Origin of the sequence: Aeromonas sp. 601027, assembly GCF_049174455.1 — a bacterium.
Taxonomy (GTDB): domain Bacteria; phylum Pseudomonadota; class Gammaproteobacteria; order Enterobacterales; family Aeromonadaceae; genus Aeromonas; species Aeromonas veronii_A.
Map to the genome: position 1 here is coordinate 57,672 of NZ_JAAKTN010000004.1, position 230,686 is coordinate 288,357.

Consider the following 230,686-nt stretch of genomic DNA (forward strand, 5'->3'; position numbering starts at 1 on the left):
TTAATATTGAAAGTGATCATCGCAACTTACTGAACATGCAGACCAGAGGTAAAGTGATCCTCCGTCATCAGTGCGTAAACCTTAGACTTGCTGGTGGCTGGGTACTGACAGGGCTCGCTTGGCGTTTACAATCATCGCTGCAGCCATTGCAGGCAGCAACACAGACATCAGGTACACGGAGGCCTGTGCGTTGTGCGCTGGTGACTGAGTCGATATATTTGGGAGAGTCAAGAGAGGCGCTTGACCTTTCTGTTGCTTGGCATGGTGGATCGAGCTGCACTAGTTTGTGAGCATGAGTCCTGCAATCCCTCTTAATTCCACGAATTATCAGACCTTATCCCTTCAACGGCCTAAATCCTGGGCATGGTGGCAAGACGCGACCTGGACCGAATGTGTGCTTCGACGGCCTATGCTGGCACCACCTCGGAGGCCTCACCCCAACTGATGGGCCACCAACACGATTCAGAGGTTCAACATGACATTTCAACCCTCAGAACTGAATAAAAAACGCTCCCGCCGCTTGCGCAAAAAACTGCATCTCGATGAATTTCAGGAGTTGGGTTTACACCTGACCTTTACCATAGATCGAGCGTAAGTCGACTTCGAAGAGGCACTGGATCGATGGCTGGACTATATCGAACTACAAGGTTGGAGCTTTGGCGGGGTTGGTGCTTTGGCGGGGGGGAGCCGACGCTGAGCTCAGCGGTCACCTGTGCCAAGCAGCTAACGACTCATTGACCTCTCAAGATCGGGAAGCAATTGCCAACTGGTTGACCGTACAGCCATGGGTGACTGGCCATCGGCTAGCACCACTGAGCGATGCCAGGTATGGCCCCTGGGAGGGGTGAGCGGGCTGCCCATGGGCAGCCCGCTCAGGATCATGACTTACTGATAGCTCATGACAAAGTCTGCCGCGGCATCGAACTCACCCGGGACGGGTGGGTTGCTACCATCTGCAGCCACCGTGCTCACGACCTTGGCGCCAAATTTGAGGTGGTTATCACCATTGACCAGACTGGACACCTTGGTTGGCGTACCCAACACAATCTCTTCCCCTGACTGCTTGTTGACCAGAGCAATCGCACCACCAGACCCCCCACCGTTCAATGCCAGCGCATGCTTGGTATCGTCGGATGGAATCCCGGAGAAGGTCACTGTCGCACTGGCTGCGGTGGCAAAATCACAGGCTTCCAGGTGGATTTCGAACGGCCGCAGCGGAGTTGAACCCTGCTTTTTCAGTAGCGAGTTGGCGATCTCCCCCATCTGTACTGTCTGATCCACACTCTCGGGCGCAATGGAGCAGGGGGCATCGATAATGGCACCCACAAACTTGATGGTGCCATGACCCTGATCCTGAGGAGAAGACGCAGCTGGACTGGATGGACCCAAATCACTCCAACCGCCATCATCGTCTGCACAGGCAAGTGCAGCATACCCTCCCGATACCATTGCCACAGTCAAGGCAGTGACCAAACGCAAGCCTGATATTTTTTTCATACAATCAACCTCTATTTGTCCAATGATCGAGCGTTGATCATATAAAGAATGAAAGACACTCTCCAATTATGAAAAATTACCTTTAAACTCAGCCATTAACCATGATTTATCGAACCGGAACGGCCATCACCCTGTCGTTATTTAGAAATAACAAATATTAATTTTAAATAATTTGACTCCTCCACCTCACAGGCTACTGTTTCACCCCGCGATTATCAAATCTGCACCGTCCTGATTCAATGTGAATTATGAGCGCTGCCTTGATCGTCGGCATTTGCTTGCAACAAAGCAATAAAACGAGAAATTAAAATATGAGGATGTCATCTATGTTATTTGGACAAAAGAAGCTTGCCCTTGTCGTGAGCTGTCTGATGCTGGGTCTTGGTACCGGTTCTGCCAACGCCACCGAAAACGGTGACTCGGCTGATCTCTATTTTGGTGCCGGTGCCGGCTTCACCCACTTTCAGGGTCTGAACAAGATTGGCGGTGTCGAAAACGGCACCGAAGATGCCGCCGCTACCAACGCCTTTGCGGGTTACAACCTTAACGACTATCTGGGGGCCGAACTGGGCTACATCTACGCCGGGCGTGGCAACACCGATGGCAACCGCTTTGAAAATCAGGGGGGAACCCTCTCCCTGATCGGCCGTGTTCCCCTGGCTGGCGACCTTAGTCTGTTCGGTGAGGCAGGTGGTTACTGGGCCCACACCGACGGACTGGGCACCAAGGATACCAAGGTCTCCTCCCTGTTTGGCGCCGGCCTGACCTATCAACTGACCGATGCGCTGGATCTGCAGGCCCGCTGGCGTTACATCGCTGATGTGGCAGACCTGCACAGCAGTGACTACCACACCAGCACCAAACCCAACCAGAACATGACCACGCTGGAGCTGGTCTACCACCCCTTCCGCTCCAGCTATGTCGAGCCGGTCGCGGTAGAGCGCCCCATTCCGGCGCCGGAACCCGTCATGGTCGACAAGACCTTCGAACTGAGCTCTGACGTGCTGTTTGCCTTTGGCAAGGCAGACCTGAAGGAAGAGGGCTTGCAGACCCTGGACAAGCTATACCAGGACCTGGCCAACGCCCGCCCCAAAGAAGGTGAAGCCATCGTGATCGGCTATACCGACCGCATCGGCTCGGCCAAGGTGAACCAGCGCCTCTCCGAGGCCCGCGCCCGGGCAGTGGCTGATTTCCTGGTCTCCCAAGGGCTGCCGGCCAGCAAAATCCGGGTTGAGGGACGTGGTGCGGATGACTCGCTCACCGGCACTCAGTGCGATGGCATCAAATCCAAAGCAAAACGCATTCAATGCCTGGCACCGGACCGTCGGGTAGAAGTACGACTGACCGGGATCAAGTCAGTACAAGCGTGATGATATCAAGGAAGCTATATCGGGCAGGGATGCCCACCTATTTCCAATATCAGCCCTGCTATATCTCCCCATGATATTTCAGTGTCGCTTATCGTTAATCACTCATGGTCTATCAGCGCGATCTGCTCACTCCCAATAATCCCTCCGCCCTTTTTCCGGCGATATCAACCCGGGCTCCCCACCCATTATCTGCGTCACGCTTTGCCTGACTGTTCTAAAAACCACCAGCAATGGCCTGCCAGACCCGATTTCAGGCGACCCAAGACCTGATGAAAGTAAAGCTCAACACATTGATTATTAACGGATAAAACCGGAATTATCTGTAACTGGTCAAAGAGGGTTCCAGCTCGATACCATGTGCTGGCCAATCGGGGGAATCATTGTGCCGGGCGATATTTGCGGCCAGGAAACCAGGTGGTGCCAGTTTCTCATTTCATCCCTCTGAATATAAAAAATCGCGCCTGACCCGGCGTCAGCGCAGTTTTTTTTAGACAGGTTGTCGATCATCACAACCATGTGGCAGGCAGTTCAGCCCAGGCCCCTTACAGACAGTGACGATATTGATATGAAACAACGCATTGCAATATTGATAATCAACTTGCTTGGTGCCTTTGCCATTCAGGCCGCCCCTGCCGGCGGCATCGATTTCAATACCGATTTGCTGGATGTAGCCGATCGCGAAAATATCGACTTCGAACAATTCACTCACGTCGGCTATATCGTTCCCGGCAAATATAGCATGCAGGTAAATATCAACGATCGTTCACTGGGCGAGCGCGAAATCACGGTGAAAAGTGATGCGGATGGCGCGTCCATAAGTTGTATTCCGAAAACACTGCTGGAAGAGTTCGGCCTCAAGGAGAGCGCCCTGCAAAAAGTATTGCAGGCCAATACCGACATGCAGTGCATCAATCTCGATGTGCTGGAAGGGAGCACGCTGCGTCCGGATATCAGCAGTTACACCCTCACCATCTCAATTCCGCAAACCAACCTGGAATATATCGACGACAACTGGGAACCCATCAGCCGCTGGGATAACGGCATCAACGGTTTTATGCTCGATTACGGCATCAACCTGCAACATGCAACCAGCTCCGAGCAGTGGGAGAATAATACCAACGCCAGTGCCTACGGCGTGCTGGGGGCCAACTATGGTGCCTGGCGCGTGCGGGCCGACTGGCAGGCGCAATATCAGAGCAATCGTGGCTGGCATACCCAGAAACCGCCACAGGATGAGGACCAGCAGGATCAGGATGAACCTCAGGATCCCACCCATCCGAAACAGGTGAAAGAGACCCACCAGCAACACTCTGCCGACGTGACCCGGGTCTACGCCTATCGCCCGCTCCCCTCCCGCGAGGAGAAGCTGATGGTAGGGGAGCTGGATCTTGGCAACTCCATCTTCGACTCGTTCCGCTTCACCGGGCTCACGCTAGCCTCGGATGACAACATGCTCCCCCCCAACCTGCGTGGCTATGCCCCCGAAGTGGTCGGTATCGCCAAAACCAACGCCAAGGTGGTCATCAGCCAGGGGGGACGCGTTCTCTACGAGACCCAGGTCGCGGCCGGCCCATTCCGAATCCAGGATCTCAACTCGGCCACCAGCGGCGAGCTGGACGTGCGGGTAGAGGAACAGGATGGCTCCTTGCAAACCTTCAAGGTCAATACCGCCGCTATCCCCTATCTGTCGCGCCCGGGCTCGGTACGCTACAAGTTTGCCAGCGGCAAGCCCTCCAACCTCGACCACAGCCTGGAAGGGCCGCTGTTTGTCAGCGGCGAAGCCTCCTGGGGGGTCAACAATGGCTGGTCCCTCTTCGGCGGCGCCCTGGTGAGCGACGGCTATGCCGCGCTAACTGTGGGTACGGGCCGGGACCTGCTGCAATTTGGTGCCATCTCGTTCGACATGACGGAGTCGCGGGCCGAATTGCCCGAGAAGGGCATCAAGCACGGCGGCTCCTATCGGGTCAACTACTCCAAGAGCTTCGACAAATACGACAGCCAGGTGGCGTTTGCCGGTTACCGCTTCTCGGAGCGCGACTTCATGACCATGAGCGACTACCTGAGCGCCAAAGACGAGAGCCAGGCCTACTACCAGGGGGGCTCGAAAGAGATGTACTCGGTCATTCTGAGCAAGCAGTTTCGCAACCAGAATATCGGCGCCTACTTCGACTACACCCACCAGTCCTACTGGCTGAAGCCGGACAGTGAACGCATCAGCCTGGCCCTCTCCCACCAGTTCGATGTGAAGGATTGGCGCGGCCTGGGGCTGACGGTGAACGCCTACCGCCAAACCCAGTGGGAGAACGCCGATACCGGTATGTACCTCTCCCTCTCGGTGCCGCTCGGCGGGGGCAGTCACCTCGGTTACAGCCTCTCGTCGCAAAACGACACCCTGACCCACAGCGCCAACTACTACAACACCCTGGACGAGCGCAACAACTACTCCCTCTCGGCCAGCACCTCGCCCCGTGGGGAGAGCCTGAGCGGCTTCTACTCCCATACCGCCGACAAGGCGCAGCTGTCGGTCAATGCCAGCGAGCAGAACGGTGGCAAAAACCTGAGTGCGGGCCTCTCCGTGCAGGGGGGCATCACCGCCACCGCGCAGGGCACCGCCCTGCACCGGGTCGGCATGATGGGGGGCAGTCGCCTGCTGGTGGATGCCGATGGCGCCGAAGGGGTGCCGATCCATGCCGGCGGCCCCGTCACCACCACGGATCGCCACGGCAAGGCGGTGGTGGCCGATCTCACCAGCTACTACCGGCAGCGCACCAGCATAGATGTGGATCGGCTCGGCGACGAGGTCGAACCCATCGGCTCCCCCGTGGCCAGCCGCACCCTCACCGAAGGGGCCATCGGCTACCAGCACTTCGATGTGCTGGCGGGGGGCAAGCGGCTGCTCGCCTTCCGGCTCCAGAGCGGCAAGACGCCCCCCTTCGCCGCGGTGGTGGAGAACCGACAGCAGTTGCGACTGGGGATGCTGAGCGACGACGGCATGGCCTATCTGGCGGGGCTGCACGCCGGCGAGCCGATCTTCATCCGCTGGGGCGACCATGCCCACTGCCAGGCAGTGCTGCCAAACCCGCTGCCGGCGGAGGACGAGCTGCCCACCCTGAGCTGTCACTGAGACCCGTTTTACTGACCAACACGAGATCCGACGATGAAACTGATGCAACACGCCCTGCTGGCCTTCGCCCTGGTGGCCGCCCTGCCCACTCAGGCCGCCGTGGCCCTGGATCGCACCCGGGTGATCTACACCGGCGATAGCAAGTCCCAGAGCCTCAACATCCGCAACCACAACAAGGAGCTGCCCTATCTGGCCCAGGCCTGGATGGAAGATGCCATGGGCCGCAAGATTTCAAGCCCCTTCGTGGTGCTGCCCCCGGTGCAGCGGCTGGAGCCGAGCGCCGACAGCATGCTGAAGGTGCAGGCCACCCAGGCGAGCCACCTGCTGCCCCAGGATCGGGAGAGCCTGTTCTACTTCAACCTGCGGGAGATCCCGCCGCGCAGCAACAAACCCAACTCCCTGCAGCTGGCGCTGCAGACCCGCATCAAGTTCTTCTACCGGCCGCAGTCGCTGGTGGTAGAGCCGGAAGCCCATGTCGCCCCCTGGCAACAGCAGCTCAAGCTGACCCCGACCCAGGGGCACTACCGGGTAGAGAACCCCACCCCCTACTTCATCACCCTGGTCGATGCCGCCAGCAAGGCCGATGACGAAGGGCAGGCCGACTTCACCCCCCTGATGCTGGCCCCGTTTGGCCAGGGTGAGCTCAATCTCGGGGTCGCCCGGCTCGGCAACACGCCGACCCTCACCTATGTCGATGACTTCGGCGGGCGCCGCCCGCTCCACTTTCGCTGCACCGATCAGCACTGCAGCCTGACCAGCGCCGACAAAGCGGCCTGAAGGAGGTAACGATGAACCCCATGATCCACAAGGCCCGCGGCCTGCCGGCCCTGATCTGCCTCGCCTGGCTGGGGCTGCTGCCGGCCCGCGCCTGGGCTGACGGCTATGACTCGGTGCAGCTGACCATCACCGGCACCCTGGTCTCGGTGCCCTGCACCATCCCCCCGGCGGATGCGAACATCAGCCTGGATCTGGGTACCGTGGTCAACAAGGATCTGCTGCGGGACAAACGCTCCAAACCCAAGGGGTTTGTGCTGCACCTGGAAGAGTGCGATCCCTCGGTGGCCAAGGGGGTCAAGGTCACCTTCAGCGGCACCGCCTCCAGCGAGGACAAGAACCTGCTGAGCCTGGCCAAGGGCAGCGCCGCCGCCGGCATCGCCCTCGGCATAGTCCAGGGCAAGGATAGTCCCAAGGATCTGCCGCTGGGTCAGGCCAGCAGCAAGCAGACCCTGCAAACCGGCAAGAACCAGCTCGATTTCGGGGTCTACGTCGCGCTGCTGAAATCGGGGGAGAAAAAGCTCACACCCGGCACCTTCAGCGCCCAGTCGACCCTCAAACTGACCTATGAATAGCCGCTATCCCGAACTCGCACCGGCGCAGGCCTGGCAACTGGCCTATCAGTGGCTCTGCCAGCGGCGGCGCCACTACCCGGCCAACGCCGATATCTGGCACCTGCGCTTTCACTGGCCAGCGCGCTCGGCCACCCTGTTTGCCCGGGTGATGGCGGGACACTATCGGCTCAGCCCCATGCAGCTGCTGGGGGGCCACGCCATCTGGTCGGCAGAAGATGCGCTGGTGCTGAAATGGGTGGCGCTGCGGGTCGCCCCACGGCTCCCCTGGCACCCGGCCTGCGAACATGGTCGCGGCATGGGGGGGGTGGCCTCCCGCCGCCGGCTGCACGACTTTTTGCAAGGGGCCGGGGGCAGCCACCCCTATGTGCTGCGCACCGATATTCGCGGCTACTACCAGCATATCGACCGGGCTCGGGTGCTCAGCCGGCTGGTGGCGCCGCTGCCTTGCCCCGTCTGCCGCGAGCTGATGCGCCAATACCTCTATTACAGCGTCGAGTGCGGCGGCGAGTTTCATACCCCCGGCGGGGGGATCAGCCGCGGCTGCGCGCTGAGCCCGCTGATCGGCGCCAGCCTGCTGTGGCATATCGATGCCGACTTTGCCGCCAGGGGGGAGCTCTATTACGCCCGCTATATGGACGACTTTATCGTGCTGGCCCGCACCCGCTGGCGCCTGCGCGATGCCGTGCGCCGTCTCAATGGCTATCTGGCCGCCGACGGCTTTAGCCAGCACCCCGCCAAGACCTGGATTGGCCGCCTGGATCGCGGCATCGACTGGCTGGGTGGCTGGTATACCACGCAGGGCCGGGTCGGCATCGCCCCCAACGCCCTGCAACGCTATCGAACCAAGTCCCTGCGGCTTTATGAGCAGACCCTGCGTGCTGGCAACCCGGAAGCCGAGTGCCAACGCAGGGTGCGGGGGTATTTTATGAGGTGGCGGGATGCCGTAGGCAGTGCTCCCCGCGCGCGGCGGAGAATGGGCCGCCCCCCCCCCTCGAAGATCCTAACGAGCAAGATGAAGGCGAACTATGGGAAAGAACACTTACCCCCCCCACTTACTGACCAGCATGGGCCGACCGCGTTGGATCCACACCATGTCCCTCGCGACCGCCGTCGCCACGACCATTCTGCTGACGCCGCCGGCAGCAGCCGTGATCGGCCCTCGAATTCAGACCATTGACATGGTCCAACCCGGGTGCTCCACGTGGAAGGCCCTTGCGACCTTCGTCGCCGACGACATACCCGACGCTGAAGCCTCAATCTCTGAACAATACAAGGGGTTCTATGTAGGGCATCTTCACGACGCCAAAGGTGGGTTATTCCAGTACTTTACGGAAAAATACTTCGGGAACATTGAATGGCGCGAGCGGGTGAAAATGATCAACCAGGAGGTGTTCGGGACCCCTAACCCGAACGTTGGGCAGACCCAAAGCCTTCCCATAGAGCACCAGGGATCCTGTGCCGTCGATGACGGCGGGTTTGAATGCATAGGCGTGCTGCTGGGGACCTCTCCGTGGAACCCTTGGGACCCTTCCTGGGGCAAGCCCCCGACCTTAGGAGGATGCTTCAGGATCCCACCCCCAACAGGATCATGCTGGTTTGTGTCGCCAACCGCCTCCGTAGACATAGGCCGCGTCCAGGCGGGGTCCGGTGGCCGAGCCTCGACCACGATCCTATACGCCTGTGAGGGCTCCCCCCCCGCCTACAGAGTCAGCCTATCCCGTGGTGGGTCGAGTGTGGAGGACTCCGATAAGGGTGTGTCGGTGGGGATCAAGATCGGGGGGGGCGACCTGCCGTATCGATTATCGGATACCAGTCCGGGGGCCCGGGACATGGAGATAGAACTAACCGTACAGACAGCACCCGGCACCACGGGGGATTTTAGGGCGACAGGTGTGCTGGAACTGGCTCCGGAGTGACGGCTCACCGCCCGCGTCGGGGTAAGGTGGCGCGGTGGGGCAAGTGCCCCTGTGACAACCTGGTGCATGCCGGGCTGTGATCCTGTCCCACAGCGTGCGAGTGTCGTGAGAGGCATCGGCGGTGGGCAGGGCGGCCACCAGCGGTGAGGCTCCCGCATGGGTAACTATGAGTGAGCCCCTGGGATGGCCGGCGTCCCGGTGGAGTTGCTAACAGACGACGGCCTGCGCAACTTGCTCAAGCTGAACCCGGCCGCGTGCGACGTTGGAACGACACAACACGGATCGAGCCTAGGGGTCATTCCAATGGGCGCTGGGGGCAAGCGGTGGCGGGCGAGGACGGCGACCCCTACCGTAGGCCAGCCGCTGTCCCGCCCTCCCTCCAACTCCCGGGCCCCCGCGCCGCCGCACTTACCCACACCATTGGGGCGGTCGACCGAGACTCCCCAACGTTGAAACCACGCCCCCCCCGAGGGGGTCGCTAACACCCCCTGGCTTCAACCGTACCGCTATCCTGAAACCCGCCGACGAGACTGGTGCCCGGAAACTCCCGCCCCCGGGGCGACCCGCACAGAAAGCAACCAAATCCAAAAGGTATGTGGGCCGTGGATAGTGCCCCCTGACAGTGGTGCGGGATCAGATGCCCACCGGATGATTCCATCCGCCTCAGGATGAACAGGCCGCAACCGCCCGGCACTGCCTCGGCATACCAAAAAAAAAAGAGGTCAACACATTGATATAAAAGGGATTGCAAAGAAATTTTTCATAACTGGGAGCGGCCAGCTTAAGGGGGTAGCATGCCTTGGTCGACAGCACCAGGTGAGTCGGTTTGAGCCAGTATTCAGTATTGGGCTCCCTTTCTCCTGACTGACCGGCTCGCTGTCGTTATGCATACTCTCAACAAACGCAACAAGGTAAACGATATGAAACCCATAGATTCCGCCCGCTGGGGACTGTCGGCGCTCGCCCTCTCCCTCGCCCTGAGCACAGGTGCCGCTTTTGCCGAGGATACCACTCCACCCGAAAAACCGCCCGTGGATCAGGGTCACGGCACCATCAAGTTTATCGGCGCCATTATCGACGCTCCCTGCTCCATCGCCCCGGAGAGCGTGGACCAGACCATCCAGATGGGGGAGATCGCCAATTCACTGCTGAACAAGCAAGGCTCCACTCCGCTGCGCCCGTTCGAGATCCACCTGGAAGCCTGTGACTTCGCCACCGCCAGCGACGCCACCGTCACCTTCAACGGCATCCCGGCTGACACCGCCAAGAAGAGCCTGGCCCTTAACGGCGGCGGATCCGGTGGCGCCATCTCCCTGGTCAACAAGCAAAGTGGGGAAGAGATCGTGCTCGGCACCCCGACCAAGGTGGCCAGCCTGGTCAATGGCGACAACCACCTGAAGTTTGGTGCCAAGGTGATCAGTACCGTGGCTGAGGGTGGCAAGGCGGTGCCGGGTGAGTTCGATGCCTCCGCCGACTTTATCATGACCTACCAGTAATCCTCCGCAGATAACCTGACTCCGCAACCAAGGCAAACGGAATTGCCTTGCCATTGGGCCTTATCCGCTGGGCTCTGACCCGGAACGCCCTCCAACTCCAACCGATGGCTGTGGCCCCCCTCCTTGTTCCTCCGCACTGTCGCCATTCCCCTCTGCGCCATTACCCGCTATCCCATGCCGCACGCATAGGCCCCGTCACCCCACTGGCCCGTTATGTGCACACCCGCGACCTCGGGTCGGGAACCGTCACCCTACCGCCACCCGGATGGCCAGCCTCTGCCGACCGAGGTGCTCCTGCCGAAAGGATCTATCCATTCGCGCTCGGCGTCAGCCCCCCTATCCGGGGAGTCCGGTATCTTCAGCGGCGGCGGTGTGCGGCTCCTGACTGCCGAGTGAATCCCCGGTTCGCACCGCTAAGCTGAGGCTATCCATCCGCAAGGCACCCTCCGGCCCCCTTACACCCGCATTATCCCCAGAGTCTGAGGCCCATCCCTGTTTGACCCTTTATCCCGCAGCTGCCCCCCACCGCCACGCCCGGCCTCAGGACCATTGTGTTGCAGCATAGGGTCCAGCAACAAAGTCCAGCAACAAGCGACCCGGCCGGCACGTCACTTAACCAGGGGGTTCAGGGCGGTGGCGAGAAGAGGGGGGTATCAAGGCAAAAGCTGGTGGCACGGCAAGGGCAGATAAAGAAAAGGCTGGCACAAGCCAGCCTTGGTGAGATGAGTGACGGCGGATCCCCGCCTAGGCATCCGGGCAGGGGCTTAATCCGGCGCCCTGCGCGACAGCATCAGAAAACCGCCATGCACGGTGGAGGCATGCAGCACTTTTTGCGCCTCCAGGGTGTAACGCAAGTGCTCCTCTTCGCTGGTCATAATGCTCATGACAGCCGCCCGATAGGGGGTCAGCAGCTCCGACTCCAGCGCCTTGACGTGCACACTCTGCAGATGGGCTTTCATGACGTAATCGGGATAGCGGCCGTTGATCTCCGTCAGCCTGCCATCACGGGTTTTGAGGAGCGTCAGCTCTGCCATCTCCTCACCGGCTGGCGTCACCAACGAGACCTCCTGCACGAATTCGTGGATCGGCGCACCATACCCCTTGTGTCTGACCTGCATCGCCAATACGGGATGTTCTGTCCCATCACAAGGCGCATAGAAATTGACGTTGTTGTAATACCCCTCCCCCATGGGTGCCGGAAAATCACGGAAGGGGGGCACAGAGAGATGCTGTGCGATGCACCTTAGCTGAGGCTCCAGCGACGCATCATGCTGAACGAAATAGACCTTCTCCCACAGGGGCCGATCGCCTTCATAAGAGACCAGCGATATCAGGTGGTCGGCAATCATCATCCGGTATTCGCTCTCCGCCGACTGCGCAGAAGCCTTGTCAATCATCTCCAGAGTGGCGCTGGAAATCGGCGGATTGGCCCCATCCACGCGATAGATGATGCCGTGCCGGGTGGTTATCTTTTTGGTCAGATAGGGCAGGCTCTCTTCTTCCGCCAGCAGAAACCAGCCAGCCAGAACAAGCAGACCAAGCAGACCAAGCAGCAACGAGACCATGATGCCACGCTTGAGGATAACCCTGCTGCGGTGCCATGCGGGTTGCAGCAAGGGGGGCTCGTCAAACAGATCGCGGCCTGTGTCCGTTTCATCAACCAGCTCTCCGACCAGCGCATCATGGGTGACAGTGTCGGGGGCGTCGTCAATGATCAGCTCCTCTTTCAGGATGGTCAGATCCATCATGTAACCCACTCTGGGCACGGTACGGATAGAGTCCATCACCCCCAGGGACTCCAGCTTGCGCCGGATCATCAGGATATTTTTATTCAGACCCGCGTCGCTGCTTTCACTGTTGTTCCACAATGCAGAGATAAACTCCTCTCTGGACATCACCTGCTGGGGGTGTTCACAGAAAAACTCCAGCAGTTGGCACTCTTTCTGGCTTAAATGTACTTCGCGGGTAGCATCTCCCCTTTCTTTGACCAGACAATAACGCGATGGAATAAAGGTGATGTCATCACCAATGTGATAATTTATTTCCAGCATGATGCTCATCAATCAGCAAACTTGAATGTGACTACCACCCCAAAAAGCAGGATTCATTAGCCACCCCTTTACATACCAGCCAACCGCTATATTCGAAATAGATCTCAAAAGCAAAATATATGTCCAATACAGCAACTATGACTACCAGTATATACACCAGCGTTTTTATGTACTTTATAGGTATATTTATGTAGTCCAGCTCATAGTTTTTCTTCGGCTTCCATCCCGATGATTCAGTTGGCTTAGGGAAAAGAACATCCACATCAGCCCTTTTACGAAACATTTCGCTACCTTTTGGCAATTAAATGGAGCGAAAATGTTAGCACTGAAAGCCCATGCGGTTAAATTACGATTAATTTCATAAAAATACCCTTAAAAACATAGAGATAAGAGCATCCATAACAACAAAGCCCCCATCCAGGGGGGGCTCGTGACCGTGATTTTATCTGATCAAGATGCAAATCTGAATGAACATTAAAGATGAATCATATCCGCTTGATTCACGTCAATTTTGTTTTCCATACCCTGTCCGGGATGGTCTCTCTCTTCCTCATTTAGTTAAAAAAAATGGCACTACCTGCCGGGAGTCATGGAGGTAGTGCCATAAAAGCCAGCCGCATATTAAGGCTGGAATACCTGCTGCACAACGCTACCGCTGGCAATCACCTTCTTGTTGCTGCTCTCGTAGGACCATGTCAGTGAATTCTGGCCTGCCCCTTCCCATACCAGCAGGTTGTTCGTCTCGTCATAGCTGCCGGGCGTCGCCCAGACAATCTCTGGTACCTCGTCTTGCGGAGTGCGCAAAACGATCTTGAGCCATTTCCCCTGCACCGTATCCGCCATCACCACATGTTGATTCTTCAATGACACACTGGTGTTGTCGTGCAGATAGGCCAGCGGCCGAGTGTTGCTGATGTAGTTGTCATCGGCAGTCAGCTTCGCCAGATAGCGCGGCCCATGCACTATCTTCTCGAGGTCATCCAGGCGACACCCCGACACATCCAGCTTCTGCAAAGCAGACAGGTTGGCCATGCCGGACCAATCCGCCATCTTGTTATTCGAAATATTCAGACCAACTAGGGTCGCAGGCATAAACTCCAGGGTGGAGATCTTGGCTGATGCCACCTCAAGCTGCTTGAGCTTGCTCATCTTTCCCAGCGGGGATAGGTCATCTATCGGGTTATCGCTGACGGACAAGGTGGTCAGATTCATCAGATCCGCAATCGGGCTCAGTGAATCAATCCCATTTCCCGAGATATCCAGCATGGTCAGCGTAGATATTCTGCCAAGTTGATGGATATCAGCGAGACGGTTGGCCGCTATTTTCAGCGTGGAGAGCGGCAGTTCACTGATTGCGGAAATATCACTGATATCGTTGTCCGTCACATCCAGTGAAACAAGATTGGTGGCAAACTGTAACCCGGTCAGGTTCTCGATATGTTTACCGACAGCATTGAGACTATCCAGCGCCAGCATATCCTGAGTCGTCACAGGATCTGCCTCAGCAATACCCAACGCAGATTTGACCGCGGCTTCCATATTCTTGTCAGGAAAATTGATAATCTCTGCATTGACTGCATCTGTCAGGAGTTGTTCATTATTTTCGGAAGGCTGCAACTGGATATATCCATTGCGATTATCGGCTTCATGTTCTGACACTGTGCCGGCAATGGCGGGGACAGACAGCGCCATTGAAATGGCAATTGCCAAGGTCGTGTTTTTCATTATTTACGTCTCTCGGTTTGTTGATTGCTATAAAACCCTACCGAAAATAGATTTCATGAAAAATAAAAAAATCGAGACATATTCATTATTGTGATCACCAACTGCTTATATTTTTAAATTACAAATAATTATAAATAATTTCGGCCAATACCATCCGTACATTTGCCAGATATTGGGTGAGCAAGGTTTATCACAGACCACAGGTTTCAGGTTGGTGTACATGAGCATATGTAATGACTCCTGGCGTAGCGCTCTACATCATTGGCAGCCAATAGCTCAATGAGCATAAGGGAGCCGCACAGATCGTCATGAGGCACGCTTTTTCCACCTATGCGAGATGAGGCCTCGCAACATCGCTGATTGGAAGGCTGCCAGAGCAACCTTGACAGACAACCTGCTGCAGCGGCTAACGGGATCTCGACCCAACCGAACTGATAGATGAAATAATCCCTGCCACCTCACGTCCATGACGCAGTGAAAACGACAACACAGCCCATTCCGCTGGCTGAGTTATCACCACCAGAGGAGAGGAAACGGCTCACTGGCCAAACGCTCTATGCCGGCCACCAGCAGAGAGAATTTTGACTGAGCGGGGTTTAGTGTGGGGTAAAAAAATAAAAAACACTTAACCAAAACAATTAAAAATATAATAATCAAACACTTATATGAATGAGGCGAGTCTTCCATCGAAGACCTCAACTGATCCTGCCTGCCCTCCGGCAGCGCCCGATGCAGACAGGCCGCAACTCACGGCGGCCTCTTTGCTTATCCCCCTCCGCCATCATCTGGTGATAGTACACCCCGCATCGTCTCTGCTCCTTCCCTTAGCCTCTTTATCTCATTCGCCTTGCAAACCACCAATGTGCCACTCCGATCACAAATCGCAGTAAAGCGAACCGCAAGAGGTAGCTGACATACCGAGTTGTCGTTATAAGAGAGCCCCTTATCTCCGGAGTATGAACAAGGCAATCAGATGGCCACCATCAGACAGGTCGCAACCCTCGCCAAGGTCTCGACGGCAACCGTCTCAAGAGTGATCAATAACTCTGCCCATGTTGAACCGGCGACCAGGGAACGGGTAGAGAAAGCAATGCGTGCGCTCGACTATCGACGCGACATGGCGGCAGTGGCTCTGGCAAAACGCAGCGGCAATATGCTCGGCCTGTTGACCGGCAATCTGGCCGATCCCTTCTTTGCCAGACTGGCCCGCGGAGTAGAAGCCATCAGCCGGCAGCACGGCTTTCGGTTGATGGTCTGTAGCGGGTCCCATCAAAGCGAGCAGGAGCAGTATGGGCTCGAGTTTCTGATCAATCAGGGCTGCGAAGCCATCGTTGCCCATACCACTCGCCTCTCTGACGAACTGCTGCTCCGTTACGCCTCACACATGCCAGCACTCATTCCCATCAATCGCTATCTGCCCGAGCTGGCTCACCGCAGTGTCTGGCTGGACAACCGGGCAGGCACCCGAGCCGCCGTCGACCATCTGGTGGCTCAAGGTCATCGCCGGATCGGCTTCATCACCTGTGATTTGCCCATCGCCGATCGGCAGCTCCGCCTGGAGGGATATGAGCAAGGAATGGCTCACTATCATCTGGCACTCAAACCACAGTGGGTTATCAGCCAGCCCTTTACCGAGGAGGGGGGCGAACAGGCGGCGGCGCGCTTGCTTGCTGAGTGCCCCGAGGTAACCGCCGTGCTCACTTTCAACGATGTGATGGCGGCAGGCATGATGTCGCACCTGAGAAAATGCGGGCGACGGATCCCTGAAGACCTGTCGATTATCGGGTTCGATGACATCATGCTGGCCCGCTACCTCTACCCGACACTGACCACTCTGCACTACCCCATTGAGACCATGGCCAAACGGGCTGCTGAGCTGGCCATCACCCGACTGCAACAGCAGGACCCGGGCCCGGAGATCCATGAGTTCACCCCTGCACTGGTCATTCGCGAGTCGGTTATGCCCCTGACGCAACCTCCCCTTCTGCGACCATGATCACGTTCCAGAACACCATGTAACCGGTTACATGGCTAGCGTGCAAGGCTCACATTTCCACCAGGCTGCTCGCCCCACAATGGCGCCATGTTCTGAAGCGATGGATCAACTGTGATGAAACAAGAGAGAAAGACCCTGACCCTGGGGCTTGCCACATTACCCATTCTGGTGATGCTGGGGCTCCTGATCGTTGGCTATGTTCTGATGGGATTGCGCATTGAGCCACTGCTCCTGCTGTCCGCCATCTTCACAGCACTGCTCGCCTGCTGGCAGGGATATAGCTGGGACGAGATCATCCAGTCCATCGTCCAGAAGCTGGCCAAGGCGATGCCGGTCATTCTGATCCTGGTCTGTGTGGGTGGATTGATTGGCAGCTGGATGTTCAGCGGCACCATCCCTTACATGGTCTATTGGGGGCTCAAGCTGATCAGCCCGCAATACATTCTCATTGCGGCCTTCTTCATCACCAGTCTGGTCTCGGTCTGTACCGGTACCTCCTGGGGATCAGCGGGCACCGTCGGGGTAGCCCTGATGGGGGTTGCGCACGGTCTGGATGTTTCGCTGGCAGCGGCAGCCGGGGCGGTGGTGTCAGGCGCCTATTTCGGCGACAAGATCTCTCCTCTCTCCGATTCGACCAACTTCGCCGCCATTGTGGCCGATACCACCCTCTACGCCCATATCCAGCACCTGCTCTGGACCACGCTGCCCAGCTTCCTGCTGGCTGCCGGCGTCTTCTTCGTCGCCGGTTTTTCAGTCATCGGTGAAGAGGTGGCCACACCGGAGAAGGTCATCACCATCCTGTCCACACTGGAGCAGCTCTACCACTTCAATCCTCTCCTGCTGCTGCCCCCGCTGATTGTGCTGTGGGGGGCGATCGCCAAGAAGCCCACTATTCCCTTGATGCTGCTGGCCAGCGCCATCGCCATTATCCTCGGGATTACGTTGCAGGGATTGCCGCTACAGTCCGGTTTCAATGCCCTGATCGACGGCTTCAACCTCACCATGTTCACCCCGCTGGGTCATGACGTCAGCCAGCTGCTCCCCGATATCCCCCGCCTACTCAATCGCGGTGGCATGTTCTCGATGATGAGCACCATTCTACTGGTCTTCTGCGCCTTCTCCTTTGCCGGTGTACTGACCCTGACGGGGGCGCTCGACCTCATCATCAATCGCCTGCTGACCCTTATTCACTCCACTGGCCAATTGATCGCCTCGACCATTGCCACCACCCTGCTGGTCACCGGTGCCACCAGTGACGGCAAGCTGGCCCTGCTCATCCCGGGCGAGCTGTTTCAGGACGCCTACCGTCGCATGGGGCTGGATACCAAGAACCTCTCCCGCACCATAGAGGATGCGGGCACCGTGATTGAGCCCCTGATCCCCTGGACGGCTGCTGGTGTCTATATGGCGGGCACCCTTGGCATCCCGACGCTCGATTACCTCCCCTGGGCCATCCAGTGCTATGCCGCCCTTTTCTTTGCCCTGGGCTACGGCTTTACCGGTATTGGCATCGCCCATGCAGACCGGAAAGAGGTGACAGAGGAGCCGCGGACCATGACAGTGGCGGAGGAGCGATAAGATGCCGGAGCACAACTTTGACCAAGTGATTGATCGCCACAATACCAACTCCATCAAATGGGACTGTATGCCCCAGTACCTTGGCATCGACGGCAGCGATCTGCTACCCATGTGGGTATCCGATTTCGACTTTGCCTGTCCACCAACCGTGCAGCAGGCACTGCAACGGCGGGTCGCCCACGGCGTATTCGGATACAGCGAGCGACGGGATGACTACTTCAGCGCCATACAACAGTGGTTTGCCCGGCGCCATCAGATCACCATAGAACGGGAGTGGATCCACTCCGTCGAGGGGGTGATCCCCGGCATCTCGCTGCTACTGCAAATGCTGACACAACCCGGAGAAGGGATTGTTGTCCAGGGCCCCTGTTATGGTTCCTTTGCCAAGATCATCGCGCTGAACGAGCGACGACTGCTAGATAACCCGTTGCTGCGAAAAGGGAATCGCTACGAGATGGATCTGCCGCAGCTGGCACGTCTCTTCATGGTGGAGCGCCCCGCCATGATGATCCTCTGCAATCCCCACAACCCGACCGGCAGGAGCTGGACGTTCACCGAGCTCTATGAACTGGCGACCCTGTGCCAGCAGCACGGCGTGACGCTGGTATCAGACGAGATCTGGGCCGATCTGCAACTGGCTGGCCATCGGCACACCTCGGTGCTCTCCCTGCCGCCCCATTTGCTGCCCAACATGGTGGTGGCGACCTCTGCCAGCAAGAGCTTCGGTCTCTCCTCGCTGCGCATCTCCAACTTCATCATCCCGGATCCTGCGCTGCGCCAGCGCTTCAAACAGCGTCTCGATGCCCATGGTCTGGATGTATTCAATGCGATCTCCATGGAGGCTGCCACTGCGGCCTATCAGCACGGCGAGGCATGGCTAAACGGGCTGCTCGCCTATCTGACAGATAATCGCCACTGGTTTGCCGAGCAACTGGCAACCCGGTTGCCCCGTCTGCAACTGATGGAGGCCGATGCCACCTATCTGGCCTGGATCGATTGCCGCCAGCTGGAGCTGGATGACGATGAGCTGAAACAGCGGCTTATCGAAGAGGCGAGAGTTGTCCCGTCGATGGGGATCGGCTTTGGCAAAGGGGGGCAGGGCTTTATTCGCCTCAATCTGGGCTGCCCGCGCAGCTATCTGGAACAAGCACTCACCGGACTGGAGCGGCTGGTGTCCAGATAAAATCGCAGAGCAGGGGACAACAGGGGTAGAGCATGCCGCCCCGCTGTCTCCTGCATCCCCCAACTGTGAGTTCACCGGCAGTTTCCCGCTCTGGTGCACCACAAGATGCAATAACGGAACGACCGCCACAGGCAGAGACTCGGAATGGTGATACAAACAGGGTCTCTTCAATCCACCTGATAACGATGCCTGCATGATGACGAAGCTTGAACGCCCCTACTTTTCCAGCGTGCACGAGACCGATGAGGGGCTAAGCAGCCCCCTCTCGCTCTACTCCGTTTATGAGGCGATCGATGTGGAACTGCGGGCTCCCCACGAGATGGCCGGTTACCACTGGCATGGCCAGGTGGAAGTCAACATCCCGTTCGACGGTGATGTGGAGTACACCATGAATGGCCAATCCTTTACCCTGGCGGCAGGGCATGCAGGGTTGTTCTGGGCGGCCATCCCCCATCAGCTGACCCGTATCGGCCACTGCTCGCAGATGGGCCTCATCAATATACCGATCCATCTGTTTCTCTCCTGGCCCATCAATCGGGAGCTGCTGAATCAGGTCACCCATGGCGGCGTACTGCAGTCGCGATCAGCCATGCTGGTGAGCGAGTTTGAACTGACCCGCTGGGTCACGGAGAGCCGGATGGATGACCCTGGCCGTCAGCAACTGGTTGCCGACGAGATCTGTCTGATGTTGCGGCGCCTAGGGCTGGATGGCTGGAGCCGCCTGCTCGCCAACCACAGCAATCAGGGGACGACGACGGGTGCCTCAAAACACTCCCAGTTCCATGTGCAGCAGATGCTCGAATACATTGCCGCCCACCATGATGCCCCGCTCACCACCAGGGAGCTGGCCGATCATGTTGGGTTGCACCCCAACTACGCCATGGGGCTGTTTCAGAAGGTGATGCAGATGAGCATCAAGCAGTACGTCACCGCGATGCGGATCAACCATGCCAGAGCCCTGCTCAGCGATACCGACCGTACCATCCTCGATGTCGCACTGACGGCAGGTTTCAACTCCAGCAGCCGCTTCTATGAGACCTTCCAGCGTTATCTGGGGCTGACACCGAGTCGCTACCGCCAACTGAGTCGGGAACGGGCCAACTCTTCGCAGTAAATTCCCAAATAAAAAAGGGGCTCACGCCCCCTGACTCAATCTCTCCCCGCTTAGCGGGACGGTACCGATACATTCACTCGTCCACCCGGCGGCACAGTCACCTCGACCGCACTCACAGTGACTCCGTTGAGGCGCTGCATACGCGCCTTGCGCAGCTTGCCATCCACCAGCAGGAATCCGTGGTTGCCCGGGAAGCGGGCCTCCCAGAACAGCGCGCGCGGCCCCGTGTTGCCCAACTTGCTGGCGGTAACGCCCTCATGGCGCAGTGACAACCGGTGGGCCCCGACCGGCAGTTGCTCGATGGCTACCCAGTCGATGAAAGCGGGCAATCGGGGCAGGGTTGCCACCCGGTGCGCGGCCGCATCCGGCTCAACCCCCATCATCCCCTCCACGGTCTGCGACACCAGCGTAAAGGAGATCTCCGGATAGTCGCCATTGGTGCCCTGACTAGGCCGCTCATGGGGGAGATTTCGCTTGGCCAGAATGTAGCGCATCCAGCGCCACGCCTCCTCGTTGCGCAGATATGGGAAATAGGTATCCGGCAAATAGGTGTAGGCCTCGATGTTGGCAGGTGCCTGCGGTGTTGTGCCGATCCCCTCGCCCACCATCTCGCTGATATAGTCGAGATAGCGGTCATTGCGCGGCCCCGGCTCTGATAGCTGCTTCATCGGAATAAACCAGCTGTTCTCCTTGCCAAAATCGTTGCGCTTGCTGAGATTGCTGTCGAGGATGCGGGCATAGTGGCCCTGCTCATCCCCGGCAACCCGGCTCCACTCCTCGTTGAAGTAGCGCTTCAGCAGCACCGCCTTGCGCTGCCAGACTTGCGCCGCCCGCTTTTCACCGCGAGCCTGTAGCATAGCGGCATAAGCCAGCGTCGCCTGATACTGGGAGCCGATGGCATCGGCTGCCTCTATCGGGTGCTCACCCCGCTCGTTGTAGGTGCAGGATCCCTGGAAAATACCTCCCTTGCCCTCGGCGATCCCGTTGGGGTGCTGCTCATCATGCAGCGCGATGAAGTCGGTCAGCACCTTGCCGTAAAAGGACCACAGCTCGGGATCCTCGATATAGCGGCGATCGCCGCTCCAGAGGTAGGCGTGGTAAGCCTTCTCCACCAACTCGAACTGGGCGGGCACCTCGCGCACGAACCAGCTGTCGTCCTTGTAGTCGATGGTGTGGGGAGAGCCATCAAAGTTGAAGGCCCAGAGGGTATACCACTTGCGCGCGTCGGTGGCATTGCGAGCAAACACCTTGAACATCGAAAAGTTCTCGGCGCGCCAGCCAGCAATCTCGGCACCGGCAACCTGATGGGCAAAGTCGCGTCCGTAAAAGGCCGTGCGATCGTAATAGCCGGCCCAGTAGGAGGGGATGTAGTCATGCAGGCCGGTGCCATCCCCCTCCGGGTGGTACTCGTCCTTGTTGGTGACGCCACGCTGGCCGGTCATGATGAACTGCGCCGTTTTGGCGGCCGCCCAGTTGAATCCTTCCGCCAGTTCGGTGCTGGAAGAGCTGAGATGCACGGCCGGTTGCGATGCTGCCTCCACTCCGGCGGCGACCGCCGGCTGCGCACAGAGGGTAGCGATGCCTGCCGCCATCATGGCGCATGAGAGACGGGCCCGGCGACTCATTGGATATCCCATGTTCAACTCCTTTGATGATGAACGCCGACCCCAAGGTCGGCGTTATAGGTGAAAGAGATCAGCTGGCCGCCGCCTGCGCCTGCTTGGCCTCGATACTTTCGGATTCATATTTGCACATCAGATGATCTACCACCTTGCTCTGGTAGTGGCCGTTGAGCTTGTAGAAGCGGAAGTAAACAAACAGGGTCAGGGCAAAGAAGATGGCCGGCAGCACCACCATGATGGCCTGCATGCCGAAGAGGGTTTCGGCACTCTGCACCGCATTGGGGACATAACCGACCAGAGTCAACATGACACCGATGAAGAAGCCGGCGAAGGCCGAGCCAGCCTTGACCACCATGGTCTGCACCGAGTAAGCGATGCTCTCGTTGCGGGTGCCAAGCTTGTACTCGCCATAGTCGACCGTGTCGGCGACCATGATCACCTGTAGCACCCAGAACAGGGCGGTACCTATGTGGAGCAGGATGCCGGAGAGGATGATCAGCGCGACATTCTGGGGAGCAATGAAACCGATATACATCAGCATCAGGCAGCTCGTTATGGGGCAGAGTGAGGCCAACGCCCAGAGCACCCGCCGCGAGATGAAGCGGGCCAGCCGCGGGAAGATCATCAGGGTGATCAGGTTGGCGATGCCCCCGTACATCATGAAGCTGGGAAAGAGGGACTCCTGACCAATCACATAGGTAAAGTAGTAGATGGCGAAGGCGGTGATGGTGTTGTTCGCCACGTTGTAGCAGAGCGCCATAAACAGCACGCTGGTGAGCTGATCGTTGCGGAAAATAAGCTTGACCGAATCCATGATGGTGGTGCGCTGCTGACTGACAGTGGGGGTCGCGGCCGAGCTGTAGCGCTCCTTCACATTGCGCAGGGTGACCAGGGTCGAGACAAGAAAGAAGGCGACCAGGATGAAGGTGAACATCAGAAAACCGTGGGCCTTGTCCCCCTGGCCAAAATAGTCCACTACCTTGAGGCCGATGGCACCGGTAATAAGCCAGGAGAGACTGGCAAAGAAGCGGGGATAGGGAACCAGTGCCTCGCGCTCGTGCTTGTCGATGGTCAACGTTGGCACCAGCGACCAGAAGGGTATATCCATCAGGGTATAGGTCATGCCCCACAGGATGTAGGTGATGGCCACATAGACGAGCAGGGCCGTCCCTTCGAAATAGTGGGCACTGAACACCATCACCAGGGCGATGGAGTTGACCACTGTACCTATCAGTATCCAGGGTTTGAACTTGCCCCAACGGCTGCGGGTATTGTCGACAATCCACCCCATGATGGGGTCATTGACCGCATCCCAAATCCTGGCAATCAGAAAGATGGTGCCGACGAAGGCAGCCGACACCCCCACCACATCCGTGTAATAGAACATCAGGTACATGTAGACGATGCCGATGGCAAAATCCTTGCCGAAGGCCCCGAAGCCATAGCTCAACTTGGTTTTCAGCGAGACGCTCATGGTTTATCTCCTTGGGGGTTAAGCCCCCCGCAGGGGGCTCTTGCTCAGCCGTGAATCCACTCCGGCAACCAGCCGCGGTGGGCTTCAATCAGTTCGTCGATCAGGGCGTAGATCTCGTCCATGCCAAGCACTGCCGCCGTGTGGGGATCGAGCAGGGCTGCATGGTAGATGCTTTCCCGCTTGCGCTCGGTGATCGCCTCGGTGACCAGCGCCTGCACGTTGATGTTGGTGCTCATCAGGGCGGCCAGATGGGTTGGCAGCCGACCGATGGCGGTGGGCTGAATGCCGTTGGCATCCACCAGACAGGGCACCTCCACGCAGCAGCCATCCGGCAGGTTGGTAATGAGGCCGTCGTTTCTGACGTTGCCATAAATGACGCTGGGCTCACCGCTCCAGAGGGAGTTGATGATGACGCTCGCATACTCGTTCGATTCGGGCACCTCGACCCGTTCGGCCTGACGATAGGCAGTGAGGTCATCCTGCCAGCGGGCAATCTGCTCGACGCAGCGCTTGGGATACTCGTCGAGCGGCACCTTGTAGCGCTCGATGAGATCGGGGCGTCCCGGCTTGATGAAGTAGGGGGTGTACTCGGCAAAGTGCTCGGAAGATTCGGTAACAAAGTAGCCAAACTTCTTGAACAGCTCGTAGCGCACCAGATTCTGGCAACGCTGGTTGTGGTGCAGGCCGGGTTTGGGGGCAGTCCCCGCTTCATAGGCAGCCAGCAGCTCGGGATAGAGATTGACGAATTCGCCGCTCTCCAGCTGATGCTCAAGGGTCAAATAGAAGGCCATGTGGTTGATACCGGCACAGCGATAACGCAAGGTCGCCGGATCGATGCCGAGATCACGGGCCAACTCGTGCGCCGTTCCCTGCACCGAGTGGCACAGTCCCACCTGCTTGATATGAGGGAACTGTTGATACATGGCCCAGGTGTTCATCGCCATCGGGTTGACGTAGTTGAGCATGGTGGCGTCGGGGCACACCTCGCTCATTACCTCGCACACCCGCCAAAGATTAGGGATGGTGCGCAGTGCCCGCATGATGCCGCCGGGCCCAAGCGTATCGGCAATGGTCTGTTCGAGACCGTGGCGTTTGCACACCTCGAAATCGGTCACGGTACAGGGCTCGTAACCGCCGATCTGGAAAGCAACGATGACAAAGTTGGCCCCTGCCAGCGCAGGTTTCAGCTCGGTATGGCAACTGAGCAGCCCCTTGGCACCGCTGGAATCCATCAGCTTGCGCACCACAATCTGGGACTCTTCAAGCCGCTGTGGATCTATGTCCATCAGGGAGATGTTGGCATTTTTCAGGGCCGGTTTGTGAAACACATCGCCCAGGATGTTCTTCACAAAGATGGTAGAGCCTGCGCCGATAAAGGTGATATTGGGAGTTCTCATGTCCATTGCTCCAATGACGGTGAAACCAGTGTGCCTACTATGCAGGGCTGGTCCCGTCAGGTGCGTCTCGCTTACGGAACAGAGACTCCCAAAAACTCATTTTTGATGGGCTGGCTGACAAGATCTTAGGAAACGGGACACTTGTTCCCGAAAGTGGGACTCCCTTCTCCTGGCATCGACCGGCTCGCAGACAGCCGGAACGTTACTCCGTTACCCCGGATTCGAGCAGCAGGCACTCATCGGCATCTTCGCTCAATTTGACCAGTCGACTGTGCACCAGCCCCAGCTTGGCCAGCAGGCCGATGGATCGCTCGTTGCCCGGAGTGACGATGGCAACTACCTGCCCGATCCCCAACCGGCTTTTGCCATCGGCAAGGGCGGCCTGCGCCGCTTCAATGGCGTAGCCCTGGCCACGATATTGCGGCAGGAAGGCGTAACCGATATCGACCTGCTCCAGGGTATCGCGCTTGATCAGACCGCAGATACCGAGGCTGGCACCGTCATCCTTGCGCTCCACCAGATAGAGCCCGTGACCATAGCGGGCATAGCTGACTGCCGGCCCCTGCTGGATATACTCCTGCGCCTGTTCGAGGGTGCGAATGCCCCGATCACCGATGTAGCGATAGAAGTCACCGTCATTGAGCAGCTCAAGGATGAAGGGGGCGTCGGTGGCGATCATTTCGCGCAGGATCAGGCGGGAGGAGGCAATCATGGCAAGGGCTCTCAAACGGAAAGTGAAGGGCAAAGAGTGCCCCGTCACTCCCGGGCTGGCAAGCCTGTGGCACCATCACTCATACAAAAGGGGCCGCAGTGCGACCCCTGACGAGATGGGAGAAACGGGCTCAGGCGGCCAGCAGTCCGGCATAGCCGTTGCCCTGCTCGCGCAGCGCAGTGAACTGGGCAGCGCAATCGGCCCAGCTCAGCCCCAACGCATCTGCCACCTTGTGGGGCCACTCAGGGGGCGCCTCTTCCCCCACATCGGACTGGGCCGCCAGCACAATGGCCAGATGGATCAACCCGGCCTCGGCGGAAAATACCTTGGCCAGCATGGGATTGTAGTGATACTCCACCGCATTGCTGATGGTATCGGGAAACTTCCAGTAACGAGCCATGGCCGCCCCGACCTGGGCATAGTTGAAGCCAACCACCAGCTCTTCTGCCTTGGCCCGCCCCTTGTGCAGCTCCAGATCGTGAATGTGGTGGACAGTGTTTTCAGGCAGCCCCACGTGCATCACCAGCCGGCCAAGATCGTGCAGCAGAGCGCAGGTAAAAACCTCATCTCCCTTCATCCCTTTCTTCACCGCCAGACGGCGGGCCAGTTCAGCCACGTTGAAGACGCAGCCCCAGAAATGTTTGAGATCAATGCCGGGCACGGCCTTGACCGATTCGGTGAGCCCGCAGGCCAGCACCATGTTGCGCACCATCGCCAGTCCAAGCCGCACCGCGGCTTCATTGACGGTGCCGATCTGACGACTGCTGCCGAATTTGGCCGAGTTGGCCAGCCGCAGCAACTTGGCGGAGATGACAGGGTCCTTGTTGATCAACTTGCTGATCTTCAGCAGATCCGGATCCTTTTCATTGAAGGTCTGGATCAAATCGCGCATCACTTCCGGGATCTGGGGCAGTAGCTTGGGCTCGGCCAGCAGGGAATCTATCGTGGGCATAGGCGTGTCCATCCATGTTATCTGTGTTCCAACCTGTTTGCCTTGGCAAACTCTTCCTAATTATGGGTAACAAATGGCCTCCTCATCGGATTGTTTATTCGCTGGCCATTCAAGGTGTTAGTCACATTCAGGCTATACTGGCCGCCACATTCACTGTTGCGGATATCCCATGAACGACACTCAGGAATTTTTTGACGAAGAGACGCTGCTGGAGATGGTGGAGAACCAGCTCAACGATGGTCACCCTCCCCATGTGAAGGCGACCCTGATGCGGCTGGTGATGAAGGGCACCCCGCGGGAAGAGGCGTTGCAATATATCGCCTGCGCCCTAGGGGCCGAGCTGATGGCGATGGAGGCCGATCAGGGCCCCTTCAATCTGACCCGCTACGGCGAATTCCTCGACAGCCTGCCCGAGATGCCGTGGGCTGACTGATAACCGGAGCTGACCAAGGCGCTACGCCTTTGCATGACTCCTTCAAAACAGAAGGGCGGGCGCCAATGGCCCCGCCCTTGTTGTATGGATCCGCTCCGGATCAGAACTGGGAGTTGATGACCACCTCTTCCCCCAGCGCCCCTGCCAACGGCAGTGGTCGATAGCTGGAGTTGGCGGCCCGCAGCAGCCGAATGCCGCGAATGCCGACCTCCTGCGCCGCCTTGATATCACCGTAGAAGAGCGTCATCGGCTTATCCTTGAGCCACTGCACCTTGGTGTTCTGCCCCGCTGGCCACCGGCGAAGATCACCGGATTGAGCTGGTCGGCCGGAATATTCATGGTCTGCTGCAGGATCTGGCTCACGGTCTCGGTCTTGGTGGCTAGCCCCCCATTTTATCCGCCCGGGATAAGCCTCCACCAACCAGGATATGACAAGCCTGTTTTGACCCTAGATATCGGCTGGAAGAGCCAGAGTGGGCTATAACTGCTTAACACCCGCTATTGATATCAAAATCAACGACTCTCTCTGGAGATGCCATGGACGCGCACACTTCCTCTTCCAATACCACAGGTTCGGCCCCTTCCACTCATCATGCCGGGATAGACACCCTCGATCAGGTGCTGGTACGGCTCGAACTCTCGCCAGAGGGGCAGATCCTTGATGCCAACCCGCGATTTCTGAGCCTCATGGGCTACACGCTAGATGAGCTCTCCGGCAAGCACTACGGCATGCTGCTCTCCCCGGACCAGGTGCAATCCGCCACACATGACACCTTTCAGGCCGCACTGCGCAGCGGCTCCTCGCAGGAGGACGAGCTTCACCTGCTGGACAAGCCGGGACGGGATGTCTGGATCCGTGGAGCCTGCAGCCCGGTTCTGGATGACAATGGACAACTATCTCGTATGACTCTGTACGCCATGGATCTGACCGGGCAGAAGCAGCTCACGGCCAGCTTCGAGGGCCAGCTCAATGCGCTGAGCCGGGTCATGGGCAAGGTCGAGTTTTCGCTGGAGGGCACCATACTGGATGCCAATCCACGCTTTCTCGACATAGTGGGTTACCAGCTGGAAGAGCTGAAAGGGCAACACCACAGGCTGCTGGTTGACCCAGACTACGCCCAGTCGGCGGATTACCTCGCCTTCTGGGACACGCTGCGCCGGGGCGAGTTTCTGGCTGGCGAATTCTGCCGCCTGAACAAGCAGGGACAGGAGGTATGGATCCAGGGCTCCTACAACCCCGTGCTGGATCTGAACGGCAAGCCCAGTAAAATCGTCAAGTTTGCCACCGACATCACGGCGCAGGTGGAGCAGCACCGCCAGCTCAAACAGGCGATGGTGGAAGCGGAAGAGGCCGCCAGAGTGCGCGAGGAGCTGCACAAGTCTCTGCAAGAGATGTCGACCCCTGTCACCCCTATCTGGGACGGGATCCTGCTGCTGCCACTGGTTGGGATCATCGACTCCATGCGCACTGCCGACGTGATGAACAAGTCGCTCACCAAGATTGCCGAAACCCGCGCCCGGGTCTTTGTGCTGGATATTGCCGGAGTCGCCACCGTGGACACTGGCGTCGCCAACCAGCTGATCAAGATCACCAAGGCGACCCAGTTTATGGGCTGTGAAGCCATCATCTCGGGAGTCTCCCCCGCCATTGCCCGTACCATGGTGGAGCTGGGGGTGTCGGTCGGTGACGTCCGTACCACAGCGACCCTGAGAGACGCCTTCGAAATAGCGCTCAAACGGGTTGGCTCAGCCCTCTAGGTCGCGGCAATGACCATGCAGCTCAACAACGATCTTGGCATCGCCGATATGGCCGACTGCATAGTAGTCAGCATGCGCCCCGATCTCGGAGACGACGGCATGCAGATGCTGATGCAGGCCCTCTCCCAGCGACTGGTACACGGGCGTCACCATGCAGTCTTGCTCGACTTCTCCGGCGTCATGCTACTGGATCACCATGAATTCAGACAGGTTTGCAAACTTGCCGAGGTGTGCCGTCTGTTGGGTGCCACCTGCCTGCTGGTAGGGCTAAATGCCGGGATCGCCGCATTTCTGGCGCTAGCCGAGGCACAGCCCGGGCCACTGCGCTGCTTCATCGACATGGACGACGCTTTTGCCCATGCCAGCCGCCTCCAGGGTGAGGAGTAAACCGCCATGATACAAGAGCATGCGACCCGGGAGGCCAGCTATCCGCTACGCCACGATATCGATCTGCACCTGGCTGTGATGTCGGTTCGTCGGCTCCCATTTATCGCCAACCTATCCGACGTGGATCGCGCCATGCTCTCCACCGTGGTCTCCGAACTTGGCAGCAATATCCTGAAATACGCCGGGCAGGGGGAGATCACCCTGATGCTCCATCACCCGAAGGGGAGATCCTGCATCGACATCATCGCCCGTGACAAAGGGCCCGGCATATCGGATGTCTATCAGGCCCTGCAGGATCACTACAGCACTTCCGGCACCCTGGGACTGGGACTGCCCGGCGTGCGGCGCATGATGTCAGAGCTCACCATCAGCACACCGCCGGAAGGGGGCACCCTGGTGCAGGCGCGCAAATGGCTGGGTTCTGTACCCTCGGTCCCACGTCTCATCACGCCCACCCAACAATGGGGGCAGGCAGGTCTGACACTGGTCTGGGCTAGCGAAAACAGACCCTGTTATCCGGAAAAGGTCTCCGGCGATCTGGTCTTTATCCGGCCCACATCCGACGGCGTCTTGCTGGTACTGATCGATGTCAGCGGCCACGGCTCCTCGGCCAACAAGCTGGCACTGATACTGCAAGAGGCGCTGCAAAACACCCCTGAACAGGAGCCGGCACCTCTGCTGCAGCTGTTGCACCAACACTGCATCGGTACCCGGGGAGCGGCCGCTGGCATAGCCCTGGTCAACAGTGAACGGGGTGAACTGAGCTACGCCGGCATCGGCAACACCCGCATCTGTCTGCGCGGCCATGACCTCTGGCGCGGTATCTCCCGTGATGGGGTGCTGGGGGAGCGCTTCCCCACCCCCTTGCTGCAACGGCAGCCCATCAAGCCGGGGGATTTGCTGATGCTCTATTCGGATGGCATCAGCGAGTCACTCAACCTGCGTGACGGCGCACTGGATCTGGGGGCTGATCCCGTCATTCTGGCCCGTCAAGTCATAGACCATAGTGGGCGCAGCACCGACGATGCGAGCTGTATTGTGCTGCGGGTACAACCAGAGAAGGAGCGCTAGATGCGGCAGCTGATCGGTGATATCAGGCTCTCTGGCCCGACGGCAGCCCTCACCGCCAGACGCAAGGTGATCCAGGTGCTCACCTGCATCGACAAGAGCCCCACCTTCGTGGCGCCGCTGGCGGGTACCACCTCGGAGCTGGTGCGCCAGCTGACGGCAACCATCGACTCACTGCAACTCCAGCTTTGGCTGGAGAGCAATACGCGGGAGCTGTGGGTCTCCCTCTCGGCCGACGAGCCACTGCAGCACAACGCACCCGGTGCAACCCATGGCAGCATCCGGCTGGTTCCTCATGCTGACACCGCCATCGCTCTGGTATGCCACCTGCCACACTGGCCCGATGACGCTCTGCTGTTGCAGATGCAGCAGCAGTTCGCTGAACCGACCCGGGATGAGCTGTTCGCCGTGATGCAGACCAAGAATCAGGAGCTGGAGCAGGCCTATGAGCTGGCAGAAAGCGCAACCCGGGCCAAAAGCGATTTTCTCGCCAACATGAGCCATGAAATCCGCACCCCGATGAACGCCATTCTGGGTATGGCCCACCTCGCCCTGCAAACACGCCTCGACTCGCAGCAGGCTGATTATCTGGGCAAGATCCAGCGCTCGGCCCATCACCTGCTCGGCATCATCAACGATATCCTCGACTTCTCCAAGATCGAGGCGGGCAAGCTGGATCTGGAGCAGATCGAGTTCGATCTCGACCATGTGCTGGAAAATCTGGCAACCCTGGTGGGCGAGAAGGCCGAAGCCAAAGGCATAGAACTGCTGTTCGAGGTCGATCACCAGCTAGACACCCTGCTCTATGGCGATCCCCTGCGGCTCGGCCAGATCCTGATCAACTACGCCAACAACGCAGTCAAATTCACCGAGCAGGGGGAGATACTGGTCAAGGTCACTTGTCTGGAGAAACGACCGCAAGAGGTGCTGTTGCACTGCTCGGTGCAGGACACGGGGATCGGCATGAGCCAGGAGCAGCAGCAACGGCTGTTCCAGTCTTTCCAGCAGGCGGACAGCTCCACCACCCGCAAATACGGCGGCACCGGCCTCGGGCTCGCCATCTCCCGCGAACTGGCGGCACTGATGGGAGGGGAGGTCGGCGTGCAGAGCGAACCGGGCAAGGGAAGCACTTTCTGGTTTACTGCCCGACTCGGCCGCGGCAGATACCGCTCACGCTATCTGCCAAGTCTGGATCTGCGTGGCCGCCGCATACTGGTGGTCGACGACAGTGCCAGCGCCCGCACCATACTGGCTGCCCTGCTGCGCAGCATGAGTTTCGTGGTCGACACCGCCGAATCGGGTCAGCAAGGGCTGCAGATGATCGCCTGTGCCGAGCAGGAAGGTAACGCCTACGAGGTGGTGCTGCTGGATTGGCACATGCCCGGGCTGGATGGCATAGAGACGGGGCGCCGCCTCATCGCCCGCGGCCTTGGCAAGCGGCTTTATCGGGTCATGGTGACAGGTTATGGGCGGGAAGAGATTTTTCGCGAAGCAGAGGCCGCCGGCTTTGATAGGGTGCTGGTCAAACCAGTCTGTGCCTCTGTGTTGTTTGATACCATCATTGGGCTGTTCGGCCAGCAAACCACGGCGACTGCCTTGAAGCCCACCCAGCCTACCCACAACTATCGCTTCGAGGGACTCCGTATACTGCTGGCAGAAGACAACGAGCTGAATCAGCAGGTGGCCATGGAACTGCTGCGAGCGGCGGGCATCGACGTCAGCATTGCTGCCAATGGTGCCATTGCTCTGGAAATGGCTGCGCAACAACCATACGACCTGATCCTGATGGACATGCAGATGCCGGTGATGGATGGACTGACTGCCACCCGTCAGTTGCGCCAGCAAGAGAGCGAAGGGCACCACACTCCGATCCTCGCCATGACGGCCAATGTCATGGCCGGTGACCGGGAACGCTGTCTGGCGGCCGGTATGGATGACCACATCGCCAAGCCCATCGACCCCGACAAGCTTTATGCCGCACTGCAGTGCTGGGCCCCTGCCTTCAGCGTTGAAACCGATGCAATACCCAAGAGCGCACCTTCACCACAGCACCAGCCATTGCAGCCTCAGTTAAGAGCGCTCGGACTCAATGCCGAAGCCGCCCTGCAACGGCTGATGTACAACTGGGGGTGGTATCAGGATCTGCTGCAACGATTTGCCCAACAGGGCACCCGGCCCATGCAGAGCCTGATCGCCGCCCTGCAGAAGAACGACCGGGAGGAGGCCCATCGTCAGGCCCATACCCTCAAGGGGATTACCGCCACTCTGGGCGCCGAACCACTGCGGGGTATCTCGGCCAGGCTGGAGAGTGCACTCTCCCGGGGGGATGACACCACCAGCCTGCTTCCACTGGCGGAGCAGGGGCTGCAGATGCAGCAGCAACTGAGCGATGGCCTACAGGCCCTGCTACCCACCCAGACCACAGCCGACCTGCCGGAGCAAGAACAAGTCGACCTGGCGCCCCTGCTGGCGCAGCTGATCCGGCTGCTGGCGGAAGATGATGCCGGAGCTCTGACCCTGTTCCAGCAGCATCAGCAGCAGCTGACGAGAGTGCTGGGAGAGACGGCATCCAGGATAGCTGACGCCATTACCGGCTTCCGTTTTACGGATGCACTTGCACATCTGCAACGAGTCCGGGCCCTCAGGCCCGATCTGTTCAACCAAGAGTGAGGGCACCACCATGCTCAACCTGCTGGATCCCGATACCAAGCCCACCCTGCTGGTGGTCGATGACACCCCTGAAAACCTCTCATTGCTCAGCGCCTTGCTCAGCCCACAATACCGGGTCAAGGTCGCCATCAGTGGCCAGCGGGCACTGGAGATACTGTCATCAGACTCCCGGGTAGATTTGATCCTGCTTGATGTCGTGATGCCCGGGATGGATGGTTATCAGGTGATGCAGACACTGCAGGAGATGCCGCAGGCACGGCATATTCCGGTGATTTTTCTGACTGCCAAGGTAGAGGAGAGCGCCGAGGCACATGGACTGGCTCTCGGCGCCGTGGACTATATTCACAAGCCGATCTCCCCCGCCATCGTGCTGGCCCGCGTCAGAAACCACCTTGAGCTGAAGGCGGCACGGGATCTGCTACATGACCAAAATGCCTATCTGGAGCAGGAGGTGGAACGACGCACCCGAGAAAACGAGCTGATCCAGAACATCACCATCCACTCCCTCGCCTCTCTGGCCGAAACCCGGGACAACGAGACCGGCAACCACATTCTGCGCACCCAGCATTATGTGAAGCTATTGGCGGAAACTCTCTGCGAGCACCCTCGCTTTCGTGCCGAGCTGACCCCCAAGACAATAGAGCTGCTGTTCAAGTCGGCCCCCCTGCACGATATCGGCAAAGTCGGCGTACCGGACCGGATCCTGCTCAAACCTGGCAAACTCGATGAAGATGAGTTCGCCCAGATGAAACACCACTCCACCCTTGGCAAGGAGGCCATAGTCCACGCCGAGGAAGCGCTGGGGGTAGAGGTGGAATTTCTGAGACTGGCCAAGGAGATCGCCTGCTACCACCACGAGAAGTGGGATGGCACCGGCTACCCCTACGGTCTGATAGGAGATGAAATTCCCCTCTCGGCCCGACTGATGGCGCTGGCAGATGTGTACGATGCCTTGATCAGCAAGCGGTGTTACAAGGCAGCCATGACCCATGCAGAGGTGGTGCCCATTATTTTGGCGGGAAGGGGCAACCATTTTGATCCCGACATCACGGATGCCTTCGCTCACATCCACGTGCAGTTTCACGAGATCGCGCTGCGCTACAACGACGACAAGAGCGATCAGGAGGCCAAACTCGACTAGGTGCTAGAATCAGCAGGCAACAAGTCAGTGAAGATGAAACCATCGCGCTCCACCGTCTCCCCCGTGCAGATCGCCAGCGGGCGCAGAAACATGGGACCATCCCAGGCCAGAGTGTGAAACTCGCCGTTCTCGCCGCACGGATCGACCCCCGCCGGCAGCACCGCCAGCAGTGCCTCGTCAAAATCGTGGCCACCCAGGCTGGCATCCAGCTTGTTCGGGTCGAGAGCACTGATCCGCGCCTTCAACCCAGCGGCCACCATCTGCGACGCCAGTTCACGGGTATTGCTGCCCCACAGCGGGAACAGTGGTTCGATGCCGGTGCCTGCCAGCTGCTTTTCACGGTAGGCGCGCACATCCTCAAGGAACAAGTCGCCAAAGGCCATATGGCGGATCCCCTGTGCCACCACATCGGCGATAAAGCCGGTCATGATGCGGGCGTAATCCTCGTTGCTGCAGGGCCAGGGCAGATCGATGGTGATGAGGGGCAGCCCGACGCAGGCGGCCTGTTCGGTCAACAGCTGCTTGCGCACCCCGTGCATCGCCACCCGCTCGAATGCCTGATTGAGGGTGGTAAACAGCCCCACCACCTCGATGGCGGGATCCTGCCGCAACTGATGCAGAGCCCATGCGCAATCCTTGCCGCTGCTCCAGGAGAGCAGTACCCGTTTCTTTTCCATCATTCCTCCGCCAGCGGGGCACTCGGATTGCCCCAAAAAGATGCAAGACAGTGTTGCGAATTGCGCGATTTACACACAAGAGGCAGGCAGCATACTCTCGATCACCTGTATATACCCCTTGTCCGGGGTGACAATAACTAAAAAAACCGATGGGAAACATACGGATATGACCACGACCACACAACAACACGATCACGCCCGCCCCCTCAATCGACAGGATTACAAAACTCTGAGTCTGGCTGCCCTCGGCGGTGCGTTGGAGTTTTACGACTTCATCATCTTCGTCTTCTTCGCCGTGGTCATCGGCGAGCTGTTCTTCCCGGCCGACATTCCCGAGTGGCTGCGCCAGTTCCAGACCTTCGGCATCTTCGCCGCCGGTTATCTGGCCCGCCCGCTCGGCGGCATCATCATGGCCCACTTTGGCGATCTCATCGGTCGCAAGCGGATGTTCACCCTCAGCATCATCATGATGGCGCTGCCGACCCTGTTGATCGGTCTGCTGCCCACCTATGCGGTGCTCGGCATCGGCGCCCCCATCGCCCTGCTGGGATTGCGGATCCTGCAAGGCGCCGCCATCGGCGGTGAAGTGCCGGGCGCCTGGGTATTTGTCGCCGAGCACGTTCCTGCCCGTCAGGTCGGGGTCGCCTGCGGTACGCTCACGGCGGGATTGACGGCCGGCATCCTGCTCGGCTCCCTCATCGCCACTGCGGTCAACAAGAGCCTGACCCCGGCCGAAGTGAGTGACTGGGGCTGGCGAGTGCCCTTCCTGCTGGGCGGTATCTTCGGCATCGTCGCCATGTACCTGCGTCGCTGGTTGCACGAGACCCCGGTTTTCGCCGAGATGAAGGCCAACAAGACCCTGGCTGACGAGCTGCCCCTCAAGTCGGTGCTGCGCAACCACAAGAGCAGCGTGGTGGTCTCCATGCTGCTCACCTGGCTGCTCTCCGCCGGTATCGTGGTGGTGATCCTGATGACCCCCACCTATCTGCAGAAGGTCTATGGCATCAGCCCGGCGGACGCCCTGACCGCCAACTCGCTGGCGATCGTGGCCCTGACCCTCGGCTGCATCGTTTATGGTCGACTGATCGACCTGCTGGGCAGCGGTCTCACCTTCATGTTCGGCTCCCTGCTGCTGGCGGGCTCCAGCTACGCCTTCTATCACGGTCTGGCGGCCGGTACGAGCCAGCTGGTGCCGCTCTACATGCTGGCAGGCTTTGCGGTCGGGATTGTCGGCGCCGTGCCTTACGTGATGGTCAACGCCTTCCCGCCGGTGGTGCGTTTCTCCGGTCTGTCATTCTCCTACAACGTGGCCTACGCCATCTTCGGCGGCCTCACCCCGATGGCGGTGACCCTATGGATGAAGAGCGACATGCTGGCCCCCTCCCACTATGTGGTGAGCCTGTCGGTGCTGGGTTTCGCCATCGGTCTTTGGCTCTGGTTCCAGCAACGGGCCATCCGGCAGCAGCAAGCACCGCAAGCGGCCTGACCCGAACAACAAGCCCCGGTATCTGCCGGGGCTTTTTTGTACTGCTTATGTTCAGTTTCGCCAGCATAAGATAGCCTCCCTCTTGAGTCAGGTGACCACCTGGATCAAGGTATTCCCATTCATCCCTGCTATCCGAGGCTCAACATGTTCTTTCAGGTCGTATTTCTCGCTTTGCTGGCGTTGCTGCCCATGGTCAATCCGCCTACCACGGCCACCCTGCTGCTGGGGCTGAGCAAGGGGATGTCGCGCGAACATGTGCGACGTCAGGTCAATATGGCGGCCATCTATCTGTTCTGCACCCTCTGCATCACTTTCTTTATCGGATCCTCGATTCTGGATCTGTTCGGTATCTCCATTCCGGGTTTGCGCCTAGCCGGGGGGCTCATCATCGGCTTTATCGGCTTTCGCATGCTGTTCCCCGCCCCCAGCCAGCAGAGCGGGGTCGATATCAACCAGAGCATCGCCTTCGTACCACTCACCATGCCCAGCATGTGCGGGCCGGGCACCATGGCGCTGGTAATAAGCGGGGCAGCCCAGATTGCCGAGCTGCCTGACGAGTACAACCGCCTCACCATCTATGGCGCCATGGTCACTGCGTTTGCCCTGATGAGCCTGATCAGCTGGGGAGTCTTGAAGCTGGCGGATCCGGTCTGCAAGATCCTTGGCGCCACCGGCATCGATGCCATGACCCGCATCATGGGCTTCCTGCTGGTCTGCATGGGTATGCAGTTTTGCATCAACGGCATCAAGGAAGTGGCACAGGATCCGGTCTTCCACGGTGGCCAGGCCGTGCAAACCGCACCGGCGCTACCGCAGGCTTCCGGCACGTTTGATCAGTTGCCGCAAAAGCCCGTCAGCCCTGATTGAAAACGGTATCAAAAAGTCCCTGACGATCTGCACTGATCTTGTTCCTGATCATGTTATTGACACAAAAATGGGTTAGTTTGTTTTTTATACAGACTTTATTCAGACGGACGCTGATAGGTTTGTTGATGAATACCCACTCAACTTCAGGAGAGTATGCAGATGGAGAAGATACTGACCGAAATAGGGAGCCATAGCCTGTTTCACGAGTACCTGAACGTGGTTGGGATTGCGAGCCCATCCCTCGCCAAGATTGAGCAACACTGGGAATATAAAAAGCGGGAGCAGCTGGTCGCCAAAATCCAGATCGATAAGCAGGGCAATGCCCGTTACTTCATCGATGCTCGCGCCATATCCATCAACTGATACCGAATAACCAGCCAGCCCCGCTCCACCGAACGGGGCTTTTTGTTGTCTGCGATCCCGCACTCGCTGACCCGCATTATCTCTGCTGTTGCCAGAAGCCCTGTTTGTTTTTTGTACAGCACTCATTCAGCTCGACATGGCTATCTTGTATCTGCCCCCCTTGTTCCAGAAGAGTGCCCATATGACCAAGATGCTGACCGAAATCGGCAGTCATAGCCTGTTTCACGAATACCTGAATGTGCTCGGCATAGCCAATCCAGCTCTTGCCAACATAGAACAACTGTGGGAACACAGGCAGCAAGAGAGGCTGCTCGCCAAAATCCAGATCGACAAACAGGGTAAAGCCCGTTACTTCATCGACGCCCGCGCCATCTCGGTCAATTAACACCGATGATTCTGCAAGCCCCGGCCTACTGACCGGGGCTTTTTGTTGCATGTCCATCAAGCAGGCTAGCCAATCCCCCTGTCACTCCCTCTTCTCTCTATGCTCCTCTGATGGAATTTTACCTCCTTTAAAAAGAAAATAACTGGAATAATTAATTATGCGACACCAATCTCATAATAAAAATCAAAAATCGAGCATGATGACCCGCATCGAGAAGAATGATTTACGCCGGGAATGGCGACGACCTGAAGTAGAGGAAGCGATGACCATTGACCTATCAAGCATGATTACCGAAACCCGCAATCCAGCCAGCATCGAGATCGATCAGCTCCCGACTCTGGATATGCTGCGGATCATCAATCAAGAAGATCAACACGTTGCAGTGGCTGTAGGCCAACTGCTGCCCGAGATCGCCAAGGCGGTCGATGCTATTGCAGCCGCATTTGGCAAAGGCGGCCGCCTGATCTACATCGGGGCTGGCACCTCCGGGCGCCTCGGCATCCTGGACGCCAGCGAATGCCCGCCCACCTACGGGGTCTCTGCCGAGCTGGTCATCGGCCTGATTGCCGGGGGCCACAAGGCCATACTGCAGGCGGTGGAGAATGCCGAAGACGATGCAGAACTCGGTGCCAACGATCTTAAAAATATCCACTTCAGTGCCCACGACGTGCTGGTGGGTATCGCAGCCAGCGGGCGAACCCCCTATGTGCTGGGCGCCATGCAATATGCCAGGAGCCTGGGTGCCACAGTGTGCAGCATCAGCTGCAACCCGGGCAGCCCGCTCGCCAAAGCGGCCGACATCAGCATGGTCGCCGTGGTCGGCCCCGAGATTGTGACCGGCTCCTCCCGCATGAAAGCGGGCACAGCCCAGAAGCTGATCCTCAATATGCTCTCGACCGGCGCCATGATCCGTACCGGCAAGGTCTACGGCAATCTGATGGTGGATGTGGAGGCGACCAACGCCAAACTGGTGGAGCGCCAGAAGCGCATCGTCATGGAAGCAACCGAATGTGATCGTGGCACGGCCGAGCAGGCTCTTGCTGCCGCAGATAACCATTGCAAGACCGCCATCGTGATGATCCTGGCCAATATCTCCGCCAGCGAAGCACGAGAGCGGCTGAAAAGCAGCGGCGGCTTTATCAGCAAATGCACAGATTAATCGGCCGACCGCACATTGGCCGCGCCAGCAATGGCGACAGGATAACAACATAAGCGGGGGCATCCGCCCCCTCACATCAGACTGACCGGGTTCTTTATGGCAAAAATAACTGACACCATGATTGGCCAGATCATCCAGGCCATCGGCGGCCGGGATAACATCACCAACTGTGGCCACTGCATGACCCGCTTGCGGCTGAGCCTGGCGGACAGCCTGCATGCCGACCGCGATACTATCAAACGGATTGCCGGGGTGATGGGGGTGATTGAAAGCGACAATCAGTTCCAGATAGTGCTTGGCCCCGGCAAGGCCCAGACTGCCTGCGAGATGATGAATGGCATGCTGAATGCAGACGCGGGAACACTGACCGCCCCCCGCCCGCAATCATCGGATCTTGGCGACATCGCCGCCGCCAACAAACAGGCGCTGAAGCAGAAACAGAGCAGTGCGGCACACCGCTTCCTGGCCAAGTTTGCCACCATTTTCACTCCGCTGATCCCCGGTTTTATCGCTGCGGGTCTGCTGCTCGGCTGTGCCACCCTTATCGAACAGACCCTGTTGCTGGAAGGACAGCAGACAGGGGGCATGCTGGCCGAATTCGTCGGCTACATGAAGCTCTTCAGCAAGGGATTGTTCAGCTTCCTCAGCATCCTGATCGGCTACAACGCCCAGAAGGCGTTTGGTGGCTCCGGCGTCAACGGTGCCATCATCGCCTCTCTGTTTGTCATGGGTTATGACCCTCAGGCCAGCAGCGGCATCTACTCCGGTATCACCGACTTCTTCGGCCATCAGATCGATCCCCGCGGCAACATCATCGGCGTGCTGATCGCCTGCATCATAGGCGCTTCGGTTGAGCGCCAGGTTCGCCGCTACATGCCGGACAGTCTGGATATGATCCTCACTTCCTGCATCACCCTGCTGATCATGGGAGCCGTCACCTTTATCCTGATCATGCCCCTCGGCGTGCAGCTCTATAACGGCATGTCCTGGCTCTTCATCAACCTCAATGGCAACCCGTTCGGTACCGCTATTCTGGCTGGCCTGTTCCTCATCTCGGTGATGTTTGGCATCCACCAGGGGTTCGTTCCCGTCTACTTTGCGCTGATGGATGCCCAGGGCTTCAACTCCCTGTTTCCTATCCTAGCGCTGGCCGGTGCCGGACAGGTAGGGGCTGCGCTGGCGCTCTACAGCCGGGCAGGCAAGGATTCCCTACTGCGCACTCAGGTGAAGGGCACCATCATTCCGGGCATTCTGGGGGTCGGTGAGCCGCTCATCTACGGCGTCACCCTGCCGCGGGTCAAACCCTTTATCACGGCCTGCTGCGGTGGTTCGCTGGGGGGCTTCGTGGTTGGCCTGATCTCCTGGCTGGGTCTGCCGGTCGGCCTCAACACCGTCTTTGGCCCCTCCGGTATCGTCGCCCTGCCGCTGATGACCTCCGCCCAGGGGATCTTCCCCGGCATGATGGTCTATGCGGTCGGCCTCGCCGTCGCCTACCTCGGCGGCTATCTCTTCACCCTGATGTTCGGCTGCAAGAACGTCGATCTGAGTTAATCCCTCCTCCGGATTTCTAGCCAAGGTCTGGCCCCGAGCAATCGGGGTCATGGCCAAACTCATCCCGGCTCTGGCACAGAGCCCGTACAGGAACGATAAAAAATGAAAAAATCCATGCTTGCTCTGGTTCTTCCCGCACTGCTCGGCACAGGTTCCGCTCATGCGGCCGTCATCTATCAGGCTGACGATGGCTCCAACGTCGACCTCTACGGCCGTCTTGGCTTCAATATTTCCGACAAGAAGAGCGGCAATGATCAGGGTGACTTCGATGGCCGTATCGGCTTTACCGCCCGTCAGACCGTCAATGACGATGTCGCAGTGATCGGCATGGCGCAATATCAGGTCAATGCAGCCGAATACGCCAACAACGTGCAGAAGAACAGCAGCGACCTCACTGCCCGTTACGTCTGGGCAGGGATCGATGGTGGTCAGTGGGGCAAGGTGACCGGCGGGCGCGTCTCTTCCGGCCTCATCATGTTCACCGATATTGGCGATGTGTTTGCCGCCTCTGATGTCTCCATGGCTCGTCAGGCCAGCAAGGTGGACTCCACCGCCGTGCAGGTGTTCCGTCAGGATGGCACCCTGCAGTACCAGAACACCCTCGGCAATCTGGATCTCTCGCTCGCCTACATCCTTGGTAACGGCACCTCGGATCTTGATTACGGTTACAACGGCGCCCTGCGCTACACCTTCGATCTGGGCAATGCAGGCAAACTGGCTCCGGTCGTGGCGTATCAGCAGACCAAAGCAGCCCAGAGCAGTGGCAGCAAGGTCGATCCCAATGCCGATGAGTATCGCTTCGCAGGGATCGGTACCCGCTACTATCTCGGCCCTCTGATGTTGGGTGCCCTCTATAGCAAGGATCAGGTGACCTATCGCGATGGCCGTGCCGACAGTGAAGACAAGGTGTGGGAACTGACCGCGGTGTATGACATCAACCAGAAGTGGGCGGCCCGCGCAGGCTATCGTCACCTCGTCAACGAGGGTGGCGACCAGATGGCACTGCGCGATACTACGCTGGAGCTGCAATACAAGCTCACCCCGCGATCTTCCCTCTACAGCGCCTATGTGATCCGCAATGGTGAAGATGGTCTGGCTGGTAGCACCATCACCAGCTTTGGTGGCAGCAGCAACAGCGAGAGCTTCTACCACCTCGGCCTGCGCTACGAATTCTGATCTGGTTGCCGGCCTGCGGGCCGGCTCCTTCATGGAGTCTTATGATGGCACGATCCTCCCTGCTCTCTCCCCTACTATTATCCCCCCTGTTTGCCCTGCTGCTCAGCGTACCGGCCACGGCCGCCCGACTGGAGCTGGCCGATACCCTCACCCTGCTCGCCTCGCCACAGGGCAAACCCTCGGCCTTCACCCGGATCATTGAGCTCCCGGCGGGAGAGTCCCGACTGCTGGTCCGCTTTGACAGCCCAAGTGACCCTCGCTCCACCAACGAGAGCCAGGGACGCGTGACCTCGGCTCCTCTGCTGGTTACCCTTACAGCACCATCACAAGGGACGCTGCAACTGACCACCCCGGTGCTGACCAGCTCCTCGGCTATCCGCCAGTTTGCCGCCAGCCCGGCCCTGCTGCTGAGTGACGACAAGGGCACCTCACAACCGCTGGCACTACAAGCCCTGCCACGCAACCAGGATAGTCTGGGCACCGATTACCAGGCCCTGCTGGCAAGCCATACGCCAACAGTGAGTCCGGCCCCCATTTTCGCAACACAAGCCGCAACTACCGCTCATACAGCTTCGGCACTTACGCCGGAGCAGGCGGATGCCACCCTGCGGGAACTCTATCTGGCGGCCGATGCCAAGCGGCGTAAAGCCTTTATCCGCTGGGCCCTTGACCTCTAGCAGACAACAAAAAACCACCTGTTCAGGTGGTTTTTTGTTGTACGGATGATGCTGCGGGAGAGCAGTCATCACTCCTTGTTGAGTCGGTCGATGGCATCCCGGGTACCGTCAATCAGGGCCCAGGCTCGCTCGTCTCTGCGCTGCACCAGGCCGAGGAACAGGATGTCGGTAATGGTGTTCTGGGCGGTACGGGAGGAGATGGAAGAGATACGCAGTTCGTTCTCCTCCGCCACCGTATCCAGCACCATGTCGGCCATCTGGCGCAACTGGGTTTGCCGGAACGAAGTCACGGCAATCAGGGTGGCACCATTGCGCTTGGCCAGCTCGGCCGCCGCCAGCACATCACGGCTGGCGCCAGAATAGGAGATGACCAGCTGCACATCACCCGGTCCCAGGGTCTGGGCGATGGAGATCTGCACATGGCTATCCTGGGCAAACAGGGTAGTTACACCGATCTTGAGCAACTTGTACCAGAGATCCTTGGCGGTCAGTGCCGAACCGCCAATCCCCACCAGCTGTACCCGCCCGGCGCCATCTATGGTGTCGAGTACCTGCTTCAGCAGAGCACTGTCGAGAGCCTGAGTGGTCTCGATGATAGAATTTATCTTCTCCTGCGCCAGCTTCTTGGCCATGGTCTCCAGATCATCGTCTCGCCCGATGCCATTGTAGAGATCACCGACATTGTCGGTCTTGATGGCATGCTTGCGCCCCAGATCCTCGCTGACCGCCAGCTTGAAGGCGGTGAAGCCCTTGAACCCGATCTTCTGGGTGAACTTCACTATGCTCGACTGGCTCACCTCCGCCTGCTGGGCCAGCTCCTGAGAGGAGAAGTGGGTCACCTGTTCCGGACAGGAGAGGATGTAATCGGCAATCTTGAGCTCGCTGGGGGAGAGCTGGCTCCTGATATTGGATATTTTCGACAGGGTAAGCATGGTTTCTCTCTGTTCTTGTTCTGCGTCGAGGCTTACTGGGTGCCACCCACGGTGAGTTGATCCAGTTTGAGGGTGGGCTGGCCGACACCGACCGGCACGCTCTGCCCCTCCTTGCCGCAGATGCCGACCCCGCGATCCAGCGCAAGATCGCTGCCCACCATGGAGACCTGGCTCATCGCCTCGGGGCCGTTGCCGATCAGGGTCGCCCCCTTGATGGGGGCGGTGATCTTGCCATCTTCGATGAGGTAAGCCTCGGAGGCGGAGAAGACAAACTTGCCGGAGGTGATGTCCACCTGACCGCCGCCGAAGTTGGGGGCATAAATGCCCTTCTTCACCGAGGCGATGATCTCAGCCGGATCATGCTGGCCCGCCAGCATGTAGGTGTTGGTCATGCGCGGCATCGGCATGGCGGCGTAAGATTCGCGGCGCCCGTTGCCGGTGAGCGGTACCCCCATCAGACGGGCGTTCTGCTTGTCTTGCAGATAGCCCTTGAGGATGCCGTTCTCGATCAGCACGTTGTAGCCACCCGGCGTCCCCTCGTCATCTATGCTGACGGAGCCGCGCCGACCCGGCAGGGTGCCGTCGTCGACTATAGTGCAGTGCTTGGAGGCCACCTGCTCGCCGATGCGGCCAGCAAACGCGGAAGATCCCTTGCGGTTGAAATCCCCCTCCAGACCGTGACCTACCGCCTCGTGCAGCAGCACGCCGGGCCAACCGGAGCCCAGCACCACCGGCATGGTGCCGGCTGGCGCGTCGATGGCTTCCAGATTGACCAGCGCCTGACGCACCGCTTCACGCACATAGCCAAAAGCGCGGCTCTCCAGCCCGTCCAGTTCGAGGAACCAGTCGTAACCAAAGCGGCCACCGCCACCGGCACTGCCACGCTCGCGGCGATCCCCCTTCTCGGCGATCACGGTCACCGACAGCCGCACCAGCGGACGAATATCGGCAGCCAGGGTGCCGTCGGTGGCGGCCACCAGCACCTCTTCGTAGACGCCGCTGATGGAGGCCATCACCTGATTGATGGCGGGGTCCAGACTTCTGGCGAACTTGTCCATCTGCTCCAGTAGGGCGATCTTCTGGTGCTTGTCGAGGGTCTGCAGCGGATCCATGGCCGGATAGAGCAGGTTCGCTTCGGTGCGAGTCCACGCCTTCACCTTGCCGTGAGCACCTGCTGCGGCGATGCCGCGAGCGGCAGTCACCGACTGTTGCAACGCCAGCAGGCTCAGCTCGTCCGAGTAGGCGAAACCGGTCTTCTCGCCGCTGACGGCGCGCACCCCGACCCCCTGATCGATGTTGTAGCTGCCATCCTTGACGATGCCATCTTCCAGCATCCAGGACTCGTGCCAGCTGCGCTGGAAATAGAGATCGCCGAACTCCACCTGATGGCTCATCAGGCTGCAGAGCAGCTGCTGCAGGCGCCCTTCGTCGAGGTCGTTCGGGGCCAACAGGGAGGCACTAACCTGGCTCAATAGACTCAATCTTCTTCTCCACTCTCGTAACGAGCTGTTTTAAATCGTCTTGCCGACGGGTTGGCAACAAGCCACACCATCACAACAAACGGGCATGCTCCAGCACGGGCAAACGGCTGCGTTTCAATTTTTCACCACACCATCAGAGCAAACGGGCGTGTTGCAGCACTGGCATGGTGCGTTTCAATTCGTCGATAAGCCCGGGCTCCATCTTCGCCAGCACTGTGCCGCGCCCGGACTCTTTGCTGGCCAGCACCCGGCCCCAGGGGTCGATCACCATGCTGTGGCCCCAGGTCTGGCGCCCCGTTTCGTGAGTGCCGCCCTGATTGGCCGCGACTACGTAGCACTGGTTTTCGATGGCGCGAGCCCGCAGCAGCGGCTCCCAGTGCGCCTCGCCTGTCACGGCGGTAAAGGCGGCAGGCACCAGCAGCACGCGGGCACCGGCACGGGTCAACTGGCGGTAGAGCTCGGGAAAGCGCAAATCATAACAGATCGAGAGGCCGAGGGGACCAAAGGGGGAGTCCACCAGCACGCAGTCCTGACCAGCACTGAAAGTTTCCGACTCCCGATAGCGACCGTGATTGTCCGCCACATCCACGTCGAACAGGTGGATCTTGTGGTAGTGGCCCCTAAGCTCACCACTTGGGTCAAACACCAGCGAGCTGGTGTGGATATGGTCAGAACCTGCGATGGTGGTCGGCATAGCCCCAGCCACCAGCCAGATGCCATAATCGCGGGCCCATTCGGCCAGTTGTTGTTGAATGGGCGTTGCTCCGCTCAGAGTGGCGCTGGGATCGGAGACGATTGCCTCGGCACCATCCAGATAGCCCTGTCGTTCGCCAAACAGGGCAAAGTTCTCCGGCAGCAGCACCAGCAGCGGCCGCTCTTTTGGCAAGGCTGCCAGCTCGGCGGCGATCTGCTCCCGGTTATCCTGCCAGTGACGGCCAGATACCAGCTGTATTGCGGCTAACCACATGACGTTCTCCTTGTCGCTTGGGCCATCAGACGGTGACAGCATCCCCCGCCTGCAGGGTGTAATCCAGCACTATGATGCGCTCCAGCACCGGGCGGAAGATGGCCTTGAGGGCATCGTGATCCGGATGGGGCAGATAGCGCTGGCGGGCTGCTTCGTCGGCGAAGGTCATCAGCACGCTGTGGGTAAAGCCATCATCCCTCCCCTCCGGGCTGTCATTCTCCCCCCACTCCATGGCGGTCACGCCGCTGACCTGATGGGGAATGGCGAGAAAGGCGGTACGCACCGCATCTATCTGGGCAGGCTGGGTGCCCGGCTTGAAGGCGATCAGCAGGATATGTCGGATCATGGCTCACTCCTTGTGATGGTGCCGGGCCGCTCGTTCAGCGCTGAGCGGGCCCCGCGTGTTTAGGGCTCAGCAGGAAAGGGGTCACCTCTTGGGTCGGCAGGCCGGGGGCAACGGCGTCAACCGCCTCTTTCTGCTGCTGGTTGAGCTTGATGCGCGCGCGATCTCGTCCCGCCTCGATCAGCTTGGGTGCGTCGAGCGGGCCCGAGATGCGAAAATCGATGCGGGTCACCACATCCACCACCGGCTCCAGCAGTTTGGAGAGGGCCAGCACATAGAGACCCGTGATCGGCGTGATGGAAAAGGCCGCCACCACCGGCAGGGTGCCACCCAGATTCGGGGAAAAGCTCAGCTCGTAGTCGAGCCGCCAGCGCACCAAATCGGCGATCCCCTCGCCGCGCAGATTGCCTGCCGCCCCCTTCATATAGAAATCATTGTTGCTGACCTGCCCCTGCTTGATGGTGGCAGAAGCAGACATGGATTCGAAGTAGAAACCCTTGTCGAACACATCGCGAAAATCGAGGCGCAGCTTGCGCAGCAGGGAGTCGAGACTGAGCAGGGAGAGCAGCCGTGCTCCCTTGTCGTTGACCTCGCGCAGGGTGCCGCCCTCCAGCTGATAGTTGGCACTGCCCCCCAGAGTCGGCAGGCTCGGGCGATAGGGCACATCCTGCCAGTTCAGATCAAAAGCGAGGGAGCCGGGGGCATCGCCGATGGGGGAGGTGTAGCCGAGCCGCTTGAGCAGCAGCTCGCTGTTGTTGCTAGTCAGCTTGCCACGGGCGCGGGTCTCCATCCGATTGCCATCGGCCAGCCAGTCGACGCTGCCGGTGAGCTGACTACCTGCCAGCCGCATATCCAGTCCCTTGAGGGTCACCTTGTTGGCGCCGGGCACCAGCTCCCCTTTCACTTCGCCGAGCGGCAATGCGCCAAAGCGGCAATCGACGCAGCTGAATGTCAGCCAGGGGATGGAGGCCATGATGGCGTTATCCTGCCTGGCATCGGGATCCGGACTGAGATCCGAACTCTTGCCGGACCAGAAGATGCGGGCAAACTTGGCGTCTACCGGGCGATTGGCTACTGCGGGCTGGCGGATCACCCCCATCACGTCGGGGCTGTCGATCATCACCTCGGTCGCCTGATTGGTCGGCCCCACGGTGAAACGTACCGCCTTGAGGGTGGCACTGCCGATATAGGCGCGAGCCAGCTGCCCATCCACCCACCACTCCTGCGGCAAGAAGGCCGGTCCAACCACCGCATTGCCGGTCTGGTTCTGCGCTGGCAGCCACTGCTTGAGTCGTGCCAGCCAGCTGCCAACGTCAGCCTCCTGCTGGTTGATGGCAAGCAGCATGGGGGCATCGCGCAGCACCCGGGCACCCGGCTGACCCACATCGACCCGCACCCGGCTGAGATAAGGCACCCCTTCGCCGTAAACCAGTCGGGTCTGCATATCCACATCAGCCCCCAGCACGGCGCGAATGTCGGCGCTGCCATCCCGGCCACGGGCGATCACCTTGAGCGGCAGCCGGCTGGCGCTGCTCTTGGCCAGAGGCAGCGGCAGATCCAGCCCCATCCCCTGCAGGTTGGAGTCGAGCGCCAGCTGGAAGCTGAACGGCTTGCTCTCGGGCAAGGTCAACCCGAGCTTGCCGCCCCAGTTGCTGCGGCCGTTGAGAATGCCGAATGAAGAGATGGCGGCGGGTTGGCGGCGGCTATCCCACAGTCCCTTGAAATCGAGGTCGACCTGATAGTGGTCCGGATGCTGGCGCCCCTGATAATCGAGGGTCAGCGGCTGGTTCCACAAACTCGCCTTGAGGTTACTGAAACGGGTCTGTTCGTTGTCATATTCGAGCCGCCCCTCGACCTTCTCCAGCGGCAGATCCAGACTGGCGACCCGCACCTTGTTGTTGCTGAAGGTGGCATCACCGCTCGCCTTGACCTCGCTCTCGCCATCGAGAGGAATATCGAGCTTGACCGAACCGGCCATCGGGCCGCGGATCTCGATCTCTCGCAGCGCCTGACCTACCGAACTGCCCAGCGGGGAGTCCTGCAGGTAGTCGCTGATGGCCTTGCCCTCCCCCTGCACCTTGGCATCCACATAGAGGTGGGCGCCGGGGGAGAGATCCGGGATCCAGGCATGCACCGAGTCGGAGCTCGCCTTGCCGAGTTTGGTGGATCGGCTGCGCATATCGAGACCGGCATTCTGGAACAAGAGATCGATCTGCAGATCGGTAAGCGGTTGCCAGCCGGGGAAGAACTCGTAGGTGGCCTGCTCCAGCGGCACCGCCACCTGGAAGATGCCCTTGCCATTGTCGTAGGGGAAATCCCGAAACTCCCCATACCAGAGCAGGTCGGCCCCCTTGGCCTTGCCCCCCTTGATGGCGCCGCTCAGGTAATCCACCAGCCCCTTGTCCATCGCCTGCAGCGGGAAGTAGCGATCCGCATGGCCCGCATTCTTCACATCGATGCGACCGGTCAGGGCGAGGAAAGGGTGCTCGAACAGATCGAGGCGGAAACGGCTGGCCAGGGTCAGATCCGGGTTATCCAGCGCGATATCCTGACCGTAGAGCACCCAGCCCTGTTCCTCGCGCCACCAGTCGAGGCGGGCCGAGAAGTTGTCGACCGGGATCGGCATCTTGAAGTGACGGGCGGGATCCACCTTGTCGTTCGCCAGCGCCAGTCTGGCGCTACCACCGGTCGGGGTAAGCCAGAACTCGCCGTTGAGATCCTGCATTCCGGGTATATCTTGCCAGGCCTTGAGGCGCACCTTGCTGAAGCGGCCACTGAAGGAGAGATCCTGCCAGTCGGCATTGGCCAGCAGCGTCAGATCCTGCACCGCCCCCTGCGGATTGGTCTGGCGCAGGGTCTCGCAGAGTGTGGGGTAGAGCGCCGAGACCAGCTGACTGATCTGGGTGATCTTGTCGAACTCAATACTGGGCAGATAGCCCTGCACCCGATCCCCGATCCGTTCCAGTTGCAAGCGGCTCTGCAACCAGGGTTTGCCATCCAGCTTGAAGGTGACGTTGTGGCTAGCCAGTTGCCAGTCAGTGCCGTCACGGCGCAGCTGGATCTTGCCACCATCGAGACCGAAGCGGTGCATCTCCCCTTTCTTGGGATCCTTCCAGATCAGGTAGTTGTTGCCAAACGCCAGCAGGGTATTGCCCAGCTTGCCACTGTCAAACTCGCTCCAGAGCTGGAAGTCGAGCTGACCGGCAACCTTGGGTTCGCCCGCATGGATCTTGGCCAGGGTCGGGGTGATATCGAGCTGGCGGGCCCCCAGATAGAGCTGACCCTTGAGGCGATCGAGCCGAGCAGTCGGGGCGTCCACATCCAGAATCAGATCGAGGGTGCTCTCACCCACCCCGTTGATGAGGTAAGCCTTGCCAACCCCCTGATGGCGCTTGCCACGGTTCTGCCAGCGCAGCTGGGCGATATCGAGAGCACGCAGATCACCGAGGGAGGTGGTGACGCTGAGGCGGGTGTTGTGCACATCGAAGGTAGATAGCTGGGTCAGCAGAAAGCGCAGCAGGGCGCCCTGCTGGGGATCGCCGGAGGGGCTGTCGTCAGCCGGTTGGCGCAAGTCGATGGTGATATCGCCATCGCTCAGGATCAGCTCGCCAAACACCGGCTTGAGCTCGTTAATGGTGCGCCAGAAGTCGAGATGCACCCAGGCCTTGCCGAGCTTGACGGTATAGCGTTTGGAGTCGGGGGCGACGGCGAGCTGTTGCAGCTCGAGGGCCGGGCCAGACTGTGTCCAGCTCAGCCCAATCTGATCGACGCTGACCTTGATTTGCGAATCGCCGAGCAGAGAGTTGATAAGGCTCTCCCGGTACTGATTCAGCAAAGGGCCTCCGACCCGTACCAGGGTGACCAGCATGGCCAGCAGTACGAACAGGACCCCCAGGGCCAACCAGCCCCGACTCAGCCAGCGATAGACCAATTACATCATCACCACGTCGAACTGCTCCTGACCACAGAGGGGTTCGCTCACTACCCGCACCTGTTTGCCGATAAACACTTCCAGCTCCGCCAGACTGTGGGACTCCTCGCCATGGAGGTAGTCGGCCACGGCAGGGGCTGCGTAGACGGTGAACTGATCCGCATCGTAGGCACGATTGACCCGGATGATCTCCCGCAGGATCTCGAAGCAGACCGACTCCACCGTCTTGACCCGGCCGCGCCCTTTGCACTCGGGGCACTCGGAGCAGAGCACATGCTCCAGACTCTCGCGGGTGCGCTTGCGGGTCATCTCTACCAGACCCAGCTGGGAGAAGCCGTTGACGTTGGTCTTGGCACGATCCTTTGACAGCGCCTGCTCCAGACTGTGCAGCACCCGGCGGCGGTGATCTTCCGACTGCATGTCGATGAAGTCGATGATGATGATGCCGCCGAGATTGCGCAGGCGCAGATGACGGGCGATGGCCGCCGTCGCCTCGACGTTGGTATTGAAGATGGTCTCTTCCAGATTGCGGTGGCCGACAAAGGCGCCGGTGTTGATATCCACCGTGGTCATGGCTTCGGTCTGGTCGATGATGAGGTAGCCGCCGGATTTCAGCTCCACCTTGCGCTCCAGCGCCCGCTGGATCTCGTTCTCCACGTCATAGAGATCGAAGATGGGCGACTCGCCGGGATAGTACTCCAGCTTGCTGGCCAGCTCAGGCACGTACTCTTCGGTGAAGCGCTTGAGCTGATCGAAGCTCTGGCGCGAGTCGACGCGGATCTTGTCGAGTTCTGCACCGACGAAATCGCGCACCACCCGAAAGGCCAGACTGGGATCCTCGTAGAGGATCTTGCAGGGGGGATACTTCTGCTTGCGCTCGAGGATCTTGCGCCACAGCCGCTTCAGGAAGGCGGCATCCTGCTCCAGCTCCTGCTCCCCCACCCCTTCGGCGGCGGTACGGATGATGTAGCCACCCAGCTCATCCACATAACCGGCCACGGTGCGCTTGAGGCGTTCCCGCTCCGCTTCGGACTCGATTCGCTGGGAGACGCCGACGTGAGCGCTGCCCGGCATAAAGACCAGATAGCGGGAAGGCAAGGTGATATCGGTAGTGAGACGGGCACCCTTGGTACCCAGCGGGTCTTTCACCACCTGCACCATGATGTCCTGCCCCTGACGCACCAGCTCGGCGATATTGCCGACCTGGAACTGCTCCTTCTCCTTCACCGCCACACACTCGGTATGGGGCACAATATCGGAGGCGTGCAAAAAGGCCGCCTTGTCCATGCCGATATCGACGAAGGCTGCCTGCATGCCAGGGAGCACCCGGCTTATCTTGCCTTTGTAGATGTTGCCGACAATGCCGCGTTTGGCCTGACGCTCTACATGCACTTCCTGCAGCAGACCGTTTTCGACCAGAGCGACCCGGGTTTCGGAGGGGGTAACGTTAACCAGCAGTTCTACCGACATAACTAACCTTGCCTGTTCCAGTTTTGAATTCTTATACAGCCAATCCGGTACAACGCGCGCAAGGAAGAACGCAGCAGAGCACAGCTGACGGAAAATTACTTGTGTTGTTCCAGATGCTGCTTGATCAATAGATCCGTCTCCAGCAGCGGCAGGCCGACCACGGCGCTGTAGCTCCCTTCGATACGGCTGACAAACTTGCCGGCAATACCCTGAATGCCGTAGGCCCCGGCCTTGTCACAGGGCTCGCCGGTTTGCCAGTAAGCCTCGATCTCGGCCTCGTCCAGCTTGCGAAACGCCACGTTGGTGGTGACCAGTCGCACGTCACAACGCTCGGGGCTGGCCAGCGCCACCGCGGTCATCACCTGATGCACCTTGCCGGAGAGCGCCTCCAGCATATCCTTGGCATCGAGCAGATCGGACGGTTTTTCCAGCACCCTATCCCCCAGCACCACTATGGTGTCGGCCCCCAGCACCGGCAACGCTGTCGGCGCACACGCCACACCCGCCATCGCCTTGTCGCGAGCGAGACGACAGACATAATCTTGCGGCTTCTCCCCCTCTTCCCGTTGCTCCGGTACATCCAGTTTCAGCACATCAAAACGATAGCCAAGCTGGGTCAGCAGTTCGCGACGACGGGGAGAACCAGAGGCGAGATAGAGTTGCAGTTCGTTGTTTTTGCTCATATTTACCTGATATTGAAGCGGCGCCGCACCTTGCGCAGCACCAGAAATACCCAGGGCCATATTAGCATCGTCGTCAACATCGACCAAAAGTAGGCGAAGTTGAGGCTGGCCCGGCTGAACAGGTGCTCGGCCCAGAACACCGTCAGCTTGCCCACCAGCGACAGCCCACCGATGATCAGGGCCTGTTGCCAGAGGGAAAAGTTGCGGATCTTCTGGAACTGGAAGGCGGCCAGATAGGTAGTAATGGCCATCGCCATCGCCCGCACACCGAGGGTGCTGCCAAGCAGCACATCCAGCAGCAGGCCGGCCACCCAGGCTGTGCCGACATTGGCCCGGTGCGGCAAGGCCAGTGCCCAGTAAATGAGCACCATGGCCAGCCAGTCCGGACGGAATGGATCAAATTCGAAAGGAAGCGGCAGGATCGACAGGCTCAAGGCCAGCAGGATCGAAATCCAGATCCAGATCCTGCCGCTGGCGGGTTGCAGCATCAGCGAGTGGCTCCAGCGGCGGAGGCAGCCGTTGCCACCCGTTCGCCATTCTCATCATCATGTACTTCGGGTTTCTTGTCGGTCCACAGCAGCAGCAGATAACGCAGCCGATCCAGCTCTACCAGCGGCTTGGCCTCGACCTGGGCGAAGGGCTTGCCCTCCACATATTCAGAGCGGGTCACGGTCGCCACCGGATAACCTTCAGGGAAACGGCCACCCAGACCGGAGGTGACCAACAGATCCCCCACCTGAATATCGGTGTTGCGCGGCAGGTTGCGCAGCTCCAACTTGTCGAGCTCACCACTGCCGGAGGCGATGGCGCGCAAGTCGTTGCGCAGCACCCGCACCGGAATGCCGTGGCTGGAGTCGGTTATCAGCAGCACGCGACTGGTGGTGGAGCCCACGTGGAGCACCTGACCAATCACACCCTGATCGTTGATCACCGCCTGACCGTTATAGACGCCATCCAGCGCCCCCTTGTTGATCAGCACCTGATGGCTGAAGGGGTCGGAATCCACCGACAGCAGCTCGGCCACCATCTTGCGGGACTCTTTGTGCACCGGCGAACCGAGCAGCTCGCGCAGACGCTGGTTCTCGTGCTCCAGATGATCCATCTTGAGCAGGCGAGAGCGCAGGGTAAACAGCTGTTGCTCCTGCTGCTTGGTCTGCTCGATGAGATCGGCACGGGTCTGCACCTGGGTCGACATGGTGTCGAGCAGAGTACCGGGCGCATTGGCCATGTATTGCAGGGGACTGACTAACGAACTGAGGTAGACGCGGACATGGGTAAACACACCGAAGCGGGAATCCGCGACGATGGCAGCGATGGAGATGATGACGGCGAGAAACAACCGTAACTGAAGCGAAGGGCCTCTACCAAAAATGGGTTTCATGGGTCGTCAAAAAAGAGCCGGCACGCTGGCCGGCTTTGGGTCTTATTCGTAGTGGAACAGATCGCCACCGTGCATATCGATCAGCTCCAGCGCCTTGCCGCCGCCACGGGCCACACAGGTGAGGGGATCTTCGGCCACGACGACAGGAATGCCGGTCTCTTCCATCAGCAGACGGTCGATATCTTTCAGCAGAGCGCCACCACCGGTCAGCACCATGCCGCGCTCGGAGATGTCGGAAGCCAGTTCCGGCGGAGACTGCTCCAGCGCCACCATGACGGCGGCCACGATACCGGACAGCGGCTCTTGCAGCGCTTCCAGGATTTCGTTGGAGTTGAGGGTGAAACTGCGCGGTACACCTTCAGCCAGGTTGCGACCACGGACTTCGATCTCGCGCACCTCTTCGCCCGGATAGGCGGAGCCGATCTCGTGCTTGATACGCTCGGCAGTCGCTTCACCGATCAGGCTGCCGTAGTTGCGACGGACGTAGCTGATGATCGCTTCGTCAAACTTGTCGCCACCGATACGGACTGACTGGGAGTAGACCACACCGTTCAGGGAGATGATGGCCACTTCAGTGGTACCACCACCGATATCAACCACCATGGAACCGGTCGCTTCGGATACCGGCAGGCCGGCACCGATGGCAGCAGCCATAGGCTCATCGATCAGGTAGACCTCGCGGGCACCGGCGCCCAGTGCGGACTCCTTGATGGCGCGACGCTCAACCTGGGTTGAACCGCACGGTACACACACCAGCACACGCGGGCTGGGGCGGAAATAGTTGTTGTCGTGAACCTGCTTGATGAAGTGCTGCAGCATCTTCTCGGTCACGTAGAAATCGGCGATCACGCCATCTTTCATCGGGCGGATTGCGGAAATGTTGCCCGGGGTACGGCCCAGCATCTGCTTGGCGGCATGACCGACAGCAGCGACCGATTTGGCGTTCCCGCGCTCTTGGCGAATGGCGACAACTGAGGGTTCGTTAAGGACGATCCCTTGATCTTTTACATAGATCAGGGTGTTGGCAGTTCCCAAATCGATCGACAGATCGTTGGAAAAGACGCCTCTGAGCTTTTTGAACATGGCTACGGGAAATCCTAAGAATTTGGAGGTGCAGAAAACCGGCTAACTTTACCAATGCCCACCCCAATGGGCAAGCGCTCAAACTGTCGCCAATCAATCAGGCGCGACAAAAATGCGAGTCATCACTCACTCGCACACGCTTGCAAACACTAATAAACAAGGATTTAGGGGGATGCTGTTGAGCCAACCCCCCTTACACATCAATTACTGCAATACTTCGCGCCGATAAATAATTCTGTCATTACCCCGGCTGGAGCCGAAAATGGCCTCACCTTGCAGGTTGCCGTCATTGGCACTCGTTGGGTCAGACAACCAGAGTGGCGATGATGGCTGTTTTGCCAATTCGACCTTGTAGGGGATGCGCACCGAGATGTCCGGCTTGGCAAAGTGGAACAGGATCTCCCCGTCTTTCGCCAGTGCAGCATCCCCACCCGGTGCCGAACTGCCCAATCCCAGCTTGATATTGCGACCTGCCCCCAGATTCAGCTCGCGAGTCGCCGCATCAAAGGTGTGACTCGGATTGAGGAAAGTGAACCCCTGATTGGCCAAAGAGAACTGGGTACATTGATCTTCCTTGTTTTGCAGCCAGTTGCCCCCTTCGTAATATTGCATCTGCAGTGGAATGGCCAGCGGTGCCGAGGCCAGACCCGCCGCCGTGCCCGCCTGCAGGCGGCCAAAATAGGCTTTCATAGGCACACTGTCTATCTGACGGGCATTACAGCCGCTGCCACTGCAGTTACCTACCACGGCATCATTGAAATTCGGGCTGGCAATCAGCGTTCTGTCGCCATCGTTATCCCTCATATACAGACCAAACAACAAAGAGTTGTAGGGACCATCCGGTTGCGTGCCAGAGAGGCGCACAAACTCGCTGCTACCGGTAGTCAAGGCCGCACGGCCATCGAGCCATGGCAGCGGCTGCAGACTGCGCAAGCGGCTCGACAGGGATTTACCATCCTTATCATTGGCAACCGAGAGATAGGCTTCGCCCTTGGCAAAGGGCCCCGTATAGTTTCGGGTCTGTACGCCCATCGTATTACGAGCCAGCACATCCAGCATGACGCCAAAGGGCTGCCCCATATAGGAGAACGCATTGCAGGCTGGCACTATGTCGCCGCTCACCAGATTGAAGTCGGCAGGAATAAAACGCCCCACCGGCTGGCTCTGGGTTGATGGGATGGTGTAATTGAAGTAGCCATTGACTGGCGGCGTCGCCGTCATCCGGAATACTCCCACCTCGCTCACAGTCTGGCTAACGCTATTGATACTGTTGGCCGCAGCAACATGGTTATAGGTGGTAGTACCCAGCGTTGCATTAGTGCCCGGATTGGGTGCCACCAGCGTACTGCCCAGAGCAATATTGGGCAGGGCAAAGTTGGGCGTAGTCTGATTCCCTACGCAGATATCCCCATCATTGGCGGATTCCCAGGCCATCGCCTTGATATCTACCTGGAACGTTTCCCCCGCTTTTTTGAATACCGGACAGCTGCTGTCACCTGCCGCGCAGACCCCTTGCGGGGGCGTGATGCACAGACCGACCGGGCGAGCCACAAACTGATCCGCGCCTAGCATCACCAGACCGGCTTCACTGCCAGTACCATCATAACGAGCATCCAGTTGCACCTTGCCCGCATCCGGGTACTTAACCGTTATGCTCGACTGCCCCTGCGCATCGAATACGAGGGAGAGCGGCGTTGCAGCCCCCTGACTGGCACCAATCGTACTGCTGTTGACGCTCATCTGGCTGTTATAGGGGTTACTGGTGGGGGTGATATAGCTGCTCCAGAACTTGACGCTCTTGGTCTGGCTGGCAAACCCCGGCACACACTGCTTGGTCACATCGCTCTTTTTGACCGCCTTGATGGTCACCGTCTGCGGCTGGTTCGAGTAGGTGTCGGGCACGTCGAAGATAAATCCGCTGTCGGCAAAGGTGAGCGTACAGGCAGCCGCACTCTTGGCGCCACCGCCAACCCGGCACAGGGTGGTACTCAACGGTTTGGTCGAGGGCGTCGAGCCGCTGACCCCGACGGTCACCGTACCGGCGGTATTCTGTCGCAGCGCCAGCGTGGTGGTTCCTCCGCTGAAGCTCACTTGATTGCCTCCCACCCAACCACCGCTGCTACTCGTTGCGGGTTGCAGGGTGGCAGTCACGGGTTCGGTCACCAACAGGCTGCAGTCGGCATTGGCACAGGCCCGAATGGTCAGGGTTTCAGGGTTGCAGGTCAGCGCATTGCCGCTGTGATCGAATTCGAAATGATCGATCTGGGTGCCCACTGGACTGGAACGCAGCGCACAGATCCGCACGTTATCGATCTCGTGGAAGTTGGTCACCGACCCGGTGGACCCAGTCAATGACAGCAGGAAGTTGCCCGGTACTGTCGCTTGGCCGGTCTGGCTCGTCATGTTGATTGGACCAACGAGCGTACGAAACCCGTCACCGCTATCCCGTTCGACGGTGGCCACCGAGTTGCCCGCCGTGCGAGAGTCGACCGTAATGCGATAGCGGTGGGGGCGATTGCTGTTGGTACCGCTGTCGACGGTCGGGTTGAGATTGCTGGCGGTTCCGGCCAGGTAGCGGTAACCGGAGGTACCGGAGCCGGATCCGCGAATAGAGACGGCCTGCGGTCGGGAGCCGATATTATAAGACCCCCCCTCATTGGCGTAGTTGCCGTATTCGTCGATCCCGACACCAAGCCAGCCGCCCGCAAAACCACTGATCCCGGTCTTGAAACCGTATCCCAGGGGGCCACCAAATGCACCAGGTTGTGGCGTCAGGGTGGCATCCGAGAGCACCACCGCCATGCCATCCGCCCCGCTTGTGCCGGAAGTCTTGTAGGCGTATTGATCGAACTCGACCGTCACCAGGTTACCTGCACCGGGGAAGAGGCGCTGGAAAGTGGCCGACGTGGCCTGGTTGGTGACGTTCTGGGTGAGACGCAGGCGACCATTCTGCACCGATGGCAATGTGCTGTTGTTGCGCTGAGCCACGACCCAACTGTCGGGGTTGATCTGGCTGCTTTCGAAACCGTCGACAAAACAGGTCAGCATCGGCGGAAGTACCGCTTCATTGATGCTGGACTGGGCATCCATGGCCAGATAGCGGGCCGTCACCCTGCCATAGACGGTGGCATTATTGTTCATGGTGAGCTTCCCATCGGCATAGAGATAACCATAAAACGTGGTGCGGTTGTCGATCACCATGTCGTTATAGTTAACCCAGATGAGACTGCCCTGATTATTGGCATTGATATTGACCGTATTGACCAGCTTGACATCCTGATTGACGAAAATCCGGGTGGTGCCACTGCCTGAGAGACGGATGGTACCGCTGTCCAGAATCAGCTTGTCGATGAAGTAATCCCCCTCCCCCAGCACCAGGATCGCGTTGTTGCGCACTGTCAGCGTCTTGATCAGGTAGGTGCTGCGGCTGGGGAACGTCATAGTGCAGTTTTCTACCGTCATCGCACCATAAGAGGTACTGGAAGCCGTTTGCGAACCGAACGAACAGAGCTGGGTCGAATTGGAGGTGATGGCGGGAAAAGCATTATTCCCGCTCAGGGACAGCCCGCGGATATCTTTGCCAGTAACGCTACAAACCATGTAGCCGCCAGTACCATCATCGCAGCGCGGCGTATTGTTCTGATCCGGCTGGATGGAGCAGAAGTTGAGAGGCAAACCGCCGGAACCGTTGATCTTGGCGTTGTTGAGTTGGCTAAGCTGGTAGCCGCTAATCTGATGGCAAACGTTATTGTTGTTGCCATGATGCCCTTGCACCACATCCGGAAAGAGCGTGCCTGTGTCGATAGGGTCGAAGGCCCAGACATGGCCAGTAAAGAGGGCAAGCGCCCATACCCATTTCATTGTCCGCCTCCGTCATACGCTTCAAGCATCAGAGTTCTGCTCACGGCAAAATCGGGACTCGCACTATCCAGTTCAGAGGAACCACAGGTTCCGACACTCTCGAGACGATAGCCATTAGTCACGGCACCGTTATAGGTCACCGGAATCTGAGTGCAACGCACAGCAACTTGGCACTGCACCAGACCGGTAACGCCGGTGAACGAGGGGGTCGGGCTGATCCAGTCACAACGATCCTGGGGAGATGGCGCAGCAGGCCGGTTCGGAAACAGCTGATACAGAGCAATCTCCAGCCCGCTCTGGGCGGCCAGCAGAGCACGCACACTGCGTACCTCCACGGTATTTTTCTCGCTACTGTCGACCAGAAAACGGCCCATGGCGGCCGCCAGCAGCGCCATCACCACGATCACAAACAGGGCGATCATCAGGGCGCTACCACGCATCCGTCCTGCCGGGAGTGCATCACGGGACATTGAACACCTCGATCTTGTGGCTGAAGGTGACCGACTCCCCCTTGCGTTCGAACAAGAACCGCATGCCAAACTCCCCTTCCGCGTTGAATGCCGATGTTTCCCGATAGAAACCGCCAGCGCGGAGCGACTCTGCCATCAGCACGCCTTGCGCAGGTAAAGGAGCACCGATTGCGGCACTGGCACGAGTGAGGGTGCCCCCATCAACGCAATAACGTACCTGTTGATTGGCAAAGTAGACACGGCTACCGGGAGAGAGGCCAGCCAGACTCTCGCTATTGGTATAGCGGATCGTTTGTGCGCCGGAGACGGGCGCCAGCACATCAGCAACCCTGGCCACACAGCGGCCATATTCACAATTGCTCAGCAGCGACCCTGCACTTGGGTCAGGTACCGGGAAAACGATCATCCAGTCACCTTTGCCGACGGCTAACGGATCTGCACTCGACGGGCTGGCAGCAGAAGCCGGGGTCGCCATCACCAGCTCAAGGGTGGCCGTGCTCCCCGACATGGCACGGTTAAGCGCCAGATAGCGGCTGGAGGTGCTGATAGGCCAGAACCGCAGGCAAGCCCCCGAGTCAACCCAGGTACCATCAAGCGTCTCGATCCGCTCCGATCCCGGCACCGCATCGCGCAGTTCGCGATTAAGCCGTTCCATGGCGAAGCGGGCATCGCTCATCAACTGCTCACGACTGCTGGCATCACCATAGATCTGGCTGCCGATGCCGATAAACTGGCTGGTAAATGTCGCCATGATGCCCAGCAGCAGGATCACCATCACCAGCTCGACCAGGGTAAAGCCACTGTTACCCCCAGGTTTACGGTAAGTTCGACTAGCCGCCAGACATAATCGGAGGCCGGAAGTGGTTACAGGAGCGGACTTTCGGACAGGCAGGCAACACCCGACAGCGGAACGATTCATCAGTAGTTCCCCCGGTAGAAGGAGAAGTCGAGTACGCTCTCATCCGGCAGCTTGATCTGCAGATCAATCCGCTTGCCCACAGAACAGGGCGCGGTACAACTCTTGAAGGTGCCATCGCTAAAATCGACGGCGCTGACCGCAATACTGACCTGATAGTTGCGATACTCCTCGCCGCTGATCCCCGCCGCCGTCTGGGTAAACCAGCTGGCATCCCGCCAGTTTCCCGCAGTATCGAAGTCATCCACATCGTTATAGGCGTAGGGAGCCGGCTCACCATCGGGGCCATAACTGCCGGAGCAGGGAGCTATGTTCACCCCCGCCACCTGCTCGCCACAACGATAACGGCCACCATTATGATCCGAATGTTCATCAAACGACTTTTGCAGGATCTCGCCGGAGAGGCGCTGGGCCAGCTGGGCGGCACGCACCTGCTGTACCGGATCCACCGCCCGGGGCGCCTGATTGATCAGCAGCCCCAAAATGCCGGTCAAGGCCACCGCCAGCAGCACGATGCCGACAATCAGCTCAATCAGGGTAAAGCCGCGCTTAAGGGATCTCATGGATATACCCCTCAGACTCAATCTGGATGCGGCTGGTTTCGCGACCATCACTCACCAGCAAGGTACAACCGTTGGCACAGCTGCCTAGCGGTCTGCCCATCTGATCGAAGCGGAGTACGAAGCTTCTGTTGCTGTTCAGGGAAAGCGTGATTCCGTCAGAGGCGGTCACCAGCCGACCACGGGTGCGCAGGTTATCGGTCCAACCACTGCCCAGATCATCGCTGGCGGGACACGCCGCATAAGTACGGTGGGCAAAACGGGGAGAGGCGACCACCAGCAGGGTACAGCGGTTGGCAGGCTCATGCATATTGACGGTCTGTACCAACCGCAGACGGGTCAGCAGTTCATCACGCACAGTTTGAGTTTCAACGCCGCCTTTGCCCAGCCATTTGGGCACGACAAAGGCGGCGAGAATCCCGAGTAACAGGATCACCACAACCAGTTCAATCAGGGTAAAGCCCTTGGTTGCAGGCATGGTTTTTCTCATAGGGGGAAAGAAGAAAGCGAGGCCAAAGCCTCGCTTGATAATTCAATCAGTTGCTACAACCTGTCACATCAACACTGAATGCAGCGGCTGAAGTAGCCTCATTGTATTTAACTTGGCAATTAGCGTTATTGCCAGCCGCCTTGGGCTTGAAGGTCCCTTTGGATGCAGATACTTCATCCCACCCATCTAAAGTAACGGCGTTTGCAATGGTACCTACTGTCGGATAGCCATACTTGGCATCGACGGTAGTGCCAGCAACAGAGACTGCCGCAGAAGAGTTTTCAATACCTTGGATAGCCGCCTTACTGTAAATCATCTGAGCCGCACTCTGTAGTGATGCTTTGACCCCATCAGCAGCTGCTTTACGCGCATCATCCTGCAGATTCAGGAACTTGGGTGCAGCGGTGACCGCCAGAATACCCAGAATAATGATCACGATAACCAGTTCGATCAGGGTAAAACCCGCCTGTTTTTTCATTTCACTTTCCTCTGTCAATTGATGTTGGTAGTCACCTGACCGGACGCCGGACGGTAACTGAAACTCATGAATGCATCAGTACTGCCTTGCGGATCCTGATACTTGCCATCGCTGCCCTTACTCAAACTATTGACCAGATAGTAACGACAGACCGAATCCAGTCCATTACTGCTCACAGTGGCATAGTATTTCAGGTCATTGCCGCTACCGCGTACTTCATTGAAGTTGGCCGTAGCCTTGGGCGGGTTTTGCAGCAACCCCTCCCAAATCTTGAGACAACGCTCTGCGCTCAGATTGGCCGGATCCACATCCGGATTGCCGCTAGCCGCAGTATCCATGGGATAGCCGGGAGACAACTCGCCGTTGCTGATCTGGGCATCGGTCGGCGTGGTCAGATAGAAGCGGCTGCCGTCATAGAGCACGGTATTGAGGCTATCCTGTTTGGCGCGCCCTTCCGCTTCCCACTGGGCCCGCACTAGCGACACTCCTGTTGCAAAACCACCCGAGACGCCCTCGACGCTGGCCTTTTTCGCCTCGTCGGTTACATCCAGAAAACGGGGCAGCGCCGTTACCGCCAGGATCCCCAGGATCACGATAACGATCACCAGCTCAATCAGGGAGAAGCCGGCGGTCACTCTTGTCATCCCGTTATTTGGCATTGATGGTGCCATTGGTTTCATTTTCATGCTCCCTTGGTAATGGCCGATATTATTTCATGCAGACCTAAAAAAATCATGTAGTTGGGTCATATGATTAGCCTCATTCAAGGCTTTTTAATCACTCGCCCGTCGGAAAACAGATAAACCAGCCAATAACCATCCCACCCCATCTCGCACCCGCTGCCATCGGGGCGGGCCAGAAACTGCAAGGGTGGCATGCCCCCCTCCGTCTCTCCCACCAACGCCAGCCACAACTGACGACAATTTTCTGATGGTGATTGCAGGGGCAACAGTCCGAGTGGCCAGCCACGCTCATCAAATTGCCAACCATGACCCGCGCTATGCAGGGTGTCGGGGCGCCGTTCATTCAGCCAGATCCCGTGCAAACGCTGTGCCCGCTCCGCAAATTGCTCCCCCAGCAGGGTGAGCGAAAGCTGTTGCGCCTCCTCCCGGTTGATCTGATAGCTGCGCACCAGGGTCGTGACGATCACCATCAGCAGGATTATCACGGCGATCCGCCGATATCCGGCCAGCCAGCGATCATCCTGTTGTGTCTGTCTGTTCATCCACTCCTCGACTCCCTCGCCCTATTGCCTCTTACGACGCTCATCATGCCCAGCCACTCAGGTGTGAAGATGCCGAGTTACTTGCTACGAACCACTCACATCCCGCTCGCATCATGTCCCACCATTCTGGCGTGAAGATACGGGGTTACTTGCCTCTTACGGCCCTCATCATGTCCCACATAGGCGTGAAGATACCCAGCGCCAGGATCAACACCATTACTGCCACGATCCCGATCAGGATCGGCTCGATGCGGGCGGTGAGACTCTTGAGGTCATAATCCACCTCGCGCTCGTAATACTCGGCCGCTTCGTGCAGCAGGTCATCGACCTGACCGGTCTCCTCACCCACGGCGATCATCTGCATCACCAGCGGGGTGAACAGGCCGCTGCTGCTGGCGGTGCGAAGCAGGCTCTCGCCCCGCTCGATACCGGCGCGCATATCCCGTACCCGCCCCGCCATATAGGCGTTATCCACCGCATCGGCCACCAGGGTCAGCGCGGTGTTCAGCGGCACCCCGGCTTTGAGCATCATGGAAAAACTGCGGGCAAAACGGGCCAGCAGGGAGCGCTCTATGATGGTGCCGACGATCGGCAACTTGAGCTGCCAGCGGTGCCAGGTCAGCTTGCCCTTGGTGGTGGCGACCCAGCGGCGCCAACCGAACACCATCCCCGCCAGAATAGCGAGCAGCAGCCACCAGTAGTTGACAAAAAAGTGCGAGGTGGCGAGCAGAATGCGGGTCGCCAGCGGCAACTCCACCCCGAATTTGGCGAACATGCCGGCAAACACCGGGATCACCATGATATTGAGGATCACCATGGCGATACCGATGGCGATCATCACGAAGCTGGGGTAGCGCATCGCGGTCTTGATCCGCTTGCGAGTCTCCAGCTCCAGCTCGAAATAGTTGGCGAGCTGCAAAAAGGACTCTTCCAGCTGACCTGTGTTCTCACCCACATGGATGATGGCGACGAACAGGCTGCTGAATACCTTGGGGTGCGCCTGCATCGAGCTGGAGAGCGGGCGACCGTTGCCAAGATCTTCCCCCAGCGAGTGAAGCGCCCGCTTGAGCGGCTTGCTGTGGGTACTCTCCTCCAACCCGGCGATGGCACGCAGGATCGGGATCCCGGCCCGGGTCAGGGCATACATCTGGCGGCTGAAGATCACCAGCTCATCCAGCTTGACGCCACCTTCCAGCAACAGTGACCAGTCGATGGCGGCGGACTTGGCCTTGCCCGGTTTGAGCTCGGTGGGCATCACACCACGGCGCATCAGCTGCTCGGCGGCCGCCATCTCGTTGGCCGCTTCGACCACGCCACTGGTGGCGTTGCCCTGGCGGTCACGCCCCTTGTAAGCAAAGTTAGCCATCGCTTACCCCAAATCCTCGGCCAGTCGCAACACCTCATCCACCGAGGTGATCCCCTGACGGGCATAATCGAGGGCAGTGAGGGCCAGCGGCCGGTAGTGTTCGTGTTGACGGGCCGCCTTGGCGAACCCTTCCGCATCGTTGCGGCGCAGGGCATCCATCATCGGCTGATCCAGCTCCAGTAGCTCGTAGACCCCGATCCGGCCGGAATAACCGGTAAAGTTGCAGCTCTGGCAACCCCGGCCCTTGTGATAGGTATGCTGGCCAGGCGCCTCGCCGGAGAGCACGGTGAGCCAGGTGGCCTGCCCTTCGTCGGGCGCCTTCTCCTCGACGCAGTGCTCACATACCCGCCGCACCAGCCGCTGGGCGACCACAGCCCGCAGGGCACTCGCCACCAGATAGCCGGGCGCCCCCATGTCGATAAGGCGCAAGGCACTGGTCACCGCATCGTTGGTGTGCAGGGTGGTCAGCACCAGGTGACCGGTGATGGCGCCACGCAGGCCGATCTCCACCGTCTCGTTGTCACGCATCTCACCCACCAGCAGGATGTCCGGATCCTGACGCAGGGTAGAACGCAACACGTGGGAAAAGGTGAGACCGATCTTGGGATTGACCTGCACCTGGCTGATACGGGGCAAACGATACTCCACCGGATCTTCGACCGTGATGATCTTGTTGCTGGACTGGTTGAGCTCGGAGAGGGCGCCATAGAGGGTGGTGGTCTTGCCGCTACCGGTGGGGCCGGTCACCAGGATCATGCCGTGCGGGCGTTTGAGCTGACGACGGAAACGGGTCAGGATCTCCGGCGGCATGCCGGTCTCGGTCAGCGACAGGATGCCGGAGGATTGATCCAGCAGACGCATCACCACAGACTCGCCATACTGCACCGGCATGGTGGACATCCGCACATCCACATCACGGCCGCGCACCTTCATGTTGAAACGGCCATCCTGCGGCAAGCGCTTCTCGGAGATATCGAGCCCGGCCACCAGCTTGAGACGCAGCACCAGCGCCTGGGCGATGCGCACCTCGTTGAGGATATTCTCGTGGAGGATGCCGTCGATCCGCTGGCGAATGCGCAGCACCTTCTCGTCCGGCTCGATGTGGATATCCGACGCTCCCACCTGCACCGCATCCTCGAACAGGGAGCGCAGCAGCTTGGCCACCGTCGCCTCCCCCTCGTCATTGGCCCCCAGATTACCTGAACCCAACTCGAAGCCGGAGTCCTGATACTCCTCCTGCAGCTGTTCGGCGAAGCTCTCAATCTCGCGGGTGCGGCGATAGAGGCGGTCAAAATAGTCCAGCAACTGCCCTTCCCGCGCGACCGCCAGCACCATCTCCCGCGGGCTCAGCAAGGCAGCAATGGCATCCAGCGCACTCAAGTCCGCCGGATCCGACATGGCTACCGTCACCTTGTCGTCGGTAAGATTGACCGCCAGCGCCCGATAACGGCGCGCCTGCACTTCGGGCAGCAGCGGCACCGCGGCGGCATCGATGGTGAGGTTATTGAGATCGAAGAAGGGTACATCCAGCTGGCGAGCGAGGAACTGCAGCAGCTGTACCTCGCTGATAAAGCCGAGGTCAATCAGAGTGGTACCCAGTTTGCGTCCGGTCTGACGCTGCTGCTGCAGGGCAAGCTGCAACTGATCATCAGAGATGATCTGCTCCTGAACCAGCAGGTCGCCGAGGCGCATTTTCAGTCTGGGTTGTGCCATGTTTGCTCCGATATCTGTTACTTCACACCCGTTGCCGCATCCGATGAGGCTTCGCTCATCGAATCTGCGTTTATCAAGGGGTTAGTTGGCCAATTCGTTGTTCCAGCCAGTTGGTCGACGCCTCGCCGAGATTGCCGTGCAGCAGGGCGTTGCGATAGGCATCGAGTGCCCGCTGGCTGTGCCCCTGACCATCCTCGGCGACACCGAGACCAAGCCACCAGCGGCCCTGATCCGGCTGCTGGCGCAGCAGCTTCACATAGAGCGCCGCCGCATCGGCATTTTGACCCAGCTCTTGGGTCAGACCCGCCCAAGTGGCGTAATAGTCCAAGTTGCTGGCAAGATCAGGTTGATAACCGGACAACCAGCCAAGCGCCTGCTGTTGCTGCCCCTCGTTGATGGCAAGACGGGCCAGCAGCAGACGAAAATCGGCCTGTTGGGGATCGAGCCGGATCCCCTCCTCCAGCAGCTGGCGCGCCTCGGTCAGGCGCCCCTCGCCGTAGAGCAACCCCGCCAGTTGCTCGCGCGCCCCCTGGTTATAGGGATCGTGGGCCAGCACCTGATAGTAGTTGTCCTGCGCATCCCGCAGGCTTCCCTTGGCCATGGCGGTGGTCGCCTTGCGCTCCGCCAGTGCTGCCAGCTCCTTGGCCGACAGCTCGACCGTCTCGATCTTCAATATGCCCGGTTTACGCGGGGCGCTGGCGACAGCCTGCTGCTCTGCCGCCAGTTCGGCGTAGAGCTCGGGCTGCAACTCTTCATCGGTCGGCTCCGAATCGTCAACATCGCTGGAGGCATCAAAGGGGGCACCATCGGCCATCTCTCCCTCTACCTGCCCGCCAGCGGTATCAGCCACTCTCTCATCCCCACCCGGCAACGGCAGCGCAGCGGCCACTTCGACCGGCTCGGGCGGATTGACTGGCTCGGCGGCCCGTGTCACCACATCGGGAACCACCACTTCGCTGGCGGCGACGACAGGGTGTGTCTGCTGCCAGTAGATCCAGGTGCGCCAACCGAGGATCCCCAATGCCAGACCACAGATCAGGGTCAGCAGCAACATCCACCACCCCTGCTGGCGCGCAGGGGCAATATAGACGGCAGTTCCCTCGGCGCCTTGCTGGCGCCGATCCAGATCTTTCAGCATCTGGTTGATAACGCTCATGGCCAGACTCCATAAGCCAGGGCGCACCCCAGCAACAGTAACAGTAACAGGGGCCACCAGCGCAATGGCGCAAAGCGGCTGGCATCGTCGGTATCGCGAATGGCGAGCCTCACCAGACGGCTATCGATCCGGCGCCTCCCCTGACCGTAGGCCAGCATCAGGCACTTGTGCGCCAGGATGTTGATAAGTCTCGGGATCCCTCGCGAGGCCCGCCACAGCATCCGCATGGCGCGGCCGGCAAACAGTGGTGCCCCGCGGTAGCCGGAGACCTGCAATCTGTGCTCCAGATAGGCGCGGGTCTCGTCAAAGCGCAGCGGGCGCAGGCAGTATGAAAAGCCGATCCGCTGGCGCAGTTGGCGCAGGTGGGGCCTGGCCAGTCTGATATCCAGCTCCGGCTGGCCGAACAGCACAATCTGCAGCAGCTTGCTCGATTCGGTCTCGAGATTGCCAAACAGGCGAATCGCCTCCAGAGTCTCGTCAGGCAGCGCCTGGGCCTCATCGATCAGCACCACCACCCGACTGCCCTGCTGGTGCAGGCTGATCAGGTGACGATGGATACGATCGGTCAGATCCAGCTCGCTCTGATCCCGTACCGACAACCCCAGTTCCAGCGCCAGCGCTGTGCGCAGCTCGGCCGGGCTGAGGTGGGGATTGGGCAACCAGGCGAGCCGCACCGGGCACTCTTCCGAGCCCAGCTCGCTCAGCAGTTTTCGGCAGAGCAGGGTCTTGCCGGTACCCACCTCGCCGGTCACCTTGATAAATCCCTCCCCTTGCGCCAGCGCCCAATTGAGCACCTGTTGCGCCTCCTCGTGAGGGGGCAGGCCGTAGTAGAAGCCGGTATTGGGGGTGAGGCCGAACGGCGCCTCCTGCAGGCCGAAGTGGCTCAGGTACATGGGCGCTCACCAGCCAGTACGGGGAACCTGCGACCGCGAGCCTCGGCCCGCAGTACGGCGGAATGGAAAGATGCCAATCGCCAGCTCATGGCTTACCCCTTCGCCGGATACCACTTGTCGAGCAGATCTGCGGAACGCTGCAGCTCGTTTTGCCAGGTATCTTTCTCCACCACGGTCGGTTTGAGCATGATCACCAGCTCCACCTTCTTGGTGCTCTCGCGACGATTGGTAAAGGCTTCGCCCACCCAGGGAATATCTCCCAGCAGCGGCACCTTGCTGACGATCTCCTGCTTGTCGGTCTTCATCAGACCACCGATGACGATAATGTCGCCGTTATTGGCCTGCACCACGGTATCGGACTCGCGGATCGAGCTCTTGGCGAGCGGCAGCTCCAGCGGTTTGGCGGTACCGACGTTGATGGTCTTCTTCTGCTCTTCTGTGTCGATAACGGAAGGGTGGATATGGAGCAGCACCTTGCCCTCTTCATCGATTTGCGGCGTTACGTCCAGCGCAATACCGGAGAAGAAGGGGGTCAGCTCCACATTGGGGGTCACGATAGGTTCGGCCGTGCCGGTCGAGGTCACCGTAGTGGTCGAGGCATTGGTGACGAAATATTCGTCCGTCCCCACCTTGATCACCGCCTTCTGGTTGTTGGTCGCAGTGACCCTCGGGCTGGAGAGGGTATTCACATCGCCCTGGGTCTTGAGCAGGTTGACCGCCACCTCGAAGTTGCCATCAGAGATCGTGAAACCGGCGCCGCCGCCCAGCGCACTGAAGATCTGGTTGGGGGTGGTGGGCAGCTGGGTCTTGGCAAGTGACTGGCCGCCGGTAATACCCTTGCCGCCATCCCAACTGGCGGAGAGACCGCTCCAGTCAACCCCCTGCTCATACCCTTCGTTGAGGGCGACTTCGATGATCCGCGCCTCCAGCACCACCTGGCGCTTGAGGTGACTCTCGGATTGATTGAGGAATTCACGTACCGCCTTGAGCTCCTTCGGATAGGCGCGAATAGTGACCAGACCCGCCTGCGGGCTGGTGATCACGGCGCGACCATCACCCGTGCCAATCAGGGTCTGCAGGGAGTCGCGCAGATCGGTCCAGTAGTCGCTGTTGGTGTCAGTCTCGATCCGGGTACCGTTGCTGTTGTCACCGCTCGAGTTGTTGCTGGAGGAGCTGTTGCTGCCGCTGTTGTTGGACGCGCTGTCGAAACTGCTGTTATTGCTGCCATTGTTGTTGTCATTGGCAGTCACCCCGCCGGTGCTGACCGAGGTGCGGGAGAGGCCACGGCGGGACATCATCAGATAGTTGACCGGAATGGTTTCGGTGCGCAGACCCGCCGGATAGATGTGGAAGACATTGCCCTTGCGCTGCACGTCGAAGCCATACATGTCACCTACCACCGCCAGCACCTCCGGCAGGGTCACATCCTTGAGCTCGACCGAGACCAGCCCGGCCACCCCGGGATGAACCGCCACGCTGTAGCGGGAGCCCTTGAACAGGGAACCGAAAAACTCCACCGCCTCCACGTCGTGAGCCGCGATGCGCAGCCGCTTCTCCGGCATGCCGACCGGCATCTGCGGCCGGTTCAGCTGCAGCAATTCACTCTGCACCGATTTGGGCAAGGCGGTCAGCGGGGCAGCCTGCTTCTGCTGTTCGTTCATGGCCTGTTTGAGAGCATCCTTGGCCTGGGTCGGCTCGGGGTGCTGATACGTGGTACAGCCTGCGGCCATCATGGCCATGGTGATCAGACAGAGACGGTGTTTTTTCATGTAATTAGAGCACCCTGACTTGCAATTAAACTCGATAAAGCCGCTCCACCTCTCGAAAGGCAAGCACGACTCAAACCCGGATCTTGCTGGCAAAGAGTGTGACCGCGTGGCGTTTGCCCGCCTTTTCCAGCACCACGGCATCTGCCGTGATGGCCACCAGCGTATAGCCATCCACCTGTTGCCCGACCCGATAACTCTTGCCATTGAGCACCGCCAGCGCCGGGCCATTGCCCAGCACCACACTCTGCAGCTTCGGTAAACCGGTGTTGCTCTCGCCGGTCGCACGGGCGCCAATTGCCACATCCGCCAGCGGTGCGGTGGGATCCTGCAATACCTCGACCTGCTCCGCCTGTGCCAGCACGCTGAACAGGCAACAGCACAACGCAAACACTCTAGCCACGGATAAACTCCTTGCTGGTACTCAGGGTGTAGATCTCCATCTCCACCACCGCGCCGGGATAGGATTTGACCCGGTAGTCGAACTGCTTCCAGTAAAAGTGGCGCGGCAAGGCTTCCAGCGCTTTAAGGTATTGATAAACATCGAAATATCCACCTTCTAGCTGAAGCCGGATACCATGTTTGTAGAGATTGACCTTCTGTTCTCCCGCCATCAGCGGGGTCGGCTCCAGCGAACTGAGCGCCAGCATGTGAAGGTTGGCGGAGCGGGAGAGCAGCGCCTCCAGCACCTGCGGCATCTCGTGCGCCGGGATCAGATCGACGGTCTGGGCCTTCAGCTCATCGTCGATCCGGGCCAGATCCGCTTCGACCTGCGCCAGCTGGTCGCGAACGCCCTGATTGGGATCCCGCTTGAGCCGAGCCTGTTTGCCGAGGTTCTCCAGCTCCATGATTTCGAGGTCGCGCTCGGCGGCGCTCAGGGCCATGCGATCCTGCTGCAGGCGGGTATCGGCGCCATCGAGCCAACCGTAGATGCTGCCAGCGCCCAGCAAAACCAGACCGGTAAGCAGGATCAACACCCGCTCCCGCTGGCTCAACAGGGCGATACGCTGGCCCCACGCCTGCCATTGTGCTTTCAGGTTCATCAGGGTTTCTCCCGCGCGATGCCGCTCAACTGGAAGGTCAGACGACCCTCCTCGTCACGGCCAAGGGTCAGTTCACCAAACTCCTTGCCTACCAGACTCGGGGTCTGCTTGAAGCGGTTGACCCAGGCCGGCACATCCTGACTGCGTCCGGCAAAACCGGAGAGGTTGATCCGCCCTTCGTTGATCTCGATGCGCTGCAACGAGAGGTTGCTGCTGCGAATGCGGGAGAGATCCGCCATCACGCTGGCATAGCCCTGGGATTTTTGCAGAGACAGGCTACCGAGCTGACGCATCAGCCCCTGCTTGGCGGTCAGCTCATCCCGTTTATTGACCAGTTGCTGTTGCAGCCGGGGATCCGCCTGATGGCGCGCCAGCTCGGCATCGAGGCGTCTGGCCTCGCTGCGCTTGAGCTCCAGCTCGGCGGTGCGTTGCGCTAGCGCCCGGCTGACCTGTTGCTGCTGCCAGCTGTAACCGATAGCCGTCAGCAGGATCAGCAACAGCGCAACACCCCATACCAACGCCATCTGATTGAGGCTGGCCCACTGCCGCTTGGGACGAAACTCGGCACCATAGAGGTTTATCTGACGTTTCATCACGCATCCTCCCCGATGGCGGCTGCGTAGGCAGAAAGGTATTCGACGCCAGCCAGCAACATTGTCTTGTTGACCATGGCAGCAAGGGGGAATAACACTCTCATTGATCATCCCCCAATGCGGCAGCATAAGCCGAGAGGTATTCGACGCCGGCCAGCACCGCCTTGTTGGCCATGGCGGAGACGGCAAAGCCGAAGGTCTGCTCCATGTGACGCACCAGGGTACCGATAAAGGGCGAAGCGACGGCAAACTGCATCTGACCCAGCTCGGGCAATTTGAGCTGGCCCGCCAGATAGTCGAGGGAGCGCTGGATCTCCAGCGCCAGTGAATCGAGCAGCATGGCGTCAGGCTCATGTTCGCCGGTCAGGCTGGTGAAACCGCGCAGCTGGCGGGAGAAGCAGAGCCCCCCCTGATGGAAGACCAGCAGTTGCAGATCCTGCCCCTTGGGCTGCCACAGCAGCATGCGCACAGTGTCATCCGCTTCATAGAGAGAGGTGAGCGCCAGCTCGTCGCTGATGATGGATTGCAGGGTGGCGATGCCGTTGATGGCATCGGCCAGCTGTTGCACCCGGCTCTTGGGCAGGCAGATCACATTGATGCGCGGACGACCGGCAGGCGGGGTGGGCAAGTCCACATAATCCATCGCCAGTTGCAGCACGGGTTCGCTGACATAGTCCTTGATGGCCCAGGGGAGCGCCCCCGCCATCTCGGCGTCAGGCACGGCAGGCTTGTCGATCTGGATCTGTTGATAAAGGCTGGCGGCGAGGGCTACCCGCACTTTAGACTTGGCCAGCCCATAACGGCTGAACAGCTCGTTCATGGCCACAGCCCACTCCTGTGGGCCGTTGATGGTGCGCGTCGCGAAGACGGGGGGATTGCCCACTGCAGCCAGCATGATCCTGTCATTGGCCAACAAGAGCCCGACCTGGCGGCTTGGCGTCGACCGTCTGAACAGTTTTTTCATGTAAGCCCGCCCATCAATAGTGATTAAATGTATGAAATATTAACATAAACAGCAGATTAGCCTCTATATAAAAGACGGACTCACCATTGCAAGCCAGCCTTCCAGCCGAGCCAGAGGGGTCAGCTATCCTGCCCTCCCCCCTGCACCCCCTCCACCACCCGTTGCTAACCCGCTACGGCGTCGAACTCTGGTGCAAGCGGGATGATCTGATCCATCCGACCATCTCCGGCAACAAGTGGCGCAAGCTCAAATACCACCTGCTTCATGCCAGAGAGCACGGCAAACGGCATCTACTCTCGTTTGGCGGCGCCTACTCCAATCACATCCATGCACTGGCAGCAGCAGGGTGCCAATCTGGCCTTCGAACTACCGGTATCATACGGGGCGAATCTGATGCCGTCAGCAATACCACCCTGAGGGATGCCAGACGCTGGGGTATGGATCTCGTTTTCGTCGACCGCCAGAGTTACCGCCGTCGCCAGGATCCCGACTGGCTGGCCCAATTCGATGCACCCGATACCCTGATCGTGCCGGAAGGGGGCAGCAGCCCGCTGGCTATCCCCGGGGTTGCCGAACTGGTCGGCGAGGTACCCTTCTCGCCGGATCTCTGGGTACTGCCCTGTGCCAGCGGCGGCACCCTGGCGGGCCTAATCGCTGGCAAACAGGACCGGGAGCAGATCCTCGCCATTGCGGTCCTGAAAGGAGGCGGCTTTATCGCTGACGAGGTGTGTCGCCTCCATCCCGCTGCCGCCAGCATCCCCGGCTGGCGGGTCGCACTCGATCACCACGATGGTGGCTACGCCAAATTCAGCCCGGCCCTCTGGCAGTGGGTTCAAGATTTCAGCGCCGAAACAGGTCTGCCTTTGGAGCCCATCTACAGCGGCAAGGCGATGTGGGGGCTGTTTCGCGAGCTGGCTGCGGGCCGCATCGCCCCCGGCAGCAAGATTGTCTTTATCCATACCGGCGGCATGCAGGGATTGGCCGGACTGCGGGAGCAGGGGCGACTGTGAGCCCCGCCTGACGGCAACCGAAAACGAGAGAGGGTCGCCCCACGACGACCCTCTCTTGTTTATCTCAATCACCAGCCGGCTCCTGCACCAACCGGCGTGGCTCGGCAAACCAGGGCCCCTGCCCGGCATGCACCCCGAGGTGGCGCAGCATCTTCCACTCATCGCCACTCTCTACCCCCACCGCCAGCACCCGGGTACGGGTATTGGCGCAGCCCCCCACCAGACTGCGGACCGCCATCTGGTTCACCTGTCGGGCGTGAATCTCCCGCACCAGGCTGGGGTGCAGCTTGAGGAAGTTGATCTCGAACTCCTTGATGTACTGGGTGCTCACCACATCCTGGCCAGCATGATCGATGGCCAGCTGGCAGCCCAGCATCCGCAGGGAGCGCAGCGGCCGCTTGAGTGCTTCGAAGTGGCGTGTGACCTGAGCCTCCGAGAGCTGCAGGATCAACCGCTCGTTGGTGCTGCGCGGCAGCTGGAACAGGGCGAAGAAGAGCCAGCGCTGGAACTCGCGGTTGAGCAGACTCTGGGCACTCAGGGTCAGAGTGATGGGACAGCTCTGCTCGGAACGCTGGCGCAGCAACACCAGCGTTTGCTCCGCCACCAGCCGATCCAGTTGCAGCAGCAGGCCCACCTTCTCCGCCATTGGCATGAAGATCCCTGCTTGCAGTTCCCTCCCCTGCTCATCGTGGATATAGGTGAGCAGATCCTGCTGCAGTACCACCTGATCCCGATCCTGCTGGACCGGTTGGGTATAAAAATCGATCCCCTGCTCTTCAAGACGGCGACTGATGAGGGTGCGCCAGCGCACCGTCCCCTTGCTGCTCTGCTCCTCGTCCAGCTGCTTCTCGTAGAGGAACCAGCCGTTGTGCCCCTGCAGACGTGCACTCTTGAGGGCCAGCTCGGCCTCCTCCTGCACCTTGAGCAGAGTGTCTTGCGCCTGGTAGCAGACAGCCCCGATATAGATGGCCGTCTCCGGATTGACCTGCTGCGGCCAGTGTAGCCGTTGCAGACTCTTGAGCAGCTGGCTGGCACTGTCCACCATCTCGCTCTCCGACATGTTGGGCAACAATACCGCAAAGACATGTCCGGCATAACGAGCCTGCAAGGCACCGTTATGCTTGCGCACAAAAGCACTGATCACGGCGCTCGCCTCCAGCAGCAGATCATGCCCCTGCAGCTCGAACTGCTCCGCTTCCAGCTCTTCCAGACAGGCGAGTTCAATCAGCAAGACACCGCCACTCATCACGCTCGCCTCCATGATAGCGCTCTCGAGCCGGTTATCGAAGAAGAGGCGGTTGCCGATGCCGGTCATCTTGTCGACGAAGGCGTTGCTGCGAATGAAGTTGTCGAAGCGGCTGCGCTCCTTGCGGGCATCCGCCAGCTCGGCGAGCAGATGATCGAGGGCCTGACTGGCGGCCACCGGCCACTCTTCGGCGGGGTCATGGCTTAGTTTGGAGAGCTTGTCATCGAGGATCAGCTGGGCGCGAATGCCCAGCAGCTCGGCGCCGCGCAACTGCTGACGCAACCAGCGGATGGAGTACCAGAGACCGAACACCACGATGAAGATCCCGAACGAGATGCCCGACATCGCCTTGATGGAGTACTCCGCCTCCTTGAAGGGGCGCTCCAGCTTGAAGCTGGCCTGCATGCCAGCCTGATGGGGCAGCGGATGGCTGTATGGCACCAGCAGCGGTTCATCAACCGGACGCTGTACGTCACGGAACCAGTAGACCCGCTGGTCATTCTGGCGCACCTCCAGCTCCACCACATGAGCCGCCCGCAGCAAGGTGGGCAACCAGCGGCTCATATCCTCCATACCGTGAGCAACGTCGAGTTGCTTGTCGATCACCTCGACCAGCGCATCGACCTTCTTTTGCTGCAACTCCATGCCCAGCTCGCGAAAGCTGAACACCCCGCCAATCAGCACGGTCGCCATGGCAGCGATCACGCACAAGGTAATAAACGAGACAAGATGTGTTGTGAGTTTCATGTGCCTTTCCGTGTGCCCGGCATCATCCATTGGAGTTCATGGTAGCAGTGGCGCTGTGGCCATCACTATGGACGGGGATCCCGCTTCTGTAATTTAAGCGGAGCAGCATACCCAAAGCAGCGGGAGAATACCAAGGAAGGTACACAGGTGGAGCAGGGGAAGATAGCAGACAGAAAAATGGTCCCTCAAAAGGGACCAAAAGGAACACTCATATCAAAACTAACACTCTGTGCTACTGACAAAAAACAGATACAGGAGTATTGAACACACGGTGAGTCAAACCGCAGGGGTACTCTAAAGCAGTTCGGATAAGTTGAGCAATTGTCATTTATGACAGGTCAGCGATTGAATCTTTTCAAGGTTAACAATAAAAACATTTAAAATCATACATTTAAAAAATCATCCAATAAGTGTGACAAGTAGAGCTCAAATTGATTGTACTAATGCACTATGATGGCTTGACCCATTTGTGTCTCGTGAAACTGGCAGGCGCCCTTGTTACGCATCACCCCCCTCTGGATCACTGTACTGCTACTGCTCTTGCCCATCCTGGCAAGCCAGTCCGTCGGTCTGTGGCTAACAAGACCGATGGCCAACCACCTGCTTGAGCAGAAGGTGGCCGAGATAAAGCGAGCCATGGCGATACGCCATCACACGCTGGACAAGGCCATGAGCGAGCAGCTGACGCTGTTTGATTTCGATTGTGGTGCCAACGACATGGCACTGCTGCGGGATCCCCGCTTTTACAACACCCATATTCGTCTGCAGGGGCTGGAACTGGCATCAGGGAAAAGCTGCTCAAGCCTGGGTGTGGGTATTTCGCTCATCAAAAACGCCAACCAGGATGGCGCCCTCCCCGACAAACTGGGGCTGACTGCTACAACGGCCAGTTTCAATACGGAACAGGAGATGGTTGCCTACTACAAAAACGGCGGCAACATTGCCTACTGGGTGCTCGATAACAGCTGGAGCCACGATCTGCTACAGCTCCCCTGCAGTGACTGTTTCTATCTGGAGTTCAGCCAGCGGGATCCCGCAGCGATGACCCCCCGCTTCCCGCGCGGTGACCGGACCATCAAGCTGGAAGAGGGCAGCCGCAGCCTGAGCTTCTTTGATCAGGACAAACTGACCCGACAAACCATCTGGGCCGGTTCTGCACTGGACCTGTATGCTCGCGAGCAAGTCAGACGAATCGCACTCTGGAGCGGCACTATCCTGGGCCTGCTGCTGGTGACCGCTTACTGGTCGCTGCGAAACTATCGCCGCTCGCTCAAGGGGCTATTGCAGGCCGGATTGGTGCGCCAGGAGTTCATCCCCTTCTATCAACCCGTGGTGGATCTTCGAACCTGGCAGGTTGCCGGTTTTGAGGCGCTGCTACGCTGGCAACGTGGACACGAGCTGATCCCCCCGAGCGCTTTCATCGAATATGCTGAAGATCAGGGACTTATCCTGCCTATCACCAGGCAGTTGCTGGAGCAGGTGATCACGGATCTGCCGCTGTTGCCACCAGAGCAGTGGATCAGTGTCAATCTGATGGCCACCCATATCGAACAACCCTTGCTGCGCAACATGTTGAGTGAACACCATAACCCTTCGCCCGAGCGCCTTACCTTCGAGCTGACCGAACGCAAGCCGATCCTCGACATCAAAGCCGCTACCGAGGAGATCACCCTGTTGCAGCAGATGGGATATCACTTCAAACTGGATGATTTCGGTACCGGCTACGGTGGTTTTGCCTACCTGCAGAGCCTCGGGATCCGCCAGATCAAGATCGACAAGATGTTCGTCGATACCATAGGCACCAACGACCTCAAACGCAGCGTGCTGGATGCCATCATCACGTTTGGCCTGGAATCAGGCATGGAGATGATTGCGGAAGGGGTTGAGACGCGGGAACAGGTTGATTACTTGCGGCAACACGGCGTCTATCTGATCCAGGGTTACGTCTTTGGCAGGCCCATGGCGCTGGCAGATCTTGCCATCTGGCAGCAGACGTGGCCTCCACAATATTCGCAAGAGAGCTGACACCGATATTGCACAGGCCAGCGCTGGCAGGGCTCCCCCCACCGGGAGCACACGCACCCTTTTGCACAGAGGCTGACACTCCCAAAGCCTCTGCCACGACCTGGCTCATCGCCCTTGAACCACCATTTACATTCAGCAACAAAATGATCTGCCCCTGAGAGGATGGAACCCTTATCATAAGCATTCGGCTACCGTGAGCACCTTCACGCACGCCTCCCATCAATCCCTGTCGGCCAGCGCCGTCCCGAGATGAGAACCATTGCCTATGAAGACATTTATCCGGCAAGAGATTGCCCTGCCCGTCGGCCTGCTGACCCTGCTCTTTTTCAAGACGATCGGGAGCGACCTGCTGACAGAGACAACTCCGCTCGGGATCTATCTTCCGGTTTCGGCTGCACTACTGGCCATCGTCACCTGGGCTATCTTCTCGGTGGTGCGCCACTCCGATGCCCTCGCCATCAAGCTGGGCGAGCCCTTCGGCACCCTGATCCTCACCCTCTCGGTCATCTCGCTGGAGGTGGTGATGATCTCTTCGGTGATGCTGACCGGTGAGCCTAACCCCACCATGGCCCGCGATACCATGTTTGCAGTAGTGATGCTGGTGAGTACCGGTCTGGTGGGCTTCACCCTGCTGTTTGGCGGCTGGCGCTACCACACCCAGAGCTTTAATCTGGACGGGGTCAAATCCTATCTGGTGGCCATCATCCCGCTGGCCCTGCTCTGTCTGGTGCTGCCCAACTTCACCGAGGGCGGTGCAATCGGCAGTATGTCGCGCGCCATGTCGTGGATGCTGATCATCATCTCGATCCTGCTCTACGGGGTCTTTCTGCTGATCCAGACCCGCAGCCACAGCCACTTCTTCGTCGACAGCGATCACGAGGATTACGAGGAGCACCACGGCCCGCTGCAGAGCAACGTCTATCACACCATCCTGCTGCTCGCCTACCTGCTGGTAGTGATCCTGCTGGCCAAGACCCTGGCCATCCCCATCAACTACGGGGTGCATGTGATGGACGCGCCCGCCGCACTGGGCGGCTTTATCGTCGCCTGCATCGTGCTGGCTCCCGAAGCAGTCGGCGCCATCAAAGCCGCCTTCAACAACCAGTTGCAGCGAGCAATGAACCTCTACTTCGGCTCGGTGCTGGCCACCATCGCCCTCACCGTGCCTGCCGTGCTCTTTATCGGCTCCATGCTGGGTCAGGAGGTACGCCTCGGCCTCTCCCCCGCCGATATGGTGCTGCTGGTCACGACCCTGATGGTCTGTAAAGTGACCTTCAGCAGCGGCCGCACCAATGTGCTCCATGGTGCGACCCATCTGGTGTTGTTTGTGGTCTATCTGTTCCTGATGTTCGAACACGAATAACTGCGTTCAACCAACGTCAGACACGCAAAGACCGCCCGATTGGGCGGTCTTTTGTTATCGGCTCCCGGACCTCACCGGCGCCAGTGAAGCGGCGTCCCCCTCATCCCCAACCCTTCTCCCGCCAGGAGAGAAGGGGGATCAAGGCTTACAGACTGGGCAGCACCCCGGCCGGGATCAGGTCGTTGTAGCTGGCACGGCCCAGCAGGGCGGCGGCAGCTTCGATATCCGGCGCGAAGTACCTGTCCTTGTCGTAGAAGCTCACCTCTGCCCGCAGTCGTCCCTTGGCCAGCTCGATCAGCTCGGTACTGCGCAGCGGCGCGCGAAAATCGAGCCCTTGCGCCGCCGCCAGCAGTTCAACAGCCAGAATGCCGCGGGTGTTCTCCGCCATGTCTGCCAGCCGGCGGCCAGCGAAGGTCGCCATGGAGACGTGATCCTCCTGATTGGCGGAAGTGGGCAGACTATCCACCGAGGCGGGATGGGCCAGGGTCTTGTTCTCGGAGGCGAGCGCCGCCGAGGTGACCTGAGCGATCATGAAGCCGGAGTTGACCCCGCCATTGTTGACCAGAAACGCTGGCAGACCGGACATCCGCGAGTCGATCAGCAGCGCCATCCGCCGCTCGGAGAGGGAACCTATCTCGGCGATGGCCAGCGCCAGATTATCGGCGGCGAAGGCAACAGGTTCTGCGTGGAAGTTGCCGCCGGAGATGACCTCCTCATCCTCGGCAAACACCAGCGGGTTGTCGGAGACCGCGTTGGCCTCGCACACCAGCACCTCGGCAGAGTGGCGGATCTGGGTCAGGCAGGCACCCATCACCTGCGGCTGGCAGCGCAATGAGTAGGGATCCTGTACCTTCTCGCAGTTGTGATGGGACATGCCGATCTCGCTGCCATCCACCAGCAGGTGGCGATAACAGGCGGCCGCGTCAATCTGGCCACGCTGACCGCGTACCGCGTGAATGCGAGCATCGAACGGCCGGCGGCTGCCAAGGGCGGCCTCCACACTCATGGCGCCTATGGTGATGGCACCGGCGTAGAGATCCTCGGCATGGAACAGCCCTTCCAGTGCAAAGGCGGTACTGGCTTGGGTGCCGTTGAGCAACGCCAATCCTTCTTTGGGTGCCAGCGCGATAGGCTCGAGCCCGGCAATTTTCAGCGCTGTAGCGGCATCGATCAGCTCGCCCTTGTGGCGGGCCTTGCCCTCCCCGATCAGCAGGCAGCTCATATGAGCCAGCGGCGCCAGATCGCCGGAGGCACCGACGGATCCCTTCTTCGGCACCACCGGATAGACTTCGGCGTTGATGAGGGTCATCAGGGCCTCAAGCACCGTCAGCCGGATCCCGGAGAAGCCCCGCGCCAGCGAGTTGAGTTTGAGCACCATCATCAGCCGCACGGTGGCGTCATCCATGTACTCGCCAATCCCTGCCGCATGGGAGAGCACGATGGATCGCTGCAGCTCGTCCAGCTGCTCCACCGGAATGCGGGTGTTGGCCAACAGGCCAAAGCCGGTGTTGATGCCATACACCACCCGGTTCTGCTCGATCACCTTGGTAACTACGGCAGCGGAGGCGTGGATCCCCGGCAACGCCGCCGGATCCAGTGCAATATGTACCGGCTCGCGGCTGACGCGGCGCAGGGTGGCAAGATCCAGCTCGCCCGGGGTAATAGTCAATTCAAACATGGTGTTACACCTTTCCTTTGACACCGTTGGCGCCGTCAATCATCGGCAGATCCAGTTTCGCCTCATGGGCACAGTTGATGGCAATCTCGTAACCCGCATCCGCATGGCGCATCACGCCGGTGGCCGGGTCGTTGCGCAGCACCCGACCGACCCGCTTGGCAGCGTCATCGGAGCCGTCGCAGACGATCACCACGCCGGAGTGCTGGGAGAAGCCCATCCCCACACCGCCGCCGTGGTGCAGGGAGACCCAGGTCGCGCCGCCAGCAGTGTTGAGCAGGGCGTTGAGCAGCGGCCAGTCGGAGACGGCATCGGAGCCATCCATCATCGACTCGGTCTCGCGGTTCGGGCTCGCCACCGAGCCGGAATCCAGATGGTCGCGGCCAATGACGATGGGGGCTTTCAGCTCGCCGTTTTTCACCATCTCATTGAAAGCCAGACCGAGGCGTACCCGATCCTTGACCCCGACCCAGCAGATCCGCGCCGGCAGTCCCTGAAACGCGATGCGCTCGCGGGCCATGTCGAGCCAGTTGTGCAGGTGAGGATCATCGGGGATCAGCTCTTTCACCTTCTGATCGGTCTTGTAGATATCTTCCGGATCGCCGGAGAGGGCCACCCAGCGGAACGGGCCAATTCCCTCGCAGAACAGCGGGCGAATGTAGGCGGGGACGAAGCCGGGAAAATCGAAGGCGTTTTTCACCCCCTCCTCAAGCGCCATCTGACGGATGTTGTTGCCGTAATCCAGAGTCGCCGCGCCGCGCTCTTGCAGGGTCAGCATCGCCTCCACCTGACGGGCCATGGAGCGGCGAGCGGCCAGATTCACCTCCTGCGGGGCACTCTGCTGCAGCTCGCGCCACTTGGCAACGCTCCAACCCTGCGGCAGGTAGCCGTGCACCGGGTCGTGGGCGGAGGTCTGGTCGGTTACGACGTCCGGGGTGATGCCACGGGCCACCAGTTCGGCGAAGACATCGGCGGCGTTGCCGAGCAGGCCGACGGAAACAGCGCTGCCGCTCTGTTTGGCCTCTTCGATCATTGCCAGCGCCTCATCCAGGCTGTGAGCCTTCTTGTCCACATAACGGGTGCGCAGACGAAAATCGATGCGGGTCTCGTCGCACTCCACGGCGATCATCGAGAAACCGGCCATGGTGGCGGCCAGCGGCTGGGCACCGCCCATGCCGCCAAGACCACCGGTCAGGATCCAGCGCCCCTTGGGTTCGCCGTTGAAGTGCTGGTTGGCCACCGCGAAGAAGGTCTCGTAGGTGCCCTGCACGATCCCCTGGGTGCCGATGTAGATCCACGAACCCGCAGTCATCTGGCCGTACATCATCAGGCCCTTCTTATCGAGCTCATTGAAGTGCTCCCAGTTGGCCCAGTGGGGCACCAGATTGGAGTTGGCGATCAGCACCCGCGGTGCATCCTTGTGGGTCTGGAACACCCCGACCGGCTTGCCGGATTGCACCAGCAGGGTCTGATCCTCCTCCAGCCGGGTCAGCACCTCGACGATCTTGTCAAAGCAGGCCCAGTTGCGGGCGGCGCGACCGATGCCGCCATAAACCACCAGCGACTGGGGATGCTCGGCCACCTCGGGGTCCAGATTGTTCATCAGCATCCGCAGCGGCGCTTCGGTGAGCCAGCTCTTGGCGGTCAGTTCGGTGCCGCGCGGGGCACGGATCACGCGGTTCGGATCATGACGGGGATCCTGCTGTTGCACAGACATACACACTCCTTGTTGTATCAATAGGGTGCCTTCGGCGACGGGCGGCCAAAGGGTTAACGGGTCAACAGATGAACCAGCCGCGCGGCCACGCGGGCACTGCGGTTGTCCTGATCCAGCGTCGGGTTGTACTCGGCCAGATCGGCAAGCCTGAGCTTGCCGCTGGCCCGGATATGGGCGATCAGCGGTTCGATCACCGCCAGCTCCACGCCGCGGGCGGCGGGGGCGCTCACTCCCGGCATCAGGTTGCCGGGCAGCACATCGAGATCGATGGTTAGATAGAGGTGATCACAATGGGCGCTAAAGGCGTCCAGTCCGCTTAGCAAGGCTGGCAATTCGGCCTGGGTCATCGCCTCGTCCAGCACATGCCACACTCCCAGCCCCTCGGCGCGGGCAAACAGGGCTTGGGTATTGGCGGTCTCGGCTACCCCGAGGCAGGCGTAGTGAAACGGTGTGCCCTGAGCGGCGCACTGTTCGGCAATCTGGAAGAAGGGGGTGCCAGAGCTGGCCTGCTCCTGCTTCATGCGCAGATCGAAGTGAGCATCGAAATTGATGATCCCGACCCGCCCCTCACCACCAAGATGACGGTTCAGGCCACTCCAGCTGCCGAAGGCCACCTCGTGGCCGCCCCCCAGCACCAGCGGGAAGTGGCCCAGATCGAGCGCAGCGGCGACCCGCTCGGCCAGACGGTCGTGGGCGGCATCGAGATCCCCATCGGTACAGCTCACATCCCCGCCATCGTAGACGGGGCGATTCAGGTGCCAGGCGGTGTTGGCCAGCAGCTTGCGCACCGCCAGCGGCGCCCCGGCAGCACCAATGCGCCCCTTGTTGCGGCGAACCCCTTCATCGCAGGCAAAACCAAGCAGTACTACACCGGCAGAGTCTTGTGCTCCGGCGGTCCAGGGCAGCACCTTGTCATGCCAGCGCAGTGCCAGTTCACCATCTTCCGGATCCTGCCGCCCCTGCCAGAGCGACATGTCGATCGGGTTGAACTTATCCATGGAGGGTCTCCTCGCCGTTGAAGATGCGGCCTGCCAACTGATCGACGCCGACCATGTAGCTCAACTCGGCCGGATGGGCGCAGTGCCAGAACAGGAAATCGGCCGCCATCCCCAGACTGAGCTGGCCAAGGTGCTCCTGCTCGCCAAGCGCTTTGGCGGCGTGGCGGGTCACCCCGACCATGGCCTCCACCGGCGTCAGACCAAACAGGGTACAAGCCATGTTCATCGCCATCCGCAGCGAGACGATGGGTGCGGTACCCGGGTTGATATCGGAGGAGACCGCCATCGCCACCCCCGCCTTGCGCAGCGCGGCAACCGGCGGCAGCTTGGTCTCCTTGAGGAAGTAGAAGGCGGTGGGCAACAGAGTGGCGACCACGCCACGGTGGGCCAACGCCAGGATCCCTTCCGGATCCAGATACTCCAGATGATCCACCGAGAGGGCGCCAAAGTTGGCAGCGAGGGTGCTGCCACCGAGATTGGAGAGCTGATCCATGTGCCCCTTCACCGGCAGGCCATATTGATCCGCCGCCAGATAGACCTGCTCAGTCTGGGCCAACGAGAAGCCGATGTGCTCGCAGAAGACATCCACCGCATCGGCCAGACCCGCCTCGGCGGCGGCCGGGATAATCTCCTGACAGATGGTCTCGACCCAGCTATCTGGATCGTCGCGATACTCCGGCGGCACCGCATGGGCCGCCAGCAGAGTGGTCTTGACCCGGATCGGCAGCGCCCCTCCCAGTCGGCGGGCCACCCTCAGCATCTTGAGTTCATCAGCCAGAGTGAGGCCATAGCCGGACTTGATCTCCACCGTGGTGACCCCTTCGCGGATCAGGGATGCCACCCTCGGCAACGCCAGCTCGAACAGTTGCTCTTCGCTGGCGGCACGGGTGGCACGCACCGTGCTGATGATGCCACCGCCCCGACGGGCGATCTCGGCATAGGGCACTCCCTGCTGACGCAGCTCGAACTCTTCGGCACGGCTGCCGGCGAAGACCAGATGGGTGTGACAATCGATAAGGCCGGGGGTGACCAGCTTGCCCCGCATATCCTGCCAGTGAGCGGGATACGACCCCTTCAGTTCGGCCATCGGCACCAGCGCGTGGATCTTGCCATCATTCACGCCGATGGCGTGGAGCGGCAGCAGGCCGTAGTCGGCCAGCTCATCATTCAGGGTAGCGGGCGTCACGTTGAGCCAGACCCGCTCGCAGTTCAACAGTTCCTTGTTCATAGCGGACCTCAAATGTATATACATATTCTTATAGTCGATCTCTATGACGAAAGAAAGAGCGAAATTCACATCCTGATAACAGCATCAAACTTAGAGTTTAAGCACAAAAAAGCCCACCAGGAGGTGGGCTTTGCAAAATCAAGTTGTATAGACATTTACTCCAACTGAGTCTTGGAGCTTAGCTTGTAACGGGAACCGGGGGAGAGCAAACGGGCGTAGGAGACCAGATGCCCCTCCGACCAGGTGCGTCTGTGCAACAACAGGCAGGGGGAATCTACGCGGATCTGCAACAATCCCGCCTCACCGGCGCTCGGCAACACGGCTTCCACCACGTGCTCCATCTCGGAGAGGGGGCAGACATCCATCAGATAGCGGTTGGGGGTCTGTTGGGTAAAATCCTGCTCGCCATAGCCCGGCAAGCGCCCGGCATCGACGAAGCGCTCCTCCAGCTGCAACGGCTCACCATCAGCCTGATGGACGATCAGGCTGTGAAAGATAGGGGCACCTACCCGCAGCCCCAGTTGTACCGCCACCTTCTCGTCGGCGGCCAGCCGCTGCAGCCGGATCACCCGGGCACTGTACTCGCCGCCACGCTCGGCGATCTCGTCAGCGATGTTGCGAATGGCCAGCAACGGCGATTCGGTTCGCCTGTCCGCCACGAAGCTGCCGGAACCGGCGGTACGCACCAGCCACCCCTCAGCCACCAGTTCCCGCAACGCCCGGTTGACCGTCATCCGGCTCACGGTGAACTGCTCGCACAGGGCCGCTTCGGTCGGGATCCTGTCCCCCGCCTGATAGTGGCGTTCGCGGATCCCGTCCAGAATATGCTGCTTGATCTGCAGATAGAGGGCTGGCGCCACAATGAAGCTCCCTAGCGCCGACGGTGGGGCGGACGCATGTCCGGCCAGGCGCGATAGACATCGGGGATCTGATCCGGCCCGCTGATGCAGAGATCGAGATCGTGCAGCAAGCCATCCTTGATCCCGTAGATCCAGCCGTGAACGGCCAGCTCCTGTCCCTTGCGCCAAGCGTTCTGGATGATGGTGGTGTGGCAGACGTTGGCGACCTGCTCGGCCACGTTCAACTCACACAGGTAGTCGAAGCGCTCATGCTCATCCTCGATGGCCTCGAGCTCTTCACTATATTTGAAGTAGACATCCTTGATGTTGCGCAGCCAGTTGTCGATGAGACCCAGCTCCTGGTTCTGCATCGCGGCCTTGACGCCGCCGCAACCGTAGTGACCGCAGACAATGATGTGCTTCACCTTGAGCACTTCCACCGCGTATTGCAGCACGGAGAGGCAGTTGAAATCGGTATGTACCACCAGATTGGCGACGTTGCGGTGGACGAAGACATCCCCCGGCAGCAACCCCATCAGCTGGTTGGCGGGGACCCGGCTGTCGGAACAACCGATCCAGAGGTATTCGGGGGCCTGCTGGGCAGAAAGAGTGGCAAAGAAAGCGGGATCTTCGGCTTTGATCCGTTCGGCCCACTCACGGTTGTTGGTAAACAGGTCGTTCAACAGTTTCACTTCTGCTCTCCCTAATGTGGCAGTGGCGGCAACATAACACACTCACGGGTAACCAAAGCAAGGCCGACCAGATCCCTGCGAAACAAAAACAGGGCCATCAGGCCCTGTTTTTATGAGAGGAAGCATCAGGCTTCCATGGCATCTTTCAGCTTCTTGAGTGCGTTTTTCTCAAGCTGACGCACACGCTCGGCAGAGACGCCGTAGGTATCGGCCAGCTCCTGCAGAGTGGTCTTGCTGTCATCATCGAGCCAGCGGGCACGGATGATGTGTTGGCTGCGCTCATCCAGGGTGGCGAGGGCCGAGCTCAGGCGACGGGTCGCGTGATCGTCCCAGTTGTCGTTCTCGATGGTCGCGGCCAGATCGGAGGATTTGTCCTCCAGATAGTGAACCGGTGCGAAGCCGCCCTCTTCCTCATCATCACCAACCAGATCGAACGCCTGATCGTAGTTGGCCATCCGCGCTTCCATCTCGGTCACGTCAGCGGCAGAAACGCCGAGATCGGCCGCCACGGCCTGAACCTCTTCGTGGTTCAGCCAGCCCAGACGCTTTTTGGATTTGCGCAGGTTGAAGAAGAGCTTGCGCTGGGCCTTGGTGGTCGCCACCTTGACCATGCGCCAGTTGCGCAGGACATATTCGTGGATTTCGGCCTTGATCCAGTGCACGGCAAAGGAGACCAGACGCACGCCGACCGTCGGGTCGAAGCGCTTGACCGCCTTCATCAGGCCGATGTTGCCTTCCTGTACCAGATCGGCCTGAGGCAGACCGTAACCGGCATAACTCTTGGCGACATGAACGACAAAGCGCAGGTGCGACATAACCAGCTGACGGGCAGCCTCGAGATCGCCATCCTGCTGCAAACGCTCAGCCAGTTCACGCTCTTCCTCTGCGCTCAGCACAGGAATAGAGTTTACTGCCTGGATATAGCCTTCCAGACTACCTTGCGGAATCAGAGCCATAGTGCGCTGCAATGAAGTTCCCATCTGTTACCTCTTACTTTTCAATCGAATCAGTCTAACACCCTGAGAGGGTCTGTCTACTGACCGGATGCCATTCTGCGGCGTGTATCAAAGAACATGCCCAGTTTTAGACCGGCTTATCTTAAGCCTGCAGGATGAATCATGAATGAACAGTCAAAAAAAGGGGGTCACAATGAAGGACCCCCGAAAAGTAGCATGCTAAGTCCATTGTTGCGGAGCTCGCAACCTTCACATGCTTGCCAAGTCTGACGAGCAAGGCAGAGGGGCCACACCCGTATAAATGCTTCAGCTTTAATAGACTGCTTATAAATCAGAAGGTTCACTGGATCTAGCGAAGATCCGGAAGATCATTGTTATTCAGAATACTCTGACTATGGGGGCCAAGCCAGAAACGGAGCCTCTTTTACTTGATCCACCTCTCAAAATCCAGCGATTTACTTTGATAATAAATTAATCAGGATGGCTCTATATCTCGAATGTGACGATGAACCGAAAACCAGGAAGCAATCAGCCCCAGCAAGGCCCCCAGCAGGATCAGGTTCACCCCATCTACCAGACCCATGCCAACCAGCCGGAAGTTACTGTTATACAAGCCCGCAAGCTCCTTCACCACCCCTTCGCTCCAGATCACCATCACCTCGGTCAGCCACCATGCCAGCATGCCGCCGATCACCCCGAACCAGATGCCGGTATAGAGGAAAGGGCGATGGATGAAGGCATCGGTTGCCCCCACCAGCTTGAGCACCTCGATCTCTGAACGCTGGTTGAGGATGTTGAGACGCAGGGTGTTGCCGACGATCAGCAGCACGGCGGAGAGCAGCAGCACGGCGATACCGGTAATGGTGTGACGCAGCAGGTTCATGATCCCCTGCAGGCGGGTCAGCCACTGCAGATCCAGCTTGCCCTGCTCGACCCCATCCTCATTGTTTAGCTTGCCGAGCAACTCGGCGGCCCCTTCCGGATTCTGCCAGCGCGGATCCGGAATGACGCTCAGCACCGGCGGTAGCGGGTTGCTGTCCAGATAATCGAGGGCATCGCCGAAACCGGAGATCTCGCGAAACTCCCGCAACGCATCGTCACGGCTCAGGTAGGTGACCGAATCCACCTCGGGATAGAGCAGGATCCTGTGCTGCAGATCGAGAATGCTCTGCTCCGGCAGATCCTTGCGCAGATATAGGGAGATCTGGGAGCTGTTCTGCCAGCTCCCCTCCACCACCTCGGCGTTTTTCAACAATACGTGGAAGCAGGAGGGCAACGCCAGACTGACACCGAGCACCGCCAGCGTCATCAGGGAGGCGAGCGGATTTCGCCACAGCTCCCCGAGACTGGCAAACGCCTGCCGCACATGGTCAACCCCGTACATCATCAGACGACGCAGCGGCGGCTGCTTGTGACGAACGATAGCCATCAGAGCTCCTCCCCGGCCGAATACATGCGACCCGCCTTGAGGGTCAGGGTGCGATAGCGCATGCGGGCGATCAGCCCCAGATCGTGAGTAGCAATCAGTACAGAGACCCCAAAATTGTTGAACTCCTGAAATAGCCGCATGATATCCATGGAGAGCTGGGGATCCAGGTTGCCGGTCGGTTCATCCGCCAGCAGCAGCGGCGGCTTGTTGACGATGGCACGGGCGATGCCGACCCGCTGCTGTTCACCCCCGGAGAGCATCCGCGGCTGGTAACGCTCCTTGCCGAGCAACCCTACCTTGTCCAATGCCGCCGCCACCCGCTTGTTGATGTCCGCATGGCTGTAACCATCGATCACCAGCGGCAGCGCTACGTTGTCGAACACGGTGCGGTCCATCAGCAGGCGGTGATCCTGAAAGATCATCCCGATCTGGCGGCGAACATAGGGGATCTGGCTGCGCTGGATATGGCTGACATCATCACCATGAAAGAAGACGCGACCATCGGTCGGACGCTCCATCACGCTGATCAGTTTGAGGAGGGTACTCTTGCCCGCCCCCGAGTGCCCGGTCAGAAAGGCCATCTCTCCCTTGCGCAGGTGAAAGCTGACCTTTTGCAGCGCCTGATGGCCGCCGCTGTATACCTTGCTGACCTTGTCAAAACGAATCATAACGGTTCCCTGACATTGACAAACCCCGACCGAAGTCGGGGTATGGAACACTTAATCATCACGGCTGAGCTGACTCATCGCGGCTGAAGAGCGCCTCGATGAAATCGTTGGCAACGAAGGGACGCAGATCGTCGATCCCCTCGCCCACCCCGATATAGCGGATCGGGATCTGGAACTTGTCGGCCACCGCGAAGATGACGCCGCCCTTGGCGGTGCCATCCAGCTTGGTGAGGGTGATGCCGGTCAGGCCAACCGCCTCGCTGAACAGCTTGGCCTGGCTCAGGGCGTTCTGGCCGGTGCCGGCATCCAGCGTCAGCATGATCTCGTGGGGGGCCTCTTCATCCAGCTTCTTCATCACCCGTACTACCTTCTTGAGCTCTTCCATCAGGTTGCTCTTGTTCTGCAGGCGACCGGCTGTGTCGGCGATCAGCACGTCAGCCCCGCGGGAGCGGGCGGCCTCGATGGCGTCATAAATAACGGAGGCGGAGTCGGCACCGGTATGCTGGGCAATCACTGGAATGTTGTTGCGCTGGCCCCATACCTGCAGCTGCTCGACCGCAGCGGCACGGAAGGTGTCACCCGCTGCCAGCATCACGCTCTTGCCTTCAGCCTGGAACTGCTTGGCCAGCTTGCCGATGGTGGTAGTCTTGCCGACGCCATTCACGCCGACCATCAGGATCACGTAAGGCTTCTTGCTGGTGTCGATCATCAGCGGCTGCTCGACCTTGGCCAGCATCTCGCCCATATCCTGTTTGAGCAAACCGTAGAGCGCCTCGGCATCCTTGAGCTGCTTGCGATCCGCGTGCTGCACCAGCCCCTCGATGATACGAGTGGTGGTATCCACACCGAGATCGGCGGTCAGCAGCTGGGTTTCCAGCTCTTCAAACAGCTCATCGTCGATCTTCTTGCCACGGAACAGGCCGAAGAAACCGGAACCGATATTCTCCTTGGTGCGAACCAGACTGCGTTTGAGGCGAGCAAAGAAGCCCTCCCGCTGCGGTTTGTCCTGGGTGTCGTCGTCCACCTTGGCGGCCAACGGCAGGGCAGCCAGTGCGGCAGCCTCAGCCTCCATCGCGGCGACCAGGCGCATATCTTCCGCTCGCTGGGCCTCTTTGGCGATACGGGCTTCTTCCGCAGCCTGAGCTTCAGCGGCAATGCGAGCTTCTTCCGCGGCGCGAGCTTCAGCAGCAATGCGAGCTTCTTCCGCAGCACGGGCTTCGGCAGCAATACGAGCCTCTTCCGCAGCGCGAGCTTCAGCAGCAATACGAGCCTCTTCAGCCGCACGGGCTTCAGCGGCAATACGAGCCTCTTCCGCAGCACGGGCTTCGGCGGCAATACGAGCCTCCTCTGCAGCGCGAGCCTCGGCGGCAATGCGAGATTCTTCCGCGACGCGAGCCTCGGCGGCAATGCGAGATTCTTCTGCGGCGCGAGCTTCGGCGGCGATACGAGCATCTTCTGCAGCGCGAGCCTCGGCGGCGATACGAGCATCTTCTGCAGCGCGAGCCTCGGCAGCAATACGAGCCTCCTCTGCAGCGCGGGCTTCGGCAGCGATACGTGCCTCTTCCGCAGCGCGAGCTTCGGCAGCAATACGAGCCTCTTCGGCTGCCTTGACCTCAGCGGCTTGCGCTTCTGCGGCAGAGCGAGCGGCTTCAGCGGCACGCTCCTCTTCGGCGATCAGCGCTTCGTTGACGATCACCGGCTCCAAATCGGAAGCGCACTCCTCCACCACCAGTGGGCCGTGGTCGTCCAGCTCGGTCGGCAGGCAGCAATCATCTTGCAAAACGGAATTCTGTGCGCTGGCAGGCACTTCGGGGGCAACGGCCGGCGTACTATCGGAAACAGTGGTATCGGAAACGGGAGCGGGGGTAGCAGTGACCTCGGGCTCAACGGTAACGGGGGTGGCTTGGGGTGTCTGTGGTTGGACAGCCTCAGCCTCTTCTTTCTTGCGGCCGAAACCCAGCCAGGAAAACAAACCTTTTGCCATCTAAAAATACTCACATCAAAGGCTGACTGCTAAGATAGCCGTCCCTTGGCGGGTCGGCATAAAAATGAACCGCCTTATACTACCACTTTATTTTCTGACGATGAAACGCGATGCCCAGAGTGAAATCCAGCCGTAGCAACCCGAGCAAGAGTCCTGCCCCGCAAGGAAAATCGGGCTTTGTAAGAATCATCAGCGGCCAGTGGCGAGGCCGCAAATTGCCGGTCAAGGATGTGGAGGGGCTCAGACCCACCACGGATCGCGTCAAGGAAACCATCTTCAACTGGCTGGCCCCCCATATTCGCGGCACCCGCTGCCTGGATCTGTTTGCCGGCAGCGGCGGACTCGGACTGGAGGCGCTGTCGCGCTATGCCGAGCAGGTGACCCTGATCGAAATGGACAAAGGGGCCGCCGACCAGATCAAGAAGAACCTGACCGCTCTCGGCAGCAGTCAGGGTCAGGTGATCCAGTCAGATGCAGTGAGCTGGCTGCAAGGCCCGGCCACGCCGTTTGATCTGGTGTTCCTCGATCCGCCGTTTCGCCGCGAGCTGCTGCCGCAAGTGTGCGAACTGCTGGAGCAGCGCGGCTGGCTGGCAGCGGACGCCCTCATCTATCTGGAGCGGGAGAAGGAGATGGCCGATCTGGCGCTGCCCGCCAGCTGGCAACTACTCAAGGACAAACAAGCCGGTCAGGTCTGCTATCAACTCTATCTAAGGGAGGTAAACAATGAAGCGAGTCTTTAATCTGTTGGCGATGGGGCTGATATTGTTCTTCTGGTTTGGTGTGCTGATGAGCCTGATTGCCCCGCTGCCCGGCAAACTCAACGGCTTTCTGCCGGTCTGCGGCGTGATCGTCGCCCTGCTGCACTGGCTGCAGGCCAGCATGATCAAGGCAGCTTGCAAACGCTACTTCGCTGTCACCAAGGCCGAGTTTGTCACTGTGCTGATATTTGGCGTGTTTGGCATGGTCGACATTCGTCAGCGCCTGCAAGAGATCGTCAACGCCGCCCAGCGCGGCAATCTCTCGGACAAACCATAAAGAAAAGGGGACGGCGGTAGCCGTCCCCTAGAGTCGTGTCGTCCTGTCCGTAGAACTGCAATGCTCCCTGCAATCCCTGACGTTATCCTAATCCTTTGGAATATCCCCTTTCCAATCCGTTGGCGTGTCCTGCGGCGTTCCTGGCCTGGCAATTCATCCTGAACTGCTTCCCTGTCTCCATCCTGGAGGTGTCCATTACCACGTCCTGTGGGGTTCCTTGCGTCTTCCTGACAGATAACCATCCGGGTTATCTCACTTCATCCTGAAGTATTCCTCTCGCATCCGGCGAGGTCCTGTTCATCCTGAAGAACGAGGTTCCGTTCGTTCTACTCCCATCCCGAGAGTGTCCTGCCGCATCCCGCGGTGTTCCTTTATTCATCCGTAACGATAATCATCCTGATTATCGAGCTCATCCTGAGGTGTTCCTTGTCCACATCCTGCGGACTATTCCATCTTTATGCGCTGCCCTGCATCCTGCCGGACCAGCTCCGTCCTTGTGAGACCAATACTAAGGAAATGCGCCCCCCGAACAAGGGCCATCCGATGATAAAGATCCGATGCAGCTCTCATCCCAAAAAACAAACTTAAAAACTAACCCTTTAATATCAGTTATTTATTTAGTTTCACGGGAAAGTTCGATCATTCTGGCATGGCTTCGCGTACGGCTCAAAGCGCCAGCCTCTTACAGTCGCTATGGCAGATCTCTTACACGGGTTTCGCCCCCAAAAACGGGGCAGGAAAACGGTTCAATCCTGACGTTAAGACTTAAAAATTAGTTGAATAAATATGCTTAAAAAAACCGCAAAAAAAGAGCCGAGACCAGGCTCGACTCTTCAACATTCCAATTTTTTAATCAGCTCAAGCGGTTGGCCGGATTGAGATAGGCCTTGCGCAACGATTCCGGTGCCAGCACCTCCAGTTCACCGCCGATGTTGTTCAACCAGCTGCGAAACTCCGGGGTGTCCTGCACTTCGGTCTCCACCACCACGCTGCGCTTGTCATAGCGGGTCATGCGCGGATTGTTGCCGGGGATCTGGTTATCCACCAGCGACTGGCTGTTGGCATCGATCCGGCCGACGAAGCGGATCGGGCCGCTCACATCCTGATAGCCCTGATCGCGGATCAGCTTCTGGATATTGAAATCCTTCGGCTGGGTGGCGCTGAAGTTGGTCAGCTCCACGTTCTTGATATGGTCAAACGGGATGCCGTAAACCTTGGGATCCAGCTCGGATAGTGTGCAGAGCAGGATCGGCCCGTCCGGCTGATTGAGAATGCCGAGCGGGTTGATACGGTCGTAGCAGAGCCACACGGTGCGCTCTTTGATCACGCGCTGGATCTCGGCACTGAACTTGCGACCACGCCAGAGCGCATCGCGGATCAGGGTGCTGCGACGGATCTCCGGGTTGCCGGCAAACGGGCGCGGTGACTGGTGGACACTCTCCAGCCAGCGTTCGGCCAGTTCACTCTGGCTGTCGCGGATCACCTGGCTCGCCTTGTCGACCAGCGGATTCAATTCAGTCAGTACACTCGCCGGCAACAGTTGGCTCGCCTGATCACTCCAGGTTTTCAGGGCCACCGCCAGCGAGAGCGGCATGATATTGGCAAAGTCGTTGAGGCCGTGGCGCTCGAAGCACCAGCCATGGGGTTTGCTGCGCTCGTCCGAGGTGAGGTCGAACAGTCCCATGCCGGACATCTCCTCCAGGTCCCGTTGCACGGTTCGCAGACTGACATGGATGCCTTCCTCTTCCAGTTTTACCTGAAGTTGGCTGGCGGTCAGCTTGTAAGGGCGGTGCGGGATGCAACGCGCCAAGGTCAGTTGTCGTAACAGCTTCTTACTCATGGTGCATGCCTTCACTGGTTTAGCGTTGACTGTATGCTAGTCGCAACTTGCGACAGTCTATGTCGTAAGTTTTGTAGCGACAACTGTCGCCATTTTCATACAAAACTACGTATATATATGATTGATAAGAAAAAACATGGATAAACACAGCTAACTTGACGTTTTCAGACAAGCTAAGCGTATCGAAGAAAACTAAGTGGAGAGGCAGGCTAACATAGAGGGGCGTAGGATTTTTCTGAATCTATTCTTTTGAGATAGCCGGAGGGAGGCAATCCTCCCTCCCAGCCAAATCACGTCAGCCACGACCAGGCTGACTTGGTGATGGCCGCACCGACCATGTAGCCAAACACCGCCAGTGCCGCCACACCGGCCACCAGCTTCTGACCGCGGGCCGGGCGCTTGAGCGCCATGACACCCAGACCGATATAGAGCACCAGTGCAATCAGCTTGGCCATCAGCCAGGGTTGTTGACCCGGGCTCAACTGCAAGGCCACCGCCAGCAACACACCAAACAGCAGCAGGAAGGTGTCGTTGATATGCGGCAGGATCTTCAGCCACTTCTGCTGCAACCGATCGCTGCCGGCCAGCGCCAGACTCCAGCGATAGATAAAGAGCAGCAGACTGACCAGCGCCAGCGTCATATGCAGGTGTTTGAACATGGGGTAATAGGCAATCATTTTGCTTCCTTGTCGTCGTCGGGTAGCCCGCTGTTCCAGTTGTGGGCATGGATACGCTCCTGCCCCTCCTCGTCGTCTTGCAACAGATCGGAGAGGATCTCCCGGTATTGCAGGCTCTTGTTGATATAAGTGTGTTCGTCGTCCAGATAGTTGACCTGCTCGCGCAACAACCAGTTATCGTGCTGCTTGAAGGTCTGCCCCGCCCGCCAGGCCTGGTTGGCCCGAAAACCGAGCTGGGTCAGGGCTTCCACCCCCAGATCGACTGCCGAGCCCAGGGTTTCCCGGTGAACGCTCTCGACCCCGTGGCGCAGGATCTCGTGGGCGTGGGGCCGATCTAGCGCTCGCGCCAGGATCTTCAGGTGCGGGAAGTGCTTCTGCACCATCTCGATCACCGCCAGCGAGGTAGCCGGATCGTTGATGGAGAGCACCAGCAGCTTCGCCTTGTGCGCCCCGGCGGCATGGAGCAGATCGATCCGGCTGGCATCGCCATAGAAGACCTGATAGCCGTACTTGCGCAGGGTCTCTATCTGGCTGGCATCCTGCTCGAGGATGGTGGTGCCGATGCCGTGACCATGCAGCAGACGCCCCACGATCTGACCGAAGCGGCCGAAGCCTGCGATGATCACCGGATGCTCCACCAGCTCAGGTTGCTCATGCTGCGGTGCGTCGCTCTGGTTACGGTAATCGAACCAGGGCTGGATCACCCGATCGTTGAGGATCAGCAGCAGCGGGGTGAGCGCCATGGAGAGTGCCACCACCAGCGTCAGCAGGGAGATGGTCTCACCGGGCAGCACCCGGTTCTGGGCGGCAAACGAGAAGAGCACAAAGGCAAACTCGCCCCCCTGTGCCAGCGCCAGCGCGAAGGTCCAGCGTTGACTCGGCGAAATGCGGATGATGAAGCCGAGCGCCATCAACACCAGCCATTTAAGCACCATCAGGCCAACCACCAGGGTTGGTATCAGGAAGGGGTGTTCGGCAAACAGCCCGAAGTCGATCCCCGCCCCCACCGACATAAAGAACAGGCCGAGCAGCAAGCCCTTGAACGGCTCTATGTCGGCCTCCAGCTCATGGCGATATTCGCTGTCGGCCAGCACCACCCCGGCGAGAAAAGAGCCGAGAGCGGGCGAGAGCCCCACCGACTCCATCAACACGGCGATAGCGATCACCAGCAGCAGGGCGGCGGCGACGAAGATCTCCCGCATATGGGACTGGGCGATGGCACGAAATACCGGCCGCATCAGATAGTGGCCACCCAGCACTATGCCGGAGATGGCCGCGACCACCAGCAAACCATGTTGCCACCCCGCCAGCTCGGAGCCTCCACTGCTGGCGACCGGCGCCATGGCCAGCAGCGGCAGCAACGCCAGGATAGGAATGACCGCAATATCCTGAAACAGCAGTACCGCAAAGGCGGAGCGACCACTCTCGCTCTGCATCAGCTTGCGCTCCTGCAGGCTCTGCAACACGATGGCGGTGGAAGAGAGCGCAAGAATGAGGCCGATGGCCAGCCCCTGTTGCAGCGGCAGACCGATCAGGTGTGCCACGCCGGTCAGCGCCGCCGTGGTGAGCAGCACCTGCAGGCCGCCGGTGCCGAGGATCGGCCCCTTCAACTGCCACAAGAGGGCCGGACGCAATTCAAGACCGACCAGAAACAGCATCAGTACCACGCCAAACTCGGCGAAGTGCATCACATCCTTCTGTTCCCCCACCAGCCCCAGCAGGAAGGGGCCTATGATGATCCCCGCCAGCAGGTAGCCGAGCACCGAGCCTAGCCCCCAGCGTTTGGCCAGCGGTACCGCGATAACGGCGGCGGAGAGGTAGATAAAGGCATCAAACAGGATCCCGTGGCCCATCAGTCAGCCCTCCGTGTGAACATCAGATCCGGCTCATAAGCTCGGCCAGCAAGCTGCCCGTGTTTCATCAGAGCACCTCCAGCAAGTCGCGCAGATAAGGGCGCCCGGCCAGTTGCTCCGGGGTCAGCTGATCGTCACGCAGGGCGCAAAGCAGCTGGCGGTAGTCCTGCCCACAGCGGCGCAGGGCGGCGGGATCCTTGATCTTGTGAAAGGAGTGGAGCACGAAAGGGGGCAGCCAGTTCATGCCGCACAAGGTGGCCGCCTGCTGAAATGGCAGCAGAAAATCGAGCAGCGGTCGGCTGTTGTAACCCTCGCTGCAGTAGGACTCCGGCGCCCCGCCGGTGGTGATGGCGCTCAGCCACTGCTTGCCCTTGAGGGCGTGGGCTTCAGGGCCGTAGGCATAGCCATACTCCAGCACCAGATCCATCCACTCTTTCATGATCGCCGGGCAGGAGTACCAGTAAAACGGGTGCTGGAAGACGATGATGTCGTGCTCACAGAGCAGCGCCTGCTCCCGCTTCACATCGATAAACATGTCGGGATAGTGCTGATAGAGGTCGTGAACCGTGACCCCCTCCAGCCCCTCAATCGCCTGCAACAGCTGCTTGTTGGCCCGCGAGCTCTGCAGCGCGGGATGGGAAAAAATAACCAGAATGCGTTTCATGACCACATCACCCGAACAAAGCCTTGCGGTGCAAGGCGAGGTAAACAGAAAAGGGGAGTCTGGGGAGCTGCATCGTAAAGGTGCACAGGAGAGCGACCTTATCAGGAAGCGCCATAGCCTGCCAACTCGGGGATCAGCTCCCGCAGCGCCGGATTGAGGGTCTGGTGGGCGGGATAGCAGAGCCCGATCCGGCGAAACATCCGCGGCCCGCTCACCGGCAGGGTACAGAGCCCCGCCTCATCCTCGACCAGCCCGTCCGGCAGAAAACTGATGCCGACCCTCGCCAGCACCAGCGCCATCACCAGCCCCTTGCTCTCGGCCTTTGCCACCAGATTGAGGGTAAGGCGGTCACAGGCCAGCAGGCCGATAGTCTGCTGATGGGCCTCACAGGGTGGGCACTCAATAAAATCATAATGTTGCAGCTCGGCCAGCTCGATCCTTTCGCGACTGGCAAGGGGATGGTCGACCGGCACGCAGAGCACGTAATCCTCCTCCCACAGCGGCAGGAAGATCTCGTCCTCCCGGCGCAAGGCATCCAGCGTCAAACGGCAGTCAGCGGGCGTAGCGTAGTCGGAGAGGGTGAGATCCAGCTCGGGCAGTACCGTCTGTACCCGTTGCAACAACCCCGCCACCCGACGCCGACTCAGGTCGGGCATGATGGCAATATTGAGCCTCGCACGCGTCGCTTTCTGGCGAAACAGCTCCGGCAGACGACGCGCCTCCTCCACCAGCTTGACCGCATGGGGATAGAGATAGTGGGCAGGATCGCGCGCCTCCACCCCCTTCTTGCCGCGAATGAAGAGGCTGTCGCCGAGCGCCTCTTCCAACTGGCGCAGCCCCGCCGAGAGTGAGGGCTGGCTGACGTGGCAGCGTTCGGCCGCCGCCGTGATGTTCTTCTCTTCATAGATGGCGATGAAGAAACGCAGCAGTCGCAAATCCAGCATAAGTCCAACCATAGTTTTTTCAGATGATAACCAGCGGAAAACAATATTTATCACTTATAGATGCAGTGACTATAGTGACCCTGTTCCGCGCTGGCCAGCAGCTTGTTGGCTCAAACCGACTATCGAATCTGAAGGAAACAATCATGTCCAAAGCTCTCGTCGTTATCACCGGTGCCTCTGCCGGGATCGGTGCCGCCATTGCCCGTGCCTTCTCTGCTGCCGGTCATCCGCTGCTGCTGCTGGCCCGCCGGGTCGAGCCGATGCAGGCGCTGAACCTGCCCGATACCCTCTGCATCGGGGTCGATGTGACCGACACCGCCGCCATGAAAGCCGCCGTCCAGCAGGCAGAAGCCAAATTTGGCCCGGTCGGCTGCATGGTCAACAACGCCGGCGTCATGCTGCTGGGTCAGGCCGATGTGCAGGATCCCGCCGAATGGCAGCAGATGCTCAATATCAACGTGATGGGGGTGCTGAACGGCGTCCACGCAGTGCTGGCAGGCATGAAGGAGCGCCGCAGCGGCACCATCATCAACATCAGCTCCATCGCCGGTCGCAAGACCTTCCCGAACCATGCTGCCTACTGCGCCACCAAGTTCGCAGTGCACGCCCTGACCGAGAACATCCGGGAAGAGGTGGCCGATGTCGGCGTGCGGATGGTGACCATTGCCCCGGGTGCGGTCGAGACCGAGCTGCTCAGCCACACCACTGACGAGAGCATCAAGGCCGGTTACCACGACTGGAAAGATCAGATGGGCGGCGTCATTGCGCCGGAAGTAATCGCCGATGCCGTGCTCTACGCCTGGAACCAGCCTGCCAACGTCTGCGTGCGCGAGATCGTGCTGGCGGCGACCCGTCAGCAACCTTAATCCGGGCTGACTGACACCATGGGGAGGGCTTGACCCTCCCCCGGGGCACAGGGTTACCATGTGCCCCTTATTTTTCCGAGTCATTCCATGGTTCTCACCCGTCGCCAACTCGCTCACGCCCGTCGCTGGCTCCCCCTATGGAGCCTGGTGCTGGTGTTGATGTCGTTTGGCAGCCGGGCCGCAACCGACCTCTGTACCCTGACTACCCACTGCAGCCAGAGCGAGCGCACCCTGGAAAAAGCGATGCCCTGCGGCAGCTTTACCACCGCCCTCTCGATGACGCTGGTAGGCAGCGACAGCCTGACGGTCGCCGTGCTGGAGCCGGATACCCCCAACTTCGCCTCCCCCTCTCTCTTTATGCCGGACGCTCCGTGCGAGCGGCTCGAACGTCCCCCACGCCCCCAGATCTGAAACCCATCCCGTATCGGGCATCTTTTCTTTCAATCTGAGGTGAGTGATGTACAAACCCCTGTTACTGGCCATGCTGGCCGGTACCGTCAGCTTTTCGGCTCTCGCGGCCGAGAAGATGACCGTCTACAAATCCAAATATTGTGGCTGCTGCCAAAGCTGGAACGAGCACATGGAGCAGAATGGCTTCGAACTAGAGGTTATCGAAACCGAACAGCTCGGCGCAGTGAAGCAGCAATACGGTATCGCGCCGGAACTGGCCTCTTGCCATACCGGTATCGTAAATGGCTATGTGATCGAGGGGCATGTACCGGCCGCCGATGTGCAGAAGCTGCTCAGGGAAAAACCGGCGATCCGTGGCCTGACCATTCCGGGCATGCCCCAGAGTGCGCCGGGCATGGATATTCCGGGTCATCCCTATGAGGTACTGAGTATCAGCAACGAGGGCGCGACCAACCGCTGGTCGAGCTACCCCGGCTGACGAAAACTGGCCATGAGAGGGCACTCCCATATCATGTGAGGCACACCTGAGCGGACTCTTGCCGCTCATGGCCAGAAAGAGGGCCGCTATCGCGAGATAGCGGCTTTTTTTGATTACATTTCCTGCAATAACAAGGGATTGCTTGCAACCACCGGCAACAAGGGGCAGATTTAACGCCAATTCATGGAGCCGATGCTCAGGTCTACCAACCCTTTCCAGCGCCAAGGATGCGACATGTTTACCTTTTCCCGAGGAGTTCTGCTGCTAGCCTTTCTGACAGTTCTCCCCCCCACTTATGCCAATGAAGAGCCCGCCATGCTGACAAGCGAACATCCAATCCAGCCGCCCGTGGCCGCCAAACATCCCCGCACGCTGAAAAAACACGGGGATACCCGCATCGACAACTACTACTGGCTGCGCGACGACGAGCGGCAGAAGCCCGAGGTATTGGACTATCTCAAGGCCGAGAACGCCTATACCGAGGCCATCCTCAAGCCGACCCAACCCCTGCGCGAACAGCTTTACAAAGAGATGGTCGCCCGCATCCCCCAGCAGGATGAGTCGGTACCCTATGTGAAGAATGGCTACCGCTACCAGACCCGCTATGAGCCGGGCAAGGAGTACGGGATCTATTCGCGCACCAAGCTCGGTGAAGAGCAGGCGAGCCTGCTGCTCGACAGCAACCTGCGGGCTGAAGGGCACGAGTTCTATGCCCTCGGCGCCCTTGAGGTGAGCCGCAACAACCGCTGGCTGGCGGTGGCGGAAGATTTCCTCTCCCGCCGTCAGTACCAGATCCAGTTCCTCGATCTGGAGAGCGGCCAGTGGGCCACCGACAAACTGGAAAATACCTCCGGCAATCTGGTGTGGGCCAACGACAACAAGACCGTCTTCTATGTGCGCAAGCACCCGCAGACCCTGCTGCCCTATCAGGTCTATCGCCACACGCTCGGGACGGATCCGGCCACGGACAAGCTGGTCTACGAGGAGAAGGATGACTCCTTCTACATCAGCCTCTACGCCACCACCTCGGAAGATTTCATCGTCATCGCCCTCTCCAGCACGACTACCGGCGAAGCACGGCTGATCGATGCCAACCAGCCGGAGCACGCCCCCCGCCTGTTCCTGCCCCGTCAGGTGGATCACGAATACAGCCTGGATCACTACCGCGGCCGCTTCTATGTGCGCTCCAACAAGGACGGCAAGAACTTCGGCCTCTACGAGACCAAAGAGAGCCCGGTGGATCGCTGGAAGGCGGTGATTGCCCCCAATCCGGACGTGCTGCTGGAGAGTTACGCCCTGTTCAAGGATTGGCTGGTACTGGAAGAGCGCAACAAGGGGCTGACCCGACTGCGCCAGATCAACTGGCAGAGCGGTGACGAGAAGGAGATCGCCTTCGACGATCCCGCCTATGTCACCTGGCTCGCCTACAACCCGGAGCCGGATACCAGCGCCCTGCGTTATGGCTACTCCTCCATGACCACCCCCGCCTCCACCTATGAGCTGGATATGGCGAGCGGCAAGCGCACCCTGCTCAAGCAGCAACCGGTGGCCGGCTTCAAGGCCGACCAGTACGCCAGCGAGCGGCTCTGGGTAACCGCCCGCGACGGCGTATCGGTGCCGGTGTCGCTGGTCTATCGCAAGGACAAGTTCAAGAAAGAGCAGGCCGATGCGCCCAAGAATCCGCTGCTGGTCTATGGCTATGGATCCTACGGCGCCAGCATGGATCCCGACTTCAGCAGCTCGCGCCTGAGCCTTCTGGACAGAGGCTTTGTCTACGCCATCGCCCATATCCGGGGTGGCGAAGAGCTGGGCCGTCACTGGTACGAAGATGGCAAGTTGCTAAAAAAGCAGAACACCTTCAATGACTTCATCGATGTCACCAAGGCGCTGGTGGAGCAAGGCTACGGTGCCAAGGATCAGGTCTACGCCATGGGCGGCAGCGCCGGTGGTCTGCTGATGGGGGCCGTCATCAATCAGGCGCCCGAACTCTATCGCGGCGTGGTGGCGCAGGTGCCGTTCGTCGATGTGGTCACCACCATGCTGGACGAGTCCATACCCCTTACCACCGGGGAGTATGACGAATGGGGCAACCCGAACCAGAAGCGCTACTACGACTACATGAAGAGCTACAGCCCCTACGATCAGGTGAAGGCGCAAGCCTACCCCAACCTGCTGGTCACCACCGGGCTGCACGACTCGCAAGTGCAGTATTGGGAGCCCGCCAAGTGGGTCGCCAAGCTGCGCGAACTGAAGACAGATGATAACAAGTTGTTACTGAATACCGACATGGACGCCGGCCACGGTGGCAAGTCGGGCCGCTTCAAAGCCTACGAAGATATCGCGCTGGAGTACGCCTTTATCCTGGATCTGGCCACCGCGGCCAACTGATCCAGTATGACCCCGGCCCTTGTCACGCAAGGGCCACATAAGAATCCCACCCTAGTTTTTCCCTCTTCCATTTCCCTTCATATCAAATTAATCTTCGGCTAGAAAATGAATGATCGAGGTCATGTTTCTCAAGATTAAACTCCGTGATTTTGCCATTTCGTTTGATTTATGTTGGGTGAATGTGCTTAATCGGAGTGCTTGCAACTTTTTATTTGGCCCCTCAGGGGCCAATTTATCTTCGACCGACAGGAGGTCGGTAGCCTCACCACAGGATGAGGGTGACCGCCGGAAAAGGGGGCAATCAACTCCCCCGCTTTCGCGCAACGAGAAGAGCGGGCAAGCCCGGCGCAGAACGGGATTGCCATCAATTTATCCGGGGATCGGATAAACAAAATCAAAGAAAAGGGAGAAAAAATGAAAGGATTAACTTTGGCATGCGCCCTGTCGGCGGCTCTGGTCGGTGTTTCATTCGGTGGTCCGGTGCAAGCGCAGGAGCGCTTCGTGACCATAGGCACCGGCGGTCAGACCGGCGTCTACTATGTCGCTGGCCAGTCCATCTGCCGCTTCCTCAATCGCGGCGCCGCCGATCACCAGATCAAGTGCAACGCCCCGGCCAGTGGCGGCGGTGTTGCCAACGTCAACGGCATCCGCAGCGGTGAGTTCAACTTCGGCATCATGCAATCCGACCACCAGTTCAAGGCGATGAAAGGGCTGCCACCGTTCCAGGCCGAAGGAGCCATGGACGATATGCGCGCCGTCTTCTCCCTGCAGAGCGAGGTGTTCACCATCCTGGCTCGCCGCGATGCCAAGATCGCCAGCTTCGACGACCTGAAAGGCAAGCGCGTCAACATCGGCAACCCGGGCTCCGGCCAGCGTGACACCATGGAAGAGATCATGGCGGTCAAAGGCTGGAAGAAGGGTGACTTCGGTCTGGTCTCCGAGCTGAAGCCGGCCGAACAGGCCTCCGCCCTCGGTGACAACAACATCGACGCCATGAGCTACTTCGTCGGTCACCCGAACGGCGCCATTCAGGAAGCTTCCACCACCACAGATGCAGTACTGGTACCTGTGACCGGCGCCGACATCGACAAGCTGCTGGCCGAGAAGAGCTACTACAGCAAGGCCGAGATCCCGGGCGGCATCTACAAGGGCAGCGACAAGCCGACCCCCTCCATCGGTGGCAAAGCGGTGCTCTCCACCAGCGCCAAAACCGATCCGGAAGTGGTCTATCAGCTGGTCAAGTCGGTGTTCGACAACCTGGATCGCTTCAAGCGCCTGCACCCTGCCTTTGCCGACCTGAAAGAGGCCGACATGATCAAGGTGGGTCTCTCTGCACCGCTGCATGAAGGGGCTGCCCGCTACTACAAAGAGCGCGGCTGGATCTGATTGAAGGCCCCGGGGCCTTTGTCACTCTCTTCGACACCCGTCCGCCGCCTGATTGCGGGGGCGGGTGTCGCTCTTGTTGTACTCGTTGGCACAAGTTAACCCTATGCAAGATAAACAACTCTCTACCGAGGAACTGATCGCCCAGGATGTGGGCGCTCGCCTGCCGCTGGGCATCATGGGCTGGCTCATCACCGCGCTGGCGCTGGCCTGGTCCCTGTTCCAGCTCTGGATCGCCTCGCCACTCCCCTTCATGGTGGGGTTTGGCGTACTCAATGACACCGAAACCCGCTCCATTCACCTCACCTTCGCCCTGTTGCTGGCTTTTCTGGTGTTCCCGGCATTTCGCTCCTCGCCGCGGGATCGGGTTCCCCTCGGCGATATCGCCCTCGGTCTGATCGCTGCTGGCGCCGCCTCTTACCTGTTCGTGATGTATGAAGCACTGGCGCTGCGTCCCGGCACCCTCACCACCGCCGATCTGGTGACCGCCTGCATCGGCATTCCGCTGCTGCTGGAAGCGGCGCGCCGCGCCCTGGGGCCGGCACTGGCGGTCATCGCCATCGTCTTTCTGATCTACAGTCTGGCGGGCCCCTGGATGCCGGGACTGCTGGCACACCGCGGGGTAGGTTTCACCGCGCTGGCCAACCACCAGTGGATCACCACCGAAGGGGTGTTTGGCATTGCCCTTGGCGTCTCCACCAGCTTCGTGTTCCTGTTCGTGCTGTTCGGCGCCCTGCTGGAACGGGCCGGTGCCGGTCACTACTTTATCCAGCTCGCCTTCAGCCTGCTCGGCCACCTACGCGGCGGCCCCGCCAAGGCGGCAGTGGTCGCCTCCGGCCTGACCGGTCTGATTTCCGGCTCGTCGATTGCCAACGTGGTGACCACCGGTACCTTCACCATCCCGATGATGAAGAAGGTGGGCTTCAGTTCAGAGAAAGCGGGGGCGGTGGAAGTAGCCTCCTCGGTCAACGGCCAGATCATGCCACCCGTGATGGGGGCTGCGGCTTTCCTGATGGTCGAATACGTGGGCATCCCCTATGTGGAGATCATCAAGCACGCCTTCCTGCCTGCCACCATCTCCTACATAGCGCTGCTCTACATCGTCCATCTGGAGGCGCTGAAACTGGGCATGCAGCCCATCGGCAACCATCAACCCAAACCCTGGCTGCGTCGCCTGACCGGTTTTGCCTTTGGCGCGGCCCTCATCAGCGGCCTGTCACTGGCGGTCTACTATGGCCTCGGCTGGCTCAAACCTGCACTGGGTGACTACGCCCTGCCGGGGATCTCGGTACTGCTGGCTGCCACCTATGTGGCCCTGTTGAAGATCGCCGCCAGCAATGAACCGCTGCCTGCCGAAGATCCCGACAAGCCGCTCACCGAATTGCCCAACACCCGCGCCGTGCTGCTCTCCGGCCTGCACTTCCTGCTGCCGGTGGTGGTACTGGTGTGGTGCCTGATGGTGGAACGCCTCTCGCCGGGGCTGTCGGCCTTCTGGGGGACCGTGATGCTGGTGATCATCCTGCTGACCCAGCGCCCGCTGCTCAACTGGCTGCGCAAGGACGGCAAGCACGACTACGGCACCGTCGCTGACGGCGTGGTGGATCTGCGGGAAGGGCTGGTCGCCGGTGCCCGCAACATGATCGGTATCGGCATTGCCACCGCCACCGCGGGGATTATCGTGGGTGCGGTCTCCCAGACCGGGGTCGGTCTGGTGCTGGCGGATCTGGTGGAGTTCCTCTCCATGGGCAACCTGCTGCTGATGCTGCTGCTCACCGCCCTGTTGAGCCTGATCCTCGGCATGGGGCTGCCCACCACTGCCAACTACATCGTGGTGTCCAGCCTGCTGGCACCAGTGGTGGTGACGCTGGGGCAGCAAAACGGGCTGATCGTGCCACTTATCGCAGTGCACCTGTTCGTATTCTACTTCGGCATCATGGCGGATGTGACGCCGCCGGTGGGACTGGCCTCCTTCGCGGCAGCGGCTGTCTCCAAGGGCGACCCCATCAAGACCGGGATCACGGCGTTTTACTACAGCCTGCGTACCGCAGCGCTGCCGTTCCTGTTTATCTTCAACACCGATCTGCTGCTGATCGACGTGGACTTCGCCCACGGGGTGCTGATCTTCATCGTGGCGACCATCGCCATGCTGATCTTCGCCGCCGCCACTCAGGGCTGGTTCCTGGTGAAGAGCCGCTGGTACGAGAGCGTGCTGCTGTTGCTGGTCGCCTTTACCCTGTTCCGCCCGGGTTTCTGGATGGACATGGTGCACGACCCCTATCGCGAGACCCCGCCTGCCCAGCTGGCCCAAACCATGGGTGAAGTGGAGGCGGAGAGCACCCTGCGGCTGCGGATCCTCGGTGAAGATGCAGTGGGCAAGCCACGCAAGTTCACCCTGCTGGTCGCCGTACCGGATGGGGCAAATGGCGAAGAGCGGCTGGCCAATCTGGGGCTGAGCCTCTATGAGCAAGATGGCAAAACGCTGATCGACAACGTCGCCTTTGGCAGCCCGGCCGCCACCATGGGGCTGGAGTTCGATCAGGAGATCCTCACCGTCAAGGCGCCCACCGATCGCTGGCGCAAGGAGTGGATGTGGATCCCGGGCTTCCTGCTGTTCGGGGTGATCGTCTGGCTGCAGCGTCGCCGCAGCGTCAAGGCCGGTTAATCCGCCAGGCAAATAAGACAGAGGGCCGCGATTGCGGCCCTCTTTTTATGGATATCGATCTCGCTGCAGCGGCGATCAGTGACCCGCCAGCTTCATATTCTCTACCAGCACCGAGCCGGTCTTGAGACTGGAGCGCTCATCCTCGTCACGGCCCACCGCCACGATGTGGCTGAACATCTCGGCCAGATTGCCGGCGATGGTGATCTCCTCGACCGGATAGGCTATCTCGCCATTCTCGACCCAGAAACCGGCGGCGCCGCGGGAGTAGTCGCCATTGACGATATTGACCCCCTGCCCCATCAGCTCGGTCACCAACAGGCCGGTGCCCATCTCTTTCAGCATGCCCTGAAAATCCTGGCCGGTATTGGAAACCTGCCAGTTGTGGATGCCACCAGCGTGACCCGTGGTGGTCAACCCCAGCTTGCGAGCGGAGTAGGAGGTAAGCAGCCAGCTCATCAGCTCGCCGTTACGGATGATATCCATATCGCAGGTACGCACCCCTTCCCCATCAAACGGAGTACTGGCGAGCCCGCCCAGCAGGTGAGGGAACTCCTGAATGGTGAGCCACTCTGGCAGGATCTGCTTGCCCAACTTGTCGAGCAGGAAGCTCGACTTGCGATAGAGGTTGCCCCCGCTGATGGCCATTACCAGATGGCCCCACAGGCCGGAGGCAGTATCGGGGTGGAACAGCACAGGGGCATGGCGGGTAGAAATCTTGCGGGCGCCGAGACGGGAGACGGTACGCTCCACCGCCTCGTCGGCGATGCGCTGCGCGCTCCAGAGCCCGTCGAGGGAACGGCTGGAGGAGTAGCCGTAATCCCGCTGCATGTCGCCATCCTGCTCGCCGATCAGCACGCAGCTAAGGGAGTTACGCGACGCCGCGTAGCCTTTGACGAAGCCGTGGCTGTTACCATAGACCTTGATGCCAAGATGGCTGGAGAAACCGGCACCGTCGGAGTGCTTGATACGGATATCGCGACCCAGAGCGAGTCGTTCGCACTCGATGGCCAGATCGATGCCGCGCTGGGGATCCAGCTCGATTTGGTGACACAGTTGCAGGTCGGGGGCATCCCAGGCCAGCAGCTCGGCGTCCGCCAGACCGGCGCAATCATCCGCCGAGGTGTGGCGGGCAATCTCGATGGCCGCTTCAACGGCGGCACGAATGGCGGGTTTGCTCAGATCGGTGGTCGAGGAAGATCCCTTGCAACCATCGCGATAGACGGCGATGCCGAGGGCGCCATCCTTATTGAATTCAATGCTTTCCAGTTCACAACCCCGGGTGTTCACCGACAACCCGGTCTGCTTGCTGATGGAGACTTCGGCCAGCGAGGCGCCCAGTCCTTTGGCTATCTCCAGGGCTTCGGCAACCACGGCCTCGAGATGGGCTTGATCCTGGCGGATTTGGTCTTGCTGATCCATAACTCACATCTGTATGAAAGAAGGAAAGGGGGGTAAGCATATCAGACCCCTGCGCCCAGCGGGAGAAGCTGGTAACATATCCGCCAAACGTGAATGACAGGAATCAAGAGACCGATGAGTCAATATCAAGACGACAACGAGTTCGAAGACTGGGGCCCCAGCAAGAGCCAGCTCAAGCGCGATGCCGAAGCATTGCAGAAAATGGGGGAAGAGATCGTCTCCCTCAGCCACAGCGAGCTGGAAAAAATCCCGTTGGATGAAGAGCTTGCAGAAGCTGTCGAGCTGGGTCGCAAACTCAAGCCGAAGAAGGATGAGTCCTTCCGTCGCCATCTGCAGTTCATCGGCCGCCTGATGCGCAGCCGCGATATCGAGCCGATTGCCGAAGCGCTCTCCATCATCAAGAACCGTCACTCCACCGTGAATGCGCGCCTGCATCGCCTGGAGCAGTGGCGCGAGCGCCTGATCACCGAAGGTGACAGCGCCCTCAACGAGCTGATGTCCCAGTTCCACGAACTGGATCGCCAGAAGCTGCGCCAGCTGATCCGCTCCGCCAACAAGGAGCGGGAGCTGAACAAGCCGCCGGTCGCCTACCGCGAGATGTACCAGTATCTGCGCGGCGAGATCGAAGACCTGCTGTGATCCCCGAAACACGCCTCCCCTCGGGGAGGCGTGTTTATCTTGATGCCTTTTCCCCTACCCCCTCCCTGTGCGTTTAATATATCCACCACTCTGGTGTTCTTGGCATACATCCCTATCCGTTTTTCCCAGTAAAATCGGCACTAAAGAACCATTCAAAACTATGGCATTAACAATCTTGCATCATTTTGTTTGACATATTGAACAGCCTTGGCAGACTGGGGAGAGGATCCAGGCTGTCGCTGCCGAGGCTGACCGACGATTCGATTCTGCCACCCGGTAAGACGCGGGATCCCATGACCATACCTTGAGGCATGCCCTTGCCCAGCCGATGTGCAAGGGTCTGCCCAAGGTGCAGGATGAGACTTCAACGCCAGGGATAATCAGGGTGTTCTATGCCAAATTCCATACTCGTCACCAACCGTAAACCCGTCGTGCTGATGACCATGGGGGCCCAGCCCCGCAACGGCCACGCCTATCAGGTAATGACCCACAAATACATCATGCCGCTGGTCGAGATCAGTGGCTGTGTCCCGCTGCTGGTGCCCACCTGCTGTGGCACCTCCGATCTGGAGCAGTATCTGGATCTGGCTGACGGCATCTATCTGAGCGGCGCCGGCTCCAACATCGATCCGGCGCTTTACGGACAGGAGAACCTCACCCCGGAGAAACAGCAGGACAGGGATCGCGACCTGTTCGATCTGCCCCTCATTAAGGGAGCCCTCGCCCGTGGCTTGCCGATCCTCGGGATCTGTCGCGGCATGCAGGAGATCAACGTGGCACTGGGCGGCGATATCCACCAGAAGGTCTACACCGAACCGGGTTATGACGATCATCGGGAAGATGCCGACGATCCGGTCGACGAACAGTATGGGCCAAGCCATCAGATTGAGCTGCTGCCGGGCAGCTGGTTTGCCGAACTGATGGGGGCTGAACAGATACCGGTCAACTCCCTGCATGGACAGGGGCTAAACCGTCTTGGTGATGGCCTAGAGCCGCTGGCCCATGCCGAAGATGGACTGATCGAGGCCATCCATGCCCCTACCCTCTCCCCTTTCCTGCTAGCAGTACAGTGGCACCCGGAGTGGAAAGCCAGCGAGAATCCCCACTCCATCAAGATCTTCCAGGCCTTTGGTGACGCCTGCCGACGCCGTCAGAGAGATAATCGTTAACGCTTATTCACCAAATCCTCGCGCCTTGAGCTTGGGCAATCCGCCCCGCTCGGGGCGCAGGGTACGGCAAATATCCATCCCCTTGAGCCCACGCTGGATATGGTCAGGCGAATGGCCAAACACCATGCCGTTGCTGCGGTAGAGGTTGTTGTCATCCAGCTCGAACTTCTCGCCGCCGATCAGCAACTGCTCGCGGCCATTGACCGTATCACCCCGTTTGATGGGCACCTTCATATCGCTCAGCACCTCGCCGGTGGCACACCCCTCGCGCCAGCGCGCCTCGCTGGAGAAGGGGGTAATAGCTATTTCACGCCAGGAGCCATCCCGGAATTCGACCCGATACTTCTCGACCAGCAGATCGCAGCCAGCCAGTGGCAACAGGGCCATCAAACAGATGATTTTCTTTGAAAATTTCACTCAATCGCACTCCTTTGCCCGGTTCTGCACAGGATAAATAAATTGCTGCCCCAACGCACCATTTCCCCGTGCCGGAACGGCTATGCTGGAAATAAAACCATCACAAGGGGCCGTCATGTTCAGCGACAACCTCACTGCGCTACCCACACTGATATGGATCCGCGAACACCCGTTCTGGACCCTGCTCACACTCTCTCTGATGCTGCTCCACTTCTGGCGCCGCCCCGGGCAACGACGGGAGCTGCTCTCCGAGCTCAGCTTCGTGATGATAAGCACTGTCGTGATCCTGCTGATCCAGTTGGAAGGGGGCTGGTTCAAACTGCCGCTGCCCCATCAATTGCTGATCGAGATCTCCACCCTGCTGGCGGGCCTGATATTGGTAAAAGTGTGGGGGATACTGCTGTTCGAATTTCTTCTGCCCCTCTGCCAGATCCGCATCCCGCGGATCATCGCCGACATCGTCATCACCATCGGCTATATCGGCTGGGGTCTGTTTCGCCTCTACGCCTCCGGCATGGCGCTCGGGGAGATAGTCACCACCTCGGCGGTGATCACCGCGGTCATCGCCTTCGCCATGCAGGATACTTTGGGCAATCTGCTGGCCGGGGTCTCCATTCAGCTCGACAACTCCATCGCCATCGGGGACTGGCTGCAAGTGGACACCACCCAGGGCCGGGTAGTGGAGATCAACTGGCGTGCCACCACCATCGAGACCCGCAACTGGGAAACTGTGGTCATCCCCAACAGTCATCTGCTCAAACAGCGCTTCACCGTGCTCGGGCGTCGCCGTGGCGAGCCGCTGCAGTGGCGACGCTGGGTCTGGTTCGATCTGACCCTGGATACCCTGCCGACCCAGATCATCGCCCTGATCGAGAAATCCCTGCGAGAGACCAAGCTCCCCTGCGTCGCCAAGCATCCGCAACCGGATTGCCTGCTGATGAATGTCGAGGGGGGGATTGCCCGTTATGCGGTGCGCTACTGGCTGACCGATCTGGCTCGCGACGATCCGACCGACTCCATGGTACGCAGCCTGATCGATGCCGCCCTGCGTCGCAACGATCGCCGCCTCACCCCACCGATCTTCAATGTCTTTATGGCCAAGGAGAAGCAGCACCTGGATGCCCGCCACAAACGCCACACGGTCGAACGCACCGCGACCCTGCGCAAGCTGCCGCTGTTTGCCATGTTGCAGGAGGATGAGCTGATCAGACTGGCGGACCAGGTGAAGTTTGCCCCCTTTGTCAGCGGTGACATCATGCTGGAGCAGGGAGAGGTCTCCAGCTGGCTGTTCGTACTGGTCAAAGGTGAAGCCGAGATGCTGATTAATCTGGAAGGGAAAGAGTTGAAACTCGGCACTCTCGGCGCAGGTGACTTCTTCGGGGAACTGAGCCTGCTCACCGGTGAACCCAGTACCTTCACCGTGCGGGCGGTAGCCACCGTCGAAACCTATCGCATCAATCAGAGCATGTTCCAGGAGCTGGTCGCCCAACGCGAGTCACTGGTCGAGCCCCTCTACCGGGTGCTGAGTGACCGTCAACAAGAGCAACAGGCACTGCTGGAACGAGAGGCGGAGTCAATGAAACGGCCACCACAACAGCTTGATCTGCTTGATAAACTGATGAAGCTGTTCGGCGGCAGATGACGTAGCATGGCATCTTGTTGAGGACGTGAAGAGAGAACAGCAGCCATGTTACTGACAACCCTGGCCCTTGCCACCAGCCTGCAATTTGATTGTCCCGCCACCATCGAGACTCGCCAGCGGCTGCTGACCCCGCAGCAGGGCTGGCAGGCGTTCACCCGCAATGACGATGGCAAACCGGACGAAACCCTCAGTCACCGGCTCGATAATCTGGCCCTGTTCGATGGAGATCCTGCCGAACTGGCCCAACTCAAACCGGATAATGGCGACAGCGACGAGCTCCACTACTGGAGCCAGCTCGATAGCAGCCTGCGCCCGCTCTATCTGGTCTGCCGCTATCAGAACAGCGCCATCACCCTGCAGCAGGCGCTGCCCGTCGGCATCAGCTACTGCCGCGTCAACCAGCGCGATCGCAACACCCTGCTCGGGTTGATTTGTCGCAAATAGCGGGCGTAACCCCTTGCCATATATCGCTATTCGCTGACAGCCATTACCGCCTGAGCGTGGCCACCCGCCAGCGCCATCAGAGCAGCAGCTCGGCCAGCTCCTCCAGTGCCGTCAGCTCCACGTCCGGCAACAGTTGCAGCTGTTGCCACGGTTGCTGCCGTTCGTTGAGCCAGGCGGCGCGAAAGCCATGCAGACGGGCACCCAGTACATCGGTCTCGGGATGATCCCCCACATGGAGGATCCGCTGCGCAGGCAGCTTGAGGGCACTGCGGGTCTGCTCAAACATATCCGGCGCCGGTTTCATCCTGACGCCCGCCCCCGCCTTGCAGACCAGCGTGAAGTAGCGATCCAGCCCGGCCTGAAGCAGATCCAGATTGCCGTTGGTGATGACCACCAGCGGGTAGCGTTCGGCCAATCTGGCCAGCAGCTGATGAGTGGACTCACTCACATCGATCTTCGAGCGCTCTGCCAGAAACGCAGCAAAGACCTGCTCCGCCTCGCGACTGGCCTGCTGGTCGGCCATCCCCCCCTCGACCATGGCGGCGCGGATGGTCTGCTGGCGCGCCAGGCTGACATCGTGGCGCAGCCCGGGGTTGGCCAGCAACACAGCGCGTTTTAGCTCCAGCCAGCGTGGCTTGTCGAGCATGGCTGTCGCCAGATATTCGCTGCGCAGATGGCTCAACATCCACTGCTCGGCCCGCACGATGGCGGGGCCGTTGTCATAGAGGGTGTCATCGAGGTCAAACGAGATGGCAGCAACCGGCTGCCAGCGGCGATAGAAGTGCATGGACTATCCTCTGCAACGGGGCTCAGGGCCCGTTATTCATCGTCCTGCGCATCCGGGTCACGCTTGGCCCTGGGGTGGGCGCTGTCGTAAACCTTGGCCAGATGCTGGAAGTCGAGGTGGGTATAGATCTGGGTGGTGGAGAGGTCGGCATGTCCCAGCAGCTCCTGAACCGCCCGGAGATCGCCGGAAGACTCCAGCATATGGGTGGCGAAGCTGTGGCGCAGCTTGTGGGGATGGACGTGGGAGTTAAGCGCCTGCTTGTTGCCCCAGCCATCGAGGCGGGCCTGCACCGAGCGCGCCGACAGCCGCTGCTTGCGGTTGGAGACAAACAGCGCCTCGCTCTCATCCCCGGCCAGCAGCGGGCGCACCTTGAGCCACTTCTGCAGCCACTCGACCGCCATCCGGCCGATGGGCAGCACCCGCTCCCGCGAGCCCTTGCCGGTCACCTTGAGCTGGCGGTCGTCGAGCTTCAGATCCACCAGATTGATCCCCACCAGCTCGGCCAGACGCAGCCCTGAAGAGTACATCAGCTCCATGATGGCGCGATCCCGCACCGCCAGCGGATCCTGCTCGTCGGTAATGTTGAGCAGCTGGTGCATCTCGTCCACATCGAGGTTTTTCGGCAGCGGCCGCCCCTGTTTGGGGGTGACGATACCGCGAGCCGGATTGGCGGTGAGCCGCCCCTGCCGCACCTGCCAGTCGCAAAAGCTGCGCAGGGCCGAGACCTTGGTGGAAAGGGAACGAGGAGCAAGGCCCCCCTTGTGCATCCGGGTCACCAGAGTGCGCACCTGACTCGCCTCGAGCCGACCCCAATCAGTGAGCCCGAGGGCCACCAGCTCGGCGGTCATCGCCTCCAGATGGGCTTGATAGTTATTGCGGGTATGAGGGCTGAGCTGACGCTCGACCCTCAGGTATTCGATAAAGGCCGCCAGCTCGTCCGCCAGTGCCGCAGGCAGTGGCGGTGCGATGACGGGTGCTTTGGCAGGCGCCTTGGCCGGTGTTCTAGCCATGAGTCAACTCGGGCAGACGCAGTTGCAGCAGGCGCCCCAGTTGGCCCAGCAGCAGGGTGTCGTTGTGGGGAGTAAAGTGGCCGGGATCCGAGCTGGCGAAGGCCAGCACACCGAGATCGCCGAGCCGCATCAGGGCCACCGAGTTGACCAGCACATCATGGCCAAACAGCGCCTGCTTCTCGCTCTGGCTCAGGCGGCCAAAGTAGTAATCCTGCCCCGGCAGACGCTGACCCAGCAGGGATTCGAGCTGCTTGCCCTGCGCCAGAAAGCGCTGCTCGGGCCCGCTCAGGGCAAACTTCTTGGGATTGAGCCAGAGCCGCAGCCCGGTCAGGCGCAGCCGCTGGACAAAGGCCTTGCCCATCACGGCACTTACCTCGAACAGGGTCTGGCAGCCGTACAGCTCGCCGTAGAGATCGGCATAGACCCGGAAGATCCGCTCGTTTTCGCTGGCGATCCCCATCAATTCGGTGATCTCCTGCTCCAGCTGTTCGATCCGCTCGCGCTGACGCTCCAGCTGGCGCTCGACCAGCGAGACCGACCCTTTGCGTTCATGGGGAATGCGGATCCGGTCCAGCACGGCGGCATGGCGTTGGAAAAACTCGGGATAACGGGCCAGGTACTCCAGCACAGTGGCTTCATCCACCGATTGCTCCTGCCGTTTGAGTTCGCTCATAAATTGGTTGATCCATCAGAGAAATGGGGCTCGCTGCCCCGACATCATGGGCAAAGGGGGCCAGCGCCCCCCGTACCTGAACCTTTATCGGCTAAACCTCTATCTGGCCGTCAAACACATGCTCGGCGGGGCCTGTCATGTAGACCGGCTGGCCCGGCCCCTTCCAGGCGATGGTCAGCTTGCCGCCCGGCAGACTGACGGTGACCCGCTCCTTGAGCTTGCCCTGACTGATGCCAATCACCGCCGCCGCACAGGCACCGGTGCCGCAGGCCAGGGTCTCGCCACAGCCTCGCTCGAATACACGCAGTTTGATCTCGGTGGCGTTGACCATCTCCATGAAGCCGACGTTGACCCGCTCGGGAAAACGCTCGTGGCGCTCCATGATGGCACCCAGCGTTTCGACCGGCGCATCGGCGACCGAAGGCACTTCGATGACGCAGTGGGGATTGCCCATGGAGACCACGCCACACATCACGGTATGCTCCTGCGCCCGCAACAGATAGGTTTTCTCTGCCTTCTGGGCCCGGAACGGGATCTTGCCCGGCTCAAACTGGGGAACACCCATGTTGACCGTGACCTGGTTCTCCCCCTCCAGCTGCAACACGATGCGACCCCGGGCGGTGCTGACCGCGATGCGATCCCGGTTTATCAGCCCCTTGAGACGCACGAAACGGGCAAAACAGCGGGCACCGTTGCCACACTGCTCCACCTCGCTGCCATCGGCATTGAAAATGCGATAGTGAAAGTCGAGTTCAGGGTCATAGGGCGGCTCCACCAGCAGCAGCTGGTCAAAGCCGATCCCGAAGTGGCGATCTGCCAGCTTCTTGATGACGTCATTGCTGAAAAATACCTTCTGGGTGACGCCATCCACCACCATGAAGTCGTTGCCCAAGCCATGCATCTTGGAAAAATCTATCAACATCGTGCATTCCTGTGCTGTTAGGGCTGTAAAAACTCACCGTCAACCGTTATGAAATCATTGTCCCAGCCTGCGCCATCAGGGCAGCAGGTGCTCACCGCGCCAGAGATCGGCCAACTGCTCACGCTCGCGGATCAGGTGCGCCTTGGCACCATCCACCAGCACTTCGGCTGCGCGCGGACGGGTGTTGTAGTTGGATGACATGGTAAAGCCGTAGGCTCCGGCCGAACGCACCGCCAGCAGGGAGCCCTCGGCAATGGCCAGGGTGCGCTCCTTGCCGAGGAAGTCGCCGGTCTCGCACACCGGGCCCACCACGTCATAGAGCGCGGGAGCATGGCCGGCACGGCTATCCACCTCGATGATGTTCATCCAGGCGCCGTAGAGCGAAGGGCGCAGCATGTCGTTCATGCCGGCATCGATCAGCGCGAAGTTGCGGGTCTCGCCCGGCTTCAGGTACTCGACCCGGGTCAGCAGCACGCCGGCATTGGCGACGATGGCGCGGCCCGGCTCGAACAGCAGGGTCAGATCCCGGCCCGCCAGCTTCTGCTTCAGCGCTTCGGCGTACTCGGTCGGATGGGGCGGCTGCTCGGAACCGTAGTTGACCCCCAGACCCCCCCCCACGTCCAGATGATGGATATGAATGCCTTCCGCTGCCAGACCGTCGATCAGCCGCAGCAACTTGTCAGCCGCTTCCATAAAGGGATTCAATTCAGTGAGTTGCGAGCCGATATGGCAATCCACCCCGACGATCTCGATGTTCGCCATCGCGGCCGCCTTGCGATAGATGGCTGGCGCCAGCTCGATGGGAATGCCGAACTTGTTCTGCTTGAGGCCGGTGGATATATAGGGGTGAGTACCGGCATCGATATCCGGATTGACCCGCACCGAGACGCGAGCCTTCTTGCCCATGCTGCCCGCCACCCGATTGAGGCGCTCCAGCTCGGCTTCCGACTCCAGATTGAAGCAGAGGATCTCTTTATCCAGCGCGAGGCGCATCTCCGCTTCACTCTTGGCGACCCCGGAGAAGACCACTTTGGCCGGATCACCGCCCGCCGCCAGTACCCGCGACAGCTCGCCACCTGAGACGATGTCAAACCCCGAGCCCAGACGGGCCAGCAGGTTGAGCAGCGCCAGGTTAGAGTTGGCCTTCACCGCATAGCAGATCAGATGGGGAATATCGCCAGCGGCCTTGTCGAAGGCGTGCCAGTGGCGCTCGAGGGTCGCACGGGAGTAGACGTAAAGCGGGGTACCGTACTGCTCGGCAAGCTGTTGCAGCGGGGTTTGCTCGGCCTGAAGCTGGCCGTCGGCGTCGTAGTTAAAGTGATCCAAGGGGGCGGTTCCTTCCTAGAATGGGTGCGGCATTAGTGCGGCGCGGCCTCGGTGGCAGCCTCAGTGGTCGCAGGCGGCGCTGCTTGCGGTGTACTCTGGCTCTGTGGCTGCTCGGGGGGCGGCATATAGAGCGGCCCCTTCAGACCGCACGCGGCCAACCCGAGGGACAGAAGAGTGGCAAGCAGACACTTGGTGAACTGGGTGATCATAATGGTTCGCTGCGAAAAAATTTTTGGCCCTCTATAATCGCACTCACATTGTTAAAAGCAACAGGATAAACCGATGAAGGATCACGAGTATCACGCCCTGACCGACGCCTTTTTCCAATATGTGGAAGACACGCTCGACGAGGGGTATCCGGATATCGACTGCGAACGCAGCGGCGGCGTATTGACCCTCTCTTTCGAGAACAAGACCAAGGTCATCATCAACAAGCAGGAGCCACTGCACCAGATTTGGGTCGCCACCCGCGAGAACGGCTTCCACTTCGAACTGCAGGGTGACACCTGGATCGACAACCGCTTCGGCCACGAGCTCAAGGCGCTGTTAAGCCAATCCTGCACCGCCCAGGCGGGCGAAGAGGTAGTGTTCCCATGATTGACCTGCACCCGCAGGGCGCCCGTCATGCGGTGATCTGGCTGCATGGGCTGGGTGATTCCGGCGCCGGTCTCGCCCCGCTGGTGGAGGCGCTGGATCTGCCCGCCGAGCTACCGGTGCGTCACCTGCTGCCGGATGCCCCCGAGCGCCCCATCACTATCAACATGGGCTACAAGATGCGCGGCTGGTACGACATCAAGAGCTTCGAGGATCCCGCCGAGCGGGCAGTGGAGTCCCATGTCCGTGAATCAGCCGACCAGATTGCCGCATTGCTGGATCAGCTGGTGGCCGACGGGTTTGCCCCCGAGCATATCGTGCTGGCAGGTTTCTCTCAGGGCGGGGTAATTGCCTCCTTCACCGCGCTGCGCTATCAGGCAACGCTGGCGGGCCTGCTCTGCATGTCTACCTATCTGGCAGCTCCCGACAAATTGCTCGGCGAGATGAGCGAGGCTGCTCGCACCCTGCCCATCTGCTACATGCACGGCATCTATGACGATGTGGTGAGCCTGTCGCTCGGTTGGGATGCCAAGAACCGGCTTGAAGCTGCCGGGCTCGCCCCCGAGTGGCACGAGTACCCGATGCGTCACGAGATCTGCCGCCCGCAGCTCGGCGACATTCGCAGCTGGCTGCTGGCCCGCCTCGGCGCCTGAGCAACCGCAAAAGCAAACGGCCTGCATCTGCAGGCCGTTTTTATGGCGACTTACCCTCGCGGGTCACCCGACATCACGAGTGGGTGACACCTGCTCACGCGGAGCTCCCTGGCTGCGATAGGGGATCACTGCCAGCTCGCTCCCCTGCTGCACTATCTCGTAGTACTGGGGCAGGTTGAAGTTGATGAACTGACCATCATCGCTGAACCGCTCGTGGTTGGAGGTGTAGAAGCGGTTGACCCCCGCCACCAGCTCATCCTTGTTGCCGGCAAAGTGCTGGTAGATCTCCACCCGGTTCGCCTCATCGAGGATGTAGATGTTGGTGCCCGCATCCCGGGTATCGAAGAAGAACTGCACCAACCCTTCGCTGGCGTAGGCATCAACGATGCTCGGCAGATGCTGGCTGTGGGTCTTGTCGAGCCGCAGCGGCAGGTGATCCAGCTTGTTGTGGGAGATGTGACGGTAAAAATCGATGGCGTTCTCCAGCTTCTTCACCGACACCCCGCGCCGCTCGAAGAAGATGCCGTACTTCTCGCGGCCAAGGGCCATGGTCTTGACCAGCTGCTGCTTGTCGCGGGCAAGGCGCAGATCGATACACTCCGCCACCAGCTTCTGGAAACGGGAGCGCACCAGAGATCGGAAGTGCTGGCTATAGCAGAACACCTCGATCATCTCGGGGGCGGCGGCATCCTGATGCATCTTGCCGAGGATGGTGGTGAGGGCATCGACCACAGCTTCATCCCCCTGGAAGTGCAGAGTACGGATCTCGCTCCAGGAGTTGCGATAGACCAGATCCACCGAACCGACCAGACACTCCTGATTGCGACCGAACGAGAAGACATCCACTGTATTGGCGTCAAATTCGATCACCTGACCGACCCAGTGGCTGGTCGGGTCCATCTCCAGGTTGAGGAAGATGGAGAGCTGACGGATCTCGCACGGCCGACTGAGCGCCAGGTTGGTGGCCAGCGGGTACTTCTCGGGGAAGCAGCCGGAGAGATCGCGGCAGAACTGGTGCAGATTGTCGATGTGCAGATCCGAGCCCTGATTGAACAGGTGCACCCGCGACTGGGGGGTCAGCAGATCGTTGAAGTAGGCCCAGGAGACCAGCTTGCTGATGTAGCCGTTGAACTCGAGCGGCGCGCGACCAATGATGTCCACCGGCTCCAGCGAATGTTTGTAGAGATACCAGCCGGCGCGGTTGAGGCGACCGTGGGGCACCTGCACGAAGCTAAGGTCGGGCTCGCTCAGATCCGGCGCGATCTTGAGGTTCACCCGCTGCACCTTGCCCGGCAGGCTCTCGAACGCGGCGTATAGTTTACGCGACAGGATGCCGATATCTTCCGGGTTGATCGACTCGCTGATGTTGTTGCGACGGGCGAACTGGATCAGGTTGCGGTAGCTCTGCATCAGGGCCTCCAGCAACTCGGCATGGGCGATCTTCACCTCCTCGACCTTCCACTCGTGGCGATGATCGAGGTGGTACAGTTTATCCTGGCTCCAACCCCAGTAGGAGACCAGTTGGCTCATCTGCTCGCGGCGCCACTCGGGAGAGTGATCATCCTTGGGATGACTGAGGCCATCGCACACCTTGAGGTAGAAGCAGCGGCGTACCAGATCGAGTCGCGCCATGTCGCCGATGGACTTGAGGTAATTGGTCACCTTGTCCAGCATCAGACAATAGTTGTCGAGCCGGTAGTGCATCCCCTCGTTGTGCTGAAACCAGTCGCGGCTGATCATCGATAGCAACCGGGTGTTGGGGTACTCGTGGGAATAAGCCTCCATCAGCACCGACTTGAGCACCGCCTTATAGGGGGAATCGATCCCCTTGTAGAGCTGCCACAGGGCAGAGCCGAAATACTCCTCCGCCGGAATCCGGTCAAAACTGCCGAGATCGAGCCAGTCATCCTGCCTGAGCTTGCCACTCTCGAACAACCCGTTCACATAGTCGTCGTAGTGATCATCACACTCGACAGGAACCAGATACCAGATGAGTCGCTTACCGGCGATGCGCATGGCGCTGCGGTAGAACTCGTCAAGCAGCAGCAGGTGCTGGGCGCTGCCACAGCTCTCTCCCTGCATCTCGGCATCGTTGGTCTGGCGGAACTTGTCTTCGGGGATCAGGAAGAAGTTGAGGTCGACCCCGCGCTGCTCCGCCCACTTGGAGAGCAACCGGCACTTCTGCTCCAGCAGGGCGAGCCGCTCCTGCGACAAGCCAGCCACGTGGCAAACCCAGATATCGAGATCGGAGTGACAGCACTGGCCGATGGAGGAGGTGCTGCCCATGGAGTAGAGCCCCTGAATGGCTCGATCATGGGTTGCTAGGCCGCTCTGACAGTTGGCGTTGCGACAGAGGTCATCGATAAAGGCTTGCTGCTCGGCGCTGGCGCTGAAGCTCCAGATGCCATGAGGAACATCACCGGAGACATAACCGGGGAGCAGGGGGTGATTGAAGTGCAGCATGACGGGCAGCAGTTGGAATACCTGCTGCCCGTAGCGACTCATGAGACCTAACGCCCGTTGCGTCTTGAGACGGGTAATGTCGTCATAACGCGCAACCAGCGTATCGATGTGTTCCTGCAATGCCCTGCCTATCACCTAAGTGAAAATGACGCACCAAAAGAGGGATACGTCAAAAAAGTGTGATCATGTTAACAATGCAAACAGCGGTGGTAAACAAGCCTTCAGCTAAACGTCAGATTATTTCTGGTATGACCACATCAAGTATCAGGGGAAATCATTAAATTCCAATGCATTCAATGAATTAATCAAGGCCGCTTGCTTAATGAAAATCATTTTCAGCATGCATTTTTGAGCTTGGCCCCGCTTTTGCCGGCTCCGCCATGAAAGCCCGGGCAAAGGGTGGTAATATCGATTTCCTTCTAAAAATGAAACAACTGATTGATATGGCAGCCCGAACCCTGAAAATTGCCACTCGCAAGAGCCCTCTGGCCCTGTGGCAGGCCAACTTTGTCAAAGACCGGCTCGAAGCCCTGCACCCGCAGTTGCAGGTCGAACTGGTGCCCATGAGCACTCAGGGTGACAAGATCCTCGATACCCCGCTGGCCAAGGTCGGTGGCAAGGGGTTGTTCGTCAAGGAGCTGGAGACCGCCATGCTGGAAGGACGGGCCGATATCGCTGTTCACTCCATGAAAGACGTGCCGGTGGAGTTCCCCGAGGGGCTCGGTCTGCACACTATCTGCGAGCGGGAAGATCCCCGCGACGCCTTTGTCTCCAACCGCTTCAAAACCATTGCCGAACTGCCGCAAGGGGCCGTGGTCGGCACCTCGAGCCTGCGCCGCCAGTGCCAGCTGCGCGCCGCCCGCCCGGATCTGGTGATCCGCGACCTGCGCGGCAACGTCAACACTCGCCTCGCCAAGCTGGATGCCGGTGAGTACGACGCCATCATCCTCGCCGCCGCCGGTCTGAAACGACTGGAGATGGCGCATCGCATCACCGCTTTTATCGAGCCGGAACAGAGCCTGCCCGCCAACGGTCAAGGCGCCGTCGGCATCGAATGCCGCCTCGACGATACTGAGCTGCACGCTCTGCTGGCGCCGCTGGAGCACGCCGAGACCCGCGCCAGGGTGCTGACCGAGCGCGCCATGAACCGCGCTCTGCAAGGGGGATGTCAGGTCCCCATCGGTGCTTACGCACTAGTCGAAGGCGAGCAGATCTGGCTGCGCGGTCTGGTGGGCAGTCCCGATGGCAACCAGGTGATCCGTGACGAGATCCGCGGTCCGCTGGCCGATGGTGAGGCCCTCGGCGAACAACTGGCCCAGCGCCTGCTGGCCGCCGGTGCCGACGAGATCCTCGCCGAGGTCTACCGCGCATGACCCCGCTGGTGGTGCGTCCGGCCATTCAGGCCGCCGAGCTGGTGCAGTTGCTGCGCCAGCACGGCCATGCACCACTCTGCTGCCCGCTGCTGGAAACCGTGGCGGGCAGTGAACTCCCTCTCCTGCCCGACCTGCTGCGCAGTGCCGACGTGGTTATCGCCGTCAGCATCCATGCCGTTCATTTTGCACACGATTTTCTGTTGCAAACTGGTCAGACCTGGCCACATATTGAGTACTTTGCGGTGGGTCAGGCCAGCGCAGATGCGTTTGCCACCATCGGCATCACGGCAAGCTGCCCGGATGACCCGCGCAGCGAAGGGCTGCTGGCCCTGCCCGCCCTGCAGCAGGTAGCAGGCAAACGGGTACTGATCCTGCGCGGTAATGGCGGGCGGGATCTCATCGCCAGCACGCTGGCCTCACGCGGTGCTCTGGTGCACTATTGTGCGGCCTATGAACGCCACTACCCCGAGCTAGACGGGGACAGATTGACCCACCACTGGCAGGCAGCGGGGCTGGACAGCCTGCTTATTACCAGTGGTGAACTGCTGCAACGGCTGCTGGAGCTGGTTCCCGACCACCAGCGGCCCTGGCTTTTTGACCGCCTGCTGGTGGTCCCCAGCCCGCGCGTGGCCGAGATGGCCAGTGCTGCGGGCTTTATCCATATCACGATTGCCCAAGGTGCATCCAACCAGGCCCTGACGGCCGCACTGGAACTGAGGAAGATGGAATGACAGAACAACAAGAATCCCAGGTCAAACCCCAGCCGACCGCTGCGGTCAATGGCAGCAAGAGCCGCTCCGGTGCCGTACTGGGAGGGGTCGCCATCCTGCTGGCCCTTGGCCTGACCGGCGGTCTCTATCTGCACGGTCACAAGAATGCCGTGGCCCAGCAAGCCGAACTGGCCCAGCTCAAGCAGCAGCTGGCGAGCGCCCTGAGCAAGATCGACCAGACCAGCAGCAAGGATGCCGAGCAGCTGGCCGCGCTGGATCAAACCCAGCAGCGGCTGCAAGGGGAGATGCAGGGTCTGCAGAACCGGGTACTGGATCTCAACGATAAACGCCCCAACGACTGGATGCTGGCCGAATCCGAGTATCTGGTTCGGATGGCGGGTCGCAAACTGTGGCTGGAGCATGACCTCGTCTCCGCCATCACATTGCTCGGCAATGCCGACGAGCGGATCGCCGCCCTCAACGACCCCAGCCTGATGCCGATCCGCAAGGCGCTGGCCGAGGATATCGCCAAGCTCAAGGGGATGCCGCGCATCGACCGCGAGGGACTGACCCTCAAGCTGGCGGCACTGTCCGACCAGATCGAGCTGCTGCCCCTCTCCACCGTCAGCATGCCGGAAGCCAAGGCCGAGCCGGATCAAGCGGTCAGCACCAATCCAGATGAGTGGGAGAGCAATCTGAAGAAGAACTGGGTCAAGTTCACCGAGAACTTCGTCACCATCCGTCGCCGCGATGGCGCGGTCGAGGCGCTGCTCTCGCCGCAGCAGGAGATCTTCCTGCGTGAAAACCTCAAAACCAAGCTGTTGCAGGCCCAGCTCTCCGTCTATCGCGAGCAGCAGGCGCTCTACGAAGACAGCTTGGACAAGGCCCAGCGCTGGCTGACCCAATATTTCGACACCGACAACAGCGCCACCCGCTACATGCAGGGCGAGATCGACAAGCTAAAGGGTGAGCAGATCCAGATCGACTATCCGGCCCAGTTCAAGACCCAGGCCATGCTGGAGCAGGTGCTGACCGAACGCCTGCAACGCATTCTGGCCAGCAGCTGAGGAGGGCACCATGATCCGTATAATCATTCTGGTTGCCGTGATGGTCGCAGGGCTGATCTTTGGCCCGCAAGCCTCCGGTAACAAGGGCTATGTGCTGATTGCCCTGGGCAATTACACCATCGAATCTTCCGTCACCAGCGCGGTGATCCTGGCCGTGCTGTTCTACGGCGCCCTGCTGATCGTCGAGTGGCTGCTGGGTCGGGTATTCGGCCTGCGCCGCAAGACCCTCGGCTGGTACGGCTCGCGCCGCCGCCGCAAGGCCAATCAACAGACCGTCGCCGCCACCCTGGCGATGGCCGAAGGGCACTACAGTCAGGCTGAAAAGCTGATGATCAAGGGGGCCAGCAACAGCGACACCCCGCTGCTCAACTACCTGAGCGCCGCCAAGGCGGCACAGGCCCGTGGTGACGACGCACGCCGGGATCAATACCTGCAAAAAGCGCAGGAGGAGAATCCCAAGGCCGAGCTGGCGCTCACCCTGACCCAGACCCAGCTGCAGATCGAGCAGGGCCAGTACGACACGGCGCTGGCGATGCTGGAGTCGGTCTACGCCCTCAACCCGCGCCACCCCATGGTGCTGGATCAGCTGCGCCAGGTGCATCTGGCCCGTCAGGACTGGAGCGCTCTGTGCGACCTGATCCCGGCACTGCACAAGGTAGGCAAGCTGACCCCGAAACAGGAAGAAGAGCTGCTGCAACAGGCCTGGTGTGGTCGCCTGCAACAGGCTGCCAGCAGCCTCGAAACCCTCAAGGCGGTGTGGCAGGATCTGCCGCGCAAGCTGCGCCTTGAGCCAGAGCTGCTGGCCTGCTACGGCGATCTGCTGCGCCAGCTGGGCGCCGACGGCGAGGCCGCCACCCTGTGGCAGGAGGCGCTGCGCAAACAGCCGATGCCGCAGCTGCTGGCTCGCCTACCCAAGCTGAAACTCGACAGCTATCAGCCGCTCTTGGCGCTGCTGCAAAAACAGCAGGGGCAGCCGGAGGTGGACACCGCACTGGCCCAGCTTTATCTGCTGGCAGGTCAACTGGACGATGCCCAGAAGCTGCTGGAGCAGGAGGTGGAGCGGGCGCCGAGCGCCGCCGCCTACCACGCCCTCGGTCAGGTGATGGACAAGCGTCGCCTTACCAACAAGGCCAACGAGTACTACCGTCAGGCGCTGGAGCTGGCGGGGATCTGATCCCCGGCGAACAGAAACGTGAGAGGCCGCATGATGCGGCCTCTTTTTTATCTCTTCGCCCTGCCCTCGTCAGGTGGTGAGCCGTTCCAGCTCGCCGATCAGCCAGATAGCCTCGGCGCGATGGCTGCCGCACACATCCATCATGGGGCGAAAACCGCCGCACACCGCCGGCCGCTCCGGTTGACCGAAGATCTTGCAGCCAAGGCGCGCATCAAGCTGGATGCAGGGGACACCAGCCGGTTTGCCATCGGGCATGCCGGGGATGGCACTGCTGATACTGGGAGCGATGCAACAGGCACCGCAACTGGAACGACACTCCATACAACCCACTCCTGTCACAGGATCAACCTGCACTGTCGGACTCTCTGCCACCATAGCCCAGGCAAGCCCACAAACGTAGAGGGAAGGCAGCAAAAAGCCCGACCGCGAGGCGATCGGGCTTGATTCACTACCGCATGGCGGGCAGAGCCATCATCACAGGATGATGTCGCGAACCACGCTGTCTTTGCGCTCCAGATAATGGATCGACTTGATACGGCGGATGGTACGGGATTTACCACGGATCAGCAGAGTCTCAGTGGTCGCCATCACGCCATCGCTGGTGATGCCATCCAGCAGGTCACCCTTGGTGATGCCGGTGGCGGAGAAGATGACGTTGTCATTCTTCGCCATGTCTTCCAGCTTGAGCACCTTGTTGACGTCGATGCCGAGTGCTTCGCAGCGGGCAATTTCCTGCTCGCCCAGCTCACGCACTTCCGGGCTGTCACCCTTGACGCGGTGGCGCGGCACCAGACGAGCTTGCATGTCGCCATCCAGCGCGCGGATCACCGCAGCGGAGATCACCCCTTCCGGAGCGCCGCCGATGCCATACAGCATGTCGACTTCGCTGTCCGGTAGACAGGTGAGGATGGAGGCGGCAACGTCACCATCAGGAATGGCGAACACCCGCACGCCCAGACCCTGCATCTCCTTGATTGCCTTGTCATGACGCGGCTTGGCCAGGGTAATGACGGTCAGGCGGGAGAGCGGCTTGCCCAGCGCCTTGGCCACAGACTTCAGGTTGAGCTCGAGAGCCTGATCCAGGTCGATGGCCCCTTTGGCTTTGGGACCGACGATCAGCTTTTCCATGTACATGTCAGGCGCTTTCAGGAAGGAGCCCTTGTCGCCCACCGCCAGCACGGCCAGCGCATTGGCCTGGCCCATGGCGGTCATGCGGGTACCCTCGATGGGATCGACCGCGATATCGACGCCGTCTCCGTGTCCGGTACCGACCTTCTCGCCGATATAAAGCATCGGCGCTTCATCAATTTCACCTTCGCCGATCACAATCTCACCATCGATCTCGATCTGGTTGAGAATGTGACGCATGGCAGCCACGGCTGCCCCGTCGGCGATATTCTTGTCACCACGTCCGAGCCACTTGTAGCCAGCCAGTGCTGCCGCTTCCGTCACTCGGGAAAACTCGATTGCCAGTTCACGTCTCATCGCATATCCAACCTATGGAGCTCGAAAACGGGCGGCATTCTACCACAAGGGCAAACCTTTGCGCACAAAAGTAGCTGCCAGGGGCATAAATGTAGCCAATTCATCCAATTGCAACCCAATTGCCATCGACTCTTCATCCAGTTGTCACCCCGCTGTCATGCCTCCTCCCTAGGATGGCCCCGTCTTCAAAACAAAAGCTTGCAACACAAGGGATTAAGATGAAAAAGCTGACTGTAGTGGCACTGGCTCTGACTGCCGCCTTCCAGGCACAAGCCGTTGAAGTATATAAAAATGATACCGCCATGCTGGACCTGTATGGACGCATCTACGCCGGTCAATTCTTCGGCGACAAGAAAGAAAACGTCGATACCGCCAACCCGAATGGCACCAAGGATTACAGCGCCAAGCAAGGGGCCAACCAGTTTGTCCGCTTCGGTGCCAAGGCCGAGACCCAGATCCAGAGCGGTCTGAAGGCGCTGGCCCAGTACGAAGTGCAGATGTACATCAACGACAGCGAGAAGACCATCAGCGAGAGCTCCGACAACCTGCGTACCCGTCTGGCCTTTGCCGGTGTGGGCGCTGACTGGGGTACAGTGACCTTCGGCCGCCAGAAAGGTGCCCCGGGTTTCCTGGCGGACTGGACTGATGTCTCCCTCTCCGACGGCTACGGTAACGAAGCGCTGGGTGCAAAAACCGACACCTTCGCCACCAACCGCGCCGGTTCCGTACTGAAATACTCCGGCCTGTTCAATGGCTTCCAGCTCGACACCAGCTACAAGTTCGACGGTGGTGACACCGAAGAGACTACCAGCAAGGATAGCGACGCGGCCTACGGAGCAGCCGTGGCCTATACCTTCCCTTTCAACCTGTCGCTGGGTACCGCCTATAACGTCGGCCTGCGCGACAAGAGCGGTGAAGAAGATGCAAAACTGTGGCTGATCTCCGCCAAGTTTGACAACAAGGCCGCCTACGCCGCCCTGAGTTATGCCGATGGCAGCGACTTCCTGGCGACCGGCACCGATCACACCGGTTGGGAAGCCGCGCTGGGCTACAACTTCGAGAATGGCTTCGGTCTGATGGCGCTGTGGAACAAACAGGAGCAGGACAAGGCTGGCACCAAGAAAGACAATGTGGATTACTACACCCTGGGAGCCCAGTACAAGTTCAACAAGAACCTGCGGGTGATTGGCGAGTACCGCATCAACAATCTGGACAGCGTTGCCGGCAAAGCGACCGCCAACAAGGATGACTTCCAGCTGGCTGCTCGCTACGACTTCTAATCGAGGTTTTCTGATACCCAAAGCGCGATGGCTTGCCATCGCGCTTTTTCGTCGCTGTTGCTCAGAAAACCACAAACTGGCCTAGGCTCAAGAGTAGATGTATCGCCGGAGAGATGATCATGGTCAGGCTGCTTTTCGTCCTGCTCTTGCTGCTGGCTCTTCCCGCTCACGCCCTCAATATCGCCATGGTACTGTGGCGTGGCGAAACCGCCGCCGAGGCGGGCTTTCGGGCCGAACTGACCCGACTTGGCTATCAGACCACCATCACCGTCTACAATGCCAATCAGGATCGCACGGCGCTGGCGACCATGCTACGTCAGCAGATGCTGCCGAAACTGGCCGAATACGACTACATCTACACCTTCGGTACCACAGCCACCACCATGACAAAGAGTTTGGTCGCCAATCGCAAGCCCATGATATTCAATGTGGTTTCAGATCCTGTCGGGGCAGGTTTTCTCTCTGAGGACAAGGCTCAGAACAGCATGGTCGCCGGGGTAAGCAATATGGTGCCGATGGCGCTGCAACTGGCCAATGCCAGCAAGTACCTCCCATCGGATAAGCGGCTGCTGCTACCCTTCAACCCGCGGGAGCAAAACACCCTGCTGGTGGCCGACATGCTGATCAACGCGGCCAAAGGTTACCAATGGCAAGTCGCAACCTGGCGTATAGCACCGGATCCAAAGCGACTGGAGAACGAGTTGAAGCGGCTGCAACAGGATGCCAAAAACGACATCGTCTTTCTGGCCGCAGACAGCTATCTGCTCTCCATCGCCCCCCGTTTGCTGAATGCACTCAACGCAGCTGCCATCCCTACCATCTGCAGTGCAGAGCTGTTCGTCGAGCACGGCTGCAGCGTGGGCACCATCAGCAGCTACGAGGCGCTGGGCAAGATGGCCGCAGTAATCATCCATCGCCACCAGCAGGGAACGCAGTTGCAGGATATTCCGCTGCAGACAGATCCCCACCCCAAACTGGTGCTGGGGCAACTGGGCAGCACCACCAAGCAGGAGAAGAACCCCGAGAAACCGAAGCTTTGATAAAGATCTCGGCCAATCAGGCTCCAGGCGGGTATGCTGTTGGCCCCCATCGCCCGAGAGCCTTTTCCCATGAGCACCACCGTCTTTTTTGCCGTTCTGCTGGCAGCCCTGCTTCACGCCAGCTGGAATGCGCTGGTCAAAATTGGCGAAGAGCGGCTGGTGGGGGTGTCACTGGTGGCGATCTTTTCAGGGCTTATCGCCGCCGTGGCGCTGCTGCCCATGGGGCTTCCCTCTGCTGCCGAGCTGCCCTGGCTCGGCCTCTCAGTCCTGCTCCATATCGGTTACTGCCTGTTTCTCAGCCATGCCTACAATCAGGGCGATTTTGGCCAGATCTATCCGCTGGCCCGTGGCAGTGCCCCGCTGCTCGCCATGGCGTTAAGTGCCATATTGCTGGGGGACTACCCCGGTTACGGCGGCATCATCGGCGCCTGCGTGCTGATCATGGGGGTCTTGTTGATGGCCTGGCGAGGTGGGCAGCAGCGCCTTGACAGCAAAGCGGTTCGGGCAGCACTGATCACGGCCATGTTCACGGCGACCTATACCCTCTCGGATGGAGCCGGCGCCCGCGCAGGGGGTGAACCGGTACGCTACACCCTCTGGCTCTTTGCCTGCACCGGGCTGGCGATGCTGCTGGTGCTGATCGTCCACCAGAAACGCAACGCATGGCGCCAGATCCGTCGCCATGCGATGGCGGGAATGGCAGGAGGTGCCATGTCACTGCTCGCCTACGGGATTGTTATCTGGGCCATGACCCAAGCACCCATTGGCGTGGTCGCGGCTCTGCGCGAAAGCAGTGTGCTGTTTGCCATGCTGCTCTCGGTCTGGCTGCTGAAAGAGCCGCTCGGGCGCATGCGGCTGACGGCGGCGGCCATTATTACCGGCGGCGTGCTGCTGACCCGGCTGGGAGGATAAACGCTGTCGCCATTGGGGCGGATTTATCAGGCAGGATGGCGCAATTCACTCCGCCAAATATGCCGAATACCAATAATGGAAATAAGTGTCGGCCTGGGCGTAAATGTTTACATCCGCAACGTATCAATTAACTGGCAGGTCTGTTTATTTCAACCACAGCTTCATTCGGGAAACTTACCTGCCCAGCAGCATTAATGATAAAATCGTTCACAGTTAATTTTCGGCAACGCTGACCAATACCGCGCATGGCACAGACCATGCAGCTCCGCCCATACATTCATTGACCGCCTGACGGGTAAGCCAGCCCGGTCAGAGATGACCCGATCGCGCCCGCCACAGCAAGATGGCATGGCGCTACCGCGTTATTAATGGGTCTGGTTTCGTCCGTTTAATTTTTGATTATTTTAAATCCAGCACCATCAGGGAGTTTTTAATATGTCAGCAAAAAAGCTGAAATTGGGCGCCTTTATATTGATGATATTAACATCGGTATTTGGCGTCACTAATATCGGGATCGGTTTTTACCGAATGGGATATGCCGCCATTCCGATGTTCGTGATCGGCGGTCTGTTCTTCTTCATCCCGTTCATTTTGATGATGATCGAATTCGGCACCGGCTTTCGCAAAGAGGCAGGCGGCATCTTTACCTGGATGCGCCACTCGGTCTCGACCCGATTCGCCTTTATCGGTCTGACCATGTGGTTCGCCTCCTACGTCATCTGGATGTTTGGCAAGGCGCTCTCCATGTGGGTGCCCCTCTCCTTCATGCTGTTTGGCCGCGACATCACCGTCATCCCGGTCACCCTGGGCACCGGCATCGACTTTGGCCCCTTTATTCTGGGCGTAGTCGCCATCGCACTGGTTGCCACCGTCACCAAGCTCATCACCCTGGGCAGCGCCCGCTTCGCCAAAGTGGCGGCTATCGGCGGTCTCTCCGTGGTGGCACTCAACGTGTTGCTGCTGGTCGGTGGCGTCTTCACCTTCGCGGTGAGCGGCATGACTCTGCAGGAGCCCTTCACCCAGGCATCGCTGACGGCGTCTCCCAATGCCGCGTTCAACGACATCATCCCCTTCCTCGGCTTTATGGTGTTCGCCATCTTCGCCTACGGCGGGGTCGAGGCGATGGCCGGGGTGGCTGACGAGCTGGAAGATCCCGAGCGTGACCTCAAGCGCGGCATCTTCCTCTCCGGCGCCTTCATCGTACTCTGCTACATCATCGGCTTTCTGGCGGTCGGCTCAATCATGCGCTGGAGCGACTTCCCGGCCGAGGGGATCACCTCTCTCTCCGCCCTCTTCATCATCATGTTGGAGCTGGGGCGCCATCTCGGTGGCGAGTGGCTGGGACAGGTGTTCATGCGCTTTGCTGGCCTTGGCATGTTCCTGAGCTATCTGGGCGCCTTTATCGCCCTCTCCTACGCGCCACTGCGCCAGTTCATCACCGGCACCCCGAGCTACTTCTGGCCGGAGCGTTTCCAGCGCGAGAACGAGAATGGCGTGCGCATTGAAGCCCTCAAGGTGCAAGCCTGGGTGGTCTGTCTGTTCATTGCCGCCAAGTCCATCTTTACCCTGATCAACCCGGAAGGGGCCGCCGCCCTCTACGAGCTGATCATCACCATGACCAACGTCGGCATGACCCTGCCCTACATGTTCCTCATCTACGCCTGGTATCGCTATCGCAACAACCCGGTGCTAGACAAGGATCTGATCTTCTTCAAGAGCGCGGGCTCGGTACTGCTGGCCACCATCATCAGCCTGATCCTGGTCGCCTTCGGCAACGTCTTTACCGTGGTCGCCCCCTTTATCTCCGGCGATATCTCCACCGGCGTCTGGACCATCATTGGCCCGCTGCTGTTCGTGGTGATCGCCATGCGCTTCAAGATAAAGCAGGAAGATGCCCACTAAACGGTAAGCAATGCTCCATGCCAATCGGGACCGTTCTGGTCCCGATTTTTTTTAGCGCCGACTTCCGCTCGCCATCACGGCCAGCCCATAGTTTCAATGCAAAAAAAAGACTCCATGGAGACCCCTTTTACGCTCTCCTCGCCGTCAGAGCGCGCTCAACGCCGTAAATTATCAATATCAAGGTGAGAATGATTGTGAAGCGCCAGTTCACGACATATAACTTAGCGAGATATCCCTGTATTTCGTCCGGTAGAGCTGATCATGATGATGCGTTCCCTCCTTCCCCTGTTGCTTGGCGCAGTAATGCTGCCGGCCACTATGGACAGTGCCCATGCCAACCCCTTTTCCGCCAGCAGCAAGAGCAGCAGCGGCTTTCTCGAGCGACGGGATGTGCCTAACCTCAGCTCGGCTGCCTTCGTGGTGGCCAACCACAGAACCGGCGAGGTGATCTCCGAGCGCAACGGCAACCGGGTAATGCCCATCGCCTCACTCACCAAGCTGATGACGGCGCTGGTGGTGCTGGATGCCAACCTGCGCCTCAACGAAATGCTCACCGTAACCAATGCCGACATCGACCGCATCAAGGGGACCGGCTCGCGCCTGGCCATAGGTTCCAGGCTCAGTCGCGCCGAAATGCTCCATATCGCCCTGATGTCCTCTGAAAACCGCGCCGCCTCGGCACTGGCCCGCCACTATCCCGGCGGCCAGCGTGCCTTTGTCGAGGCGATGAACGCCAAAGCCCGCATGCTGGGAATGTGGAATACCCGCTACGCCGACAGCACAGGGCTCAACCCGCGCAATGTTTCCACCGCGCAGGATCTCGCCAAACTCGCCGCCGCAGCGGCCTCCTATCCGCTGATCCGCCAGTACTCCACCGACGAGCAGAGTTATGTGCGCACCAACAAGCGTCAGCTACACTACCTCAACTCCAACCGGTTGATCCGCGAAGGGCAATGGGAATTCACTCTCTCCAAGACCGGCTATATCCGCGAAGCGGGCCGCTGTCTGGTGCTGGGCACCAAGGTCAATCGTGAGCCGGTGATCATGGTGTTGCTCAATGCCGAGACCACCAACGATCGGGTCGCCGACGCCAAGCGGATCAAAACCTGGCTGGAGAGCTCGGGCAGAACCACCCTGGCCGCCAACCAGAGCAGCATGCTAACTCACCAGTAAGCTCGAGATCCCCAACCAAGCGAGGCGCCCGCCTCGCTTTTTTATCTGCATGAGCGCGCCCAAAAAACGGGAGCCCGCTCCCGTTACAGGTAACACCTTCCACCATCCCGTTACAAAATGTAACTACTCAACAGCGTGATTCACACTAATAGAATCAATTGGTTGTAACCTGGCAGCGAGAATTTTAGCGTGCCATCACAACCCCTGTAACGACGAGCCACCATGCGTATTTCCAGTATCGAGTGCGGGCGGGTGCTGGCCATTCTGGCCGTGATGACCATTCACGTCTCCCCCTTCGCCAATCCGTTCAATCCCGCCCTGTGGGAAAGCGGATCCTGGCTCTGGCTGAGCGGCACCATCAACCAGCTATGCCGCTTTGCCGTGCCGCTGTTTTTCCTCTGTGCCGGTTATTTTCTGCAGCCGAGACTGAGCCGCGAGGCGCCGCTGACCGTGGCCTGGCGCTACTGCCGCCCCTTGCTGCGACTCTGGCTGGTGTGGAGTCTGGTCTACCTGCTGGTGCCGTTCAATCCGCTTGATGCCGTGCAGCAAGGCTATCTGGCCTCCCTGCGCGGACAGTGGCAATTCCAGCTCGGCGACCCCCTCAATGGCTGGCTGGTGGGCGGCATGATCCACCTCTGGTTCCTGCCAGCCCTGGTCATGGCGGTGGCCCTGCTGGCACTCTGCTACCGGCTTGGCAGACCATCGCTCGCCCTCTGGCTGGGTCTTGGCCTTTACCTACTGGCGCTGCTGGGGGGTTCCTATGCCAAGCCGCTGCTGGGCGCCGAGTGGCCACTGCTCACCCGTAACGGCCCCTTCTTCTCCCTGCTGTTTGTGGCGCTCGGGGACCTGCTGCGCCAGCGTCAGTGGCAGCCCGATGCCCGCACCGGCTGGCAACTACTGCTGGCGGGCGTGGCGCTCTATGGCTGTGAAGCCTGGGCGCTGCAGCACTTTGCCGCAGTGCCGCTCACCCGCCACGACTTCCTGCTCGGCTCCCTTCCCTGGGCTATCGGCCTGTTTGGCCTGCTGCTGGCCAACCCCGAGTGGGGCAAGGGCAGCTGGCTTGAGCGCCAGGCCCCCAAAGTGCTCGGAATCTACTGCCTGCACATGATGCTGGTGGTCTGGCTCTTCGTGTTCGGCCCGCAGGGCGCATCTATCCTGTGGGAGATTGCCAAAGTGCCGCTGCTGCTGGGATCGTCTCTGCTGGCCTATCGCCTGATGGCGGCCCTGCCCCTCGCCCATCGACTGCTGCGTACCCACTGAACCCTCCATCCGGCCCGTCCTATCGGGCCGGATGCCTCTTCACGCTTTGTCCCTTTCTCTTCCGCTACGCCCTTTTTCCCTTGCTTCGTTCGCGCGGTTTGCTGCAATGGCTCTGCTTTTCAGCCGAGCTCCCCCGACCGCACAACCCTCCTCCAATGCCCCTATCCATTTTCACCTTGCCAGACAAATGAAAATCAATATCATTGGCATCCCGCTTTGGTGGGTCAGGCTAATTATAATTAAATCAATATGTTCGAGCCGTCAGGTCGACATCCAAAGAGTCAATATTGAATATGCAGCACCCTCACTTTCGCAGAACGCTGGTCTCGCTGGCACTGCTGGGCACCGGCTTCACTGCCCAGGCCACCGATGAAACCATGACTGTGGTTGGCAAACGCTCCCAGCATCAGGAAGTTGCCACCGCTACCCGGACCAATACGCCAGCCAAGCTGGTGCCCCAGACCATCGACAGCGTCAAGGTCAGCGAGCTGACCGCCTTCGGCCAACCGACGCTGAGTGAAGCGCTGAGCGGCATTCCCGGGGTCAACGCCAGCGGTGATACCCGCTTCGACGGGGTCAATATCCGCGGCTTCAGCGCCAGCAACGACTTCTATCTCGACGGATTCCGCGACGACATGCAGTACACCCGGGATCTCGGCAACATAGAGCGGGTGGAAGTGCTCAAGGGCCCGGCTGCCGTGCTCTACGGCCGTGGCAGCACGGGGGGCATCGTCAACCGGGTCAGCAAGAAGCCGCAAAAAGGGCAGGAGTCCAGCGTCACCGCCCGGGTCGGCAGCTTTGACAGCCAGCGGCTGGCCGCCGACCTCAATGGCGAGGCGAGTGAGCAGGTGCAACTGCGCCTCAACATGGCGCAAGAGGACAAAGATAGCTTCCGCAACGGCGTGAAGAGCAAGCGCACCCTGCTGGCCCCTTCCGCCAACTGGGAGATCAGCGACAACCTCAACTGGCTGGTGCAGTACGAGCGCAACGAACATGACCGCACCCCGGATCGCGGCATTCCCGGGGTCAATGGCCGTCCGGCCGATGTTCCGCGAGAGTATGTTTACAGCGACACCAGCCGCGACTTCATTGATGACGTGGCGCAATCCACCCGCTCCCGCCTCTCCTGGGATATCAACGATCAGTGGCAGTTGCGCCAGCAGCTCGGTTACTCCACCCTCGACAGCCAGTTTGACAACACCTATGTCACCAGCGTCAAAGGGGATAAGGTGACCCGCTCCCGCTGGCAGCAGGATCTGAAAGCGAAGAACCTGATCAGCAACACCGAGGCAGAAGGTCTGTTCCAGACCGGCCCGGTGGAACATCGCCTGCTGGTTGGCTTCGAGCAGAACTGGCAGGAGCGCACACCCAAGCTCTACCAGAACGCCACCGCCATCCCGTCTGGCAATCTCTACGATCCGGGCTCGCTGCCCACCTACAATGGCGCCATGAAGCTCTCCAGCGACGCCAAACACAAGGTGCGCGGTAATGGCCTCTATCTTCAGGATCAGCTCAGCCTGGGTGACTGGCATCTGGTGGGTGGGCTGCGCCGTGACGACTTCACCGTCACCAGTCGCCGCTACGACCTCAACAAGGAGGAGAGCGTCTCGGTCAACAGCCTGAGCCCGCGCCTCGGTCTGGTGTGGAATCCCCTCGAGGATCACGCCTTCTACACCTCCTACAGCAAGACCTTCACTCCGGTGGGCGGCGAGCTGATCGGCATCACCCCGGGTGACAAGAACAACGGGCTGGAACCCCAGCACACCCGCCTCTACGAAGGTGGCGTGAAGAGTGACTGGCTGAACGGCAAGCTGGCGACCACTCTCTCCCTCTATCGACTGGAGATGTACAACAAGCGCACCAAGGATCCGCTGGATCCCACCAAGGTGATCCTCACCGGCCTGCAGCGCACCGAGGGTGTCGAGCTGAGCGCCCGCGCCGAGCTGACCGACGAGATCTACCTGCGTGGTGGCTTCGCCATTCAGGATGCGGAGCAGGTCAAGGCGGATGCGGATCTGCAGGGCAAGCGCCCGATGAACGTCTCCCGCCAGAATGGCCAGTTCTACCTCGGCTACAAGAGTGGCGAGCAGGGCTGGTTCGGTGAAACCGGCGTAACGGCGGTGGGCGATCGCTTTGCCGACAACGCCAACACCACCACACTGCCCGGTTACGCCCGCTTCGATGCGCGCGCCGGTTATCGCTGGCAGCAGTGGGAAGCCGAGCTGAGCGCCGAGAACCTGACTGACCACGAGTACTTCGTCAGCGCCACCAGTGCCACCCAGATCATGCCGGGCACACCCCGCCAGCTGAGCCTGACCGGTACCTACCGCTTCTGATCTCAGTGACAACCACCCCGACTGGCCAGCCCCTGCTGGCCAGTTTTTTTATGAAGCAACCACGATGAAACGCAGAAGAGTTCCCCTTCACAACAACAAATGGGTACGCCGCCTCCATGCTTGGGCCGGTTTTTTTACCCTCGCCCTGATGCTGATGTACGGCATCACCGGTCTCTGGCTGCAACACCGTGCCGTGTTGCCCATTCCCGGCCCCCACACTGACAAATCGAGTGAAGAGATAGTGCTGGAGGCGCCACTCGCCAGCCCGGAGCAGCTGAAAAACCTGCTGCAACAGCGCTATCCCGATACCTTTGCCGACGGGCGAACCATGATTACCCCGGCCCAGACACTGCCCACCCCGAACGGCCAGCTCACCCTACCCGCCAAGTGGGAGATGCGCGGCGTCACCCTCAGCCAGAGCGTGGCCGCCAGCTATGTCGAGGGCACTCTGCTGGTACATACCGACCTGCAGCAAGCCAACTTTGCCGCCAGCCTCAACCGGCTGCACCGCGGTATGGGCACCGGCCTCGGCTGGCAGCTGTTTGGCGATATCGCCGCCCTGGCCCTGCTGCTGCTGGCCCTCACCAGCCTGTTTATGTGGACCAAGCTGCACGGCACACCCAGAGCCATCATAGTGCTGACGCTCGCAGGTACCCTCGGGACCCTGCTGTTTGCCCTGCTGGGATAGCGCAACCAGCATGTTTCAGCGCCGCAAGACATGAAAAAAAAGCAATAGAAACAGTCAGCTGGCGGCGATGCCGTCAGCGGCTATATCAAGAAAAGGAAATAACGGAGAGCGGGAAAAGAGAAGGGATACCAAGAGGTAACGGGAAGTACTGCCAGCTCAACAGTAACGCTCCAATGTGCAGGAACGCTAAAAAACAAAAGGCCATCATTGCTGATGGCCTTTTGTCATGAATTTGATGGTGCCCGGGGTCGGACTCGAACCGACACGGTTATTCACCGGCGGATTTTGAAACCATCGCAAGCCATTTTGAATCAATAACTTGCCGTGTTTTCGCGGGTTTGCTTAGGGATGGATAGGGCTTATTGGGTATCGCTGGTGAACGCTGCCGCCATTTTGCCGCCATTTTTCAGCGCGGTGATCGGGTTGAGTTTGACTGCATCTTCGAGGTGATCCGGGGCAAAGTGGGCATAGCGCATTGTCATCTTAATATCGGTATGCCCTAGGATCCGTTGCAACACCAGAATGTTGCCTCCCCCCATCATAAAGTGACTGGCGAAGGTATGACGCAGAACGTGGGTGCTTTGCCCTGCAGGCAATTCAATCTCGGCCCGCCGTATCGCCTTCTCGAACTCAGCGTAGCAGTCACCAAATAAGCGGCCAGTACGCTTGGGCAACAAGGCCAATAGCCAACCTGCCACCGGCACAGTGCGATTCTTCTTGCCTTTCGTTCGGGTGAAAGTAAGCCGGCCGATGCCAACCTGTGAGCGGGTAAGCTTCTCGATCTCTGACCAGCGAGCCCCGGTCGAGAGGCAGAGCATCACGATCAGCCACAAATCTTTCAGACCTGCACAAGCCGCGAGTAACCGTTCAATCTCATCCTGATTCAGGAACGCCAGTTCGGATTCTTGCACCTTGTACTGACGCAACACCTCTAGCGGGTTGCCATACGCCCACTCACCCAAGCGGCCAAGTTCATTAAACACAGCCCGCAGGTAGAGCAGTTCGCGGTTGATAGTGGTCGGGGATACCTGTTTGCGCTGACCGGGCACATACAGTTCTCCTGCCAATCTCCGTTCGCGGTAGGCCGCAAACTGTTGGGCCGTGAACTCGGTCGCCAGCGGGTTGCCCAGCGCCTCAGCCAGCCAATTCAGCTTGTCGCGACGTCGATCACCATCGGTCAGGGTTTGGCCGTGGCGACCATACCAGAGCGCCACCAAGTCACTCAGCCGCCGCTCATCCGCATGGCCTGCCTCTGGTTGTTGCCAGGGCTGGGCCTGCATGTGCTTTTCCCATGCCAAGGCTTCGCCCTTAGTGGCGAAGCGCTTGCGTTTGCGGGGACCGTTACGACCTTGGGGATAGACCTCGGCAAGCCAGAGCTTAGGCTTGCCGTCATCGAGTTTTCTAACTGTCACTTTTCATCATCACCAAGTGTATCTTCCATCTCCATAACATTATGAACTACAGTCCTATAACCCTGTTTGGGATGGTTTTTAATATGGGGAAAAGCGGTCTCTAACAAGCCATCACTGACCATTGGAGTGAGATAGTCCCTTCTAAGTGATGCTGGTTTTCTACCAAGCAATTGGCTTATTTGCTGAAGAGTCAGGAAACCAAACTGACACATATCCATAATGTACTGTCTGGTCACCTCTCGATCGGCTTGATGCTTAGGCAGTTTTTGATAGCTAAGCGAAAGATCTTCTACACGTTGCCAAAAGAACACACCAAGAGTTCTTCGAATGTTCTCTATTGCTTGGCGGTCATTGGCATTCATCGGAATATCTGAATCGTTGAAGTCATGAGCTAGTTCATGGCCAAGCTCATGACTGGACTCCTGACTGAACTCCTGACTGAGCTCCTGACTGAGCTCCTGACTGAGCTCCGGAGTGCTAAGATCGTGAAGATACTCATCTGCTATCAGTCTCTGGCCAAACTCATCATCAGGACTCATAAGATGAACATCAGACAGGCAGTAAACTTTGCTTTTATAACTGCCGGCGGCATGCAACAAGCCATGACGAACCAGCTTACTCAGCACCAACGTTACATCCCTAGGGTGAGCAGCTGTGACCTCTCTCGCTCGCTCATGATTGATCCACCCTTCAACGTCGGTGTAATACAGGATCAGTTGCTCTAAGGATGTTAACGAGGAAACATTGTTGCCAAGGCGTTCTGATAACTTAGTGATCGCGATGCTGGGTATTATGTCTGCCATATGCAGCTCAAGAAGGGTCTGCTCAGGTAGTTCCACTTCACGTAGCCTAGGTTGTGTCCAAAGGTTACTTTTCCAGCCGCTAAATATCTTCGGAATTCCAGAGCCAGCACGCTCACCAAGTCCAATCATCAAGAACATTTGATGCAATATCCGGTTGCGACAATCGCTGTGACTTCCTTGCAGTGCTAGTTCGTGCGGGATTCTCATAAGCCCAGGGTTTCGAAACCCAAACATATCCGGTCGTTTAACAATCAGCACAGATACGTTGGCGGAATAGTCAGCATGAACCAGTGAATTAACTAAAGCTTCACGTAAGGCGACATGTGCCGGGCTATCCTCCAGCCGCTGACCTTCTGTCAGAGTGAACTGCACTTTCAGATCAGCAATAAGTTTGCGGTAAACTCGTCGATAAAAATCAAAAAGGTTACCTGACCAGCTACCATCAGGGAAAATCCGGTCAACCCATCGTCTTTCAGCTTTTGCCTCTGGCCGCTCCTGATAATCAACAACATAGTGGGGGGCACCTTCCTGAATCGCCTCCCACTGACCAAACATCAGCAGACCTGCAAGAGTTATCCCCTCTTCACCAGACTCTCTATCTTTGCGCCATCCGCGCAATTTTTTAACCAGGTCGAAAGGGGAAAGGTCTAACCAAGGGTGTCCAGGCTTAGCTGCAGAGAAAAGATTGCGATATGCGCTAATACTGTCGATATCAAGATCGTCAAATGTGAACCCTTTGAGGATACGGGCATCACGCTCATCTTCAATTTGCTCTGCCACCATCCGCTTAACAGTTTCTTGGTCACACTGTCGATCACCATCGTGGAGTCGTAGATACGTCCCCGCGTACAAGTCGTTATTGATAAATACAGGCTTCTGCTTCCGCGTCGCAGCAGGGATGTTGATACGAAGGAACTGCTTGCCGTCTTGGCTCAGCGTGACGACATCGTCTTCTGACAGCAAGTTAGAACTAACCTTGGATGGATTGTTTAACTGGTTAAAAAGGTCTTGCTTCACCTTCTCAATGTTTTCTATCCCTGCAACGGAGAACTGGCCTTTGTTTTCTTTAACACCGAGCAGTACGACACCGCCCTTGGCGTTAGCCATGCCGCTGTAGGTTCGCCAAAAATCTTTAGGTAACTCCCCTTTGCCGCCGGCCCCCTGAGCCAACTTGCACTCCAGCTCACAAGTTTCAACCAAGGTCTCAAAGTCCAGTTCGCAATCAGCCTGCGGATGTTCTGTATTCATCAGTTTGGATACCTTGAAAAAAGGACGCCTTGGCGCCCTTATCGTTTTCGGAAAGTTCGATGCTCGACCATCACGCCAATGATCTCTATATGCTGCCGGTCGGAGTGCATGGTGGGGTAATCGTCATTGAGGGGAACAAGCTCGAACACCTCTTGTCCGTTCTCATCAATACCGCGGGGCCGGTACTTCTTGAAGGTGGCCTCTTCGCCGCCATTCTTGGCCACTACATAGTCACCAGGACGTGGTTGTTCATCAGGATCAATGATTACCAGATCCCCTTCATTGAAGAACGGGGTCATGGAGTTGCCACGTAGCCAAAGGCCAAATCCACAAGGACCGATATCAACGCTGGCAGACACAAATTCCACATTGCCATCGAAAGTCGTGGCCTGCTCACACATCTCCCGCCAGTTGCCAGCCTGGACATAGCTCAGGATCGGCACCCGATTCCCCTGCGGGATCACTGCCGGCTCAACGTTCGACTGTTCAGGCGACCCCTTCCCCGTAGAAAGCCAGTGCGCTGAAACTCCAAACATCTTAGCCAATGCGACTAAATAATCAGCGCTCGGCGAGACATCCCCACTTTCCCATTGAGATACCGAAGCTCGACTTGCGCCAATACGCTCACCCACTTGTTGTTGGGTAAGTCCATGCTTTTTACGAAGTTCTTTGATGCGTTCACTTTTCATAGTTGGAAACTTTAACATCGACAAGCGTTGGATTCTTTACATCTCAATGTTGACATTCCAAACAAAGGATCGTAAAAACTCCAACGTCAATGTTTGGACATCCAACGCGAGGGCATTCATGAAGAAGCAAGATGTACTTAGCCACTTCGGTGGAGTTACCAAAACGGCTAATGCCTTGGGCATTAACAGGGCCACGGTTTCTTGTTGGGGTGAAGTCATTCCCAAGGGTCGCGCCTACCAGATCGAGGTGATGACCGGCGGCAAACTGAAAGCCGACGACTCGCAACCTCGCACCGCACAATGAGGGTAGCACCAATGCCACCACGTCATATCAATCCTGCTGTTTCGCATGCTCCGCCGGCAACCGTCAGTGCGATCAATCTTGTGATCTCCCCTGACATTCCACCGCTGATGCCCATCGCCAAGTTCGCAGAGTGGATCGGTGTCTCTGTTGACACTGCTCGCCACTGGGTCAGAACCGGCCGCCTCGATGTCATGGAAAAAACCAGAGGCAACGAGCTGGTGATGGTCAAGGTGCATGTGTTCATCGCTAAGCAGATGGCCGGCTCGATGTTAGTACACAACTTCAAGCTCGCGAGTTAACCATAACCGGCCAAGGATGAGTTCACTATGTTTGACCTGAGTTCAACCAAACAACCGCACTTCGAGTCCGCCTGCTCACGCTTCGCCGCCAGCCATTCCCTTGCCGAGGTAGCACGCGCTGCAGGTATTGGCGAACAGTTACTGCGCAACAAGTTAAACCCGGCACAACCGCACCAACTCACCGCCCGGGAACTGGTGGCTATTTATCACGCCACCGAGGGGGACGAGACCCTGTTCGATGGTCTGTTGTTGGAGTGCGGCCTCACTGCAGTGGCTATCCCCAAGGCAGAGCGGGCCCCTTCCCTGCCCCACCAGGCCATCGATCTGAACGCCAAGATCGCCAGCATTGGCCAGCGGGCGCTGGAGCTGACCGACCGCGGCCGGATCACCCGCTCTGAGCGCAACACCCTGGTGAGCGTGGCCACCTCGGCCATGGGGTCACTCGCCATCCTGATCCACGACATTGAGGCCCGCTTTCAGGCGGTGCCGACCCTGGCCTGTGCGTCAGACATCCTGATGCAAACCATGACCATGTAAGGAGGGAACCCATGCAAACCCAACGCATTGACCATCAACAACGCAATCTGGCTGGCCTGACGCCAGAAGAACAGGTGGCCATGAACACCGCCGGCTGCATGTTGCTGCGCGAGATGTTCGGCAAGAAGCGCTCGAGCCTCGACACCGACTGGTTGGCTCTGAGCCAGGCCAAGAAAGCGGCCATCTGTGCCATCGCCCGCCAACCTCGGGGCGAACTGATGAGCGCCACCCTGTCGGCATTGCCGCATGCCCAGCGTGAAGCGATCCGCCTTGCCGTGATTGCACTGGAGTACCAAAGCGAATTTCGCGGTGGCTGTGACACCAAGGTATGGCATCCGGCACCGGTCACCAGATCCATCAGGGATATCGAGAGGGAGAAGAAAGAGAGAGCAGCAAAGCTGCGCATGAAACGCGCTGTGCTGGCAGCAAGCCAGATGACCGGGCAAGGCCCACGACCTATTGGGCAATAAAAAAGCCCGCATTACGGAGCGGCAACTCCAAGCGGGCCTCTATCAACAACGTATGAGGAAGTCGACATGGCAACTTTAGCGATCCCCTGCGCCCTGCGCAACCTTCGCATCCAACAACGCAAGCTGACGGGCCGCTATGGCGCCCGTCTTAGCCAACACCCGGACGGGGTTGCGCTTATGGAGCGGTCAACCGCACTGGCTTGGGCTTCTCTGTTCAGCCGCATCAACCCCTGCACCACTCAACAAGGAGCCTGACCATGAACGCACAACCAACCCAAATCAACCTGCTCAACCACCATGCCGCCAAGCGCCTGCGCCAGTTGCGGGAACAGTTGAAGCTGAGCCGCCCCAAGTTTGCCGACCAGCTCGGCATTCCGCCCACCACGCTCAAGAACTACGAGCTGGGATACCGCGAGATCGGGGGCGGTCTGTTCTTGCTGATCGCCAACCACCCGGAGCTGAAACGCCATGTCGATTGGCTGCTGACCGGTATCGCCACGCCGGAGGTGCAGGCATGAGCAAAATCTTCCATCCCATATCCGAGCAGGAGGCGCTGGCCGAGTTGCCGCGCCTGCGCCAGCGGCTCACCGCCAAAGCCCGTCATTCCTCATGCCTCAGAGGAACTGAGGGTAAAACCTTGTTAGCCCAGGCCAAGCGTGCCCTGCGCTGGCACCAGCTGTTTGTCAGCATCAACCGGAGGGCCTGCCAATGAGCGACATCATCAAGATTGCCCGCCAGGCACCCAAGGTGGTCGAAGGGCTGCTGGCCGATATGTTCGCGGCCAATGCCGAAGACAACCGCATCGCCCTGGGCGGGGTTTACTCCGGCCAGCAGTACATCCAGCTACAGCTGGTTGCGACCAGCAACCCGGCTGATCTGCTCGATGATGACGGCGATGAAGACGATGAAGAGGCGGCACTACTCCCCGCTCACAACCAGCTGACCACCCACTGGCTGGCAGCCCGCGCCGAGTTTATCGCCGCCGGTGGTGAGGCCAGAGGCGATCGGGATATCCCCCGAGAGCTGCTGGCACTCGGTGCGGTGCGCTCTGTCTATTGGCTGGCACTGGGTCAGGGCGAAACCGCGCTGGCCAAAGAGATCGGCGAGTGGTGGCAGGAGTGCGCGCCACTGCATGGGCAAGGTGAGGTGATCAAGTGACCCATCACCTGCAGCAGGAACTGACCAACCAGATGTATCGCTGGCAAGAGACCTATCGGGAGGACGCAGCGCGGCTGCGTCTTTATCAACGGGAGCTGGCCCATGCGCGCCGGCTACCTGCACGCCCCCGCGTCAGCATCAAGCTGTTGCTGCGCCAGTGTGCGGCCGCCCGTCGAATGAAAACCCATGCTCAGCAGCGCATCAGTGGATGCCTGTTTCGCATCAAGACGTTATCCGCTTAACGCATGACCAAGCTCACCACCCGGCTGCCGCTGTCGAGGAAAGCACAGCTGCAGCGCGTCAGCACCCTTTGCAACTCTCTGCCCGGCGTCAACTTTGACGCCGTTTTCGGCGGCCCACGCGGCCAATACGATCTGCTGTGGGCCATCCAGTTGCTCGATGGCCTCTCCCCCGAGTTAACCCGCGACCTGTTCAAGCAGTACGCAAGGCGCCGCAAGGATTGCAGCTTCACCCATTGCCGGGCAGCCAATATCTGGCTGCGTGAGCGCACCCGCTGGGTGCGCCAGCTGCTCCATTCCATCCCGGTCAACCCGAGGGAGATGCGCGATGAAGACGGCCGCAAGAAGGTGGCCCACCAGTTCGCCAACCAGACCGCAGCTATTTACAAGAATATCGAGCAGGACATCAAAGAAGGCGCCGAGCCGGATCTGCTGCAGACCTGGGCGCTGATGCGCCAGCCTGCCGACCAGTGGGGCTTTATCGGCAAGATGCCCAAATTCAAATCCGATGAGGTGCGGGATAACTGGATCCTGAGCGTGCTGGTGCGCCTGCTCTCTGCCAAGTGGTGGGAGAAGCGCGTCAACCGCTGCTGGGATCGGCTGCAGGAGCAGATCAACATTCTGCTCGGCAAGGTACGTAAGGGCGTGTCGGCTTATGTATCGAACGCCACCATGAAGGTGGTGCGCGAACGCAAGCGGGCCATGATGCGCTGGCTGGCCGAGTCGGAAGTGGTCAACGAGCAGTATGACCTGGTCGTGTCGATGAAGGATTGCTGGGAGGCCAGCAACGCCAACCCGGTGAACCGCCGCAACGAAATGATGGTGCGTGCGCGGGGGTTCAATGACTATGCCGAGGAGCAGGGTCATGTGGGGGTCTTCTTCACCTGGACAGCGCCGAGCCGCTTTCATGCCTGGACACAAAAGCACAACGGCAAAGCGGTAGAGAACAAACGCTATCAAGGGGCCACACCGCGGGAGACCTGCGCCTATCTGGCCAAGCTATGGAGCCGCGCCAGAGCCGCCCTCAAACGGTGGAACGCCCCCGTTTATGGATTTCGCGTGTGCGAGGCTCACCACGACGGCACCCCGCACTGGCACCTACTGCTATTTATGCGCCCGGAAGATCGCAACCGGGTGATCGGCATCCTGCAACGCTATGCCCTGACCGATGACCACGAAGAGCTGGTACGGGATATCAAGGGCGCCCCACCCTTTACCGACTTCACTCCCCGCTTCGACTGGAAAGAGATAGACCCGGCCAAGGGCGATGCCGCGGGCTATATCGCCAAATACATTGCCAAGAACATCGACGGCGCCTACCTGGACGACGACGAAGAGGCTGGCACCGCAGCCGATGAGGGCGCCCTGCATGCCGTGGCCTGGGCCAGTTGGTGGGGCATACGCACCTTCCAGCAGATCGGAGGCGCCCCGGTCGGGGTATGGCGCGAGCTGCGCCGCATCAGCAACGCCAAGAAGCATGCCGAACTGGTTGGCCCACCCAAGCCCGTGCTGCAAGACCCGCGCTTTGAGGCGGCTCGATTTGCCGCGGATAACGGCATTTTCCGCTGCTACCTGCACGCCATGGGCGGCGCACTAGCAACCCGTGCCGAGCACCCCATCAAGCTGGCCCACCTCATTGAGGAGCAAGCCAACAGCTATGGCGAAGACATTAAGCGCCTGATGGGCATTACCTCCGCTCGCCTTGGCATCAAGACCCGCCTGCAAGGGTGGGAAATTGTACCCACCGGCACCCATGAAGCCAGGAAAGCCGCCCAGGCTGCAGCGAGGGGGGTTGGGGTTAAGACGGGCGACAGCCCGGCACCTTGGAGCTCTGACAATAACTGTACGCTACCGGATCCTGATGCCTTCACAGACCAGATCATGAGGGAACAATGGGGATTATCGCCCTTCTCCATCGAGCGTTTGCGGGCTGGCGCCAGTGTAAGGGCCGACGGTTTCACCCTCTGGCTGGAGAACGGACAGGTGCATTCGTGCAGATCGCTCCCAAGCGAGCCGGATTGGCAGCTGGAGGGACTACAGCCTCCCGAACAGGACCAGCCGGATGAATACGCAGTACCAGAAGGCGACCCGGACTGGCCGATGCTGGTTGAGCTGTGCGGTGAGCTCTACCAGGCACAAGGCCACGCCGGGACGCACAGCTGGATCGAGATGCTGCCGCAACCCTACCAGTCAGAGATGTGGCGAGTGCTGGAGGGACTGGATACGCCGGAATGGATGCCGGAACAGGACGACTACAGCAAGGAGTAGGCATGCACGACAATAAAACTTCCTGCAGCAAAAAGAGGAGGTCAAGCGAATGCATCAAGACAAATGAGATTTGTTATGTAATATAATGATTTCTACAGTTTTTTGTTGTGGCGATCACAAAAGTGATACGGTGGAATACCTATTTTGATATAAACAGATTAATACTGCCTTCCATATAATCACTGTTATGAAGAACATTCATCTGACTAAGGAGTAAAAATGGAAGGAGCGCAATCAGTATTAGGGTATTATCCCACATGCCCTCACTGCGGAAAGGATGAGGGCTTTAACGTTACTCCATGCCCACATACAACCGGTTTAGGAGGGTTCATTGAGTTAGTAAGTTGCAAATCTTGTAAAAATCTAATCACAACAATGTATCCACCTGAGCGAGCATTTAAAGACGAATAACAAATATGAAGTTGTTAGTATATGACAAGCTTTATCGACTGGTAATATTATCACCTGTAAAAATGGTTTATCAGCAATGAGCGTGGGCGTAGTTATTTGGAAGGTTTATTACCAGCCAAGTACCACCGCCCATCTAATTAGCATTACCTTTAAAGGCTAGATGTTTTGAGAAAAAACAATACATTTTGCGGTTCTGAACCAACGTGGGCAAATGCTTGCGTTGGAAACAACGGCAATCCTAGTTATGTAGAATACTCAATCGGTTTCTCAAAAGCCGCAAACGTTTTGATAGATCTAGTTTTAAGTGGCCGCGGCTTTAATTATCCAGTTGATGAATTCATTTATCCAGTTTGCTTCAACATGAGGCATTCTATTGAACTCAGATTAAAAGGAGCAATTGAGGAGCTAATAGAAATATCAAAAATAAAAAATAAGATTATCCATTTTGATCTTTCTGGCTCCCATCACATCGGAAATATATGGACGTTTTTCAAGAATGAGTCGGAAAAGTTAGACCATAGATATATAAAAATAAATGAAAATCTTGAATCAACCATTTTAGATGTATCGGATATCGACTCAACAGGTCAAACTTTTAGATACCCTGTCGATACAGAAAGTCAAAAGCATCTAACAGACGTATCAACAATTAGCTTCTCGCGGCTTAAAATAAAATTCAATGAGTTAGAGGAAAATCTAGGTAGGCTACATTTCTTAAATACTTATCTTTTAGCTGAGTATCGCCTAAAGACGTTTACAACAAAGATGTCTCGAGTGAAGCTTTTTCAGCTTGCGAATGATTTACCAAATAAATCGACTTGGAAAGATGAGGAGTTTAAGCAAGTAAAACTGGATTTAATGAATAAGTACTCGCTCAGCAGTAATGACTTGACAAAATCAATAAAGTTAATATTGAATCATTATGAAATGGCTCCAATGATAGGTGAAATCCCCCCCTTAAAATCATTGTGCTTTGATAACATATGCTTACTACTTGATGAATGGATAAAAATAAACCCCAGCATAAAAACCAGACACCTAAGCGGTCCAGTAATTGAGTCTATTGATTTAAGTGACATAAATGGGTTAACAAAAATATTTGAAGATATGAAACAAAGGCATGTTGCTGAAGAAAAAATGTGGGATAAATTGTCCACTATTATTAACCCGCAAATCTTAGCTGGCTTTAAAGCCTTGTTTTATTTTGCAAGAGATAAAGATTTTTCCGAAACCTATGTGCTTAAATATGAATATGAACTAGAAGAAGCTTCTATTTATTTTAACAATAACAAAGATGAATTTAAGAAAAGCTTTTTACATTTGTATGAAAAAACAAACCTGATAGATAATTTCATTACTTCCCTTTTCTTTTTGAATCACCATAAAATAGCAGAAGCATTAATTTCCAGATATGAGCTTGGTAATTCGTTTACGTGGCTTGAGGAGGCTAGAAGTCGAACGCTATTTAAACTTCCAGATATCTGTGGATACAATGATATATAGCAATACATCTAGGATTGTCCCTCAGACACTGATATTTTCGGTTTAAGATTTGGTTTCGTTTCTGCATTGATACCATATGCTTACATAACGCTCATATCAATGCAGCATTAGGTATGCGAAGCGGTCACTCAAGCAATATACGAGGCTGTCAAAGGAGAATCACTCAATCCCCAGTCCTTTGAGTATCAGTTGCCGCCCCTCTGGCGTCAGCGACCCCATCAAGCTGAGCACTAGCTGGTTGGTGGTCTTGGCCGAAGGGCTTAGGGTGTGGGCGAATGACAAGGTGGCCACCCAGCTGTGGCCACACTCGGCATCGGTGCACTGGCAGTAGAGATCCGAGACATCATCGCTCAGTCGGTTGGTCTTGGTAATGCGGCCCCGCTGGCCACACACTTTGCAATAAACCCGCATTTCGCCCCCTTTTCTATCCAAATCAACAGCCTATCTTGCCACAGCAGACACTGTTTGTTTATACAGTTGAACCGATATTCTCCCGAAAATCGACCCAGAGGGAGCGAGGGAGTCCCGCACTGTTGATGGCATCCTGGATAAGCTCGCACAGCGGCAGCACCTCGTTGCGGGCATAGGTCGCATCGTACTTCTCAGGGTCTCCAAGCCCTCCCCCGCCATTGGTCGGAATGATGCCGGCCAGCGCCGCCGGAAAGCGGTGGCTGGTCAGTACATCCTGAGCAGTGATCCCCTTGATGGCGGCGAACTCGTCTTTGGTGGCGATATCCCCCACCGGGATCAGCTTGATGCCATCAGGCTTGCCGTCCGGGATGTTGACGAACATGGAGCGGAAGTTCCCCACCCCCTTGCTGCTGGCAATCATCTCCTTCATCTCCTCTTCAGTGTCATCGTCCATGTTCGGGTCGGTGGCGTAGAAGATGAACCCCATATGGGCGCCGTTGAGGAAGTATTTGCGCCGAAACAGGGTGGCATCCTGATTAAGCAGGGCCGACTGCAGGCCGCCCAGGTAATCGGGCATGCCGTAGATCTGCTGCTCGGGGTCGTATTGGGCCAGCCAGATGATGTCCTCCGGCCGGTAAATCAGGTTCGGCTTGCCCTGCTGCAGGTAGACAAAGCAGCCATCCTCGCGCCGGCGCAGGTAGACGCTGGAGAGCGGCAACAGCCCCACCACCTGGTTAAACCCGTTGCGCAGTTTGAGCAGTCCCGCATCCCCGAACTGCAGGTAGTTGTGGGCAAAGGCGGTGACCGTGGTGCGCTGGTTGGTAAAGCGCCCCGCCACCATGTTGCGGCGAGCCATCAGGATGGCCCCGTGGTGGGCGTTAGCCCGCACCACCTTGGCCAGCCCTTTGCGCTCGATGGGCGGCTGGTAATACTCGCCATAGGGGTTGTAGAACACCCCGGTGTAATCGGTCATCCAGGCCGTGGGGTCGATGGCCTCCGGCATGCTGAACGCCACCGCGCTCTTTGCTGGGGTGGCCGCCCGGGCTGGTTGGGGTTTGTGTCGCTTGGTCATGCTGCCTTTCTCTCCTGGCTGGTTGCCCAGGTGGATTTACGTTTGCGGGTGGTATCGAGGGGCTCGTTGGCCACGGCGTGGGCGATGGCAAAAAAGACGTCGGCGTGGCCGGTCACATTGTCCCGGGCGGCCCGAAACGTCATCTGGCCGCCGCCGGTGGTGCTGCGCTTGATGGCAAGGAACGCCAGCGGTATATCCCGATCCGCGCTGTCCCACTCGATGCGGTTGGCCTCGACTACATCGATCATCTTGAGTACCAGCCGTGATTTGCTCTCGATGCTGTAGTTGATGGGGTGGCATATGCCTTTGAAGGTGGGTTTCAAGAGGTCATAGACCCCGGCGCCAATGCCGGAGACATCGACCCCGAGATAGGTGACCCGGAACTTCTTGGCGATGCGCTCGATCTCCTGCGCCTGGTACTGGAAGTTGAGCCCGCGCCAGTAGTGCTTCTCCAGAACCCGGAACCGCTCGCCGGCGACCATGGGCGGCGCCACCACCACCAGGGTGGCGTTGTCGCGGGTGCGGCTCGGGTCGTAGCCCAGCCACACCTCGCGCCGGCCGAACGGGTCAGGCCGCCCGGGCTTGTAATCCTCCCACCGACTCGGGTCTACCCCTGCCCGCTCCATATCCTGGAACTTGAACACCGACAGGGCATCGTCGATAAAGCGGCACATGTAGAGTCTGTCGAACACCTCCTCCGGGTACTCGTCTTTAAGCTCCTCGATGTCGATAAGGTTGCAGCCAAGGCGTATGGCATCTTCGATGGTGATAACGTAACGCCACTGCCGATCCGGGCACACGCGGCCGCCGTCGCGCAGGTCATTTTCGCCCGGGAAATCGATGGCCACCCGGCTCGGGCGTTGCCCCTTCCAGCGATCCCCGGTCCAGAAGCGGTATGCCTCGTGCACCTTGCTCGACGGGGTCGAGAAGTAGGTCTTGCGCCAGCGGCTCTGGGTCGCCATGGCGCTGGCCACGTCCGAGAGCTTCTCGAAGTTGGGGATCCAGAAATACTCGTCGATATAGACGTTGCCCGAGCGGGACTGGGCGCTGTTGGAGTTGGTAGAGCAAAAGTGCAACTCCGCGCCGTTCGACAGCACGATGGGGTTACCGGTCAGGGTGACACCAAGGAAAGTCTGGGCAATCTTGCAGATATAGGAGCGGAACACCTCCGCCTGGGCGCGGGTGGCGGACAGGAAGATCTGGTTACCGCCGGTCAGTACCGCGTCTTCCAGCGCTTCGCCGGCGAAGTAGTAGGTCATGCCGATCTGGCGGGATTTAAGGATATTGCGAGTACGCGGCAACGCAGGGTCGTTCTTGGCCTCCCGACAGCGCAACTGATAGCCAAACAGGGTACCCAGCCACTCGGCAAAGTCATCGCCCGTCAGGTGGCAGACCTCGTTCTTGCCCTTCTTGCCGCCCTTGGTTTTGCGGCCGCCCCCATCCTGACCACCTCTGCCACGCCGAGGCACCTCGGCTGCAGGCTCATCGCCATGCTCGCGCCGGTCGGCCAGCGCCTGCTGCCGCTCGGCCCACTTGATGGCCTTCTCTTTGAGGCTGACATGGTGGCCGATTAGCCTGTCCAGTTCGTCCAGCTCGGCGCTGGTTTTCTTCTCTCGCCCGAGCAGCGACTGCACCCGGCGGGCAATGGCATCCTCCACCGCCTCTTCGGTCAGCAGGTCGCGCCAGCCGTATTTCTCGGCCCAGAAGTAGACCACACGGCAGGAGTTAAGCCCCAGTTCGTCCTTGATCTCCTGGGGTGTCCATCGCTTAAGGTAGAGTCCCCGCGCGGCATTGCGGATCTCTTCGGGATACGCCACGGCGCCTCCATCAGGTGAATGATGGCGCCATCATAGCCAGCCCCTCCCCTTGCTTATCTCACTGATGTTCCAAGCAATTCGGATATCCCGCTGGATCCGAATCGCCACGAACACAACTGGATGAAACCCCCTTGCCGACCCGATAGCCTGACCCCGCATCTATTGGGAGCAGGCATGAACGAATCAACCTTGAGAACTGGCTGGGTCTGTATCGCCACCGAAGGCAAAGCGGTGGATGGGCGGGATATTACTCGCGACTGGCTCACCGATATGGCCGAGACCTACGATCCGACCTATTACACCGCCGTCATCTGGCCGGAGCACGATCGCTGGTCCAGCTACGGCACGGTGCAGGCGCTCAAAACTGAAGAGGTGGACGGCAAGCTCAAGCTGTTCGCCATCCTCTGCCCGAATCGGGATCTCATCTACTACAACCAGAACGGCCAGTACCAGTTCTGCTCCATCGAACCCTTCGAGAACTTCGCCGATCTGGGCCGTACCTACCTGCTGGGCCTTGGCGTCACCGATGAGCCCGCCAGCACCGGCACCACCCATCTCAAGTTCAGCAACAGCAACAAGGGACAGGCCGTTGGCACCAGCGAGCCGCTTGACCTCTCCATGTTCAAGCTCCCCAAGCACGAGAAGGCCGATGGCCTGATCGCCAAGTTTTTCAGCTTCCTGGCCAGCCATGGCGAGCAAGCGCCCATGACTGCCCCCAGCCAACCCGAGGATGAGGAAATGACCAAAGAACAGTTCGACCTGCTGCTGGGGGCCGTCAATGGCCTTGGCACCAAGATCGAAGGCTTCAGCACCAAGCTGGAGACCAAGCCCACCAACGAACAGCCCACCGCACCGGCTGCCGAGCCCGCCAAGGTGGACGCACAGCCCGGCGTCACTGCGGAGCAGTTCAGCAAGCTGGAAGAAACCCTCTCTGGACTGGCCAACACGGTTGGCGAGCTGAAAGGCCAGATCGACCAGTTCTCTGTCGAGAAGCCGGGCCAGCGCCCGGGCGCCCTCGGCGGTGACGATATCCCTGCAGTCTATTAAGGAGCGACCGTGAGCCAGACCCTTACCGTCCAGGCCATGCAGCGCCTGGAGCAATACAGCAACGCCCTGGCCAAGGCCTACGGCATCCCCGTCAACGCGCTGGCCAAGCAGTTCAGCGTCACCGGTCCGGTGGAGACGGGCCTTCGCGCCGCGCTGCTCGCCTCCGTCGAGTTCTTGGGCCTTATCACCTGCCTCGACGTAGACCAGATCAAGGGCCAGGTGGTGCAAGTGGGCATCGGCAAGCTGTTCACCGGCCGCAAGAAGGATGGCCGCTTCAACGGCAAGATCGGCGTCGCCGGCAACACCTACGAGCTGACCGAGACCGATTCGTGTGCCTCGCTCGACTGGGCAACCCTGTGCGTCTGGGCCAACGCCGGCAGCGAGGGCGAGTTCCTGCGCCTGGTGGGCGATTTCATCAACAAGGCGTTTGCTCTGGACATGCTGCGCGTCGGCTGGAACGGCGTGGAAGCGGCCGACGACACCGACCCGAAAGCCCATCCGCTGGGTGAAGACGTCAACAAAGGCTGGCACCAGCTGGCCCGCGAGTGGAACGAAGGCAGCCAGATCATCAAGGCCGAGGCCGGCAAGAAGATCCACTTCGACCCGGACGGCAAGGGGGATTACAAGACCCTGGACGAGATGGCCTCCGACCTTATCAACACCACCATCGATCCGCTGTTCCGCCAGGACCCGCGTCTGGTCGTGCTGGTCGGCACCGACCTGGTGGCCTCTGCCCAGGCCAAGCTCTACAGCGAAGCGACCAAGCCGACCGAGCAGATCGCCGCCCAGAAGCTGGCCGAATCCATCGCCGGGCGCAAGGCCTACATCCCGCCCTTCTTCCCGGGCAAGCGGATGGTGGTCACCACTCTCGACAACCTGCACATCTACACCCAGCGCGGTACCCGCAAGCGCAAGGCCGACGATAACCAGGACAAGAAGTGCTTCGATAACCAGTACTGGCGGATGGAAGGCTACGCCATCGGCGAATACCTGGCCTATGGCGGCTTTGAAGAGGCCGACATCGAGATCGGTGCTGCCCCCACTGCGCCGAGCGAGTAACCCATGAGCTCACCGGGTCAACGCCACAAGCAACGGGTACAAGCCATGCAGGGGGCCGCGCAGGCCGCCTGCACTGGCATGGCCACCGGCGCGGTGGCGGACAGCCTGCACCTGCAGATGATTGCTCTGGAGCAGGACATCGTCCGCCTGCGCAAGCTGGCCCGCATTGGGGATCGGGTGAACATGAAGCGCGGCGAGCTGATGCCCAAATACCGCCCCTATGTGGAGCGCTATCTGGCCAGTGTGGCCGACTCCGGCCAGCCCTATCAAAACGAGCTGTTTCAGCTGCTCACCGTCTGGGCCTTCGATGTGGGCGATTTCGACACCGGTATCGCCTGGGCCGAGCTCGCTATCGCTCAAGGCCAGCGCACCCCGAGCAACATCAAGCGGGACTGGGCCCACTTTGTGGCTGACACCGTGCTGGAGTGGGCCGAGAAACAAGTGGCTGAAGGCCATGCGGTCGAGCCCTGGTTCTCCCGGGTGTTCGACAAGGTGCGGTGTGACTGGCGCCTTAACGAGCGGCTCACCGCCAAGTGGTTCAAGGCCGCGGGCTGTCTGCTGCTACGTGACCAGGACGGTCAGCCACGCCCCAGTGCCGTGGGGGACTCCGCCACCCTGGTGCAGGCCGACCACTGGCTGGCCCAGGCAGAAAAGCTGCACAGCAAGGTTGGGGTCAACACCTTGCGCCAGAAGATTGCCATGCGCCTGCGGGTGCTCAATCCCGAATAACCAACCGACTCTCCGCGCCGTCGCTCCCCGGCGGGGAGGATAGGCCAGCCGCAAGGCCCGCGCCGAATCCTGCGATCCGTGGCTACAGGGGAGCCCTTTTTTCAGACGAGGTCAGTGATGTTTGCAGGCAAGGATATCGACTACAGCGCCGCCACCATCCGCAATGACGGGTTTTGGCCCGATGTGGCCGTGGCTGATTTTGAACGCCGCCGCGCCCTGCCTGCCGACCTTGACCCGCAAACCACCGGCGCCGCCCTGCTGGCGGCCATCTCGGAAATCAACCTGCAGCTGGCGATGCGCCAGGCTGCGCTGATGGCCGAGGGCTATGCCAGTGCCGCCGAGGTGCCGGGGCCAAGCCTGCAAGGCAGCACCAATGCGTTGACCGAGCAGTATCTGGCCGCGGTGTTTGCCCGCGCCAAGGCGGCCCTCTTGCCGGAGTTCGCCTGCGTCACCGAGCGGCCGGCTGCCAACAACCTGGCCGAGCGGGCACCGGAACAACGGGCCCAGCTGCTGGCCGAGAGTCAGCAGCTGGTGCGCAGCATCAAAGGCAAACACCGCGCGGGGGTCTCGTTGATATGAGTAAAGAGATGAGTGAACAGCAGGCCCAGGGCTATTTCCTGCACGCCCTCCACGCCGAGCTCAACCGGGTGCTGCCGACCAAGTGCCGCAAGTCCCTCGATAGCTGGATGGAGAACGGAACGATCCGCCTCGAATCCCGCAACATGGGCCCGACCGGGGTGGACGTGGCCTGGCTCACCTATCAGGCGGTGTTCATCGTTGAGCAACTGCCCTTTCGTGAGCTGGATCCGGCCATCGTCTTGGCAGCCGTGGCCGCCTGGGTGCAGGAGCACGACTCGTTTCGCGAACAGTTTGAGCTGGCCGACCCGGAATACGCGGTGACCCCGAACGATGAGAAGAGTGCCGACCTCGAGATCCAGCTCGCCTTTACCGAGCCGCTGCGCCTTATCGAGCACCCGAGCGGCCCCATCAACTGGCTCGGCAAGTGCTGGCAGGTGGCCCCCTATGAGATCTGGGTGGCCGACCACATCGACATGAACGTCGGTGATACCGGCCATCACCAGGTAGGTGGCCCGGCATGATCACCATCACCCTGGACGCCCGCCGCAGCCAGGACCAGCTCAACCTGCTGGCCCTACCGCCCCAGAAGCGCAAGCGCTTGGTGTGGCGCGCCGCGGCCGAGCTCAAAAAGCTGGCGGCCCGTCATGTACGCCAGCAGCAAGACCCCAACGGTCAGCCCTGGGCGCCGCGCAAGCGGGGCAAACGCAAGATGCTGCGCGGCCTGCCCAAACTGCTGGAGATCCACGCACCCGGCCAGGACGTGGCAGAGCTCGGGTTCAAACGGGGGACGATGAACGTCCATGCCGGGGTTATCGCCAACACCCACCAGAAGGGACACACCTATCAGGTGACCGCGGCCAGCCGGCGCCGCATTGCCCCCAGTGAAGGCGGTAAGCAAAAACCGGCGACCAAGACGCAGGCCCGCAAGCTGCGGGAACTGGGTTTCAAGCGTCCGGGTGCACGCAAGGGGTCATTCCGTTCGGCGTCGCTTGGCTGGATCACCGGCAATCTCAACTACGCCCAGGCGGGATTGCTCATCAGGAAGCTCAAGGATGAACCGGTGAAAGCGATCTGGGAGATTGAGCTACCTGCCCGCCCGTTCCTCGGCGCCAACGCCAAGCAACGGGAGCAAGCCTTTGCCCGCGCCCTGCAGAGCATCGACTACGGCTGGGACGTCAACAAGCAAGAGATGAAGGGGAAATAACGCCATGTGGCCTTATGTACAGATCAACAACTTGAACCAGATGCAGGGGCCGGTGACCGAGGTCGAGCGCCACCTGCTGTTTGTCGGCACGGCGCCAAGCAATACCGGCAAGCTGCTCTCCCTCAATACCCAGAGCGACTTTGACAAGCTGCTGGGCGAGCCCGCCAGCGAGCTCAAAACCAACCTGCAGGCCGCCATGGCCAACGCCGGCCAGAACTGGACGGCCGCCGCCTTTGTGCTGCCCACCGACATGGACTGGAAAGATGCCGTCCGTGAGGCACAGAAGACCCAATCCTTTGAAGGGGTGGTGGTGTTGGGGCAAGAGTGGGACGAGGCGAAGATCAACGCCGCCCACGCGCTGAACCAGGAGCTGATCGCCAAGTGGGGTCGCTGGCAGTTCATGCTGCTGGCGGTCGCGGGGATCAATGCCGCCGAGCAGGATGGCCAGAGCTGGAGCGACTACGAGGCCGCCCTGGTCACCCTGCAAGATGGCATCAAGGCCGAGTCCGTTACCCTGCTGCCGCAGCTGTGGCCCAACCTCGCCGGTGCCTATGCCGGTCGCCTGTGCAACCGGGCGGTGAGCATTGCCGATACCCCGTGCCGGGTCAAAACCGGTGCCCTGATCGGCCTTGGCAACAAGCCCAAGGACAAGGGCGGGGTCGAGTTGCCGCTCGCTACCCTGCAGACCCTGGAGCAGAACCGCTACTCGGTGCCGATGTGGTACCCGGACTATGACGGTATCTATTGGGCTGACGGCCGCACCCTGGACGCCGAGGGCGGCGACTACCAGGTGATCGAAAACCTGCGGGTGGCCTACAAGGTGGCGCGCCGGATGCGGGTGCGCGCCATCGCCCGTATCGGCGATCGCTCGTTCAACTCCACTCCGGGCAGCACGGCCGCCGCCATCCTCTACTTTGGCAAAGACCTGCGCGAGATGGCCAGGACCACCACCATCAACGGCCAGCCGTTCCCGGGCGAGATCACCTCCCCTCGGGATGGCGATATCGCTATCCAGTGGACCGACAAAAACCACGTCTCCATCTACGTGGTGATCCGCACCGTGGACTGCCCCAAGGGGATCACCATCAACATCATGCTCGATCTGAGCCTCACCAATGGGGAGGGCTAACCCATGACAAGACGCATTTCAGGGCAGAGCTTCGACATTGAACTGCTGGGCACCATGGTGCACGTCGAGAAGGCCAGCCTCACCATCACCGACAGCAGCGCCGTGGCGCAGACCCGCGGCATCCCTGACGGCTTTGTGGATGGCGAGGTATCGGCCGAGTGCGAGTTCGAGCTCGATGCCAAGAACTTCAAGCTGCTGAGCGATGCCGCCAAACGGGCCGGCAGCTGGCGCGGGCTGAAACCGGACGATGTGCTGTTCTACGCCGACACCGGCGACGAAACCATGAAGGTGGAGGCCTTCGGGGTGAAGCTGCAGATCGCAGACCTACTCGATATCGACCCCAAAGGGGGCAGCAAGGGGGTGCACAAGCTCAAGGGCATCGTCACCTCCCCCGACTTCGTTCACATCAATGGCGTGCCGTACCTCTCGGATGATGACACCCGCCACCTCAAAGGGTAAGGGGGCCAGGTGGACGACATTGACCGCGCAAACAGCCACGCCGCCCGGATGCTGGCCGTGCATCTGGCCAACCAGGTGGGCAAAGGGCGCTACCAGGGGGAGAGCCGGCACCGCTGCGAAGAGTGCGACGACCCCATCCCGGCAGCACGCCGTCAACATGTGCCGGGGGTGCGGCTGTGCGTCCCCTGCCAAACACGGTTTGAACACCTGAACCGTTAATCAGAGCAATGGACATGAACGCCATGCCCCATAAAGACCCCACTCTCTGGGCCCTGCTACTGGCCTGGTTGATGGACAACATGCCCACCGTCTATGGCACTGCGTTAGCAGTATTAACGGCTTGGCTGCGCATCACCTATGGCGGTGGCAGTGGTCGCCGCAGGCTCCTGGAGTCCGTCTTGTGCGGGGCCATCACCTTGGCATTTATCAGTGCCTTTGGCTGGTTCGGGATCCCTGGAGAGGCGGCAGGATTTGTCGGCGGCATGGTTGGCCTTATCGGTGTTGAGACTATTCGCGGCCTTGCCGAGCGGTGGCTCAACGCCAAATTACCGAAGGAGTGAACAGACGTGATGACTGATCAAATGCATATCCACAAAATCAACGACCGCATCAAGCTGGTGAATGCGGATTCGCTGGTTTACCTGAAAACCATGCCCTCTCACAGCCTGGATCTGGTAGCGGTAGACCCGCCCTACTTCCGGGTAAAAGATCTGGACTGGGATAACCAGTGGCCAGACGTCACCGCCTACCTGGATTGGCTGGAACAGTGTGTCATCGAGTTTGCCCGCATCCTCAAGCCAAACGGATCGCTCTATCTGTTTTGCAGTCCCGGGCTCAATGCCGATATCGAGCTCTTGGTACGCAAACACTTCAAAGTGTTGAGCCACATCGTCTGGGCCAAACCCTCGGGGGTGTGGAATCGCACGGACAAATCCGCCCTGCGCAATTTCTGGCCCGCCAGTGAACGCATCATTTTTGCCGAACAGCTGGACACCCATGGCATGAAGCAACAAAGCGGCTATCGCCAGGCCTGCCAGACACTGCGTGTTCAGGTGATGCAGCCGCTGATCGACTACTTCCAGCAAGCCAAAGCGGCCTGTGGCATCTCCAACAAGGAGATCGACCAAGCAATGGGGTGCCAGATGGCCGGGCATTGGTTCGGTCGTAGCCAGTGGAGTCTGCCAAGCGAAGCACAATACGCCCGCTTGCAAGCCCTGTTTGCCAAGAAGGCTGATGCTCTTTGCCGGCCTCATCATCAACTCAAAGAGACCTATCAGGGATTGCATCGCACCTACCAAACCCTGGTAGCCAGTTATGACGAGCTGAAGGCCGAGTATGAGCGACTTCGCCGCCCTTTCAGCGTCACCAAGGATGTCCCCTTTACGGATGTCTGGTCTTACCCCTCGGTGCAAGCCTACCCCGGGAAGCACCCGTGCGAAAAACCCGCCGCCATGATGGAACACATTGTGCGCACTAGCAGCCGGCCGGGTGATGTGGTCGGTGACTTCTTTATGGGATCGGGGGCAACCGGCAAAGCGGCCTGGCGGCTTGGCCGCCGTTTCGTCGGCGTGGAGCTGGAAACCCCGCGGTTTTCCCAAACATGCCGGGAGTTTCAGACCCTTGTCAGTCAGGAGGAAAAACACCATGCCACGCAGTAACTGCCACCCGCAGGTGGCCGCGTTTCTCGACATGATTGCCTATGCCGAAGGCACCAAGGACCGGGGCGATGACGGATACAACAAGCTGGTCAATCCGGCGGGGTTCTTTGAGAGCTACGCCACCCACCCGAACGTGCTGGTGCAGGTCAACAAGACCCTGAGCAGCACCGCGGCTGGCCGCTATCAGTTCCTGTCAAAGCACTGGACCCACTACCGCGACCAGCTCGGGCTGCCTGACTTTGGCCCCGCCTCGCAAGACACCTGGGCGATCCAGCTTATTCGCGAGCGCAAGGCGTTGGACGATGTGCTTAAAGGACGAATCCCCCAAGCGGTGGCCAAGTGCGCCAACATCTGGGCCAGCCTGCCGGGGGCCGGCTACGGTCAGCGCGAGCACCAGCTGGCAGACCTGCAGGCCAAATTCACCGAGTTTGGCGGGGTACTGGCATGAGCCCCTTCAAGGCACAGCTCTCCAATGTGCTGCTGGTACTGGTGCTAGTGATGGGCGCAGCCCTGTTTCTTGGCAGCCGGATGCTGGAGAGCCGGGGCAAGGCGCTGGCCACCGCCAACGAGACCATCAACACCTTGCAGCAGACCAACGAGCAGCAGGCCAGCCAGCTGGTGACGTTGCAGCGCGATGCCGCGGGGCTGCGCAAATTGCTGGGCACCCAGAACACCGCCCTAGCCGAGCTAGACCAACAACAGAGGAAAACCGCCGATGAACTGGAACAAGCGCTGGCCACGCCGCCGGCGGGCCGCCCGGACTGTGCTCGCGAGCCTCTGCCTGACGCTGCTTTGCGCCTGCTCCAGCCAGCCCCAGACCGTGGTGCAAACGCAGCAGGTAAAGCGGCTTCCACCGCCGGGGCTGGTGCCCCACTGCCCGGAGCCTGATTTCACGGGGCGCACCTACGGCGATGCCGTGCGGTTTATCCCCACCCTGCAGATGGCACTGCGCCGCTGCCAAACCCAAATCAACACCCTGAACCATTGGATTGAACAAGAGGAAACCACCCCATGACCACACCCATCATCACCCTGGACGTCGCCGGCAAAGAGCTGAAATTCGCCCCCACCATGGTGGCCTACAACGGCTTTATCAACGACATGATGCCAAGCGACAAGGTCGCGCCGGCCCACAACTACCTGAAAAAGATCGTCTGCCAGGAGAGCAAAGAGGCGCTCGATGAGCTGCTCAAACGCCCGGGCGCGGCGCTGCAGTTGGCGGGTGCCATTAACCAGCAGTTCGCCCCCGATCTGGAGATCACCGTAAAAAACTGACGGCGCGCGCCGAGGCCATCGAGCGCAATCACCTGGAGCAGGCGCTGGCGCTGCGGCGCCACTACCTGCCCCATGACGAAGACGATATCGACAGCCTGGCCCGCGCCCTCTGGTTAGACCGACACACCCGGGAGTCCTACGCCGCTGCAGTGGCTGAGGGCATCGCCAACGCATTCAACGGATAACGACCTATGGCCTGGATGGAAAAATTGATGATGCAGGTGGCTTTGGTGGATCAGGTCACCAAGCCCCTTGCTGGCATCAATGCCCAGATGGACAAGGTCAGCAAGGCCGGCCGTCAGGGCTGGAGCAGCATGGCAATGGGGGCCACCACGGTGGTCGCCGGCGGCATGGCGATCCAGTCTGCCCTGGGCCCAGCCATCGAGATGGACCGAGCGCTGGCCGAGGTGTCCTCGCTCGATGTGCAAAAGGAGGTGCTCGGGGCGCTCGGGCGCGAGGCGTTGAAGCTCTCTATCCAGTACGGGGAGTCGGCAACCGAGATTGTCCGCTCCTCCTACGATATCCAGTCAGCAATCGCGGGGCTCGAAGGTAACGAGCTGCCCGCCTTTACCCGCGCCTCGACCACGCTAGCCAAGGCGACCAAGGCCGACACCGCCACCATCACCAACTACATGGGCACCATGTACGGCATCTTCGAGCAGCAGGCCAAGCAGATGGGCAAGGCCAACTGGGTCGAGGATGTGGCCGGCAAGACCGCGCTCGCGGTGCAACTTTTCAAGACCACCGGCCAGGGCATGGCCGATGCGTTCGGGGCAATTGGCGCCAACGCCACCGCCGCCGGCATCGCGATGGACGAGCAGTTCGCGGTGCTCGGCCAGCTGCAGGCCACCATGAGTGGCGGCGAGGCCGGTACCAAGTTCAAAGCGTTTCTGGCAGGCGTCGGCAATGCCCAGAAAGCGCTCGGCATCCAGTTCACCGATGCCGCAGGCAACATGCTGCCGGTGCTCACCATGCTGGACAAACTCAAGGCACGCTATGGCGACACCCTGAGCGTGGCCGAAGGGGACGAGCTCAAGAAGGCATTCGGCTCGGATGAAGCGGTCAGCATGATCAAGCTCCTGATGACCAACACTAAGGGGCTCGCCACCAACATCAACGCCCTGGCCAATACTCACGGCATGGGCAAGGCCGAACAGATGGCCGCCGCCATGACTGACCAGTGGCAGCGGGTCGAGCAAGCCTGGTTTGCCATCCGCGCCGCCGCGTTCGGGGTGGTACTGCCCGCCATCAACGCTGTAATGAGTGTCTTTGCCGATGGCGCCAACGAGGTGCTGCGCTGGACGCACCTCTTCCCGAACCTGACCAAGGTCATCAGCTATGCCCTGCTGGCCATCGTGGGGTTGAGCATGGTGACCGGTACCTGGATGCTGATCGCAGGGCTGGCCAAGCTGGCCACCCTGGGGCTCGGTATCGCCTGGTCCATCATCACCGCCCCGCTCGCCCTGCTCAATGCCGGGATGGCGACCTTTCGCGCCATCCTGCTGGCGGTCAACATCGCCATGTATGCCAACCCTGTGGGCCTCATCGTGGCGGGTATCGTGCTGCTGATCGGCGCCGTAGCGGCGGCCATCTACTACTGGGACGACCTGAAAAATAGCATGGCCGACTGGAGCGTGTTCAAGCTGCTCGGGCAGGCAGTGGATTGGCTGGTCGAGAAGCTGAACATGATCCCGGGCGTCAATATCGAGATGGGCAGCATGCCGGATCTCAACTTGCCCAATCAGGAGAAAATCAACGCTCCCCTCGCCCGCTTTAGCCAGGGCAACCAAAGCCGCGTACCGGCGGGCGGGCTGGGTCAGCAGCTGATCCAGGCCAACGCGGCCGCAACCACCGCCAACCAGAAGCCGCCCAAGTACCTGAGCATCGGGGAAGTTCATATGCACAACCAGAACCCGATGACCCCTGAGCAGATGGCAGAGAACGCCTGGCTGGAGACCCCGTAATGAGCGACGCCAAGTACATCGACATTTTGGTGGTGAATGGCGCCTGGCAACTCGATGCCGGCGGTCAGCCCCGTTACACCCAGGACCGCCACAGCATCGGCCAGGACATCAAGCACCGGATCATGGAGTCGGGGCTGGCCCGCAAGCTCATTGGCGAGCGCAGCCCGACCCTGCGCGCCGATGTGATGACCGAGATCGAACTGTTGGTTGAGAACGATGAGCGACTGGTGCCCGGCACCATCGTGATCCGCGAAGAAGCCCCCGAGCGGGTGCTGGTCACCGCCCGCACCTATGAATTTGGCGATCTGGAGGTAACCCTGTGAACCTGCGCCCCAACGTGGATTTTATGGCCCTGCTGGCCGAGACCGGTGCGCCGACCACCGAGCAGGCCATGGAGGCCGAGCTTAAAAAAGAGGTCGAGGCCGCCGGCTCCCTTATCACCAACGACAGCGATGTGAGCCCCTTCTGGCGACTGGTACGCGGGGTGGTGATGACCCCGGCGCTCTGGCTTATCCGCACCCTCCTGGCGGGCCATGTGCTGCCCAACACCTTCGCCGCTACCGCCACCGATGCCTATCTCGACCTCAAGGCGTGGGACGTGGACCTGACCCGCAAGGGGGCCCAGAAGACCCGCGGGGTGCTCAACTTCGTCAAGGCCAACCCGAGCGAAGCGGTCACCATCCCGGCCGATATCTGGGTCAGCACCGAGCGCATCAACGGCACCATCTACCGAGTCAAACCGCTGCAGGCGGTGGTGAGCCCCGCTGGTGAAGCGGTGGCCCGCGTGGTGTGCGAGGCCGAGTTCGCGGGCGCTGGCTGGAATCTGGCCCCGGGCTATTACAACCTGCTGAGCGAACCGGTCACCGGCATTTTGTCGGCCCGCAACGATGACAAAGAGTGGATAACCACCCAGGGCGCCGATGCAGAGAGCAACGATGCGCTGGGGCTGCGCATTCAAAACCAGTTCTCGGCGGTGGGCCGTTACCACATCGACGCGATTTACCGCTCGATGCTGGCGAGCGTCGCCGGCATTCGCGCCGATCACATCTTCTTCGAACATGAGGCACCACGGGGCCCAGGTACTGCCAACGCCTACATCCTGCTGGAGGTGGGCGCTACCCCGGCCAGCCTGATTGCCCAGCTTAACGACTACGTAGGCCGCCAAGGCAACCATGGCCACGGCGATGATCTCTTCGTGATGGCAATGCCCGAGACCCAACACAACCTCACCCTGGAACTGTGGCCGGTGGCCAACCTCAACGACGAGCAGAAGGCGGCCCTCAAGCTGGGCGCTGAATCGCTGGTCAAGGCGGCGTTTCGCCAGTCGGCAGATTTTCCAAGCGTCACCCGCACCTGGCCACGCTCGCGCTTTTCCCTCTCGCAACTGGCCCGCGAGCTGCACAGCCAGTTCCCGCAGCTGCAAAGCCTCAAGTTTGCACAAGATGACATCGTCTCGGGTCTGGCTATCCCGCGCCTGAACACGCTGGAGGTGACCCTCTATGACTAACCCGACCCCGCTTGAACATAGCCAACAGGCGCCGCGGCTCCCCGATACCTGCGCTCCCTGGTGGGAGGATGGCTACACCATCAGCCCGGCCCACGCCGAGCCCGGGTTTCTGGCCAAGGGCATCAACGCCTTCTGGCAACGACTCAAGGGGTGGCTGTTGCTGCCACTCGCCCAACAAGACCCGCTCACCTGCTCGGAGTCCCTGCTGGCGCTGCTCGCCTGGGAGCGGGACATCAGCCGCTTTAACGGCGAGCCGCTGCCGCTCTTTCGCAAGCGGGTCAAGTTCGCCTTTGTGAACGCCCGGGACGCCGGCGAGGTGGCCGGCTTTAAACGCATCTTCGAGCGCCTTGGCATCGGCTGGTGCGACATTCACGAACGGCAAGAAGGCGCCCCCTGGGATGTCATCACCATCGAGGTGACCGACAGCGCCCTCGCCGGCAACCAGCAACTGATGGAAACCCTTATTCAACACTATGGCCGCACCTGCCGCCGCTATCGGTTTCAGGTGGTTTATCCGGTCGCCAGCACCCTGCGCGTTGGCCGCATCGACATGAGCCAGCAGGTATTTGGCGCGACGCTTAAGAGGACCCCATGAGCCAGATCATTACCAACGCCTTCTCCCGCTACTGGCAGGAGTGCCTGACAAACCAGACGCCGGTGGTGCTCGATGAGTTCGTGCTGGCCAATGTGCCGGATCTCGACCCTGCCGCCCCTATCGACCCGGACAGCGGGCTGCCGCCAGCGGGACAGATTGTGCACCGCAACAAGGTTGACCAGCGCGGGCGCATCAACAACGACGCGGTGGCCTACACCATCGTGATGGACACCACGGTCGGCGATTTTGGCTTTAACGCCATGTACCTCATCAACAAGGCCAGCGGCATGGTGGGGATGATTGTCCACAAGGGGCTGGAGACGAAACTCAAGACTGACGAGGCAGCCGGCCAGACCGGTAACAGCCTGGTCAAATCCATGCTGATGGAGTACGACCGCGCCGCCGAGGCGGCCGCCACCCATGTGGACGCCAGCACCTGGCAGATTGACTATGCCGCTCGCCTGCGCGGGATGGACGATGACCTGCGCCTGCAGGCGCTGCAGTTCTTCGGGCCGGCCGCCTTCTACGGCGACGGCTTCAAGCTGGTCAACGAATCTGGCGTCTACAAGGTGCAGCCCGGGGTGGCCTATGTCGGCGGCCTGCGCGCAGAGCTCAACGAAGTGAAGAAAATCACTCCGGGCCCCAAGCCGGTGGGGCTCTGGCTCGATATCTACCGGGCGGGCTCCCTGCTCGATGCCTGGGTGAACCACTTCACCCTCACCCTGAGCGGGCCGGACATGGTGGATCACCTGGACAGCAACGGCTATCAGCACCATGTGGCCAAAGTGGCCATCATCAACAGCGACGGCAGCGTGACCGACGTGCGCCGCAAGCGCACCATCGAGCTGACCGGCGATGTCACCGGCAAAGGCATTCTGGAAGATGCCAAGGGCGTCACCATCGCGGTGGAGATCAAGGACGGCAGCCATCGCCACAAATGGGGCGATCTGGACGATGTGCCGGAGCTGGCCCTCAAGCGCCACCGTCACCCCTGGGAGAATATCGACGAGGTACCGGCCGGTCTTGGCACCTATGCCGCGGCCACCACCAATGTGGCTACCCAGTTAAGAGAGAAGAGCGGGTTTTATAATGCGTCGAACGGCGCCAACGGCATGCCGTTCGGGAGCGAGTGGAAGTATTACTTCAACGCAGCCCACGCCAATGCCAGCGGATACAACGGCATGATCGGGCTCGATTTTGCCGGCTCAGAAATGGGGTTTGCCACGGTCGAGAACGGCATTTTCAAAGGCTGGCGCCAGCTGTGGCACTCCGAAAGCAAGCGGATCCAGGTCAAGGCCGATGCCAACCCCATGTTCGAGATGCACATCCCGGGCAGACACGCCAGCGCGATGACTCTCCAACCAGATGGCTCTATTCATTGGTGGGGTACCGATGGTGCGGGGGGATGGGCAAATACAAGAGCCATCATGGCTTCAGGTTCCTTCCAGGTTGTCGGGTCTCATTGGGCGGCCAGTAACTCTCACGCCTATGCTGCCCAATGGGCAAACAATGCACCTTTTCACGTCGATTTTGGCGAAGTGCCGGGCGTGTCGGATTACTACCCGATCGTGAGGGGACGCAGCAGTGCAGCCAATGCCGGTTATCGAACCCAGGTTGAGCTCGGCATGCTGCGCTCGGGGAACGTTTGGGGGCAAGGCGTCCTTATGGTCGGAAGTGCTGAGCGAGCCACACCACAAGCAGTCTACACCTTTGACATCAACGGCAAATTTTATGCGCCGGGTGGAGTGCATGATGCAGGCCAGCGAGTCTACAGCCCAAATAATCCGCCCTCATGGTGGTCTATTACCAACAGGCCCCAGGTTGTTGAAGATATCCGCTTTACCGCCATGGTCATCAGGCAATACCCCGAAAGCGCCTCTATCTCCGAGTTTGGCAGTGGCGTCATTGTGACTGCAGCGACCTATGCCGAATTTGCCGATGTGTGTACTCAAGCGACGCGCCAGTTACAAAAGCTCATTAATGGCACTTGGGTGACGATCGCCTACTAAACCAAGGGGGAGTAAAAAATTGAAAGTTATTCACCATTACCTCGGATTTGAGACCTACCAGATTGAGCAAGGCGTGATGTTTTGCCGAGACAGTCAAAACAACGACTGGTACGACATATCCCGCACCATGTCCAACGATGTAAAGGTGCTTCATATGTTACTGGACGACAACCGGGTGTGTTCAACGTCTCGAGACCACACCATGCTCTATCCGGCTGGTTTTGACGTAGTGAGCGTTCGGTTAAACAAGTCAGACAAAGAACCTGTTTGTGGCGATTTCATTGAAATCGTCGGTGACGAGCTAACGATTGTCCCGCCGCCAATCCACATCGTTGAAGCTACCGCCAATAACGAACGAGCGCGGTTACTCAACATTGTTGATGCGTATATCGGACCACTACGGGATGCAAAAGAGATGGGACAGGCAAGCGAAGAGGAATTGGCTCGCCTGTTTGCCTGGCAGGAATACCGCATTGAGCTGATGCGCCTCCCCCAATCGGAGGGATGGCCTAGCGATGTGACTTGGCCGGATACCCCGCAATGAGTTGGACGAAAGGCATGCTGCACTGGCCTGCCAGCACCGGGACGATACATACCCGCGCCAGCGGGGTACTTGGCCAACTGCATGACAGCCAATCCGGTGCTGTGGCACGCTTGCAAGCTCTGGCGTCCAGAGCGCAATACCGCCCCACACCCATCAGCCAGGCCGCTGCCGCGCTGGAAGGTCTGCGCGGTGAGCTCGACCGGCTGCTGGTCACCGGCCGCTGCCTGACCGTAACCCCCTATCAGCATGGGGTGGGCCAGCACCAGGGCAATCAGTACAGCCTCGCCGCCCCCAACGCGGTGGCGACCTTGGTGGCCAAGCTGCAGGACGGGGCCGATCCCCTGCTGCCGACTGGCCAGTTACACGCCATCGCCTGGCTGGTCACCGGGAACAGCGAAACCGCGCTGGCCGATGCGTTGGCGCCGCTTTGCGCTATCCTGCCGCTACCGGAGTGGTGCGCAGCCCTGCGTCGCCTATCGGCCCACAACGATGCCATGAGCAAGCCTACCGCGGCCAAGGTTCCACGCTGGAAAGCAGATGAGCCGCTGGTATGGGATCCGCTGCGCTCGACTCGCTCACTGCTCGGGGCCGAGCTCGCCCAACTGGAAAGCCTGGCACAGGGGACTTCCACCCCGATCACCCAGCTGGCCATCCTGGCAGAACGCCGCGCGGCCAGACTTGCCGAGCTGCAGCAGGCTCTCGACCAACTGGCTGCCATTCATGGCCAGCTGTGGCATTGGCAAGCACAAGGTGATGCAGCAAGCCTGGCCGCCCAACTGGGCCAGAGCAGCCCGCCAGACCATAGCCACAGCATGACGGTTGGCGCCCTGCTGCTCTCCCCCTCCCCGCTCACCTTCTGGCAGGAGTTAACCCGATGAGCCAAACCGCCATGCTCACCCTGGACGGTGAGCCCATTGTGATGAAGTCGATGCGGATCACCGCATCGATGCAGTTTCAGGACAAGGACAGTAGCGGCCAGACCAGCTCGACCAGCAGCTCGGAGCAAGGGGCCAAAGCCAAGGAGCTCGATATCTCGGGCCTTATCCCCTTCAAGGATGAGCAGACCCTGAGCCGGTTGTTTGAGCTGGCCGATGCCAAAGGGGATGGCGGCAAGCGCCATATCTACCGGGTCGGGTCGCTCCTGGCCAAGTCAGTGAAGGTGCGTCAGGCCAAGTTCGCAGGGCGTATCACCGCCAGCGAACAGGAGGGGCTGCTGGCGTGGCAAGTGCAGTTCACCCTGCGCGAACACAACTCGGTACCCGAGAAGCGGGAACAGCGGATGCCAAAGGCGCCCGCTATCGTGGGCCAGGGCAGCGCCAACACCAAACCGGCCAAGCCATCAGAGGGAGCGCCCGCCTCCGAGCAGGAACAGCTGAGCTCGTGGGAGCAAGCCATCAAGGGGCTGGATAACAAACTGGGAGACCTGATGGCGTGAAACTCTCGACTAACCTCACCCTGGGCGGCCAACCAGGCAACCTCATCGACCACGATATCGTGCTGGATCTCTGCGCCGGCGGCCGCGCCGCCCTCACCATCGAGGGGAGCGCGGAGAAGGGGCAAACCCTGACCGTGGATCTGGGCTACAACGGCGAGCTGCGCCGCTGGTTTACCGGATACGTCTATGACGTGCAACCCGCCAGTAATGGCGCCTGCAAACTGCTGTGCCGCGAGTTGGCCGGTATGTTGGGAAGCACGTTTCCGGTCAGCCTCCAGCATGCCACCCTGCGCGGCCTGCTGGCCTGGCTGAGTGACCAGACCCTGCTCACCTTTTTGCTGCCTGACGGGGCCGACTATACCGATCGGCCTATCCCCAACTTCACCAGCGCCGGTACCGGCTATCAGCTACTGAACAACGCCGGTCGCGCCTTTGCGGTACCAGACTTCATCTGGCATCAGCAACCGGATGGCGCCATCTTTGTGGGCAGTCATGCCCATAGCCGTTGGGCGAATAGGCCAGTTGAGCTGGATCCGGCCTTCTCCGGCCGTCAGGCAGGAAACACCCTCACCACGGCGCCGATCCCGACCATGCGCCCGGGCGCTATCGTCAACGGCAAGCGGGTGGTGCGGGTGCGCCTCAAGGGTGACGAGATGACCCTCACCACGGCAACCCCCGGCAAACCGGTGAAGTCTCCGGAGCGGCGCAAGATGGAGGGCGAGTTCCCGGAGCTGGCCGACCAGATGCACCTACCCAAGTTCGGACGGGTCGAGGCCATCAGCGACAGCGCGACCGCTGGCCAGCTCAATGATCCGTTTCGCCCGCGCTATGCGGTGGACGTGCAACTGTTGGGGGAAGATGGCCAGCCGGACAAGGCCGCCCCACTCTATCGCGCCGTCCCGCTGCCGGTGATGTTCGGCGGGCCCGAGCAGGGGCTGCTGCAATTCCCCATTGAGGGAACCATCGTCGAGCTGGGGTTTGCCTTCGGGCGAGCTGACCGGCCATTTATTCGCACCGTGCTGGGCTCGGGCTGGCCGCTGCCGGACATCACCCCGGGCGAACAGCTCCAGCAGCAACGGGCCGAGGTGTTTAGTTACACCGATACCGTGGGCAACCAGCGCCGCCATACCGACCGCACCCAGCATGACAAGGCGCTGCTGATGCACCGCGAAGCAGACGAATACCAGGGCGAGTTCGGTCAGCACCGGCTAACCACCCGACAGCACAGCGTGGAGCAGATCGGGGCGATGAAGCGCATCGAGGCGCTCGGGGCCATCGAGCTGCTGGCTGGCGATGACTTGATGACTGGGAGCCTGGGCAATATGACCCACACCGCTGCCGGTGATCTGGTGGAGGTGATCGGGCAACTGCGGCGCAGTGTTGCCGGGGAGCTACAGCACTTTGAGGCTCCACGTTCGTGGATGGGCAGTGAAGGGATAAACATCTTCGGACTGCTGCTCCAGCTGATGAACCTGGTGGAGCAGTTGGCCGCTACCACCGCAAGCCATACCCACGGCGGGCCCCCACCCACCAATGCCGAGACCTTCAACGGCAAGAGCAAACAGGCCGGCCAGTTGGCCAAGACCCTCTCCCCCATCATCGAGTAGCCCACCAAGCGAAGAAGGCCCCACATTGTGGGGCCTTCTTCTATCTGCCTGACAGCGCCAAAGCATGGCCAGGGAAAGGCGCCGCATGTAGAGCACCATCTGGCAGGCGCACATCATACGCGACGTTCAGAGCCGAGCACAGCGGCCAGAGCACTACGGAAAACCCACGGCGGCGTCTGCGCCACGGAATCCGCGCTCATCCGCTCCCGCCTGCGGGCTTCACCAGGAAAATTTTTTGCAAAAGTGGATTACCGCAAAACCATATGCCCAGACCGCGCCAGATAAAGGATCCGCAGAGCGTTGAGGATCTGCAAAGAAGGATCTTTTTTGTAGGGTTTTGCAGTTTTCACTCTCTTATAGGTCACCTCATTAATTAGTAACCAATTGAATATAAAGATAAATGTAGAAATTTCGTAAGAATCTCACTCGTCCTAAAGGATCCAGAGAACATGAAGGCTGAGAGGAAAAAGCATTGAACTTCAGATGGTTAAGTAGAACTCACCACAAACAAGAAACTGAAGTTATGCAGGGAGGGACGACAGACCTAACAGGCCACAATCGTAAAGCTCGAAAGAGGATAAGAAGAGGGCTACATAACCAACGTTATGCCTAATCTTTAAAAACGTCTTTCAAAACGCGAGCACATCCACGCTTCGATTCTGACAAGCATGTTGAAAGTTTGAGTAAGCTTACTGTCATCCACGAAATTAGACTCATCTGTCACAAGCTTGCGTAGTTTAATGACAGATACCCCCATGTCCTCTTGAGTGGGGTCAAGCGAACGCAGACGAATCAGTAAGTTATTAATTCTTTGGACCTTTGCAACATTTATCTGTGCAACGATGACACCGTCATTAGGCTTTTTTTCTGCATTTTTCATCGCAGAACTACAAACTTCAGACAAGTCTTTAAGCGCAGTCTCTATCTGTTCAATAACCTTATTGATTTCAGTGTTTTTTGCTTGCGTCGCAGCGTTTTGACGATTCAAGAACGCACTAGCAAACCACCCTAAAAGGGTTATAGGTATTGTGGAAAGTGCTACAGCAGAGGTACTTGGCATTTCCCCATTTTTCACGCTGAAAACCAGGGTGATCAGGGCTGGAATGAAACAGACCTCGCACAACAATATCCATTTCCAATAACGGGCAATAAACGAGGCCCAGTGAGACTCACTTCTTCCCTTGCAGGGCATTGTTAATGTACTCTTTTATTTCCACAACAATAGAAGGGTCATCTTCTGATACCAAGTTATCACGCACAAACTTAATGCTATCGACGCTCACCCCAACTCGAACTAAACCACCAAAGACTTCTTCTAAAAATGAGGAACCATAGCCAAAGACACCATCCAGATTTACGCACACCTGTCCGTGCTGACGGATGGCTGGAATGAGGATGTCATCTCTAAAGGCCTCACCACTGTTTTCTCCCAGCTCCTTTGTTCTTGGCCCAGGAAAAACAGAAAAGTCTTTAACGAAAATGGTTTTCATTTCAAAACACCTTTAGGCAAAGGAATAGACCACTCAACGATTGTGCCTGCAATGGACTGTTCACTACTTTCTCTGGACTCTTTTAGAGCCGATTCATTACCATTCCTTGCTACATGATGGTAACGATAAACGCCTTTATTTGATATTACTGTGAGCCGCGAATTTGGAATTTTTTCAATCGCTGACTTCAAATCCTTTCCACCATTGCCACGGTAAGAGAGGCTTGTTCGGGTTCTCTTAACGTCCATAGCGGCCATGATGTAATCTGCATCACTGGAAAAAACACCGCCAACTTTCTGCTTCAAAAGATCCAGCAACCCCTTTGGTTGTGTCTGTTCTAACGTCGCCGGTATACCAACCCCTTTATCCCCGATCAAGACAGTCAACTTATCTGCAACTAGAGCAGTAAAACACCACCATCTGTGACCAGTGGGTTGTGCCCCTCTCCAAATTGAAGGGTAGTACGCGTGCTCAACAACGTTGTTCATTGCCTCAACTAAAGGGCCAAAAAGACGCTGGGCCTTGCCGCTTGTTCTTTGAACCAATGAGGCTTCAACAGCTTGGAGCATTTGTCCTGCGGCGTCACTATTCACCTTGACGCCTCGGATGATGTCCCAGCATTTCACATTCGCCATTTCACGCGACTGAAACTGTTTAAAACCTAATGCGGCATAAAAACCAAGCCGATTCAGAACGCTGTCGACAACACGAACACGATCTTTGCCGCCATTGATGTTCACTGCATGAGGACGAGTGACCCTGAAACGTGGCTTGACACCTTTGACATTGTTTAGTGCAAACTCCACGGATGAGATCATGGATAAAACGGCTGCTGCAGTTGCTACCTCAGTACACCGCAGGTTGATATGAACAACCTTTCTTGTCGTAGAGTTCGGATTACAAGGGGACTTGATTGCGTTGACTATCGAGCTGATAAAGCTCAGAGATTTGGCTCGATTTTTCTGGGCATACAGATCAATTACTTTAGGTGCATCTAAAGTAACCATATCACCATTATGTGAAAAACGACCACCTTTGCTCTTGGCTCCCCTGGCTCTGACTCGAATGGAAAACCGTCTCATGAAACGACGATGAGCTGCCCTCAACCATTCCTTTGAGTTTCTCTTTTCTAGCAGCTTCATTCAGTTCCCCATGAAAAAAAAGCTAGTCATTATCGCAAGTTATCAAAAGACAAAGTATCTGGTCATTTATACAGCGGAAAACACAGTGTAGCCATTTCTGCCGCCACTTTGCCGCCATTCAGGACTAGAAAAACTTAAGGCCACCCGCTTGGGTGGCCTTAAGTCATTGAATTCTAAATGGTGCCCGGGGTCGGACTCGAACCGACACGGTTATTCACCGGCGGATTTTGAATCCGCTGCGTCTACCGATTTCGCCACCCGGGCAACTGCGAGGGATTATACGAATGGCGCGATGCCATGCAAGGTGTTTTTCGATTGAACACTCCCGTTTGTTCATTTATTCAACGCCTTGCCGATGCGGGGCCAGTTACATAGAATGCCGCCATCATCTTAATGGAATAAAAACGATGGCCAAGCCTAAAAAAGTCCAACAAAAATCCCCCTCTCCCGCCACTCAGCCATACCCGTCAGCAGGTCTGCTGCGTCGCCTCGGCGCCCTGATCTATGATGCGCTGGTGGTGACTTCGCTGCTGATCATCGCCGGCTTTATCGGCATGGGGGTCGCCAAGCTGCTGCTGGTCACCGGCATGGCTAGCGTACCGGCGGGTGAAGATACCGTCTGGTTGCTGACCCGCCACCCCCTGAGCCTGATCTACACCCTGTGGCTCGCCTTCGTCATCTGCGGTTTCTACACCTGGTTCTGGACCCGCGCTGGCCAGACCGTCGGCATGCGCGCCTGGCGGCTGCGCATTCAGAACGAAGATGGCAGCCATATCCGTATTACCCAGGCGCTGATCCGTCTCGCCACTGCCGCCTTTGGTCTGGGCAACCTGATGTGCCTGTTCAACCGCAAGCGCCCACGGGCGTTCCAGGATATCTGGGCCGAATGCGAAGTGATTGTGCTGAGCAAAGAGGCAAATCTGGAATTGTTGAACAAGTAATACCGGATCAATGCAATAACGAAAGAGGGCACCAGCAGGTGCCCTCTTTGTATTACCACGTGTGAATTACTGCTTGCGGCTGAGGATGTAGAAGGAGATGCCGCCAAACAGCAGGCTGGGCGCGACAGCCGCCAGAATGGGCGGTACCGCATAGACCAGACTGATGGGGCCAAACACCCGATCACTCACATAGACGGCAAAGCCGGTCATGATCCCCATCAGCATCCGCGCGCCCATGCTCACCGAGCGTAGTGGGCCGAAGATGAAGGAGGAGGCCAGCAGGATCATCGCCACCACCGAGAGCGGTGACAGCAGTTTGCGCCACATCTCCAGCTTGTAGCGACCGGCATCCTGCTTGTTGGCGTCCAGGTAACCGATGTAGTCGAGCAGACCGGAGACCGAGAGATTCTCGGGGTCGATACTCACCACCCCCAGCTGCTTGGGCGTCAGCTCCGAGCTCCACTCCATCTTGTCGTGCTCTTCACTGCGGATCTGAGCCGGGTCGTCGAAGCGGGTAACCTGCGTCTGCTTGAGCAGCCAGTGATGCCTTTCAAATACCCCCTCCCGTGCCTGCACCACGTCGATCAGCTTGCGCTCGGGGGTGAAACGATAGAGGGTGATGCCGGTCAGGGCACCATCGTTGCGCACCCCGTTGATATTAACGAAGTTGTTGCCATCCCGTGCCCACACCCCGTAGGCCGAGACGGTAAGCCGCCCTTCCGACATGGCACCGGCACGGATATCATCCGCCATCCGTTTGGCGACAGGGGCCACATACTCCCCCATCAGTCCTACCAGGATCATCAGCGGGATTGCTGTCTTGAGCGCCGCCATCACAATACTGATCTTGGAGCGACCCGCCGCCTGCATCACCACCAGTTCGGAGCTGGTCGCCAGCTGGCCCAGACCGATCAGACCGCCCAGCAGCGCCGCCAGCGGGAAGAAGAGCACCGCCTCCTTGGGCATGGAGAGCAACACATAGTAGAGAGCATTGATCATGTCGTAGTTGCCCTCTCCGACAGACTTGAGCTGTTCCACATACTTGATGAGCGCCGCAAGACCAACCAGCGTGAGCTCACACAGCAGGATCGACATAAAAATGACCCTGCCGATATATCTATCGAGAATGCCAAACATCAGCGGTAGTTCCTATGTGGCTTCATCATTTTGATTTGTTTATGAAATATTTGCTCTTTACCCCGTTCCACCAGCTGGTGCCCTGCAAATTGAGGGGCAGGCCAATAAACAGCAGATAACCGAGCGGAACCAGGAACATCCCCGGCCAGTAGGGCAACCGGCCACTGTCGATAGCCGAGCGGGCAGCACTGAGCAGCAGGAAGTAGGAGAGATAGAGCATGATGGCCGGCAACAGCTTGGCGTAGCGCCCCTGACGGGGGTTGACCCGAGCCAGCGGAACTACCAGCAGGGTGAGCACCGGAATGGAGAGGGGCAGCGAGATACGCCATTGCAATTCACCCATCATGTCGTTTTCCTGGGTACCCAGCAGCTCCATGGTGGGTTTGGCCGCCGCCTTGCGGTTGGAGCGCTCCATCTCCTGCTGACGGATCACCAGACCATACTCGCGAAAATCGGAGATCTGGAACTGCTTGCCGGAGAAGTTGCCTTCATAGCGGGAACCATCCTTCAGAGTCAGCCACTGCAGACCATTCTCATCGACCGTCACCACCCCTTCGCTCGCCACCACCACCGAGGGAGGATTGTTCCCCTCCGCCCGCTGCAGCACGAAGATCTTTTGCAGTTTTGAGCCGTTGTCGTTCAAATCCTGGATATAGGCAACCAGGCGCCCTTTGTCGAGCTCCATAAAGCGGCCCGCCTGCAGGAAGGAGATACCCGGATCCGACTTGAACTCGTCGATCACCTGATACTCGCGCTCCTTGGCTTGTGGGGCGATCCAGCCGGTGTTGAACGCCGCGACTACCGCCGTCAGCAAGGCCAGCAACATGGCGCTGCGCATCACGAAACGGTGGCTGAAGCCGACCGCATGCATCACCGTCATCTCGCTTTCGGCGTAGAGGCGACCATGGGCAAACAAAATGGCTAAAAAGAGACTGATAGGCAGCATCAACAGCGCCATATTGGGCAAGTTGAGCAGCAGCAGGGTGGAGACCAGACGTGTCGGCACCTCGCCATCGGCGGCGTCACCGATGATCTTGATAAATTGTTGGCTGACAAAGATAAGCAGCAATACGAATAACACTGCCAGCTGGGTTTTCAGGGTTTCCCTGAACAAATATCGGAAAACGATCACAGTCATTCCCAAGTAAACTTGTGTTTTTAGTCGAATGCCTGAAAAATAGGGCCGTATATTGGATTTTTACCAGTTTGAACTGCGGAGCCTGTGGCTGTTCGCTCCGCCTCTGATACCCCAACAAGCACCGCATTATTCAATAAAAGGTGCCTTTTGTCTTTAGGATGTAGGAGATTCCATGGAGTTCAGTGTAAAGAGTGGCAGTCCAGAGAAGCAACGGAGCGCCTGCGTCGTAGTCGGCGTATTTGAGCCTCGTCGCCTCTCTCCGGTTGCCGAACAACTGGACAAGATCAGCGATGGCTATATCAGTTCGCTGCTGCGCCGTGGCGACCTGGAAGGGAAACCAGGCCAGATGCTGCTGCTGCATCAAGTACCGGGCGTGCTCAGCGAGCGCGTACTGCTGGTCGGATGCGGCAAGGAGCGGGAACTCGACGAACGCCAGTACAAGCAGATCATCAACAAGACCATCACCACCCTGAACGAAACCGGCTCCATGGAAGCGGTCTGCTTCCTCACCGAACTGCACGTCAAGGGTCGGGATACCTATTGGAAGGTGCGCCAGGCGGTAGAAACCACCAAGGCGGGCCTCTACAGCTTTGATCAGTTCAAGACCAACAAGGCCGAGCCACGTCGCCCGCTGCGCAAGCTGGTATTCAACGTGCCGACGCGTCGGGAACTGACCATTGGTGAAAAAGCCATCGCTCACGGTCTGGCCGTGGCCAAGGGTGTGCGGGTCTGCCGCGACGTGGCGAACATGCCGCCCAACGTCTGCAACCCGGCCTATCTGGCCTCCCAGGCCCGTCGTCTGGCCGATGCCTACGACAACATCACCACCAAGGTGGTGGGCGAGCAGGAGATGGCCGAACTCGGCATGAACTCCTATCTGGCGGTGGCCCGCGGCTCCGACAACGAAGCCATGATGGCCATCATCGAATACAAGGGTCATCCGGATGCCAAGCCCATCGTGCTGGTCGGCAAGGGTCTGACCTTTGACTCCGGCGGCATCTCCATCAAACCGGCCGACGGCATGGACGAGATGAAGTACGACATGGGTGGCGCCGCCTCCGTGCTCGGTACCATGCATGCGCTGGCCCAGCTGCAACTGCCGATCAACGTCATCGGCGTGCTGGCAGGCTGCGAGAACATGCCGGGTGGCAACGCCTATCGCCCGGGTGACATCCTCACCTCCATGTCCGGCCAGACCATCGAAGTGCTCAACACCGATGCGGAAGGTCGTCTGGTGCTGTGTGATGCGCTGACCTATGTGGACCGCTTCGATCCGGAAACCGTGATCGACGTGGCGACCCTGACCGGTGCCTGCGTCATCGCGCTGGGCCACCACACCTCGGGTCTGCTGGCCAACCACAACCCGCTGGCCCACGAGCTGCTCAACGCCTCCGAGCAGGCGGGTGATCGCGCCTGGCGTCTGCCGCTGTTTGACGAGTATCAGGAGCAGATTGACAGCCCGTTCGCCGACATGGCCAACATCGGCGGTCGTCCGGCCGGTACCATCACCGCGGCCGCCTTCCTGTCACGCTTTACCAAGAAGTACAACTGGGCCCACCTGGATATCGCCGGGACCGCCTGGAAGAGTGGCAAGGATAAAGGCTCCACCGGGCGTCCGGTGCCCCTGCTGACCCAGTTCCTGCTGAACCGGGCTGGCGTGGATATCGAAGAGAAAGAGTAACTCTCCAGTCCCTGCCGATGGCTGCATCGGAAGGGTTGGCGTTACCCTGAACCACAAGGAAGAGGCCCGCCTCTTCCTTGTTTCATTCTTGAATCAGTGAGTTGCGGGCGGGAAATGCCCCGTCAGCCTCATGAGGCGGTCAACAGTCCGTCACCGCAAAACGGGATCAACCTGATGAGCCAAGTGACCTTTTACCTGATGAGCGAACAGGATGACACGCAGGCCTCTGCGGTCGAGCGACTGGCCTGTACTCTTGCGGCCGAGTCGTGGGGCGTGGGCCATATCTACCTGTTCTGCAACGATGAGGCCCAGGCCCTGCGTCTGGACGAGCTGTTGTGGCAACTGCCACCGGAGCGCTTCGTGCCGCACCAGCTGCAAGGCGAAAGCGGTATGGCCCCGGTGGAGATCGGCTATCAGCCACCGAAACGGCGCTACGCCCGCCTCATCAATCTGGCCACTGCGACACCTTTGTTTGCAGGACACTTCGCTCAAGTGGTAGATTTTGTCCCCACTGACGAAACACAAAAGCAGCAAGCTCGCGAGCGCTACAAGCACTATCGCCAGGCAGGCCATGCCCTCGAAATGAGGGAGCAGCCCGTCCTTGCCGCACCGGATCCGGCGCAGCCCTGACTGCAACCAATTGATCCATAAAGAATCAACACCAGACTCCATCCATCCAGATTACGGCGAGACCATGGAAAAGACTTTTAATCACAACGCCATCGAACAGGCGCTCTATCAGCACTGGGAAGCACAGGGTTACTTCAAGCCCCACGGCGACACCAGCAAAGACTCCTTCTGCATCATGATCCCGCCGCCGAACGTCACCGGCAGCCTGCACATGGGTCACGCCTTCCAGCAAACCCTGATGGATACCCTGATCCGCTACAACCGCATGCAGGGCAAAAACACCCTGTGGCAGGCAGGTACCGACCATGCCGGTATCGCCACCCAGATGGTGGTTGAGCGCAAGATCGCCGCAGAAGAGGGCAAGACTCGCCACGATTACGGCCGTGATGCCTTCATCGACAAGATTTGGCAGTGGAAAGAAGAGTCCGGTGGCACCATCACCCGCCAGATGCGCCGTCTGGGCGACTCCGTGGATTGGGAGCGCGAGCGCTTCACCATGGATGAGGGTCTCTCTGCCGCCGTGCAGGAAGTGTTCGTCCGTCTTTACGAAGATGGCCTGATGTACCGCGGCAAGCGTCTGGTGAACTGGGACCCGAAACTCAACACCGCCATCTCCGATCTGGAAGTGGAGAACCGCGAGATCAAGGGCCACATGTGGCACCTGCGCTATCCGCTGGCCAACGGCGCCAAGACCGCTGAAGGCAAGGATTACCTGATCGTCGCCACCACTCGTCCGGAGACCATGCTGGGCGATACCGCTGTGGCCGTGAACCCGGAAGACCCGCGCTACAAGGCGCTGATCGGCCAGCACATCCTGCTGCCGCTGGTGAACCGTCTGATCCCCATCGTTGCCGACGAACACGCCGACATGGAGAAAGGCACCGGTTGCGTGAAGATCACCCCGGCCCACGACTTCAACGATAACGAAGTGGGCAAGCGCCACAGCCTGCCGATGATCAACATCTTCACCCTGGACGCTCACGTGCGTGCCGAGGCCGAAGTGGTCGACACCAACGGCAACCCGAGCACCGCCTACGATGCCGCCCTGCCGAGCGAATTCGCCGGTCTGGAGCGCTTCGCCGCCCGTAAAGCGATTCTGGCCAAGCTGGAAGAGCTGGGTCTGCTGGACGAGATCAAGGATCACGTGCTGCAACAGCCTTACGGCGATCGCGGTGGCGTGCCCATCGAGCCGATGCTGACCGACCAGTGGTACGTGCGCGTGGCACCGATGGCCAAGACTGCCATCGAAGCGGTGGAAGATGGCCGCATCCAGTTCGTGCCGAAACAGTACGAAAACATGTACTTCTCCTGGATGCGCGACATTCAGGACTGGTGCGTTTCCCGTCAGCTGTGGTGGGGTCACCGCATCCCGGCATGGTATGACGACGCCGGCAATGTCTACGTGGGCCGCAGCGAAGATGAAGTGCGCGCCAAGCACAGCATCCCGGCCGTAACCGTACTGCGTCAGGACGAAGACGTGCTCGACACCTGGTTCAGCTCTGCTCTGTGGACCTTCTCCACTCTGGGCTGGCCGAACAACACCGAGGCACTCAAGACCTTCCACCCGACCGACGTGCTGATGAGCGGCTTCGACATCATCTTCTTCTGGATTGCCCGGATGATCATGATGACCATGCACTTCATCAAGGACGAAAACGGCCAGCCGCAAGTCCCGTTCAAGACCGTCTACATCACCGGTCTTATCCGTGACGAAGAAGGCCAGAAGATGTCCAAGTCCAAGGGCAACGTGCTGGACCCCCTCGACATGATCGACGGCATCTCGCTGGAAGATCTGCTGGAGAAGCGCACCGGCAACATGATGCAGCCGCAGATGGCCGAGAAGATCGCCAAGCGTACCGCCAAGCAATTCCCGGAAGGGATCGATGCCCACGGTACCGACGCCCTGCGCTTCACGCTGGCAGCACTGGCCTCTACCGGTCGTGACATCAACTGGGACATGAAGCGCCTGGACGGCTACAACAACTTCTGCAACAAGTTGTGGAACGCCTCCCGCTATGTGCTGATGAACACCGAAGATCAGGATTGTGGCTTCAACGGCGGCGAGATGCAGTTCAGTCTGGCTGATCGCTGGATCCAGTCCCAGCTGCAAGTGGCCATCCGTGACTTCCGTACCGCCCTCGATACTTACCGCTTCGATATCGCGGCAGGCGTGCTGTACGAATTTATCTGGAACCAGTTCTGTGACTGGTATCTGGAGCTGACCAAGCCGGTGCTGACCAAGGGTTCCGAGGCCGAGCAGCGCGCTGCCCGCCACACCCTCGTCAGCGTCCTCGAGACCCTGCTGCGTCTGGCACACCCGATCATCCCGTTCATCACCGAGACCATCTGGAAATCGGTCGCTCCGCTGGCTGGCGTACACGCCGACACCATCATGATTCAGGCTTTCCCGGAATTCGACGCCGCCAAGGTGGACGAAGCCGCGATGGCGGATCAGGAGTGGGTGAAGGAGTTCATCGTCAGCATCCGCAACATCCGCGCCGAGATGAACGTGGCACCGAGCGTGCCCCTCAACGTGCTGCTCCAGTGCGATGCCAAGGATGCCCAGCGCGCCGCTGACAACGAGGCCTTCCTCAAGTCGCTGGCCCGCCTGGAGTCCATCCGCGTTCTGGCGGACGGTGAAACCGCCCCGCTGTCGGTGAAGAAGCTGATCGGTGCGACCGAGCTGATGATCCCGATGGCCGGTCTCATCGACAAGGATGCCGAACTGGCCCGTCTGGCCAAAGAGGTTGCCCGTCTGGTCGGCGAGTGCGGCCGTATCGAAGGCAAGCTTGGCAACGAAGCCTTCGTTGCCAAGGCGCCGGAAGCGGTCATCGCCAAAGAGCGCGAGAAGCTGGAAGATTACCGTCTCCAGCTGACCAAGCTGGAAGCTCAGCAGGCCGAGATCGCCGCGCTGTAATCACCGCCCCAACCGATACAACAAAGCCCCCTGCCAAGGGGGCTTTTTCATATCCGCGTTTCTCGTTTCAGCTCACCAGCAGCCAGCCGCAGAAGCCGAAATAGAGCAGCGCGGCCAGTACCAACCGCTCTGCAGTCATCACTCCCTTTCTGAAGCCCCACCAGAGCAACCCTACCGCCAGCAGCGTGACCAACGAGGAGGCCATCATGGCGCCATCCAGCAGCCAGGGGGTAAAGAGCAGACAGAACGCCTTGGGGATAGTGCCCTGGATCATCATGGCCCCGGAGATATTGGCCAGTGCCAGCCGGTTCTTACCCTGTCGCACCCAGATCAGCACGTTCATCAACTCCGGCATCTCGGTCGCCACCGGGCTCAGCAGCAGGGCCGCCAGCACCGGCGAGAGGCCAAACAGCTCGCCCATGCTCTCCAGCTGATGAACAAACAGCTGCGCCGCCAGCGCCACCACTACCAGCGCCGCCAGCGTCTGCAGCAGCACCTTGCCAAGGGGCGGGATCCCGGCATTTGGAGCCAGCTTGAGGGGCTCCGGCAGCTCGACCTCATGGCTGTCGCTTTGTTTCAGCTCGCGCCTCACATAAACGAGGTAGACCAGCACGAACAGAGGCGCCAACCAGCTCTTGCCGGTGAAGGCGACCAGACCCAGCATGGTCGCCACCAAAAAGATCCCCATAAACCAGCGCTGATCCCGGCCAATCTCGCGCTGTACCTCCCCATTGATGGCGCGCTCGGTACGCCCCATGCAAAGCAGCAGAGTGAGACCGACTGCACCATAGCCGATGGTGGCCAGCACCAGCGGCCCGCCGAGGGCGGCGCCGATGCCGATCTCCTGCTGGACGGTCGTGTTGCCCATCAGCAGGGCGGTCAGGGTGACGATGCATTCGGGCAGGGCCGTACCCAGTGCAGCCAGCAGCGAACCAGTGGCACTTTGCGAGAGTTTGAAGTGGTGTCCGGTCCATTCGATGCCGTTGACGAAGTATTCGCAGGCAAGGTAGATGGTGACCGCAGAGACGAGAAATAACAGCAGGGTAATCAACATAATAGATACCGCCAGGCGAGCAGAATAACCGATGGACCCGACATGGCTCGCCCGGCTGGCGTGCATATCGAGGCCAAAGGTCTTGCAGAGCGATAGTGCCTATCGCCGCCCATGCCATGGATGCGAGGATCCAAGAGTGTTGACATGGGCCCGGCCCGGAATACGGGCGGGTTGCTACTCCCCAATGACTGAGGGGACGTTTTACCAACTCGACCGTCACCTCACAAGGCAAATTACTGATAACTCATTCAATAAGTTGTAAGGAAATGTATCGCCAGCCTCCCCTCCCAGGCGCCATTACGCTGTTGGCACACCGATTGCTGTAGGTAGTTCACTATCCACAACAGTTTGGGAAGGATGAACAATGAAACGGTGGATCCAACATTTCTATCAACTGAACCGCCTCAATTGGCTGATGGTCTGGTTGTTGCTCTGCTGCAGCATCATTCTGCTGTTTCCGGCCGGGCTGATGAAAGGGGCCGTCAGCCAGTGGGCTGCGGATCATGCGGCCTGGCTGGGGGTCGGCATGCTGATCGCCATCTCCTACTTCTGCAGTCAGGGCTTCCTGATCGCCTGGGAGTGGGCTTGCGAAGAGTGGCAGGCGCGCCGTCAGCAGGACCAGCTGGCCCAGATGATCGGCTTCCTCGACTTCAACGAAAAGGCGGTGCTGCGCGAGTTCGTGCTGCAGCGTAAAAGCGTCATAAACTTGCCGATCACCGAGCCCGCCGTCAAAAACCTGATGGATGCCGGCGTCCTCACCTATGCCTACGGCAAGCCGACCCGAGATAAGGATGACGAGAACCAGATCCGCGCCCTGATGATCGCCCTGCCCGCCCGACCGCTGCTCACCTACAAGGTGCTGGGGCTGTCGCGTGGCAAGATGAGCGACGAACAGGTGGAGCAGATCATGAACGCCCGCCCCAAGTTCGCCCAGAAGGGGTTCCAGCGCTAACCGCCGCCCAACCGCCAGATGCACAAGAGCCGGACACTGTCCGGCTCTCTAATTTCTGCGCGATGCTCTGTACCATCCCTTACGTCTTGTTGTGCCCTAACCCTTTAGGCTGGAGCAAAAGCTCACATCCGCAACCTTGGTCAGCGGATCGAAGCTGTGATAGAGCTCGAAACAGGGTCGATCATCAAATTCGAAACCGGCCGCTACCACCTCACCGATATGTTGCTGCCAGAGTGCGGGGTACTGGGCCGGGTCGGTCACGGTAAAACGTGACTGGCCATAGCGGCCGCCCGCCAGCTGCTGGATCTCCACATTGCCACTTCCCCTGGTGCCCGCCGGCACGGTGACGCAAATATCGGTGCGGCACTGCTGGGGAGCCGTCACTTCGGGGTTGTCGTGGTAGATGAAGATCCACTCCCCTTCGGCCAAGCCCAACCCGACAGCCCATTGATAGAGCTGGTCACACACCGGCTCATAGCCTATGCCGTAAGGGCCGGTGACCCGGATATAGGCCAGAGTGCGCGCAGCCATCTGTTCGGTTTTCATCTGTAGCCTCCTTTCACTGGAACGGCCTTCAGCATAATCAGAGACCCGGGCAGCCGCGTGTCCATTCTTGCTCAGTTGCAAGAGTGACGGCTGGCGGCGCAACATCCCCGGTGCCATGGCAAACTGCTTGCGAAACGCCTTGGCAAAGGCCTGTGAGCTGGCAAAACCGGCCGAGAAGGCAATCTCGGTGATCGGGTCGCGACTGTAGCAGAGAGAGCGAGCAGCCCGCTCCAACCGCAGGCGGCGCTGCATCTCGGTCGGGGTTTCACCGGTGACGGCGGTAAAGACCCGATGAAAGTGATAGCTGGAGAGCGCCGCAAGACTGGCCGCCTCACTGAGGCAGAGCTCGGGATTCTGCTCCAGCGCCCGGATCACCGGGCGCAATCTGGCCTGATAATCGACCATGCCGTTAGCGACTGACGCCCCCCGCAACTCTGGCCATATAGAACACATCCACATAGCGCCCTTGCCGGAAGGCATAGTCACGAGCCAGCCCCTCCTGCGTGAAACCGAACTTGCGATAGAGCGCCTGTGCGGCCTCATTGTCGGTATAGACGGTCAGCTCAATCCGGTGCAGGTTGAGCCAGTTATCGGCCAGATCCAACGCCGCAGCCATCAGGGCAGAGCCCACCCCCTTGCCTGCCCAGTCATCCCGTACCCCCATACCGATACAGGCCACATGCTTGCGTCTCGGATTGGGCTCAACCAGCAGCGAGAGCTGGCCTACCAGCAAGCCGTCAACATCGGCGACCAGTGCCACCACGCTGTCACTCTCCAACCGCTTCTGCCACTGGCTAAGGGGAGACATAGGCAAGTGCAAAGTGCCCGCCTGGGCATTGGGCATGGCATAGAGATCCCGCAAGGCGGGGGCATCGGCGGATTCGGCATGACGGATGGTAATCTGCATATGAGGCTCCTTCTCGAAACGTCCATCATGCATCATCCATCGCATCAGTCCATACAACCGGCACGGTCAGAGTGATTTATTGTCGGCAGACAGGGCTGCACACTGAGCCATTCAGCCAGTTTCATAGGTGAAAAAAAACGGAGCAAACGCTCCGTTTTTAAATGCTTTATCAATCCCGGACGGAACGCGCTTCGCGCTCTTGCCGCTCCCTTGCCAACAGGCGTTTGTACCACCAGCTACTGCGACGACGTTGTGCATTAGAAGAGCGACGAGCCATTTCTTAGGTTCCAGCCAAGAGTAGAAAGGAGCTGCATTATGCGACAGGGATCACGTCCATGTCTTTAGCTGGATCAAGAAAAGCCTCACTGGCCCCTTGAAATCCTCTTCTGGTTTTGCTGCCATGTGGCCACTGGCAGCACCATCGCAGGGGAACGCCAGACTCTCAGGCCCACTCCAGCAATCAACCCGGCCCCGAGTTTACTTGACTGACAATCATACTGCCTGCTGGCATTGTGGAACCAATATGGTAGCCTGCCAGCGCCTGCGGGCAGTCTCTCGCTGCCACGCGCAAACTTCCGGTGAATTTGTCACGTCCTGACAAAAATATAACCTTATTTATCAAATCGTTATTTGGATATTATCCCAATGCGTATCATGCCGTTGCTTCAGGCGGCCTGCCTGAGCCTGATGTTGTCCGCCTGCGTTGCCCCATTGCTGATGATGAGCCCCACCAGCCAGCTGATGTGGGCCCTGCTCAAGCCGCTGGTCGGCTTTGACCCGAACGAGGTCAATCTGTTCGAACAACCCCTGATCAAGGATCGGATGACCGCCATCCTTGGCCCCAACTACGACAGCACCATGCAGTTGCTCAAGACTGCCGACAAGTTACAGCAGGAGGGGCCGCTTTTCTATGTGGTCTCCGAGTATGCGCCGGTGCCGGATATCGCCAAGCAAGCGGGGATGGTGTGGAACTCGCAAACCAACCAGATGTCGGTATTGCTGCAAAAAGGGGATGGCACCACCCTGACCTTCGGCGAAAATCTGGCAGGCACGGCACCGACCTGGCCAACCGCCATGCAGGGCTGGCAGACCCCCACCAGCCAGCTCACCCCGGCGGCCAATGCCCTGACCGGCGCAGCGACCAGTCAGAGTGGCGCCTCCCCCTTCTCCCTTGGCAGCGCGCTGGGCACAGTGACCCGCGGCGTCGCCGGCTCGCTGACCAACAGCGCAAGTCAGGCCATCAGCGGCACAGCCGCCAACGCCACAGGGCAGGCCACCCAAACGGTGAGCCAAAGCGCGACCGCACTTACCCGCACAGCAACCACCGCAGTCACTGCACCCGCCAAACAGGCGGTGAGCAGCTCCACCGCCACCGTGACGCAAGAGGCCACCAAGGCCGTTGCCGCTCCAGCCAAGCAGGCCGTCAGTAGCGCCGCTGCCACCGCGACCCAAGAAGCCACCAAGGCCGTTGCCGCTCCTGCCAAACAGGCTGTCAGCAGTGCCACTGCAACCGTGACGCAAGAGGCAACCAAGGCTGTTGCCGTTCCTGCCAAACAGGCCGTCAGCAGCGCCACTGCGACCGCGACGCAGGAAGTCTCCAAGGCCGTTGCCATTCCTGCCAAGCAAGCAGTCAGCAGCGCAGCTGCGACCGCGACGCAAGAAGCTACCAAGGCCGTTGCCGCTCCTGCCAAACAAGCCGTCAGCAGCGCTACAGCAACCGCGGCGCAAGAAGCTACCAAGGCTGTTGCCGCTCCAGCCAAACAGGCAGTCAGCAGTGCCGCCGCTACCGTGACGCAAGAGGCAACCAAGGCCGTTGCAGAACCAGCCCAGCAGGCCGTCAGTGCCGCATCCCATACGGCTGGAGAGAGCGTCGCCGATGCCGCCAGAGCGGCGGAAGCCAAGGCTCGCGCCAAGGCAGAGGCGGAGATGGAAGCCCTGCTGAAATAAACCGACAGGCCACCGCAAGGTGGCCTGTTTTTTATCCCGCTACCGGATCATGACGTTATGGAAAAGGCCACATAGACTGTTAGGTAACTACCCGCACAAGGAGTGCATCATGCGTCGTCTGCTCCCTGCTCTCGCTTCTCTCGCCCTGTTTATCGCGCTCCCTGCTCCGGCACTTATCTACTATTCGGAGCAGAACATGCCACTCAATGGCCAGGATAAAAATGGTCAGCCTGTGGGGTTGGCGGTCGAGTTGCTGCGCCTGATGTGGCGCGAAATGGGAGAGCCGGAGCAACCCATCCACTTTCTGCCCTGGGCCCGCGGCTGGTATCTGCTGACCCAGCAGCAAGAGGCCGTGCTCTTTACCACGGCGCACACCAAGGAGCGGGATCCCCACTTCCTCTGGGTCTGCCCCATCAGCCACTCCAGGGTCGCGCTGGTCGGCCGCAAGCAGGATGCCCCCAAAGTGGCCAGCAAAGCGGATCTCGCCAAGCTGCAGATTGGTGTGATGCAGGCAGATGTCGGGGAGCAGTTGCTGCTCAACCGCGGGATCAGCCCGGGCAATATGATGTCGGTGGAGCGCATGGATCAGGTGGTGCGCCAGCTCATCATGGCACGCACCGATCTGGTGGCGGGCAACGAGGTGATGTTGCGCCATCAGGCCAAAGAGCTGGGTTTCCCCAGCGAGGATTTTGTCACCGTCGCGATTATTGAAGAGCAGGACAACTGCTTCGCCTTCAACCTGAGGGCAGACAAGCAACAGGTTGCCCGCCTGCAACAGGCGCTGGACAAGGTCAGACGGGGGGATGAATACAAGCAGCTGATGAAGCGCTACCAGTTGCTCAGTATCCTGCCCGAAACCACTCCCACCATCCCGCGCCTCGAGTAACCCCGGCCCGCCCTATGGCGGGCTCTCTCTATCTCCCGCCGATGACGCCTGTGATGCCTCCACCGGAGCCGTAATGAGGTGGTTCAGAAAGAGATTGAACAGCTCGGCCCGCGAGCCGAGCCGCAACTTGCCGTAGAGGTGCTTGCGGTGATTCTTCACCGTGCCGCTGCCAATCCCGAGCTCCGCGGCAATCGCCTCGGTATCCAGCCCCTGCAGCAGCAACTCCGCCACCTGCCGCTCACGCCGGGTAAGCCTATCGCCCCCGACACTCGCCATCGCTTGCTCCACCGCACTCTTGAGGCTGGCGCTGTCTGGCAGTGCAGTGCTCTGGGCCAGCAGCGGCTGGCTCTGCCGCCACTGCTGACGACAGAGCGAATGTACCAGCGGGAACAGCTGCTCCAGCCTCGCCAGCTCGTCACGACTGAGGGTACTGCGCTTGTCGAGCCGCCCCAGAAACAGCATCAGCGTCAGTCCATCCCGCACCGGCAGGATCAGCCCCACCTCCTCCTGCCAGCCGGTGGCCCGATAGAAGTGGTGGCGATATTCGGGATCGAGCCGCCCTTGGGAGACCTGCGCCAGGGTCCAGACGCCGGCAGGCAAGCCCTGCTCCAGCGCCTGCATAAAGGGATCCTGGCTGAAGTGGCTGGTGAGGTAGCGGTCAAACAACAGAGCCCGCTGATGATTGAGGTTGTCGTAGAGGTAGACGGGGCGCTGCCCCACCCCTAGCAGCAGGGCGCAATCAAACGCCACCTGTTGCTGGATCAGCCGCACCAGCGCCGCCGCAAAGGCGCTGCTGTGCAGGGCATCGACCACCTCGGTCATGCTGCGGGTCAAGGCATCTGTGGTGAATGGCTGGGTCATGGTGGCACGTTTCCGGTGGCGGGGAGCGATTCCCCGCTATGGCTGAATGCTAGCACGAGAGTGGCAAAACTGTCCCTCAGGGGACATATCCGCCACCGGCCAGAACGGCGAGGATGACGGCTTTTCCCCCTGTTGTTGGAGCACCCATGATCAACCCCCACCTGCTCGATGAGCTGACCGAGCGCGGCCTTGTGGCCCAGAATTCCGACCCGGCGGCCCTGGCCGATCATCTTGCCACCCCGCGCACCGTCTATTGCGGGTTCGATCCCACCGCCGGCAGCCTGCATATCGGTCACCTGGTGCCGCTCTTGATGCTGCGCCGCTTCCAGCTGGCTGGGCACACTCCGGTGGCACTGGTGGGCGGGGCAACCGGCCTTATCGGCGATCCCAGCTTCAAGGCGACCGAGCGCAGCCTCAACAGTGCCGATACCGTGCAGGGGTGGGTCGCCAGCCTGTCTGCCCAGATCAGGGCGCTGCTGCCCGCCGATGAGGGCCTGTCAGCCCCGCAACTGGTCAACAATGGCGACTGGATGGGGCAGATGTCCGCCCTCGACTTTCTGCGGGATATCGGCAAGCACTTCTCGGTCAACGCCATGCTGGCGCGGGAGTCGGTGCGTCAGCGGCTGGCTCGCCCGGATCAGGGCATCTCGTTCACCGAGTTCTCCTACGCTTTGCTGCAATCCTACGACTTTGCGGTGCTGCACCAGCGGCTCGGTTGCACCCTGCAGATTGGCGGCAACGACCAGTGGGGCAATATCACCAGCGGCATGGATCTCACCCGTCGCCTCCATCAGGCGCAGGTGCACGGCATGACCCTGCCCCTTATCACCAAGGCAGACGGCACCAAGTTCGGCAAGACCGAAGGGGGCGCGGTCTGGCTCGATCCGGCGCTCACCTCCCCTTACGCCTTCTACCAGTTCTGGCTCGGCACCGCGGATGAGGATGTCTACCGCTTCCTGCGCTACTACAGCTTTATGTCGCTGAGCGAGATTGATGCACTGGAGGCGGAAGATGCCAAGCGGCAGGGGCGCAAACAGGCCCAGCAGGTGTTGGCGAACGAGCTGACCGAGCTGGTACACGGCAAGGCGGCGTTGGCGGCGGTGCAGCGCATCAGCGAGCAGCTGTTTAGCGGCGATGTGGCCCGCCTCGGCGAGAGCGATCTGGCCCAGCTGGCGCAGGATGGCATGCCGAGCAGCACCGTCAGCGGCGAGACGGATCTGGTCAGTCTGCTGGTCAGTTGCGGTCTGGCCAACTCGAAGCGCATCGCCCGCGAACTGCTGGCGGCGGGCGCCATCAGCCTCAATGGTGTGCTCAAGCAGGATGATCAGCTGAGCGCCACTGATCGGCTGTTTGGTCGCTACCTGCTGCTGCGCCGGGGCAAGAAGCAGTATCACCTGGTGGAGTGGCAATAAGCCGCAGGGCGGGGAGCACAGCTTCCCCGCCCGCCCCCTGAATCCCTTTTGAATCCCGAGTTGCGATCCCCCTCACAGCCTCTCCCGTCAGCAGCCACCATACTGGCACCGGCGAACATGGAGTACGCCACACAATCTGTTCCTCACGAATCAACAAGGATGCTGATGATGAAGAGATGGCTTCTGGTGCTGCTCTGCACCCTGCCCATGCTGGCACACGCCAGCGGATACACCCAGACCCGCTACCCCATAGTGCTGGTGCACGGCCTGTTCGGCTTCGACAAGCTGCTCGGGGTCGACTACTTCTACGGTATTCCGCAGGCCCTGAGCCGGGATGGTGCCAAAGTCTACGTGGCGCAGGTGTCAGCCACCGCCAGTTCGGAACAACGGGGGGAGCAACTGCTCGCCCAGGTCGAGCTGCTGCTGGCGGCCACCGGCGCCGAGAAAGTCAACCTGATCGGCCACTCCCACGGCGGCCCCACCATTCGCTATGTCGCCTCGGTCGCCCCCGAGCTGGTCGCCTCCGCCACCAGCGTCGGCGGGGTCAACTACGGCTCCGAGATTGCCGATCTGGTGCGGGCCAATGCCGCCCCCGGCAGCGCCGCCGAGAAACTGGCGGCCGCCGCGGCCCACGCCCTCTCCGGCATGATTTCACTGCTCTCGGGCGGGAGCCAGCTACCGCAAGATCCAGTCGCCGCCCTCGATGCCCTCACCAGCAAGGGAGCCAGCCAGTTCAACCAGCGCTACCCGGAGGGGCTGCCCAGCCGCTATTGCGGCGAGGGGCCGATGCAGGCGACCAACGGCGTCTACTACTTCTCCTGGAGCGGGCGCGGCAACCTGACCAATCTGCTGGATCCGGTGGATCCTGCGCTGGCGCTGACCGGCACCTTTTTCAAGGAGCCCAATGACGGACTGGTCGGGGTTTGCAGCAGCCATCTCGGCAAGGTGATCGGCACCGGCTACCGGATGAACCATCTGGACGAAGTGAACCAGTCCTTCGGCATCCACCATCTGTTCGAGACCGATCCGGTCACCCTCTATCGCCAGCATGCCAACCGTCTCAAGGAGCTGGGACTATGAAGATAGCCACCCTGCTCGTCGTACCCTGCGCCATCACCCTGCTGCTTGGCGGAGTGTTGCTCTGGCCCACGGCACCGACGGCAGACTCATCCCCCGCTCAAGCCAGCCAGCATGCACAGAGCCACCCGCACGATCCCGAGCAGGAGGCCGCCGATGCCCTGCAGGCGCGCTATCGCACCTTTGTCTCCGCCCAGAGCAGCCTGACGGTGCCCACCGAGATCTCCCTCGCCAGCTTGCAGATCCTGTTTGACGAGCGAGAGCAGCTGCGCCAGCAGAGCTTTACCCCGGCGGAGCAGGCCCAACTGTTTGCCGAGGATCGGCTGATGGAGCAGCTGACCCTGCGCCGCAGGGCGCTGGCGGAGGCAAGAGACAGCGACAAGTCGCAGCTGGCCAGCGAGCTGGATCTCTGGCTGGCGGAGCAACCGGACTGGTTTCGCGAGGCGGAGGCCAACAGCCGCCTGCTTGGGGAGTTGCAAGGGCTGGCACAGATGGACCCGGCCAAACGGGAGGCTCTGCTGCTGGAGACGGGGGGGCCGGAAGCGGTGGATCGGATGCGCCAGCTGGAGCAGAACCGGCAAGGGTTCGAGGAGCAGCTCAGCGGCTTTCTGGCCGAGCTCAGACAACTGCCGAACGAGGCCCGGGCCGAACAGCAGCAGGAGCTGCTGGCCCGCTGGTTCGAGCCCGGACAGTGGCGCCGGGTCGAGGCGCTCACCCGGCTCAAACTGGGTGAGCCACAAGCCGAATGAGAAGGGGGCCCGTGATGGGCCCCCTTGCTATTGCGCTTATTGCGGCTTGTTGGCCCCCGGCAGCGGCTGCCAGGTGAGGCGGGTCACTTGGGTGCCCTGCACCTCGCACTTAAGGCTCAGCTCCTGCCACCCCTTATCCTGACGCAGGGAGACCTCCCCTTCGATCCCCTGCTCGCCAATCTTCAGCTTATCCTGCTCGAAGATCACCTTGTCGCCGTGGGCGAGATCCATCAGTTTGCCGTTGCATAGCCAGTGAGCGAGATCCGCCCCCTTCAGCTTGACGCCACCCTTGGCCGCCTTCTGTTCGGCCGCGCTCACCACAAACAGCTTGCTCAGCTCGGCGGCCCGCTTGGTGAGCCACTCCTGACGCTGCTGAATGCTCATCTTGCTGACGAACTCGGCGGGCTGCCCCTTCTCGTCCAGCCATTGGGTCAGCTTGCCGCTGTCGTCAAAGGCAAACTGGGCGGCGGGCTCTTTGACCCCGAACAGCTTGCCGCCCTTGAAGTAGTAACGGCTCTCCCCTTCCAGCTTGCCCAGCTCGTTCATGATGGGCACGGCGATGATGACCGGGGCGCCATCGATCCAGGCCTTGATATCGACGCCGTCATGGCTGAATTGACGGGTATCGAGGGCGCTCTCGGCCCCCTTCTCCATCAGGGTAAACTGCTCGGCGAGAGAAGCGGCCAGAGAAGGGAGGGAGCAGAATCCCAGGGTCAGCGCGATCGCTGTGTTGCGCATTGAGTTGTACATAACACTCCTGTGATGGGCCATCCGGCCCGTGGTTAACTCTCTGTCAGCCAGGCCCGCAGCCCTTCCCGGTGAACATCGCTCAGGGGCAGGGATTGGCGGGTCCGGTAGTCAAAATGGATCAGGGTCGTTTCGGCGGTGACGGCCAGTTCGCCGCCCTGCCAGGCCTCCTGCCAGACCGTAAATGAGCTGGTGCCGATGCGGCGCACGCCGGTCTTGATGGTGACCGGCTGGCCGTAGAACAGCTCCCGTTTGAACTGCACCGTATAGCCCGCGATGATCAGATGCCAGTTATGCACATCCAGATCGGGGGAAAAGATCCGGAACAGGGGATCCCGCGCCGATTCGAACCAGACCGCCGGCACCGTATTGTTGATATGGCCGAGGGCATCCGTCTCCTGAAAGCGGGGTTGGATCTGCATTTCCAGCATGGGTTGACTCCTTGTCATTGAACCGCGCTCAGGCTAACGCGCCCCGCATCAGGACTCAAGCCTCCCCGTCTTATCCCAAGTGCTGACAGCCAGTTCCGGCCGCAACCAGGCGCTGCGAAAATCGAACCAGCCGAGCGCCGTCATCCGCACCCCGTGCACGCCGACCCGGCTCTCCAGCTCCAGCCAGTGGTGAAACAGCGGCACAAACCAGCTCTGCTGCTGCACAGTTGCCAGCAGGGCGCGGGGGCCAGGCTCCTCACCGCTGGCGCGCCACTGCATCAACCCTTGCCACAACTCATGCTGACTGCTCCACACCTTGCGCAGCAACGGGGTGCCCTGCAACCAGGCGTAGGGGGCAAAGGGGCCGGCATGTTCGAGGTTGAGGGTGCCGAGCCAGAGATCCACATCCTCATCCTCGCCACTCACCCAGCGGCCGTAATCGAGGGTGCGCACCTCGAGCCTGACCCCCTGTTCGGCCAGCAGGCTGCTCATGGCGTTGGCGCACTCGTTGAACTCCAGATGCTGGTTGAAGCAGGCAAGCACCAAGGTCGTCGGCAACTGCGCCGGTGTGGGCAAGGGGGCGGGCAGTGCTTCGCGCCAGTGGGGCAGCAGGCCGAGGGCGCTGGTCCAGCCCCGTTGCAACTCGGGGGCGACCCGCCCCATCAGAGCCACCGGATTGAGCAGCTGGCCCAGCCACTGCCGCAGGGCGGGATCCTGCAAGGATCCGGAACGATCGTCCTGCAGCAGGAAGTAGCAGCCCGACTCCAGCTCCGATTCGCCGCGCATGGTGCCGAGCTCAGGGCTGTCGCGCCCCAGCTGCAGGTGGGTCTCCAGCCGCTCCGCCAGCTCCGGCAGCATCCAGATATCGATCTCGTCGAGCAGGGCGCGCAGGCCGAAGTAGTCGTCAAACGCCGCAAGGCAAAGATGCAGGGGATCGTTGGCGGCCACCCGGTAGGGGCCTGTGCCCACCGGTTGCAGGGCAAAGCCCGCCTCCCCCTTGAGCTCCCGCGGCAAAATGGTCGCCACCGGCTCCGCCAGCAGGTGGGGCAGCCAGGGATCCGGGCTGTCGAGATAGAGATCCAGGGTGCGCGGCCAGGGGCTCTCCAGCCGATCCAGATGGGCGAACAGCGGGCGATCCCGCAGGGCCAGCAGGCTCTCCATCACATCTTCCACCACCAGCTCGCGACCGTGGTGAAAACGCACCGCCGGGCGCAGGTAGAAGCGCCAGTGGCAGGGGCCCAGACACTCCCAGTGGTGGGCGAGATCCCCTTCGATTTCCCCATTTTCCTCATTTCGCCGGGTGAGGCCGTTGAAGATCTGGCGGCTCAGGTGGATTTCGGAGCGGCGCATCGGGCCGGTGGGCAGCAACTGTGGCAGCGGCCGGTAGTAGGGCACCCGCAGGATCTGGCGCCCCTCGCGGGTGGCCTGACCGAGCTGTTCGATCAGCAACGGAGTGAGCAGATCGAGGCGATCCTCGGCCAGCCGCACCGCCTGTGCCAGCTGGCCCTGACTGAGCAGATCCCGCAAGCGGCGCCGGGTCAGGCTCTCCTGACTGTCTAGCAGAGTGAGCCGGGAGCGCCGCCCCCGCCCCGCTTCCGCCGACCAGCTGAGCCAGCCCTGATCCTGCATCCGCCGCAGCAGCAGGCGGGCGTTGCGCGGGGTGCAGCAGAGCAGATCCGCCACCTCGGCGAGGCTGATCTCCCGCTCGTCGCTGCCAAGCAGCTGGGCGAGTCGTTGAAATTGCTGGTAGAGGCGACCGGTCGGCATAAAAGAGGAAATCCCGTTGCTATAAGTCATCAGTTTTTACTTCCGCATTTTAGCTCAATACTGCTGGCGAACGTGAGAACTACAGCACAGGAGCACCATCATGAGCCACGCCACCCCCCTCAAACCGAACCGGATCCAGCAGACCTTGCGCCGTTACTTCAAGCGGATCCTGCCACGCCCCTTACCGCTCATCGAGGATCCCATGCAGCAGCTCAACCGCCTGATGCAGTGGGATATGAACCAGATCGATGATAAGGAGTATCGCCGTCGTCTCTGAGTGCGGGCCATACCAACGACTCGGGACACGCGTCCCCTGCGGGCGACATTGCTTTGCCGGATCTTGCTGTTTACATCGGCCACGGGCCTGATAGATTGGACGTCTATCCATCTATAACTGCCATAAGCAACATCCAACAAGGAGTGTGTGATGAAAGATGCGACCCTGGCCCTGCACCACGGCTTTTCCAACGACCCCACCACCAAAGCGGTCGCCGTGCCCATCTACCAGACTGTGGCCTACGAGTTCGAGAGCGCCCAGCACGGGGCGGATCTGTTCAATCTGGCGGTGCCAGGCAACATCTACACCCGCATCATGAACCCCACCAACGATGTGCTGGAGCAGCGGATGGCCGCGCTGGAAGGGGGGATCGCCGCGCTGGTGGTCTCGGCAGGTTCCGCCGCCATCACCTACGCCATTCAGGCGCTGACCGCCGCCGGTGACAACATTGTCTCCACGCCCCAGCTCTATGGTGGCACCTACACCTTGTTCGCCCACATGCTGCCGAGTTTCGGGGTCGAGGTGCGCTTCGCCAAGGATGACAGCGCCGAAGCCATCGCCGCCCTGATCGACGACAAGACCAAGGCGGTCTACTGCGAGAGCATCGGCAACCCGGCGGGCAACATCGTCGATCTGGCCGCGCTGGCCAAGGCCGCCCACGCCCGTGGCGTGCCGCTTATCGTCGACAACACGGTCGCCACCCCGGTGCTCTGCAAGCCCATCGAGCACGGTGCCGACATCGTCGTACACAGCCTGACCAAATATGTCGGCGGCCACGGCAACTCGCTGGGTGGCGTCATCGTCGACTCGGGCAAATTCCCTTGGGCGGATCACGCCGAGCGCTTCCCACAGCTCACCAAACCCGAACCCTCCTACCACGGGGTGGTCTACACCGAGGCCTTTGGCCCGGCTGCCTTTATCGGGCGGGTGCGTACCGTGCCGCTGCGCAATACCGGCGCGGCGCTGGCGCCGATGAACGCCTTTCTACTGCTGCAAGGGCTGGAAACTCTCAGCCTGCGCATGGAGCGCCACGTGGATAACGCCCTGCGGGTCGCCAATCACCTCAAGCACCACCCCAAGGTGGCCTGGGTCAGCTACGCCGGTCTGCCGGGTCATCCCCACTATCTGCTGGCAGAGAAGTACATGGCCGGTCGCCCCTCGGCCATCCTCTCGTTCGGTCTGAAGGATGGTTACGAGGCGGGCGTGCGCTTCTACGATGCGCTCAAGATCTTCAAGCGGCTGGTCAACATCGGCGATGCCAAGTCGCTGGCCTGCCACCCCGCCTCCACCACCCATCGCCAGTTGAGCGAGGAGGAGCAGGCCAAGGCTGGGGTGAAACCGGAGATGATCCGGCTGTCGGTGGGGATCGAGGCGATCGAGGACATTCTGGCGGATCTGGATCAGGCGCTGGAGGCCTAAGTCGGGCGTGGAGCGAGCGGGCATCAGCCCGCTCTTTTTTAGCCATCGGTGAACCGCCCCCCTCGCCTGCTCGTATACCCCATCCAGCCACCGAATTGAGGTCGTTATGATAGTCCTGCACCACCTGAACAAATCCCGCTCCCAACGCATCATCTGGCTGCTCGAAGAGCTGGGCCAGCCCTATGAGATCAAGGCGTATCAGCGCGATGCCACCACCTTTCTGGCACCGCCCGAGCTAAAAGCCATCCACCCCCTCGGCAAGTCGCCCGTCATCGAGTTCGACGGCCGGGTGCTGGCGGAATCGGGTGCCATCACCGAGTATCTGATCGCCCGCTACGCCCCGGATCGGCTGGCACCGGCACCAGATAGCCCGGAGTATGCCGAATATCTGCAGTGGCTCCACTTTGCCGAGAGCTCCGGTATCCTGCCGCTGCTGCTCGACATGTTCGTGCGCAAGGATGGCAGCCCGATGCGCTTCCTGCCGGACTACGCCAGGGCGGAGTGTGCCAAGGTACTGGGCTACCTCAATGAGGTACTGGCGAAACGCCACTATCTGGTGGGGGATCGCCTCTCCGGCGCCGACATCATGAACTCCTTCCTGGTGGATCTGCTGGCGCAAAGCGGCCAGCTGGCCCACTTCCCGCATCTGCAAGCCTATTGGGAACGCCTCAATACCCATCCGGCCCGTCAGAAGGCGGTAGAGCTGGAGCACGAGCTGGATCAGCGCCCCTGACCCAACAGCCGCCATGCAAAACGCCCCGATAGTCGGGGCGTTTTTGTTATGCAGCGAGCGCGGTTTACTTGGTCGCAGGCACCTTGTCCCGGCGCGACTTCCACCACCAGCGCAGCCGGATCTGGGAGATCAGCATCCCCGCCAGCATCAGGGCGCAACCGGCAATGGCACGCTCGTCCAGCGTTTCATCCAGCAGCAATACGCCCCCCACGGCGGCAAAGACGGTCTCCAGACTGAGGATGATGGCGGCGTGGGCCGGATGGGCGCCCCGCTGCCCCAGCACCTGCAGGGTATAACCCACCCCGACCGACACCAGCCCGGCATAGAGCAGCGCCTGCCAGCCAGCTACTGCGCCAGCCACGGTCGGAGTTTCGATGACAAAGGCGGTGGCGAGACTGAGCAGGCCGCACACCACAAACTGCACACAAGCCAGCTTGATGGGGGCCACCCGGTTGGAGTAGTGATCCACCAGCAGCAGATGGATCGCCCAGAACAGGGCGCCAATCACCTGCAGCAGATCGCCAAAACCGATGGTGAACTCGTCGGTCACGCTCAACACATAGAGCCCGCTCAGGGCAATGAGGGCTCCAATCCAGGTATTGGTACCCGTCTTGTGCCGCAGCAGCAGCCCCAGTACCGGCACCAGAATGATGTAGAGCCCGGTGATGAAACCGGCCTTGGCGGCAGTGGTATAGAGCAGCCCCACCTGCTGCAGGGATGCGGCACAGAACAGCACCAGTCCGGCCAGCACACCACCGGTCAGCAATTGGCGATGGTCGCCAGTGGCGACCACTGGTTGACGGGATTTGAGCCACCAGAGCAGCGGCAGCAGGGAGAAGGCACCGAGCAGAAAGCGCAGGCCATTGAAGGTATAGGGCCCCATATGATCCATCCCGAGGCGCTGGGCGACAAAGCCCATACCCCAGATGGTGGCAGCCATCAGCAACATCAGATTGGAGCGCATGGCGATTCTTCCTTAAATCGGCGCGTGACGGGTTATCCAATCCAAGATACCTGCCTCCCTACCCTCTTGTCTTTAGAGCGATAGCTGTTTTGTCAGCACGGCCAGCAGGGCGACCATTACCAGATTGCCCCGCAGGATCCAGACCACCCGGAAGTACTGCTGGATCGAGATCATCGGCGCCTTGCCCAGACGCAGGGCACGACGCCAGCGATAGAAGAGGCGACTGGGATAGTCGAGGGAGCCGACAATCAGCAGAAACAACCCCACTTTGAGACCGTGGGCAGGATGAGCAAAGAGCTGCGCCACCGAGCTGGCGTGTTCGAGGGCCAGCAGGCAACCGCTGGCAAAGATGGAGAAGAGCGCCAGCGCCGCCACCCCATCTGCCAGCAGCAGACGGTGCACCCGCAACATATTCAGGCCGCGACGAAAGATCAGATACTCGACACAGAGCGCCAGGATCAACAGCATGATGCCGCCGTAGTGAGCCATCAGGAGCAACGTGGGGTTCAGCATTGAACGGATCTCATTTTCTGCCTTTAGACGGGCGGGACGGCATCATATATGCTGGTGACACCCGAGCTGAAAAGGATCTGTGCATGTCCCCCGCCAAGCCCAAGCACACTTGGTCTTTAATCACCCGCATGCGGCTGGGCCTCCTCCTGCTCTTTATTCCCGTAGTGTTGCTCGGCAGCATCTACTACCTGCATATGGAACGTACCCTGCGCCTCGAGCAGCAACAAAACCTGATTGCCCGCAACACCCAATATCTCCATACCCTGCTCGAACCCTATCTGGAGACCCTCAAACGCCAGTTTACGCTTATTTATCAGCAGGTAAATTATCAGGATTTCAGCAGCCCAGCGATCAGTAACGGCGAGCGCTACCTGCAACAGTGGCAGGCCTATCACGAGGTGATGGAGCTCGACTACGTCTATGTAGGAACCGAGCATCGCCAGATGCTGATCCACCCCACCTGGCAGGCGGACGAAAAGTTCGATCCCAGAACTCGCCCCTGGTATCTGCTGGCAGCCAGCCACCCGAACCGGATCGTCTGGACCGATCCCTATTACGACTACACCTTGGGTACCCTCACCATGGCGCTGGCTCGGGTAATTCAAGACCCTGACGGCAAGCGAGTGGGGGTGCTCTCCCTCGATACCCAGCTCACCCCGCTCGCCAACTGGCTCAACAACCGGCATGAACAGAGCCATCATCTGGGCAAGGGCTATCAGATCCTGATCAACCATGACGGGCTGGTGCTGGCTCACCCGGATCGCGAACAGGTATTCAAACCGCTCACCCACCCTGAATGGCTGACACACATGCAACAGCCGCAAGGTTTCTTCCTCGACGATGCCAGCGGCATGATGGTCTCCTACTACCGTGTCCCCGAGCAGCGCTGGTTCCTGCTCAGTGTCGAGCCCACCGCCAGCATGCAGCAGGTGATCGACAGCGTCTCCATCAACGTGCAGCTGATGATTGCCGTTGCCTGCTTTTTCTATCTGCTGCTAGCCCTGCTCTGGGCCCGCTACTTCCGCCGCATGCTGGGGGAGATTACCCTGCTGATCCGCACCAGCCGCTCTGGCGGGATTGCCTATCATGGCAGCCGCATGCTGGAGCTGGCCAAGGTCTATGAAGAGATGGATGCCGCCAGTCAGGACTTTGCCCAGATCCGCCAGCAAGCCAATCAGGACAAACTCACCGGTCTCTACAACCGCCGCTTCTTCGACGAGTGCCTGCAGAGACAGCTCAGCAGCGGTGCCCCCTTCCTAGTAGTGATGTTCGATCTCGATAACTTCAAACAGGTCAACGACACCTTTGGCCACCAAACAGGGGATATAGTGCTCAAACGGGTGAGCAAGCTGGGCATGAAAATGTTTGACCAGTGGGGCTGGCTCTGTCGTTACGGTGGCGAGGAGCTGGTGCTGATCTTGCGCCTGGAGATGCAAATGAGTGAGGCCACCTCGCTGCTGGAGAGCTTCAGACTTGCGGTCACTCAACTGGAGTGGCGAGAGCCGGAACTGACCATTACCCTCAGCGGCGGGGTGGCCTTGAGCCACTCAGGGCTCTCGACCAAGGAGCTGATAGAACTGGCCGACAGCGGGGTTTATCAGGCCAAGCGGGAGGGGAAAAATCGCATCTGCTTCCCCCAGCGTCGTGGCAACGGTCAGATGGAAGAGGCCTCCTCACCTTGAGCCAACTCGGCGGTCATCGTGGCGGGAGACAGAATGAACGCAACCAGGAAAGGAAGACAGGAGAGAGGCAACGGCCTCTCTCTGTTGTTTATATCGCTATTTTTGCCGTGTATTGAGCCTGTTTAAGCGCACAACTCAGCGCTGCCACACCCACACCGGCCAGCCCAGCTCCTCGGCCTGCTGACGCAGCGCGGGGGCCGGATTGACCGCATGGGGATGGCTCACCGCCCGCAGCATGGGCAGATCGTTGTGAGAGTCGCTATAACCAAAGCTCCCCTGCCAGAGATGGTCCCTGCCGGCAAAGAGCTGGTTGATGCGGGCCACCTTGCCTTCGCGAAAACTCAGGGTGCCGCGGGTCTGGCCGGTCAGCATGCCGGCTTCCTCGTCGAGCAGGATGGCCACGCAGTGATCCATCCCCAGCATCTGCGCCATGGGGGCCACCAGATGCTCGCCGGAGGCGGAGATGAGCACCAGCTCGTCGCCACGCTGGCGGTGCCACTCGATGCGGGCCAGCCCCTCCGGGTAGAGGCGCTCCCGCAGCACCTGTTCGGCAAAGCGGGTGCAGAGGGAGTCGAGCCACTGGCGCGTCCTGCCTGCCAGCGGTTGCAGGGTGAAGGCCATGTACTGGTGCATGTCCATCTTGCCCTGATGGTAGAGGGACATCATGGCCTGCTCCTCGGCCACCATGCCCGCCGGGGCCAGCTCCTGGGCCACCATGTACTCCAGCCAGAGGCTGGCGGAATCCCCCGCTATCAGGGTCTCGTCCAGATCAAACAGTGCCAGGGCCATGGCTGCTCCTCGGGTTGGCTGCCAGCATCGGGGAACTGGCTGAAAAATGAATGGGATTCATGGCGTTATGCTACCTCACAGAGTTGATCCCGGGCCACCACTAGGGTCACGGCGCTGCCCACCGGCAGCAGATCGCCGGCACGGCGGTTGAGGCAATCCACCGTCAACAGCCCCGCCTCGCACTCCACCTGATAGCGGATGACGTTGCCGAGCAGCTGCTGCTGGCGAACGATGCCGGGCAGGCTGGGCTCGTGGCTGACCGCCCCTGCGGGCAGCAGGGTGATGGACTCCGGCCGCAGCGCCAGCTTGCCGCGAAAGCGCGGGCCGAACAGGGATTTGGCCTGCTCGCCACCCAGCAGGTTGTAGTTGCCGATAAAGCCCGCCACGAACTCGCTGGCGGGACGGGTGTAGATCTGCTCTGGCGTGCCGCTCTGCACGATGGAGCCCTTGTTCATCAGGAAGATCCGATCCGACATGGTGAGCGCCTCCTCCTGATCGTGGGTCACGAAGATGGTGGTGAGCTCGAGGCGCTGCTGGATCTCGCGGATCTGCTGGCGCAGGCTGCGGCGGATGCGGGCATCCAGCGCCGAGAGCGGCTCGTCCAGCAGCAGGATCCGTGGCTGCACCACCAGAGCCCGGGCCAGCGCCACCCGCTGGCGCTGGCCGCCGGAGAGCTCGGCCGGATAGCGGCGCTCGAAACCGGTCAGCTCCACCAGCGCCAATGCCTCCTGCACGCTGGCCGCCAGCTCCCGCCCCGGCTGGGGCTTCATTTTGAGGCCGAAGGCAACGTTGTCCCACACCGTCATGTTGGGGAAGAGCGCATAGCTCTGGAACACCATGCCGATGCCCCGCTTCTGGGGCTCCTGCCAGGTGATATCTTCACCAGCCACTCGCACCTGACCACCATCCACCGGGGTGAGCCCGGCCAGCGCCCGCAGCAGGGTGGATTTGCCACAGCCGGAGGGGCCGAGCAGGGTCACCAGCTCCCCCTTGCGAATGCCGAATTCGATCCCCTCGAACACCGGCGTATCGCCGTAGGATTTGTGCAACTGATTGACTTCTAAATGAAACATCTTGGATCACCGATGAAATCTGTTGGCCGCCCAGGTGAGCAGCAGGGTCAGCAGGAAGTAGCTCATCACCAGCGCACTGGTGAAGTGGCCCGAAGTGGCGCGCATGTTGTAGAGGTAAACCTGCAGGGTCTCGTAACGGGTGCCCACCAGCATGTTGGCAAACACGAACTCGCCGAGCAGGAAGGAGAGAGAGAGAAACAGCGCCGCCAGCAATCCCTTGCGCAGGCAGGGGATCACCACCAGCAGAAAGGCGCGCCGACTACTTGCCCCCAGCAGATGGGCGGCATCCATCAAATCCCTGAGCGGTACCCCTTGCAGGCTGTTGGCCAGCGCCCGATACATGAAGGGGAGCACCACGGTGAACCAGGTGCCGATCAGGATCCACGGCGTGCCGATAATGGGCAGGACACCGTCGGCGTAGATCTGCAGCAGCCCCACTGACGAAACCACAGGTGGCACCGCGAAGGGGAGCAGGATCAACAGGTTCATCCAGGGATCCAGCTTGGGGAAGTAGTAGGCAACCACCAGCACGGTCGGTACCAGCACCAGGGTCCCCAGCAGCAGGGTGGCGAAACAGACCAGGAGGCTGCGGCCAAACGCCGCCAGAAAACGCGGATCGCCCCACAGCTTGAGATACCAGTCGAGGGTAAAGCCGTCCGGCAGCAGGGTCGCCCCCCAGCGGGTGGAGATGGAGTAGAGAAAGGTGGCCAGCAGCGGTAGCAGCAGGGTGGCGACCAGCCCACCCAGCACCCACTTGGGCCAGCGCGGCGTCAAATCATGCATGGGATTGCCCCTTGTTCACATAGCTCTTTTTCAGCAGCCACTGGTTGGCAGCCGTCACTACCCCCAGCAGCACCATCAGGATCACCGCCAACGCCGCCGCCATATTGGGCTCGAGGAAGATATCGCCGGAGACCAGACTCGCCACCCGGATGGTCACCAGATTGAAGTTGCCGGTGGTGAGGGCGTAGGCAGAGGCATAGGCCCCCACCGCGTTGGCAAACAGGATGATCAGGGTGCCGAGCAGCGCAGGCGTCAGCACCGGCAGTGCCACGTGCCACACATACTGCCCCTTGCTCGCGCCGAGCAGCGCGGCCGCTTGCGGCCACTCATCCTGCAGCGCATCAAACGCCGGATAGAGCAGCAGCAGGGCGAGCGGGATCTGGAAGTAGGTGTAGATGAGGATAAGGCCCGACCCCGAGTAGAGGTTGAAGCCGTCGATCAATCCCCATGATTTCAGCAGCAGGGTCACCGCACCGTTAATGCCGAGAATGATGATAAAGGCGAATGCCAGCGGCACCCCGCTGAAGTTGCCGGTCATGGTGACGAAGGCCAGCAGCAGCCGCTTGACCCGCTCACCGCTGTGGCGCAGCGCCGCCGCCCCGAGGGTGCCGATGGCAAGCCCCGCCAGACTGGCGATACCGGCGATGCGCAACGAGTTGCCGAACGATTGCAGGTAGAAGGGGGAGCTCAAAATCTCCCGGTAGTAGTCGAGGCCCCAGCCATCTGGGGTCTGAAAGCTGCCCACCAGCACCCACACCATGGGAGCGAGCTGGAACAGGATCATCAAGAGGATAAACGGCAGCAGCACCAGCGCGGGCAGCCAGTGGCGGCGCACCTTGTGCTTGGTTGCCACGGGTTGATCCTCGAGGATCTCGGTGGTTGCAGGCATCATCAGTGCACCTCGCGCATAAAGGCCGCCTTGAGCAGCGGTGGCGCTGCCGGCTTGTCGTGGGAAACCCCCAGCAGATCGGCCATCAGGGCGCAGAGCTGGGTCTGGGCAATCGCCACCCCATCAGGCCAGCGTTCGATAAAGGCATCGCCAAACAGCCAGAGCGGCACGGTGCGCTCTTCCGGCAGGGTGCCGCCGTGGCTCAGGTCGTTGTTCATGCCGTGATCCGAGGTGATCACCACCTGATACCCCTCAGCCAGCCACTGGGGCAGCAGGTCGGCCAACAGGCTGTCCATCCGGCGCGCCTGATTGCGGTACTGGCGGGAGTCGAAGCCAAACTTGTGGCCCGCATCGTCCACCCCCATCGGGTGGATCAGCAGAAAATCGGGATCGTACTGGCTGCGCAGCCATTCCCCATCCATCAGCAGATGGCTGTCGGGATAGTTGTCATCCCAGTAGAAGCTGCCGTGCTGGATCGGCAGCAGCTCGTCGTGAGTAAAGCGATCGCGGGCTGCCAGCCAGGGGCTGCGGTTGTAGAGTTCGCTCACCCAGTAATAGGCCGCCGCTGCGGTGCGTTTACCCGCAGCGCGGGCCAGATGGAAGATGGAGTCATGCAGACTGAGGCGACTCACCCCGTTGTGGGTGATGCCGCTCACCACCGGCGGCACGCCGGTCAGGATGCACTCGTAGAGGGGTCGGGAGAGAGACGGCAGGGCAGCATTCAGGGTCGTATGCAGGCCCCGCCCCGCCTCCACCATGCCACCGAGGTAGCCCATGGTGTGGGCTACCTCGGCTGCCAGACCATCCACAAGTACCACTATCACCTTGTGTTGCACTGGATTCCCTTACTGCATGTTGATCATGACGGTTTCTTGCCACTGGCGCGGCAGGGCTTTGGAGCTCTGCTCCCAGGCGGCGTGATCCTGCACCGGCTTGGCATTGGCGTACTGCTCGGCCGGCAGCAGCTTGGCCTTCACATCATCCGGCAGGGTCACGTTGCTGCGGATCGGGCGGGCGTAGCCGCGGGCCAGATTGATTTGACCGGCATCGGAGAGGATGTATTCACGGGCCAGCTTGGCGGCGTTGGGGTTCTTGGCCCACTTGTTGATGATGGTGGTGTAACCGGCGATGACGGAGCCGTCGCTCGGGATCACCACCTCAAACTTCTTGGGGTCGATCTGGTCGCGGTAGTTGAGGGCGTTGAAGTCCCACAGCACACCCACTTCCACCTCACCCTTCTCGATGTTGGCGATGGTAGGATCGTTCAGGGAGAGACGACCCTGCTTGGCCAGCTGACCGAACAGCTCCAGTGCAGGTTTCAGATTCTTCTCGCTGCCGCCGGTGGCATAGGCCGCCGCCAGCACGCCGTTGTTGGCCTGGGAGGCAACGCCCACATCACCCAGGGTCACCTTGTAATCGCCACCCAGCAGGGATTGCCAGCTGGTGGGGGCGGCCTTGACCAGATCCTTGTTGATCAGGAAGGCGATGGTGCCGGTATAGGCCAGCATCCAGTGACCGTCGGCGTCCTTGGCCCAGTTGGGAATATCGGCCCAGGTGGAGGGTTTGTAGGGTTGGGTAACACCCTGCTTGACCGCAACCGGACCGAAGGCGCCGCCCACGTCACCGATATCGGCGGTGGCATTGGCCTTCTCGGCGGCGAACTTGGCGATCTCCTGCGCCGAGCTCATGTCGGTATCCTGATGCTTGATGCCGTAGATGCTGCCCAGCTGCTGCCAGGTATCCTTCCAGTTGGCCCAGCTGTCGGGCATGCCGATGCTGTGGAGCTGGCCTTCGCCACGGGCGGCCTTTTCGAGATCCGCGATATTTTCGGCTGCATAGCTATTTGTGGCAAACAACGGTTGGCTGATGGCCACCATGGCCAGTGCACTTGCGATCACGCTTTTCATCATCCCATCCCTCTGGACTAGGTCAGTTAAGGTTCGAGAGGGATGCTAGAGGGGAATTGTGACGGTGGCGGGGCGCTTTAATGGCAGTTTGATGACAATCACCCTGTCATGGCGCTGTCATCCACAGCAGTTACAACTCTGAACCCGAGTGAGGCTGGACTATTCCAGTAAGGGATTGGCCAGCCACCCGCCTTCTGAATAAGCAACAGGGACAAGAGTGTGACCGAGCCGAGATTGAGCGAGCAGAGAGTGAACGAACAGAGCATGGCCGATGGCCGCGTCTCCTCCAAGTGCGAACAGATTTGCCAGACTCTGCGCCGCTATATCGGCAGCGGCCAGTTGGGGGCCGGGCAGCAGCTACCCGCCGAGCGGGCCCTGAGCGAGCGCTTTGCCACCACCCGCATCACCATCAAGGAGGCGCTCTCCAGCCTCGAAGCAGACGGCCTTATCTACCGGGCCGAGCGGCGCGGCTGGTTTGTGGCGCCACCCCGCCTCACCTACGATCCCGCCATCCACACCCACTTTCACCAGTGGATCGGCGAGCAGCAACGCACCGCCGAAACCCGGGTGCTGGCCCATGGCAGCGAGCTTGCCAGCAGCGAGCTGTGCCGCTGGATGGGGTTGGAACCCTTCACTCCACTTTATGAGATCCGCCGCCAGCGGCTGATCGACGGCCGCCCGGTGCTGCATGTCAGCCACCACCTGCTGGCGAGCCGCTTTCCCGATATCGCCAGCGCGCCGCTGGCCAGCTCCCTCACCGAGCTCTATCAGCAGCGCTATGGCATAGGCCAGGGTGGGGCGAGTCTCGAGATCACCCCCTCGGCGGCGCGCGGCGCCATCGCCCGCGCCCTCAATCTGGCAGAGGGGAGCGCGGTGCTGCGGCTGGTGCGGGTCAATTACGACGAGCGGGGCGGTCTGGTAGATTGCGATATCGAGCACTGGCGGCCGGATGCGATCCGTATCTGTCTGGATACGCGAGCGTTGCAGCCGCTCGCAGGCAAGCTGCAACAAACCCGGGTCGCCGATTAGGGAAAATATCCAGAGCACTGTCGAGCACAGTGGCGATCCGCATCGGCCTCGATAACCGGGTGCTGCAACCGGTCGCAAGCAGATCGCATACCGTTCAACTCAAGGAATAACCAGACTCCAACATGGCGGACCCCGCAGGATCCGCCGGGATCAGTTGTCGATATTGGGGATCATGTCGTCGAAGCTCTGGTAGCCGCAGTCGGCCAGTTGCAGCGACATGGTGTAGGTCTTGGCGTGCTCCTGCTGGCCGATGGCGGGGCGGTTGAGCTTGATCTCCTGATGCCAGTACTCCTTCATCCGGTCGATCAGCGCCATCGCCTCCCCCTCGTTGAGGTGCAACTGGCAGAGCGCCATATAGTTGTTCGACTTGTGCATGTTCTCCACCAGATACTCCCCCAGCACCGACATCGCCTGCCGTGCCTGCTGGCGGGCGAAACGGCTGTGCTGCTCGAAGCTGATCCGCTCGCTGATCAGGAAGTGGTAACTGTTGTCGATACCAAGCTGCAAAATGCCGAGCTTCTCCAGCTTGCGCAGATAGAGGTAGCAGGAGGCATCGGTCAGGCCGTACTCCCGCTTGAGATCGATCAGCGTCTTGTCGCGCCAGAAGATATTGGCGAGAAAAGCGTAGAGCCCCGGCTCATTGTGAAACGCCTCGTCCTGCTCCTGGGTAAAGACGGCGCGGCGGCTCTGGGCGTCCTGAGTGCGATCCAGCAACTCCTCGAACGAGAGACCCACCAGATGGCAGATCTCCAGCAGAGTATCAAACGGCAGCGAGGGCTTGTTCATCATCCGTTTCACGGTCGCGATGGAGACACCCATGGCTTCTGCCAGGGTCTGATAGCGGATCCCCTTGTCGGTCAGGGTCTTCTTCAGGGTGTCGAGAATATTGTTGGCCAGGGTCTGGCTGTAGGTCATGCCACTCTTCCTTGTTATCGCACTTTCATTGCATGGTTATGCCGAGTCAGCTTCTGACCTGTTTTTACCTTCAAGGCTCAGATATTGACACCGAAAAAACAGCCTAGAGAAAAAATCGCCTAAAACGCCCATCAGGACAGACCAGTTGAACGATGAGGTCGCAAAATCTGACACCAGACAGCGCATATCTTTCAACCCGCAAACATTTTGCTAGTGCTGCATAGAACATCGCGCATAATCGAAACGTATCGAATTCAAGACCCTTCCTGGTTGAGAAATCGATTGTTTGCTTCCAAATTTTTATCTTTTAAACCGCAAGGTTTTTTCTCTTTCCTGGCATTGGGCGGCGCTGATAGCACCGCCCTTTTCTTTTCCCTGAATTCGCAGGTCAGGTCAAGGGCCCCGGCAAGGGGAAGTGTCACAGGCCACCCGCCGCCCACTGATGCGCCAGCCACTACGACCTCTCTGGCAAGGTATCCTAAACGATCCTTAATACCGTCTCATTGCCATTAAATATATTTAAATGGCTTACTTGGAAAGCTTCACTCAATATAAAAACAAATATAATCAAGTAATTTAAAACATCAAAAACTTATCTTTTAAATGGCTTGCATATATAAGCAAACAAAATTAATCGGGCCGCACGCCCCATATCTGCTTATCACACCCCATGCCCACCCCAACAACTGCTACCGGGTGAAGAGAAAAGCCACCCACAAGCGCCCATTCGCGTATCTGGTGGGTAGCATAGCCCACGCAAAAACAGCCTCAAAAGACCACCAAAAGTTACAATGGGAACAATCCCAAACCTCAAAAAGAGCAAAAAACAGGCAAAGAGAGAAATTTTTTTCTCACGGTTTCACCTTGTGATGCGTTCAAAAAATCATCGAAAAGAACCTGATGCCAATCAGTGACATCTGAGATGCCAATTTTTAGACGGCTCATCATGGCCACGCTCGAATGAAAATTCAATGCTGATAAAAATCAATCACATAGAATCAAAATAGAACTCGCAGCCGGTCATTTGCCTCACCAGTTAATTATTTAAACCTCAATAAAGCTAAAACTCTAATAACACCATTTATTAAACAAAATGGCCCTGCTTGCAGCCAGTCATATTTATAATGATGGGGAAACCACTCTCTTGTTATTCAGAAATGTGCTGACTATACTGCGGCCCCTCTGTGAAAGCAGAGCGATGACGGAAATATAAAAAGCTTCATGGATTGAGCAATATAAATTACACGCAGTTCACGCAACACAAGGTTATTTATCCATGAACAAGTTTAATAAAATTGCCGCTTTCTCCCTGCTTGCTCTGGCCATGAATGGCGGCGCCCATGCCGAAGGCTGGTATGCAGGTCTGGATCTGACCACCTCCAAGATGGATCTCGACGGTGACCTCCAGCGCGCCTATGACGCCAAAGTGATCGACGACCAGCTCGACGGCGGCAGCCTGATCGTCGGTTACAGCTTCAAACCCTGGCTGGCCATTGAAGGTGGCTTGCACGCCCAGCAGATGGATCAGCTGACTTGGGTGACCTCCCCGATTGCAACCGGCTTTGCCGACACCACCATCGACACCCGCAGCATCAGCCTGGCCGCCAAGCTGAGCCATCCGCTGGCCTGGGGCTTCAGCGCCTATGCCAAACCGGGTATCGCTTACACTCGCACCGAAGTGGAAGTTGTCGGCAATGCCACCATCCTCGGTATGAGCGGTCAGGTAAGTGGCAGCGAAACCAAGAGCAAGGTACACCCCAATCTGGAAGTGGGTCTGGACTACGCCTTCAACGACAGCTTCTCTGCCGGTATCGGTTACGAGCGCCAGTTCAACGCCCTGAGCCTGGGTGATGAGCACTACTCTCTGGATACCCTCAAGCTGGGTCTGCGCTACCACTTCTAAGTCGCGCCGCGTCAGTAACAATGCAAAAGGGCCACAGGTTTCACGCCTGCGGCCCTTCTATTGGCTGATGTGCCATCAGCAGATCTGATTCTTGCCCTGCTGCTTGGCCTGATAGAGCGCCCGATCGGCACGCACCATCAGACTCTCCTTCTGCTCACCCTGCTGATACTCCGCCACTCCGAAGCTCATGGTGGTGACACCGCGGGGACAGATGGGGTTCGTCACCATCAACGCCTGAAACTTGTTCGCCACCACCAACGCATCTTCACGGCCGGTATTGGGCAGCAGCACCATAAACTCGTCGCCACCCCAACGAGCCAGCAGATCAATCTCGCGGATATGGTCGCGCACCAGCGCCACTATGTTGATCAGGGTCTGATCCCCGATATTGTGGCCATAGCTGTCATTGATCTGCTTGAAGTTGTCCACATCCATGGCAATCACGGTAAAAGGCAAGTGAAAGCGGCGCGCCCGTTCGCACTCCAGCTGCAACGCCCGCTCCAGCCGATAGCGGCTGGCGGCACCGGTCAGGGCATCAGTCTCCGCCAGCTGACGATTCTCCTCCACCCTCTGTTGCAGTGCCTCGTTGACTCGCACCAGCTCGGCGGTGCGCTCCGCCACCAGTTGCTCCAGCGACTGATTGCGCAGCTCCAGCTGCTCCAGCAGCAACTTGCTGACGTGGATATTGCGATGGGCGCCGATCATCCGCGCCACAGACCCATCGGGATTGCGCTCTATGATGCGGCCGCAATCCTCGATCCAGATATAGTCTCCGCCGCGACTGCGGCAGCGATACTCGACACGGTAGTCGGGGGCGGCGCCGCTCAGATAGGCATCGAAGCTCGCCATCACCCGATCCATGTCGTCGGGGTGGATCACACTCTCCCAGGTGAAGACATTGTTGCCTAGAGTATGGGGCTCGTAGCCCAGCATCCGGTACCAGCCCGGGTTGCGATAGACGAAACCGGTGTTGGCATTCCAGTCCCAGATGCCATCGCTGATCACCTCGAGAATGCCATGTACCACGGCTTCGCTGACATCCGAGATCCTGATCGTGTCGCTGTCCTGCAGCATGGGAGACCATCCTTGTATTGCCGCCCCGCTGGGGCGCGGGGCATTCCAGCCTGATGTTGAGAAATGATAGCGGCAGACGGCTGCACAGTCCGCTATCCGTTGATCGATGAAAACCGCCACTACTTGTTCCGGTTATCGGCCGCCATCGGGTTCGTCTGAATAACATTAGCAACCAGTGTGGCTCAATATTTCACCCTTGTCCGGTTTTAAAGGCAGGATGATGCAGGTTGCGATAGTGGCTGGGCGCCAGGCCATGCTGGCGTTTGAAGGCGGTGGAGAAGTGGTACTCGTTCTTGAAGCCGCACTGCTCGGCCAGCAGCTTCACCGGGTCGGCCCGGCTGGCCAGCAAGAGCGCCGCCCGCTGCAGCCGCAGCCGTTGCAGCAGCGCCATGGGCGCCAGCGCGAAGTGCTGCTGGCAGAGCCGGTAGAGCTGGCGCTCGGAGAGATGCAGGGCGCCAGCCATGCGCGCTATGTCCCACGGCTCGGTCAGCGCCTCTTTGAGCAGCAATTCGAGGCGCAGCGCCAGCCGCTCGCCACGCCGCTGCCCCTCCCCCTTTTGCAACAGACGGCGCAGGTAAAAGCCGAGCTGCTCAACCAGCAGGGCGCTGAGCAGCGGGTCCTGATGGCGCTCCTGCTCCGCATAGAGGTTCTCGAGCGTGCGCAGCACGGTAGCCTGCTGGGAGGTACAACCGAGCCGGGGGTGGCTGGCGAAGGCATCCCAGGGGGAATCCTTGTGCAGCAGCAGCCACACCAGCTCCCACTCACTCCCCTTATTCACCTGCTGGTTCAACGGCTCACTCAACTGATAGCAGAGTGGCTCCCCGGCTGGGATCAGCGCCCACTCCCCGGCCTGCAACCGCTCGCGGCGATCGCCCACCTGCACCTCCCCCTCACCGCCCAGGGTCAGCAGAAAACAGTGCATATCGGCAAAGCGGCGCGCGATGCGGTAGCGGGTCTTGAGACGGGAATAGCCCGCCAGCCACACCTGCTCCTGTGCGAGGGCCGGCAGCAGACTGTCGCAACAGATCTGCTCGCGGCAGTCGGGGGAGACATCGATAATCTCGGTGTTGGCAGTTTCAGACATCATCAGGACGGGCTCAGCCATGTCGAAGGGACAGGCCCCAGCATAGCATTAAGGGCATCGAGTCACAGGAGACCAGCCATGCATATCCATCACGTCGCCATCTGGGCGCAGGATCTGGAGGCACTCAAGGCATTCTACTGCACCCTGTTTGGCGGGCAGGCCAATGAGCGCTATCACAACCCGAGCAAACAGTTCAGCTCTTACTTCGTGCGTTTCGAAGGGGGCGCCAGCCTGGAGCTGATGCACATCCCCATACTGTTTCCGGCAGATCTCACTCTGCCACACCCGTTGCAGGGGCTGGCCCACCTCGCCTTCTCCCTCGGCAGCGTGGAGGAAGTGGACAAGATGACCGCCCGCCTCAAGCTGCTCAAGGGCGCCGAAGTGAAACACCTGGACGGCCCCCGCTGGACCGGCGACGGCTATTACGAGAGCACCTTCCTCGACCCGGAAGGCAACCGGCTGGAGCTGACCATCTAATACCTGAATGCTCCCCTCACCCTGGCCCTCTCGTAAGTTCGATTAGCGAAGCGTAATCGGACAACGGTAACGGCATTGCTCCCTTCTCCCGTTTATTAAAAAAGGAGGAGAAGGGCTGGGGATAAGGGAAAGGAAAAAGAGATTTCGCGGTAAACGTTGGGCTTCGCTACGCTCGCCACAACCTACACGATCGGTAGTTTGGTGCTGAGCCTGCGAAGCCCAACATGCGAGTTCAGCTTATAAGCATGTAAATAGTTCCATTGCGACCATATTTGAAGGTAAACTGACGACAATTACAAAATACAATTTACATTACTTCATGGTTTTATTTAATGAACAGCATCATTAATGACTTACTCTCAAAAGGTAAAGAAGGTCTCTGGTGGGACTTCAAACAAAAATTCCACAACAATATTGTTGCAATGGTCCATGATATTCTATGTATGGCTAATGTAATTCACAATGGGAATAGATACATAGCTTTCGGAATATCTGATTCATTAGAAGTAGTTGGATTAAACGAGAGTGATAAAAAATATACTCAAGCAGATATTATAACTGCGCTTAGAAGACTACGTTTTAGTGAAGATAACATCCCAAACATTCAGCTTGATTTTTTACAATTTAATGAAGCCAAGTTAGCAATCCTAACAATATTTAATGAGCCTTTAAAACCATATTACCTGACAAAAGAATACAGTTATCAAGGTAAATCCATACGAGCTGGTGTTGTTTATTCACGGACAAATGATGCTAATACACCATTAGATTCATGTGCCAATCCAATTGATGTCAGAACGATGTGGAGTGAAAGATTCGGCCTCAACCTAAAAGTCCCTGATAGATTCTCCATTCTTTTAGAAGATGCCAAATGTTGGGACTATGACGGTATTAGCCAAGCCTTCTATTCTAATGATCCTGATTTCACTATTGAGATTGGAAGTGTAGAACATGAGGGGGGTAATTACTGGTGGCAAAACTTATATTTTGAGAATGCAAGACAGTTTGACTACCACTTAAAATATAAGAACAGAATTATTAAAACCTTGCCTGTTGTTAATTACTACAACGAGGGTTTGACTATACCATTCCCAAACATTGAGTTTATTACCTATCCAGAAGCTCAAGATGGGTCAAATGCAGAATTTTACTGTGAGATTTACTATTATAAAAAAGGAACTATTGAATATAGTTTATTTCAACACATAAGAAAAAGTGAAGTGCATTGTGATACATATCAAACACTGTCTACACCAATCACAACTCAACTGAAACCACCCATAATAAAATTGCCATTTTTTATAATTAACAGTGACAGTGAACTAAATGAACTGTCCAAGAAATTCATGGAAAAATATCATGAGTTTAATTCCTGTAAGTCAGATTTGATGAGAAAACGTTACCCTGACGAAAATTATAATAGATGGGATGTTGAAAAAGTTTTTTCGGAGTGGGTTTTTGAGCAAATAAATCCTCCCCCTGAATTTTCAATTAGTGAATGACATTAAAACGGCGGCAAATCCCTTTACCGCCATCCAATCAATCACTCCCCCAACCTCTGTGCCAATCCGGAATAACGCTCGGTCTTTTTCCGCACCGCCTGTGCCAGCAGGGCGCGATCGCCGTAGAGATCGAGCCGTGCCTTGGCGCGGGTGATGCCGGTATAGACCAGCTCGCGGGTCAGCAGCGGGCTGGGGCTGTCGGGCAGCACCAGCACGGTATGGGCAAACTCGGAGCCCTGGGATTTGTGGATGGTCATGGCGTAGACGGTCTCGTGGGGCGGCAGCCGGCTGGGCAGCAGAGCGCGCAAGGTGCCGTCCGGCTGCTCAAACCATACCTTGAGGCGGCCAGTTTCATCGGGCAGGCAGAGCCCCATATCGCCGTTGTAGAGGCCGACGCCGTGGTCGTTGCGCACCACCATCACCGGGCGACCGGCATACCAGTCGCCATCGCGGGCGATCAGGCCAGCCCGTGACAGGGCCAGTTCGAGCCGCTCGTTTAGCCCCAGCACCCCGAACGGGCCATCGCGCAGCGCGCAGAGGATTTGGAAGCTGTTGAATGCCTTGAACACGGCGGCGGGCGCCTCCCCGGCGCGGGCCGCCTTCAGATAGCTGCCGTAACCGGCCACCCCTTGTGCAATCAGGGCGTCGTAGGCCTCCCCAGCCCAGGGGTGCAAGCTGATATCGGCGAATCCTGCGCCCCAGACTGATTCCACCGCCGTGGCATCGCCGCTGTTGCAGGCGCGTGCCAACTGGCCGATGCCCGAATGCTGATCAAAGCGCCAGCTCTTGGCCAGCAAACAGAGGCTGTCGCGCACCGGCGCCCCCGCGGGCGTACCCTGCAAACGGTAGCTGGTCTGGCGGGAGAGCCAATCCGCCTGCTCCGGGCTGATGCCCTGTTCGATAAAGCTGCAGATATCGCCGAGCACGGCACCCGCCTCTACCGAGGCGAGCTGATCCTTGTCGCCGAGCAGGATCAGGCGGGCGTGGCTTGGCAACGCATCGAGCAGCCGCGCCATCATCGGCAAGTCGACCATGGAGGCCTCATCCACCACCAGCAGGTCGAGGTGCAGCGGGTTGCCCGCGTGGTGGCGGAACTGACTGCGCCCCGGAATGACCCCGAGCAGTCGATGCAGGGTGCCCGCCTCGGTGGGGATCGCCTCCACCCACTCGGGGGGCAGATCGAGGGCCTGCAGGGCAGAGCCGATACTCTCGGTCAGGCGCGCAGCCGCCTTGCCGGTGGGGGCCACCAGCCGGATCGCCGGGGCTTTGCCCGCTTGCAGGCCGGTCTCCACCAGAATGGCGAGCAGTTTCGCCACAGTCGTGGTCTTGCCGGTGCCGGGGCCGCCGGAGATCACCGCAAAGGGGCGCGCCGCCGCGGTGGCCGCCGCCAGCTTCTGGCCGTTGCAGCAGAGCGCCTCGGGCACCAGCGCATCCAGCTTGCTCAAATCGCTCGCCGCCTGGGCGCTGGCGAGCAGCCCTTCGATGGCGGGCCAATCCACTTCATTGGGGAACACCAGATCGAGATACTTCAGGGTAAAGTGGCGGGCAGAGAAGTCAGGGGCTAGGCGGGCCTTGAGCAGCGCCGCGAACACCAGCCCGTAGTCGCGGGCAAACAGCCGCGACAGGGCCGGGGCGATCTCCGGCCATTCGGCACGCTCGCTCAGGGCGCGCAGATGGCGGGCCACCCCCAGTTCAAAATCGTGGTAGCGGGTGAGGTAGAGCCGCCCGTGCCACAGCCGCAGCGGCCAGCGCGGGGTTAGCCCGTCATCCTGCTCGGTTCCAACCAAGGGACTCTCTGCAAACAGGGCGGGCCAGCGGGCAGGATCAGCCAGATCCAGCAGCAGATCCCGGCTCTGCTGGGGATCCAGCCCGAACGGCCGTAAAGCTCCACTCGCCAACATATCAAGGGGCAGACAGACATGGCCGCGCCCCAGCTCGAAGCAGGTGAGCGCCGCCCCCAGCACCAGCTCGGGGTTGCCGCCAAGGTCAGCCACCAGCCGGGCGAATTGCAGATCCAGCTGGCGGATGCGGCCAGCCAGCGCCAGTGTTTTGAGCCGTTCAACCATCATTGCGCTGGCTGCGGTGCTGATCATGGTGCCGCTCATGCCTCTACCTCATTCAATGCTTGAGATCCCGCAGCTGGCAGCTCACTGCCTTCGCGAAACAACTTATCCAGCCCCAGCACCAGTTCACGGCTCGGGCGGGTATGGAAAATGCCCCCCTGCGGCATGCCGCGCAGGAACAGATAGAAAACGCCGCCAAAGTGCTGCTCGAAGTCGTAGCCCGGCAGGCGCAGGGTGAGCAGCCGGTGCAGCGCCAGCGAATAGAGCTGGTATTGCAGGTCGTAGCGGTGCTCGGCCATCGCCCGCTCCAGCGCCGGACGGCTGTAATCGGCGGGGCTCATGCCGAGGTGGTTCGATTTGTAGTCGAGCAGATACCAGCGCCCCTGCCACTCGAACACCAGATCGATAAAGCCCTTGAGCATCCCCTGCACGGTGGCAAAGCTGAGCGGCTTGTTGCCCCGCGACAACGGGTCGTGCTGCTGGCAGAGGGCGGTCAGCGCCGGTGCCGTCACCCGCTCCATGGGCAGGAAGAACTCCAGCTCCACCTGTTTGCGCTCGGGGGCCAGATCCCGCAGCCGCACCGGTTCGCCAAAGCCGGTATCGAGCGGGGTATCCAGCACCGCTTCGACCTGCTGTTGCAACACCGGTGCCCAGCTCTCATCAAAACCATCCTGCGCCAGCAGGGTGGCGATATGCTCTGCCAGCGGCTCGCCACCAGCGCTCTGAAAGTCGATGGTCTCGAACAGGCTGTGCAGCAAGGTGCCCGGGCGCGCCCCCTTCGGGAAGGTGAAGATGGAGGGCTGGGGTGCCTCCTCCGGTTGCTCGGAAGCCAATGCATCCGCCTCGGTCACTACCTCGTCATCGAAGCCGGGATTGGCAAGCACGCCCTTGCTGTGACCGTGGCCCTGCGCAGCCAGCCCGGAGTAGGAGCTGATCCACCAGTCCCGCTCAAGGGAGCCGGAAAAGTGGCGCACCTGCGGCTCGCCCAACTGCTCTTCCTCCGCTGGCAGCGGGGCCGGACGGGTGAGCGAGGGCTCACTGACGGCCACCCCGGGCAGCGCCTGCGCCAGCTCGGTGAGGGCGGTCGCCAGCGTCTGTGCATCCCCCTCTTCACCCTTTTGCAGCAGGTAGCCGATGGCGGTGTGGTGCAGGTCGGTCTTCTCCGACTTGCCCGCCCCCGCCCGCACCGGCGCCAGCCCCAGCCAGGTGGCGTAGACGCCCCGGGTCAGCGCCACATAGAGCAGCCGCAAATCTTCGGCAAGGCGCTCCCTGTCAGCTTCTGCGAGCGACGAGTCGGCGCCGGTCAGATCGAGAATGGTGCGATTGCCCGCCTCATCCGCCTCGTGATAGAGCGGGGTCTCGGCGGTTCTGTGGCTGCAGATAAAGGGCAGGAACACCAGCGGGTACTCCAGCCCCTTGGATTTGTGGATGGTGACGATCTGCACCAATTTCCGCTCGGATTCGAGCCGCAATACCTGCTCCGCATCCTGCCCGTTGGGGCGGCTCACCGCCTCCCCCAGCCAGCGCAGCAGGGCATACTCCCCGTCCAGCTCGCTGCTCACCTGTTGCAGCAGCTCGCCAAGATGGAGGAAGTTGGTCAGCCGCCGCTCGCCATAGGGGCTCGCCAACAGCGAAGAGGCAAGATTGCGCCGGTGCAGCAGGGCCCGCAGCATCGCCAGCACGCCACGGCGATGCCAGATCTTGCGGTACTCCATAAACTCCTGCACCGCGCTCTCCCACGCCCGCTCGTCGCTGGCTAGCCCATCGAGCGCCTTGGCGTCGAGATCAAACAGGCCGGTGGCGAGCGCCGCCCGCAGGCTGCGCTCTTCGCTCGGGTTCTGGCAGGCGTGCAGGATCAGCAACATCTCCCGCGCCTCCGTCTGCTCCAGCACGCTCTCGCGGTTCGACAGATAGACGGAGGCGATGGCGAGGCGCGCCAGCTCCTGCTGCACCAGCTTGCCCTCGGCGCCAGTGCGCACCAGCACGGCGATATCCCCGGCCTTTACCGCCTTGTCACCGATCAGCGCCTTACCCTCGCGGGCCAGGGTCAGCAGGCGGTGGATCTCGGCGGCGGTGGCGCGGGCCATCTTGCTCTGGTAATCCCCCCGATTGAAGGTGGGCTGGCCGGTCAGCTGCCAGCAATGGAGCACTGGGGCGGTAACGCCATCGAGCTGCAGCGCCTTGCTTTTGCCCTGCGCCTCCACCGGCAGGAAGGGGATATCCGCCTCGTAGATAAAGGGTTCCTTGGCCCGCTCGAACAACCCGTTGACCGCCCCCACCAGCGCACTGCTGGAGCGCCAGTTGCGCCCGAGGGTGTAGTGGGCGCTCACATTTCGCCGCGCCTGAATGTAGGTAAAGATGTCGGCGCCGCGAAAGCCGTAGATGGCCTGCTTGGGGTCACCGATCATCAACAGCGCCGTGTCGCTATGGCCGCCGTAGAGGCGATGGAAGATGCGGTACTGCTGGGGATCGGTATCCTGAAATTCGTCGATCATCGCCACCCGATAGGTGGCGCGAATGCGCTCGCAGAGCCTCTCGCCAAGGCTGGAGCCAAGCGCCCCATCGAGGTCTTTCAGCAGGTCATCGAACGAGAGCTGATGGGCTTGGCGCTTGCTGGCCTGCATCCGGCTGCGCACCACTTTGGCCGCCCGTTGCAGGATCAGATCCCGAATGCCGGGGCGGCTCGCCAGCAGCTGGTCGATCTGGCTGAACAGCGGCAGGGTCGGCACGGCGCCCCCCTTCTTGAGGTTCTCCTCCAGCACCGTCTGGCCGAAGCGCTCCAGCTCCTTGGGGATGGCGTAGCCACTGCTCTCGTCCTGCGCCCAGTCGGCTATCTTGGCAAGCCACCCTTCGTAGTTCTTGCCGGTGTAGCGGCTGATCTGGCCGTCTGTCTGGCGGCGGATCTCGTCCACCTGCGCCAGCCATTCACTCTTCACCGCCGCGATGCGGCTCATGGCCGCCTGATGGCGGGTGGCGAGGGTCTCGTCCCCCAGCGCGGGGTGGATCTCCAGCTCGCTGTTGTCGAGCCAGCTGCCCATCTCCCGCAGCAGGGCGGCGGGGCTTGGCCAGAGCGCGCGCACGGCGCTGGCGAGGGCTTTATCCACCGGATAGAACTCGGCTCGCCAGTAGTCGCTCACCGCCTGCAACCTGAGCTGGCTATCGTCGGTAAGAAATTCGGTTTCAAAGAGGGCGCCCGACTCGAAGGCGTTCTGCTTGAGCATCCGCTGGCAGAAGCCGTGGATGGTAAAGACCGCCGCCTCGTCCATCTGCCGCTCGGCGGCCAGCAGGCGACGGGCCGCCAGCTCGTGATCCTCCACCTCGGCCAGCAGCATGTTCAACAGAGCGTCACGGCTATGGCCGCGCATAAAGGCGAGGCGCGCCTCGTGGATGCGGCCACGGATCCGTCCGCGCAGCTCGGCGGTGGCCGCTTCGGTAAAGGTCACCACCAGAATTTCGGTCACCGAGAGCGGCCGCTCGTGGGCGCTCGGCTGACCAGAATCGGCCCCCTCTTCGATGAGCGGGCCGTGGCCCAGCAGCAGGCGCAGGTAGAGACCAGCGATGGTGTAGGTCTTGCCGGTACCGGCGGAGGCTTCGATCAGTCGTTCACCATGGAGGGGAAAACGCAGGGTATTGAGCGGGTTAGCCATTATTTCAGCTCCTCCAGGGTCTTGAGCAGCGGGGTCAGGTGTTCGCGGGCCAGCGCCTGCAACTGACCAAGCACCTCATCATCGAGTTCGGGGAAGCAGCGGGCGACGTAAGGATCTTGCCCCTCCCCGTTGATCATCCAGCCGCCGTTGAAACGGGTGAGGGCCGCCTTGTCGGCCGCCTCCGGCTTGTCGGGATCCTTCTCGATCGCCTTGAGCCAATCCCATGCGGTGTTGGGGAAGAACGGCAGCGGCCGCTTCATCCCCTGCGCCCAGCACGCCACCAGCGCCGCCAGCTTGGGGCGCGCCTCGTCGGCAGCAAGAGCAGGCAGTCGCAGACTCTGTTTGGCATCGAACAACAGGGTGTCGCCGGGGGCGCCACTCAATGAGAGGCAGAGGTGCTGGATCCAGCCCAGCAGCAGATCCTTGCCGTTGAAGCTGCCGGGTTTGACCACCAGCAAGCGCCCCTTCTGAGTGTCGATCCACCCTTGCAGCTGGCCCTGAGTGAGGGAGATATCGATCTCCACCGCCTGTTTTTCTGACTCATTGGCCGCAACCCATGGCCGCAGCCGATCCGCCAGCTTGCCCATCTCGGCATCCAGATCGTCCAGCAGCAGGCTGCCGAACCACCCTTGCGGCAGCAGGCCGGTGAGCTGCAACCGCTCGCGACGCTCGGTACTTTCACCTTCCGCCAGATGGGCATCGAGCAGCAGATCTTTCAGCTGATAATGTTGCAGGCCATCCAGCTCGAACGGCTCGCTGTCCTCGATGTTGGCTTCGTTCAGCTCAAACCACACCTTGAGGCGACGGTTGAGGAAATATTTGGTGGGCTGGCGATAGAAGCGCAGCAGCTCCGCCAGCTCCAGCCCCTGCTCCTTGCCCCATTCGGGGGGCAAAGGCAGCTCGCCGCTCTGGAAGTTGGCCGCGCCGCGCACCGGATTGAGGGCGGGCAACCAGTCGGCGGCATAGGTAAAGAGGCGTGAACCAGGCTCCGGATAGAAGTAGTTGCGGCTGTAGGGGGTGAGCGGGTGCGCCACCATCAGGTGGTTGAGCAGCCGCTTGCCGGAGGTTTCGTCATCGAGATCCTCATCCCCCGCCAGCACAAAGCCCTGCCGCACATAGTCGATCAGCTCCGCCAGCAGCACCGACGGCACCTTGTCGCTGTTGTCCTGCGCGCTGAAGCCCTGATAGCTGATATAGAGCCCCTGCTGAGCGCTGAGCAGCGCCTCGAGGAAGAGGTAGCGGTCATCATCGCGACGGGAGCGATCCCCACGCCGCGACGCTACCGCCATCAGGTCGAACCCCATGGGGGCAAGGGTGCGCGGGTAGACGCCATCGTTCATGCCGAGCAGACAGACCTGCTTGAAGGGGATGGAGCGCATCGGCATCAGGGTGCAGAAGTTGACCTGACCGGCGAGGAAGCGCTGGCTGGAGCGGGACTCCCCCAGCACGCTGCCGAGGTAATCCTGCAACAAGTCGGCGGTAATGGGCTGCTCGAAACGGGCCTCGCCGAGCCGGGTCTGCCACTCGACCAGCTGGCTGCGAATCAGCTGGAGTTGACGCTCTTCATCCTCGTCGGCCAGATAGAAGCGCTCCAGCAGCGCCAGCAGGCAGGCGTTCCACTCGGCCAGCGGCTGCGCCTGTTGCAGGCGGGGCAAAAACTCGGCCAGCGAGTCGACAAACCAGGCGAGCTTGCCAAGTGCCAACCCCTGCTGCCCCTCGATGTCGGCGTAGGGCAGAATGCCCGCCACCGGCTCGCCGTCGCCCATGGCAAAACCGAGCAGCATGCGGCGCAGGCCGAACAGCCAGCTGTTGCCGGACATGGGCGGAAGATCGAAACAGACGGGGTAGCCGTCGTTCAGCCCCCAGCGGATGCCGGTCTCCTGCACCCAGACCCGCAGCTGGTTGAACTCGTCGTCATCCAGCTCGAAACGGCGCAGCACGGCGGGCACCTCGAGAATGGCGAGCAGCTCGCCTGCCCCGAAGCGGGCATTGGGCAGCCTGAGCAGGGCGAGGAAGCTTTGCAGCAGGGGGCTCTCCTGACTCGCCGCCCGATCCGATACCGCAAACGGGATCTGACCGCGCGCGCCAAACACCGCCTGAATGTAGGGGCCGTAGCTGTTCACATCCGGCATCATCACCACCACATCTTTCGGGGTGAGGGTCGGATCCTGCTCGAACAGCGCCAGCAGCCGGTCGTGCAGCACCTCGAGTTCGCGCATCGGGCCATGGCAGGCGTGGATCTGCAAGGATCCATCCGCCGGATCGATGGGGCTCTTGTGATGGCTGCTGTCGAGATCGAACTGACCAGCGCCTCGCTCGGCCAACTCCAGCACATCCTTCTGGATGGCGCGCAGCAAGCTGACATTGCCCTTGGCATCCAGCTCGTCGATATCGACGAAGGCCTCGATTTGCGGTACCTCCAGCTCCATCAGCTGGTGCAGGTAGTCACGCCCCAGTTTGCCCATGGAGGCGAGCAGCGGGTTGGCGGGGCCCTGCAACGTCTCGATATCGGTGCCGGGTTTGAGCTTGTTCTCCAGCCGAGCCAGGGTCTTGCGATCCAGCAGATCCCCCCAGTAGTAACGGCAGGGGTTGGTGACGAACAGGTGTACCTCCACCTCAGGCCGACTGCCGAGGGCCAACAGCGCCTCCACATAGCGCGGCGGCAGCGCCGAGATGCCGAACACGAAGACCCGCTGCGGCAGCTTGCCCGGCAGATCGGCGGTGCGCGCCAGCTCGTGGATAAACTCCTCGTAGAGGTTGGCGCGGTGGTAACCGCTCGGAGAGAGCGCCAACGTGCGGGCCACCAGCTCGCGCCACAGCTCCGGCTGCCAATCCTGACCGCTCACCCCGGCCAGCTCCTGACTCAATCCTTCCCCCTCTTCCCAACGGGCGATCCAGTCCGGCCGGTAGACCAGATACTGGTCAAAGAGATCCGCCACCTTCTGGCAGAGCTGCCACAGCCGCACCTGCTCGGGATCCTGGGCGGGATCCTCGTCCTCTCCACCGCCCAGATAGGCGGCGAGCGGGGCAAAGGCGGGGCGATCCAGCAAGGCAGGCATAATGGTCATCAGTTGCCAGCTCATGGATCCCTTGTTGTAGGGGCTCTGGCGCGGCACATCTGCCAGCACCCGGGTGAACATCTCCCAGATAAAGCTGGCGGGCAGCGGAAAGTCGATATTGGCGGCAATGCCAAACGCTTTGGCTAGCTCCAGCTTGAGCCACTGGGCCATGCCCGGACTCTGCACCAGGATCTGCTCCCGATCGAAGGGGTGAGAGAGAGGGGCCTGCCGGATGCGGCTCACCAGCAGCTCTTTGAGCAGATCCAGCTGATTGGAGTGGTAGAGGGTAAACATGAGCAATTCCCGCCTGTGGATGAGAGGGGGCGAGGGAAAAGGCAAGCCATTTCCGTCACTTCACAAGAGTGAGAATTGTCGGGGATCGAGGGGGAAGATGCAAAAGGCTCTTGTGGCCAGCAGGCGGGCAAACCGCTGAACCATGAGGGGCGCCGCAGATTTGTGCCGTCACCTCACCTACCCGGAAAACGCAGACAGAAAAAAGCCGGTGCAGTTGCACCGGCCAAAAGGCATTGGAAAACTCAAACTGACTGGCTGTTACCAGTTTTTGCCGAGACGGGCATCCACACTGAAAGCCCCTGCTCCGGCCGCCGCCAGCGCCAGGAAACCACCGGCCACTGAGACGTTCTTCATAAACATCAGCATCTGCATCTGTTCGGCAGGCTGATAATGGAAAATAAAGGCAGCCATCAGGGTGAAACCGGCCAGCAGCACGGAGAGGCTGCGGGTAAAGAGACCGAGCACGACGGCAAGGCCACCACCCAGCTCAAGCAGGATCACCAGCGGCAACATAAAGCCGGGCACACCCATCGCTTCCATATAGCCCTGAGTACCGGCATACCCGCCGATCTTGCTCCAGCCCGCCATTACGAACATCAGCGCCAGCAGTACACGACCCGCCAGCAGCGCTACATCTTTCATCTTGTCCATTTCATATTCCTCGTTTGTGTCACATCACCGCTGACTGCTTCAGGGTAGGTCAAATAACAGGGCTTGGCTGGCACTGGTCGCAACCAGCTCCCATCGGTATTCATCACGACTGAGTACCCCGTCGCCGGGTCGGGCAGCCAGACCGTTGGCGGCAAGCTCCCCTGAAATCATCTGCAGGTAACCGTGTCGGCCAGCCAGTGCCCATTCGAGCGTCTCGCCCGGGGCCAGTTCCAGCCGCCATATGCGGGCCTGTTGGCGGATCCGCAGCGATCCCGCCTCGCCATCCGGTGACGCCACCAGCGTCATGCCCGGTCTGGACTCGATCTTCTTCTGCTGATATCCGGGTGGCGTGCCGAACTCGTTCGGCTCGATCCAGATCTGCAACAGGGAGAGAGGATCCGTCTGCGAGGGGTTGTACTCACTGTGGCGGATCCCGCTGCCTGCGCTCATCAGCTGGAAATCCCCTGCCGGGATCTGCTCGGCATGGCCGAGGCTGTCCTTGTGCTCTATGGTGCCTTGCAGCACGCAGGTGAGGATCTCCATATTGGCGTGAGGGTGGGTGGCGAATCCGCCACCCGGCGCGACCAGATCCTGATTGATCACCCGCAGTACCGAGTGCCCCATCCACTCCGGGTCATAGTAGTGACCGAAGGAGAAACTGTGGCGCGCGTCCAGCCAGCCAAAGTTGGCCTTGCCCCGCGCTTCTGCGGCTCTCAATTGCATCATGGTCTGCTCCTCATCTACCGGGACGGTTGATTAACGCTGTTTGCCGCTACCGATGCCGAACGGAATACGGTATTCGCTGCTCTGGTCAGCCAGGCTGACAGTCAGGTTGCCCTGGGTGCGGCTCGGGATCCGCACCTGCTGGGTGCCAGTCAGGTTGGCGTGGACTGATGCCAGCAGATCACCAGACTCATCACGCACTTCCAGCATCGGATTGGCTTTGCCATCCATTGCGGCAGTGGCGTTCCAGTTCACAAACAGCACGCCGGGCATGGCATTGAAGTCAGCCGGTACGGAAGCTTGGGCGAAACCTGTGGTCATCAGGCCTGCAACGGCCAGCATCTTGATTACGTTTTTCATGTTCATTCACTCTCTTGTTTTATATGTCATTGCCAAGGCCTTTTCGGCCAGAATCAATGCATCCATGCAAGAGGTTATTCAAATAGTGTGTTGTTCTTTCACCGACATCAGACAGACCGATTTGGTGTGTCACAGTGCGGAACTACCCGCATATTTGGCCGCTCGACGTTCCTGCCTAAGCGTTGATTGAATATTAAAGTGACATGACCTAACTTGTTAGCGAGATAAACTGGCAAACATATTCAAAAAAATTGAAGGTGAGGAATGGCCAAGGAATCGAACAAGGAACGGGCGCTGACCCTGGAGGCAATCCGGGTACTGGATGCCATCGACCGCCGCGGCAGCTTTGCGGCGGCGGCCGACGAGCTGGGCAAGGTCCCCTCGGCATTGAGCTACACAGTGCAGAAGCTGGAGGATGAACTGGATGCCATGCTGTTTGACCGCAGCGGCCACCGCACCAAGTTCACACCGGCGGGGCGCATGCTGCTGGAGCGCGGCCGGGTACTGCTGGAGGCAGCCGAGCATCTGGTGGGAGAGACCCGGGCGCTGGCCCGTGGCTGGGAGACCGACATCACAGTCGCCGTCGATGCACTGGTCCCGGTGCAGGCCCTCTACCCCTTGGTGGAGAAGCTGGCCGAGCAGACCGATACCCGACTGCGGCTGCGGGCCGAGGTGCTGGCGGGTAGCTGGGAGTGTCTGGAAGATGGTCGCGCCGACCTGCTTATCTCCTCCATCAATCCGGACATCATGATGACCGGCATCAAGCATCAGGTGATCAAGGACGAGGTGATGCTCTACGTCGCCCATCCCGATCATCCGCTACATCAGGAGCCAGAACCCTTGGCCGACGAGACCCTGCGCCGCTACCGCGCCATCGCGGTCGCCGATACCGCGCTGCGCAAGCCGGTGCTCACCTACCGCCTGCTGGACAAGCAGCCGCGCCTCACCGTCAGCACCATGACGGAGAAACGGGATGCCCTGCTGGCAGGGATCGGGGTCGGCACCATGCCACAGAGCTGGATTGAGGAGGACATCCGGGCCGGACGACTCAAGGTGATCAGCCCCGAATATCGCCATCAGATCCAGGTCGTGCTGGCCTGGCGGCGAGACACCATGGGCAAGGCCAAAAGCTGGCTGGTGCGGGAGATCCCAAAACTGTTTGCAGCTGGTGAGAAATGAGATCCCGTTAACAGAAATGTTAATTGCATGCCTCACTTGACGCCCAATATCTTTGCTGATTTCATAGCCGCCTCATTGAACCCATGGAAGCTGTAGAAAATGAAAAAGAGTTTGCTGGTTGCCCTCACCACCCTGCCCCTGTTTGCCAATGCCGGCCTGATGGATTCGCTGACCGACAGCGTCACCAGCAGCGTCAAGGATGCGGCCAGCACTGCCGTATCCGGTGCCATGGACAGCGCATCCAACGAAGCCATCAAAAAGGCGCTGGATATCAAAGAAGGCGGCTCCAACAAGCAGGCAGTCAAAGAGAAACTGGGCGCTCCTGCCTCTACCAAGACCGAGGCCGGTCTGGAAGTGTGGACCTATGACCTGGATGCCCTGAAGAAGGCCTCTCCGCTGCTGGCAGAAACCACCAAAACCCTGCTGAAAGATACCGACGCAGCCAAGAAAAACGTGGTCATCAAGTTCGAAGGCGAAACCGTCAAGAAAGTAGACCTGACCGACAAGGCTCAGGGCTAAGTTCGCTCGTCCGGTGAAGTCGGTTGCACACCCGCACCGGCACAGATAGCAAGAGGGGGAGCATCAGGCTCCCCTCTTTTATTGGCTATCACCAGCGTTTAACCAATCTGCTACTCAACGCAGTAAACACAAAAAGGGTGGCCTCGGCCACCCTTGGGTTGATAACAGCTGGCGCTGTTACTGGTTCGCTTCGGCGAACTGCTTCATCGCTTCGGCGTGCTTGGTCATACCGGCGGCACGCTCGTTGAGCTTCTTGATAAACTCCGCCTTCTTGGCCGGATCTTCAATGCGGTCATAACGTTGCTGCAGGTTGGCCTGGATCTGCTCCGGGGTCATGTTCTGCATGCGGGCCATCTTGTCGTGGCGACCACCGTGGTGTTTGCCACCCATCATGCCACCACCGTCCATCGGGCAATCCACCATGGCACCGGGCTGGCCAGTGGGGGCTGCTTCACTGGCTGCATAGGCACCCAGCGGCAGGCCAAGGATCAGGGTGGCGGTCAGCAGGGTTTTGGTCAGCTTTTTCATGGTCTATCTCCTGTAGGGATGATTCTGGTTCGGCGCTCTTGCCTTGCCCTCAAGTAAACACCCTATCGGTGTCTGAACTTTGCCAGCATCGCCCTTTTTTGTAGCAGAGTGTGGCATCGTGCGGATCTGGCACACTTTGACACAAACCGCCGTCCGGATTTTCGTATACTCGGGCCAACGCCAAGAAGGGGAGGTATTCATGAACCAGGGCAACACCCACATTCTGGTGGTCGACGACCACAGCGAGATCCGCGATCTCTTGAAACGCTTTCTGGAACAGCACGGCCTGCGGGTCAGCTGCGCCCGGGATGGCAAGGAGATGAAGCGACTGCTGGAGGAGCGGGAGTTCGACCTGCTGGTGCTGGATCTGATGATGCCGGGTGAAGATGGTCTGACCCTCTGCCGCGAGCTGCGGGTCAAATCGAACCTGCCCATCATCATGCTCACTGCCATGGGGGAAGAGACCGACCGCATCATCGGATTGGAGATGGGGGCCGATGACTATCTGGCCAAGCCCTTCAACCCGCGCGAGCTGCTGGCGCGGATCAAGGCGGTGATGCGCCGCACCCAAGCCGAGACACAACCTGCCGCTGACACCCTGACCCGGGATCTGCGCTTCGATCGCTGGCTGCTCGACGTCAATCGCCGGGAGCTGGTCGATGAGGATGGGGTGGGCCTCAGCCTCTCCACCGCCGAATTCGATCTGCTCAAGGTGTTTCTCGAACGCCCGCAACGGGTGCTGAGCCGGGATCAACTGCTGGATCTGGCCCGTGGCCGCGAGGCGGTGGCCTTCGATCGCGCCATCGATACTCTGGTGAGTCGACTGCGCCGCAAGCTGGAGCGGGATCCCAAGAATCCGGAGCTGATCAAGACCATCTGGGGTGGCGGCTATATGTTCTCCGCCGACGTGACGCAGGCATAAGCGGTGACCTTTTTGAAACGACTGTGGGCAAAAATATGGCCCAAGGGGCTGACAGGCCAGATCATTCTGGTGGCGCTGGCGGGGCTGATCCTGATCCAGCTGCTCAGCATCCAGATCTACCGCTCGGATCGGGAGGAGGCGCTTGGCTTCGTCAACAGCCGCAACGCCATGCAGCGGATCATCTCGGTGGTCAGGCTGCTCTCTCTATCACCCCCATCTCTCTATGACGAGATCCTCAAGGCGAGCCGCAGCGAAACCCTGCTGCTGCGCCTCTCAGACGAACCACTGCAACCGGATAATCGCAGCCCCCGCTTCGAGCAGCTGGTGCGCTCTCGGCTCGGCTACCCGCAGGGTCTCACCATAGAGATCAGCGCCGAGCTGAAAGAGGATGCCCAGCGCAGCAAAGCCTGGGAGCATCACGCCCGCATGATGCGGGATCGCAAGGGGCCACCGCCCCCATCACGCGACATGCGGCTCTATGGCTCCATCGAACTGCCGCAGGGAGGTTGGCTGCAGTTCAGCTCACTGGTCGACAAGGAGGCGGGCAGCTGGTCGTGGCAAACCACCCTCAATCTTATGCTGGTCGCCAGTCTGGTGATCGGGCTGATGGTGCTGCTGTTTCGCCGTGCCACTCGCCCGCTCAAGCAGCTGGCAGGCAACGCAGATCGGCTCGGACGGGGCGAGGATATCGAGCCCTTGAAAGAGGAGGGGCCGACCGAGATCCGCGAATCGATTCAGGCCTTCAACCGGATGCACACCCGGCTCGACCGCTTCGTGCAGGACAGAACCCGAATGCTGGCGGCCATCTCCCACGATCTGCGCACCCCCATCACCAGCCTGCGGCTGCGTACCGAATTTCTGGCCGATAGCGAGGACAAGGAGCGGATCCAGCAGACCCTGCAACAGATGGAGCAGATGCTGGCGGCGACCCTCAGCTTTGCCCGCGAGGAGGGACAGCAGGAGGCTACCCGCGAGCTGGATCTGGTCAGCCTGTTGGTCAGCCTGTGCGATGACTACGCTGATACCGGCCAGCCGGTCACCTGTCTGGCGGAGGGCAAAGAGGTCTACGCCTGCCGGGCCAACACCCTGCGCCGGGTGCTGCAGAACCTGATCGGCAACGCCATCAAATATGCCGGCAGCGCCGAAGTGTCGCTGGAGCGCTGCAAGGAGGAGCTGTTGATCCGGGTCTGTGACAACGGGCCGGGAATCGATCCTGCGCGGCTGGAGGATGTATTCAAACCCTTTGTGCGGCTCGATGAAGCGCGCAATACCGAGTCCGGCAGTGTCGGGTTGGGGCTCTCCATTGCCCGTACCCTGGTGCATCAGCACGGCGGCGAACTGACCCTGCTCAATCGGCCACAAGGTGGGCTGGAGGCGCGGATCAGCCTGCCGCTGTAAGTAGTCACTCTATCCGCCGACCTTGTCATGGCGCCGTTTACATCATGCAAACTTCATCATTTGAGCGCTTGTTCTTCGATCAGAAAGACGGTGATAATCTGTGACCACGGGACGGTATACGGCAACGGATTGGAGCAAGGATGGCCTCTTCCAGGACAGGAGTCATAGTCAGTATCGGATGGGGGCTCCTGCTGCTCGCCCTTGCCCTGCCTGCCTGGACCAAAGCCCCGGAAGAGCCGATCATCATTACCAACTCCAAAGCCTGGCAGCCCTTCTCCTATATCAATGAGTCGGGCCAGCCGGATGGCCTGCTGATCGATTTGTGGCGTGAATATGCCAGGGTCACCGGCCAGAAGATCGAGTTCAGGCTGGTCGACTGGCAAGGCTCTCTCGACCTGCTCCATGAGGGGAAAGCGGATGTTCACGCCGGACTGCTCTGGTCACCGGAGCGGGACAAACTGTTCGACTATGGCCGGCCTCTCGCCCAGCTCGACTCCCAACTCTTCTTCTCGAGCGAACTGCGCGGCACCGATGTCCACTACTACCTGCTCCATGAAACGGTCGGTGTGGTAGCCGGTGGCTACGAGGAGTATTACGCCAGACGCTACTTCCCCGGCACCCAACTGCAGACCTTCGACGACAATGACACCCTGCTGGCGGCGGCCTTTCGGGGCGACATTAAGGCCTTTATCGCCGATCTGCAGGTCGCCAACTTCTACATCTATACCTCGGACGATCCCACCCGCTTTATTCCGGTTCGCCACCTCTATACTGACCAGATCCGCTTTGCGGTGAGAAAGGGCGACCTTGCCCTGTTAAACCGGCTGGAAGAGGGGTTCGCCAAGCTCAAAGAGAGCGATCGGGAGCGGATCATCCGCAAGTGGATGCATGTCGAAACCGTCTACCCCATCCATCTCGGTCCCTGGCTACTGCTTGCTGGGGCATTGATCATGGTGGCCTACATAGTGCAATTGCGCCGCGCCGTTGCCAGCCGCACCACCGAGTTGAGCCGCGCCAACGCCAGACTGGAGAAACAAGCCAGTACCGACCCCCTGACCGGCCTGCTCAACCGACGGGCATTCATGCCTGCCATGGAGCAACAGCTGGCAAGTGGGGATCCCTGTGCTCTGCTGCTGTTCGATGTGGATCACTTCAAGGAGACCAATGACCGCTTTGGTCATGGCATCGGGGATCTGTTGCTGGAAAAGCTGGCCACGACTGTGACCAACCTGTTGCCCGAAGAGGCTCTGCTGGCCCGCATCGGCGGCGAGGAGTTTTGCCTGCTGCTGCCGCTGGCCACGCTGGCAGAGACAGAGCAGTGGGCCAAACGCCTCTGTCAGGAGTGCAATCAACAAACTCTGTACACCGACAATAGTGCAGTGACACTATCCATCAGCACCGGGGCAGTCTGGGTAGCCGCAGAGAGAGAGGCTGATGCCGACCAGCTACTACGGCAGGCTGATGCCCTCATGTATCAGGCCAAGGGACGGGGGCGCAATACCTGGCAAGCCGCCTCCTATCAGGCATAGCACCCTGACGGACGCGCAATAAAAACGGCCACCATCAGAAGATGGCGGCCGCATGACAGGTTCCCTATCAGAAGTTGTAGGTCACGCCCAGGTTGTAGCGGCGACCATCCAGTACAGTGCCATAGCTGCTGTAATCCACCATCTTGTCGAACAGGTTATAGACCCCGGCGGTCAGATCCAGATGCTTGTTGGCCTTGTAGACCAGGCCCATGTCAAAGAAGGTGTAGGAAGGAGTCCCCTCCGCCATCTTGACCCGGCTCAGGTACTCGGAGGTCTCGCCACGGAAGTTTACCCGTGACCAGAGGCTGAGATCCTCGGTGGTTTGCCAGTCAACACTGCCGTTGAACATGTGACGGGGCATCTGGTTGAGGGCATGACCCGCCAGTGGACCACTCTTCTGCTCGGACTGGGTAAAGGTGTAGCTGGAGCTGACCGACCAATCCTCATTGATGGCCCAATCCATCATCCCCTCGACACCGCGCATGTTCGCCTT

At 59.7% G+C, this 230,686-nt stretch carries 214 protein-coding genes, 1 tRNA gene and 1 riboswitch (1 of these 216 running past the window's edge); of the genes, 113 read left to right on the forward strand and 102 right to left on the reverse strand.

Going from position 1 to position 230,686, the window contains the following annotated elements; all coding sequences use genetic code 11:
* The first annotated feature begins 475 nt into the window (after positions 1–475).
* Positions 476–595 carry a 50S ribosome-binding protein YggL gene (locus G5193_RS06955; protein ID WP_421205560.1) on the forward strand — a complete coding sequence of 40 codons (120 nt, stop codon included), beginning with the start codon at positions 476–478 and terminating at the stop codon, positions 593–595.
* A gap of 290 nt (positions 596–885) precedes the next feature.
* On the opposite strand, the gene G5193_RS06960 is transcribed toward G5193_RS06955, so the two are convergent.
* Positions 886–1,497, reverse strand: coding sequence for a fimbrial protein (locus G5193_RS06960; RefSeq protein WP_421205561.1), 612 nt, complete (start codon positions 1,495–1,497; stop codon positions 886–888).
* A 326-nt stretch (positions 1,498–1,823) separates the two neighbouring features.
* On the opposite strand from G5193_RS06960, the gene G5193_RS06965 reads away from it, so the two are divergent.
* The 6 genes from G5193_RS06965 to G5193_RS06990 all read left to right on the forward strand — a co-directional run bounded on the left by G5193_RS06965 (position 1,824) and on the right by G5193_RS06990 (position 10,752).
* The gene (locus G5193_RS06965) at positions 1,824–2,867 is read left to right on the forward strand and encodes an OmpA family protein (RefSeq protein WP_421205563.1); all 1,044 of its coding nucleotides are present in this window, start codon (positions 1,824–1,826) and stop codon (positions 2,865–2,867) included.
* A gap of 565 nt (positions 2,868–3,432) precedes the next feature.
* On the forward strand, positions 3,433–5,991 hold the full coding sequence (locus tag G5193_RS06970) for a fimbria/pilus outer membrane usher protein (RefSeq protein WP_421205565.1): 2,559 nt from the start codon (positions 3,433–3,435) through the stop codon (positions 5,989–5,991).
* Between the two features lie 33 nt (positions 5,992–6,024).
* On the forward strand, positions 6,025–6,768 hold the full coding sequence (locus G5193_RS06975) for a fimbria/pilus periplasmic chaperone (RefSeq protein WP_421205567.1): 744 nt from the start codon (positions 6,025–6,027) through the stop codon (positions 6,766–6,768).
* Positions 6,769–6,779: 11 nt separating this feature from the next.
* Positions 6,780–7,340 carry a fimbrial protein gene (locus G5193_RS06980; RefSeq protein WP_016349198.1) on the forward strand — a complete coding sequence of 187 codons (561 nt, stop codon included), beginning with the start codon at positions 6,780–6,782 and terminating at the stop codon, positions 7,338–7,340.
* On the forward strand, positions 7,333–8,517 hold the full coding sequence (locus G5193_RS06985; RefSeq protein ID WP_421205569.1) for a reverse transcriptase domain-containing protein: 1,185 nt from the start codon (positions 7,333–7,335) through the stop codon (positions 8,515–8,517). Before G5193_RS06980 ends, G5193_RS06985 begins: the two co-directional genes overlap by 8 nt.
* Before the next feature lie 1,659 nt (positions 8,518–10,176).
* Entirely contained in the window at positions 10,177–10,752 is a 576-nt protein-coding gene (locus G5193_RS06990; RefSeq protein WP_421205571.1) for a fimbrial protein, read from the forward strand.
* Between the two features lie 764 nt (positions 10,753–11,516).
* Here the strand turns inward: G5193_RS06990 and G5193_RS06995 are convergent.
* Positions 11,517–12,803, reverse strand: coding sequence for a winged helix-turn-helix domain-containing protein (locus tag G5193_RS06995; RefSeq protein ID WP_421205573.1), 1,287 nt, complete (start codon positions 12,801–12,803; stop codon positions 11,517–11,519).
* Between the two features lie 621 nt (positions 12,804–13,424).
* Positions 13,425–14,528 carry a leucine-rich repeat domain-containing protein gene (locus G5193_RS07000; RefSeq protein WP_421205575.1) on the reverse strand — a complete coding sequence of 368 codons (1,104 nt, stop codon included), beginning with the start codon at positions 14,526–14,528 and terminating at the stop codon, positions 13,425–13,427.
* 973 nt (positions 14,529–15,501) lie between these two features.
* Between G5193_RS07000 and G5193_RS07005 the strand changes: the two genes are divergently transcribed.
* The 4 genes from G5193_RS07005 to melR all read left to right on the forward strand — a co-directional run bounded on the left by G5193_RS07005 (position 15,502) and on the right by melR (position 20,399).
* Positions 15,502–16,524 (forward strand): LacI family DNA-binding transcriptional regulator, encoded by a 1,023-nt coding sequence (locus G5193_RS07005; RefSeq protein ID WP_216952773.1) that lies wholly within the window; start codon positions 15,502–15,504, stop codon positions 16,522–16,524.
* A 114-nt stretch (positions 16,525–16,638) separates the two neighbouring features.
* Positions 16,639–18,102 (forward strand): Na+/H+ antiporter NhaC, encoded by a 1,464-nt coding sequence (gene nhaC / locus G5193_RS07010; RefSeq protein ID WP_421205577.1) that lies wholly within the window; start codon positions 16,639–16,641, stop codon positions 18,100–18,102.
* A 1-nt stretch (position 18,103) separates the two neighbouring features.
* A complete protein-coding gene (locus G5193_RS07015; RefSeq protein ID WP_421205579.1) occupies positions 18,104–19,285 on the forward strand; it encodes a MalY/PatB family protein in 1,182 nt (393 codons plus the stop codon).
* A 193-nt stretch (positions 19,286–19,478) separates the two neighbouring features.
* On the forward strand, positions 19,479–20,399 hold the full coding sequence (gene melR, locus G5193_RS07020) for a transcriptional regulator MelR (RefSeq protein WP_421172683.1): 921 nt from the start codon (positions 19,479–19,481) through the stop codon (positions 20,397–20,399).
* A 50-nt stretch (positions 20,400–20,449) separates the two neighbouring features.
* Here melR and G5193_RS07025 read toward each other — a convergent pair whose 3' ends face one another.
* The 5 genes from G5193_RS07025 to G5193_RS07045 form a co-directional block, all read right to left on the reverse strand.
* A complete protein-coding gene (locus tag G5193_RS07025; RefSeq protein ID WP_421205581.1) occupies positions 20,450–22,036 on the reverse strand; it encodes a hypothetical protein in 1,587 nt (528 codons plus the stop codon).
* Between the two features lie 58 nt (positions 22,037–22,094).
* On the reverse strand, positions 22,095–23,495 hold the full coding sequence (gene melB / locus G5193_RS07030) for a melibiose:sodium transporter MelB (RefSeq protein WP_216952768.1): 1,401 nt from the start codon (positions 23,493–23,495) through the stop codon (positions 22,095–22,097).
* Positions 23,496–23,539: 44 nt separating this feature from the next.
* Complete coding sequence (locus tag G5193_RS07035; protein WP_421172679.1) at positions 23,540–24,892, reverse strand: alpha-glucosidase/alpha-galactosidase; 1,353 nt, start codon at positions 24,890–24,892, stop codon at positions 23,540–23,542.
* A gap of 202 nt (positions 24,893–25,094) precedes the next feature.
* On the reverse strand, positions 25,095–25,604 hold the full coding sequence (locus G5193_RS07040) for a GNAT family N-acetyltransferase (protein ID WP_421172677.1): 510 nt from the start codon (positions 25,602–25,604) through the stop codon (positions 25,095–25,097).
* Positions 25,605–25,734: 130 nt separating this feature from the next.
* The gene (locus G5193_RS07045; RefSeq protein WP_201937502.1) at positions 25,735–26,556 is read right to left on the reverse strand and encodes an HDOD domain-containing protein; all 822 of its coding nucleotides are present in this window, start codon (positions 26,554–26,556) and stop codon (positions 25,735–25,737) included.
* 169 nt (positions 26,557–26,725) lie between these two features.
* Between G5193_RS07045 and G5193_RS07050 the strand changes: the two genes are divergently transcribed.
* Complete coding sequence (locus G5193_RS07050; protein WP_042658108.1) at positions 26,726–26,989, forward strand: hypothetical protein; 264 nt, start codon at positions 26,726–26,728, stop codon at positions 26,987–26,989.
* Positions 26,990–27,089: 100 nt separating this feature from the next.
* On the opposite strand, the gene G5193_RS07055 is transcribed toward G5193_RS07050, so the two are convergent.
* Positions 27,090–27,236, reverse strand: a complete 147-nt coding sequence (locus G5193_RS07055) for a hypothetical protein (protein WP_302055900.1) — start codon at positions 27,234–27,236, stop codon at positions 27,090–27,092.
* A 290-nt stretch (positions 27,237–27,526) separates the two neighbouring features.
* Between G5193_RS07055 and G5193_RS07060 the strand changes: the two genes are divergently transcribed.
* Genes G5193_RS07060 through G5193_RS07080 form a run of 5 tightly spaced genes read left to right on the forward strand, consistent with a single transcriptional unit; the run spans position 27,527 to position 34,013 of the window.
* Positions 27,527–28,747: a PAS domain-containing protein gene (locus G5193_RS07060; protein ID WP_216952764.1), complete on the forward strand. Its 1,221-nt coding sequence runs from the start codon at positions 27,527–27,529 to the stop codon at positions 28,745–28,747.
* Positions 28,748–28,762: 15 nt separating this feature from the next.
* The gene (locus G5193_RS07065) at positions 28,763–29,134 is read left to right on the forward strand and encodes an anti-anti-sigma factor (RefSeq protein ID WP_421205756.1); all 372 of its coding nucleotides are present in this window, start codon (positions 28,763–28,765) and stop codon (positions 29,132–29,134) included.
* Positions 29,135–29,140: 6 nt separating this feature from the next.
* The gene (locus G5193_RS07070; RefSeq protein ID WP_421205583.1) at positions 29,141–30,205 is read left to right on the forward strand and encodes a SpoIIE family protein phosphatase; all 1,065 of its coding nucleotides are present in this window, start codon (positions 29,141–29,143) and stop codon (positions 30,203–30,205) included.
* On the forward strand, positions 30,206–32,872 hold the full coding sequence (locus G5193_RS07075; RefSeq protein ID WP_421205585.1) for a response regulator: 2,667 nt from the start codon (positions 30,206–30,208) through the stop codon (positions 32,870–32,872). It begins immediately after the preceding gene.
* Positions 32,811–34,013, forward strand: coding sequence for an HD-GYP domain-containing protein (locus G5193_RS07080; protein ID WP_421205586.1), 1,203 nt, complete (start codon positions 32,811–32,813; stop codon positions 34,011–34,013). Before G5193_RS07075 ends, G5193_RS07080 begins: the two co-directional genes overlap by 62 nt.
* On the opposite strand, the gene G5193_RS07085 is transcribed toward G5193_RS07080, so the two are convergent.
* Complete coding sequence (locus G5193_RS07085) at positions 34,010–34,690, reverse strand: ATP-binding protein (protein ID WP_421205758.1); 681 nt, start codon at positions 34,688–34,690, stop codon at positions 34,010–34,012. The genes G5193_RS07080 and G5193_RS07085 overlap by 4 nt on opposite strands.
* Positions 34,691–34,856: 166 nt before the next feature.
* Between G5193_RS07085 and G5193_RS07090 the strand changes: the two genes are divergently transcribed.
* From G5193_RS07090 to G5193_RS07125, 8 genes are all read left to right on the forward strand, one after another.
* Positions 34,857–36,176: an MFS transporter gene (locus tag G5193_RS07090; RefSeq protein ID WP_421205588.1), complete on the forward strand. Its 1,320-nt coding sequence runs from the start codon at positions 34,857–34,859 to the stop codon at positions 36,174–36,176.
* Positions 36,177–36,320: 144 nt separating this feature from the next.
* A complete protein-coding gene (locus tag G5193_RS07095) occupies positions 36,321–37,043 on the forward strand; it encodes a MarC family NAAT transporter (RefSeq protein WP_151287145.1) in 723 nt (240 codons plus the stop codon).
* 159 nt (positions 37,044–37,202) lie between these two features.
* Positions 37,203–37,406 carry a hypothetical protein gene (locus G5193_RS07100; protein WP_216952760.1) on the forward strand — a complete coding sequence of 68 codons (204 nt, stop codon included), beginning with the start codon at positions 37,203–37,205 and terminating at the stop codon, positions 37,404–37,406.
* A gap of 181 nt (positions 37,407–37,587) precedes the next feature.
* The gene (locus G5193_RS07105; RefSeq protein WP_041209699.1) at positions 37,588–37,791 is read left to right on the forward strand and encodes a hypothetical protein; all 204 of its coding nucleotides are present in this window, start codon (positions 37,588–37,590) and stop codon (positions 37,789–37,791) included.
* Positions 37,792–38,053: 262 nt separating this feature from the next.
* Complete coding sequence (murQ, locus tag G5193_RS07110; RefSeq protein ID WP_227341511.1) at positions 38,054–38,950, forward strand: N-acetylmuramic acid 6-phosphate etherase; 897 nt, start codon at positions 38,054–38,056, stop codon at positions 38,948–38,950.
* Positions 38,951–39,046: 96 nt separating this feature from the next.
* Positions 39,047–40,501 (forward strand): PTS N-acetylmuramic acid transporter subunit IIBC, encoded by a 1,455-nt coding sequence (gene murP, locus G5193_RS07115; protein ID WP_421205590.1) that lies wholly within the window; start codon positions 39,047–39,049, stop codon positions 40,499–40,501.
* 102 nt (positions 40,502–40,603) lie between these two features.
* On the forward strand, positions 40,604–41,677 hold the full coding sequence (locus G5193_RS07120) for a porin (RefSeq protein WP_227341512.1): 1,074 nt from the start codon (positions 40,604–40,606) through the stop codon (positions 41,675–41,677).
* A gap of 41 nt (positions 41,678–41,718) precedes the next feature.
* Positions 41,719–42,354: a DUF2057 family protein gene (locus G5193_RS07125; protein ID WP_421205591.1), complete on the forward strand. Its 636-nt coding sequence runs from the start codon at positions 41,719–41,721 to the stop codon at positions 42,352–42,354.
* Positions 42,355–42,422: 68 nt separating this feature from the next.
* Here the strand turns inward: G5193_RS07125 and G5193_RS07130 are convergent, their stop codons facing one another.
* From G5193_RS07130 to G5193_RS07260, 27 genes are all read right to left on the reverse strand, one after another.
* On the reverse strand, positions 42,423–43,286 hold the full coding sequence (locus tag G5193_RS07130; protein ID WP_108588468.1) for an SIS domain-containing protein: 864 nt from the start codon (positions 43,284–43,286) through the stop codon (positions 42,423–42,425).
* Between the two features lie 32 nt (positions 43,287–43,318).
* Positions 43,319–44,767, reverse strand: a complete 1,449-nt coding sequence (gene tldD, locus G5193_RS07135; RefSeq protein ID WP_421205593.1) for a metalloprotease TldD — start codon at positions 44,765–44,767, stop codon at positions 43,319–43,321.
* A gap of 133 nt (positions 44,768–44,900) precedes the next feature.
* On the reverse strand, positions 44,901–45,734 hold the full coding sequence (locus G5193_RS07140; RefSeq protein ID WP_421205595.1) for a carbon-nitrogen hydrolase family protein: 834 nt from the start codon (positions 45,732–45,734) through the stop codon (positions 44,901–44,903).
* A 25-nt stretch (positions 45,735–45,759) separates the two neighbouring features.
* Complete coding sequence (locus tag G5193_RS07145; RefSeq protein WP_266134575.1) at positions 45,760–46,080, reverse strand: Dabb family protein; 321 nt, start codon at positions 46,078–46,080, stop codon at positions 45,760–45,762.
* 34 nt (positions 46,081–46,114) lie between these two features.
* Positions 46,115–50,008, reverse strand: coding sequence for a YhdP family protein (locus tag G5193_RS07150; protein ID WP_421205597.1), 3,894 nt, complete (start codon positions 50,006–50,008; stop codon positions 46,115–46,117).
* On the reverse strand, positions 50,009–51,478 hold the full coding sequence (gene rng / locus G5193_RS07155; RefSeq protein WP_005340056.1) for a ribonuclease G: 1,470 nt from the start codon (positions 51,476–51,478) through the stop codon (positions 50,009–50,011).
* A gap of 95 nt (positions 51,479–51,573) precedes the next feature.
* Positions 51,574–52,161 carry a Maf family protein gene (locus tag G5193_RS07160; RefSeq protein ID WP_227341517.1) on the reverse strand — a complete coding sequence of 196 codons (588 nt, stop codon included), beginning with the start codon at positions 52,159–52,161 and terminating at the stop codon, positions 51,574–51,576.
* Positions 52,162–52,163: 2 nt separating this feature from the next.
* Positions 52,164–52,649 carry a rod shape-determining protein MreD gene (mreD, locus tag G5193_RS07165; protein ID WP_227341518.1) on the reverse strand — a complete coding sequence of 162 codons (486 nt, stop codon included), beginning with the start codon at positions 52,647–52,649 and terminating at the stop codon, positions 52,164–52,166.
* The gene (mreC, locus tag G5193_RS07170) at positions 52,649–53,542 is read right to left on the reverse strand and encodes a rod shape-determining protein MreC (RefSeq protein ID WP_005342907.1); all 894 of its coding nucleotides are present in this window, start codon (positions 53,540–53,542) and stop codon (positions 52,649–52,651) included. Before mreC ends, mreD begins: the two co-directional genes overlap by 1 nt.
* 42 nt (positions 53,543–53,584) lie before the next feature.
* Positions 53,585–54,625, reverse strand: coding sequence for a rod shape-determining protein (locus G5193_RS07175; protein ID WP_005340051.1), 1,041 nt, complete (start codon positions 54,623–54,625; stop codon positions 53,585–53,587).
* A gap of 204 nt (positions 54,626–54,829) precedes the next feature.
* Complete coding sequence (locus tag G5193_RS07180) at positions 54,830–58,486, reverse strand: DUF6701 domain-containing protein (protein ID WP_421205599.1); 3,657 nt, start codon at positions 58,484–58,486, stop codon at positions 54,830–54,832.
* Positions 58,483–58,908, reverse strand: coding sequence for an MSHA biogenesis protein MshP (locus tag G5193_RS07185; protein ID WP_144716014.1), 426 nt, complete (start codon positions 58,906–58,908; stop codon positions 58,483–58,485). Before G5193_RS07185 ends, G5193_RS07180 begins: the two co-directional genes overlap by 4 nt.
* 37 nt (positions 58,909–58,945) lie before the next feature.
* Entirely contained in the window at positions 58,946–59,875 is a 930-nt protein-coding gene (locus G5193_RS07190) for a PilW family protein (protein ID WP_421205601.1), read from the reverse strand.
* Positions 59,875–60,435 (reverse strand): type IV pilus modification PilV family protein, encoded by a 561-nt coding sequence (locus G5193_RS07195; RefSeq protein ID WP_421205603.1) that lies wholly within the window; start codon positions 60,433–60,435, stop codon positions 59,875–59,877. The genes G5193_RS07190 and G5193_RS07195 overlap by 1 nt, the downstream gene beginning before the upstream one ends.
* Complete coding sequence (locus G5193_RS07200) at positions 60,422–60,910, reverse strand: type II secretion system protein (protein ID WP_128834795.1); 489 nt, start codon at positions 60,908–60,910, stop codon at positions 60,422–60,424. Before G5193_RS07200 ends, G5193_RS07195 begins: the two co-directional genes overlap by 14 nt.
* A gap of 58 nt (positions 60,911–60,968) precedes the next feature.
* Positions 60,969–61,400: a prepilin-type N-terminal cleavage/methylation domain-containing protein gene (locus tag G5193_RS07205; RefSeq protein ID WP_319920144.1), complete on the reverse strand. Its 432-nt coding sequence runs from the start codon at positions 61,398–61,400 to the stop codon at positions 60,969–60,971.
* A 14-nt stretch (positions 61,401–61,414) separates the two neighbouring features.
* Positions 61,415–62,086, reverse strand: coding sequence for a prepilin-type N-terminal cleavage/methylation domain-containing protein (locus tag G5193_RS07210; RefSeq protein WP_106844142.1), 672 nt, complete (start codon positions 62,084–62,086; stop codon positions 61,415–61,417).
* 77 nt (positions 62,087–62,163) lie between these two features.
* On the reverse strand, positions 62,164–62,625 hold the full coding sequence (locus G5193_RS07215; protein ID WP_128834793.1) for a hypothetical protein: 462 nt from the start codon (positions 62,623–62,625) through the stop codon (positions 62,164–62,166).
* Between the two features lie 145 nt (positions 62,626–62,770).
* On the reverse strand, positions 62,771–63,991 hold the full coding sequence (locus tag G5193_RS07220; RefSeq protein ID WP_421205605.1) for a type II secretion system F family protein: 1,221 nt from the start codon (positions 63,989–63,991) through the stop codon (positions 62,771–62,773).
* A 3-nt stretch (positions 63,992–63,994) separates the two neighbouring features.
* Complete coding sequence (mshE, locus tag G5193_RS07225; protein ID WP_106844139.1) at positions 63,995–65,704, reverse strand: MSHA fimbrial ATPase MshE; 1,710 nt, start codon at positions 65,702–65,704, stop codon at positions 63,995–63,997.
* A gap of 73 nt (positions 65,705–65,777) precedes the next feature.
* Positions 65,778–66,860, reverse strand: coding sequence for a tetratricopeptide repeat protein (locus G5193_RS07230; protein WP_181281662.1), 1,083 nt, complete (start codon positions 66,858–66,860; stop codon positions 65,778–65,780).
* Entirely contained in the window at positions 66,857–67,753 is an 897-nt protein-coding gene (locus G5193_RS07235; protein WP_421205607.1) for an ExeA family protein, read from the reverse strand. Before G5193_RS07235 ends, G5193_RS07230 begins: the two co-directional genes overlap by 4 nt.
* Positions 67,754–67,845: 92 nt before the next feature.
* Entirely contained in the window at positions 67,846–69,522 is a 1,677-nt protein-coding gene (mshL, locus tag G5193_RS07240; RefSeq protein WP_216952745.1) for a pilus (MSHA type) biogenesis protein MshL, read from the reverse strand.
* Positions 69,523–69,592: 70 nt separating this feature from the next.
* Positions 69,593–69,922 carry a SctD/MshK family protein gene (locus G5193_RS07245; protein WP_266134567.1) on the reverse strand — a complete coding sequence of 110 codons (330 nt, stop codon included), beginning with the start codon at positions 69,920–69,922 and terminating at the stop codon, positions 69,593–69,595.
* Positions 69,915–70,562 (reverse strand): type 4a pilus biogenesis protein PilO, encoded by a 648-nt coding sequence (gene pilO / locus G5193_RS07250; protein ID WP_266134566.1) that lies wholly within the window; start codon positions 70,560–70,562, stop codon positions 69,915–69,917. The genes G5193_RS07245 and pilO overlap by 8 nt, the downstream gene beginning before the upstream one ends.
* The gene (locus G5193_RS07255) at positions 70,562–71,155 is read right to left on the reverse strand and encodes a PilN domain-containing protein (RefSeq protein WP_128834786.1); all 594 of its coding nucleotides are present in this window, start codon (positions 71,153–71,155) and stop codon (positions 70,562–70,564) included. The genes pilO and G5193_RS07255 overlap by 1 nt, the downstream gene beginning before the upstream one ends.
* Before the next feature lie 100 nt (positions 71,156–71,255).
* The gene (locus tag G5193_RS07260; RefSeq protein WP_421205609.1) at positions 71,256–72,119 is read right to left on the reverse strand and encodes an MSHA biogenesis protein MshI; all 864 of its coding nucleotides are present in this window, start codon (positions 72,117–72,119) and stop codon (positions 71,256–71,258) included.
* 86 nt (positions 72,120–72,205) lie between these two features.
* On the opposite strand from G5193_RS07260, the gene G5193_RS07265 reads away from it, so the two are divergent.
* Positions 72,206–73,129 carry a 1-aminocyclopropane-1-carboxylate deaminase/D-cysteine desulfhydrase gene (locus tag G5193_RS07265; protein WP_216952742.1) on the forward strand — a complete coding sequence of 308 codons (924 nt, stop codon included), beginning with the start codon at positions 72,206–72,208 and terminating at the stop codon, positions 73,127–73,129.
* 64 nt (positions 73,130–73,193) lie between these two features.
* Here the strand turns inward: G5193_RS07265 and G5193_RS07270 are convergent, their stop codons facing one another.
* The gene (locus tag G5193_RS07270; RefSeq protein ID WP_421205611.1) at positions 73,194–75,122 is read right to left on the reverse strand and encodes an EAL domain-containing protein; all 1,929 of its coding nucleotides are present in this window, start codon (positions 75,120–75,122) and stop codon (positions 73,194–73,196) included.
* A 495-nt stretch (positions 75,123–75,617) separates the two neighbouring features.
* Here G5193_RS07270 and G5193_RS07275 point away from each other — a divergent pair, with 495 nt between their 5' ends.
* Both G5193_RS07275 and G5193_RS07280 read left to right on the forward strand, forming a co-directional pair.
* Positions 75,618–77,147 carry an EAL domain-containing protein gene (locus tag G5193_RS07275; protein ID WP_421205613.1) on the forward strand — a complete coding sequence of 510 codons (1,530 nt, stop codon included), beginning with the start codon at positions 75,618–75,620 and terminating at the stop codon, positions 77,145–77,147.
* A gap of 265 nt (positions 77,148–77,412) precedes the next feature.
* On the forward strand, positions 77,413–78,510 hold the full coding sequence (locus G5193_RS07280) for a calcium:proton antiporter (RefSeq protein WP_266134562.1): 1,098 nt from the start codon (positions 77,413–77,415) through the stop codon (positions 78,508–78,510).
* Between the two features lie 145 nt (positions 78,511–78,655).
* Here the strand turns inward: G5193_RS07280 and hutH are convergent, their stop codons facing one another.
* The 10 genes from hutH to ftsY form a co-directional block, all read right to left on the reverse strand.
* Positions 78,656–80,188, reverse strand: coding sequence for a histidine ammonia-lyase (gene hutH, locus G5193_RS07285; protein WP_421205615.1), 1,533 nt, complete (start codon positions 80,186–80,188; stop codon positions 78,656–78,658).
* A 4-nt stretch (positions 80,189–80,192) separates the two neighbouring features.
* Positions 80,193–81,902 carry a urocanate hydratase gene (gene hutU / locus G5193_RS07290; protein WP_179902722.1) on the reverse strand — a complete coding sequence of 570 codons (1,710 nt, stop codon included), beginning with the start codon at positions 81,900–81,902 and terminating at the stop codon, positions 80,193–80,195.
* Positions 81,903–81,955: 53 nt separating this feature from the next.
* On the reverse strand, positions 81,956–82,900 hold the full coding sequence (gene hutG, locus G5193_RS07295; protein WP_421205617.1) for a formimidoylglutamase: 945 nt from the start codon (positions 82,898–82,900) through the stop codon (positions 81,956–81,958).
* Positions 82,893–84,128 carry an imidazolonepropionase gene (gene hutI, locus G5193_RS07300; RefSeq protein WP_323912335.1) on the reverse strand — a complete coding sequence of 412 codons (1,236 nt, stop codon included), beginning with the start codon at positions 84,126–84,128 and terminating at the stop codon, positions 82,893–82,895. The genes hutG and hutI overlap by 8 nt, the downstream gene beginning before the upstream one ends.
* 155 nt (positions 84,129–84,283) lie before the next feature.
* Positions 84,284–84,988 (reverse strand): histidine utilization repressor, encoded by a 705-nt coding sequence (gene hutC, locus G5193_RS07305; protein WP_041202413.1) that lies wholly within the window; start codon positions 84,986–84,988, stop codon positions 84,284–84,286.
* 11 nt (positions 84,989–84,999) lie between these two features.
* Entirely contained in the window at positions 85,000–85,659 is a 660-nt protein-coding gene (can, locus tag G5193_RS07310) for a carbonate dehydratase (RefSeq protein WP_267518476.1), read from the reverse strand.
* Positions 85,660–85,784: 125 nt separating this feature from the next.
* Complete coding sequence (gene rpoH / locus G5193_RS07315) at positions 85,785–86,639, reverse strand: RNA polymerase sigma factor RpoH (protein ID WP_005339997.1); 855 nt, start codon at positions 86,637–86,639, stop codon at positions 85,785–85,787.
* Between the two features lie 451 nt (positions 86,640–87,090).
* Positions 87,091–88,044, reverse strand: a complete 954-nt coding sequence (gene ftsX, locus G5193_RS07320; RefSeq protein WP_005342860.1) for a permease-like cell division protein FtsX — start codon at positions 88,042–88,044, stop codon at positions 87,091–87,093.
* Positions 88,044–88,712, reverse strand: a complete 669-nt coding sequence (gene ftsE / locus G5193_RS07325; RefSeq protein ID WP_005339995.1) for a cell division ATP-binding protein FtsE — start codon at positions 88,710–88,712, stop codon at positions 88,044–88,046. The genes ftsX and ftsE overlap by 1 nt, the downstream gene beginning before the upstream one ends.
* A 58-nt stretch (positions 88,713–88,770) precedes the next feature.
* Positions 88,771–90,696: a signal recognition particle-docking protein FtsY gene (ftsY, locus tag G5193_RS07330; protein ID WP_421205619.1), complete on the reverse strand. Its 1,926-nt coding sequence runs from the start codon at positions 90,694–90,696 to the stop codon at positions 88,771–88,773.
* Positions 90,697–90,806: 110 nt separating this feature from the next.
* Here ftsY and rsmD point away from each other — a divergent pair, with 110 nt between their 5' ends.
* A complete protein-coding gene (gene rsmD, locus G5193_RS07335; RefSeq protein ID WP_124930360.1) occupies positions 90,807–91,436 on the forward strand; it encodes a 16S rRNA (guanine(966)-N(2))-methyltransferase RsmD in 630 nt (209 codons plus the stop codon).
* Positions 91,420–91,731 (forward strand): DUF1145 domain-containing protein, encoded by a 312-nt coding sequence (locus G5193_RS07340; RefSeq protein ID WP_042052536.1) that lies wholly within the window; start codon positions 91,420–91,422, stop codon positions 91,729–91,731. The genes rsmD and G5193_RS07340 overlap by 17 nt, the downstream gene beginning before the upstream one ends.
* A gap of 853 nt (positions 91,732–92,584) precedes the next feature.
* On the opposite strand, the gene G5193_RS07345 is transcribed toward G5193_RS07340, so the two are convergent.
* From G5193_RS07345 to G5193_RS07365, 5 genes are all read right to left on the reverse strand, one after another.
* Positions 92,585–93,571, reverse strand: coding sequence for a helix-turn-helix transcriptional regulator (locus tag G5193_RS07345; RefSeq protein WP_005339987.1), 987 nt, complete (start codon positions 93,569–93,571; stop codon positions 92,585–92,587).
* Positions 93,572–93,861: 290 nt separating this feature from the next.
* Positions 93,862–94,248 (reverse strand): SirB2 family protein, encoded by a 387-nt coding sequence (locus G5193_RS07350; RefSeq protein WP_421203295.1) that lies wholly within the window; start codon positions 94,246–94,248, stop codon positions 93,862–93,864.
* Complete coding sequence (locus tag G5193_RS07355; protein WP_042052534.1) at positions 94,245–96,101, reverse strand: monovalent cation:proton antiporter-2 (CPA2) family protein; 1,857 nt, start codon at positions 96,099–96,101, stop codon at positions 94,245–94,247. The genes G5193_RS07350 and G5193_RS07355 overlap by 4 nt, the downstream gene beginning before the upstream one ends.
* Before the next feature lie 67 nt (positions 96,102–96,168).
* A complete protein-coding gene (locus tag G5193_RS07360; protein ID WP_005339958.1) occupies positions 96,169–96,765 on the reverse strand; it encodes an NAD(P)H-dependent oxidoreductase in 597 nt (198 codons plus the stop codon).
* A gap of 101 nt (positions 96,766–96,866) precedes the next feature.
* Entirely contained in the window at positions 96,867–97,709 is an 843-nt protein-coding gene (locus G5193_RS07365) for a LysR family transcriptional regulator (RefSeq protein WP_421205621.1), read from the reverse strand.
* A 143-nt stretch (positions 97,710–97,852) separates the two neighbouring features.
* On the opposite strand from G5193_RS07365, the gene G5193_RS07370 reads away from it, so the two are divergent.
* The 6 genes from G5193_RS07370 to G5193_RS07395 all read left to right on the forward strand — a co-directional run bounded on the left by G5193_RS07370 (position 97,853) and on the right by G5193_RS07395 (position 105,897).
* On the forward strand, positions 97,853–98,575 hold the full coding sequence (locus G5193_RS07370) for an SDR family oxidoreductase (RefSeq protein ID WP_110304166.1): 723 nt from the start codon (positions 97,853–97,855) through the stop codon (positions 98,573–98,575).
* Between the two features lie 87 nt (positions 98,576–98,662).
* Positions 98,663–98,986 (forward strand): hypothetical protein, encoded by a 324-nt coding sequence (locus tag G5193_RS07375; protein ID WP_335829063.1) that lies wholly within the window; start codon positions 98,663–98,665, stop codon positions 98,984–98,986.
* 46 nt (positions 98,987–99,032) lie between these two features.
* The gene (locus tag G5193_RS07380; protein WP_005339953.1) at positions 99,033–99,464 is read left to right on the forward strand and encodes a DUF411 domain-containing protein; all 432 of its coding nucleotides are present in this window, start codon (positions 99,033–99,035) and stop codon (positions 99,462–99,464) included.
* Between the two features lie 234 nt (positions 99,465–99,698).
* Positions 99,699–101,852 (forward strand): S9 family peptidase, encoded by a 2,154-nt coding sequence (locus G5193_RS07385; protein WP_421205623.1) that lies wholly within the window; start codon positions 99,699–99,701, stop codon positions 101,850–101,852.
* A 414-nt stretch (positions 101,853–102,266) separates the two neighbouring features.
* Positions 102,267–103,238 (forward strand): TAXI family TRAP transporter solute-binding subunit, encoded by a 972-nt coding sequence (locus tag G5193_RS07390; protein ID WP_204382487.1) that lies wholly within the window; start codon positions 102,267–102,269, stop codon positions 103,236–103,238.
* Between the two features lie 103 nt (positions 103,239–103,341).
* Positions 103,342–105,897, forward strand: a complete 2,556-nt coding sequence (locus G5193_RS07395; RefSeq protein ID WP_227341536.1) for a TRAP transporter permease — start codon at positions 103,342–103,344, stop codon at positions 105,895–105,897.
* Between the two features lie 75 nt (positions 105,898–105,972).
* On the opposite strand, the gene pmbA is transcribed toward G5193_RS07395, so the two are convergent.
* Entirely contained in the window at positions 105,973–107,316 is a 1,344-nt protein-coding gene (gene pmbA, locus G5193_RS07400) for a metalloprotease PmbA (RefSeq protein ID WP_216952730.1), read from the reverse strand.
* A 114-nt stretch (positions 107,317–107,430) separates the two neighbouring features.
* Between pmbA and yjgA the strand changes: the two genes are divergently transcribed.
* Positions 107,431–107,955 carry a ribosome biogenesis factor YjgA gene (yjgA, locus tag G5193_RS07405; protein ID WP_005336359.1) on the forward strand — a complete coding sequence of 175 codons (525 nt, stop codon included), beginning with the start codon at positions 107,431–107,433 and terminating at the stop codon, positions 107,953–107,955.
* Between the two features lie 392 nt (positions 107,956–108,347).
* The gene (locus tag G5193_RS07410) at positions 108,348–109,124 is read left to right on the forward strand and encodes a gamma-glutamyl-gamma-aminobutyrate hydrolase family protein (protein ID WP_421205626.1); all 777 of its coding nucleotides are present in this window, start codon (positions 108,348–108,350) and stop codon (positions 109,122–109,124) included.
* Between the two features lie 3 nt (positions 109,125–109,127).
* Here the strand turns inward: G5193_RS07410 and G5193_RS07415 are convergent, their stop codons facing one another.
* Positions 109,128–109,511 carry a hypothetical protein gene (locus G5193_RS07415; protein ID WP_227343122.1) on the reverse strand — a complete coding sequence of 128 codons (384 nt, stop codon included), beginning with the start codon at positions 109,509–109,511 and terminating at the stop codon, positions 109,128–109,130.
* 145 nt (positions 109,512–109,656) lie between these two features.
* Here G5193_RS07415 and G5193_RS07420 point away from each other — a divergent pair, with 145 nt between their 5' ends.
* Complete coding sequence (locus G5193_RS07420; protein WP_263086319.1) at positions 109,657–111,183, forward strand: mechanosensitive ion channel family protein; 1,527 nt, start codon at positions 109,657–109,659, stop codon at positions 111,181–111,183.
* Positions 111,184–111,228: 45 nt separating this feature from the next.
* Complete coding sequence (locus G5193_RS07425) at positions 111,229–111,627, forward strand: STY0301 family protein (protein WP_421205628.1); 399 nt, start codon at positions 111,229–111,231, stop codon at positions 111,625–111,627.
* A 76-nt stretch (positions 111,628–111,703) separates the two neighbouring features.
* Here the strand turns inward: G5193_RS07425 and G5193_RS07430 are convergent, their stop codons facing one another.
* The 6 genes from G5193_RS07430 to lptM form a co-directional block, all read right to left on the reverse strand.
* Positions 111,704–112,414: an HAD-IA family hydrolase gene (locus G5193_RS07430; protein ID WP_421205630.1), complete on the reverse strand. Its 711-nt coding sequence runs from the start codon at positions 112,412–112,414 to the stop codon at positions 111,704–111,706.
* Between the two features lie 32 nt (positions 112,415–112,446).
* Positions 112,447–113,424, reverse strand: coding sequence for a tyrosine recombinase XerC (xerC, locus tag G5193_RS07435; protein WP_421205631.1), 978 nt, complete (start codon positions 113,422–113,424; stop codon positions 112,447–112,449).
* Positions 113,417–114,097, reverse strand: a complete 681-nt coding sequence (locus tag G5193_RS07440) for a DUF484 family protein (RefSeq protein ID WP_005336370.1) — start codon at positions 114,095–114,097, stop codon at positions 113,417–113,419. The genes xerC and G5193_RS07440 overlap by 8 nt, the downstream gene beginning before the upstream one ends.
* Before the next feature lie 91 nt (positions 114,098–114,188).
* Entirely contained in the window at positions 114,189–115,019 is an 831-nt protein-coding gene (dapF, locus tag G5193_RS07445; RefSeq protein ID WP_005336371.1) for a diaminopimelate epimerase, read from the reverse strand.
* 75 nt (positions 115,020–115,094) lie between these two features.
* Positions 115,095–116,345: a diaminopimelate decarboxylase gene (lysA, locus tag G5193_RS07450; protein WP_421205633.1), complete on the reverse strand. Its 1,251-nt coding sequence runs from the start codon at positions 116,343–116,345 to the stop codon at positions 115,095–115,097.
* A gap of 32 nt (positions 116,346–116,377) precedes the next feature.
* Entirely contained in the window at positions 116,378–116,554 is a 177-nt protein-coding gene (lptM, locus tag G5193_RS07455) for an LPS translocon maturation chaperone LptM (RefSeq protein ID WP_019444858.1), read from the reverse strand.
* 73 nt (positions 116,555–116,627) lie between these two features.
* Here lptM and cyaY point away from each other — a divergent pair, with 73 nt between their 5' ends.
* On the forward strand, positions 116,628–116,942 hold the full coding sequence (cyaY, locus tag G5193_RS07460; RefSeq protein WP_019444859.1) for an iron donor protein CyaY: 315 nt from the start codon (positions 116,628–116,630) through the stop codon (positions 116,940–116,942).
* Positions 116,939–117,592 carry an alpha/beta hydrolase gene (locus G5193_RS07465; RefSeq protein ID WP_421205636.1) on the forward strand — a complete coding sequence of 218 codons (654 nt, stop codon included), beginning with the start codon at positions 116,939–116,941 and terminating at the stop codon, positions 117,590–117,592. The genes cyaY and G5193_RS07465 overlap by 4 nt, the downstream gene beginning before the upstream one ends.
* A gap of 63 nt (positions 117,593–117,655) precedes the next feature.
* On the opposite strand, the gene G5193_RS07470 is transcribed toward G5193_RS07465, so the two are convergent.
* Entirely contained in the window at positions 117,656–120,175 is a 2,520-nt protein-coding gene (locus G5193_RS07470; protein WP_421205638.1) for a class I adenylate cyclase, read from the reverse strand.
* A gap of 323 nt (positions 120,176–120,498) precedes the next feature.
* Here G5193_RS07470 and hemC point away from each other — a divergent pair, with 323 nt between their 5' ends.
* The 4 genes from hemC to G5193_RS07490 are packed head-to-tail and all read left to right on the forward strand — an operon-like array spanning position 120,499 to position 124,379.
* Complete coding sequence (gene hemC / locus G5193_RS07475) at positions 120,499–121,428, forward strand: hydroxymethylbilane synthase (RefSeq protein ID WP_216980241.1); 930 nt, start codon at positions 120,499–120,501, stop codon at positions 121,426–121,428.
* Positions 121,425–122,159, forward strand: coding sequence for a uroporphyrinogen-III synthase (locus G5193_RS07480; protein ID WP_421205640.1), 735 nt, complete (start codon positions 121,425–121,427; stop codon positions 122,157–122,159). Before hemC ends, G5193_RS07480 begins: the two co-directional genes overlap by 4 nt.
* Positions 122,156–123,205, forward strand: a complete 1,050-nt coding sequence (locus G5193_RS07485; protein ID WP_005336380.1) for a uroporphyrinogen-III C-methyltransferase — start codon at positions 122,156–122,158, stop codon at positions 123,203–123,205. Before G5193_RS07480 ends, G5193_RS07485 begins: the two co-directional genes overlap by 4 nt.
* Positions 123,206–123,215: 10 nt before the next feature.
* Positions 123,216–124,379, forward strand: coding sequence for a heme biosynthesis HemY N-terminal domain-containing protein (locus tag G5193_RS07490; RefSeq protein WP_337073091.1), 1,164 nt, complete (start codon positions 123,216–123,218; stop codon positions 124,377–124,379).
* A 69-nt stretch (positions 124,380–124,448) separates the two neighbouring features.
* On the opposite strand, the gene G5193_RS07495 is transcribed toward G5193_RS07490, so the two are convergent.
* Complete coding sequence (locus G5193_RS07495) at positions 124,449–124,700, reverse strand: YkgJ family cysteine cluster protein (protein WP_421205642.1); 252 nt, start codon at positions 124,698–124,700, stop codon at positions 124,449–124,451.
* Between the two features lie 153 nt (positions 124,701–124,853).
* Entirely contained in the window at positions 124,854–125,864 is a 1,011-nt protein-coding gene (glpX, locus tag G5193_RS07500; protein WP_005342808.1) for a class II fructose-bisphosphatase, read from the reverse strand.
* Between the two features lie 218 nt (positions 125,865–126,082).
* Between glpX and G5193_RS07505 the strand changes: the two genes are divergently transcribed.
* The 8 genes from G5193_RS07505 to G5193_RS07540 all read left to right on the forward strand — a co-directional run bounded on the left by G5193_RS07505 (position 126,083) and on the right by G5193_RS07540 (position 136,455).
* Entirely contained in the window at positions 126,083–127,144 is a 1,062-nt protein-coding gene (locus tag G5193_RS07505) for a porin (RefSeq protein ID WP_216952723.1), read from the forward strand.
* Positions 127,145–127,263: 119 nt separating this feature from the next.
* A complete protein-coding gene (locus G5193_RS07510) occupies positions 127,264–128,184 on the forward strand; it encodes an ABC transporter substrate-binding protein (protein WP_266134540.1) in 921 nt (306 codons plus the stop codon).
* Positions 128,185–128,217: 33 nt separating this feature from the next.
* The gene (locus G5193_RS07515; RefSeq protein ID WP_421205644.1) at positions 128,218–129,096 is read left to right on the forward strand and encodes an EamA family transporter; all 879 of its coding nucleotides are present in this window, start codon (positions 128,218–128,220) and stop codon (positions 129,094–129,096) included.
* 435 nt (positions 129,097–129,531) lie between these two features.
* Positions 129,532–130,998: a glutamate/gamma-aminobutyrate family transporter YjeM gene (yjeM, locus tag G5193_RS07520; RefSeq protein WP_421205646.1), complete on the forward strand. Its 1,467-nt coding sequence runs from the start codon at positions 129,532–129,534 to the stop codon at positions 130,996–130,998.
* A 261-nt stretch (positions 130,999–131,259) separates the two neighbouring features.
* A complete protein-coding gene (gene pbpG, locus G5193_RS07525; RefSeq protein WP_005336410.1) occupies positions 131,260–132,171 on the forward strand; it encodes a D-alanyl-D-alanine endopeptidase in 912 nt (303 codons plus the stop codon).
* Between the two features lie 222 nt (positions 132,172–132,393).
* Positions 132,394–133,431 carry an acyltransferase gene (locus G5193_RS07530; protein ID WP_266134537.1) on the forward strand — a complete coding sequence of 346 codons (1,038 nt, stop codon included), beginning with the start codon at positions 132,394–132,396 and terminating at the stop codon, positions 133,429–133,431.
* 293 nt (positions 133,432–133,724) lie between these two features.
* The gene (locus G5193_RS07535) at positions 133,725–135,767 is read left to right on the forward strand and encodes a TonB-dependent receptor (protein WP_266134536.1); all 2,043 of its coding nucleotides are present in this window, start codon (positions 133,725–133,727) and stop codon (positions 135,765–135,767) included.
* 64 nt (positions 135,768–135,831) lie between these two features.
* On the forward strand, positions 135,832–136,455 hold the full coding sequence (locus G5193_RS07540) for a PepSY-associated TM helix domain-containing protein (RefSeq protein WP_421205648.1): 624 nt from the start codon (positions 135,832–135,834) through the stop codon (positions 136,453–136,455).
* Between the two features lie 359 nt (positions 136,456–136,814).
* Here the strand turns inward: G5193_RS07540 and G5193_RS07545 are convergent, their stop codons facing one another.
* The 3 genes from G5193_RS07545 to G5193_RS07555 are packed head-to-tail and all read right to left on the reverse strand — an operon-like array spanning position 136,815 to position 140,607.
* Positions 136,815–137,867, reverse strand: coding sequence for a site-specific integrase (locus G5193_RS07545; RefSeq protein WP_421205650.1), 1,053 nt, complete (start codon positions 137,865–137,867; stop codon positions 136,815–136,817).
* Positions 137,864–139,918: an RNA-binding domain-containing protein gene (locus tag G5193_RS07550; RefSeq protein ID WP_421205652.1), complete on the reverse strand. Its 2,055-nt coding sequence runs from the start codon at positions 139,916–139,918 to the stop codon at positions 137,864–137,866. The genes G5193_RS07545 and G5193_RS07550 overlap by 4 nt, the downstream gene beginning before the upstream one ends.
* Positions 139,919–139,956: 38 nt before the next feature.
* The gene (locus G5193_RS07555) at positions 139,957–140,607 is read right to left on the reverse strand and encodes a LexA family protein (protein ID WP_108611878.1); all 651 of its coding nucleotides are present in this window, start codon (positions 140,605–140,607) and stop codon (positions 139,957–139,959) included.
* Positions 140,608–140,725: 118 nt separating this feature from the next.
* Between G5193_RS07555 and G5193_RS07560 the strand changes: the two genes are divergently transcribed.
* The 11 genes from G5193_RS07560 to G5193_RS07610 all read left to right on the forward strand — a co-directional run bounded on the left by G5193_RS07560 (position 140,726) and on the right by G5193_RS07610 (position 147,796).
* Complete coding sequence (locus G5193_RS07560) at positions 140,726–140,911, forward strand: Cro/CI family transcriptional regulator (RefSeq protein ID WP_108611898.1); 186 nt, start codon at positions 140,726–140,728, stop codon at positions 140,909–140,911.
* 11 nt (positions 140,912–140,922) lie between these two features.
* Positions 140,923–141,210 (forward strand): hypothetical protein, encoded by a 288-nt coding sequence (locus G5193_RS07565; RefSeq protein ID WP_108611877.1) that lies wholly within the window; start codon positions 140,923–140,925, stop codon positions 141,208–141,210.
* A gap of 27 nt (positions 141,211–141,237) precedes the next feature.
* Entirely contained in the window at positions 141,238–141,747 is a 510-nt protein-coding gene (locus G5193_RS07570) for a phage regulatory CII family protein (protein WP_216947498.1), read from the forward strand.
* Positions 141,748–141,758: 11 nt separating this feature from the next.
* Positions 141,759–142,217: a hypothetical protein gene (locus G5193_RS07575; protein WP_021229414.1), complete on the forward strand. Its 459-nt coding sequence runs from the start codon at positions 141,759–141,761 to the stop codon at positions 142,215–142,217.
* Positions 142,218–142,283: 66 nt separating this feature from the next.
* A complete protein-coding gene (locus G5193_RS07580) occupies positions 142,284–142,472 on the forward strand; it encodes a hypothetical protein (protein ID WP_041204794.1) in 189 nt (62 codons plus the stop codon).
* 2 nt (positions 142,473–142,474) lie between these two features.
* Entirely contained in the window at positions 142,475–142,735 is a 261-nt protein-coding gene (locus tag G5193_RS07585) for a helix-turn-helix domain-containing protein (RefSeq protein ID WP_024943315.1), read from the forward strand.
* The gene (locus G5193_RS07590; RefSeq protein ID WP_245094326.1) at positions 142,732–142,929 is read left to right on the forward strand and encodes a hypothetical protein; all 198 of its coding nucleotides are present in this window, start codon (positions 142,732–142,734) and stop codon (positions 142,927–142,929) included. The genes G5193_RS07585 and G5193_RS07590 overlap by 4 nt, the downstream gene beginning before the upstream one ends.
* Positions 142,926–143,375 carry a hypothetical protein gene (locus G5193_RS07595; protein ID WP_245094329.1) on the forward strand — a complete coding sequence of 150 codons (450 nt, stop codon included), beginning with the start codon at positions 142,926–142,928 and terminating at the stop codon, positions 143,373–143,375. The genes G5193_RS07590 and G5193_RS07595 overlap by 4 nt, the downstream gene beginning before the upstream one ends.
* The gene (locus tag G5193_RS07600; RefSeq protein WP_421205657.1) at positions 143,372–143,617 is read left to right on the forward strand and encodes a hypothetical protein; all 246 of its coding nucleotides are present in this window, start codon (positions 143,372–143,374) and stop codon (positions 143,615–143,617) included. The genes G5193_RS07595 and G5193_RS07600 overlap by 4 nt, the downstream gene beginning before the upstream one ends.
* Positions 143,618–143,620: 3 nt before the next feature.
* Complete coding sequence (locus tag G5193_RS07605) at positions 143,621–145,882, forward strand: replication endonuclease (protein WP_421205658.1); 2,262 nt, start codon at positions 143,621–143,623, stop codon at positions 145,880–145,882.
* A gap of 576 nt (positions 145,883–146,458) precedes the next feature.
* On the forward strand, positions 146,459–147,796 hold the full coding sequence (locus G5193_RS07610; RefSeq protein WP_421205660.1) for a hypothetical protein: 1,338 nt from the start codon (positions 146,459–146,461) through the stop codon (positions 147,794–147,796).
* 159 nt (positions 147,797–147,955) lie between these two features.
* Here G5193_RS07610 and G5193_RS07615 read toward each other — a convergent pair whose 3' ends face one another.
* The 3 genes from G5193_RS07615 to G5193_RS07625 are packed head-to-tail and all read right to left on the reverse strand — an operon-like array spanning position 147,956 to position 151,096.
* On the reverse strand, positions 147,956–148,207 hold the full coding sequence (locus tag G5193_RS07615; RefSeq protein ID WP_421205662.1) for an ogr/Delta-like zinc finger family protein: 252 nt from the start codon (positions 148,205–148,207) through the stop codon (positions 147,956–147,958).
* Between the two features lie 58 nt (positions 148,208–148,265).
* Entirely contained in the window at positions 148,266–149,279 is a 1,014-nt protein-coding gene (locus tag G5193_RS07620) for a phage portal protein (protein ID WP_323966858.1), read from the reverse strand.
* Positions 149,276–151,096: a terminase large subunit domain-containing protein gene (locus G5193_RS07625; protein ID WP_421205664.1), complete on the reverse strand. Its 1,821-nt coding sequence runs from the start codon at positions 151,094–151,096 to the stop codon at positions 149,276–149,278. Before G5193_RS07625 ends, G5193_RS07620 begins: the two co-directional genes overlap by 4 nt.
* A 174-nt stretch (positions 151,097–151,270) precedes the next feature.
* Here G5193_RS07625 and G5193_RS07630 point away from each other — a divergent pair, with 174 nt between their 5' ends.
* From G5193_RS07630 to G5193_RS07750, 25 genes are all read left to right on the forward strand, one after another.
* On the forward strand, positions 151,271–152,143 hold the full coding sequence (locus G5193_RS07630; RefSeq protein ID WP_421205666.1) for a GPO family capsid scaffolding protein: 873 nt from the start codon (positions 151,271–151,273) through the stop codon (positions 152,141–152,143).
* A 9-nt stretch (positions 152,144–152,152) separates the two neighbouring features.
* A complete protein-coding gene (locus G5193_RS07635) occupies positions 152,153–153,202 on the forward strand; it encodes a phage major capsid protein, P2 family (protein ID WP_202004217.1) in 1,050 nt (349 codons plus the stop codon).
* Positions 153,203–153,205: 3 nt separating this feature from the next.
* Positions 153,206–153,931 carry a terminase endonuclease subunit gene (locus G5193_RS07640; protein WP_421205668.1) on the forward strand — a complete coding sequence of 242 codons (726 nt, stop codon included), beginning with the start codon at positions 153,206–153,208 and terminating at the stop codon, positions 153,929–153,931.
* A gap of 117 nt (positions 153,932–154,048) precedes the next feature.
* Entirely contained in the window at positions 154,049–154,510 is a 462-nt protein-coding gene (locus tag G5193_RS07645; protein WP_368196203.1) for a head completion/stabilization protein, read from the forward strand.
* An 8-nt stretch (positions 154,511–154,518) separates the two neighbouring features.
* Positions 154,519–155,031 (forward strand): phage tail protein, encoded by a 513-nt coding sequence (locus G5193_RS07650; RefSeq protein ID WP_421205670.1) that lies wholly within the window; start codon positions 154,519–154,521, stop codon positions 155,029–155,031.
* The gene (locus tag G5193_RS07655) at positions 155,028–155,714 is read left to right on the forward strand and encodes a phage virion morphogenesis protein (protein WP_421205672.1); all 687 of its coding nucleotides are present in this window, start codon (positions 155,028–155,030) and stop codon (positions 155,712–155,714) included. Before G5193_RS07650 ends, G5193_RS07655 begins: the two co-directional genes overlap by 4 nt.
* Before the next feature lie 4 nt (positions 155,715–155,718).
* A complete protein-coding gene (locus G5193_RS07660) occupies positions 155,719–156,843 on the forward strand; it encodes a DUF2586 domain-containing protein (protein WP_421205674.1) in 1,125 nt (374 codons plus the stop codon).
* Between the two features lie 3 nt (positions 156,844–156,846).
* Positions 156,847–157,302 carry a phage protein gene (locus G5193_RS07665; RefSeq protein WP_108570475.1) on the forward strand — a complete coding sequence of 152 codons (456 nt, stop codon included), beginning with the start codon at positions 156,847–156,849 and terminating at the stop codon, positions 157,300–157,302.
* A gap of 9 nt (positions 157,303–157,311) precedes the next feature.
* Positions 157,312–157,521, forward strand: a complete 210-nt coding sequence (locus tag G5193_RS07670; protein ID WP_421205676.1) for a TraR/DksA family transcriptional regulator — start codon at positions 157,312–157,314, stop codon at positions 157,519–157,521.
* A gap of 23 nt (positions 157,522–157,544) precedes the next feature.
* Positions 157,545–157,862, forward strand: a complete 318-nt coding sequence (locus G5193_RS07675; RefSeq protein ID WP_075115611.1) for a phage holin, lambda family — start codon at positions 157,545–157,547, stop codon at positions 157,860–157,862.
* Between the two features lie 9 nt (positions 157,863–157,871).
* Positions 157,872–158,960 (forward strand): DNA-methyltransferase, encoded by a 1,089-nt coding sequence (locus tag G5193_RS07680; RefSeq protein WP_421205678.1) that lies wholly within the window; start codon positions 157,872–157,874, stop codon positions 158,958–158,960.
* On the forward strand, positions 158,947–159,408 hold the full coding sequence (locus G5193_RS07685) for a glycoside hydrolase family 104 protein (protein WP_368196214.1): 462 nt from the start codon (positions 158,947–158,949) through the stop codon (positions 159,406–159,408). Before G5193_RS07680 ends, G5193_RS07685 begins: the two co-directional genes overlap by 14 nt.
* The gene (locus tag G5193_RS07690; RefSeq protein ID WP_421205680.1) at positions 159,405–159,848 is read left to right on the forward strand and encodes a hypothetical protein; all 444 of its coding nucleotides are present in this window, start codon (positions 159,405–159,407) and stop codon (positions 159,846–159,848) included. The genes G5193_RS07685 and G5193_RS07690 overlap by 4 nt, the downstream gene beginning before the upstream one ends.
* Positions 159,784–159,975 carry an Rz1-like lysis system protein LysC gene (gene lysC / locus G5193_RS07695; RefSeq protein WP_421205682.1) on the forward strand — a complete coding sequence of 64 codons (192 nt, stop codon included), beginning with the start codon at positions 159,784–159,786 and terminating at the stop codon, positions 159,973–159,975. The genes G5193_RS07690 and lysC overlap by 65 nt, the downstream gene beginning before the upstream one ends.
* Positions 159,972–160,235, forward strand: a complete 264-nt coding sequence (locus G5193_RS07700; protein ID WP_029299933.1) for a putative phage tail assembly chaperone — start codon at positions 159,972–159,974, stop codon at positions 160,233–160,235. The genes lysC and G5193_RS07700 overlap by 4 nt, the downstream gene beginning before the upstream one ends.
* 50 nt (positions 160,236–160,285) lie before the next feature.
* The gene (locus G5193_RS07705) at positions 160,286–160,420 is read left to right on the forward strand and encodes a DUF6890 family protein (RefSeq protein ID WP_421187474.1); all 135 of its coding nucleotides are present in this window, start codon (positions 160,286–160,288) and stop codon (positions 160,418–160,420) included.
* A gap of 6 nt (positions 160,421–160,426) precedes the next feature.
* Positions 160,427–162,199, forward strand: coding sequence for a phage tail tape measure protein (locus G5193_RS07710; RefSeq protein WP_421205684.1), 1,773 nt, complete (start codon positions 160,427–160,429; stop codon positions 162,197–162,199).
* A complete protein-coding gene (locus tag G5193_RS07715; RefSeq protein WP_421205686.1) occupies positions 162,199–162,522 on the forward strand; it encodes a DUF2590 family protein in 324 nt (107 codons plus the stop codon). The genes G5193_RS07710 and G5193_RS07715 overlap by 1 nt, the downstream gene beginning before the upstream one ends.
* A complete protein-coding gene (locus G5193_RS07720) occupies positions 162,519–163,706 on the forward strand; it encodes a baseplate J/gp47 family protein (protein ID WP_421205688.1) in 1,188 nt (395 codons plus the stop codon). Before G5193_RS07715 ends, G5193_RS07720 begins: the two co-directional genes overlap by 4 nt.
* Positions 163,699–164,301, forward strand: a complete 603-nt coding sequence (locus G5193_RS07725) for a phage tail protein (RefSeq protein WP_421205690.1) — start codon at positions 163,699–163,701, stop codon at positions 164,299–164,301. The genes G5193_RS07720 and G5193_RS07725 overlap by 8 nt, the downstream gene beginning before the upstream one ends.
* Positions 164,298–166,310: a phage tail protein gene (locus G5193_RS07730; protein ID WP_421205692.1), complete on the forward strand. Its 2,013-nt coding sequence runs from the start codon at positions 164,298–164,300 to the stop codon at positions 166,308–166,310. The genes G5193_RS07725 and G5193_RS07730 overlap by 4 nt, the downstream gene beginning before the upstream one ends.
* Positions 166,311–166,329: 19 nt before the next feature.
* Entirely contained in the window at positions 166,330–166,854 is a 525-nt protein-coding gene (locus tag G5193_RS07735; protein ID WP_421205694.1) for a tail fiber assembly protein, read from the forward strand.
* On the forward strand, positions 166,851–167,732 hold the full coding sequence (locus G5193_RS07740) for a hypothetical protein (protein WP_421205696.1): 882 nt from the start codon (positions 166,851–166,853) through the stop codon (positions 167,730–167,732). The genes G5193_RS07735 and G5193_RS07740 overlap by 4 nt, the downstream gene beginning before the upstream one ends.
* Positions 167,729–168,289, forward strand: coding sequence for a hypothetical protein (locus G5193_RS07745; RefSeq protein WP_421205698.1), 561 nt, complete (start codon positions 167,729–167,731; stop codon positions 168,287–168,289). The genes G5193_RS07740 and G5193_RS07745 overlap by 4 nt, the downstream gene beginning before the upstream one ends.
* Complete coding sequence (locus G5193_RS07750; RefSeq protein ID WP_421205699.1) at positions 168,286–169,896, forward strand: hypothetical protein; 1,611 nt, start codon at positions 168,286–168,288, stop codon at positions 169,894–169,896. The genes G5193_RS07745 and G5193_RS07750 overlap by 4 nt, the downstream gene beginning before the upstream one ends.
* A 616-nt stretch (positions 169,897–170,512) precedes the next feature.
* Here G5193_RS07750 and G5193_RS07755 read toward each other — a convergent pair.
* From G5193_RS07755 to G5193_RS07770, 4 genes are all read right to left on the reverse strand, one after another.
* Positions 170,513–171,088, reverse strand: coding sequence for a hypothetical protein (locus tag G5193_RS07755; protein ID WP_421205701.1), 576 nt, complete (start codon positions 171,086–171,088; stop codon positions 170,513–170,515).
* Positions 171,066–171,386: an STAS-like domain-containing protein gene (locus G5193_RS07760; protein ID WP_421205703.1), complete on the reverse strand. Its 321-nt coding sequence runs from the start codon at positions 171,384–171,386 to the stop codon at positions 171,066–171,068. Before G5193_RS07760 ends, G5193_RS07755 begins: the two co-directional genes overlap by 23 nt.
* Complete coding sequence (locus G5193_RS07765; protein ID WP_421205704.1) at positions 171,383–172,528, reverse strand: hypothetical protein; 1,146 nt, start codon at positions 172,526–172,528, stop codon at positions 171,383–171,385. The genes G5193_RS07760 and G5193_RS07765 overlap by 4 nt, the downstream gene beginning before the upstream one ends.
* Before the next feature lie 178 nt (positions 172,529–172,706).
* A tRNA-Leu gene (locus tag G5193_RS07770) sits at positions 172,707–172,792 on the reverse strand.
* 143 nt (positions 172,793–172,935) lie between these two features.
* Here G5193_RS07770 and G5193_RS07775 point away from each other — a divergent pair.
* Positions 172,936–173,469, forward strand: a complete 534-nt coding sequence (locus tag G5193_RS07775) for an RDD family protein (protein WP_421172973.1) — start codon at positions 172,936–172,938, stop codon at positions 173,467–173,469.
* A 66-nt stretch (positions 173,470–173,535) separates the two neighbouring features.
* On the opposite strand, the gene lptG is transcribed toward G5193_RS07775, so the two are convergent.
* Both lptG and lptF read right to left on the reverse strand, forming a co-directional pair.
* A complete protein-coding gene (lptG, locus tag G5193_RS07780; RefSeq protein WP_421205705.1) occupies positions 173,536–174,606 on the reverse strand; it encodes an LPS export ABC transporter permease LptG in 1,071 nt (356 codons plus the stop codon).
* A 25-nt stretch (positions 174,607–174,631) separates the two neighbouring features.
* Positions 174,632–175,744, reverse strand: a complete 1,113-nt coding sequence (lptF, locus tag G5193_RS07785; protein WP_421205707.1) for an LPS export ABC transporter permease LptF — start codon at positions 175,742–175,744, stop codon at positions 174,632–174,634.
* A gap of 172 nt (positions 175,745–175,916) precedes the next feature.
* Here lptF and pepA point away from each other — a divergent pair, with 172 nt between their 5' ends.
* The 3 genes from pepA (at position 175,917) to G5193_RS07800 (ending at position 180,972) form a co-directional block, all read left to right on the forward strand.
* The gene (gene pepA, locus G5193_RS07790) at positions 175,917–177,425 is read left to right on the forward strand and encodes a leucyl aminopeptidase (protein WP_005336423.1); all 1,509 of its coding nucleotides are present in this window, start codon (positions 175,917–175,919) and stop codon (positions 177,423–177,425) included.
* Positions 177,426–177,599: 174 nt separating this feature from the next.
* Complete coding sequence (locus G5193_RS07795; protein ID WP_164535866.1) at positions 177,600–178,055, forward strand: DNA polymerase III subunit chi; 456 nt, start codon at positions 177,600–177,602, stop codon at positions 178,053–178,055.
* Positions 178,056–178,119: 64 nt separating this feature from the next.
* Positions 178,120–180,972, forward strand: coding sequence for a valine--tRNA ligase (locus G5193_RS07800; RefSeq protein ID WP_421205708.1), 2,853 nt, complete (start codon positions 178,120–178,122; stop codon positions 180,970–180,972).
* A 67-nt stretch (positions 180,973–181,039) separates the two neighbouring features.
* On the opposite strand, the gene G5193_RS07805 is transcribed toward G5193_RS07800, so the two are convergent.
* A complete protein-coding gene (locus G5193_RS07805) occupies positions 181,040–182,026 on the reverse strand; it encodes a sodium:calcium antiporter (RefSeq protein WP_421205710.1) in 987 nt (328 codons plus the stop codon).
* 88 nt (positions 182,027–182,114) lie between these two features.
* Positions 182,115–182,221, reverse strand: a riboswitch (yybP-ykoY riboswitch).
* A 169-nt stretch (positions 182,222–182,390) separates the two neighbouring features.
* Here G5193_RS07805 and G5193_RS07810 point away from each other — a divergent pair.
* Positions 182,391–182,978, forward strand: a complete 588-nt coding sequence (locus G5193_RS07810; RefSeq protein ID WP_064335210.1) for a superinfection exclusion B family protein — start codon at positions 182,391–182,393, stop codon at positions 182,976–182,978.
* A gap of 96 nt (positions 182,979–183,074) precedes the next feature.
* On the opposite strand, the gene G5193_RS07815 is transcribed toward G5193_RS07810, so the two are convergent.
* On the reverse strand, positions 183,075–183,929 hold the full coding sequence (locus G5193_RS07815; protein WP_421205761.1) for an AraC family transcriptional regulator: 855 nt from the start codon (positions 183,927–183,929) through the stop codon (positions 183,075–183,077).
* A gap of 4 nt (positions 183,930–183,933) precedes the next feature.
* Complete coding sequence (locus G5193_RS07820; protein WP_216952700.1) at positions 183,934–184,431, reverse strand: GNAT family N-acetyltransferase; 498 nt, start codon at positions 184,429–184,431, stop codon at positions 183,934–183,936.
* Between the two features lie 645 nt (positions 184,432–185,076).
* On the opposite strand from G5193_RS07820, the gene G5193_RS07825 reads away from it, so the two are divergent.
* Both G5193_RS07825 and G5193_RS07830 read left to right on the forward strand, forming a co-directional pair.
* A complete protein-coding gene (locus G5193_RS07825) occupies positions 185,077–186,378 on the forward strand; it encodes a hypothetical protein (RefSeq protein WP_421205712.1) in 1,302 nt (433 codons plus the stop codon).
* A 109-nt stretch (positions 186,379–186,487) separates the two neighbouring features.
* Positions 186,488–187,264: a substrate-binding periplasmic protein gene (locus G5193_RS07830; RefSeq protein WP_421205714.1), complete on the forward strand. Its 777-nt coding sequence runs from the start codon at positions 186,488–186,490 to the stop codon at positions 187,262–187,264.
* Between the two features lie 12 nt (positions 187,265–187,276).
* Here G5193_RS07830 and G5193_RS07835 read toward each other — a convergent pair whose 3' ends face one another.
* Positions 187,277–188,125 carry a helix-turn-helix transcriptional regulator gene (locus tag G5193_RS07835; RefSeq protein WP_421205716.1) on the reverse strand — a complete coding sequence of 283 codons (849 nt, stop codon included), beginning with the start codon at positions 188,123–188,125 and terminating at the stop codon, positions 187,277–187,279.
* 146 nt (positions 188,126–188,271) lie between these two features.
* On the opposite strand from G5193_RS07835, the gene tyrS reads away from it, so the two are divergent.
* The 3 genes from tyrS (at position 188,272) to G5193_RS07850 (ending at position 191,363) form a co-directional block, all read left to right on the forward strand.
* Positions 188,272–189,537 carry a tyrosine--tRNA ligase gene (tyrS, locus tag G5193_RS07840; RefSeq protein ID WP_421205718.1) on the forward strand — a complete coding sequence of 422 codons (1,266 nt, stop codon included), beginning with the start codon at positions 188,272–188,274 and terminating at the stop codon, positions 189,535–189,537.
* 168 nt (positions 189,538–189,705) lie between these two features.
* Complete coding sequence (locus G5193_RS07845) at positions 189,706–190,617, forward strand: lipase family alpha/beta hydrolase (protein WP_421205720.1); 912 nt, start codon at positions 189,706–189,708, stop codon at positions 190,615–190,617.
* Complete coding sequence (locus G5193_RS07850) at positions 190,614–191,363, forward strand: lipase secretion chaperone (protein ID WP_421205722.1); 750 nt, start codon at positions 190,614–190,616, stop codon at positions 191,361–191,363. The genes G5193_RS07845 and G5193_RS07850 overlap by 4 nt, the downstream gene beginning before the upstream one ends.
* 36 nt (positions 191,364–191,399) lie before the next feature.
* On the opposite strand, the gene G5193_RS07855 is transcribed toward G5193_RS07850, so the two are convergent.
* The 3 genes from G5193_RS07855 to sgrR are packed head-to-tail and all read right to left on the reverse strand — an operon-like array spanning position 191,400 to position 194,308.
* Entirely contained in the window at positions 191,400–192,101 is a 702-nt protein-coding gene (locus G5193_RS07855; protein WP_421205763.1) for a hypothetical protein, read from the reverse strand.
* A gap of 44 nt (positions 192,102–192,145) precedes the next feature.
* Positions 192,146–192,541, reverse strand: a complete 396-nt coding sequence (locus G5193_RS07860) for an acyl-CoA thioesterase (protein ID WP_216952694.1) — start codon at positions 192,539–192,541, stop codon at positions 192,146–192,148.
* Between the two features lie 48 nt (positions 192,542–192,589).
* Positions 192,590–194,308 carry an HTH-type transcriptional regulator SgrR gene (gene sgrR / locus G5193_RS07865; RefSeq protein WP_421205764.1) on the reverse strand — a complete coding sequence of 573 codons (1,719 nt, stop codon included), beginning with the start codon at positions 194,306–194,308 and terminating at the stop codon, positions 192,590–192,592.
* A gap of 100 nt (positions 194,309–194,408) precedes the next feature.
* Here sgrR and G5193_RS07870 point away from each other — a divergent pair, with 100 nt between their 5' ends.
* From G5193_RS07870 to G5193_RS07880, 3 genes are all read left to right on the forward strand, one after another.
* Positions 194,409–194,585, forward strand: a complete 177-nt coding sequence (locus G5193_RS07870) for a hypothetical protein (RefSeq protein ID WP_139732734.1) — start codon at positions 194,409–194,411, stop codon at positions 194,583–194,585.
* A gap of 150 nt (positions 194,586–194,735) precedes the next feature.
* On the forward strand, positions 194,736–196,004 hold the full coding sequence (locus G5193_RS07875) for an O-acetylhomoserine aminocarboxypropyltransferase/cysteine synthase family protein (RefSeq protein WP_042081222.1): 1,269 nt from the start codon (positions 194,736–194,738) through the stop codon (positions 196,002–196,004).
* A gap of 106 nt (positions 196,005–196,110) precedes the next feature.
* Positions 196,111–196,737 (forward strand): glutathione S-transferase family protein, encoded by a 627-nt coding sequence (locus tag G5193_RS07880; RefSeq protein ID WP_421205724.1) that lies wholly within the window; start codon positions 196,111–196,113, stop codon positions 196,735–196,737.
* Between the two features lie 64 nt (positions 196,738–196,801).
* On the opposite strand, the gene G5193_RS07885 is transcribed toward G5193_RS07880, so the two are convergent.
* Both G5193_RS07885 and G5193_RS07890 read right to left on the reverse strand, forming a co-directional pair.
* The gene (locus G5193_RS07885) at positions 196,802–197,701 is read right to left on the reverse strand and encodes a DMT family transporter (RefSeq protein WP_216952690.1); all 900 of its coding nucleotides are present in this window, start codon (positions 197,699–197,701) and stop codon (positions 196,802–196,804) included.
* Between the two features lie 72 nt (positions 197,702–197,773).
* Entirely contained in the window at positions 197,774–198,214 is a 441-nt protein-coding gene (locus G5193_RS07890; protein ID WP_421205725.1) for a DUF2214 family protein, read from the reverse strand.
* Between the two features lie 83 nt (positions 198,215–198,297).
* Between G5193_RS07890 and G5193_RS07895 the strand changes: the two genes are divergently transcribed.
* A complete protein-coding gene (locus G5193_RS07895) occupies positions 198,298–199,896 on the forward strand; it encodes a sensor domain-containing diguanylate cyclase (RefSeq protein ID WP_421205727.1) in 1,599 nt (532 codons plus the stop codon).
* Positions 199,897–200,031: 135 nt separating this feature from the next.
* Here G5193_RS07895 and G5193_RS07900 read toward each other — a convergent pair whose 3' ends face one another.
* From G5193_RS07900 to G5193_RS07925, 6 genes are all read right to left on the reverse strand, one after another.
* The gene (locus tag G5193_RS07900; protein ID WP_421205729.1) at positions 200,032–200,685 is read right to left on the reverse strand and encodes an HAD family hydrolase; all 654 of its coding nucleotides are present in this window, start codon (positions 200,683–200,685) and stop codon (positions 200,032–200,034) included.
* A 65-nt stretch (positions 200,686–200,750) separates the two neighbouring features.
* Positions 200,751–201,758, reverse strand: a complete 1,008-nt coding sequence (locus G5193_RS07905; RefSeq protein WP_421205731.1) for an ABC transporter ATP-binding protein — start codon at positions 201,756–201,758, stop codon at positions 200,751–200,753.
* A 6-nt stretch (positions 201,759–201,764) separates the two neighbouring features.
* Complete coding sequence (locus G5193_RS07910; RefSeq protein WP_005355251.1) at positions 201,765–202,541, reverse strand: ABC transporter permease; 777 nt, start codon at positions 202,539–202,541, stop codon at positions 201,765–201,767.
* The gene (locus G5193_RS07915; RefSeq protein WP_368174886.1) at positions 202,534–203,433 is read right to left on the reverse strand and encodes an ABC transporter permease; all 900 of its coding nucleotides are present in this window, start codon (positions 203,431–203,433) and stop codon (positions 202,534–202,536) included. Before G5193_RS07915 ends, G5193_RS07910 begins: the two co-directional genes overlap by 8 nt.
* On the reverse strand, positions 203,433–204,266 hold the full coding sequence (locus G5193_RS07920; RefSeq protein WP_421205733.1) for an alkaline phosphatase family protein: 834 nt from the start codon (positions 204,264–204,266) through the stop codon (positions 203,433–203,435). Before G5193_RS07920 ends, G5193_RS07915 begins: the two co-directional genes overlap by 1 nt.
* Positions 204,267–204,275: 9 nt before the next feature.
* Positions 204,276–205,337 (reverse strand): ABC transporter substrate-binding protein, encoded by a 1,062-nt coding sequence (locus G5193_RS07925; protein WP_031227932.1) that lies wholly within the window; start codon positions 205,335–205,337, stop codon positions 204,276–204,278.
* Positions 205,338–205,601: 264 nt separating this feature from the next.
* Between G5193_RS07925 and G5193_RS07930 the strand changes: the two genes are divergently transcribed.
* Entirely contained in the window at positions 205,602–206,366 is a 765-nt protein-coding gene (locus tag G5193_RS07930) for a UTRA domain-containing protein (RefSeq protein ID WP_088868366.1), read from the forward strand.
* Between the two features lie 150 nt (positions 206,367–206,516).
* On the opposite strand, the gene G5193_RS07935 is transcribed toward G5193_RS07930, so the two are convergent.
* On the reverse strand, positions 206,517–207,281 hold the full coding sequence (locus G5193_RS07935; RefSeq protein ID WP_005336490.1) for a helix-turn-helix domain-containing protein: 765 nt from the start codon (positions 207,279–207,281) through the stop codon (positions 206,517–206,519).
* 1,276 nt (positions 207,282–208,557) lie between these two features.
* Between G5193_RS07935 and G5193_RS07940 the strand changes: the two genes are divergently transcribed.
* A complete protein-coding gene (locus G5193_RS07940) occupies positions 208,558–209,184 on the forward strand; it encodes a porin family protein (protein ID WP_421172987.1) in 627 nt (208 codons plus the stop codon).
* Positions 209,185–209,259: 75 nt separating this feature from the next.
* Here the strand turns inward: G5193_RS07940 and G5193_RS07945 are convergent, their stop codons facing one another.
* Positions 209,260–210,258 (reverse strand): sensor domain-containing diguanylate cyclase, encoded by a 999-nt coding sequence (locus G5193_RS07945; RefSeq protein WP_421205735.1) that lies wholly within the window; start codon positions 210,256–210,258, stop codon positions 209,260–209,262.
* Positions 210,259–210,448: 190 nt separating this feature from the next.
* Entirely contained in the window at positions 210,449–211,345 is an 897-nt protein-coding gene (locus G5193_RS07950) for a helix-turn-helix transcriptional regulator (RefSeq protein ID WP_227341565.1), read from the reverse strand.
* A gap of 75 nt (positions 211,346–211,420) precedes the next feature.
* Between G5193_RS07950 and G5193_RS07955 the strand changes: the two genes are divergently transcribed.
* Both G5193_RS07955 and G5193_RS07960 read left to right on the forward strand, forming a co-directional pair.
* On the forward strand, positions 211,421–211,819 hold the full coding sequence (locus G5193_RS07955; protein ID WP_421205737.1) for a VOC family protein: 399 nt from the start codon (positions 211,421–211,423) through the stop codon (positions 211,817–211,819).
* A 332-nt stretch (positions 211,820–212,151) separates the two neighbouring features.
* Positions 212,152–213,321, forward strand: a complete 1,170-nt coding sequence (locus G5193_RS07960; protein WP_421205739.1) for a helix-turn-helix domain-containing protein — start codon at positions 212,152–212,154, stop codon at positions 213,319–213,321.
* Positions 213,322–213,362: 41 nt separating this feature from the next.
* Here G5193_RS07960 and recD read toward each other — a convergent pair whose 3' ends face one another.
* The 6 genes from recD to G5193_RS07990 all read right to left on the reverse strand — a co-directional run bounded on the left by recD (position 213,363) and on the right by G5193_RS07990 (position 224,124).
* A complete protein-coding gene (recD, locus tag G5193_RS07965) occupies positions 213,363–215,426 on the reverse strand; it encodes an exodeoxyribonuclease V subunit alpha (protein WP_421205741.1) in 2,064 nt (687 codons plus the stop codon).
* Entirely contained in the window at positions 215,423–219,031 is a 3,609-nt protein-coding gene (gene recB / locus G5193_RS07970) for an exodeoxyribonuclease V subunit beta (RefSeq protein WP_421205742.1), read from the reverse strand. Before recB ends, recD begins: the two co-directional genes overlap by 4 nt.
* Positions 219,031–222,384, reverse strand: coding sequence for an exodeoxyribonuclease V subunit gamma (gene recC, locus G5193_RS07975; RefSeq protein WP_421205744.1), 3,354 nt, complete (start codon positions 222,382–222,384; stop codon positions 219,031–219,033). Before recC ends, recB begins: the two co-directional genes overlap by 1 nt.
* Positions 222,385–222,642: 258 nt before the next feature.
* Complete coding sequence (locus G5193_RS07980) at positions 222,643–223,035, reverse strand: DoxX family protein (RefSeq protein WP_005336513.1); 393 nt, start codon at positions 223,033–223,035, stop codon at positions 222,643–222,645.
* 39 nt (positions 223,036–223,074) lie between these two features.
* Positions 223,075–223,761 carry a pirin family protein gene (locus G5193_RS07985; protein ID WP_202005100.1) on the reverse strand — a complete coding sequence of 229 codons (687 nt, stop codon included), beginning with the start codon at positions 223,759–223,761 and terminating at the stop codon, positions 223,075–223,077.
* Positions 223,762–223,791: 30 nt separating this feature from the next.
* Entirely contained in the window at positions 223,792–224,124 is a 333-nt protein-coding gene (locus tag G5193_RS07990; RefSeq protein ID WP_013723379.1) for a hypothetical protein, read from the reverse strand.
* Between the two features lie 258 nt (positions 224,125–224,382).
* Between G5193_RS07990 and G5193_RS07995 the strand changes: the two genes are divergently transcribed.
* Complete coding sequence (locus G5193_RS07995; RefSeq protein WP_005336524.1) at positions 224,383–225,297, forward strand: LysR family transcriptional regulator; 915 nt, start codon at positions 224,383–224,385, stop codon at positions 225,295–225,297.
* 99 nt (positions 225,298–225,396) lie between these two features.
* A complete protein-coding gene (locus G5193_RS08000; RefSeq protein ID WP_139406620.1) occupies positions 225,397–225,816 on the forward strand; it encodes a hypothetical protein in 420 nt (139 codons plus the stop codon).
* Positions 225,817–225,993: 177 nt separating this feature from the next.
* Here G5193_RS08000 and G5193_RS08005 read toward each other — a convergent pair whose 3' ends face one another.
* Positions 225,994–226,344 carry a hypothetical protein gene (locus G5193_RS08005; RefSeq protein WP_005355311.1) on the reverse strand — a complete coding sequence of 117 codons (351 nt, stop codon included), beginning with the start codon at positions 226,342–226,344 and terminating at the stop codon, positions 225,994–225,996.
* A gap of 199 nt (positions 226,345–226,543) precedes the next feature.
* Here G5193_RS08005 and G5193_RS08010 point away from each other — a divergent pair, with 199 nt between their 5' ends.
* From G5193_RS08010 to G5193_RS08020, 3 genes are all read left to right on the forward strand, one after another.
* Complete coding sequence (locus G5193_RS08010) at positions 226,544–227,266, forward strand: response regulator (protein ID WP_216979694.1); 723 nt, start codon at positions 226,544–226,546, stop codon at positions 227,264–227,266.
* A gap of 33 nt (positions 227,267–227,299) precedes the next feature.
* Entirely contained in the window at positions 227,300–228,664 is a 1,365-nt protein-coding gene (locus G5193_RS08015) for an ATP-binding protein (protein ID WP_421172997.1), read from the forward strand.
* Between the two features lie 140 nt (positions 228,665–228,804).
* Positions 228,805–230,193 carry a diguanylate cyclase domain-containing protein gene (locus tag G5193_RS08020; RefSeq protein WP_421205747.1) on the forward strand — a complete coding sequence of 463 codons (1,389 nt, stop codon included), beginning with the start codon at positions 228,805–228,807 and terminating at the stop codon, positions 230,191–230,193.
* Between the two features lie 67 nt (positions 230,194–230,260).
* Here the strand turns inward: G5193_RS08020 and G5193_RS08025 are convergent, their stop codons facing one another.
* Positions 230,261–230,686 carry the 3' portion of a ligand-gated channel protein gene (locus G5193_RS08025; RefSeq protein WP_421205749.1) on the reverse strand. Its footprint extends 1,527 nt past the window's final position, so 426 of the gene's 1,953 nt are visible here — the last part of the coding sequence; its start codon lies off the right edge, out of view; it ends in the stop codon at positions 230,261–230,263.

Excerpts from the sequence above, each read along its gene's own strand:
- G5193_RS06955 (WP_421205560.1), top strand. The coding sequence starts at position 476 with ATGACATTTCAACCCTCAGAACTGAATAAAAAACGCTCCCGCCGCTTG.
- G5193_RS06960 (WP_421205561.1), bottom strand. The coding sequence starts at position 1,497 with ATGAAAAAAATATCAGGCTTGCGTTTGGTCACTGCCTTGACTGTGGCA.
- G5193_RS06965 (WP_421205563.1), top strand. The coding sequence starts at position 1,824 with ATGTTATTTGGACAAAAGAAGCTTGCCCTTGTCGTGAGCTGTCTGATG.
- G5193_RS06970 (WP_421205565.1), top strand. The coding sequence starts at position 3,433 with ATGAAACAACGCATTGCAATATTGATAATCAACTTGCTTGGTGCCTTT.
- G5193_RS06975 (WP_421205567.1), top strand. The coding sequence starts at position 6,025 with ATGAAACTGATGCAACACGCCCTGCTGGCCTTCGCCCTGGTGGCCGCC.
- G5193_RS06980 (WP_016349198.1), top strand. The coding sequence starts at position 6,780 with ATGAACCCCATGATCCACAAGGCCCGCGGCCTGCCGGCCCTGATCTGC.
- G5193_RS06985 (WP_421205569.1), top strand. The coding sequence starts at position 7,333 with ATGAATAGCCGCTATCCCGAACTCGCACCGGCGCAGGCCTGGCAACTG.
- G5193_RS06990 (WP_421205571.1), top strand. The coding sequence starts at position 10,177 with ATGAAACCCATAGATTCCGCCCGCTGGGGACTGTCGGCGCTCGCCCTC.
- G5193_RS06995 (WP_421205573.1), bottom strand. The coding sequence starts at position 12,803 with ATGCTGGAAATAAATTATCACATTGGTGATGACATCACCTTTATTCCA.
- G5193_RS07000 (WP_421205575.1), bottom strand. The coding sequence starts at position 14,528 with ATGAAAAACACGACCTTGGCAATTGCCATTTCAATGGCGCTGTCTGTC.
- G5193_RS07005 (WP_216952773.1), top strand. The coding sequence starts at position 15,502 with ATGGCCACCATCAGACAGGTCGCAACCCTCGCCAAGGTCTCGACGGCA.
- nhaC (WP_421205577.1), top strand. The coding sequence starts at position 16,639 with ATGAAACAAGAGAGAAAGACCCTGACCCTGGGGCTTGCCACATTACCC.
- G5193_RS07015 (WP_421205579.1), top strand. The coding sequence starts at position 18,104 with ATGCCGGAGCACAACTTTGACCAAGTGATTGATCGCCACAATACCAAC.
- melR (WP_421172683.1), top strand. The coding sequence starts at position 19,479 with ATGATGACGAAGCTTGAACGCCCCTACTTTTCCAGCGTGCACGAGACC.
- G5193_RS07025 (WP_421205581.1), bottom strand. The coding sequence starts at position 22,036 with ATGGGATATCCAATGAGTCGCCGGGCCCGTCTCTCATGCGCCATGATG.
- melB (WP_216952768.1), bottom strand. The coding sequence starts at position 23,495 with ATGAGCGTCTCGCTGAAAACCAAGTTGAGCTATGGCTTCGGGGCCTTC.
- G5193_RS07035 (WP_421172679.1), bottom strand. The coding sequence starts at position 24,892 with ATGAGAACTCCCAATATCACCTTTATCGGCGCAGGCTCTACCATCTTT.
- G5193_RS07040 (WP_421172677.1), bottom strand. The coding sequence starts at position 25,604 with ATGATTGCCTCCTCCCGCCTGATCCTGCGCGAAATGATCGCCACCGAC.
- G5193_RS07045 (WP_201937502.1), bottom strand. The coding sequence starts at position 26,556 with ATGCCCACGATAGATTCCCTGCTGGCCGAGCCCAAGCTACTGCCCCAG.
- G5193_RS07050 (WP_042658108.1), top strand. The coding sequence starts at position 26,726 with ATGAACGACACTCAGGAATTTTTTGACGAAGAGACGCTGCTGGAGATG.
- G5193_RS07055 (WP_302055900.1), bottom strand. The coding sequence starts at position 27,236 with ATGACGCTCTTCTACGGTGATATCAAGGCGGCGCAGGAGGTCGGCATT.
- G5193_RS07060 (WP_216952764.1), top strand. The coding sequence starts at position 27,527 with ATGGACGCGCACACTTCCTCTTCCAATACCACAGGTTCGGCCCCTTCC.
- G5193_RS07065 (WP_421205756.1), top strand. The coding sequence starts at position 28,763 with ATGCAGCTCAACAACGATCTTGGCATCGCCGATATGGCCGACTGCATA.
- G5193_RS07070 (WP_421205583.1), top strand. The coding sequence starts at position 29,141 with ATGATACAAGAGCATGCGACCCGGGAGGCCAGCTATCCGCTACGCCAC.
- G5193_RS07075 (WP_421205585.1), top strand. The coding sequence starts at position 30,206 with ATGCGGCAGCTGATCGGTGATATCAGGCTCTCTGGCCCGACGGCAGCC.
- G5193_RS07080 (WP_421205586.1), top strand. The coding sequence starts at position 32,811 with ATGCACTTGCACATCTGCAACGAGTCCGGGCCCTCAGGCCCGATCTGT.
- G5193_RS07085 (WP_421205758.1), bottom strand. The coding sequence starts at position 34,690 with ATGGAAAAGAAACGGGTACTGCTCTCCTGGAGCAGCGGCAAGGATTGC.
- G5193_RS07090 (WP_421205588.1), top strand. The coding sequence starts at position 34,857 with ATGACCACGACCACACAACAACACGATCACGCCCGCCCCCTCAATCGA.
- G5193_RS07095 (WP_151287145.1), top strand. The coding sequence starts at position 36,321 with ATGTTCTTTCAGGTCGTATTTCTCGCTTTGCTGGCGTTGCTGCCCATG.
- G5193_RS07100 (WP_216952760.1), top strand. The coding sequence starts at position 37,203 with ATGGAGAAGATACTGACCGAAATAGGGAGCCATAGCCTGTTTCACGAG.
- G5193_RS07105 (WP_041209699.1), top strand. The coding sequence starts at position 37,588 with ATGACCAAGATGCTGACCGAAATCGGCAGTCATAGCCTGTTTCACGAA.
- murQ (WP_227341511.1), top strand. The coding sequence starts at position 38,054 with ATGACCATTGACCTATCAAGCATGATTACCGAAACCCGCAATCCAGCC.
- murP (WP_421205590.1), top strand. The coding sequence starts at position 39,047 with ATGGCAAAAATAACTGACACCATGATTGGCCAGATCATCCAGGCCATC.
- G5193_RS07120 (WP_227341512.1), top strand. The coding sequence starts at position 40,604 with ATGAAAAAATCCATGCTTGCTCTGGTTCTTCCCGCACTGCTCGGCACA.
- G5193_RS07125 (WP_421205591.1), top strand. The coding sequence starts at position 41,719 with ATGATGGCACGATCCTCCCTGCTCTCTCCCCTACTATTATCCCCCCTG.
- G5193_RS07130 (WP_108588468.1), bottom strand. The coding sequence starts at position 43,286 with ATGCTTACCCTGTCGAAAATATCCAATATCAGGAGCCAGCTCTCCCCC.
- G5193_RS07140 (WP_421205595.1), bottom strand. The coding sequence starts at position 45,734 with ATGTGGTTAGCCGCAATACAGCTGGTATCTGGCCGTCACTGGCAGGAT.
- G5193_RS07145 (WP_266134575.1), bottom strand. The coding sequence starts at position 46,080 with ATGATCCGACATATCCTGCTGATCGCCTTCAAGCCGGGCACCCAGCCT.
- rng (WP_005340056.1), bottom strand. The coding sequence starts at position 51,478 with ATGTCGGTAGAACTGCTGGTTAACGTTACCCCCTCCGAAACCCGGGTC.
- G5193_RS07160 (WP_227341517.1), bottom strand. The coding sequence starts at position 52,161 with ATGAGCAAAAACAACGAACTGCAACTCTATCTCGCCTCTGGTTCTCCC.
- mreD (WP_227341518.1), bottom strand. The coding sequence starts at position 52,649 with ATGCTGCAACCCGCCAGCGGCAGGATCTGGATCTGGATTTCGATCCTG.
- mreC (WP_005342907.1), bottom strand. The coding sequence starts at position 53,542 with ATGAAACCCATTTTTGGTAGAGGCCCTTCGCTTCAGTTACGGTTGTTT.
- G5193_RS07175 (WP_005340051.1), bottom strand. The coding sequence starts at position 54,625 with ATGTTCAAAAAGCTCAGAGGCGTCTTTTCCAACGATCTGTCGATCGAT.
- G5193_RS07180 (WP_421205599.1), bottom strand. The coding sequence starts at position 58,486 with ATGAAATGGGTATGGGCGCTTGCCCTCTTTACTGGCCATGTCTGGGCC.
- G5193_RS07185 (WP_144716014.1), bottom strand. The coding sequence starts at position 58,908 with ATGATCGCCCTGTTTGTGATCGTGGTGATGGCGCTGCTGGCGGCCGCC.
- G5193_RS07190 (WP_421205601.1), bottom strand. The coding sequence starts at position 59,875 with ATGAATCGTTCCGCTGTCGGGTGTTGCCTGCCTGTCCGAAAGTCCGCT.
- G5193_RS07195 (WP_421205603.1), bottom strand. The coding sequence starts at position 60,435 with ATGAGATCCCTTAAGCGCGGCTTTACCCTGATTGAGCTGATTGTCGGC.
- G5193_RS07200 (WP_128834795.1), bottom strand. The coding sequence starts at position 60,910 with ATGCCTGCAACCAAGGGCTTTACCCTGATTGAACTGGTTGTGGTGATC.
- G5193_RS07205 (WP_319920144.1), bottom strand. The coding sequence starts at position 61,400 with ATGAAAAAACAGGCGGGTTTTACCCTGATCGAACTGGTTATCGTGATC.
- G5193_RS07210 (WP_106844142.1), bottom strand. The coding sequence starts at position 62,086 with ATGAAAATGAAACCAATGGCACCATCAATGCCAAATAACGGGATGACA.
- G5193_RS07215 (WP_128834793.1), bottom strand. The coding sequence starts at position 62,625 with ATGAACAGACAGACACAACAGGATGATCGCTGGCTGGCCGGATATCGG.
- G5193_RS07220 (WP_421205605.1), bottom strand. The coding sequence starts at position 63,991 with ATGGCTAACTTTGCTTACAAGGGGCGTGACCGCCAGGGCAACGCCACC.
- mshE (WP_106844139.1), bottom strand. The coding sequence starts at position 65,704 with ATGGCACAACCCAGACTGAAAATGCGCCTCGGCGACCTGCTGGTTCAG.
- G5193_RS07230 (WP_181281662.1), bottom strand. The coding sequence starts at position 66,860 with ATGAGCGTTATCAACCAGATGCTGAAAGATCTGGATCGGCGCCAGCAA.
- G5193_RS07235 (WP_421205607.1), bottom strand. The coding sequence starts at position 67,753 with ATGTACCTGAGCCACTTCGGCCTGCAGGAGGCGCCGTTCGGCCTCACC.
- mshL (WP_216952745.1), bottom strand. The coding sequence starts at position 69,522 with ATGAAAAAACACCGTCTCTGTCTGATCACCATGGCCATGATGGCCGCA.
- pilO (WP_266134566.1), bottom strand. The coding sequence starts at position 70,562 with ATGAACCTGAAAGCACAATGGCAGGCGTGGGGCCAGCGTATCGCCCTG.
- G5193_RS07255 (WP_128834786.1), bottom strand. The coding sequence starts at position 71,155 with ATGAAACGTCAGATAAACCTCTATGGTGCCGAGTTTCGTCCCAAGCGG.
- G5193_RS07260 (WP_421205609.1), bottom strand. The coding sequence starts at position 72,119 with ATGAAAAAACTGTTCAGACGGTCGACGCCAAGCCGCCAGGTCGGGCTC.
- G5193_RS07270 (WP_421205611.1), bottom strand. The coding sequence starts at position 75,122 with ATGAAACTCACAACACATCTTGTCTCGTTTATTACCTTGTGCGTGATC.
- G5193_RS07280 (WP_266134562.1), top strand. The coding sequence starts at position 77,413 with ATGAAGACATTTATCCGGCAAGAGATTGCCCTGCCCGTCGGCCTGCTG.
- hutH (WP_421205615.1), bottom strand. The coding sequence starts at position 80,188 with ATGTTTGAATTGACTATTACCCCGGGCGAGCTGGATCTTGCCACCCTG.
- hutU (WP_179902722.1), bottom strand. The coding sequence starts at position 81,902 with ATGTCTGTGCAACAGCAGGATCCCCGTCATGATCCGAACCGCGTGATC.
- hutG (WP_421205617.1), bottom strand. The coding sequence starts at position 82,900 with ATGGATAAGTTCAACCCGATCGACATGTCGCTCTGGCAGGGGCGGCAG.
- hutI (WP_323912335.1), bottom strand. The coding sequence starts at position 84,128 with ATGAACAAGGAACTGTTGAACTGCGAGCGGGTCTGGCTCAACGTGACG.
- rpoH (WP_005339997.1), bottom strand. The coding sequence starts at position 86,639 with ATGGGAACTTCATTGCAGCGCACTATGGCTCTGATTCCGCAAGGTAGT.
- ftsX (WP_005342860.1), bottom strand. The coding sequence starts at position 88,044 with ATGGCTATCGTTCGTCACAAGCAGCCGCCGCTGCGTCGTCTGATGATG.
- ftsE (WP_005339995.1), bottom strand. The coding sequence starts at position 88,712 with ATGATTCGTTTTGACAAGGTCAGCAAGGTATACAGCGGCGGCCATCAG.
- ftsY (WP_421205619.1), bottom strand. The coding sequence starts at position 90,696 with ATGGCAAAAGGTTTGTTTTCCTGGCTGGGTTTCGGCCGCAAGAAAGAA.
- rsmD (WP_124930360.1), top strand. The coding sequence starts at position 90,807 with ATGCCCAGAGTGAAATCCAGCCGTAGCAACCCGAGCAAGAGTCCTGCC.
- G5193_RS07340 (WP_042052536.1), top strand. The coding sequence starts at position 91,420 with ATGAAGCGAGTCTTTAATCTGTTGGCGATGGGGCTGATATTGTTCTTC.
- G5193_RS07345 (WP_005339987.1), bottom strand. The coding sequence starts at position 93,571 with ATGAGTAAGAAGCTGTTACGACAACTGACCTTGGCGCGTTGCATCCCG.
- G5193_RS07350 (WP_421203295.1), bottom strand. The coding sequence starts at position 94,248 with ATGATTGCCTATTACCCCATGTTCAAACACCTGCATATGACGCTGGCG.
- G5193_RS07355 (WP_042052534.1), bottom strand. The coding sequence starts at position 96,101 with ATGGGCCACGGGATCCTGTTTGATGCCTTTATCTACCTCTCCGCCGCC.
- G5193_RS07360 (WP_005339958.1), bottom strand. The coding sequence starts at position 96,765 with ATGAAACGCATTCTGGTTATTTTTTCCCATCCCGCGCTGCAGAGCTCG.
- G5193_RS07365 (WP_421205621.1), bottom strand. The coding sequence starts at position 97,709 with ATGCTGGATTTGCGACTGCTGCGTTTCTTCATCGCCATCTATGAAGAG.
- G5193_RS07370 (WP_110304166.1), top strand. The coding sequence starts at position 97,853 with ATGTCCAAAGCTCTCGTCGTTATCACCGGTGCCTCTGCCGGGATCGGT.
- G5193_RS07375 (WP_335829063.1), top strand. The coding sequence starts at position 98,663 with ATGGTTCTCACCCGTCGCCAACTCGCTCACGCCCGTCGCTGGCTCCCC.
- G5193_RS07380 (WP_005339953.1), top strand. The coding sequence starts at position 99,033 with ATGTACAAACCCCTGTTACTGGCCATGCTGGCCGGTACCGTCAGCTTT.
- G5193_RS07385 (WP_421205623.1), top strand. The coding sequence starts at position 99,699 with ATGTTTACCTTTTCCCGAGGAGTTCTGCTGCTAGCCTTTCTGACAGTT.
- G5193_RS07390 (WP_204382487.1), top strand. The coding sequence starts at position 102,267 with ATGAAAGGATTAACTTTGGCATGCGCCCTGTCGGCGGCTCTGGTCGGT.
- G5193_RS07395 (WP_227341536.1), top strand. The coding sequence starts at position 103,342 with ATGCAAGATAAACAACTCTCTACCGAGGAACTGATCGCCCAGGATGTG.
- pmbA (WP_216952730.1), bottom strand. The coding sequence starts at position 107,316 with ATGGATCAGCAAGACCAAATCCGCCAGGATCAAGCCCATCTCGAGGCC.
- yjgA (WP_005336359.1), top strand. The coding sequence starts at position 107,431 with ATGAGTCAATATCAAGACGACAACGAGTTCGAAGACTGGGGCCCCAGC.
- G5193_RS07410 (WP_421205626.1), top strand. The coding sequence starts at position 108,348 with ATGCCAAATTCCATACTCGTCACCAACCGTAAACCCGTCGTGCTGATG.
- G5193_RS07415 (WP_227343122.1), bottom strand. The coding sequence starts at position 109,511 with ATGGCCCTGTTGCCACTGGCTGGCTGCGATCTGCTGGTCGAGAAGTAT.
- G5193_RS07420 (WP_263086319.1), top strand. The coding sequence starts at position 109,657 with ATGTTCAGCGACAACCTCACTGCGCTACCCACACTGATATGGATCCGC.
- G5193_RS07425 (WP_421205628.1), top strand. The coding sequence starts at position 111,229 with ATGTTACTGACAACCCTGGCCCTTGCCACCAGCCTGCAATTTGATTGT.
- G5193_RS07430 (WP_421205630.1), bottom strand. The coding sequence starts at position 112,414 with ATGCACTTCTATCGCCGCTGGCAGCCGGTTGCTGCCATCTCGTTTGAC.
- xerC (WP_421205631.1), bottom strand. The coding sequence starts at position 113,424 with ATGGCTAGAACACCGGCCAAGGCGCCTGCCAAAGCACCCGTCATCGCA.
- G5193_RS07440 (WP_005336370.1), bottom strand. The coding sequence starts at position 114,097 with ATGAGCGAACTCAAACGGCAGGAGCAATCGGTGGATGAAGCCACTGTG.
- dapF (WP_005336371.1), bottom strand. The coding sequence starts at position 115,019 with ATGTTGATAGATTTTTCCAAGATGCATGGCTTGGGCAACGACTTCATG.
- lptM (WP_019444858.1), bottom strand. The coding sequence starts at position 116,554 with ATGATCACCCAGTTCACCAAGTGTCTGCTTGCCACTCTTCTGTCCCTC.
- cyaY (WP_019444859.1), top strand. The coding sequence starts at position 116,628 with ATGAAGGATCACGAGTATCACGCCCTGACCGACGCCTTTTTCCAATAT.
- G5193_RS07465 (WP_421205636.1), top strand. The coding sequence starts at position 116,939 with ATGATTGACCTGCACCCGCAGGGCGCCCGTCATGCGGTGATCTGGCTG.
- hemC (WP_216980241.1), top strand. The coding sequence starts at position 120,499 with ATGGCAGCCCGAACCCTGAAAATTGCCACTCGCAAGAGCCCTCTGGCC.
- G5193_RS07480 (WP_421205640.1), top strand. The coding sequence starts at position 121,425 with ATGACCCCGCTGGTGGTGCGTCCGGCCATTCAGGCCGCCGAGCTGGTG.
- G5193_RS07485 (WP_005336380.1), top strand. The coding sequence starts at position 122,156 with ATGACAGAACAACAAGAATCCCAGGTCAAACCCCAGCCGACCGCTGCG.
- G5193_RS07490 (WP_337073091.1), top strand. The coding sequence starts at position 123,216 with ATGATCCGTATAATCATTCTGGTTGCCGTGATGGTCGCAGGGCTGATC.
- G5193_RS07495 (WP_421205642.1), bottom strand. The coding sequence starts at position 124,700 with ATGGAGTGTCGTTCCAGTTGCGGTGCCTGTTGCATCGCTCCCAGTATC.
- glpX (WP_005342808.1), bottom strand. The coding sequence starts at position 125,864 with ATGAGACGTGAACTGGCAATCGAGTTTTCCCGAGTGACGGAAGCGGCA.
- G5193_RS07505 (WP_216952723.1), top strand. The coding sequence starts at position 126,083 with ATGAAAAAGCTGACTGTAGTGGCACTGGCTCTGACTGCCGCCTTCCAG.
- G5193_RS07510 (WP_266134540.1), top strand. The coding sequence starts at position 127,264 with ATGGTCAGGCTGCTTTTCGTCCTGCTCTTGCTGCTGGCTCTTCCCGCT.
- G5193_RS07515 (WP_421205644.1), top strand. The coding sequence starts at position 128,218 with ATGCTGTTGGCCCCCATCGCCCGAGAGCCTTTTCCCATGAGCACCACC.
- yjeM (WP_421205646.1), top strand. The coding sequence starts at position 129,532 with ATGTCAGCAAAAAAGCTGAAATTGGGCGCCTTTATATTGATGATATTA.
- pbpG (WP_005336410.1), top strand. The coding sequence starts at position 131,260 with ATGATGATGCGTTCCCTCCTTCCCCTGTTGCTTGGCGCAGTAATGCTG.
- G5193_RS07530 (WP_266134537.1), top strand. The coding sequence starts at position 132,394 with ATGCGTATTTCCAGTATCGAGTGCGGGCGGGTGCTGGCCATTCTGGCC.
- G5193_RS07535 (WP_266134536.1), top strand. The coding sequence starts at position 133,725 with ATGCAGCACCCTCACTTTCGCAGAACGCTGGTCTCGCTGGCACTGCTG.
- G5193_RS07540 (WP_421205648.1), top strand. The coding sequence starts at position 135,832 with ATGAAACGCAGAAGAGTTCCCCTTCACAACAACAAATGGGTACGCCGC.
- G5193_RS07550 (WP_421205652.1), bottom strand. The coding sequence starts at position 139,918 with ATGAATACAGAACATCCGCAGGCTGATTGCGAACTGGACTTTGAGACC.
- G5193_RS07555 (WP_108611878.1), bottom strand. The coding sequence starts at position 140,607 with ATGAAAAGTGAACGCATCAAAGAACTTCGTAAAAAGCATGGACTTACC.
- G5193_RS07560 (WP_108611898.1), top strand. The coding sequence starts at position 140,726 with ATGAAGAAGCAAGATGTACTTAGCCACTTCGGTGGAGTTACCAAAACG.
- G5193_RS07565 (WP_108611877.1), top strand. The coding sequence starts at position 140,923 with ATGCCACCACGTCATATCAATCCTGCTGTTTCGCATGCTCCGCCGGCA.
- G5193_RS07570 (WP_216947498.1), top strand. The coding sequence starts at position 141,238 with ATGTTTGACCTGAGTTCAACCAAACAACCGCACTTCGAGTCCGCCTGC.
- G5193_RS07575 (WP_021229414.1), top strand. The coding sequence starts at position 141,759 with ATGCAAACCCAACGCATTGACCATCAACAACGCAATCTGGCTGGCCTG.
- G5193_RS07580 (WP_041204794.1), top strand. The coding sequence starts at position 142,284 with ATGGCAACTTTAGCGATCCCCTGCGCCCTGCGCAACCTTCGCATCCAA.
- G5193_RS07585 (WP_024943315.1), top strand. The coding sequence starts at position 142,475 with ATGAACGCACAACCAACCCAAATCAACCTGCTCAACCACCATGCCGCC.
- G5193_RS07590 (WP_245094326.1), top strand. The coding sequence starts at position 142,732 with ATGAGCAAAATCTTCCATCCCATATCCGAGCAGGAGGCGCTGGCCGAG.
- G5193_RS07595 (WP_245094329.1), top strand. The coding sequence starts at position 142,926 with ATGAGCGACATCATCAAGATTGCCCGCCAGGCACCCAAGGTGGTCGAA.
- G5193_RS07605 (WP_421205658.1), top strand. The coding sequence starts at position 143,621 with ATGACCAAGCTCACCACCCGGCTGCCGCTGTCGAGGAAAGCACAGCTG.
- G5193_RS07615 (WP_421205662.1), bottom strand. The coding sequence starts at position 148,207 with ATGCGGGTTTATTGCAAAGTGTGTGGCCAGCGGGGCCGCATTACCAAG.
- G5193_RS07620 (WP_323966858.1), bottom strand. The coding sequence starts at position 149,279 with ATGACCAAGCGACACAAACCCCAACCAGCCCGGGCGGCCACCCCAGCA.
- G5193_RS07630 (WP_421205666.1), top strand. The coding sequence starts at position 151,271 with ATGAACGAATCAACCTTGAGAACTGGCTGGGTCTGTATCGCCACCGAA.
- G5193_RS07640 (WP_421205668.1), top strand. The coding sequence starts at position 153,206 with ATGAGCTCACCGGGTCAACGCCACAAGCAACGGGTACAAGCCATGCAG.
- G5193_RS07645 (WP_368196203.1), top strand. The coding sequence starts at position 154,049 with ATGTTTGCAGGCAAGGATATCGACTACAGCGCCGCCACCATCCGCAAT.
- G5193_RS07650 (WP_421205670.1), top strand. The coding sequence starts at position 154,519 with ATGAGTGAACAGCAGGCCCAGGGCTATTTCCTGCACGCCCTCCACGCC.
- G5193_RS07655 (WP_421205672.1), top strand. The coding sequence starts at position 155,028 with ATGATCACCATCACCCTGGACGCCCGCCGCAGCCAGGACCAGCTCAAC.
- G5193_RS07660 (WP_421205674.1), top strand. The coding sequence starts at position 155,719 with ATGTGGCCTTATGTACAGATCAACAACTTGAACCAGATGCAGGGGCCG.
- G5193_RS07665 (WP_108570475.1), top strand. The coding sequence starts at position 156,847 with ATGACAAGACGCATTTCAGGGCAGAGCTTCGACATTGAACTGCTGGGC.
- G5193_RS07675 (WP_075115611.1), top strand. The coding sequence starts at position 157,545 with ATGCCCCATAAAGACCCCACTCTCTGGGCCCTGCTACTGGCCTGGTTG.
- G5193_RS07680 (WP_421205678.1), top strand. The coding sequence starts at position 157,872 with ATGACTGATCAAATGCATATCCACAAAATCAACGACCGCATCAAGCTG.
- G5193_RS07685 (WP_368196214.1), top strand. The coding sequence starts at position 158,947 with ATGCCACGCAGTAACTGCCACCCGCAGGTGGCCGCGTTTCTCGACATG.
- G5193_RS07690 (WP_421205680.1), top strand. The coding sequence starts at position 159,405 with ATGAGCCCCTTCAAGGCACAGCTCTCCAATGTGCTGCTGGTACTGGTG.
- G5193_RS07700 (WP_029299933.1), top strand. The coding sequence starts at position 159,972 with ATGACCACACCCATCATCACCCTGGACGTCGCCGGCAAAGAGCTGAAA.
- G5193_RS07710 (WP_421205684.1), top strand. The coding sequence starts at position 160,427 with ATGGCCTGGATGGAAAAATTGATGATGCAGGTGGCTTTGGTGGATCAG.
- G5193_RS07715 (WP_421205686.1), top strand. The coding sequence starts at position 162,199 with ATGAGCGACGCCAAGTACATCGACATTTTGGTGGTGAATGGCGCCTGG.
- G5193_RS07725 (WP_421205690.1), top strand. The coding sequence starts at position 163,699 with ATGACTAACCCGACCCCGCTTGAACATAGCCAACAGGCGCCGCGGCTC.
- G5193_RS07730 (WP_421205692.1), top strand. The coding sequence starts at position 164,298 with ATGAGCCAGATCATTACCAACGCCTTCTCCCGCTACTGGCAGGAGTGC.
- G5193_RS07740 (WP_421205696.1), top strand. The coding sequence starts at position 166,851 with ATGAGTTGGACGAAAGGCATGCTGCACTGGCCTGCCAGCACCGGGACG.
- G5193_RS07745 (WP_421205698.1), top strand. The coding sequence starts at position 167,729 with ATGAGCCAAACCGCCATGCTCACCCTGGACGGTGAGCCCATTGTGATG.
- G5193_RS07755 (WP_421205701.1), bottom strand. The coding sequence starts at position 171,088 with ATGCCCTGCAAGGGAAGAAGTGAGTCTCACTGGGCCTCGTTTATTGCC.
- G5193_RS07760 (WP_421205703.1), bottom strand. The coding sequence starts at position 171,386 with ATGAAAACCATTTTCGTTAAAGACTTTTCTGTTTTTCCTGGGCCAAGA.
- G5193_RS07765 (WP_421205704.1), bottom strand. The coding sequence starts at position 172,528 with ATGAAGCTGCTAGAAAAGAGAAACTCAAAGGAATGGTTGAGGGCAGCT.
- G5193_RS07775 (WP_421172973.1), top strand. The coding sequence starts at position 172,936 with ATGGCCAAGCCTAAAAAAGTCCAACAAAAATCCCCCTCTCCCGCCACT.
- lptG (WP_421205705.1), bottom strand. The coding sequence starts at position 174,606 with ATGTTTGGCATTCTCGATAGATATATCGGCAGGGTCATTTTTATGTCG.
- lptF (WP_421205707.1), bottom strand. The coding sequence starts at position 175,744 with ATGACTGTGATCGTTTTCCGATATTTGTTCAGGGAAACCCTGAAAACC.
- pepA (WP_005336423.1), top strand. The coding sequence starts at position 175,917 with ATGGAGTTCAGTGTAAAGAGTGGCAGTCCAGAGAAGCAACGGAGCGCC.
- G5193_RS07795 (WP_164535866.1), top strand. The coding sequence starts at position 177,600 with ATGAGCCAAGTGACCTTTTACCTGATGAGCGAACAGGATGACACGCAG.
- G5193_RS07800 (WP_421205708.1), top strand. The coding sequence starts at position 178,120 with ATGGAAAAGACTTTTAATCACAACGCCATCGAACAGGCGCTCTATCAG.
- G5193_RS07805 (WP_421205710.1), bottom strand. The coding sequence starts at position 182,026 with ATGTTGATTACCCTGCTGTTATTTCTCGTCTCTGCGGTCACCATCTAC.
- G5193_RS07810 (WP_064335210.1), top strand. The coding sequence starts at position 182,391 with ATGAAACGGTGGATCCAACATTTCTATCAACTGAACCGCCTCAATTGG.
- G5193_RS07815 (WP_421205761.1), bottom strand. The coding sequence starts at position 183,929 with ATGGTCGATTATCAGGCCAGATTGCGCCCGGTGATCCGGGCGCTGGAG.
- G5193_RS07820 (WP_216952700.1), bottom strand. The coding sequence starts at position 184,431 with ATGCAGATTACCATCCGTCATGCCGAATCCGCCGATGCCCCCGCCTTG.
- G5193_RS07825 (WP_421205712.1), top strand. The coding sequence starts at position 185,077 with ATGCGTATCATGCCGTTGCTTCAGGCGGCCTGCCTGAGCCTGATGTTG.
- G5193_RS07830 (WP_421205714.1), top strand. The coding sequence starts at position 186,488 with ATGCGTCGTCTGCTCCCTGCTCTCGCTTCTCTCGCCCTGTTTATCGCG.
- G5193_RS07835 (WP_421205716.1), bottom strand. The coding sequence starts at position 188,125 with ATGACCCAGCCATTCACCACAGATGCCTTGACCCGCAGCATGACCGAG.
- tyrS (WP_421205718.1), top strand. The coding sequence starts at position 188,272 with ATGATCAACCCCCACCTGCTCGATGAGCTGACCGAGCGCGGCCTTGTG.
- G5193_RS07845 (WP_421205720.1), top strand. The coding sequence starts at position 189,706 with ATGAAGAGATGGCTTCTGGTGCTGCTCTGCACCCTGCCCATGCTGGCA.
- G5193_RS07850 (WP_421205722.1), top strand. The coding sequence starts at position 190,614 with ATGAAGATAGCCACCCTGCTCGTCGTACCCTGCGCCATCACCCTGCTG.
- G5193_RS07855 (WP_421205763.1), bottom strand. The coding sequence starts at position 192,101 with ATGCGCAACACAGCGATCGCGCTGACCCTGGGATTCTGCTCCCTCCCT.
- G5193_RS07860 (WP_216952694.1), bottom strand. The coding sequence starts at position 192,541 with ATGCTGGAAATGCAGATCCAACCCCGCTTTCAGGAGACGGATGCCCTC.
- sgrR (WP_421205764.1), bottom strand. The coding sequence starts at position 194,308 with ATGCCGACCGGTCGCCTCTACCAGCAATTTCAACGACTCGCCCAGCTG.
- G5193_RS07870 (WP_139732734.1), top strand. The coding sequence starts at position 194,409 with ATGAGCCACGCCACCCCCCTCAAACCGAACCGGATCCAGCAGACCTTG.
- G5193_RS07875 (WP_042081222.1), top strand. The coding sequence starts at position 194,736 with ATGAAAGATGCGACCCTGGCCCTGCACCACGGCTTTTCCAACGACCCC.
- G5193_RS07880 (WP_421205724.1), top strand. The coding sequence starts at position 196,111 with ATGATAGTCCTGCACCACCTGAACAAATCCCGCTCCCAACGCATCATC.
- G5193_RS07885 (WP_216952690.1), bottom strand. The coding sequence starts at position 197,701 with ATGCGCTCCAATCTGATGTTGCTGATGGCTGCCACCATCTGGGGTATG.
- G5193_RS07890 (WP_421205725.1), bottom strand. The coding sequence starts at position 198,214 with ATGCTGAACCCCACGTTGCTCCTGATGGCTCACTACGGCGGCATCATG.
- G5193_RS07895 (WP_421205727.1), top strand. The coding sequence starts at position 198,298 with ATGTCCCCCGCCAAGCCCAAGCACACTTGGTCTTTAATCACCCGCATG.
- G5193_RS07900 (WP_421205729.1), bottom strand. The coding sequence starts at position 200,685 with ATGGCCCTGGCACTGTTTGATCTGGACGAGACCCTGATAGCGGGGGAT.
- G5193_RS07905 (WP_421205731.1), bottom strand. The coding sequence starts at position 201,758 with ATGTTTCATTTAGAAGTCAATCAGTTGCACAAATCCTACGGCGATACG.
- G5193_RS07910 (WP_005355251.1), bottom strand. The coding sequence starts at position 202,541 with ATGCATGATTTGACGCCGCGCTGGCCCAAGTGGGTGCTGGGTGGGCTG.
- G5193_RS07915 (WP_368174886.1), bottom strand. The coding sequence starts at position 203,433 with ATGATGCCTGCAACCACCGAGATCCTCGAGGATCAACCCGTGGCAACC.
- G5193_RS07925 (WP_031227932.1), bottom strand. The coding sequence starts at position 205,337 with ATGAAAAGCGTGATCGCAAGTGCACTGGCCATGGTGGCCATCAGCCAA.
- G5193_RS07930 (WP_088868366.1), top strand. The coding sequence starts at position 205,602 with ATGGCCGATGGCCGCGTCTCCTCCAAGTGCGAACAGATTTGCCAGACT.
- G5193_RS07935 (WP_005336490.1), bottom strand. The coding sequence starts at position 207,281 with ATGACCTACAGCCAGACCCTGGCCAACAATATTCTCGACACCCTGAAG.
- G5193_RS07940 (WP_421172987.1), top strand. The coding sequence starts at position 208,558 with ATGAACAAGTTTAATAAAATTGCCGCTTTCTCCCTGCTTGCTCTGGCC.
- G5193_RS07945 (WP_421205735.1), bottom strand. The coding sequence starts at position 210,258 with ATGCTGCAGGACAGCGACACGATCAGGATCTCGGATGTCAGCGAAGCC.
- G5193_RS07950 (WP_227341565.1), bottom strand. The coding sequence starts at position 211,345 with ATGATGTCTGAAACTGCCAACACCGAGATTATCGATGTCTCCCCCGAC.
- G5193_RS07955 (WP_421205737.1), top strand. The coding sequence starts at position 211,421 with ATGCATATCCATCACGTCGCCATCTGGGCGCAGGATCTGGAGGCACTC.
- G5193_RS07960 (WP_421205739.1), top strand. The coding sequence starts at position 212,152 with ATGAACAGCATCATTAATGACTTACTCTCAAAAGGTAAAGAAGGTCTC.
- recD (WP_421205741.1), bottom strand. The coding sequence starts at position 215,426 with ATGAGCGGCACCATGATCAGCACCGCAGCCAGCGCAATGATGGTTGAA.
- recB (WP_421205742.1), bottom strand. The coding sequence starts at position 219,031 with ATGGCTAACCCGCTCAATACCCTGCGTTTTCCCCTCCATGGTGAACGA.
- recC (WP_421205744.1), bottom strand. The coding sequence starts at position 222,384 with ATGTTTACCCTCTACCACTCCAATCAGCTGGATCTGCTCAAAGAGCTG.
- G5193_RS07980 (WP_005336513.1), bottom strand. The coding sequence starts at position 223,035 with ATGGACAAGATGAAAGATGTAGCGCTGCTGGCGGGTCGTGTACTGCTG.
- G5193_RS07985 (WP_202005100.1), bottom strand. The coding sequence starts at position 223,761 with ATGATGCAATTGAGAGCCGCAGAAGCGCGGGGCAAGGCCAACTTTGGC.
- G5193_RS07990 (WP_013723379.1), bottom strand. The coding sequence starts at position 224,124 with ATGAACATGAAAAACGTAATCAAGATGCTGGCCGTTGCAGGCCTGATG.
- G5193_RS07995 (WP_005336524.1), top strand. The coding sequence starts at position 224,383 with ATGGCCAAGGAATCGAACAAGGAACGGGCGCTGACCCTGGAGGCAATC.
- G5193_RS08000 (WP_139406620.1), top strand. The coding sequence starts at position 225,397 with ATGAAAAAGAGTTTGCTGGTTGCCCTCACCACCCTGCCCCTGTTTGCC.
- G5193_RS08005 (WP_005355311.1), bottom strand. The coding sequence starts at position 226,344 with ATGAAAAAGCTGACCAAAACCCTGCTGACCGCCACCCTGATCCTTGGC.
- G5193_RS08010 (WP_216979694.1), top strand. The coding sequence starts at position 226,544 with ATGAACCAGGGCAACACCCACATTCTGGTGGTCGACGACCACAGCGAG.
- G5193_RS08020 (WP_421205747.1), top strand. The coding sequence starts at position 228,805 with ATGGCCTCTTCCAGGACAGGAGTCATAGTCAGTATCGGATGGGGGCTC.